This is a genomic window from Zhongshania guokunii (assembly GCF_040892635.1).
GTDB lineage: Bacteria > Pseudomonadota > Gammaproteobacteria > Pseudomonadales > Spongiibacteraceae > Spongiibacter > Spongiibacter guokunii.
This window is the reverse complement of sequence record NZ_JBFRYA010000008.1, coordinates 1-214,564: the sequence shown is the minus strand read 5'-3', so window position 1 is coordinate 214,564 and position 214,564 is coordinate 1. Positions and strand designations below refer to the sequence as shown.

At 49.7% G+C, this 214,564-nt stretch carries 195 protein-coding genes, 2 tRNA genes and 2 pseudogenes; 102 read left to right on the top strand and 97 right to left on the bottom strand.

The window, feature by feature from the left end; all coding sequences use genetic code 11:
• The 3 genes from AB4876_RS11230 to AB4876_RS11220 form a co-directional block, all read right to left on the bottom strand.
• Positions 1-268: class I SAM-dependent methyltransferase (locus AB4876_RS11230; protein WP_497024785.1), on the bottom strand; the 268-nt coding region annotated here is incomplete at its 3' end.
• A gap of 84 nt (positions 269-352) precedes the next feature.
• Complete coding sequence (locus AB4876_RS11225; RefSeq protein ID WP_081482656.1) at positions 353-1,768, bottom strand: heavy metal sensor histidine kinase; 1,416 nt, start codon at positions 1,766-1,768, stop codon at positions 353-355.
• Positions 1,755-2,447, bottom strand: coding sequence for a heavy metal response regulator transcription factor (locus AB4876_RS11220; protein ID WP_008250303.1), 693 nt, complete (start codon positions 2,445-2,447; stop codon positions 1,755-1,757). The genes AB4876_RS11225 and AB4876_RS11220 overlap by 14 nt, the downstream gene beginning before the upstream one ends.
• A gap of 175 nt (positions 2,448-2,622) precedes the next feature.
• Here AB4876_RS11220 and AB4876_RS11215 point away from each other — a divergent pair, with 175 nt between their 5' ends.
• The 5 genes from AB4876_RS11215 to AB4876_RS11195 all read left to right on the top strand — a co-directional run bounded on the left by AB4876_RS11215 (position 2,623) and on the right by AB4876_RS11195 (position 6,844).
• Positions 2,623-4,476, top strand: a complete 1,854-nt coding sequence (locus AB4876_RS11215) for a copper resistance system multicopper oxidase (protein ID WP_008250301.1) — start codon at positions 2,623-2,625, stop codon at positions 4,474-4,476.
• Positions 4,473-5,318: a copper resistance protein B gene (locus tag AB4876_RS11210; RefSeq protein ID WP_008250299.1), complete on the top strand. Its 846-nt coding sequence runs from the start codon at positions 4,473-4,475 to the stop codon at positions 5,316-5,318. The genes AB4876_RS11215 and AB4876_RS11210 overlap by 4 nt, the downstream gene beginning before the upstream one ends.
• Before the next feature lie 51 nt (positions 5,319-5,369).
• Positions 5,370-5,708 carry a hypothetical protein gene (locus AB4876_RS11205; RefSeq protein WP_008250297.1) on the top strand — a complete coding sequence of 113 codons (339 nt, stop codon included), beginning with the start codon at positions 5,370-5,372 and terminating at the stop codon, positions 5,706-5,708.
• A gap of 61 nt (positions 5,709-5,769) precedes the next feature.
• Positions 5,770-6,363, top strand: a complete 594-nt coding sequence (locus AB4876_RS11200) for a c-type cytochrome (protein WP_368381739.1) — start codon at positions 5,770-5,772, stop codon at positions 6,361-6,363.
• Positions 6,364-6,478: 115 nt separating this feature from the next.
• Complete coding sequence (locus AB4876_RS11195; RefSeq protein ID WP_123181029.1) at positions 6,479-6,844, top strand: hypothetical protein; 366 nt, start codon at positions 6,479-6,481, stop codon at positions 6,842-6,844.
• A gap of 202 nt (positions 6,845-7,046) precedes the next feature.
• Here the strand turns inward: AB4876_RS11195 and cadR are convergent, their stop codons facing one another.
• Positions 7,047-7,445 carry a Cd(II)/Pb(II)-responsive transcriptional regulator gene (gene cadR, locus AB4876_RS11190; RefSeq protein WP_008250292.1) on the bottom strand — a complete coding sequence of 133 codons (399 nt, stop codon included), beginning with the start codon at positions 7,443-7,445 and terminating at the stop codon, positions 7,047-7,049.
• Between the two features lie 79 nt (positions 7,446-7,524).
• Between cadR and AB4876_RS11185 the strand changes: the two genes are divergently transcribed.
• From AB4876_RS11185 to AB4876_RS11160, 6 genes are all read left to right on the top strand, one after another.
• Entirely contained in the window at positions 7,525-8,415 is an 891-nt protein-coding gene (locus AB4876_RS11185; protein WP_368381738.1) for a cation efflux transmembrane domain-containing protein, read from the top strand.
• A gap of 59 nt (positions 8,416-8,474) precedes the next feature.
• The gene (locus AB4876_RS11180) at positions 8,475-8,813 is read left to right on the top strand and encodes a hypothetical protein (RefSeq protein ID WP_368381737.1); all 339 of its coding nucleotides are present in this window, start codon (positions 8,475-8,477) and stop codon (positions 8,811-8,813) included.
• Between the two features lie 83 nt (positions 8,814-8,896).
• Complete coding sequence (locus tag AB4876_RS11175) at positions 8,897-10,237, top strand: TolC family protein (RefSeq protein WP_368381736.1); 1,341 nt, start codon at positions 8,897-8,899, stop codon at positions 10,235-10,237.
• Positions 10,234-11,169, top strand: coding sequence for an efflux RND transporter periplasmic adaptor subunit (locus AB4876_RS11170; RefSeq protein WP_368381735.1), 936 nt, complete (start codon positions 10,234-10,236; stop codon positions 11,167-11,169). The genes AB4876_RS11175 and AB4876_RS11170 overlap by 4 nt, the downstream gene beginning before the upstream one ends.
• Positions 11,170-11,258: 89 nt before the next feature.
• Positions 11,259-14,402 carry an efflux RND transporter permease subunit gene (locus AB4876_RS11165; RefSeq protein WP_368381734.1) on the top strand — a complete coding sequence of 1,048 codons (3,144 nt, stop codon included), beginning with the start codon at positions 11,259-11,261 and terminating at the stop codon, positions 14,400-14,402.
• A 93-nt stretch (positions 14,403-14,495) separates the two neighbouring features.
• The gene (locus AB4876_RS11160) at positions 14,496-14,816 is read left to right on the top strand and encodes a P-II family nitrogen regulator (protein WP_368381732.1); all 321 of its coding nucleotides are present in this window, start codon (positions 14,496-14,498) and stop codon (positions 14,814-14,816) included.
• Between the two features lie 254 nt (positions 14,817-15,070).
• Here AB4876_RS11160 and AB4876_RS19080 read toward each other — a convergent pair whose 3' ends face one another.
• The gene (locus AB4876_RS19080) at positions 15,071-15,199 is read right to left on the bottom strand and encodes a hypothetical protein (protein ID WP_438273413.1); all 129 of its coding nucleotides are present in this window, start codon (positions 15,197-15,199) and stop codon (positions 15,071-15,073) included.
• A 112-nt stretch (positions 15,200-15,311) separates the two neighbouring features.
• Between AB4876_RS19080 and AB4876_RS11150 the strand changes: the two genes are divergently transcribed.
• Positions 15,312-17,741 (top strand): heavy metal translocating P-type ATPase, encoded by a 2,430-nt coding sequence (locus tag AB4876_RS11150; protein ID WP_368381731.1) that lies wholly within the window; start codon positions 15,312-15,314, stop codon positions 17,739-17,741.
• Positions 17,742-17,844: 103 nt separating this feature from the next.
• A pseudogene (locus AB4876_RS11145) lies at positions 17,845-18,372 on the top strand (Na+/H+ antiporter NhaA); the annotation flags it as partial.
• 54 nt (positions 18,373-18,426) lie between these two features.
• Here the strand turns inward: AB4876_RS11145 and AB4876_RS11140 are convergent.
• Both AB4876_RS11140 and AB4876_RS11135 read right to left on the bottom strand, forming a co-directional pair.
• Positions 18,427-19,077: a hypothetical protein gene (locus tag AB4876_RS11140; protein WP_368381730.1), complete on the bottom strand. Its 651-nt coding sequence runs from the start codon at positions 19,075-19,077 to the stop codon at positions 18,427-18,429.
• Positions 19,078-19,380: 303 nt separating this feature from the next.
• Positions 19,381-20,376 (bottom strand): DNA-binding protein, encoded by a 996-nt coding sequence (locus AB4876_RS11135; RefSeq protein WP_368381729.1) that lies wholly within the window; start codon positions 20,374-20,376, stop codon positions 19,381-19,383.
• A gap of 263 nt (positions 20,377-20,639) precedes the next feature.
• Here AB4876_RS11135 and AB4876_RS11130 point away from each other — a divergent pair, with 263 nt between their 5' ends.
• Positions 20,640-21,590, top strand: a complete 951-nt coding sequence (locus AB4876_RS11130; RefSeq protein ID WP_368381728.1) for a site-specific integrase — start codon at positions 20,640-20,642, stop codon at positions 21,588-21,590.
• Between the two features lie 8 nt (positions 21,591-21,598).
• Here AB4876_RS11130 and AB4876_RS11125 read toward each other — a convergent pair whose 3' ends face one another.
• Positions 21,599-21,925: a helix-turn-helix domain-containing protein gene (locus tag AB4876_RS11125; RefSeq protein ID WP_368381727.1), complete on the bottom strand. Its 327-nt coding sequence runs from the start codon at positions 21,923-21,925 to the stop codon at positions 21,599-21,601.
• On the opposite strand from AB4876_RS11125, the gene AB4876_RS11120 reads away from it, so the two are divergent.
• The 5 genes from AB4876_RS11120 (at position 21,924) to AB4876_RS11100 (ending at position 25,305) form a co-directional block, all read left to right on the top strand.
• Entirely contained in the window at positions 21,924-22,463 is a 540-nt protein-coding gene (locus tag AB4876_RS11120) for a VspR family transcription factor (RefSeq protein ID WP_368381726.1), read from the top strand. The two genes, AB4876_RS11125 and AB4876_RS11120, sit on opposite strands and share 2 nt — an antisense overlap.
• Before the next feature lie 4 nt (positions 22,464-22,467).
• The gene (locus AB4876_RS11115) at positions 22,468-23,892 is read left to right on the top strand and encodes a DEAD/DEAH box helicase (protein WP_368381725.1); all 1,425 of its coding nucleotides are present in this window, start codon (positions 22,468-22,470) and stop codon (positions 23,890-23,892) included.
• 344 nt (positions 23,893-24,236) lie between these two features.
• Positions 24,237-24,422: an antitoxin VbhA family protein gene (locus AB4876_RS11110; protein WP_368381724.1), complete on the top strand. Its 186-nt coding sequence runs from the start codon at positions 24,237-24,239 to the stop codon at positions 24,420-24,422.
• Positions 24,423-24,731: 309 nt separating this feature from the next.
• Positions 24,732-25,013, top strand: a complete 282-nt coding sequence (locus AB4876_RS11105) for a hypothetical protein (RefSeq protein ID WP_368381723.1) — start codon at positions 24,732-24,734, stop codon at positions 25,011-25,013.
• Entirely contained in the window at positions 24,964-25,305 is a 342-nt protein-coding gene (locus AB4876_RS11100; protein ID WP_368381721.1) for a tyrosine-type recombinase/integrase, read from the top strand. The genes AB4876_RS11105 and AB4876_RS11100 overlap by 50 nt, the downstream gene beginning before the upstream one ends.
• A 188-nt stretch (positions 25,306-25,493) precedes the next feature.
• On the opposite strand, the gene AB4876_RS11095 is transcribed toward AB4876_RS11100, so the two are convergent.
• From AB4876_RS11095 to AB4876_RS11070, 6 genes are all read right to left on the bottom strand, one after another.
• Positions 25,494-26,522 (bottom strand): phosphorylase family protein, encoded by a 1,029-nt coding sequence (locus AB4876_RS11095; protein ID WP_295877663.1) that lies wholly within the window; start codon positions 26,520-26,522, stop codon positions 25,494-25,496.
• Positions 26,519-29,008 (bottom strand): GAP1-N1 domain-containing protein, encoded by a 2,490-nt coding sequence (locus AB4876_RS11090; protein ID WP_368381720.1) that lies wholly within the window; start codon positions 29,006-29,008, stop codon positions 26,519-26,521. Before AB4876_RS11090 ends, AB4876_RS11095 begins: the two co-directional genes overlap by 4 nt.
• Positions 29,005-29,832 (bottom strand): TRAFAC clade GTPase domain-containing protein, encoded by an 828-nt coding sequence (locus AB4876_RS11085; protein WP_368381719.1) that lies wholly within the window; start codon positions 29,830-29,832, stop codon positions 29,005-29,007. Before AB4876_RS11085 ends, AB4876_RS11090 begins: the two co-directional genes overlap by 4 nt.
• A complete protein-coding gene (locus AB4876_RS11080; protein ID WP_295877660.1) occupies positions 29,819-30,802 on the bottom strand; it encodes a TRAFAC clade GTPase domain-containing protein in 984 nt (327 codons plus the stop codon). Before AB4876_RS11080 ends, AB4876_RS11085 begins: the two co-directional genes overlap by 14 nt.
• Positions 30,803-30,810: 8 nt before the next feature.
• Positions 30,811-32,118: a GTPase-associated system all-helical protein GASH gene (locus tag AB4876_RS11075; RefSeq protein WP_368381717.1), complete on the bottom strand. Its 1,308-nt coding sequence runs from the start codon at positions 32,116-32,118 to the stop codon at positions 30,811-30,813.
• A gap of 130 nt (positions 32,119-32,248) precedes the next feature.
• Positions 32,249-32,983, bottom strand: coding sequence for a tyrosine-type recombinase/integrase (locus tag AB4876_RS11070; RefSeq protein WP_368381716.1), 735 nt, complete (start codon positions 32,981-32,983; stop codon positions 32,249-32,251).
• A gap of 695 nt (positions 32,984-33,678) precedes the next feature.
• Here AB4876_RS11070 and AB4876_RS11065 point away from each other — a divergent pair.
• The 12 genes from AB4876_RS11065 (at position 33,679) to AB4876_RS11010 (ending at position 42,162) form a co-directional block, all read left to right on the top strand.
• On the top strand, positions 33,679-34,701 hold the full coding sequence (locus tag AB4876_RS11065; RefSeq protein ID WP_139758094.1) for a tyrosine-type recombinase/integrase: 1,023 nt from the start codon (positions 33,679-33,681) through the stop codon (positions 34,699-34,701).
• A gap of 2 nt (positions 34,702-34,703) precedes the next feature.
• Complete coding sequence (gene merR, locus AB4876_RS11060; protein WP_040133151.1) at positions 34,704-35,090, top strand: mercury resistance transcriptional regulator MerR; 387 nt, start codon at positions 34,704-34,706, stop codon at positions 35,088-35,090.
• A 93-nt stretch (positions 35,091-35,183) separates the two neighbouring features.
• Entirely contained in the window at positions 35,184-35,531 is a 348-nt protein-coding gene (locus AB4876_RS11055) for a mercuric transporter MerT family protein (RefSeq protein ID WP_007642845.1), read from the top strand.
• 52 nt (positions 35,532-35,583) lie between these two features.
• Entirely contained in the window at positions 35,584-35,862 is a 279-nt protein-coding gene (gene merP / locus AB4876_RS11050; RefSeq protein WP_007642844.1) for a mercury resistance system periplasmic binding protein MerP, read from the top strand.
• A gap of 3 nt (positions 35,863-35,865) precedes the next feature.
• A complete protein-coding gene (gene merC / locus AB4876_RS11045; protein ID WP_007642843.1) occupies positions 35,866-36,285 on the top strand; it encodes an organomercurial transporter MerC in 420 nt (139 codons plus the stop codon).
• Between the two features lie 37 nt (positions 36,286-36,322).
• On the top strand, positions 36,323-37,990 hold the full coding sequence (merA, locus tag AB4876_RS11040) for a mercury(II) reductase (RefSeq protein ID WP_368381715.1): 1,668 nt from the start codon (positions 36,323-36,325) through the stop codon (positions 37,988-37,990).
• Between the two features lie 11 nt (positions 37,991-38,001).
• On the top strand, positions 38,002-38,802 hold the full coding sequence (locus AB4876_RS11035) for a putative bifunctional diguanylate cyclase/phosphodiesterase (RefSeq protein ID WP_020833625.1): 801 nt from the start codon (positions 38,002-38,004) through the stop codon (positions 38,800-38,802).
• A 19-nt stretch (positions 38,803-38,821) separates the two neighbouring features.
• The gene (locus tag AB4876_RS11030; protein ID WP_011711644.1) at positions 38,822-39,256 is read left to right on the top strand and encodes a MerR family transcriptional regulator; all 435 of its coding nucleotides are present in this window, start codon (positions 38,822-38,824) and stop codon (positions 39,254-39,256) included.
• 23 nt (positions 39,257-39,279) lie between these two features.
• Positions 39,280-39,675: a hypothetical protein gene (locus AB4876_RS11025; protein WP_040133152.1), complete on the top strand. Its 396-nt coding sequence runs from the start codon at positions 39,280-39,282 to the stop codon at positions 39,673-39,675.
• Positions 39,672-40,238 carry a hypothetical protein gene (locus tag AB4876_RS11020; RefSeq protein WP_040133153.1) on the top strand — a complete coding sequence of 189 codons (567 nt, stop codon included), beginning with the start codon at positions 39,672-39,674 and terminating at the stop codon, positions 40,236-40,238. The genes AB4876_RS11025 and AB4876_RS11020 overlap by 4 nt, the downstream gene beginning before the upstream one ends.
• 116 nt (positions 40,239-40,354) lie before the next feature.
• The gene (locus AB4876_RS11015) at positions 40,355-40,552 is read left to right on the top strand and encodes a DUF4158 domain-containing protein (protein WP_368381714.1); all 198 of its coding nucleotides are present in this window, start codon (positions 40,355-40,357) and stop codon (positions 40,550-40,552) included.
• A 72-nt stretch (positions 40,553-40,624) separates the two neighbouring features.
• Positions 40,625-42,162 (top strand): IS3 family transposase gene (locus AB4876_RS11010; protein WP_368381713.1). Its coding sequence is split into 2 segments (ribosomal slippage): positions 40,625-41,096 and positions 41,096-42,162, totalling 1,539 coding nucleotides; the frame shifts between segments, so codons are not numbered across the junction.
• A gap of 99 nt (positions 42,163-42,261) precedes the next feature.
• Here AB4876_RS11010 and istB read toward each other — a convergent pair.
• Together istB and istA are read right to left on the bottom strand one after the other, a co-directional pair.
• Complete coding sequence (gene istB / locus AB4876_RS11005) at positions 42,262-43,008, bottom strand: IS21-like element helper ATPase IstB (protein ID WP_368381712.1); 747 nt, start codon at positions 43,006-43,008, stop codon at positions 42,262-42,264.
• A 112-nt stretch (positions 43,009-43,120) separates the two neighbouring features.
• Positions 43,121-44,674, bottom strand: coding sequence for an IS21 family transposase (gene istA, locus AB4876_RS11000; protein ID WP_368381711.1), 1,554 nt, complete (start codon positions 44,672-44,674; stop codon positions 43,121-43,123).
• Positions 44,675-44,850: 176 nt separating this feature from the next.
• On the opposite strand from istA, the gene AB4876_RS10995 reads away from it, so the two are divergent.
• The gene (locus AB4876_RS10995) at positions 44,851-47,721 is read left to right on the top strand and encodes a Tn3 family transposase (RefSeq protein ID WP_438273412.1); all 2,871 of its coding nucleotides are present in this window, start codon (positions 44,851-44,853) and stop codon (positions 47,719-47,721) included.
• A gap of 63 nt (positions 47,722-47,784) precedes the next feature.
• Here AB4876_RS10995 and AB4876_RS10990 read toward each other — a convergent pair whose 3' ends face one another.
• Positions 47,785-48,609 (bottom strand): SprT-like domain-containing protein, encoded by an 825-nt coding sequence (locus tag AB4876_RS10990; protein WP_368381710.1) that lies wholly within the window; start codon positions 48,607-48,609, stop codon positions 47,785-47,787.
• A gap of 255 nt (positions 48,610-48,864) precedes the next feature.
• Here AB4876_RS10990 and AB4876_RS10985 point away from each other — a divergent pair, with 255 nt between their 5' ends.
• A complete protein-coding gene (locus AB4876_RS10985) occupies positions 48,865-51,945 on the top strand; it encodes a Tn3 family transposase (RefSeq protein ID WP_368381709.1) in 3,081 nt (1,026 codons plus the stop codon).
• Positions 51,946-52,354: 409 nt separating this feature from the next.
• The gene (locus AB4876_RS10980) at positions 52,355-53,596 is read left to right on the top strand and encodes a tyrosine-type recombinase/integrase (protein ID WP_368381708.1); all 1,242 of its coding nucleotides are present in this window, start codon (positions 52,355-52,357) and stop codon (positions 53,594-53,596) included.
• A gap of 38 nt (positions 53,597-53,634) precedes the next feature.
• On the opposite strand, the gene AB4876_RS10975 is transcribed toward AB4876_RS10980, so the two are convergent.
• From AB4876_RS10975 to pckA, 3 genes are all read right to left on the bottom strand, one after another.
• Entirely contained in the window at positions 53,635-54,189 is a 555-nt protein-coding gene (locus AB4876_RS10975; protein WP_368381707.1) for a hypothetical protein, read from the bottom strand.
• Between the two features lie 24 nt (positions 54,190-54,213).
• The gene (locus AB4876_RS10970) at positions 54,214-54,405 is read right to left on the bottom strand and encodes a ribbon-helix-helix protein (RefSeq protein ID WP_368381706.1); all 192 of its coding nucleotides are present in this window, start codon (positions 54,403-54,405) and stop codon (positions 54,214-54,216) included.
• Between the two features lie 120 nt (positions 54,406-54,525).
• On the bottom strand, positions 54,526-56,142 hold the full coding sequence (gene pckA / locus AB4876_RS10965; RefSeq protein WP_368381705.1) for a phosphoenolpyruvate carboxykinase (ATP): 1,617 nt from the start codon (positions 56,140-56,142) through the stop codon (positions 54,526-54,528).
• A 225-nt stretch (positions 56,143-56,367) separates the two neighbouring features.
• On the opposite strand from pckA, the gene AB4876_RS10960 reads away from it, so the two are divergent.
• Together AB4876_RS10960 and AB4876_RS10955 are read left to right on the top strand one after the other, a co-directional pair.
• Positions 56,368-56,613 (top strand): hypothetical protein, encoded by a 246-nt coding sequence (locus tag AB4876_RS10960; protein ID WP_368381704.1) that lies wholly within the window; start codon positions 56,368-56,370, stop codon positions 56,611-56,613.
• 20 nt (positions 56,614-56,633) lie between these two features.
• A complete protein-coding gene (locus AB4876_RS10955; protein ID WP_368381703.1) occupies positions 56,634-56,981 on the top strand; it encodes a zinc ribbon domain-containing protein YjdM in 348 nt (115 codons plus the stop codon).
• A gap of 148 nt (positions 56,982-57,129) precedes the next feature.
• On the opposite strand, the gene AB4876_RS10950 is transcribed toward AB4876_RS10955, so the two are convergent.
• From AB4876_RS10950 to AB4876_RS10940, 3 genes are all read right to left on the bottom strand, one after another.
• Positions 57,130-57,216 (bottom strand) — tRNA-Leu (locus AB4876_RS10950).
• A gap of 141 nt (positions 57,217-57,357) precedes the next feature.
• The gene (locus AB4876_RS10945; protein ID WP_368381701.1) at positions 57,358-59,706 is read right to left on the bottom strand and encodes a CFI-box-CTERM domain-containing protein; all 2,349 of its coding nucleotides are present in this window, start codon (positions 59,704-59,706) and stop codon (positions 57,358-57,360) included.
• Positions 59,690-60,172, bottom strand: a complete 483-nt coding sequence (locus AB4876_RS10940) for a hypothetical protein (RefSeq protein ID WP_368381700.1) — start codon at positions 60,170-60,172, stop codon at positions 59,690-59,692. Before AB4876_RS10940 ends, AB4876_RS10945 begins: the two co-directional genes overlap by 17 nt.
• Positions 60,173-60,496: 324 nt before the next feature.
• Between AB4876_RS10940 and AB4876_RS10935 the strand changes: the two genes are divergently transcribed.
• From AB4876_RS10935 to nhaB, 3 genes are all read left to right on the top strand, one after another.
• Positions 60,497-62,128 carry a phosphoethanolamine transferase gene (locus AB4876_RS10935; protein WP_368381699.1) on the top strand — a complete coding sequence of 544 codons (1,632 nt, stop codon included), beginning with the start codon at positions 60,497-60,499 and terminating at the stop codon, positions 62,126-62,128.
• A complete protein-coding gene (locus tag AB4876_RS10930) occupies positions 62,115-62,855 on the top strand; it encodes a phosphatase PAP2 family protein (RefSeq protein ID WP_368381698.1) in 741 nt (246 codons plus the stop codon). The genes AB4876_RS10935 and AB4876_RS10930 overlap by 14 nt, the downstream gene beginning before the upstream one ends.
• A 245-nt stretch (positions 62,856-63,100) precedes the next feature.
• Positions 63,101-64,606, top strand: coding sequence for a sodium/proton antiporter NhaB (gene nhaB, locus AB4876_RS10925; protein ID WP_368381696.1), 1,506 nt, complete (start codon positions 63,101-63,103; stop codon positions 64,604-64,606).
• 122 nt (positions 64,607-64,728) lie between these two features.
• Here the strand turns inward: nhaB and AB4876_RS10920 are convergent, their stop codons facing one another.
• The 6 genes from AB4876_RS10920 to AB4876_RS10895 form a co-directional block, all read right to left on the bottom strand.
• Entirely contained in the window at positions 64,729-65,703 is a 975-nt protein-coding gene (locus AB4876_RS10920; RefSeq protein WP_368381694.1) for a D-Ala-D-Ala carboxypeptidase family metallohydrolase, read from the bottom strand.
• 8 nt (positions 65,704-65,711) lie between these two features.
• Positions 65,712-67,334, bottom strand: coding sequence for a L,D-transpeptidase family protein (locus AB4876_RS10915; protein ID WP_368381693.1), 1,623 nt, complete (start codon positions 67,332-67,334; stop codon positions 65,712-65,714).
• A 73-nt stretch (positions 67,335-67,407) separates the two neighbouring features.
• Positions 67,408-68,913 (bottom strand): sensor domain-containing diguanylate cyclase, encoded by a 1,506-nt coding sequence (locus AB4876_RS10910; protein ID WP_368381692.1) that lies wholly within the window; start codon positions 68,911-68,913, stop codon positions 67,408-67,410.
• A gap of 86 nt (positions 68,914-68,999) precedes the next feature.
• Complete coding sequence (locus AB4876_RS10905) at positions 69,000-69,809, bottom strand: acyl-CoA thioesterase (RefSeq protein WP_368381691.1); 810 nt, start codon at positions 69,807-69,809, stop codon at positions 69,000-69,002.
• A gap of 92 nt (positions 69,810-69,901) precedes the next feature.
• Positions 69,902-71,536: a long-chain-fatty-acid--CoA ligase gene (locus tag AB4876_RS10900; protein ID WP_368381690.1), complete on the bottom strand. Its 1,635-nt coding sequence runs from the start codon at positions 71,534-71,536 to the stop codon at positions 69,902-69,904.
• Between the two features lie 107 nt (positions 71,537-71,643).
• Positions 71,644-72,015 (bottom strand): nuclear transport factor 2 family protein, encoded by a 372-nt coding sequence (locus tag AB4876_RS10895; protein WP_368381689.1) that lies wholly within the window; start codon positions 72,013-72,015, stop codon positions 71,644-71,646.
• Positions 72,016-72,184: 169 nt separating this feature from the next.
• Here AB4876_RS10895 and AB4876_RS10890 point away from each other — a divergent pair, with 169 nt between their 5' ends.
• On the top strand, positions 72,185-74,308 hold the full coding sequence (locus tag AB4876_RS10890) for a carboxy terminal-processing peptidase (RefSeq protein WP_368381687.1): 2,124 nt from the start codon (positions 72,185-72,187) through the stop codon (positions 74,306-74,308).
• A gap of 51 nt (positions 74,309-74,359) precedes the next feature.
• Here AB4876_RS10890 and gorA read toward each other — a convergent pair whose 3' ends face one another.
• From gorA to AB4876_RS10855, 7 genes are read right to left on the bottom strand one after another with little or no spacing between them, the layout of a single operon-like run.
• Positions 74,360-75,730 carry a glutathione-disulfide reductase gene (gene gorA / locus AB4876_RS10885; protein WP_368381686.1) on the bottom strand — a complete coding sequence of 457 codons (1,371 nt, stop codon included), beginning with the start codon at positions 75,728-75,730 and terminating at the stop codon, positions 74,360-74,362.
• 55 nt (positions 75,731-75,785) lie between these two features.
• Positions 75,786-77,189, bottom strand: a complete 1,404-nt coding sequence (gene cysG, locus AB4876_RS10880) for a siroheme synthase CysG (protein WP_368381685.1) — start codon at positions 77,187-77,189, stop codon at positions 75,786-75,788.
• Between the two features lie 2 nt (positions 77,190-77,191).
• Complete coding sequence (gene serS, locus AB4876_RS10875; protein ID WP_368381684.1) at positions 77,192-78,496, bottom strand: serine--tRNA ligase; 1,305 nt, start codon at positions 78,494-78,496, stop codon at positions 77,192-77,194.
• Between the two features lie 46 nt (positions 78,497-78,542).
• A complete protein-coding gene (gene crcB, locus AB4876_RS10870; RefSeq protein WP_301029758.1) occupies positions 78,543-78,920 on the bottom strand; it encodes a fluoride efflux transporter CrcB in 378 nt (125 codons plus the stop codon).
• A gap of 44 nt (positions 78,921-78,964) precedes the next feature.
• Complete coding sequence (locus AB4876_RS10865) at positions 78,965-80,224, bottom strand: replication-associated recombination protein A (RefSeq protein WP_368381743.1); 1,260 nt, start codon at positions 80,222-80,224, stop codon at positions 78,965-78,967.
• Positions 80,225-80,259: 35 nt separating this feature from the next.
• Complete coding sequence (gene lolA / locus AB4876_RS10860; RefSeq protein WP_301029756.1) at positions 80,260-80,862, bottom strand: outer membrane lipoprotein periplasmic chaperone LolA; 603 nt, start codon at positions 80,860-80,862, stop codon at positions 80,260-80,262.
• Positions 80,863-80,873: 11 nt separating this feature from the next.
• Positions 80,874-83,174 (bottom strand): DNA translocase FtsK, encoded by a 2,301-nt coding sequence (locus tag AB4876_RS10855; RefSeq protein ID WP_368381741.1) that lies wholly within the window; start codon positions 83,172-83,174, stop codon positions 80,874-80,876.
• A gap of 241 nt (positions 83,175-83,415) precedes the next feature.
• Here AB4876_RS10855 and trxB point away from each other — a divergent pair, with 241 nt between their 5' ends.
• From trxB to infA, 4 genes are all read left to right on the top strand, one after another.
• The gene (gene trxB, locus AB4876_RS10850; RefSeq protein ID WP_368381683.1) at positions 83,416-84,366 is read left to right on the top strand and encodes a thioredoxin-disulfide reductase; all 951 of its coding nucleotides are present in this window, start codon (positions 83,416-83,418) and stop codon (positions 84,364-84,366) included.
• Positions 84,367-84,383: 17 nt separating this feature from the next.
• The gene (aat, locus tag AB4876_RS10845; RefSeq protein ID WP_368381681.1) at positions 84,384-85,109 is read left to right on the top strand and encodes a leucyl/phenylalanyl-tRNA--protein transferase; all 726 of its coding nucleotides are present in this window, start codon (positions 84,384-84,386) and stop codon (positions 85,107-85,109) included.
• The gene (locus tag AB4876_RS10840) at positions 85,106-85,810 is read left to right on the top strand and encodes an arginyltransferase (protein WP_368381680.1); all 705 of its coding nucleotides are present in this window, start codon (positions 85,106-85,108) and stop codon (positions 85,808-85,810) included. The genes aat and AB4876_RS10840 overlap by 4 nt, the downstream gene beginning before the upstream one ends.
• A gap of 132 nt (positions 85,811-85,942) precedes the next feature.
• On the top strand, positions 85,943-86,161 hold the full coding sequence (gene infA, locus AB4876_RS10835) for a translation initiation factor IF-1 (RefSeq protein ID WP_008247839.1): 219 nt from the start codon (positions 85,943-85,945) through the stop codon (positions 86,159-86,161).
• 10 nt (positions 86,162-86,171) lie between these two features.
• Here the strand turns inward: infA and clpA are convergent, their stop codons facing one another.
• Positions 86,172-88,451, bottom strand: coding sequence for an ATP-dependent Clp protease ATP-binding subunit ClpA (gene clpA, locus AB4876_RS10830; protein WP_301029749.1), 2,280 nt, complete (start codon positions 88,449-88,451; stop codon positions 86,172-86,174).
• 31 nt (positions 88,452-88,482) lie between these two features.
• Complete coding sequence (clpS, locus tag AB4876_RS10825; protein WP_438273414.1) at positions 88,483-88,812, bottom strand: ATP-dependent Clp protease adapter ClpS; 330 nt, start codon at positions 88,810-88,812, stop codon at positions 88,483-88,485.
• A 214-nt stretch (positions 88,813-89,026) separates the two neighbouring features.
• Between clpS and AB4876_RS10820 the strand changes: the two genes are divergently transcribed.
• Positions 89,027-89,248, top strand: a complete 222-nt coding sequence (locus tag AB4876_RS10820; RefSeq protein ID WP_368381677.1) for a cold shock domain-containing protein — start codon at positions 89,027-89,029, stop codon at positions 89,246-89,248.
• Between the two features lie 50 nt (positions 89,249-89,298).
• Here the strand turns inward: AB4876_RS10820 and icd are convergent, their stop codons facing one another.
• Positions 89,299-90,555 carry an NADP-dependent isocitrate dehydrogenase gene (gene icd, locus AB4876_RS10815; protein ID WP_368381676.1) on the bottom strand — a complete coding sequence of 419 codons (1,257 nt, stop codon included), beginning with the start codon at positions 90,553-90,555 and terminating at the stop codon, positions 89,299-89,301.
• A 152-nt stretch (positions 90,556-90,707) separates the two neighbouring features.
• Between icd and AB4876_RS10810 the strand changes: the two genes are divergently transcribed.
• From AB4876_RS10810 to fusA, 10 genes are all read left to right on the top strand, one after another.
• Positions 90,708-91,358 carry a pseudouridine synthase gene (locus AB4876_RS10810; protein ID WP_368381675.1) on the top strand — a complete coding sequence of 217 codons (651 nt, stop codon included), beginning with the start codon at positions 90,708-90,710 and terminating at the stop codon, positions 91,356-91,358.
• Positions 91,359-91,404: 46 nt separating this feature from the next.
• Complete coding sequence (locus AB4876_RS10805; RefSeq protein ID WP_368381674.1) at positions 91,405-91,851, top strand: NUDIX hydrolase; 447 nt, start codon at positions 91,405-91,407, stop codon at positions 91,849-91,851.
• Positions 91,851-92,966, top strand: coding sequence for a tRNA 2-thiouridine(34) synthase MnmA (gene mnmA / locus AB4876_RS10800; protein WP_368381673.1), 1,116 nt, complete (start codon positions 91,851-91,853; stop codon positions 92,964-92,966). Before AB4876_RS10805 ends, mnmA begins: the two co-directional genes overlap by 1 nt.
• Entirely contained in the window at positions 92,963-93,616 is a 654-nt protein-coding gene (hflD, locus tag AB4876_RS10795; RefSeq protein WP_368381672.1) for a high frequency lysogenization protein HflD, read from the top strand. Before mnmA ends, hflD begins: the two co-directional genes overlap by 4 nt.
• A 64-nt stretch (positions 93,617-93,680) precedes the next feature.
• A complete protein-coding gene (gene purB / locus AB4876_RS10790) occupies positions 93,681-95,045 on the top strand; it encodes an adenylosuccinate lyase (RefSeq protein WP_368381671.1) in 1,365 nt (454 codons plus the stop codon).
• 3 nt (positions 95,046-95,048) lie between these two features.
• Positions 95,049-96,182, top strand: a complete 1,134-nt coding sequence (locus tag AB4876_RS10785; protein WP_368381670.1) for a JmjC domain-containing protein — start codon at positions 95,049-95,051, stop codon at positions 96,180-96,182.
• On the top strand, positions 96,160-97,074 hold the full coding sequence (locus tag AB4876_RS10780) for a GNAT family N-acetyltransferase (RefSeq protein ID WP_368381669.1): 915 nt from the start codon (positions 96,160-96,162) through the stop codon (positions 97,072-97,074). Before AB4876_RS10785 ends, AB4876_RS10780 begins: the two co-directional genes overlap by 23 nt.
• Positions 97,075-97,250: 176 nt before the next feature.
• The gene (locus AB4876_RS10775) at positions 97,251-97,919 is read left to right on the top strand and encodes a DUF305 domain-containing protein (protein ID WP_368381667.1); all 669 of its coding nucleotides are present in this window, start codon (positions 97,251-97,253) and stop codon (positions 97,917-97,919) included.
• Between the two features lie 57 nt (positions 97,920-97,976).
• Complete coding sequence (locus AB4876_RS10770) at positions 97,977-99,410, top strand: LVIVD repeat-containing protein (protein WP_368381666.1); 1,434 nt, start codon at positions 97,977-97,979, stop codon at positions 99,408-99,410.
• 261 nt (positions 99,411-99,671) lie between these two features.
• Positions 99,672-101,762: an elongation factor G gene (gene fusA / locus AB4876_RS10765; protein ID WP_368381665.1), complete on the top strand. Its 2,091-nt coding sequence runs from the start codon at positions 99,672-99,674 to the stop codon at positions 101,760-101,762.
• Positions 101,763-101,860: 98 nt separating this feature from the next.
• On the opposite strand, the gene AB4876_RS10760 is transcribed toward fusA, so the two are convergent.
• On the bottom strand, positions 101,861-102,178 hold the full coding sequence (locus tag AB4876_RS10760; protein WP_368381664.1) for a Rieske (2Fe-2S) protein: 318 nt from the start codon (positions 102,176-102,178) through the stop codon (positions 101,861-101,863).
• A gap of 185 nt (positions 102,179-102,363) precedes the next feature.
• On the opposite strand from AB4876_RS10760, the gene AB4876_RS10755 reads away from it, so the two are divergent.
• Together AB4876_RS10755 and AB4876_RS10750 are read left to right on the top strand one after the other, a co-directional pair.
• A complete protein-coding gene (locus AB4876_RS10755) occupies positions 102,364-104,376 on the top strand; it encodes a beta-propeller domain-containing protein (protein WP_368381663.1) in 2,013 nt (670 codons plus the stop codon).
• Between the two features lie 119 nt (positions 104,377-104,495).
• Positions 104,496-105,239: a class I SAM-dependent DNA methyltransferase gene (locus AB4876_RS10750; protein WP_368381662.1), complete on the top strand. Its 744-nt coding sequence runs from the start codon at positions 104,496-104,498 to the stop codon at positions 105,237-105,239.
• Positions 105,240-105,283: 44 nt separating this feature from the next.
• On the opposite strand, the gene AB4876_RS10745 is transcribed toward AB4876_RS10750, so the two are convergent.
• A complete protein-coding gene (locus AB4876_RS10745; RefSeq protein ID WP_368381661.1) occupies positions 105,284-105,886 on the bottom strand; it encodes a TetR family transcriptional regulator in 603 nt (200 codons plus the stop codon).
• Positions 105,887-106,089: 203 nt separating this feature from the next.
• On the opposite strand from AB4876_RS10745, the gene AB4876_RS10740 reads away from it, so the two are divergent.
• Together AB4876_RS10740 and AB4876_RS10735 are read left to right on the top strand one after the other, a co-directional pair.
• Positions 106,090-107,256, top strand: a complete 1,167-nt coding sequence (locus tag AB4876_RS10740; protein WP_368381660.1) for an alkane 1-monooxygenase — start codon at positions 106,090-106,092, stop codon at positions 107,254-107,256.
• Between the two features lie 63 nt (positions 107,257-107,319).
• Positions 107,320-109,869 carry a TonB-dependent receptor gene (locus tag AB4876_RS10735; protein WP_368381659.1) on the top strand — a complete coding sequence of 850 codons (2,550 nt, stop codon included), beginning with the start codon at positions 107,320-107,322 and terminating at the stop codon, positions 109,867-109,869.
• Between the two features lie 54 nt (positions 109,870-109,923).
• On the opposite strand, the gene AB4876_RS10730 is transcribed toward AB4876_RS10735, so the two are convergent.
• Positions 109,924-110,601, bottom strand: coding sequence for a TetR/AcrR family transcriptional regulator (locus tag AB4876_RS10730; RefSeq protein WP_368381658.1), 678 nt, complete (start codon positions 110,599-110,601; stop codon positions 109,924-109,926).
• A gap of 91 nt (positions 110,602-110,692) precedes the next feature.
• Here AB4876_RS10730 and AB4876_RS10725 point away from each other — a divergent pair, with 91 nt between their 5' ends.
• From AB4876_RS10725 to lpxD, 6 genes are all read left to right on the top strand, one after another.
• The gene (locus tag AB4876_RS10725; protein WP_368381656.1) at positions 110,693-112,159 is read left to right on the top strand and encodes a flavin-containing monooxygenase; all 1,467 of its coding nucleotides are present in this window, start codon (positions 110,693-110,695) and stop codon (positions 112,157-112,159) included.
• Positions 112,160-112,169: 10 nt separating this feature from the next.
• Positions 112,170-113,033, top strand: coding sequence for an SDR family NAD(P)-dependent oxidoreductase (locus tag AB4876_RS10720; protein WP_368381655.1), 864 nt, complete (start codon positions 112,170-112,172; stop codon positions 113,031-113,033).
• The gene (locus AB4876_RS10715) at positions 113,030-113,971 is read left to right on the top strand and encodes an alpha/beta fold hydrolase (RefSeq protein ID WP_368381654.1); all 942 of its coding nucleotides are present in this window, start codon (positions 113,030-113,032) and stop codon (positions 113,969-113,971) included. The genes AB4876_RS10720 and AB4876_RS10715 overlap by 4 nt, the downstream gene beginning before the upstream one ends.
• 29 nt (positions 113,972-114,000) lie before the next feature.
• Positions 114,001-114,819 (top strand): SDR family NAD(P)-dependent oxidoreductase, encoded by an 819-nt coding sequence (locus tag AB4876_RS10710; RefSeq protein ID WP_368381653.1) that lies wholly within the window; start codon positions 114,001-114,003, stop codon positions 114,817-114,819.
• 160 nt (positions 114,820-114,979) lie between these two features.
• The gene (locus tag AB4876_RS10705) at positions 114,980-115,909 is read left to right on the top strand and encodes a DUF808 domain-containing protein (protein WP_368381652.1); all 930 of its coding nucleotides are present in this window, start codon (positions 114,980-114,982) and stop codon (positions 115,907-115,909) included.
• Between the two features lie 266 nt (positions 115,910-116,175).
• The gene (gene lpxD / locus AB4876_RS10700) at positions 116,176-117,225 is read left to right on the top strand and encodes a UDP-3-O-(3-hydroxymyristoyl)glucosamine N-acyltransferase (protein ID WP_368381651.1); all 1,050 of its coding nucleotides are present in this window, start codon (positions 116,176-116,178) and stop codon (positions 117,223-117,225) included.
• Positions 117,226-117,325: 100 nt separating this feature from the next.
• Here the strand turns inward: lpxD and ppsA are convergent, their stop codons facing one another.
• On the bottom strand, positions 117,326-119,698 hold the full coding sequence (gene ppsA / locus AB4876_RS10695) for a phosphoenolpyruvate synthase (RefSeq protein ID WP_368381650.1): 2,373 nt from the start codon (positions 119,696-119,698) through the stop codon (positions 117,326-117,328).
• A gap of 129 nt (positions 119,699-119,827) precedes the next feature.
• Here ppsA and ppsR point away from each other — a divergent pair, with 129 nt between their 5' ends.
• The 3 genes from ppsR to AB4876_RS10680 all read left to right on the top strand — a co-directional run bounded on the left by ppsR (position 119,828) and on the right by AB4876_RS10680 (position 122,831).
• Positions 119,828-120,646 carry a posphoenolpyruvate synthetase regulatory kinase/phosphorylase PpsR gene (gene ppsR, locus AB4876_RS10690; protein WP_368381648.1) on the top strand — a complete coding sequence of 273 codons (819 nt, stop codon included), beginning with the start codon at positions 119,828-119,830 and terminating at the stop codon, positions 120,644-120,646.
• On the top strand, positions 120,646-121,857 hold the full coding sequence (locus AB4876_RS10685; protein ID WP_368381647.1) for a patatin-like phospholipase family protein: 1,212 nt from the start codon (positions 120,646-120,648) through the stop codon (positions 121,855-121,857). Before ppsR ends, AB4876_RS10685 begins: the two co-directional genes overlap by 1 nt.
• A 488-nt stretch (positions 121,858-122,345) precedes the next feature.
• Positions 122,346-122,831 carry an AP2/ERF family transcription factor gene (locus AB4876_RS10680; protein WP_368381646.1) on the top strand — a complete coding sequence of 162 codons (486 nt, stop codon included), beginning with the start codon at positions 122,346-122,348 and terminating at the stop codon, positions 122,829-122,831.
• 96 nt (positions 122,832-122,927) lie between these two features.
• On the opposite strand, the gene gspG is transcribed toward AB4876_RS10680, so the two are convergent.
• From gspG to AB4876_RS10645, 7 genes are all read right to left on the bottom strand, one after another.
• Complete coding sequence (gene gspG, locus AB4876_RS10675; protein ID WP_368381645.1) at positions 122,928-123,431, bottom strand: type II secretion system major pseudopilin GspG; 504 nt, start codon at positions 123,429-123,431, stop codon at positions 122,928-122,930.
• Between the two features lie 9 nt (positions 123,432-123,440).
• Positions 123,441-124,469, bottom strand: a complete 1,029-nt coding sequence (gene sohB / locus AB4876_RS10670; RefSeq protein ID WP_368381644.1) for a protease SohB — start codon at positions 124,467-124,469, stop codon at positions 123,441-123,443.
• Positions 124,470-124,529: 60 nt separating this feature from the next.
• Complete coding sequence (locus AB4876_RS10665; RefSeq protein WP_368381643.1) at positions 124,530-125,177, bottom strand: cation/multidrug efflux pump; 648 nt, start codon at positions 125,175-125,177, stop codon at positions 124,530-124,532.
• 25 nt (positions 125,178-125,202) lie between these two features.
• Positions 125,203-126,906, bottom strand: coding sequence for a FimL-related protein (locus AB4876_RS10660; protein WP_368381642.1), 1,704 nt, complete (start codon positions 126,904-126,906; stop codon positions 125,203-125,205).
• Between the two features lie 149 nt (positions 126,907-127,055).
• Positions 127,056-127,787 carry a DNA polymerase III subunit epsilon gene (gene dnaQ, locus AB4876_RS10655; protein ID WP_368381641.1) on the bottom strand — a complete coding sequence of 244 codons (732 nt, stop codon included), beginning with the start codon at positions 127,785-127,787 and terminating at the stop codon, positions 127,056-127,058.
• 1 nt (position 127,788) lies between these two features.
• Positions 127,789-128,241, bottom strand: coding sequence for a ribonuclease HI (gene rnhA, locus AB4876_RS10650; RefSeq protein ID WP_368381640.1), 453 nt, complete (start codon positions 128,239-128,241; stop codon positions 127,789-127,791).
• On the bottom strand, positions 128,234-129,013 hold the full coding sequence (locus tag AB4876_RS10645; protein ID WP_368381639.1) for a class I SAM-dependent methyltransferase: 780 nt from the start codon (positions 129,011-129,013) through the stop codon (positions 128,234-128,236). Before AB4876_RS10645 ends, rnhA begins: the two co-directional genes overlap by 8 nt.
• A gap of 82 nt (positions 129,014-129,095) precedes the next feature.
• Here AB4876_RS10645 and gloB point away from each other — a divergent pair, with 82 nt between their 5' ends.
• The 9 genes from gloB to AB4876_RS10600 all read left to right on the top strand — a co-directional run bounded on the left by gloB (position 129,096) and on the right by AB4876_RS10600 (position 139,799).
• Positions 129,096-129,875 carry a hydroxyacylglutathione hydrolase gene (gloB, locus tag AB4876_RS10640; RefSeq protein ID WP_368381638.1) on the top strand — a complete coding sequence of 260 codons (780 nt, stop codon included), beginning with the start codon at positions 129,096-129,098 and terminating at the stop codon, positions 129,873-129,875.
• 27 nt (positions 129,876-129,902) lie between these two features.
• Positions 129,903-131,648: a lytic transglycosylase gene (locus tag AB4876_RS10635; protein WP_368381637.1), complete on the top strand. Its 1,746-nt coding sequence runs from the start codon at positions 129,903-129,905 to the stop codon at positions 131,646-131,648.
• 53 nt (positions 131,649-131,701) lie between these two features.
• Entirely contained in the window at positions 131,702-132,733 is a 1,032-nt protein-coding gene (locus AB4876_RS10630; protein WP_368381636.1) for an ABC transporter permease subunit, read from the top strand.
• The gene (locus AB4876_RS10625) at positions 132,730-133,782 is read left to right on the top strand and encodes an ABC transporter permease (RefSeq protein WP_368381635.1); all 1,053 of its coding nucleotides are present in this window, start codon (positions 132,730-132,732) and stop codon (positions 133,780-133,782) included. Before AB4876_RS10630 ends, AB4876_RS10625 begins: the two co-directional genes overlap by 4 nt.
• Complete coding sequence (locus tag AB4876_RS10620) at positions 133,775-135,577, top strand: extracellular solute-binding protein (RefSeq protein WP_368381634.1); 1,803 nt, start codon at positions 133,775-133,777, stop codon at positions 135,575-135,577. Before AB4876_RS10625 ends, AB4876_RS10620 begins: the two co-directional genes overlap by 8 nt.
• Positions 135,574-136,575: an ABC transporter ATP-binding protein gene (locus AB4876_RS10615; protein ID WP_368381633.1), complete on the top strand. Its 1,002-nt coding sequence runs from the start codon at positions 135,574-135,576 to the stop codon at positions 136,573-136,575. Before AB4876_RS10620 ends, AB4876_RS10615 begins: the two co-directional genes overlap by 4 nt.
• Positions 136,572-137,624, top strand: a complete 1,053-nt coding sequence (locus AB4876_RS10610; protein ID WP_438273411.1) for an ABC transporter ATP-binding protein — start codon at positions 136,572-136,574, stop codon at positions 137,622-137,624. Before AB4876_RS10615 ends, AB4876_RS10610 begins: the two co-directional genes overlap by 4 nt.
• Positions 137,625-137,777: 153 nt before the next feature.
• Positions 137,778-138,671, top strand: coding sequence for a tyrosine-protein phosphatase (locus AB4876_RS10605; protein WP_368381632.1), 894 nt, complete (start codon positions 137,778-137,780; stop codon positions 138,669-138,671).
• Positions 138,672-139,799, top strand: coding sequence for a class I SAM-dependent methyltransferase (locus AB4876_RS10600; protein WP_368381631.1), 1,128 nt, complete (start codon positions 138,672-138,674; stop codon positions 139,797-139,799).
• 35 nt (positions 139,800-139,834) lie between these two features.
• Here AB4876_RS10600 and ppk2 read toward each other — a convergent pair whose 3' ends face one another.
• Positions 139,835-140,587 (bottom strand): polyphosphate kinase 2, encoded by a 753-nt coding sequence (gene ppk2, locus AB4876_RS10595; RefSeq protein WP_368381630.1) that lies wholly within the window; start codon positions 140,585-140,587, stop codon positions 139,835-139,837.
• 181 nt (positions 140,588-140,768) lie between these two features.
• Here ppk2 and AB4876_RS10590 point away from each other — a divergent pair, with 181 nt between their 5' ends.
• From AB4876_RS10590 to AB4876_RS10530, 13 genes are all read left to right on the top strand, one after another.
• Entirely contained in the window at positions 140,769-141,338 is a 570-nt protein-coding gene (locus AB4876_RS10590) for a hemerythrin domain-containing protein (RefSeq protein ID WP_368381628.1), read from the top strand.
• Positions 141,339-141,340: 2 nt separating this feature from the next.
• The gene (gene hemN / locus AB4876_RS10585) at positions 141,341-142,753 is read left to right on the top strand and encodes an oxygen-independent coproporphyrinogen III oxidase (RefSeq protein ID WP_368381627.1); all 1,413 of its coding nucleotides are present in this window, start codon (positions 141,341-141,343) and stop codon (positions 142,751-142,753) included.
• Between the two features lie 146 nt (positions 142,754-142,899).
• The gene (fnr, locus tag AB4876_RS10580; protein ID WP_368381626.1) at positions 142,900-143,652 is read left to right on the top strand and encodes a fumarate/nitrate reduction transcriptional regulator Fnr; all 753 of its coding nucleotides are present in this window, start codon (positions 142,900-142,902) and stop codon (positions 143,650-143,652) included.
• Positions 143,653-143,838: 186 nt separating this feature from the next.
• The gene (locus AB4876_RS10575; RefSeq protein WP_368381625.1) at positions 143,839-144,471 is read left to right on the top strand and encodes a Yip1 family protein; all 633 of its coding nucleotides are present in this window, start codon (positions 143,839-143,841) and stop codon (positions 144,469-144,471) included.
• A gap of 109 nt (positions 144,472-144,580) precedes the next feature.
• Positions 144,581-146,014, top strand: coding sequence for a cytochrome-c oxidase, cbb3-type subunit I (gene ccoN / locus AB4876_RS10570; protein WP_368381624.1), 1,434 nt, complete (start codon positions 144,581-144,583; stop codon positions 146,012-146,014).
• The gene (gene ccoO, locus AB4876_RS10565; RefSeq protein WP_368381623.1) at positions 146,011-146,619 is read left to right on the top strand and encodes a cytochrome-c oxidase, cbb3-type subunit II; all 609 of its coding nucleotides are present in this window, start codon (positions 146,011-146,013) and stop codon (positions 146,617-146,619) included. Before ccoN ends, ccoO begins: the two co-directional genes overlap by 4 nt.
• A 16-nt stretch (positions 146,620-146,635) precedes the next feature.
• Positions 146,636-146,827: a cbb3-type cytochrome oxidase subunit 3 gene (locus AB4876_RS10560; protein ID WP_344932317.1), complete on the top strand. Its 192-nt coding sequence runs from the start codon at positions 146,636-146,638 to the stop codon at positions 146,825-146,827.
• Positions 146,820-147,713, top strand: a complete 894-nt coding sequence (gene ccoP / locus AB4876_RS10555; RefSeq protein WP_368381622.1) for a cytochrome-c oxidase, cbb3-type subunit III — start codon at positions 146,820-146,822, stop codon at positions 147,711-147,713. Before AB4876_RS10560 ends, ccoP begins: the two co-directional genes overlap by 8 nt.
• Positions 147,714-147,738: 25 nt before the next feature.
• Positions 147,739-149,196 carry a cytochrome c oxidase accessory protein CcoG gene (gene ccoG / locus AB4876_RS10550; protein ID WP_368381621.1) on the top strand — a complete coding sequence of 486 codons (1,458 nt, stop codon included), beginning with the start codon at positions 147,739-147,741 and terminating at the stop codon, positions 149,194-149,196.
• A gap of 6 nt (positions 149,197-149,202) precedes the next feature.
• Positions 149,203-149,760, top strand: coding sequence for a FixH family protein (locus AB4876_RS10545; protein ID WP_368381620.1), 558 nt, complete (start codon positions 149,203-149,205; stop codon positions 149,758-149,760).
• Positions 149,757-152,207 carry a heavy metal translocating P-type ATPase gene (locus tag AB4876_RS10540; RefSeq protein ID WP_368381619.1) on the top strand — a complete coding sequence of 817 codons (2,451 nt, stop codon included), beginning with the start codon at positions 149,757-149,759 and terminating at the stop codon, positions 152,205-152,207. The genes AB4876_RS10545 and AB4876_RS10540 overlap by 4 nt, the downstream gene beginning before the upstream one ends.
• Positions 152,200-152,394, top strand: coding sequence for a cbb3-type cytochrome oxidase assembly protein CcoS (gene ccoS, locus AB4876_RS10535; RefSeq protein WP_368381618.1), 195 nt, complete (start codon positions 152,200-152,202; stop codon positions 152,392-152,394). The genes AB4876_RS10540 and ccoS overlap by 8 nt, the downstream gene beginning before the upstream one ends.
• Positions 152,384-153,169 (top strand): sulfite exporter TauE/SafE family protein, encoded by a 786-nt coding sequence (locus AB4876_RS10530; protein WP_368381617.1) that lies wholly within the window; start codon positions 152,384-152,386, stop codon positions 153,167-153,169. The genes ccoS and AB4876_RS10530 overlap by 11 nt, the downstream gene beginning before the upstream one ends.
• Before the next feature lie 439 nt (positions 153,170-153,608).
• Here AB4876_RS10530 and AB4876_RS10525 read toward each other — a convergent pair whose 3' ends face one another.
• The 5 genes from AB4876_RS10525 to AB4876_RS10505 all read right to left on the bottom strand — a co-directional run bounded on the left by AB4876_RS10525 (position 153,609) and on the right by AB4876_RS10505 (position 158,067).
• Positions 153,609-154,298 (bottom strand): VIT1/CCC1 transporter family protein, encoded by a 690-nt coding sequence (locus AB4876_RS10525; protein ID WP_368381615.1) that lies wholly within the window; start codon positions 154,296-154,298, stop codon positions 153,609-153,611.
• A gap of 375 nt (positions 154,299-154,673) precedes the next feature.
• Positions 154,674-155,138, bottom strand: a complete 465-nt coding sequence (locus AB4876_RS10520; protein ID WP_368381614.1) for an energy transducer TonB — start codon at positions 155,136-155,138, stop codon at positions 154,674-154,676.
• Between the two features lie 100 nt (positions 155,139-155,238).
• Positions 155,239-155,799 (bottom strand): PepSY domain-containing protein, encoded by a 561-nt coding sequence (locus AB4876_RS10515; RefSeq protein ID WP_368381613.1) that lies wholly within the window; start codon positions 155,797-155,799, stop codon positions 155,239-155,241.
• 652 nt (positions 155,800-156,451) lie between these two features.
• Entirely contained in the window at positions 156,452-157,783 is a 1,332-nt protein-coding gene (rlmD, locus tag AB4876_RS10510; protein ID WP_368381612.1) for a 23S rRNA (uracil(1939)-C(5))-methyltransferase RlmD, read from the bottom strand.
• On the bottom strand, positions 157,783-158,067 hold the full coding sequence (locus tag AB4876_RS10505; protein ID WP_368381611.1) for a hypothetical protein: 285 nt from the start codon (positions 158,065-158,067) through the stop codon (positions 157,783-157,785). The genes rlmD and AB4876_RS10505 overlap by 1 nt, the downstream gene beginning before the upstream one ends.
• Positions 158,068-158,200: 133 nt before the next feature.
• Between AB4876_RS10505 and AB4876_RS10500 the strand changes: the two genes are divergently transcribed.
• Positions 158,201-159,280: a 3-deoxy-7-phosphoheptulonate synthase gene (locus AB4876_RS10500; protein ID WP_301027475.1), complete on the top strand. Its 1,080-nt coding sequence runs from the start codon at positions 158,201-158,203 to the stop codon at positions 159,278-159,280.
• A 191-nt stretch (positions 159,281-159,471) separates the two neighbouring features.
• On the opposite strand, the gene AB4876_RS10495 is transcribed toward AB4876_RS10500, so the two are convergent.
• From AB4876_RS10495 to nfuA, 4 genes are all read right to left on the bottom strand, one after another.
• The gene (locus tag AB4876_RS10495; RefSeq protein WP_368381610.1) at positions 159,472-160,215 is read right to left on the bottom strand and encodes an endonuclease/exonuclease/phosphatase family protein; all 744 of its coding nucleotides are present in this window, start codon (positions 160,213-160,215) and stop codon (positions 159,472-159,474) included.
• A gap of 35 nt (positions 160,216-160,250) precedes the next feature.
• Entirely contained in the window at positions 160,251-160,715 is a 465-nt protein-coding gene (locus tag AB4876_RS10490) for a YchJ family protein (RefSeq protein WP_368381609.1), read from the bottom strand.
• A gap of 3 nt (positions 160,716-160,718) precedes the next feature.
• The gene (locus tag AB4876_RS10485) at positions 160,719-161,135 is read right to left on the bottom strand and encodes an acyl-CoA thioesterase (protein ID WP_368381608.1); all 417 of its coding nucleotides are present in this window, start codon (positions 161,133-161,135) and stop codon (positions 160,719-160,721) included.
• A gap of 98 nt (positions 161,136-161,233) precedes the next feature.
• Positions 161,234-161,836, bottom strand: coding sequence for a Fe-S biogenesis protein NfuA (gene nfuA / locus AB4876_RS10480; RefSeq protein ID WP_301027472.1), 603 nt, complete (start codon positions 161,834-161,836; stop codon positions 161,234-161,236).
• A 149-nt stretch (positions 161,837-161,985) separates the two neighbouring features.
• On the opposite strand from nfuA, the gene metH reads away from it, so the two are divergent.
• Both metH and AB4876_RS10470 read left to right on the top strand, forming a co-directional pair.
• Positions 161,986-165,684, top strand: coding sequence for a methionine synthase (gene metH / locus AB4876_RS10475; protein WP_368381607.1), 3,699 nt, complete (start codon positions 161,986-161,988; stop codon positions 165,682-165,684).
• Positions 165,685-165,779: 95 nt separating this feature from the next.
• A complete protein-coding gene (locus tag AB4876_RS10470; RefSeq protein ID WP_368381606.1) occupies positions 165,780-166,010 on the top strand; it encodes a DUF2970 domain-containing protein in 231 nt (76 codons plus the stop codon).
• Positions 166,011-166,186: 176 nt separating this feature from the next.
• Here the strand turns inward: AB4876_RS10470 and AB4876_RS10465 are convergent, their stop codons facing one another.
• Complete coding sequence (locus AB4876_RS10465; protein WP_368381605.1) at positions 166,187-166,318, bottom strand: hypothetical protein; 132 nt, start codon at positions 166,316-166,318, stop codon at positions 166,187-166,189.
• A gap of 268 nt (positions 166,319-166,586) precedes the next feature.
• Here AB4876_RS10465 and AB4876_RS10460 point away from each other — a divergent pair, with 268 nt between their 5' ends.
• The 3 genes from AB4876_RS10460 (at position 166,587) to AB4876_RS10450 (ending at position 170,026) form a co-directional block, all read left to right on the top strand.
• Positions 166,587-168,230 (top strand): nitrite/sulfite reductase, encoded by a 1,644-nt coding sequence (locus AB4876_RS10460; RefSeq protein ID WP_368381604.1) that lies wholly within the window; start codon positions 166,587-166,589, stop codon positions 168,228-168,230.
• A complete protein-coding gene (locus tag AB4876_RS10455) occupies positions 168,223-168,702 on the top strand; it encodes a DUF934 domain-containing protein (RefSeq protein ID WP_368381603.1) in 480 nt (159 codons plus the stop codon). The genes AB4876_RS10460 and AB4876_RS10455 overlap by 8 nt, the downstream gene beginning before the upstream one ends.
• A 157-nt stretch (positions 168,703-168,859) precedes the next feature.
• Positions 168,860-170,026 carry a cation:proton antiporter gene (locus tag AB4876_RS10450; RefSeq protein WP_368381602.1) on the top strand — a complete coding sequence of 389 codons (1,167 nt, stop codon included), beginning with the start codon at positions 168,860-168,862 and terminating at the stop codon, positions 170,024-170,026.
• 24 nt (positions 170,027-170,050) lie between these two features.
• Here the strand turns inward: AB4876_RS10450 and AB4876_RS10445 are convergent, their stop codons facing one another.
• The 3 genes from AB4876_RS10445 to AB4876_RS10435 form a co-directional block, all read right to left on the bottom strand.
• On the bottom strand, positions 170,051-170,620 hold the full coding sequence (locus AB4876_RS10445; RefSeq protein WP_368381601.1) for a YceI family protein: 570 nt from the start codon (positions 170,618-170,620) through the stop codon (positions 170,051-170,053).
• Positions 170,621-170,786: 166 nt separating this feature from the next.
• Entirely contained in the window at positions 170,787-171,716 is a 930-nt protein-coding gene (locus AB4876_RS10440) for an electron transfer flavoprotein subunit alpha/FixB family protein (RefSeq protein WP_368381600.1), read from the bottom strand.
• On the bottom strand, positions 171,716-172,465 hold the full coding sequence (locus AB4876_RS10435; protein ID WP_368381599.1) for an electron transfer flavoprotein subunit beta/FixA family protein: 750 nt from the start codon (positions 172,463-172,465) through the stop codon (positions 171,716-171,718). The genes AB4876_RS10440 and AB4876_RS10435 overlap by 1 nt, the downstream gene beginning before the upstream one ends.
• A gap of 384 nt (positions 172,466-172,849) precedes the next feature.
• On the opposite strand from AB4876_RS10435, the gene AB4876_RS10430 reads away from it, so the two are divergent.
• The gene (locus AB4876_RS10430; protein ID WP_368381598.1) at positions 172,850-174,505 is read left to right on the top strand and encodes an electron transfer flavoprotein-ubiquinone oxidoreductase; all 1,656 of its coding nucleotides are present in this window, start codon (positions 172,850-172,852) and stop codon (positions 174,503-174,505) included.
• A 60-nt stretch (positions 174,506-174,565) separates the two neighbouring features.
• On the opposite strand, the gene AB4876_RS10425 is transcribed toward AB4876_RS10430, so the two are convergent.
• The 4 genes from AB4876_RS10425 to AB4876_RS10410 all read right to left on the bottom strand — a co-directional run bounded on the left by AB4876_RS10425 (position 174,566) and on the right by AB4876_RS10410 (position 178,951).
• Positions 174,566-175,342, bottom strand: coding sequence for an SDR family NAD(P)-dependent oxidoreductase (locus tag AB4876_RS10425; RefSeq protein WP_301027459.1), 777 nt, complete (start codon positions 175,340-175,342; stop codon positions 174,566-174,568).
• An 80-nt stretch (positions 175,343-175,422) separates the two neighbouring features.
• Entirely contained in the window at positions 175,423-176,619 is a 1,197-nt protein-coding gene (locus AB4876_RS10420) for a DUF1214 domain-containing protein (protein ID WP_368381597.1), read from the bottom strand.
• 28 nt (positions 176,620-176,647) lie between these two features.
• Entirely contained in the window at positions 176,648-177,841 is a 1,194-nt protein-coding gene (locus tag AB4876_RS10415) for a sulfotransferase family protein (protein ID WP_368381596.1), read from the bottom strand.
• A gap of 459 nt (positions 177,842-178,300) precedes the next feature.
• Entirely contained in the window at positions 178,301-178,951 is a 651-nt protein-coding gene (locus AB4876_RS10410) for a TetR/AcrR family transcriptional regulator (RefSeq protein WP_368381595.1), read from the bottom strand.
• Positions 178,952-179,016: 65 nt separating this feature from the next.
• Between AB4876_RS10410 and AB4876_RS10405 the strand changes: the two genes are divergently transcribed.
• Entirely contained in the window at positions 179,017-180,036 is a 1,020-nt protein-coding gene (locus AB4876_RS10405; RefSeq protein WP_368381593.1) for a hypothetical protein, read from the top strand.
• 44 nt (positions 180,037-180,080) lie between these two features.
• A complete protein-coding gene (locus AB4876_RS10400) occupies positions 180,081-181,259 on the top strand; it encodes a sulfotransferase family protein (protein ID WP_368381592.1) in 1,179 nt (392 codons plus the stop codon).
• Between the two features lie 77 nt (positions 181,260-181,336).
• Here AB4876_RS10400 and AB4876_RS10395 read toward each other — a convergent pair whose 3' ends face one another.
• The 27 genes from AB4876_RS10395 to AB4876_RS10265 all read right to left on the bottom strand — a co-directional run bounded on the left by AB4876_RS10395 (position 181,337) and on the right by AB4876_RS10265 (position 208,694).
• A complete protein-coding gene (locus tag AB4876_RS10395) occupies positions 181,337-181,888 on the bottom strand; it encodes a DUF1285 domain-containing protein (protein WP_368381591.1) in 552 nt (183 codons plus the stop codon).
• Between the two features lie 42 nt (positions 181,889-181,930).
• Entirely contained in the window at positions 181,931-183,106 is a 1,176-nt protein-coding gene (locus AB4876_RS10390) for a phosphoglycerate dehydrogenase (RefSeq protein WP_368381590.1), read from the bottom strand.
• A gap of 21 nt (positions 183,107-183,127) precedes the next feature.
• Positions 183,128-183,934: a 4'-phosphopantetheinyl transferase family protein gene (locus AB4876_RS10385; protein ID WP_368381589.1), complete on the bottom strand. Its 807-nt coding sequence runs from the start codon at positions 183,932-183,934 to the stop codon at positions 183,128-183,130.
• Positions 183,935-183,991: 57 nt separating this feature from the next.
• On the bottom strand, positions 183,992-185,869 hold the full coding sequence (locus AB4876_RS10380; RefSeq protein ID WP_368381588.1) for a SurA N-terminal domain-containing protein: 1,878 nt from the start codon (positions 185,867-185,869) through the stop codon (positions 183,992-183,994).
• A gap of 113 nt (positions 185,870-185,982) precedes the next feature.
• Entirely contained in the window at positions 185,983-186,255 is a 273-nt protein-coding gene (locus AB4876_RS10375) for an HU family DNA-binding protein (protein ID WP_008250078.1), read from the bottom strand.
• Positions 186,256-186,401: 146 nt separating this feature from the next.
• Positions 186,402-188,828, bottom strand: coding sequence for an endopeptidase La (gene lon, locus AB4876_RS10370; RefSeq protein WP_368381587.1), 2,427 nt, complete (start codon positions 188,826-188,828; stop codon positions 186,402-186,404).
• Between the two features lie 181 nt (positions 188,829-189,009).
• Entirely contained in the window at positions 189,010-190,284 is a 1,275-nt protein-coding gene (gene clpX / locus AB4876_RS10365; protein ID WP_301027449.1) for an ATP-dependent Clp protease ATP-binding subunit ClpX, read from the bottom strand.
• Positions 190,285-190,404: 120 nt separating this feature from the next.
• Positions 190,405-191,037, bottom strand: a complete 633-nt coding sequence (gene clpP / locus AB4876_RS10360) for an ATP-dependent Clp endopeptidase proteolytic subunit ClpP (protein ID WP_368381586.1) — start codon at positions 191,035-191,037, stop codon at positions 190,405-190,407.
• 120 nt (positions 191,038-191,157) lie between these two features.
• Positions 191,158-192,486: a trigger factor gene (gene tig / locus AB4876_RS10355; RefSeq protein ID WP_368381585.1), complete on the bottom strand. Its 1,329-nt coding sequence runs from the start codon at positions 192,484-192,486 to the stop codon at positions 191,158-191,160.
• Between the two features lie 80 nt (positions 192,487-192,566).
• A tRNA-Leu gene (locus AB4876_RS10350) sits at positions 192,567-192,651 on the bottom strand.
• Between the two features lie 184 nt (positions 192,652-192,835).
• Positions 192,836-194,011, bottom strand: coding sequence for an acetyl-CoA C-acyltransferase FadA (gene fadA / locus AB4876_RS10345; protein ID WP_368381584.1), 1,176 nt, complete (start codon positions 194,009-194,011; stop codon positions 192,836-192,838).
• An 18-nt stretch (positions 194,012-194,029) separates the two neighbouring features.
• On the bottom strand, positions 194,030-196,177 hold the full coding sequence (gene fadB, locus AB4876_RS10340; RefSeq protein ID WP_368381583.1) for a fatty acid oxidation complex subunit alpha FadB: 2,148 nt from the start codon (positions 196,175-196,177) through the stop codon (positions 194,030-194,032).
• A 120-nt stretch (positions 196,178-196,297) separates the two neighbouring features.
• Complete coding sequence (locus AB4876_RS10335) at positions 196,298-197,359, bottom strand: beta-N-acetylglucosaminidase domain-containing protein (protein WP_368381582.1); 1,062 nt, start codon at positions 197,357-197,359, stop codon at positions 196,298-196,300.
• A gap of 11 nt (positions 197,360-197,370) precedes the next feature.
• The gene (gene gcvT / locus AB4876_RS10330) at positions 197,371-198,489 is read right to left on the bottom strand and encodes a glycine cleavage system aminomethyltransferase GcvT (RefSeq protein WP_368381581.1); all 1,119 of its coding nucleotides are present in this window, start codon (positions 198,487-198,489) and stop codon (positions 197,371-197,373) included.
• A gap of 98 nt (positions 198,490-198,587) precedes the next feature.
• Positions 198,588-199,364, bottom strand: a complete 777-nt coding sequence (locus AB4876_RS10325; RefSeq protein ID WP_368381580.1) for a TatD family hydrolase — start codon at positions 199,362-199,364, stop codon at positions 198,588-198,590.
• A 77-nt stretch (positions 199,365-199,441) separates the two neighbouring features.
• A complete protein-coding gene (locus AB4876_RS10320) occupies positions 199,442-199,792 on the bottom strand; it encodes a PilZ domain-containing protein (RefSeq protein WP_368381579.1) in 351 nt (116 codons plus the stop codon).
• A 66-nt stretch (positions 199,793-199,858) separates the two neighbouring features.
• Entirely contained in the window at positions 199,859-200,848 is a 990-nt protein-coding gene (locus AB4876_RS10315) for a DNA polymerase III subunit delta' (protein WP_368381578.1), read from the bottom strand.
• Positions 200,841-201,497: a dTMP kinase gene (gene tmk / locus AB4876_RS10310; protein ID WP_368381577.1), complete on the bottom strand. Its 657-nt coding sequence runs from the start codon at positions 201,495-201,497 to the stop codon at positions 200,841-200,843. Before tmk ends, AB4876_RS10315 begins: the two co-directional genes overlap by 8 nt.
• A complete protein-coding gene (gene mltG, locus AB4876_RS10305; RefSeq protein ID WP_368381576.1) occupies positions 201,498-202,553 on the bottom strand; it encodes an endolytic transglycosylase MltG in 1,056 nt (351 codons plus the stop codon). It lies immediately after the preceding gene.
• Positions 202,546-203,367 carry an aminodeoxychorismate lyase gene (pabC, locus tag AB4876_RS10300; RefSeq protein ID WP_368381575.1) on the bottom strand — a complete coding sequence of 274 codons (822 nt, stop codon included), beginning with the start codon at positions 203,365-203,367 and terminating at the stop codon, positions 202,546-202,548. Before pabC ends, mltG begins: the two co-directional genes overlap by 8 nt.
• A gap of 11 nt (positions 203,368-203,378) precedes the next feature.
• The gene (fabF, locus tag AB4876_RS10295; RefSeq protein WP_368381574.1) at positions 203,379-204,623 is read right to left on the bottom strand and encodes a beta-ketoacyl-ACP synthase II; all 1,245 of its coding nucleotides are present in this window, start codon (positions 204,621-204,623) and stop codon (positions 203,379-203,381) included.
• A gap of 133 nt (positions 204,624-204,756) precedes the next feature.
• Positions 204,757-204,993, bottom strand: a complete 237-nt coding sequence (gene acpP / locus AB4876_RS10290; protein ID WP_008250062.1) for an acyl carrier protein — start codon at positions 204,991-204,993, stop codon at positions 204,757-204,759.
• 212 nt (positions 204,994-205,205) lie between these two features.
• Positions 205,206-205,943, bottom strand: a complete 738-nt coding sequence (gene fabG / locus AB4876_RS10285) for a 3-oxoacyl-ACP reductase FabG (RefSeq protein WP_368381573.1) — start codon at positions 205,941-205,943, stop codon at positions 205,206-205,208.
• Positions 205,944-205,968: 25 nt separating this feature from the next.
• Complete coding sequence (fabD, locus tag AB4876_RS10280; protein WP_368381572.1) at positions 205,969-206,913, bottom strand: ACP S-malonyltransferase; 945 nt, start codon at positions 206,911-206,913, stop codon at positions 205,969-205,971.
• 25 nt (positions 206,914-206,938) lie between these two features.
• Positions 206,939-207,946, bottom strand: coding sequence for a phosphate acyltransferase PlsX (gene plsX / locus AB4876_RS10275; RefSeq protein ID WP_368381571.1), 1,008 nt, complete (start codon positions 207,944-207,946; stop codon positions 206,939-206,941).
• Positions 207,947-207,954: 8 nt separating this feature from the next.
• On the bottom strand, positions 207,955-208,134 hold the full coding sequence (gene rpmF, locus AB4876_RS10270; RefSeq protein WP_008250024.1) for a 50S ribosomal protein L32: 180 nt from the start codon (positions 208,132-208,134) through the stop codon (positions 207,955-207,957).
• A gap of 26 nt (positions 208,135-208,160) precedes the next feature.
• Positions 208,161-208,694 (bottom strand): YceD family protein, encoded by a 534-nt coding sequence (locus tag AB4876_RS10265; protein WP_008250022.1) that lies wholly within the window; start codon positions 208,692-208,694, stop codon positions 208,161-208,163.
• A gap of 163 nt (positions 208,695-208,857) precedes the next feature.
• Between AB4876_RS10265 and AB4876_RS10260 the strand changes: the two genes are divergently transcribed.
• Complete coding sequence (locus AB4876_RS10260; RefSeq protein WP_368381570.1) at positions 208,858-209,457, top strand: Maf family protein; 600 nt, start codon at positions 208,858-208,860, stop codon at positions 209,455-209,457.
• A 4-nt stretch (positions 209,458-209,461) separates the two neighbouring features.
• Here the strand turns inward: AB4876_RS10260 and AB4876_RS10255 are convergent, their stop codons facing one another.
• Both AB4876_RS10255 and AB4876_RS10250 read right to left on the bottom strand, forming a co-directional pair.
• Complete coding sequence (locus tag AB4876_RS10255) at positions 209,462-210,046, bottom strand: HAD-IA family hydrolase (protein WP_368381569.1); 585 nt, start codon at positions 210,044-210,046, stop codon at positions 209,462-209,464.
• Between the two features lie 455 nt (positions 210,047-210,501).
• Positions 210,502-210,636: pseudogene (locus tag AB4876_RS10250) on the bottom strand (integrase core domain-containing protein); the annotation flags it as partial.
• 103 nt (positions 210,637-210,739) lie between these two features.
• Here AB4876_RS10250 and AB4876_RS10245 point away from each other — a divergent pair.
• Together AB4876_RS10245 and AB4876_RS10240 are read left to right on the top strand one after the other, a co-directional pair.
• On the top strand, positions 210,740-213,013 hold the full coding sequence (locus AB4876_RS10245; protein ID WP_368381568.1) for a nitric-oxide reductase large subunit: 2,274 nt from the start codon (positions 210,740-210,742) through the stop codon (positions 213,011-213,013).
• 178 nt (positions 213,014-213,191) lie between these two features.
• Complete coding sequence (locus tag AB4876_RS10240) at positions 213,192-214,385, top strand: NnrS family protein (protein ID WP_339678209.1); 1,194 nt, start codon at positions 213,192-213,194, stop codon at positions 214,383-214,385.
• Positions 214,386-214,564: the final 179 nt, after the last annotated feature.

The following is a 214,564-nucleotide window of genomic DNA, read 5'->3' as shown; positions in this document are numbered from 1 at the left end:
CTTTTTTAGAAGTATCTCCTAGTCGTTTTTTGACCGCGTTAAGCGCGGCCCCAGATATGTCCATGACGGTTACATTAACAAAATCATTTTCCAGCAATGAATCTACAAGAGTGGATGCACCGCCGCCGACATCTATTATTTTTGCTGTTTTCTCAATATTGATTTGTTGAATAATGTGCAGCGAACGGGATGCGTGGGGCTGAAACCAGCTTACAGAGTCAGCTGATTTTGTTGTGTATACTGCATTCCAATGCGCTTTGGTGTCCATAAAGGCCCCTTCATCGAATTTAAAAACCGCGAATTTTTTTGGCGCACTGCTTTATAGTAAATATCCAATACGCACTAATATATCTTAACTTTCGATCATGCTGATAGGTAAACGTATTGAAAAGTATGTCACGCTGCTATTAGAGTCAGCATCGACCCTACCACCATGAGCTTCAACAATGGACTTAACTATTGCCAGGCCCAGGCCAGCTCCCTCACTGAGTCGCTGACGCGAAGGATCAACGCGATAGAATCGATCAAATATTTTTGGTAGATGTTCTGGGGGGATCTTTAAACCGGGGTTTTCAACACGGAGCTCTACCCATGCATCATCTGTTTTTTTTAGTTTCACGTTAATTGTTTGCCCGGCCGGTGTATATCGCAATGCATTTGATAGCAAATTAGATATGGCGCGCCTCAACATAGCCCGATCGCCACTCAGCATGGGTGTGCTTCCGTCTAAAGTCAGAACAATCTGTTTCTCCTCTGCCAAAGCCTCAAAAAAGTCAAATAACTCCCGCACTTCATGCCCGAGATCCAGCCACTCACGTACTGGATTACGTAAACCGTGTTCGCTTTGAGCCAACCACAGCATGTCGTTGACCATTTTCGCTAAGCGCTCCTGTTCTTCTAAATTTGAGTATAGTAACTCTTGGTATTCCTCCAAGCTTCTGGCCCGATTAAGCGCGACTTGGGTTTGGGTAATGGAATTTGTTAAGGGTGTACGCAGTTCGTGGGCGATATCAGCAGAAAAGTGCGAAAGTCGAGCAAAGCTGTCTTCCAAACGACCGATCATGTAATTGAATGAGTCAACAAGCCCTCGCAGCTCACCCGGTACAATATTTGGGTCTATTCGCACATGCAGGCGATCGGCTTGGACATCGCGCATAGTGTCGCTTAAGCCGCGCAGCGGCGCATGCCCCTGATGTACGCCAAACCAAGCGGCCAACAACGTGACGACGCCAGCTAAAGTCATAATAAGCCACAGGCTGCGCCTAAAATTATCGAGAAAGAAGATATGGAAGTTCATATCCATGGCCGCGACAATACGATAATTACGTCCACTAATTAGAGTTTGGGTAATGGCACCTCGGTAAGCATTTCCCCCTGCGCCCCAGCTATGTAAATTAGCTGCTAAAATACGGGAGACGGGCGTATAGAGAGTCACTGGCGTGAGCAGTTCGTCATCACTCGGCCCGTAGATGAGTTGTCCGTCTGGGCTCCAAACTTGGAAATATACGCCATGATGTCCTGAAACCGCGTGGGATAGCACTTCAGGTAGCCGCGGGATGTCGTCTGCGCCTGCCCGTAACGCCCGTTCCACGGCCTGAGTAATAACAATGAGCTCATCGGCATCCTGCTCAGCAAAGTGACGTTTTACGGCTTGTTGAACAAGGTGTGCAGTCATCAGTAGGCTTAGGCCGATGGCAAGGGCAACGAAGACCATCACTCTTGTTGTTAGCGATAACGGGCGACGCTTAACTCGACTAAGCCACTTCATTATCGTCTTCGATCTCCAGTTTGTAGCCCATGCCACGCACAGTGTGAATCAACTTTGCTGGGAAATCGTCGTCGATTTTGGCACGCAGACGGCGAATCGCAACGTCAATAACGTTTGTATCGGAATCAAAATTCATATCCCAAACTTGGGAGGCTATCAGGGATCGTGGTAATACCTCGCCCTCTCTACGCGCTAAAAGCTCCAACAGGCAGAATTCCTTGTGGCTAAGACTAATTTTTTTACCTCCACGGCTAGCGCGGCGGCGCGGAAGATCTAAGGTGAGGTCTGCAACAGTAATTTGATCTGAAAGCACAGGCGCTACACTTCTGCGCAGCAAGGTACGAACTCTAGCTAGTAGCTCAGCAAAGGCAAATGGCTTAACCAAATAATCATCTGCGCCAAGCTCAAGCCCTTTAACCCGGTCTTCTACGCTATCTCGGGCGGTAAGAAAAAGTACTGGAGTTTGCCGACCAGCTTCCCGAAGGGACTGCATTATTCGCCAGCCATCAACATCGGGTAACATGACATCTAACACCATCAGGTCAAAAACTTCCGTCATTGCAAGATGATGGCCATCGAGGCCGTTGCGCGCCAGCGTGACCATAAATCCTGCCTCAGAAAGCCCCTGACGCAAATAATCGCCGGTCTTGAGTTCATCTTCCACTACCAATATCCGCAAAATTGCGTCGCTCCGTCGTTTGGCTTAAGTCAGTTTGATAAACATTATGGATGAGGCTTTCCAACACCAAGATGACTTAAAGATTACAGCTTTGTAATCTTTAAGTCATGCGAGTGACAGGTGTAGGTCTCTAGTATTACGAACACAAATCACTGAATGTATGAGGTAGTTGCCCGTGAGCCAATGGCTTCCCCAACAAAAACGATCTTTACAACCAAACCGCCGTCGCTTTGTACAAGGCCTTGCGGCTGGTGGCGTACTGGCAGCAACACCCACTTGGTTACAGGCAGCAATGAGCAGCAAAGTGGCACAGGGGCAAACGCCTGTTCTAAGTGGGCGTGAAATCAATCTTGTTATAGCCGAAAGTCCCGTCAACTTTACCGGCGTGACACGTATGGCAACAACGATCAACGGTTCCATACCCGCTCCTACTTTGCGTCTGCGCGAAGGCGATGAAGTGACGATTCGCGTCACCAATCACTTAGCAGTTGCCACCTCCATCCACTGGCATGGCATTCTTCTACCCTACCAAATGGATGGCGTGCCTGGCATCAGTTTCAAAGGCATAGCGCCGGGCGAGACCTTTACGTATCGATTTACCCTACAGCAAAGCGGTACCTACTGGTATCACAGCCATTCCGGTTTTCAAGAAATGACGGGGATGTATGGCGCACTCATCATTGAGCCTAGAGCAGGCGAAAGACACCGTTCTGACCAGGATTATGTGGTGCAACTTTCAGATTGGACTGACGAAGATCCTATGCGCGCTTTCAGTAAATTGAAAATTCAGAGCGATGTGTACAATTTCAATCAGCCCACCTTCTTTGACTTTAGCGAAGATGTTTCAAAGCTTGGTTTACAGGCCGCACTGGAAAAGCGCCAGATGTGGAACAAGGCGCGCATGAATCCAACCGACTTGAACGACCTATCGGCGGCCACGCTGACCTTCCTCATGAACGGTACAGCGCCTAATGGTAATTGGACGGGACTGTTCCAGAAAGGGCAACGCATACGCCTGCGCTTTATTAATGCGGCAAGCAATAGCTTTTATGATGTGCGTATTCCCGGCTTAAAATTGACCGTCATTCAGGCCGACGGCCAAGATGTCGAACCGGTTTCCGTCGATGAATTTCGCTTTGGCCCCGGCGAAACCTACGATGTATTGGTTGAACCCGCAGACGATGCCTACACGATCTTTGCCCAGAGTATGGATCGCACCGGTTATGCCCGAGGCACATTAGCATTGCAGCAAGGTCTATCCGCGCCAGTCCCTGCGCTTGATCCGGCAGAGTGGCTGACGATGTCAGACATGATGGGTGCAATGGGCAGCATGGCCGGCATGAATCATGATTCCATGAAAGGTATGGAAGGAATGAATCATGGCTCGATGAAGGGTATGCAGGGAATGGGCAGCATGGAAGGTATGAAGGGAATGGCGGGAATGAATGGTATGGATCATTCCGCCATGAATCACCAGCCAAAGAATCCTTTGGCCAAGCCCTCTAGCACTGTTAACCATGCCAGTAGTGAATACGGCGCGTCTGTCGATATGCGAGTGGATACACCACGCACCAATCTTGATGACCCAGGTATCGGTTTGCGTAACAACGGCCGACGAGTATTGACCCTAGCCGACCTGAAATCGATTAACGGGCTGCTGGATGATCGTCGCACCCCAACTAAGGAACTTGAACTACACCTCACTGGCAATATGGAGCGCTACAGCTGGTCATTCGACGGTTTGGAGTTTGGCAAAAGCACACCGGTGTCGTTGAAACACGGTGAGCGCGTTAGGGTTATTTTGCAAAATGACACCATGATGACGCATCCAATGCATTTACACGGCATGTGGAGTGAACTCGAAACCGACAAGGGTGAGCTGCGGGTTCGGCGCCACACCATTTCGGTTCAGCCATCGCAACGTATCAGCTTTTTAACAACTCCCAATGACCTTGGTCGCTGGGCGTGGCATTGCCACCTGTTATTTCATATGGATGCGGGGATGTTCCGCGAAGTGGTGGTGTCATGAGTAAAACGAAAATGAAAAACATCATCAGCCTAATGGCAGTCACAACTTTTTTTACGACATCGGCCTCATGGGCCCAAATGGATGGTGGAAAGATGCAAATGCAAGGTGGCAGTGCACCCGATGATGCTCGTGATCCACATGCTTATTCAGATGGCTATACGCTTACCGAAGGCCCATATGCCCAACAAGGCCCAAGGCAACTAAAATTGGCTGACGAACACGCTTTGCTGTCTGTATTAGGCGACCGCCTTGAATACAGCGAGGATAGTGGCAGTACGACCTTCGACCTTTTAGCTCGGTATGGCACTACTTACGATAGTCTCGTTATAAAAGCTGAAGGTGATACTAACGGTGGTCAATTGGAGGAAAGTCAGACAGATCTACTCTGGAGTCACGCTATCAGTGTCTTCTTTGATACTCAGCTGGGTGTGCGGCTGGATCAGTACAAAGAAGGTAGCGATCGCCAGTGGCTCGCTGCGGGCATCCAGGGTTTAGCACCGTACTGGTTTGAACTAGACGCTACCGCTTACCTCGGTGACGATGGACGTACAGCACTGAACCTTCAGGCAGAATACGAATTACTGCTAACACAAAAGCTAATATTGCAGCCTCGTGCGGAGCTTAATCTTTACGGTAAAGATGATCCTAGCAATGGCCTCGGCAGTGGTTTGTCAACTGCATCTATTGGCTTGCGATTGCGCTATGAAATAAATCGCCAGTTCGCGCCCTATGTCGGCGTGGAGTGGTCGGACGCATATGGCGGTACCGCTGATTATCGACAAGCTGCAGGACAGGACATAAACGATACGCAATTAGTAGCAGGCCTGCGGTTCTGGTTTTAATTAAATTATCGATTACTCATATTCCCAACTCAAAGATTAAGGATTATTCCAATGCGCTCAAAATTTATAACATTGTCAATTGCAATCTCTACGCTGGCTTTTACTTTGTCAGCCCAGGCTCATGATCCCAAAGAGCACATGAACAACGCAGAAAAGCCAGATTGCGCGGCCATGGAAAATATGGATCACAGCAAAATGGATATGAACGACCCTGTCATGCAAGCCATGATGAAACAGTGCATGGGCGACATGGAAGGTATGGAAGGTATGGAAGGTATGGAAGGTATGGAAGGTATGGAAGGTATGAGTGGCAGTGAAGCGCCTCAAGGCGATAAACCGGCGCAACACGGAAATGAAAGTAGCACGGAACAGACTGGCCATAATCACTGATATAACTATTTCGAGTCACCCAGCAAGACTTCATTAACTCTTTAGACGATTTGGAAATATTATGGCCGCAAACAAATTTCTACGCTGTGGTAAATGTTTGATGATTACCGCCGTTGTCGCGATGTTGGGCGGTCTAGCATTTCTTTACTCTGGTCTCTACCCGATGGGAGCTGATGTGCCGCACAATGGCCTAACATATTGGGGGCTCGAAACGATGCGGGAACGCTCCATTTCCCGAGCGGCAAGTACGATTGAGGTTCCCAATGATCTAGCCTCATCAGAGCGACTGCTAAAAGGTGCTGCTGACTACAATGCGATGTGCGCGAGCTGCCACCTGCAACCTGGTAAAAACCAAAGCGACTTTACTTTGGGCCTCTACCCTGCCCCACCCAATCTCGCACAGAAGGGTGATGATCATGGCCATGATGGCGGCCATGATGGCGGCCACGATGACAACACCTATGCTTTACAACGCCAATTCTGGATTATTAAACACGGTATCAAAGCATCTGGCATGCCATCATGGGCACCTGGGCATGACGATGAGCGTATATGGAATATGGTGTCATTTTTACAACGATTACCTGAACTAAGTACTGGGCAGTACCAGGTTCTCACTGCACGTAGTGACAACACCAAAAAACAGGAACATTGATTACTGCCTAATCAATGTTCCAATTAACGCTATACACTCGATAATTCAATATGAATACCGCACTACCCTTCTGTGATGACATTTAAAAACTCTACTAACAACCAGAGAAATAGCCATGGCAAGCGCTAATTATACTTTGAAATATATGCTGGCAGTATTCATCCTTAGCCCCCTTTTCGCCGCAGCCCACTCAGCACATGACCCTGTTAAGGAAATTCACAAAAAAGATCAGACGATTGCGACCCGACAGTCCGAATTTGATCAATTACAGTACTCAGGGCAAAAAATAGAAAATCTCCAAGACCAAATTACCGCCATGGAAAGTAAAATACTTATGATACGAAATTTGATGGCTAGCGATTATCCTCATATCAAGGAAAAAATGAGCAAGTACTCTTTCGACTACATTAAAAGTGTAGAAGAATCACTAGCGCAGTTAAAAAACACATTACAGCAAACTGATACATTACTTAATCAATAGTGATGGTTCGTAAATTGCGTCGAGCGCAGTCAACAAGCTCTAGTAGGAAGCTTCAAACGACTCTCTGTATTTTGTACGCACTAATCTAATCGGCTAAATACAATTTTCTCGATCGCTACCGCTGTCACAATTCGGCGGTCGCTTCCATATCACCTGGCATGGACAAGCTTTTAATAGTGGAGTGAGTGTATTAACTCTCAAGTTATTTTCGAGATACCGATAAAGTTTGAAGAATCCCGCACTCTTTAACAGTACTTTGATTTGAACAGCTATTTCGAAGCGTCATCAATTTGTTTTGGAGGTCTTGTAACTCATTTATTCGAAGTGCAACTTGCTCTATATGGCTATCAACCATTCTGTTCACATCATCGCATCCTATTCCTGGCTGCTGATTTAGCGCTATAAGTTGCCGAATTTCGGCAAGCGAAAGATCAAGGCTTCGACAATGCTTGATGAACCTTAGCTGGTCTACCGTCGCGGAATCATACAAGCGAAAGTTACCGTCACTGCGCCGCAGCGAGGCCAACAGTTTTTCTTTTTCATAGTGCCGTATGGACTGCACAGAACACCCAGTTAACTTAGCTAGCTCTCCAATTTTCACCAATTTCACCTTAATGCTTGACTCTATAGTTACTATAGAGTTTAGGCTAAGCAAGATTTAAAGTAAAAGGAGCGGCGCAATGACACTGACTGGCAACGGCCAATCTGCAGAGAATACCGATGATAAAGGTACTATAAGCACCCTGCAGCCCGATAAAATCTACGTTAGCCAGTTTGTGGTTTCCAAGATGGACTGTCCTTCTGAGGAACGCATAATTCAGATGGCTCTAGAGGGCATTGAACCGGATGTAGTTCTAGAATTTGACACGCCCAACCGCATGCTAAAGGTATTTCACAGTGGCAACCTTGTCGCCATACAGTCTCGTTTGGATTCGCTTAGCCTCGGCGCGAAAATTAAAGATACTCACAATCTAGACCACGATGAACTGTCGCAAGCGATAGCGTCAGCAAAAGAAGCAAGTTTAAAAGAAGGTACCATCCTAAAATGGTTACTTGCGATTAACGCAACCATGTTTGTCGTTGAATTTTTGGTTGGGTGGTTGGCACAATCTGCTGGGCTTATTGCAGACTCGCTAGATATGTTTGCTGACGCGACAATTTATGGCGTGGCACTCTACGCAGTTGGCCACAGCGTCAAAAGGAAGCTGCAGGCTGCTCACCTTTCAGGATGGTTGCAACTAACGTTAGCTTTAGGTGCGCTAAGTGAAGTGATACGACGATTTATTTTTGGCAGTGAACCTGCGTCCACTTTGATGATGAGCTTTGGTTTTATCGCTTTGATTGCTAACGTAATATGCCTAATTTTGATATCTAAAAGCAAGGATGATGGCGCACACATGAAGGCCAGCTGGATTTGCTCATCAAACGATGTAATCTCCAATGTGGGTATTATTTTAGCCGGCGTACTTGTCGCAGTCACAGGTTCGCGCTACCCTGACTTGCTGATTGGCTTGGTTATTTCCGTCATTGTGTTGCATGGCGCGCACCGAATTCTGAAGTTAAAAGCTTAAGCAGTTCGGAGTTTCGAACGCTACCCGATACCAAGCCGCATTCATTAAAAAGGTTAATTGTGACTAAACATTGGACATCTTATCTGCTGATAATACTGATTGCTTGCCAGTCAGTATTTGCTTTTGCGGATAACCATGACGTTCAAGACGCAAGTCCATTGGCAGTATTTGATCAAAGTGACATCGTTCAAAACGAATTAATTGTTAACCAACTTAATACCAAAGATGCGACAAACATAGACAACTGCGACCACTGCGGTTTTTGTCATCATGGCCAGCTAGTTCCTGTGCTCCTGTCATTTTCATCTGCTCCGAGCACTGTATTACTCAAAACCCAATATAATATGGCGATTCCTAACGACCCGCTATTCTCCTTCTACCGCCCTCCCAAAGTTTAAGCCTACGTTTTACTAATCTAACGACATTTCGGTTATTTCCGTAATGTTCAGCATGGTTCCGTCTATTAAACGTGGATTTTTACATGGCTATTCGCTTTTTTATGCCTACGAGATTCGTATGGCGCACGCAACACAGCTTTAAAAAGCTGGTGCTTTTATGTTTGTTTTTCGGCTGGCAAGTATCTTTTGCGCACGCTGAAGCTACAAATAACTCCCTTACGCTCAATGCCGCACTTAAGCGTGCTATCGAGCTAAACCCGTCATTAAAGGTTTTTGAGTTTCGCAATTCTGCGCTAAGTGGGCAGATGCAAATTGCGGCGCTAAAACCTGCCTATGAGCTAGGAATTGACGCAGAAAACTTTTCTGGCGCTGATGAGCTCAGTGGGTTTGATGGCGCAGAACTTACCGTTTCGCTCTCCTCTGCTTTGGAAATGGGCGATAAGCGCGCAGCAAGGCTCGGCATTGTTTCTAACAGTCGCTCAGTGATCGATGCACAGCGGCAAGTGGAATCATTGGAATTATTAGGCGAAGTGACCCGCCGTTATGTGGATGCGCTTGCTGCACAGGAGCAGGTTACCCTAGCGAGAGAAGCCAATAGGCTTGCCAATGAAACGCTTAATATCGTCAGACGGCGCGCCAAAGCTGGGGCAGCGCCTGAAGCAGAGGTGAAACGAGCACTCGCGGCCGCGTCACAGGCAGGTCTAACGCTACAGTCCACCCAACAGCAGCTTAACTACTTAAAAGTTTCCCTCGCTGCGCTCTGGGGTGAAAAAACGCCTAATTTTGTGACACTTGAAGGTGATTTATATCACTTTGACACCGATATTGAGTTTGACTCGCTCTTCGCAAAAATGGAGAAGAATCCAGCAATCCTCATTTTTGCAGCTGAAGAGCGCCTCAAGGATGCCGAACTGCGCGTTGCCACAACACAGTCGAAAGCGGATGTCAGTTGGTCGCTAGGCGTGCGTCGATTTCAAGCAAACGATGATTCTGCACTGGTGGCCGGCTTCAGCATGCCGCTGTTTTCCGGCAGAAGAAACACAGGGGCGGTCTCTGCCGCGCGTGCCCAGCGCAATGAAATCTATGTACAAAAAGAAGTGGCTTTACTGAGTATGCACACACAATTGTTCCGTGCATTCCACAATAGAAAACAAGCAATTCTCGCGGCCAAAACACTACAAAGCACCATCATCCCTGCGCTGCGAGATGCACTCAAAGAAACCCAAACTGCCTATGAACGTGGGCGCTATGGCTATTTGGATTACGTGTCTGCACGGCAGGAATTACTGAATGCTCAGCGCACACTGATCGAAGCGGCTGCGTCTGCACTCACTTATGGCGCCGAAATTGAACAGCTAACAGCAGAGCCCTTGTCCTCGACGCTCTATAGCGTATCAAGCGATTTCTCAGGAACAGTACAATGAATATATACGATACGATTAAAACACCCATTATTAATGCCATTTTCTACGCCACAATTTGTTTTTCTTCATCAGTAGCGCTTGCCGAAAGCGGACATGGCGATGAAGAAGATCGTGACGAGGGCCACATTGAACTCTCTCAGGAGCAAATGAAGCACGCGGGTATCGGCCTAGCCCAAGTTGGGCCTGGCGCAATTCGAGAAACCTTAGCTGTTTACGGGGTTATTACGAGCAACGCAGAACAAGCCCAAGCCGTCACGGCCCGGTTTGACGGCGTCATCCGCACCGTTAATAAAACCATTGGCGATAACGTCCGTAAAGGTGATGTGCTTGTCACTGTTGAGGCGAATGAAAGCTTAAAAACCTACCCTATTTATTCTGCACTTAATGGTGTCATTAGTCAGCGCAACGCCAATATTGGCGAACAAACAAACGGTAAAACACTGCTTGTTGTTGAAGATTACTCTAGCGTTTGGGTAGATCTTTCCGTGTTCCCCAAAGACGTCGCAAAGCTCTCATTGGGGCAAACGGTAAGGATAAAAAGCACTAACCACGCCAGCACTGGCGAAGGAAAAATTATCTTTGTTGCCACCCAGGGGAACCCTTCGAATCAAGCCACCACAGCGCGCGTCCTGCTGAACAATGTCGACAACCTATGGAAACCCGGACTTTTTGTTAATGCCGAAATTACCCAAACTGAAACTGCTGCTGCCACTGTTATCAACAATGAAGCTGTTCAACTGATCGAAGGTAAAACCGTCATTTTCGTGAAAGGAGACGAAGGTTTTGAACCTCGCAATATCACCTTAGGCCGCACAGATGGCGAGACCAGCGAAGTACTGCGTGGACTAAAAGTTGGCGAAACATATGTAATCAAAAACAGCTTTGTTTTGAAATCTGAAATGGGCAAGGAGGATGCTGAGCATGGCCATTAATCACATCCGCCGCACTGCGAACTCCAAGCGCAGTTTTTGCCACCAGCACCACGTTATTTCGTGGTGCGAGACCGTAGTAGGGCCTCGCTATGATCGATAAACTTATTCAATTTTCCATTGCCCGCCGTTGGCTGATCATGTTTTTTGCGCTCGCCATCAGTGCACTCGGTGTTTGGAATTATCAAAACCTGCCCATAGATGCCGTACCCGATATCACCAATGTACAGGTACAAATTAATACAAGTGCACCCGGTTACTCACCGCTGGAAGTTGAGCAGCGTATTACCTACTTGGTCGAGCTGGCGATCACCGGTTTACCTTACGTAGAGAGTACCCGCTCTTTGTCGAGATATGCGCTCTCTCAGGTCACCGTTGTATTTGAAAAAGGGACGGACATTTACTTTGCCCGCAACCTGATCAATGAACGTTTGCAGCAGGCCAAAAGTGATATGCCCTCGGGCATTGAACCCGTGATGGGGCCAGTAGCGACCGGCCTCGGGGAGATTTTTCACTACGCGGTGCACGCAGACGACGATGCTCGACAGCCTAACGGCGAGAAATATGATGCGACTGCCTTGCGCACCTTGCAAGATTGGGTCATTCGTCCCCAGTTGCGTCTGGTCAATGGTGTGACGGAAATCAACACGATCGGAGGTTTTGAGAAGGAATTTCACATCACTCCAACCCCAGCCCGCCTATTAACCTTCGGCTTAAGCTTTGATGACTTGGTTGAGGCAATAGAAAAAAACAACGCCAATGTCGGTGCGGGTTACATTGAAAAAAATGGTGAGCAATACCTTATTCGCGCACCTGGACAAGTGGCGGATATTGCTGAACTGGAGAAGATCATCGTCGCTCACAAAGACGGTATCCCGATAACAGTAGGAGATGTCGCCGACATCAGTTTTGGCAAACAGCTCCGTACCGGCGCGGCAACCCGCGATGGGGAAGAAACCGTACTCGGCACCGCCGTGATGCTGTTGGGCGGTAATAGTCGCAGTGTTTCGGAAGCGGTTTCCGCAAAGCTGGTGGAAATCAATAAAACACTGCCCAAAGGGATCACCGCCGAGCCCGTCTACAACCGAACGGTACTCGTCGATAAAACCATTGCAACCGTACAGAAGAACCTACTTGAAGGTGCCGTACTGGTTGTCGTTGTTTTATTAGTCATGCTCGGCAACGTCCGCGCCGCTTTGCTCACTGCGATGGTCATTCCGCTGTCAATGCTAATGCTCATGACCGGTATGGTACAAGCCAAAGTCAGCGCCAACTTGATGAGCTTGGGAGCGCTCGATTTTGGTCTTATTGTCGACGGCGCAGTGATTATTGTTGAGAACTGCATACTAAGACTGGCTGGTAGGCAGCATCAACTCGGCCGCATACTCAAACTGGATGAACGCTTCCAAACCGTGTTCGCCGCGACACGGGAAGTATTCACGCCAAGCTTGATCAGCGTTCTGGTGGTGATACTCGTTAACTTACCGATCCTCGCTCTCTCCGGCGTCGAAGGAAAAATGTTTACGCCCATGGCCATGGCCGTGATCATCGCCTTATTGTCGGCCTTGGTGCTGTCATTAACCTTTGTGCCCGCTGCAGTCGCACTGTTGCTCACTGGTCATATTGAAGAAAAAGACAACATCATTGTTCGTCAATCAAAACGGGTGTATACCCCAATTCTGGCGTGGGTACTCAAATTCCGTTTCAGCGTATTAGCTGGCGCGGTACTGCTAATCATCGCTATTGGTGGATTGACCACAAAAATGGGCACTGAGTTTATTCCAAACCTGGATGAAGGTGATATTGCCATTCAGGCTTTGCGTATTCCGGGCACCAGCCTTACCCAATCCCTCGACATGCAGTTTCGGCTTGAACGCGCCGTACTGGAAATACCGGAAGTAAAAACCTACTTCTCACGCGTCGGCACCGCAGAGGTTGCCAGTGATCCCATGGGGCCAAATATCTCTGATGGCTATGTGATGCTGAAAGATCGTGCAGACTGGCCCGACCCCGACAAGTCTAAAGCCCAATTGCTAGAAGATATCCGGCAAAAACTAACGCTAATCCCCGGAAACGCGTTCGAGATCAGCCAACCGATACAGCTTCGCTTTAATGAACTGATTTCCGGTGTTCGCTCAGACCTAGGCATTAAGATTTACGGCGACGATCTAGATCAGTTATTGAAATCAGGTTCTGAGATTGCAACGGCGCTTAACGGCGTTGAGGGTGCCGAAGGCGTCAAAGTAGAGCAGGTTTCTGGTTTACCTATATTGTCGGTTGAAGCCAATCGGCCGGCGCTATACCGCTACGGTCTGAACGTCGCTGATGTCCAAGAGGTATTAGCCGCTGCGACAGGTGGCGAAGAAGCCGGATTAATCTTTGAGGGCGACCAACGGTTTACCATCGTTGTACGGGTAGCGGAGGAAATCCGCAACGACTTACGAGCCCTAGAGCGACTGCCTATACCATTGCCACAAGGGGGTTACGTACCACTCCAAGAAGTCGCCACGCTCACGCTGGCACCGGGGCCGAACCAAATTTCCCGCGAAAACGGCAAACGTCGCCTTGTTGTGAGTGCCAACGTACGGGGCCGGGATTTAGGTGGCTTTGTCGCCGATGTGCAATCTCAAATTGAACGAGAGGTGACCTTGCCGCCCGGCTATTGGCTGGAATACGGTGGTACGTTTGAGCAACTCCAATCCGCAACGGAGCGGTTAAGCCTCTTAGTACCCGTGACACTTGTCATGATTTTTGCCCTACTCATGATGACCTTTGGTTCTGCGAAAGATGCGGCACTCGTATTCAGCGGTGTGCCACTTGCGCTAACTGGCGGTGTCATTGCGCTTTGGCTGCGTGATATCCCCTTGTCAATCACCGCAGGCGTTGGCTTCATTACGCTATGCGGTGTTTCGGTACTCACCGGCGTAATGATGGTCTCGGCGTTTAGAGATCGGCTGGAGCAGGGTGATGATATCGATCTATCGATCAAAGAAGGCGCGATGTTACGGCTACGGCCAATATTAATGGTCGCATTGGTAGCCGCGCTCGGATTTCTGCCGATGGCCCTCAACACCAGCACGGGTGCGGAAGTGCAGCGGCCACTCGCGACGGTGGTTATCGGGGGAATCATCTCCTCTACCCTATTAACCCTACTGGTTTTGCCCGGTTTATACCGTATGGCTTACCGCAAACCAAAAAACATCCCTGAGAGTGATGAGAGTCAAATGGCATCTTAATGCTTTACCGTCTGGCCATAAGGCTGTGCATTACTTATGGCCAGACAAATCCACAACCATAAATATCGCTCTACTAATTCATGGAGTACCGTTATGAAACAAATCAAAGCATTTATACACCATGTCAGATCCGCCATTGTAGTTGAAGCATTGCGCGATGCCGGCTACAAAAATCTAACCCTGCTAGATGTAAAGGGGACGCTAAAACCACTTAGCGAATCCGAACAATCGTATTCAACAGATGCTGGTGTTGTTATTTCTGAGGTTCGAATCTCACTAGTCTGTGAGGATTCTCAAGTTGATGATGTCACTGGCATTATTCGTACGGCTGGAAGAATTGGCCCACATATCTCCGGCTGGGTTTATGTTAGCCCCATAGAGCAAGCACTACCAATTGGCGGTCCTAATAACTAGAGCCGATTCATTCAGGCAGTCGGCACACATGAAAAACAAAAATTGATTCATGTGTGCTAGCGTCTTGAGGATCTAATAATGCAACGTGAAGATGATTCCATAGCAGACTTTCTTTTCAGAACGCATCGAATTAATTGTATAAATAGTCAATGATATTTTTTAACGAGAGGCGGAGAAAATATAGGGCCATTCGCAACGAGAGAAGTCGCCAAGAAACATCTCGCCAGCTATCCGGAAAAAATGAAAGCGGTAGACTAACGATACATAATCACGCCCACAGTGACGACAACGTTTCCTCTAGACGTATTGGCTGGGCCCTCTTTCTCAATGTCGGCTTTACTATTATCGAGTTTATCGGCGACTGGCTGACTAACAGCCATCATGTTCACCTCTCGTCTCTTGATGGCACTAACAGTGTTCTAACCGCACCTCTTACCTTTAAAAGCCCTGTTGATACTTTAGTTCACACCAAAATAACCACTACAGGATAATAAAATGACTACCAAAGCAAAACTCGACCTCAAGTTGGTGCTGCCGGACGTAGACGACCAGCATGATGCCTGTCTTGAACGTCTCCGAGACCTACTGCAAGCAAAGCGCGGTGTCGAACGTTCGCATGTCCTCGCAACGGGTGACCGGAGCGTGGGCTATTTGTGCGTGCACTTCGATCAAGACCTGGTGTCGCTACAGGACCTGCGGCATTTTGCGCAACAAGCCGGCCTGCAGCTGCAAGCATCCTACGGTCACCTAAAAACGGACATCGAACCCCTGCCGGAACGACGGGCCCGAAGTCTTGCCCGGTCGCTGCAAAACGAGGAGGGCATTCTCGAAGCGGTCATCTCCGGCGACGGTTCGGTTCGGGTCGAATTCGATCGCGAACAAATCGACGACGAAAGCGTACACAGTCACATAGAGCGCTTGAGCGGTGTCGCAGAACATGCAGACGACGAGGCGCACGCACACGGTGGCATTTTCGGCGAGCGGACCGAACTGATTTTTGTCGCACTGTGTGGTGTCGCGCTGTTGCTGGGGTGGTTGTTACCCAAGCTCGTGACAGTCCCCGAATGGATTCCGCTCTCAGTGCTGGTCGCTGCCTATTTCTTCGGTGGCTGGTTCACGGTTAAAGAGGCCTGGGCCAACTTGCGCTCCGGACGCTTTGAGATTGACACATTGATGTTGGTCGCGGCGGCCGGCGCCGCCGCACTGGGCGCCTGGGAAGAAGGCGCGCTGCTGTTGTTTTTGTTCAGCCTCGGTCACGCCCTAGAAGCCTACGCAATGGGGCGTGCCAAACGAGCGATTGAAGCGCTGGGTGAGTTAGCACCGCGGACTGCGACCGTTCGCCGCGACGGTACAGTGCAGGAGGTCGCGGTCGAAAACCTGCGCATTGGAGACGTCGTTCTGGTCAAGCCGAATGCGCGTTTACCGGCTGACGGATTTGTGAGCGATGGCGAGAGTAGCGTGAACCAGGCGCCGATTACCGGCGAGAGCGTTCCTGTCGATAAATTTCCAGTCTCGGATGAAGCGGGGGCCGCCACGAATCCAGACCAACTCGACGCCGCGCATCGCGTTTTCGCCGGTTCGATTAACGGTGGCGGCGCTCTTGAGATTCACGTGACGCGAATCGCTGCCGACTCTACGCTGGCGCGCGTGGTTGAAATGGTGCGCAATGCCGAAACACAGCAATCACCGACACAGCAGTTCACCGATCGCTTCGAGAGAATCTTTGTCCCGGTTGTTATCGCTGGCGCGGTGCTCGCCATGTTTGCCTGGGTGATTGTTGATGAGCCGTTCAGTGCCAGCTTCTATCGAGCAATGGCATTACTCGTTGCGGCGAGCCCTTGCGCTCTGGCCATCGCGACACCGAGTGCGGTGCTCAGTGGCGTTGCCCGAGCGGCGCGCGGTGGAGTGTTGGTGAAAGGTGGCGCGCCGCTCGAGCATTTGGGCCGACTCAGTGCTATTGCCTTCGACAAAACCGGCACGCTAACCGAGGGCAAGCCGAGGCTGACCGATGTAATCCCGTATGGGTCCACCGACGAGCAATATTTACTGTGTGTTGCCATTGGCATTGAGACGCTAAGCGATCATCCCTTGGCTGCGGCCGTCGTGCGGGGCGGTAAGGAGCGGCTCGGTTCGGTCGAACCCTTTACAGCGTCGAATCTTAAGAGCATCACTGGTCGCGGCGTGTCGGCCGAGGTCGGCGGTGAAACAACGTTCATCGGCAAGGATGATTTGTTCGCTGAAGTGGACGGACCGCCGATCCCGGTCGCACTACACGAGATGGTGAAAAAACTAGAATCGGCGGGACGAACGACGATGATAGTGCGACACGGCCCCGTCTACCTTGGCGTGATCGGATTAATGGATACACCGCGTGAAGCCGCAGCAGCGGTTGTAAAACGTCTAAGGTCCTTGGGCATCACGCGCATGTTAATGATCTCTGGCGACAACCAGCAAGTGGCCGATGCGGTCGCACGCGAAGTCGGACTAGATGAGGCACGCGGTGACCTTATGCCTGACGACAAGGTCACGACGATCAAGCAACTGCGATCAGAGGGTCATGTTGCGATGGTTGGCGACGGCGTCAACGATGCGCCGGCCATGGCTAACGCCACAGTGGGCATCGCGATGGGCGCTGCTGGTTCTGATGTCGCCCTGGAAACTGCAGATATAGCGCTAATGGCTGATGACCTTAATCATTTACCGTTCGCAGTAGGCCTTAGTCGCGCGACCAGTCGAATCATTCGACAAAACCTTTGGCTTAGCCTCGGTATCGTGGCCCTCCTGGTGCCCTCGACGCTCTTCGGTCTGAGTATTGGTGCGGCTGTTCTGGTGCACGAAGGCTCTACAGTCGTCGTCGTGTTCAATGCGTTGCGGCTGCTGGCATTCAGCGATGAAGCAGATTTGAAGGGGGAACGACGTGGGTAGCGGAAATCCGTGGTTGGAGCGAGTACTGTCGTCCCCCAAGAGCGCCGGCGCGGCTATGTTTGGCGCCATGTTGCTCGCCTTTGTGTAGGTCAACTCACCGTACCAGAGCTTCTACGAAGTGATTCATCATGCGCCCATGTCCATTCAGATCGGCACGCTGGTGATTGCCAAGCCGATGATTTCCTGGATCAATGAGGGATTGATGGTGTTCTTCTTCCTGATCGGCCTCGAGATCAAAGGCGAGGTTTACGAGGGACAGCTATCCAGTCTTCGTCAGGTTGCATTACCCGCCTTCGCCGCGTTAGGCGGTATGGCGGTACCGGCGGCCATTTACCTAGCCTTCAACGCTAACGATCCGATCGCTGCAAAAGGCTGGGCGATTCCCGCAGCGACCGACATCGTACTTGCACTTGCCTTCCTAGCACTTCTGGGTCCACGAGTACCGACGTCGCTCAAGGTGTTCTTGACGGCGCTGGCGATATTCAATGACTTCGGCATCGCGTTGCACGAAACTAAAACCATATCAAACTCGCAAAGAAATTGGAGGTATGGAAAGGGAGTTGTGAAGATTCGAGTAGAAGTGTCAGTGAAAAACAGCCTGCTCAAGTTGTCCGCACACAAATACGATTAGGTGTCCACTCACATCATTCTGTCTTGAGTAAAGCGTGCTAGGGATACACGAATCCTAAAATCGTTTGTACCATGTATTTGGATTTTGTGGGGAAAAATAACCTAAAATACAGTTCGGGTTCACTATGCAGAGCTGGATGTGATTAGAAGCACGAAAACCAGCACCGTTGTAAAGCTGGTCGCCCTCAGGAAACATCCCTCTTACTGAATCCAGAAAATCAGGGTGATTCTGAATAACTCGTTTATTTTTCCCTTCCGCATTTTTTAATCCCAGCTCCTCGGTAATGGTCTCGTTATTCAGCTGGTGAAGCCTCATAATAACCGCGCAATCAAGCTCCCTTCTTAAACTGAAGCCATTTGGGTCTGTTGCTGTATTTTCTGGCGGCGGCTTGCCAATCTCTTTCAATTCTTCAATCAGAACCTTGTGAGCAGTGGATACCTGCTGAATACACCTTTCGTCTAATAGATCAAGACAATTCCCTAAGTTGATAACTGCTCCAATGACTGCCGGTTTTGCAATTTCAGGCCGAGAATTCGCCCAGTCGAGTGCGCGGGATTGGCTCCCTTCCCAGAAATAAATGCCATGACCAAGCCAGTCATAGCGTTGCTCGCTGGAGTTGAGGGGGTGTTTTTCTGAGATGACGTAATCTGCTACCGACTGGTCACATCCGTGAAAACCGAAAACAATAGAGGACGTTGCGTACATCTAGCTGGGAGTTATCTAGAACGTAGTGAGCGAATATTCCCAGATTTCGTTAAGATCCCGCTCTTAAAAAGGGTGACTTTAATTTGATCTGGCGCGACTCCTGCGATGCGCTTTTCTGCAGACGTCTGTGTTTTCTTTAGCTCAGCTAGGCGCTTGTCGAGTTGCTTTTGCAGATTTGTCTTCATATGCTTCACCAATGAATGGCATAGAGTTTGATACTTAATAATAACATAAAGGCCAAAGTAATGACCACAATGCGCTACGGCGGTTTCTGCGAGCGAGACCTACCACTCACTGCAACGACTATCGCCGCCTGACTAGAAGCTGCTCAATTATACCGCTTTTTACTACTACTTCAGCTTCAAGCTTGGCTAGTTTCACTGTCGCCTCCTGCTGCCATGACAACTGCTCGCTGAGCTCCTTCTTGAAAATAGCCCTTTCAGACGACCATGATTCACTTTGCTTTCGATAATCCTGTAATTCGGTATTCAACGACTGCTCAATCGCTGTCAACGTTTTTACCTGCCGTTCGAGCCGCTCTTTCGTTGATTCCAGGCTTCTTGCCACTTTTTGGGTGGCACCAAGGTCCGAGATTAGGCGCGAGTTGTCCTTGTTAAGTTGAGTGATTTCAGTCTGTTTGACCGACAAGGTCTGATTCAGAATATGATTTTCTCCCTGTAGCTGCTGCATTTGTTGCTCGTGCCGACGCTGATCTTGGTCGCGTTGCTCTTTAACGGATTGCCTATAGTGATCAAGCGCTTCGCGGCTGTGGTGATGTTTTTCTTCTAAAGATTGAATTTGGGTCTGCTTTTCGTTGAGCAATGCCGTTAATTTGGATTCGGATTGCTTTAACACAGCGGCATTCGTTTCGGACTTATGCAGTGCAGCATTCTTATGCTCAACTTCTATTTCAACGCGCTCCAAAGTTTCCAATTGCGTAGTATGTTTTTTATTGAGTGCGTCAAGTGCCTGTGCCAATTCACTATTTTTCGCGCGAAGATCCTGTAACTGTTCTTCAAATTTCTCCGTCTGTTTTCCGACTATTGATTGCGCCTCCTCTCTCAAGCCAGAAGCTAATCGTGTAATAAGCTCTTTGATAGGCTGACTGAGTAGCGCAGCATCGTCCATTCTAATGGCGGATTCTTCTTCCAGTTCTTTGAGATATCGATGAATGGTGGACTTAGAGCCTGTGTTGCCAAGCGCAATTCGTATTGTATCTATGGAAGGGTTTTGCCCTTTTTTAAGCACTTCCTCCCGCGCTTTTAAGACTAATGCTTTGTTGATTCCACCCCTAGCCATAAATCATCTCCAGTAAATATCGTACTGTATTACGTATCATGCATATACATACTATATTATAACTAACGCTATTCGCATGATAGCGCTTGGATGACATTAAATAAGGGAGACTTATTTAATGTCAGGGCAAAAAAGCGTAATCTTGAGGCTCTTTTCAGTACAGAATCGGCGTTGGCTCAGGTAATCGCGGTGAAGACATGCACAAGTAGGCCGCCACACGCACGACATTTCTCTGGATAAACTGCCACTATATAAGGCACCTAATGACTAACCCCACCGACAGATACATTCATGCCGCGACACGCGAAAACACCCGAAAGAGCTACCGCGCAGCAATAGAACACTATGAATCTGTATGGGGTGGCTATCTGCCAGCGACGGCAGATAGCGTCGCGCAATACCTCGCACATTACGCACCGACTTTGGCTATCAACACCCTAAAACTGCGTTTAGCTGGACTTGCTGCGTGGCACAATGACCAAGGCTTCCCCGACCCCACCAAATCACCGCATGTCAAAAAAGTGCTCAAAGGCATAACCGAACTACACCCACATACCGAGACACAAGCGAAGCCGCTCAAGCTTGAAGACCTCAACAGGGTCGTATCGTGGTTCGACGAGGTATTGAGATCTGAGCTATGCACACGCCCTCGCCGCCTGACATTAGTACGTAACAAAGCCTTATTTCTCATTGGTTTTTGGCGGGCGTTTCGCAGCGATGAATTAACTCGTATCAACATTGAGAACGTGAGTGTGGTACCTGAGAAAGGGCTTGAAATATTTCTTCCGCGGAGCAAAACAGATCGCAGCGCGCAAGGCCGCGTTGTTCGTGTACCCGCATTGCTACAGCTCTGTCCAGTTTCAGCTTACCTAGACTGGGTTAGCGAAGCGCAGTTACGAGAAGGCCCCCTCTTCCCTGGAATCAATCGCTGGGGGCACCTCAGTGAAAAATCACTTCACCCGGCCAGCGTCATTACAATTATTAAGCAGAGTTGTACGCTTGCAGGCATTCCCGACGCAGATGAATACAGTAGTCATTCATTGCGGCGCGGATTTGCGAGCTGGAGCAATACTCAGCAATGGGATATAAAGGCGTTGATGGAGTATGTGGGTTGGAAAGACGTTAAGACGGCACTGAAATATATTGAAGCTGACGATCCTTTTTTAAGTCAAAACAACAAAAGAGGCCTAAATTTACCTGATAGCAATATGTGAGCCCCCAGCTACACGAGTTTTGATGTCTTCAAAGAGTTAATCATGACGTCCATACCCTCATGAGGATCGGCACCAATAACTTCACAGTATTCAATGAACTCTGACAGTTCAATCTTTCTGCGGTCCTGTTCCATTTTACCCAAAACAGAATGATGCCGCCCCATCATCGCCGATGCCGCACGTAGCGACAACCCGCTATTCTCCCGCTGCTGCTTCAGCCAAGCTCGCAGGTTGTCGTAGTGAATAGTGTAGGGAGATGGTTTCATTGTCTCGATGATAGAGACAATGTAGAATGTCGCGAAATTCGAGACAGAAAAGACGACGTACTGCTTCATGAAAGACATACATATTAAGCCAGCACTTCTTCATGTTTTACAAAACATGTCTGACACGCCGTTCACTGTTGCACAGCTGACTCAAAAATACCTCAAGCACCCAGAAAGCCAGCACACCGCTAAAAAGTCCGCGAGGCAATATGTTTATCGCAAAATGCTCCGGTTAATGGAGCATGGCCAGATGAAAAAGCTGTCTGACAACAATAGGTGGCCACGCTATCAGTTAACATCAATATTTATAAGCACCGTTGTAGATCGCCCTGCAAACAAAGAAGAATTCAAAATGGCGGAAGTCATACAGCATCCAAGCTCTGCTTTACGCCCACATGAATTAATATTAAAAGAGAAGCTCAGCCAGTACAGGTCCGACATGCTTTGCGCTCTTGGTGAATCTGAAGAATACAGTGCGCTTTGCAATGACCACCCTGATCTGCGTGAAAGCGCACAAAACTTGTATAACGAGGCTCGTGAGCGCGGCGCCACGCTGCTAGGCAAGATAAAAGCACTTGAAAACATGCTCACGCACCATGCAGGGTAACAATATGCAGCTCAGACAATGGCAGCAAGAAGCGGTCACAGCTGCTTTAGCGCAATATAAAACAGATCATCCACACTTTCTTTGCCTAGCAACCCCTGGTGCCGGCAAGACATTAATGGCGTCGCAAATAGCGAAAGAATTAATGGCCGCAGGGAAAATTGATTTTGTTTTTGTTTTTTCACCCTCCGTGAATGTCGCCACATCATTCCAAGTGTCACTTGAATCCCAATTAAATTGTAGATTAGATGGATTGTTAGGATCAAAGGGGCGTTCCCTGACTTACCAGTCAATGCCTAGCTCAGATTCAGCATTTTGGACCCTCCTGTCTCAATTCAAAACATTGGCTATTTTTGATGAAATACATCACTGCGCTGGCGATAACCTAGACAACACCAATGTCTGGGGTCAAAAAATTATTCAACATATACAAGGCAAAGCGAATTATACGCTTGCGTTAACTGGGACACCGTGGCGCTCCGACAAAATACCCATAGCGCTCTCAAGTTATTGCGTAAATGGCATTATACAGTGTGGTTACAGCTACGGATTAGAGCGAGCAATTCAGGATGGCGTATGCAGGACACCGAAGATCATTGCCGTAGACAATGAAGACATTACATTACTATCCGGTGACGAGAGCGAGCGCTATAGTTCATTCGCGGAGCTACTCAAACAATCAAAATGCCCGTATCAGCAACTGTTAGACAGCGATGATTTGATTGCCTACATGGTTAAGGTAACTTCAAAAAAGCTTAAGCAGGTAAGGCGAAAGCAATCTAACGCCGGTGCTTTAGTTGTCGCGGCAACCGTTGATCACGCTATTAAAATAGCAGAAATTATAGCGTGTGAAACGGGTGATTCCGCCCGTGTGGTAACGTATTTACACGAGGATGCACAAGAAGCCATTCGAGATTTTCGAGAGGCTAATGATAAGTGGATAGTCTCGGTCGGTATGATTAGCGAAGGTACCGACATACCGCGACTAAAAGTGTGCTGTCACCTTACTAGGGTTAAAACCGAGTTGTATTTCAGGCAAATTTTAGGCCGTATATTACGCTCTACGGGTATTGAAAATGATGAAGGCTTTCTATTCATGCCCGCCGAACCAAATCTAGTCGAATACGCCGAACGAATTGTTGAAGATATACCCAACGCGAATACCGTTGCCATTGAACAGATGACCGGAAGTATCACCACAAGCGATAACTCAACTCAAGTACTGACGCTACCGGTGATAGAGAACGATACTAAGCCAATTGTAAACGTCAATTTTTCTACCGAGCTATTTTCAGGTGAAAAAGGGGTTGAACTTTCAGCATTAACTACACCAACGCTTGCTGAAACTTACGATACGTCGGTTGGCCTATTTGGACGATTTAGGCAGGAAATGATAAATTTTGCGATACAAGACATTGCCTTTAATCGTTAAGAAAGTGGACACCAATACGGCGCCTATGAACGCAAACTTAAAGCTGATTGGCTTAAGCCTCAGGATTGAATCCTTATCGGTGATTTGCAATCTTAGTTCAGGTGAGCGTTTCGGATATGCCGATGTACGCTTCTGTTAACGAGGGACAATAAAATATCCGATGACGCATTGAAGGAGTATGACAATTCTGGTTCTGAGCGATTTACATCTAGATGTTTGGTCCGCTAACTATCGGCGAGCACAGCGCAGATGTCGTGGTCTTGGCAGGTGATATCCATAATGGCTAGACCAAGCGCCTGTTTGCCGAGAAATATTTGGTTTACTTTGAGACAGCGGATGTGACCATGACCAAACGGCTTTCCCAAAAGAGTATCGCTTTTAAAGTCGAACAAATTATTGGCTCAATGAATTTATCTGGTGGATCGGCCCCTCCTGAAATGCGTGAAACCGTGCGCCGTATTGTCAGTGGCGAGCTCAAAGGTAACGAAGTTCGCCGGCAGCTCGTGGAAAAATACCGCAACCTCGACTGAAGGTGGAATCATCAATATGCTTCGCTATCTGTTGAAATAGTCACACCCTTGCCTTTAAACCGTTAAAATATCATTATTACGGATTATTATTACAGCCCTCTTCGAGGTTTTTATGCCCAAATCTGGCCAGGCACGCGTTCTCACCACTAAGCAGTAAGAACATGTCTTCGACGTGATCCAGCAGCACCGGCATCCTGAGAAGAACACCGCCATTATGCAAATCAGTTTCAAGCTTGGACTCCGGGCCCAGGAGATTGCCCTGCTCCAGATCAAGGAGATTGCCAAATTGAATGTGACAGGCAGTATTTTATGCTGCTTGAAGTCATGAGTTTGCCGACGGCCTCCACTAAAGGCGCTGATACAATGGGCCGCTCTCAGAGTCAGTACCAACGTAAAACCATCAGTTTTGATGTGGAGAGCTTTGATAAAGTTGTTCGCCAAATTGAAGCATTGGCAAAAGCTTGCGCTCCCGTTAATCCAGAGGACTTCTATACGCCAGTTCGTAAACACAAGGGAAAAAGCCGAGATCTTCCGATGGTGGATGCTGCGCTTAGAGCGGCTTTTTGCCGACTACTTGCGTTTACGACTTGAAAAGGCCGGAACTCTCATGCCTTCCTCCCCTCTTTTTATCACTCAAAAAGGTGGCCCGTATTCTCCGAACACACTACAGGAACATATGGCGGTGATACTGAGGGACTGGGCTGGCGTCGAAAAGGCCAGTTCGCACAGCGGCCGACGATCCCTGATAACTAATGTCATTCATAAGCAGAAAAAATCGGTGAAGATCGCACAGAAGATCGCCGGCCACGTGAACCCGTCGACCACCCTCATTTATGAAGAGCCACCTGAAGAACTAATAAAGAGTGCGCTGGAAAACATCTGAGTATCCGCATGCCTGAATGCGGATGTCGAATACTAAACTTCACTGAACATAGCGTATTTGGTTGTCGCAGATAACTTGCTGAAGGCCCCGCCCACCCCACCAATAATTGGCTCACCTCCACTATTAAAAGCCACTACTGATCGAAAGAATGCTCACGAAATAGCGTATGTTATGGCACTTATACCTGACTAGAGTATTTCTTTAACATCTTTATTATTTCCATACTCTTCTGCGACAGTTTCAATCAAACTATCGATATCTACATTACCGCCTCCGCCTAACTTCAGAGTTCGAATAGCTTCGACCCATTGACCTTTACCTGATTGGCCTAGATTGATCAAAGATAAATCTCCACCTGCTGTTATCCATATTTGATTGTCTCTCAACCCTCCTGGATAAAGCTTACACATAATTTCAACTAGCTTTTGCTCTCGGGTGGGTTGTGTAGTGGCATCTGAAAAATCCAGTTGTTCCAGCAAGCCGAACAGGAAGGCGGCTACGTTTGCAGAGGCGTAGGACTGGGAGCCCTTGCCATCCATATGATCTTTGCCGTCCACTAGGTCTGAGATGCCGCGAAGTAGCAGGGTTTTGACAAGCGGGCGCATGCGGCAGACTTCCAGAAAGCCGAGGCCTTCCATTTCGATGCCGAGGGCATGGCTGGCGTTTTGCTTAAGGAATTGATGAAGATCTGAACCAATGGAAGCATCTACCTTTTCACCAGAAACAATAGTGCCGGTATAAGTGCTTATGACCGGAGCAAATTCCGAGTTCAGTAGATTCTCAATTGTTTTATTCCAGTCGGTACTTTTTGCATACTGACCGGCCAGCCGTTCCAAGGCATACGAGGAAGCACCAAATTGTGGGCGAGGTTTAAAATTGTTTTCTTCGGCCTTTCCTCGCTCGTAACCGTAAACGTCCCGACCAATTATAATGTCTCCAACTTTTACATCTTTCAAGCCACCTGCCACACCTGCAAAAAAGACATATTCCGGTTTGAAATGAGCTATGGCACGCTCTGTTTCTATGGCGGCATTTATATTGGTTTGGTCGGTACGACCAACGATCACATTAAGGATTCGTTCATTGGCGGTGTAGGTCCCTTTGGTATAGTCGGTGCCAGTTTCGGGATGTAGTATTGGCTCGAAGTTATTTAAATGGTGCTCGATTGCCAACCGCTCCACTTCCAGAGCGGTGAGGATAAGGATAGGCTTGTTCATAAAGTCTCTTGTAGTTCTCTGAGCGTTTCGTTTTCAGAATAAGTGTCGCGCATCTTACTTAATAGATTTCTTAATGTTGGCTTTCCATTGTTACGCACGATTTGAACAGCATGACTCCACTTGGACCGACCAGTTCCGGTTGTGCAAAGTTGTGACGGGTCACCTCCTGCACTAATCCACAATCCATTTTGCTCTGGTCCACTTGGAAACAGCTTAAACGCAGTTTCCAAAAACTCATTCCACCACTCCTCTGAGCTGACTGCATCTCGCTTTAACCCGTCGGCAGGAAGTTTAAGGCGTTGGAAAAAACCAAGTAAGTGGCTGCATTGTGACAAGGCTGGTAGCAGATCCTTTCTATGGAAGCGTTTATCATACAGCTGCTCGGCTACTGCTTTCCAACTTCTTTTAGAAACTAACCGACCAAATTCTTCAGCTTCGGCTGTTAAAAAGTGATTTTCCCGTATCAACTGCTGTGCTTGATACTCTGTCAAATCAGGCAGCACATCGAACAGCTGTATTTTTTTGGCGAGTGGGACTGTTTTACTGCTTATAATATGCTGTTGAACTTTCTGTGATTGCATTCCATTGTTCAACTCAGTCTCGAGACCGTTGTAGGATAATTTGTTAGTGGTAAGGTCACCGACCATTTCGACAAGCGTTGCGCTAATGAATTCGGAGCGTGCTTTCTCGGGAAGCAAAGGCCAGATAGCTGCCCGCCGTGGGTAGTCTTTCAGGCTTCTATACGTTCCAATGCTGATTGCATTTAGGAGAGTTCTGTTAAACGAATTTTTGGCCAGCATGTGGTCAAGAATTTCAAATAGCGTGTGCTGTGGGTTGGAAATGCCTAACCAAACGTCACTGCCTTGCTCAATAGCTGCTTCCCAGCATTTCTGCCAACCTTCGCTGGTAATATCGATACGTTTTAGTAGCTTGCTGTTTTCGGCAATTAATTTCCCAGCGATACGGTGCAACCGAGTATCGGTGTGATCGGCTGCTACGCGCACAAATGAGCTGTCGCTGATGCTTTCGGAAAGCGCTTGTAGTGCTATAGCATGATCTTCATCAGTGTCGATACGCAATTGAGCTTCGATGGCTTTTTCAGCCGAATAAAGCTGCGCAGCCACTTTCGCATGTAGCAAAAACCAATTCTTTTGTTCGGCCATGCGCAGAACCGCTTCGGCGACTGATGCTTCCAGTTTTGGGATTCTTTGGGCCAGCTCGTTTTCGGTATCATTCGGCAACCAGGAAGCGTGCCGGACAATCAACGTAGGTTCATTTTTCATCCATTGCCAAAAAATTTGGGCATCGCTAGATTGACGTTTTGTCAGTCGGCTATTTGTGTAGGCCAAAACCGTGCTGGCCCACCAGTTTTTCGTTTCAGCTTCCAGTGCTTTTGCCAGCACAGCACCACACGCCTGCGCTTGCTTTCCTTTAAGAAGATGGTTGGTAAGCCAATCGCGCAGTGCATCCGAAGTGGAGTTTATTGCGTCCGGAAACCCTTTCCAATCCTGGTACATTAGCGCTATGAACATATTTATCGGCACATTGGGAATGGCTTGAAGAATAGCGGTCAACAGCCTGTTTTTTCCCTTTACTCCAACTCCTTCATTGGAACTAGTTTTCGAAATAAAATGAGCGAGCACCAACAAATGGTTAAACTCAGGGTTCTTGCCGAGCTGGTGGTAGGCTTTACCATAATCTTCAAGCTGGTTGAGCGTTTCTACCGAATCAATTTTCGGGGAAAAATCATCGAGCAAGATTTCAAAGGGAGCTGCCTTTTCAGCATCCCCTGCCAGCCAGTTTGCGGCTGAGGATCGCAGGATCTCTGATTCATCAGCACCGATTACACGAAAGGAATGCCTTTCCCAGAGGGATTTAGCGTCTTCGGGAATGTAGAGCAGGCTGATGTATTCTTTTTTAACATAAGAGGGGCCGAATGCCGCTCCGATTTTTAGGAGGCGCTTCACTCTGGCCGGCAACTTTGGCCAGATTCGGGCTATCCATTCCCAGTAGCCTTCTTCCCCCAACCAAACAAATGGCTGGTTTTCTAGCAAGGCATTGGTTGCGGCTGCTTCCCTTCCATTCACTGCTCTCGTTAACGTCATACTTACTTGCGAGGGATATTCCAGAGAGTGCATTTTCTCATCTTTTTGAATGCCTGGCAGGTGATATTGAAACAGATTACTGAGGTTGTGTACTTTGTGTAGATCTGCTTTTGGTATGAATAGGACATGCGAAAACACCCTCCCAGAACGCAGCCCAGGATTTTTATCGGGAAATGTCTTAATCAGCAGAAAATGATCTTCGGCAAATAAACCACGCACCACGGCGCCGGACAAAACCCCGCCTTCAGGTCGGTCGGCCAGATCCGTGTAACCGCTTACTCGTCTAAACAGCTCATTTTTTTCATCGGAAGCGGCTAGCAGATCGTGCCCGGCAGTTTTACCCTGCACTTCTCCGTATATTGCCTGGAGGATAATGATCATAGGGCCAGAGCTTTTTCGATAAGGCGGGTCAGATCTTTTTCCTTCGGATTGTCGTCCAATACCAGATAGCCGAAATTTTGAGGCATCTCGTCCAGGTATTTGTCGCGGTTCTCTTCAGTTTTCAGCGGGAATTCCTGTGCGGATACTCCAATGATCTTGAAGCCTCCTGGCAACCAATTGGCCGCAATGAACTGTGTGAACAGCGGCATCTTCTGCTGCAAAATTTCTTCCGGTGTCGAATCGGTCCTCAGCTCGTCCCAGCAAGTTAATGCAATGAGCAATCGAGGGGTATCGATGAGGTCTTTCATTCCTGTGCCGCGTGCGTGCAGCAGGACTTGCACTAGCTCGATGAATTGGGATTGATCGGAAGTACCAAAGATTGAGGAATTCGATTCTTTCTGATCTTTTTCAGCAAAACCCTTCTTACTTAAGTCGAAGCGCTGTTCAATTTCTGCCGGGCGAATAAAAAGAATCCATCGGTCGTTTGTTTTCGCCCGATCAATCCACGTTTTGTCATATTCCATCAGTGCTACGAGGTCGCGTACCTGTTCCCCGCCATAATCTTTGCAAAGCAACACAAACTCCTGCCCTTCGTGAATGACCGGTATTTTGACCTCTAGGTTATCGGTATAAGGAGTTGATTCCGTTTCTTCCCCGTCAGTAAGTCGATCGTATGCGTTTTTGATACCATCGATATTTTCAGGTGCGGAAGCCAATTGCAGCTTTCCTTTTTTATCCAATAGGCGACCATACAGTTGGGCTAGGAAGGTAGTTTTACCTGTTCCAGGCGGTCCGATGATCAATATTTCGTTATTTGCTGCCATTACTGCCTCGGTATAACAGGAAAAAATCATCTGTTTGAATAGATTTAGGATTGACGCGCAGTGGTTGAGGGTTGGCTATTAGGTTGAGTACCGTTTTTGCCACACCTATATTATTGATGTGGCAAAGCTGGTCGGAGTCGGATTTCGAATAATTGCTGATCTCCAGTGAGGTGGCCCCGGGGAAGGCTTCAGTCAGACTTCGTTTGATGGCCTCCACAATGTTTTCACGCATGTTCTCGGCTAAGTCAGCCTTCGACCATACGATCACCACCGGTCTACCTCGAAGTCGGCTTTTGACCTGTTCAGCTACTTGAAGGATGTCCCGTCTCGCCCTGCCCCGCTGTTCAATAATTGCCTCGCAATCGACGAAAAATAGGAATGCATGGGCGTTACCATAAATCCAGCGGGCATTTTCAGCTGCTGGGTCGTCGACGTTATCCGCCCACTTTGAAAATACTTCGCCTGATGAATCTGCAAACAAGATGTCGTGTAAAAATCCATCGTGTCGTAGGGCTAGGTGGTAGAGACTATAAAAATCCGTGTCGGAAGGCGTAGCATCTGGATTTCGAACCGTGCCATCTTCTTGAACTTGTAATGTTTTAGCCTGCAATTCCCATCCGTTCAGCGTATAGCTACCGGCAAAATCCCAGTTCTCTATGCGTTTGCCGTTGAATAGCTGCGAATACAACATGGCAAGGTAGGAGGTTTTACCTGCTCCAGACGATCCTACCAAGCCGACGATCTTGGGCGTACCCCGATGTGTCAAAAGGGCCAGCTGTTCGGGCCGTAACCATTCTCCCGTCCATGGAATGGACCTAGCCGCAGCTATCTTTTTTGCAGCTTTAGCCGGCGCATCTATGGCTTCTGCTTCTACGAAAAACTGACATTGCTCGTGCAGCGGACCAGCAAGCTCAAGACAAAAATCGTCAGGCGCATAGCAGCCTTCTTTCACACATACTCGCTTAGCCATGTCTCGCCCTATTTATCGGTTGCCAGTTTTTGCGCTTGTAAACAATGAAACAACCACACCGCTAGATCGGATACTGTCAGTTTGGCTTTTTTATCGATGTCCGTTTCCATGAAAAAACTGGTGGTTTCGCCCGAATGCAAAGTATTGGCCCATGCGCTAAGCAGGGATTTGCGCCGCTCTCCTTGTTCTGCATATGCTTTCAATGCTGATTGAATATTCTCATGCAGGCTAAGGCTACCCTCTAACCATTCTGTAAGTGGGTGTTCCTCGGCTGCCAGATCCCCATGCACGTCTTTCAGCGCTTCTCTCAGCAAGTAATCCACGCTTTCCGGATAAATGGGCTCCACTTGTTCAGCAAGATCGTACGCCATGCAAACGGCTGCATTCAATGGGTCAACGGAACGGTAACTGGCATTCAGAGAACGAGAATACAGCGATTGCTTCCACCAAAGTAGTTCACTGCGATTGTTGTTAGCGGTAATGCTTTGGACCACAGAGTTATTCAGATCTTCAAAGAACGGTTGAAGTTGGGCGAAATAATCACCCATGCACTTTTTAATAGAGGAAGAAATAGTGGAAAGGGATTGGGCTTGTTGGGATAAGGCTGAATTTACAACCTCAGTAATTCCCATAGCTGAATTTTCAGCCGCAAACTTAGGCCAGTTATGATTGCCTTGATTTTGTACGTGCGGGTTTTTTCCACCCCCAGCTTGCGGACGCCATCCGGAGTGAACCATTGCATCGAGCATATGTGTCTTTAGCGCCTCCTCATCAATTTCAGCCGCTTTCACTGCGGAAATTGAAATCTCAACCCCGGTCAATTCGCTAATCTGAGGTTTTTGACTAATTCCCCACGCCGCCTGTCCATTTTCCTCCGCTCGGTCAGCCAGCTCTTGAAGAAACACATTGATCACGCTCTCCTCCGTATCCAGCTTGTAATACCCGATCACATCGCGGGCTGTCAGCCAGACCAGTGCTGCCGTAGCCGCATCACCTTTCGCTAGCTTGAACAGACATTCCAGAATCACTGCCCGTACATAGGTCGTGGATTTATCGTTGGTGGCAGTCACACTATTCTTAAAAGCAGGCCACTTTTTGATAATAATCGCCTCCACCTCCTGCACCACAGGCTCGCTGTCTTTTACCATTGGATCGAGCGCCACTAGGGTATAGGAGATGATATCCGACTTTATTTTTTTACGTGTTAGGTGTTTTCCAACTTCAGTTACCGCCTTCTTCAGGCTCTCAATGTTTTCTGAGACATCAGTTTTTATGTGCCGTTCGTTAAGGTAGGTTTGCAGTATTGTTTCAGTCATTCAAAATGCCTTTTTCCTTGTCTAATAAATGGGACATCACAGGTTGTTATGTTATTTCTATAGAATCGTTCAGTCCTATATATGCCTGATAGCATAGTGAGGTTCCTTGACTGCCTTACAAATACAAGCATTAGTGAAAATTCACCCCGTCCAAAAAATGCCCCCCATCCACGGTGAGCACATTGGTGTAGATTTCGGTACTTTCTATCGATTTATGCCCAAGGAGCTGACTGACGATCTTCAGCGGCCGTCCGTGCAGCAATAGGTGTATTGCGAAGCTGTGCCGAAAGGTATGGCAGGTAATATTGATCGGCGCGCCCCCTACTCTCTTCACTAACCCATGAATATGTCGATTCACCGTCTGGCGGGCCATCGTAAATATCCGCTCGTCTTTTCTGAAGTGTCCCGCGTACAGGTAGCTCTGTATGCGATCTTTAAGCATGGGGTCGACGATGGGCACGGCGCGCTTGGGTCTGCGGGCGAGTTGTACGTTGGTCGGTCGCCCCGGCCGCTGTTTGAGGGTGCGCAGCACGACCATGAAATCGTAGCCGTCATCAGTGAAGTGGCTGGGCGTAAGAGCAAGGACTTCAGAGATTCGAGCGCCGGTAGTCCACATGAGGTCAAGGATCAGGCGGTAAGTTGGGTGTTTTTCGGCGTCGAGCAGGCCCAGGACTTCGGGCTTGAGTAAGTACGTGGGCATCGCGTCCACGGTATCCAACACGAGTTCGCGCTTGGCCATGAGGCGCTGCCAGTCGATTTGCACATGCTGAATCGGGAACGTATCGAGGCGCGGCTCGTTCGGGGAGAAGCGTCGTTTTGGCCGGGATGCGGGAAATGCCCCGCGGCCGTCCTGAATCCGTTCCATTTCACCCAAATCCCTGGTGCATATTTGTTACCTTTATACGCTCAGGTTTGGGGCGTTGCAAGCCGCAATAGTCGAGGAAAAACGCACTGCAGGCCGGTGCACCGAAATAGGTAGTAACGGTGCAAATCAGGGTCTTTTAATTAATGCGAAAACACGTTAAGTATCGCAGTCAATTCCTTAGTTGCGGGCGAGTCCTTAGTGCCCTACTTAGTCGAGATAATTGAGCGTTGGCACTGATTGCCATGAGCAGCGCTTTGTGAAATATATGTTTATAGCTACGTTACATAGCCACAGTGAGTTTCTCTATGGGCCTGTTGGAGGTAATCCTAAGGTACCGCTCTCACTACCACTTGGAGTTATCACATGTACAGAACGAAATTATTAGTTCTTTAACTTTAGTCAGTTATCGTATCGATCAAGAGTTTTCACCCTTAAATCCTCAGCCACCCATGCTTATAAAAAAGATAACCTATATTTCTACGACCATGTTTTGTGCAACTTGCAACCTCATACCTATACAAAATCTTCATGAATTACTAATATAATCAACATCTTAAATTAGAAACATCGGTCGATTCACCCCAAAACAGTCAATCACCCTCCTTATCGTGGGCTAGTTGATCTTGACGTAAATTTTCGACTTGTAACGCCGGTACATAGCCGCCTTTTGAGCGACATCGAAGGAAATCCTATTCATGAACAACAAACCGCCAATACAGGCTAGCAACTTGTCGTTACGTAATAAGGATGCGACCCTGGTTGAACGCCAGGGGCCCGAACCACTACGGCAATACCTCCAGGCAGCGACATCCGACAACACACGTAAAGCCTACCGTTCGGCCATTCGACAATTTGAAAAATGGGGTGGTCGCCTGCCCTCGGATCGGGATACTGTCGTGCGTTACCTGCTGGCCAGAGCCGAATCGCTTAATCCCCGAACCCTGGATCTGCACCTGACCGCTATTAGCCAATGGCACCATTATCAAGGGCTCATCGATCCAGTAAGTGATCCGTTGGTCCGCAAAACCATGGAAGGCGTTCGTCGTACCCATGGCCAACCCAAGCGCAAAGCCAAGGCATTGCGCTTGGAGCACGTCGCCCAAATGGTGAATCATTTGCGGCAACTACCAACCACCAAAAAGAAACTGAGGGATATCGCGCTGGTGTTGACCGGCTTTTTCGGTGCCTTTCGCCGTAGCGAATTGGTGGCCATTCGCTACGGTGATCTGGTGTGGGAACCTGAAGGACTTCTCATCCGGCTGTCTAGTTCCAAGACCGATCAACAAGCCTCCGGCTTAGTGCGAGCATTACCTTTCGGTGCACCAGACTGCTGTCCTGCTACGGCCATGAAAAACTGGATAGAACTGGGTGGCATTAATGAAGGTCCGGTTTTTCGCCCCATTAACCGGTGGGATAAGATTCAGCCTAAAGCGTTGAATCCCAGTGCCATTAATGAATTACTCAAGACTTTGGGTAACGCCTGCCAGTTCGATTTTGTACCGGAATTGAGCAGCCATAGCTTCCGGCGCGGCCTCTCTACATCGGCAGCCCGAGAACGAGTTGATTTTGAGTTGATTAAAAAGCAAGGCGGATGGAAGAGCGATGCCACCGTCTGGGAGTACATTGAAGAAGGACAGCAGCTCTCCAATAACGCTACCCATATATTGATGGAGAAAATGGCGGTTCTTATAGATACCGTTCGGGTAAAAGAGATATGAACATGACAAGAACTATCAGTAAAGTTGCCAAAGAACTGGCTATCAATATAGAAACCGTTCGCTTCTATGAGCGTCGTGGATTAATAGAGCAACCGCCAAAACCCGAGTTGGGCTACCGCCATTATCCCGATGAAACGGTTAATCGCATCCGGTTCATTAAGCGGGCGCAAGAATTGGGGTTTACCCTGGAAGAGATCGCCAACCTGCTAAGCTTGAATGACCGCCCATGTGCTCAGGTGCAGGAGCTGGCCGAGTATAAACTCAGCGCCGTCATGGAAAAAATTGCCGATCTGAAGCGGCTCGAAAGCGCACTCAAGGCATTATTGACGCAATGTCAGAGTAATAACGATGACTCACATTGTCCCATTATCGACTCCCTGCAACCTTAATTAGTTTTACACGGGCATCACAAAAACGTTTGACTCCGTACATCGGTACGGAGATTACACTTGCTCCATACACTGAAATCAGAGGAGTAAGTCGTGTCACAGAAAGAATCCAATCTACCTATTATTGGCGGCGTTATCGCGGCTGTTGGCGCTGGCCTGTGCTGCGCTGGTCCTTTCGTGTTGTTGCTGCTAGGCGTGAGTGGCTCCTGGATTGGTAATTTAACCTTGTTAGAACCTTATCGTCCCATTTTTATCCTGCTGGTTTTAGCCTTATTTGGCTTCGCAGGCTGGAAGGTCTATCGCCCCGTTGAGGACTGTGAGCCAGGCACCGCCTGTGCAGTTCCTCAAGTGCGAAAACGCCGGCAGGTGATCTTTTGGTTAACGGCACTGACTGCGTTGGTGCTAGTCACCAGCAATTATTGGATTGTCTGGTTTGCCTGAATACTTTCTTACCGCTCACTTTTATTAATGACTTAATACGTTACTGGAGAAAATGATGAAGAAAATTGCCTTGTTGTCTTTGCTAGCCTTGACCAGCCTGACCGCTTTTGCTGCGCCGAAAACAGTTACTTTGGAAGTTCCAACCATGAACTGTGTGACCTGCCCCTTTACGGTCAAAAATGCCTTAAAAAATGTTGAGGGTGTGAGTAAAGCTGAAGTCACCTTTGAAACCAAATTGGCAGTTGTCACATTCGACGACGAAAAAACCACAGTAAAAGCACTGACCGAAGCCACCACTAATGCGGGTTATCCATCAACGCTCAAGGAGTAAAGCATGGAAATGCTAATACAGTTACTGACCCGTTTCGGCGATAAGATTAGCTCATTGGGCGCGCTGGTTTCTGCTATGGGATGCGCCATGTGTTTCCCGGCCATCGCCAGCCTGGGCGCTGCGGTCGGGTTGGGTTTTCTCAGCCAATGGGAAGGTTTGTTTGTTAATACCCTGTTACCGTTGTTTGCCTGGATTGCCCTGGTACTCAACGGACTTGGCTGGTTCAGCCACCGGCAATGGCACCGTAGTGCGCTGGGTGTGGTCGGCCCCATTTTATTGCTGTTATCGCTCTATCCGTTTTTCCAATACGGCTGGAGCAGCTATGTCACCTATTCAGCGTTAGGCCTGATGGTTGCCGTATCGCTTTGGGATATTTTTTCACCCGCGAATAAACGCTGTGATGATGACAGCTGTGCTGTTTAACACGACGCAATGCCTGACTACTATTTGAGGAAAACGAATGATCTTACTATCGATAGAAGGGATGACCTGTCCAAGTTGCGTCGCTCACGTTAAAGAAGCGCTCGATGCGATCGAAGGCGTGAATAAGGTTGAAATATCTTATGAAAACGCCAGCGCAACGATCACCACAAACGGTGGGGTCAGCGTAACCGATCTCATTGGAGCGATTGAAGCCCTGGGTTATACCGCAAAAGAAAACCCCTTAGCGGAAAACACAGCACCGAACGCCTACTGTGACAACGAAAATACCAGCAACACAGAAAGCAACCGAACTCAACATGTGGCGATTATCGGTACGGGTTCCGGCGCTTTTGCCTGTGCTATCAAAGCCGCTGAAGGTGGTGCCAAGGTCACTCTTATTGAGGGAGCCGATGTGATTGGCGGCTGTTGCGTGAATGTCGGCTGCGTACCCTCAAAAATTTTGATCCGCGCCGCTCAATTGGCACAGCAGCAACGCAATAATCCCTTTGCCGGACTGGAAAATCATGCGCCCCAATTGAGTCGAGCCTTGTTGGCTCAGCAGCAGACCGCTCGAGTCGAAGAGCTGCGCGCTGCAAAGTATCAGAATATTCTAGAGACAAATCCTGCGCTTAGTTTACTTAAAGGTTGGGCGCAATTTAAAAATGCAAACACCCTGATAGTCAGAAAAAATGATGGCACTGAGCAGGAAATCTTTGCTGATAAAATCCTGATCGCCACTGGCTCCACGCCAACCATTCCTCCCATCGAGGGGCTGGCCGAAACGCCTTACTGGACCTCTACCGAAGCGCTGTTTGCCGAGGAATTGCCGCAGCACCTGGTGGTGATTGGTTCATCGGTCGTGGCGCTAGAAATTGCCCAGGCTTACCGACGATTGGGCAGTGAAGTCACCGTGTTGGCAAGACACTCACTACTTTACAGTGAAGACCCCATAATCGGTGAAAAACTGGCAGGCTGTTTTGAAAAAGAAGGCATTCGAGTTTTAAACAACACGCAAGCCACCCAAGTGACCCACGATGGAAATCAATTCACCCTGAACACTAATGCAGGCGAGCTCAGTTGTGATCGTTTGCTGGTAAGCACCGGGCGACACGCCAATACCAGCCAACTCAATCTGGACGCGGTGGGTGTCACCATCAACAAAAAGGGCGAAATCGTTGTTAACGAACGCATGGAAACCAATGTTGCTGGTATTTACGCTGCCGGTGACTGCTCTAACATGCCGCAATTTGTCTATGTCGCCGCGGCCGCCGGTAGCCGTGCTGGTATCAATATGACGGGCGGCGACGCCAAACTGGATCTGTCCACCATGCCCGCCGTGATCTTTACCGATCCACAGGTGGCTACCGTCGGACTGACCGAGGAGCAAGCCAGGGCTCAGGATATTGAGACCGACAGCCGCGTACTGGGTATGGAAAATGTCCCACGTGCGTTAGCCAACTTTGAAACCGACGGTTTTATCAAACTGGTCACAGAGAAGGAAACGGGGTTGTTGCTAGGCGCGCAGATCCTGGCTCACGAAGGCGGCGAACTGATCCAGAGTGCGGCTTTAGCCATCCGCAACCGTATGACGGTGACGGAATTAGCCGACCAGCTTTTCCCTTACCTCACCATGGTGGAAGGTTTGAAGCTCTGCGCGCAAACCTTTAACAAGGATGTCAAAGAACTGTCCTGTTGTGCAGGATAAGAGAGGGCAGTATGGGAACGGCACCCGCCACGCATTCACTGACAGCCCCAACGGTCAATGCGTTGGCGGATGGATTGAACAAGGGTGAATTCGTTCCTTTTTACCAGCCTCTATGGGATGTTCAACACCAATGCTGGGAAGGCGCTGAAACGCTCATTCGCTGGCAACATCCAACTGAAGGATTGATCCAGTCAGACACCTTTATTCCCGTTGCCGAACAAAGCGGATTAATTCTGGAACTGGGCGCGTTTGTCTTACGGGCGGCCTGTCAACAGATGATGCATTGGCGTCAACGCGGTTTACCCGAGGGTATCATCGCGGTCAACGTCTCTGCCTTACAAATCCACCAACCTGACTTTGTCGAAGACCTTGCCAGGATATTGCGTGATACGGGACTGCCTGCTCCGGCATTGGAACTGGAATTAACCGAAACACTGGCCCTGGAGGATACGCCAATCCTGATCGAAAACCTGCATCGCTGCCAGGCGCTGGGCATTCGCCTGTCCATCGACGATTTTGGTACCGGGAGTTCGTCGCTGGCACGCTTGCAATGCTGCCCAGTGACCCGCCTAAAAATCGACAAAACCTTTGTCACGCATATGACAACCGAGCCAAAGGATCGCGCCATTACCGAAAGCGTCATCACCCTTGGCCATAACCTGAATTTATCCATCGTCGCGGAAGGGGTTGAGACGGCCACTCAACAACAACTTTTAGAGAAGCTTGGCTGTGATGTATTACAGGGCTATCGGCTGGCGCGGCCAGCCGATGCCGAAACGACTGAAGCGTTGTGGCCAGGCCGCAGTGTTTGAAACGAACGGAGACAAACCCATGTCAAAAGCCGCCGTGTCAAAAGATGTGTCACGATACTTTGAGGTGATCCCCGACTTTGCGGCATTCATGGATGCCGATGGGCAGGCACTCGAATTTCCCCTGACGATCTCGCAACTGGCGAAAGCCGCGCAAACCACAGTGCATACCGTCAGGAATTACGTCTTGGAAAATTTGGTACTTTGCCCAGAGCATTCCGCGGGTGGTTTCGGTTTATACAATCAATGCGCTTTAAACCGGCTGCGCTTCATTCGCGCAGCGCGTGCGGCGGGCCTGCTGATCCTGGATATAAAACCCTTGCTCTACGCCATCAACGAAGGCGACCAGCAAGCCTGTGAAGCCGCCATGCGCGAACTGCAAACCAAAATTGATGAACGCCAGGCTTACTTGCAGGCATTGGATTCACAGCTGTCGGAGCTGCGCCAACTGGCCTGATCGCCATAACAAAGGAGTATACGATGTCAGAAAAATGTGAAACCGGCCCCCACGACTGGGTAGCCAATAAAGGCCGATTTATTCTCACCTGGGTATTGCCAGCGATACTCATAGTGATTACCGGCATGATGCAACTTGCACCGTGGATGACCGGCAGTATCTGGGCGATCGCTTTAAGTTGGATGGGATATGCCTGTTTAAGAAATGCGCGTCAATGTGGGCGAATGCATTGTTTTTTCAGCGGGCCATTTTTTCTGGGTTCCGCCATGTTGGCATTAGGCATTGGGATGCAGTGGATACAATGGCTCACCTTTAACGGATTAGGACTCTTTTTACTGATCGGTACACCACTGGTTTGCGTGTTACCGGAGATGTTCTGGGGAACTTACAAAGTTGCGACAAACGGCAAAGAAGAATGAATGCGATAGTGAAGCGCGCTACAAACTCTATAAAACGCCTCTGGTCACTTGTAGTGTATGCATTTCAATCGCCGGTTCAGGATTCTCACTCAAAACGGCGTACCGCGATCCTCTTTAGTCTGGTGCTGGTCGTCCACTTGGTTGTCCTGCCAGCGCATGAACTGGGTTCCGATATTGGCTTGCGTTCTTTTGCACATCTTAATCTGAGAATCGCGCTATTTGCGTTTTTGTTCGCAACGCTGGAGAGCGTTCTCATCAATTTATGGGTTCAACTGATACGCAAGAAGACCCATTGCAGAACGGCACCAGCGGCGGGCGGCATAGTTATCGGGATTGTAAGCCCCCTGTTGTGTTGTACCCCGCTGCTGCCGACCATCTTAAGTTTTATCGCCATTTTGTTTCCTTCCGCTGTTTCTGGTATGGGTCTCAAAATTCAGTATGCGGTCAATGTGTATCAAACCGAACTGTTGCTGTTGGCGTTGGTATTACTGTTGTTTGCGATTGTTCAAAATGCTTGGCATCTCAATTCAGGCGACGTAATGGCAGGCCATCACAAGGAATAAAGCAATGAAAGCCACTTGCGACTAATCTAGGCATATCCAAATGACGACTAGAAACCTGATAACTATAACGCGATGCTTTTACACAATAATGCATCTATCAGAGAAAATTTAAGTCGATGGCCGCTATCTATCAGACAGCTTATCCACGAATTAAATCTGATATCACCGAAGATGAGTTAGGGGATGTCTATACACCTACGCCGGAAGATCAGAAGTTTGCACTGCGTCACTGTAAACGAACCAGCGCATCCTTTTTGGGGCTCCTGATTCAGCTAAAAATCACGCAGCGATTGGGCCGGTGCGTATTTTTGTAACTATGAACACTGAATTTCCCCCTGTGTCAGGCTAGTTGTCGCCTATTTTCAATTTAAAATTTTGGAGACATCATGCCAGCATTATTAGTAGATCTAGAAACAAAGGAGCGTGGCCGAATTTGGTTGTTACCGCCCTACAATTATTCCTTGAGACGAGTCGGAAATGAGCTTAGCGTAGCAGTTGGCACAGTTCATAAGTGGAGGCAGGAATTGAAGGATGAGGGTTTACTTCCAGACGATGAGGTGACAAAAAATGAAGTTTATACAGCTGATCAAATTTTCTCTTTTGTAATTGATACTGCGAGTATGTCTGAGCATCAGTTAGCGGCCTACTGTCGAGAAAATGGTTTGTATGTTGAGCAGGTAAAAAAGTGGAAAATTATTTCTGTGCAAGCCCATATGACTAAGCCTGAAAGTAAGCATAAGCAAGACAGCTTGCGCCGAGCCGATAGGAAAAAAATCCAGATACTGGAAAAAGAACTGGCTCGTAAGGAAAAAGCCCTAGCTGAAACAGCCGCATTATTGGTGTTGCGGGAAAAGTACAATGCCCTCTGGGAACCGAGCGAGGAAGATTGACACCTCTTCCAGAGCGGCAATATTTAGTTAGCCTGATCAATGAAGCCACCGCCAATGGTGCACGAAAAGCAGAAGCTTGCCGAATTATTAGTTTGTCTATTAGGACGCTCCAGCGCTGGGTAAAAAATGGCGTTGTTTGCGGCGATGAGCGGGCAAGTGCAGTGCGGCCTACGCCTTCGAATAAGCTCTCTACGGAGGAGCGAAAGAAGATAGTTGATCTGTGCAATGAACCAGAGTTCGCCAGCCTAACACCCAATCAAATTGTCCCGACGCTGGCTGATAGAGGTATCTATCATGCGTCAGAATCGTCGTTTTACCGAATATTAAAAGACCATGACTTACTGGCAAAGAGAGCGCGCTCAAGGTCAAAGGGGCATCACAAAAAGCCCCGAGCACAAACGGCGACGGCCCCGAATCAAGTCTGGACTTGGGATATCAGCTATTTACCTAGTCATGTTAAAGGGCAGCACTATTACCTTTATATGATCTTAGATATTTTTAGTCGGAAAATTGTAGGTGCTGAGGTGTACTCTCAAGAACTTGGCGTACACGCCGCCGATCTGCTTCAAAGGTCAGCTTGGGCAGAGAAGTGTGTAAACAGAAGGCTCATTTTGCATTCAGATAATGGTGCGCCCATGAGGAGCTTTACAATGCTTGCCAAGATGCAAGATCTTGGTGTTATCTCCTCTTACTCAAGGCCTCGCGTGAGCAACGACAATCCGTATTCTGAGTCTCTATTTAAGACTGTAAAATACTGCCCTCAATGGCCGCTGAAAGGCTTCTTAAATATCGACGATGCTCGTGAATGGGTCGATGGATTTGTTCATTGGTACAACACGCGTCATAAACACAGTGGTATTAAATACGTTACTCCTGAGGAGCGGCACGCGGGTTTAGATTTGGCGATTTTGAGCAAGCGAGATGAGACTTACCAGAAAGCAAAGCTTAAAAACCCTAGAAGATGGAGTCGGAGCTGCCGGAACTGGGGCTTCATTAGTGAAGTGAAGTTAAACCCAGAAAAGAAAGCCGCATAACCGTAAAAAGCGACAACATGCTTGAAAAACAGCGATTTTGCGAAGCGTGAACACCTGCACCCTTCCTTTTTGCAGGCACCGCTATTTAACGCGAAGTGTTCACAGTGGGTCAACGCTATGATGAATTTTGCGCATGGATTCGCCCTTGAGTTGTAACTTTGTCGCGTTATGGAGCAGGCGGTCGAGAATGGCGTCGGCGAGCGTCGGTTCGCCGATGGCCTCGTGCCAATGAGTGGATGGTAGTTGGCTGGTGATGAGTGTTGCGCCGCGCCCGTGGCGATCCTCGACCACTTCGAGCAAGTCATTGCGCTGCTGCTGGGTCAGTATGTCCAAGCCCCAATCATCAATGATGAGCAGCTCGGTTTTTGCCAGTTGGGCTAGGAGTTTGCCGAAGCTACCGTCGCCATGCGCCACGGTGAGCATTTCAAATAACCGACTGGCGCGGAAGTAACGGACTGAGAATCCGTGCTCGCAGGCGGTTTGACCCAGCGCACAGGCTAAGAAGGTTTTCCCCGTGCCGGTGGCGCCCTCAATCAAGAGATTACGATGATGGCGTATCCAATCCAGCTGTAGCAGTTGCGCTAATGTGTCTTTGTGCAAGCCGCGACGGGCGCGGTAATCAATGTCGGCGGGGTGGGCATTAAGCCTTAATTTAGCCTGTCTCAGTAAGCGGACAATTTTACGGTTGTCTCGGCAAGTAGACTCACTATTGACCAGTAAGCTGAGGCGCTCGAAGAAGCCCAGCTCCTCGTAGGTGGTGGGTTGATCCAGTTGCTGAGCAAGGGCATCAGCCATGCCGGTGAGTCGCAGGCTGTGCAGCAGTTGCAGAGTGTGTTGGTGGTTCATGGTGTGTTTCCTTTTGGTTTTGGTTTTGGTTTTGGTTTTGGTTTTGGTTTTGGTTTTGGTTTTGGTTTTGGTTTTGGTTTTAGCTTAATTTGGGCTTAGGTTTGGACTGGGGTTAATGGTAGTAATCGCTGCCACGCACATTGGCATGCGTCAGTGGCAAGGTGGTTTTCGACTCGGTTTCAGCGGTATTGATCGGGACTTTGTCCATGCTATTGCTGAGGATGGAAGCGATGTTTTTGTAATGCATACCGCCGATGTGTACCGCGCGATGACAAGCGGCTTCTAAGCGCGCTTTGCCATACTTCTTGCTGAGATTAAGCAGACCGAGGCAGGCGCGATAACCGTGTTCAGGGTGACGACGACTCGCCAACTGATGCTCAATGACGGTCTCGGCATGGGGGCCGATACTCGCTGCCCAGCTCAGAAACCGCTGGGGTGACCACTCCTGATGTTTGCGATGTGCTTTGGCCATGTGCAATGGGTCGGTGGTGTGGCCACCGGCATGATGAACGCGAGGATGCACGGCGACTTGCTGGCCGTGATGGAAGATCGCCACCGTCGTATCGCCGGCATGCACCATCACCTCTTCCTTCACCAGCTGGTAAGGCACCGAGTAATAATGGCCGAGGTAGTCGACGTGGTAATCCAGATGAACCCGCGCTTTCTTGATGTGGCGGTAAGTGTACGCAGCGCTAGGCAAGGGTTTTAGTGCCGGTTTATCCAGTTGTTCGAACTGGCTTCGCCGCGTGCCTGGGCGCTTCTTAAAGGGGCGGCGATTTAAATCATCTAACAGTGCGCTGATCGCCATGTTCAACGATGCCAAGGTATAGAACGTCTGCTTTCTAAGCCGCATCATGATCCAGCGCTCGACAATCTGTACGCCTACCTCAGCCTTGGCTTTGTCCTTGGGTTTATAGGGCCGCGCGGGCACGACCGCCACCCCGTAATGCTCGGCCATTTGCTGATAGGTGGGATTGATGTCAGGATCGTATCGACAAGCTTTACTGACCGCGCTTTTAAGGTTGTCGGGCACAACCACAGCGGGTAAGCCGCCATAAAAGGCAAAGGCCCGAACGTGTGAACCCACCCAGTCGGGCAAGCTTTGCGACCACGTCGCTTCGGCAAAGGTATACGAGCTGGCGCCGAGTACCGCGACAAAGACCTGAGCATCACGTACCAGTCCGGTCTCAGGATTCACCACCGACAACGTCGGCCCACAGTAATCCACAAACAGCTTCTCACCTACACAATGTTGCTGACGCATAGACAGCTGCTGCGTTTGGCGCCAGCGCTTAAACAACACGGTAAAGCGGGAGTAGCTGTAGTGATTGTCTGGGTGCGCTTGGGCGTACTCTTGCCACAACAATAACCGCGTCATGCCTTTTTGTTTGAGCTCTTGCTCAATGGCCATAAAGTCGGGCTCGGCAACATCAGACGATGCGACCGTCGACCGGCGGGGCTGAAGCAGCGCCTGAAGCCCCAGCTCAGACAGCTCATCCGGCAATGGCCAGTCGAGGCCTGCGGCGTCGGCGCGCTGCACATACTTGGAAACTGCCCCCACCGATAGGCTCAGGCACAGGGCAATTTGACGCACCGACAGCTGAGCCTCGTATTTTAGGCGTAGGAGTTCTCTTAACTTCATCATAGTGACCCTCTTGGTACTCATGGTCGTTCCCTGTGGTTGAACGAAAAACAAAGGGAACGCAGATTACGGACAATGCCGTTGCCTGCAAGAGATGAAGGGGGTTGTCTGCTACGGCTAAGAAATTTTGCTAAGCGTGAACACCTAATTTTGCGCGGTGGCAAAAGTGTTCACGGTTCGACAAAATTCAGTGTTCACAGTTGAGAAAATTAGATGTTCACGATGGGCGAAAATCGGTGTTCATAGTAGGCAAAAATACGCACCGGTTCGTAAACCTGGGTGAAATACCAAAGGTGATCATCACGCACATTAAAAATCAGTGCCGTTCGCGGGTGACACTGAAGGATCTCCAAACCTATTACACATCGGGCGCGAAGGATCGTCACGTAAAGCTGATTCGGCGCCATCTTAATATAAAAGCCTACGATGCGGCCAAGATCTCTGAATTGGCACAGATTTGGGCACTTGAGGCAGCGACTACCAAAGAAGCATTACCGGATATCATCAATGTCACGTTGGAATATTTGGTCAAAGAGCGATACGAGTTACCGGCGTTCAGTGTACTTGAGCGGATATGTCAGGCGGCCAGGGCCGAAGTCAACACTCGGTATTACGATCAATTGTGTGGCTTTTTAGAGTCTGAAAGTCGCCAATGCATCAACGATATTCTTCGATCTAGCACAGGACTGAATGGTTTTGGTTGGAGCACGCTGAAAAATGAACCCAAACGCCCGACCCCTCGCAATATCCATGCGTACATCCAATACCTGGAATGGCTTACATCCCTGCAAACACTTTTGCCCACGGATTTGGGGTTGCCGCCAGTTAAACACCAGCAGTTTATCAACGAGGCCAAGGCCCTGGATTACGCCGAATTGATGAAACTAAAGCTGAACAAGCGACTCGCACTCGTCATCGTTTTAATCCGGCACCAATACGCACAAACACTGGATAACGCCGCCGATATTTTTATCAAGATGTTGTTAAAAATGGATCGCTCGGCGCAGAAGCTGTTGGAGAAGTACCTTGCAGACCATCAAAAGCAAACCGATCATTTGATTTCTGTGTTGTCTGGGACGGTCAAGGTGTATCTTGATAAACCCGATTCGGTGGCAGCTTTTGATCCGATACTGGGAAAGAACAGTGATCAGCTAATGCAAATGTGCGAACAATATATGGCATTCGCAGGCAACAACTATTTGCCGTTTATGGTTCGACTCTATAAAAAGCAACGATCCACCTTGTTTCGTACGATTGAAATACTCAACCTGGCATCGGCCACGGAAGACAAGGACTTGCTCAATGCGTTCCAGTTTATTTTGACGCACAAAAAGCGTCGCACGGAGTTCCTGTCAATTCAAAGCGATCCGAACGATCCCTCTTCCAGAAATGTCATTAATATTCGCTGGATTCGCGAAAGCTGGTGGAAATTAGTCACGGGAAAATCAACCAAATCAGCACAGGTGTCGGAGGTTAATAAAACCTGTTTTGAGCTGTGTGTGTTTGAACGGATCGCTGAAGAACTAAGTACCGGTGACTTGTTCATTCCCTACAGTGAAACCTTCGATGATTACCGGGAGCAGATGATCACCTGGGAAGAATACGAAGCGCAGTTGCCTACCTATTGCGAGGAGGTAGGGCTCGTCGCCGGTGATACTGAATTTACAACAACGCTGAAGAAGTCCATGGAAACGAGCTGCCGGAAAGCTGACAGCCAATTCCCGGAGGACGAACTGGTTCGTATTGAAAACGGGAATCTGATTATCGGTAAACCAAAGCCTGATCAACCCTTACCTGAAGTCGAAGAAATTGGAGCGCTTTTGCGCGATCGGTTGGACAAAATCAACCTGCTTGATGTGATTATCAATGTCGAAAAGTGGCTGAACCTGAATAAACATTTTGGCCCGTTGTCGGGCTTCGAATCACGTATCAGCGACCCGGAGTTACGTTTTGTCCTGACCGTGTTTTGTTACGGTACCAACATTGGTCCCACCGAAACCGTGCGATCTGTGCAGGGCGTTTCTCGCAAGCAAGTCGCCTGGCTTAACTTAAAACGCACGACGGAAGCGCGTCTCGATAAAGCTATTGCGAAGATCAATAGCGAGTATAAGAAATACCGGCTCATTGAGTGTTGGGGATCAGGCAGCAGTGTGTCCGCTGATGGAAAGCTTTGGGATCTCTACGAAGATAATTTGCTATCTGAATACCATATTCGGTATGGCAGCTATGGCGGCATTGCCTATTACCACGTCTCGGACACCTATATTGCATTGTTCAGCCGGTTTATTCCCTGCGGTGTCTACGAGGCGATTTATATCTTGGACGGCCTACTCAACGATGAATCTGATTTTAATCCGGACACCGTTCACGGCGATACACAGGCGCAATCCACACCCGTCTTTGGCCTGGCGTACTTGCTGGGCATAAAGCTCATGCCCCGTATCCGAAATATCAAAGATCTCAGCTTTTATAAGCCTGATCGCTCCATGGTACTCAAGCATATTCAGTCTTTGTTCAAGGAGCCGATCAAGTGGGATCTCATTGAAAAGCACTATGCGGATATGATGCGAACGGCCATGTCAGTTAAAGCAGGGAAAATCACCGCTTCGACAATCCTGCGCCGGTTCGGCACCAAGAACCGGAAAAACAAGCTGTACTTTGCGTTCCGTGAACTCGGGCGCGTGGTCAGAACCATGTTTTTGCTGGAATACATTACCGACGTTGATCTGCGCAAAACAATCCAGGCAGCGACCTGTAAGAGCGAAGAGTTCAATGAGTTTGCCCGGTGGTTGTTTTTTGCTAATGGCGGGAAAATTCCTGCAAACTTGAGACACGAACAAAGCAAAATCGTTAAATACAATCATTTGCTGGCCAACTTCGCGATCTTATACAACGTAAACGCGATGACCGAAGTGTTCAATCAATTGAAGTCGGAAGGGTACAATATTACCCGCGACATTATGGCCGAATTCTCACCGTATCATACCGAGCATTTGGGGCGGCTAGGAAGTTTTGAGCTGGATCTAACCAAGCAGGTTAAGCCCATGACTTTTGAACTGCTGGTTGATTAATTCATAATATTCAATCGGTTACGTTAGAAGTGGCTAAATTCAACGCTTTTACCGGCCGGACCTCTAATATGCTTCGCTAACGAAGCTTTGATCACAGTCTTCACATCGGATGGAGAGGCGCGGCTTCCCGTACACCTTCACTTGACAGCCAGGGCAGTGATATCGGTAGCGAGTTTTTCGCTTGGGGGGTTCGGATACGACGAAACTCTCTGGCATCAATTCCGCGTACGTCGCGTTCTCGATCGGAATTTGGTGAGGACGAACTGGGGAGAGTTGTGTCTCCTCTGTAAAGTGCTTGATGATCTCGTAAGTGGCATCAGCTGATGGCATGTCAGTATTGGATGCGATTAAGAGCGGCTTCGTGTTGGGATCAGCGATAATCGGACTAAATAATCTCGGTAGTGCCTTGCGATCCACCCAAGCCAGTTGGAAAGCGCCCTCCTTTTCAAGTTTCGTGAAAGCGACAAGAAACCTGCCCCCTTCGATGATGTAATCCCCCATTTGCTGACCAGTAATGTCACCGCCTGGTTCGCCCGTTGACGAAGGCATGAGACCGACGTCTATCATTTTCATTGCCCATTCTTTGTTGTGGTAGTAACTCCGTCCAGGATTGCCAAAATTGTACTGCCAACAATGGACCATTTCGTGCACTAAGGTCTGCATGACTTCGATTAAGCGGCTGTTGGCAACGTAAGCCGGATTGATCGCGATTTCGTCGCATTTCCTCCCGCCAAGACTCCCCCATCGCTTGGGAGAAAAATAACCCATCACCCCTTTCGTACGCTGCACCGTGAAAATCACTACTGGCAATTCATTTCCGAACAGTTCGTCGTTGAAATGCGAATAGGCAAAGTGGAGTGAGGAATACAGTTCTTGCGAAGGGGTCATATTCGGCGGCAATCAATTGAGAGATATTTTGCGCAATTGTAAGCCAAAAATGCATTGTACAAAAACCAAGAAGACGCACCAGAAAGGTGCACCACCAACCATGTCGTATGTTTTCTGATCAATAGTGGAAGAAATTGCTTGAATTTTGTAGTGTACACTACAAAAATAATCGATTTTGGTTATATGGAATGCAGATGTGAATTGTATTTCGAATAACAATAGTGTCTGCCTTCCCAATCTAACACAGGATGAACAATGTCCAGCATAAAGATACTGTCTCGAGCTCGCAAAGCCACCTTCGATGGAGTTCCCAATTTTTCCGCGACTGAGCGCAAGAGCCTCATGCTGCAGGACAAACGTGCCAAGACCCTCCTTCGGACGTTTCGAAGCAACGAAAATAAAGTAGGGTTCTTGATCCAACGCGCATATTTCCAAGCCAAGGGACGCTTTTTTTCAAAGTCCCAGTTCAAACCGAAGGACGTTCGTGAAGCGGAGCGCGCTCTCGGTTTGAGAAAGCCTTGCAACCTTGATCTCTATTCCGATGCTAGCGCCTCCGTTCACCGTAAAAAGATACTAGAGTTGCACGGCTGGCAATCCTACACACCGGCGGCAGCCAAGGAATTACTTTCGCTGGCGGCTATCCACAGCAAGTCACTAATGCGGAACGAGGACATTCTCTTTACCTTGTTGGAGTATTGCTGGCGCAACAAAACCGTAATCCCCAGTTACACGACACTCGAAAATATTGTCGCCTCCGCCACTGCCGAATTTCAGCAAGAAACGTTGAAAAGGCTGGACGGCGCCATTACAAATGACCAGCGTAATACGCTGCTTTCATTGATTTTGGATAAAGAGCGCGCCAGTGAGTTTACTAAGCTGAAAAATATCAAACTCGGAACCGAGCAAAGGATATTGCGCGAAAATGCGGAAATCTTGGAGCAGTTCCGGGAAATCTTCTTCAGCGCATTACCGCTGATTGAAACGCTAGACCTCCCTACCTCAGCGGTGAAGGAATACGCCAGCTGGATCTATAACTCAAACCTATCACAGATACAAAGATTTAAGAACAGGAACCTGTTGACATTGCGACTTCTCTGCTTTGCCCAGGACCAATTCTTTCTTCGCCAGGATTACGCTATCGATGCCATCGTTAAAACACTTAGAAGTGTTTTAAACTCGGCGCGGGGGATGGAGCGTAAGCAACGCGAACAGGAGGAAGATGCACTCCAGAACGCCAACGCAATCGTAGTAAACTCGGCAAAGAATGCCGATGGCGTAATTCGGCTAATCAGTCAGATTTTCGATGATGCTTCACTCTCCGACTCTACACAAAACGAGCAGATTTCCAACCTTGTTCAAAATTACCTCGAAGCCATAAATCCCCAGTTTACCGATCATGTGACCAAAATTGAAAATCAACTCCTACTCAGAGGCTCGCAAAGCCGATTTTATGATTACCTGTTCAATGTCGCGACTACGTTAGTGAAGTCACTTATTCCACTTGTCCGAGCAGTTGAGTACGACGAAAAAAGCACGGCCAAATCACTGCTCGCTGCAATCAGCGCTATAAAGGACACAAATTTTCGAGTCGACGATTCCACTTCATGCGATTTTATGACGAAAAAAGATATCGCCGCCTATCAAAAAGAATGCGGGGTTCCACAAATATCAAAGTACAAAGTTATTGTCTTGTCACAGCTGAGCGCCGCCATCCTTGGCAGAACTTTAACGCTCAAATACTCTTACAGGTACCTGTCAGACCAGCATAATCTCATCTCTGATAAAGAATGGCTTGAAAAGCGTGATGAAATTTTATTCGCTACCAACTTGAAGCATTTCGTTGATGGAAAATCGGCAATCGCTGCCATTTCGAAGAAACTGGAAAAAGCCTATAAAACGCTAAATGCCGGCTTGGCGAATAATGATTTCGTCACAATCAATAAAAACGGGAGCTGGAAAACACGTACTGAATCGGCGGATTACAGTTCAGCAGAATTTATTCCGAAACTCATTGGCGACAGCGGATCACACACTCTGCATGAAATTTTAAGAGAGATCGACACCTACTCAAACTTCAGCGACAATTTCCGAAACTACCAGGATTCGCATGGAAAGCAAACCGCCGATAAAAAGGTGCTCTACGCTGTGTTGATGAGTCTCGGCACGAATATCGGTCATACGGATATGGCCAAGGCAAGCGGCATCAGCCGTAAGCTCCTTTCCGACACAGAGAAGAACTGGTTTAGTTCGGATAACTTGATGAAGGCTAATGCTGCAATCATCCGCGTTATTCGCGAATTGCCACTACCGATAATATATAACGAAAGGGATGATGTCTTACATACGAGTAGCGATGGCAAGAAAGTCATCGTCGCCGTGGATTCGCTTTTAGCGAATTACTCCTATAAGTATTACGGCAAGGAGCAAGGGATAAACGTCAATAGTTTCGTTGATACAAGTCAAGCGTTTTTCCATGTCAACGTGCTGAGCAGCTCTGATCGCGAAGCGGCCTTTATGATGGACGGTATTGCCAGGGCGCAACAGTATTCATTAATCGAAAACATCGACATGAGTGTACACAAGCATTCTACAGATACGCACGGATATACTGATGCTATGTTCGCCGGACTACATCTGCTAGATGTGTCGTTTGCTCCACGCTTAAGTGATATCTCCTCAAGTGCCTTATACTCGGCCACGAGCAGCTCACTCATCAAGAATTCTGGTTATCTGATTGGCCCGAAGACTCAAATCAATATCACGCAGATTCTTGAAAACTGGGATGATATTCTTCGTCTTATGGCTACCATAAAAAGCGGTAGGCAGTCTGCATCGCTTATATTTCGGCGCCTGGCGGCTAGCGCCCGAGAAAGCGCGCTGTACAAGGCAATAAAATCTCTTGGAAAGCTCATAAAATCGCAGTTTATTGCAACCTATCTACACGATGGCGATCTCAGACGCTCGATTCATAAGCAACTTAACCGAGTCGAGCTAGGGCAGAAATTTTCGCGCGCATTATTTTTCGGTCGCGAAGGTAAGCTCCAAGTCGGCGCCGAGGCTGAAATACTGAAAGCGATGCAGTGTAAATCGCTTTTGAAAAATGTCGTCATTTTATGGAACTACTTGTATTTGTCCGACCATATTGTGAGCTTGAAAGACAGCAACGAAATTGAATCTACAATAGATTCAATTTCAGAGGGGTCGGTAATTTCATGGAGGCATATCAATAAGCATGGAAAGTACGACTTTAATCATAAGCCAATCAAATCTTTCAAGGCGACTATCAGCGAGATGAAGAAAATAAAAGTCTTCAGACAGCGATTAGCCGCAACGTAATACTGCTGTTCATGGGTAGCTCGGATACTAGCACGCCTCACCGTCCGAGAGAGCCGAGCCGAAAAGCGGCACTTGAAGATAGGAGCCCCTCTACCCGCATTCGAAAATCGTGAAGCAAAGATATTTTCAGCTCATGCCCAAGACTCAGATGCAAAACGAAAATGTGGCTCAGATTGGCGCCTTACCAAGCGCGGTACGGTCGAAAACGGCCAGCTATTATTTTTATAAATCAAATAGATACCTGATGGTAACGAAAGATTAGGACCAAATTTAGTCAAATACCCTATAGTGCAGAAGTAGACTGACATTCAGATTGGCATCTTCACTAATTCTAATACTGTTTAGTATTCGACATAGAGTATTAGGGCGTTTACAATGGAGCCCTCAGGTATTCACTGGTAATCAAGCCATGGCCAAAGCTAAACCAACGCCGCTGTATCCAACTTACGCCGAGCTCAAAGACTTTCGCTTTGAAGAATACCCTGAGCTCAAAGCCTTTTTAGAATCAGCTGAACCTTGGCGCCTACAACACTGGCGCTGGGGCCAAGAGTTTCTACAGTACATCGGCCGCAATAAATCTGAACATACTTACACGCGGTTTCGCAACGAAATTGAACGTTTCTTATTATGGGTATTTCTTTTTCAATCCAAGCCTATGGATCAATTTCGCAAAGCCGATATTTTGGATTATGCCGACTTTTGCTGGCAACCGCCGGTGTCGTGGATTTGCCTTGCGAACCACGAGAAATTCCTTTGCCAAAACGGCCTTCATACCCAGAATCCACTTTGGGCGCCATTTAAGCTCAAACTGCCCAAACGCGCCGATAACGATGTGCTGGCCGACAAGAAAAAATACAAGCCGTCTCAACAAACCTTAACCGCAACATTCACGGCGATAACTGTGTTCTATAAATACCTTATGAGTGAAGAATATCTGTACGGCAATCCCGCACAAATTGCCAAGGGTGATTGCCGACACTTTATTAGCGATGCTCAGGTTAAAGAGGTTCGCCGCCTTAGCGAATCTCAGTGGCAATACGTTTTTGATGTGGCCCACACATTGGCTGAAGAAGACGATTTGTATGAGCGCAGCCTCTTTGTTATCTGCGCGATGAAAACCCTATTCCTACGTATTTCGGAGCTATCCGAGCGCCCTAACTGGTCGCCAATAATGAGTCATTTCTGGGAGGATTCTGAGGGGAATTGGTGGCTAAAAGCCTTCGGAAAAGGCCGTAAACTGCGGGATATTACCGTGCCAAACAGCTTTATTCCCTATTTGAAGCGATACCGCAGCTACCGTGGCCTAAGCAAGCTACCTTCACCGGGAGACAACTCCCCTATCGTTGAAAAAATTCGCGGCCAAGGTGGTATGACCTCCCGCCAACTCACACGCATTGTGCAGCAGGTCTTTGATAAGGCTTATGAGGAAATGCGCGCGGCCGAAGGTGATGACAAGGCCCGCAAATTAAAAGAGGCGTCTACCCACTGGTTACGCCACACCGGCGCTAGCATGGAAATCGAGCGAGGTCGTGCTTTAAAGGACCTTTCAGAGGATCTTGGTCACTCCAGCATGGCAACTACCGACACCGTGTATGTGCAGACCGAAAACCGGATTCGCGCAGAGAGCGGAAAAGCACGAAAAGTTAACTAACCCAGCTTGCACTGAACCTAAATTAGTCTTAATTGCTGCTATTTCTGGGATTTTATCCAGAGCCGTAGGACCCACACAAAGCTCAGTATCATCCCCAGCCACGCGACAGTTGTTAATGTGGCAGCGAAGGATTTATCTGCCGGCAATGCGTCCCAGCGGTAAAGAATATTAAACCAATCGTGGTCACCACCACCGACTAAGGGCAGCTGTTGCGCCCTTGCGTCTGCTACGTAGCGGGCAATATTCAGAAAGTTCTGAAACAACCAAAGTAGACCAAGCCCGGCTTGCATGATTTGGCCGCGACGGTAGAAGGACATAAACACTATTAGAGGGAATACCAATTGCCCGAAGGTGCCGCCATAGAGACCAGCAGTTTGACCAAAAAAGCCAAATAACACATGCCCTGCTTCATGAAAGGCAAGGTTTGCGTGGTCTAAAATAGGGATAAAGCGATTGTATCCGCCACCGTAATAAGCCAGCAATATAACAAACGTCGCAGCAATTGCTAAGACCCCTGCGGGACTTACATTTGCTGGAAAACCATCAGCAGAATGCCTGCTGATGGAGCTTGGCGTCTTTCGTAACGGGGGCATAGTTTTTCCCGAATAGAGGCGAGCTTATTTCGCGCTATCCGCATCGACAAAGACCTGCTCTTTCCAGTCAGCACCAAGTTCTTTCTCAATATAGTCACGCATAAATTGGCGGATTTTTTGCGAGGGTGTGACGTCTTCCTGTTCACACAGCTTTTCGAACGCGGCCTTCTTATGCGGGTCTACTAACAGGGTTAATCGTGCGGTCCGTTTTTCCATGGAGAAGCTCATTTATTAGAAGAACTGCTATGTTAAATCAATAAAAATAGCAGTGTGCTTTAACGGCACAGATTGCCCTAGTGCCGTAACAAATCGTCATCGGATCCTAATAATCATCCGTCAGCCCTTTAATGTAGGGCCCGCGCCAACTAAAGCAGCGCCTTCAGTTGTATCTGTAAACTTTTGAAAATTATCAATAAACTTGGAGGCTAACGAGAGCGCTTTTTCTGTCCACTGCCCAACTTCTGCGTAACTCTGACGGGGATCCAAGAGACTATCCTCTATACCGTCTAAGGCACGCGGCGTTGCCAAATTAAATATTGGGAGGGTATTAAACGTGGCCTCTTCTATTGAGCCATCCAAAATCGCATCGATGATCTGGCGGGTGGCTTTAATCGAAATACGCTCGCCGCTACCATTCCAACCAGTGTTAACCAAATAGGCTTGGGCGCTGGCATTAGCCATGCGCTTATTTAAAACTTCGGCGTACTGCGTGGGGTGTAAACTTAAAAATGCGGCTCCAAAGCACGACGAAAATGTCGGTGTAGGTTCGGTAATCCCGCGCTCAGTACCCGCTAACTTTGAGGTGTAACCAGACAGGAAATAGTACTCGGCCTGCTCTTTTGTTAAGCGCGTTACCGGCGGCAATACACCAAAAGCGTCGGCTGTTAGGAAGATTACTTTAGAGGCGTGGCCGCCCACCGAAATTGGCTTAACAATATTTTCAATGTGGTAGATCGGGTATGAGACGCGGGTATTTTCAGTTTTTGAGTTGTCTGCGTAATCAATATTGCCGTCAGAATCGACAGCCACATTTTCCAATAGCGCGTCGCGCTTGATGGCGGCGTAGATTTCCGGCTCCTGCTCTTGGCTCAAGTTGATGGTTTTTGCGTAGCAGCCGCCCTCAAAATTAAAGACGCCGTTATCGTCCCAGCCGTGTTCATCGTCGCCGATCAGTGCCCGTTTCGGGTCGGTAGAAAGGGTGGTTTTACCCGTGCCCGACAGGCCAAAAAAGATCGCCGTATCTCCGTTTTCACCAACGTTAGCTGAGCAGTGCATGGAGGCCATGCCCTTTTGTGGCAGCAAATAATTCATTACCGAGAAAATGCCCTTTTTCATTTCTCCGCCATACCATGTGCCGCCAATAAGCTGTATACCTTCGGTCATATTAAAGGCAACGAAATTTTCAGAATTCAGGCCCTGCTCTTCCCAGTTAGGATTAGTAGCTTTAGCGCCATTCAATACTACAAAATCAGGGTCGAAATTTTCTAATTCTGCGGCACTAGGCCGAATAAACATATTTTTAACAAAATGCGACTGCCATGCGACTTCGGTTACAAAGCGCACTTTCAAGCGGCTAGCGGCGTTAGCACCACAAAATAGGTCATCTACAAACAAGCGCTTGCCGCTGAGTTGCTCGCCTACAACTAATTTAAGCGACTGCCAAATGTCCTCATTGATAGGTTTGTTGTCGTTATTGCCTTGGTCTGACCACCACAGCGTGTCGCGGGTGGTGTCGTCTTTAACAAAGTACTTATCCTTGGGTGAGCGGCCAGTAAAAATGCCAGTATCTACCGCCACTGCGCCACTCTTGGTTACCACTCCTGCCTCATAACCTGAAAGCTCAGGACGTGTCTCTTCTTGAAATAGGACGTCGTATTCAGTGTTGTAGAGGACCGCTGATGGGCTATGTATACCGTAGCTAGAGAGTGCTTGATGAAGTTTAGTTGAGCTCATTGGGCGTCCTTCGGTTTGCAATTGATTGGGGTTGCGCGCTTAGCATTCATTGAATGTTAATAAGATTAACATATAATGCACATCTGGCTAGCCCTTGTGCCAGCAATGACCTAGTATTCAAAGCGATATTAATCAGCGTCCAGCTTATGTGCTTACATGCCGGTACTTAGCCGATAAGAGTAAAGGAACATCGCTATTACTTATGCACTAAACGAGGTTGAGATCATGCTATTGAATGATGCCATTGCCCTCGGGGAAAATGGCAGTTGGCTGGAAGCCCAGGTCAGAGTAAGCCCTGGCACTAAAATACCAAGCAGTAAAACCCAATGGTTTGTGATGCTGCGCGACACCAGTAATAAATCGTTTGTGCTCGCCGATAATGACGACCAACCCATTGCCAGCGAAGACATGAGCGCCCTCGCCGAGTTAATTAGGCAAATTGGCCTAAAAGAATTCACCGTATTTTTGTAATTAGATTTAAGGAAAACCCTATGAGTAGCCTTCCACCCTGCCCCAAATGCCAGTCGGCCTTCGTCTACGATGATCGCGACACTTTGATCTGCCCTGAGTGCGCCCATGAATGGAAGCTAAACAGCGGCGATGATGAAAATAGCGACATCGCAAAAGTAAAAGATGCCAATGGCAATGATATTTTTGAAGGTGACAGCGCCACACTAATTAAAGATTTAAAAGTAAAAGGCAGCTCCACCGTAATAAAAATTGGCACCAAACTCAAAATCAACCGCATCGTCGATGGCGACCACAATATCGACTGCCGCGTAGATAAAATCGGTGAAATGATGTTGAAGTCAGAGTTTGTCAAAAAGGCGAACAGTTAACTCAATCCGCGCGGCTGGCACTTGCTGTCGTCGTGCATATCAAGTATTGGTTACAGATGCTGGTAAATTCCAAGCGTGTAAAAGCATCGAAGGCAAGGTTCTTCGGCTCTTCATCATTCACGGGGTATTCGCGAGGTCTAACGAGATTTGGTGCCCGGGGCCGGACTTGAACCGGCACGACATTGCTGTCGGGAGATTTTAAGTCTCCTGTGTCTACCGATTTCACCACCCGGGCTAAGGGGTTCTGGCGTAAGAGCCAGTAATGATGCAAAAACCTATAAACAACGGCTTTTGGGTAGCGCTAGTGCTTTAAAAGCGTTCGCAGTCTACTGATATGATTCAAAAAAATCAACGGCTTAGACTGCTTTATTGTTAGCTAAATTACCTGCAGGTGGTGGCGTGCCCTTTTATGCCCCTGGTATTTGCGTAAACCCAGTAGCGCAGCAAACAGAGCAAGCACACTCCACAGCGGGTATTTAAGCCCGTAAACCAAGGGGCTCAGGCCTACCCGGCTTACAAAACGCAGGGTGCTGGAGCCCGCTATATAGTCTGCAATCGGTGGCGAGTAGTGATAATAGCTTGCCACAAATCGTTGCCCCCACTGGTAAGGCATCAACACATTGTCGCGAAAGTCGCGCAATATTTTTACGTCTGGCGCCAAATAACTTCCATAAGCGGCCGTTGCAATAAAGCAGGCGCCCCCTCCCCCGCCACCACTCTGGGCGGCAGGAACAGAGGGGGATGGCGCGGGGTTACCCACGGCAATAGACAAAGAGGTTGCGGCGGTCTCGGCGTTTATTAGACCGCTGGCGCTTACATCGTCATAACCGGTGGCTGCTCTGCGGCCATTAACATCAATAGCCGTAGCTTTTAACGCGCTTATGATTTGCGCCGGCGTGGCACTGGGATAAGCCTGTTTTAGCAGCGCGAAAACCGCCGCCGCATTGGGCGCAGCAGCAGAGGTACCGAAGAAATTAGGGAAACTATCTGGCTCGCCATCTTCAGGGGCGACATTGCTCGACGGCGCACCTAAAAAGGTGTTGTTGTTGCCATCGATGGCGGCAAAGCTTGGAACATTGCGATTTACGAGCTGGTAATTGCCATTTTGATCGAACTGTATTTTGCGAATGCCACCGCGAGAGGTAAACGGTTCGGGGTCTATACCAAGAGTGTCATAGCCTTCTGGGCGAAACTCCGGCGACTCCCACCAAGGCACAGCGGCAACCGAGGCGACATTTGCTGCGGCTGAGTGCCCCCAAATCGCGATGCCGTTAAAGTTGTATTCAACGGCACTAGGCTGGCCGCCGGTAAGTAGTATTCGAAACTCCACTGGCACCCCAGCTTGCTGGGGAATATCGTTCTGGCTACCGTCAAAGTGCTCTACTGCTATGTAAAAGGTTTGGCTTGCCGCGCCAGTAGCGAGGGTGACAAATTCATAGGCGTCGCCACTGGCTTGCCCGGTTGTTCCCTGTTGATTTGCGCTGCGCTCATAGAAACTGGGGTGAATTGGGTTTAGGGCTAAAACACTGGCCTCGGTTGTGGCGTAGAGGTCTAAATCGATTTGGGCGCCATTTGCTGGATTAATCGAGGCATAGGGCTGGTTCCAGTTCAGCACAACATAAACCGTGCTATTCGGGGTAAGGGTGATGCTTAAAAAACGATCATTACCGCTGGCGCTCCAGTTGTGCAGGTCGTTACCACTTGGCCACAGGGTGATGCCGGGTTCGTCTAAGCTCTCATTTGAGTCTTTATAAACATAGCGGTAGGCCTGATCTCCGTCGTTACCCGCAGCAGTTAAGTAGGGTATGCCAGCGGCAACACAGCGGGTTGCTGCAGCCGCAGGAGCGTCGTCTTGATAGCTGCTTTCGCTAATGAACAAGATGTCGTCGACCACGATAGTGGCCTTATTGGCAGCGCAAAGATTATCTATTGCCGTTGCCATTTCTGCTCGGCTTTGGCCTGCGGCATGAAATAAGATATTTGCACCAGGCGCAACGTCGTACGCCAGCTCTGCCATCGCAGCGCCTTCGTCGGTACCATCAGGCACGTCGTCGCGCAGTAGGCCAACTACCGACGGAAGATCACCGCTAACTTGGTTGATCGCGCTCTGTAAATTTCCCGCGACGTTTTTGGCTGGCGTTGTATTGATACCGCGTACTGAGGGCGTCTGCGCAAAACTGTCTGAAATGATCCCAATGGTTTGCCCGCTGCCGTTAACTGCCAGATTGCTGCTAAGCGCAGTGGAGCGCATGGCGCGGTCGGCGCGGCTACTCACCGAGCCCGCGCGAAGCACCGAAGGCTCAGCCAACGACAGAGAATTTACAGTAGTCTGCTCCGCCAAGCGCACTAACGCAGTAGCGTCGTAGACCCGAACCGTTGCATGGCGGCCGTTGTCGCTTAAATAAAGTAGGTCTATGCCTTGTTCGCTCAGAAATATGGGCAGTTCATTGGCATCGCTTAGCTGCAATACCACTACTACTCCCTGGTCTGCTGCGCTATTGATGTTGCGTTGCAATCGTAGCTCAGGCAAAGCCTTAGCACGTGATGTACTAGCAAAATCAGGTGTTTCTGAGCGGATAAGACTGCGCAGGTGGCTGTCTATTTTAGCGGTACTGGCTGACTCCTGTGCAAATTTCTGCTTGAGGTTTAACTCCGCAAAACTGTTTTGGCTGGCGCACATCAAGCCACTCATCACAAAGACCGCCCAACTAATTTTTACGCTCATCAAATGCCCTTAGAGTTAAATCACGTTTTGGTGCAGCGGTACTAACCGATACTGCGCTCACACCCTGCATACCCGCCAGCTTTTTTAACTGTTCCTGGGTGTTGACCCAAAGTGTTAGACGCTGATTGCCGGTGTTAATGTAATCTAACTTATAGCCTGCGTTTTTGAAATTAGCGATCATTGATTCTGCATTATGTGACCAATACCGAACATCCACCAAAATGCCTAACTCAGGATCAACGCGCACTGTTAAACCACCTTCGGTTATACGCCAAAGTGACTCGTCTAGATTTACAAGGGTATTTAACGGCGGCTGCAATACCACACCTTCGATAATGGCGACTTCTCGATCTAGCTGCTGGCGGCCGGCCTCTTGATTGCTGCACGCAAAGAGCAATCCGCCAAGGGCAAGGCCGATGCAAATCAGGTCAAATGCGGCGATGAAACAATTTTTGAGGGTGAGCATAGATCCATTTGCTCCTAAAGATAGCTTGCTAGGTTCAATCATGCGGCTAGCTTAACGCTTTAGTTAGTTGAGCAAAGTAAGGGATTTACACATATAAGTAGCGCTAAAAACCGATTATATAGCCGGAGTTAGCGACTGCTTCTGTAAAACGGCAGCTAACGCCACTACTTAGTGATTCTTAACTGGCTTTCTTAAGTGTTTCTTAATTTTTAGACGATACTGTAGTGCCCAATAGCACCCCCTCCTAATTGTGCTCATTGAGACTCGGTATTGTATTTTCCTTCAGCATTGAGCTCAGCGTTTTTTACAAAGAGAAGATAATATATGCCTTCGCTGTATCGCCTGCGCTCCTATCACACCATCATCGTCGCCGCTGTTTTTTTGAGCGCCACGGCTAATCTAAGCTTTTTTACCGCGGTTCTTGAGCTTTATCCCTTTTCCGACAATTCCGGTTTTATTGTTTCCATGGTGATATTGCTCATTGCCTGCCTGACCTTGCTGATGGCTGTTTTCAGTCTTGTCTTGCACTGGCGTATTACCGTGTCGTTCTTTTTGCTCGTAGCTGCCGGCACTGCTTACTTTTCAGACCAATTTGGTACCGTTATCGATGTGGATATGATCCGCAACTTGGCCGAAACCGATATCGCCGAGTCCAGCGATTTAATGAATTTAAGTCTAGCACTGCGAATTGTATTGCTCGGCGTTGTGCCAGTGACACTACTGTGGGCGCATAACCCCGCACGTGTTAGCTGGGGAAAACGGTTACTTGGTCACACTATAACTGCCGCCTTGGCTCTGGCGATTATGGCCGCCTGTATATTTAGCTTTAGCAGCCAGTACGCTAGCTTTTTTAGAGAACACAAATCTGTTCGCTACTATATAAGCCCCGCCTACCCTATTTATTCAGCTATGCAATTTGCAGCAAGTTTTGCCCCAACGGCCGACCCAATGCCCTTTATGACCCTCGACGCTGTCGCCAACATTTTGGAAACCGAGGATGCTCACGCCGAGTTGGTGATTTTAGTGGTGGGTGAAACCGCTCGCGCAGACCATTTTTCGCTCAACGGCTACGAGCGCGTAACTAATCCTTTGCTTGCCAAAGAGCAGCACCTCGTAAGCTTTAGCAATATCCACTCCTGTGGCACATCAACCGCAATTTCTGTGCCGTGCATGTTTTCTTACTCGGCCCATGAAAACTTTAACGTGAACAGCGCTCGCAACACCGAAAACGGTTTGGATTTATTGCAAACCACCGGAGTAAATGTGCTGTGGCGAGACAATAATTCTGACTCTAAAGGGGTTGCCGACAGGGTACCCTTTGAAGATTTTCGCAGTAGCGAGCGCAACCCCGTGTGTGACGAAGAGTGCCGCGACATTGGTATGTTGGACGGGTTGCAAACCTATATCGACAATAAAAGCGGCGATATATTGATTGTGTTGCATCAAATGGGCAGTCATGGGCCAGCGTATTATCGGCGTTATCCCCCAGCGTTTGAGAAATTCACGCCCGCTTGTCAATCGGCAGAGCTTTCCGATTGCAGCCAGCAGGAAATAATCAATGCCTACGACAATACTATTCTCTATACCGACTATTTTCTGTCGCAGGTGATCGCGCTACTCAAAGTCAACTCACCTAAATACGAAACGGCAATGTTTTACGTGAGTGATCACGGCGAGTCGCTGGGTGAGTCGGGCATGTATTTACACGGCATGCCCTATAGCTTTGCGCCCGAGGCGCAAACCCACGTTCCGGTTGTTGCGTGGATTGACCCCTCCTCCGACATCGATTACGAGCAGACCTTAGCGATAAAAGATCAAGCCAACTCTCACGACGCGGTGTTCGATACCCTGCTTGAAGTCTTTGAGGTAAGTACCGCTTTATTGCCCGCCGCCGCTGTCAAGTTGGTGGTATTAGAAGACGAGGAAGATGAAGAGGTACACAATGCGGCCCGCTAAACATATTCAATATTCCTTGCTCGCGCTGCTGACCTGCACCATATGCTTTGAGCTCACCCCACTGGATACCTGGGTGCAGGACTTATTCTATAATAGCCAAAGCCAGCAGTGGGCTTTAAGCATTAAAGGCAGCCCTGTAAGGCATTTCATACTTTACGACGGTCCCAAAAAACTACTCATTTTGTTTGAAGTGGCCTTGCTACTGAGTCTATTGTTTTTTCGCAAACACCCCATTGTTAAGCAATATCACTGTGGTCTACTCATCGTTTTACTCTCACTGCCACTGGGCCCCGCCGCGGTTTCCTCGCTAAAAGGCACCACAAATGTCGCCTGTCCCTACGCCCTAAGCCAGTATGGCGGTGACATTCCCTATATTAAGGTTTTTGAGCGATACCCCACTGGTCAAGAGCCCAGCAAACAGCAGCGCTGTTTCCCCGCAGGCCACGCCAGCGGAGGCTTTGCGCTGATGGCTCTGTATTATTTACCAAAATCTCGGCGCCGCCGGCAACAAGCTCTGTATTTTGCTATTGGCGCGGGCTGGATCATGGGCGGCTATAAGATGCTACTGGGTCACCATTTTCTAAGCCATACCATCATCTCGATGCTTATATCGTGGCTGGTGGTTAACTGTGTAGCGCAGATGGTCATTCCCCATAAAACGCTGGAGCGTTCATCGCCATCGGATTCTAAATCAGGCTCCCTACTGACGATTGCCTCGCCTGACTAAGTTCAACCCTTAAATTCCGCCTAGGTATATAAACGCCGTGAGTCTCTCCCGAGATACGTGGCGTTTCTGGCCGCCATATTGACGGTTTTGTTAATTCAGCAATATTATATCCACTGTCCTACCCCGCTAGCACGCGCTCAGCATGGTTCTCTGCAACGGACTGTATTATCATTAGCGCCGGTCATTACCGACTGGCCTCTGCCGTCGCCCGAAGCCGAATGACAACTAATAAGGATAGTGATTTTATGGATCAGACTATGGTTCAAGCCTTTGCCAATAACTTTCTTGGCAATGCGCCCAAATGGTATAAAAAAACGATTATTTGTTTTCTCATTTTAAACCCCATTCTGCTCTATACAGCCGGCCCCTTCGTTGCTGGCTGGGCGCTGATTGCAGAGTTTATCTTTACCCTAGCTATGGCGCTTAAGTGCTATCCCTTGCAGCCCGGCGGCTTATTGGCACTAGAGGCCATTATGATTGGCATGGCTTCGCCAGAAACCGTGTACATGGAAGCCCGCAACAACTTTGAAGTAATCTTGCTACTGGTATTTATGGTCGCAGGCATCTACTTCATGAAGAACCTGCTGCTCTTTGTGTTTACCAAGCTGCTGCTTAATGTGAAGTCGAAAATAGCCTTGTCGCTGCTATTTTCCTTCATGTCAGCAATTTTAAGCGCCTTTCTCGATGCCCTCACGGTAACGGCGGTCTTAATTGCGGTCGGTATTGGCTTTTATTCGGTCTATCACCGAGTTGCCTCGGGTGGCCATCATTCGCACAGTGATCACGATCACGGCGACGACAACAAGGTCACCGACAATGCCCGTCAAGATTTAGAGCAGTTCCGCGCCTTTTTACGTAGCCTCTTAATGCATGGTGCGGTGGGTACGGCACTGGGTGGCGTGTGCACCTTGGTAGGCGAGCCTCAGAACCTATTAATTGCTGAGAAAATGGGTTGGGACTTCATGCATTTCTTACAGGTGATGTCACCCGTAACGATGCCTGTGCTCGTTGCTGGCCTTATAACATGCGCCTTACTGGAAATGACCGGCAAGTTCGGTTACGGCACAAAATTACCTATTTCGGTCCGTACGGTTCTTGAAGAGTACTCGGCTGACCAAGACCGTAAACGGACCAATTCTGATGTTGCCATGCTAATTGTACAGGGCGTAGTCGCCGTGTTCTTGGTGATAGGTTTGGCCCTTCACTTGGCGCCAGTGGGTTTGATCGGTTTAACAATCATTGTCTTACAGACCGCATTTAACGGTATTGTCGACGAACACCGCATTGGCCACGCGTTTGAAGAGGCGCTGCCCTTCACCGCATTATTGGTGGTATTTTTTGCAATAGTCGGCGTTATCCATGAGCAGCACCTGTTCAAGCCAGTCATAGATCACGTATTGGCAATGGAAGGCCAGATGCGTACCTTAATGTTCTTTATCGCCAACGGCGCGTTGAGCGTTATCAGTGACAACGTATTCGTTGCTACTGTGTACATCAACGAGGTTAAAGCGGCCTTTGATGCCGGCCATCTGACCCGCGAAGAACTTGAGCACTTAGCGGTTGCCATTAACACTGGCACCAATATTCCTAGTGTTGGCACCCCGAATGGTCAGGCTGCATTCTTGTTCTTGCTAACCTCTGCACTAGCTCCACTCATTCGCTTGTCTTACGGCAAAATGGTGATAATGGCTCTGCCCTACACTATTGTGATGAGTAGCGTTGCGATGGTTGCGGTGTGGTTCTTTGATTAATCCCGCGCTATAAAAAGCGCTAACGCGCTGTTAGTTTGCCAACGAAAGCCCCGGTCATTGTGATCGGGGCTTTTTGCTTTAGAGGATACCTAAAGGGAATGCTGGTTTTGGCGCAGCGCTAACTACTTATGGCCCCAGCGCGCGGGGGTTCCCCGCACATCCACATGCACAAAGGGGCCGTGGGCTGGGGTTTTGTTATACAAGCCCACGCCACCCATCAATTCAGGGCGCTTGCTATGACTGACTAATTTATCCGCGACTGCATAGAGATGCTCGGCATCTTTAAGATTTGTCTGGCCGTCACCATTCAGGTCGTCCATATAGTCATTGACGGGGCTCACATCAATAAAGATATCGGCAGCCCCACCGTAAATATGCCGGCTATTAGTGACATTACCAATGGCCTTGTTATAAAACGGCGTGCGGTAGCCGCTCATTACCACAAAGCTGTCAGTACGAATTCCCTCGGCGTTGACGGTCTTTAGTAATAATTCAAGTTTGTCGAGTAACCCTACCTGCAGCAGTAGGTATTTAGGGTAGCCACTCTGCTGCTTACATAGAAATTGATTCAACCTGAAATGGGGCGATACCAAAAGGTTCTCTACTTCTGGGGTAACCTCTATAAAGCCTGCAGGCGGCTGGTAGGTTTCGAGTCCGTTTAAAGCACTGGGATAGCTACCTATCTGATAACCGTTAAGCTTGCCCTTTACAATTTGGTTCGCAGGCCGCAACACAAAGACCTGAAGCTCAATTTTGCGCTTATCTTTATTGCGCAGAAGCACTATTGGATAGTAGCCGGGTTTGTTTGGCGCCCGCCATTTAATTTGTCCAGTCGCGCTGATACTGAGCTTTTGCGCCCCCTGAGTTGCACTAAACTCCCCCACCGCTTTTTGGCTGATTCGAATATCAAGGGTTTTGCCGGGCATAATTGTGCGCAAACTAATGGCTTGGCGCAGAGGCTTTTTTCCTATTTCAACACTGAATGGCGTCAGGCCTGGATCAAATGAGGTTTGTGTCTCTGCCTGTGCCCCCACGGTTAAAAGACCCCACACCAAGACGAGTGCAAAGCGCTTACAGCAATTGGGTTTTAGGTTCATTTGCTTCTCTACTGAAGTGCGGGTTTGTTTAGCGCTTGCCACAACGGCAGGTCGCGTTCGTAAATATCATTGCGGAAATTGAGGCCACCTTGGCGATCTACCCATGCGGTCCAGTATTCAATATGAATTGGCAGCGGTGTTTTCAAACTCACCGTCTCGGTATTGCCCTTGGCGATAACCGCAGCGATTTTATCGTGATCCCAGTCCTGATCGCGCAGTAGAAACTCGGCGAGTTCCAGTGGGTCAGAAACCCTTATGCAGCCCGAGCTGAAGGCCCGTTCGGCCTTTTTAAACAACTCCCTTGAGGGTGTGTCGTGAAGATAGACATCATGGGGATTGGGGAACATAAACTTAACCTGCCCCAGCGCGTTTTGCGGGCCGGGACCTTGCACTAAACGGAAGGGGAAATTGCGTTTGGTGATTTCGTTCCAGTGTATTGAAAATGGGTCTATTGGCACCGCCGAGTCGCCGCGAAAAACCCGAATACCAAGACGATTTAAGTAGCCTGGGTCTTTTTGTATCTCACCGAGTTTATCTTCAACCGCTAATTTAAAGGGCACCGTCCACGTTGGGTTCAACACCAAATAGCGTATTTTATTGCTAAATACCGGGGTTTTTCGGTAATTGCGCCCCACTACCACCGGTTTTACAAAGACAGTTTCGTTGTGGTCGATGATTTTTAGCTCAAACGCTGCGATATTAACAAGCAGGTGCTTGTCACCCAGATCTTCCGCCAGCCAGCGCCAGCGTTCCATATTGACAATAATCTGCTTGGCGCGTTCCTTGGGGGATATATTCAGAGCCTTAATTGTTTCGCGACCAATTACGCCGTCGGGCTCTAGACCGTGACGCGTTTGGAAATTTTTAATACCTTGCTGCAACGCAGAGCTGTAAACATGAATTGCATCGGCCTCGATGGCATCGCTGCCTGCACTTGGTAAATCCCCCCACACCCGCAGCCGCGCGCTAATAATAGGTAAGCGCACATCACTATTGTCAGCCTTTATTGCCGGACTTTCGGCCAAGGCCTGTGTCCACGGTGTATTCGACAACGAATTCATTTTCGCTAATGCAATTTTCAAGCGGTAATAGCGAATTTGTTTTGGCCGCAAACTGTCTAACGCAGTCGCAATATCGCCCCGTTTTACGACGCGCTGCAATACCGCTTCAATATTTGTATGGCGGCGGTTGGCCTCCCACTCATTACTCAAGCTTATCGGGTCGATTTTACCTGCCTGTAAGTGGCCAGCCAGACTAAAAAAGGCATCGCTTAATAGTAAATCGAGTGCCGCGATGTCTTGCGTCCTTGCTTCCGCATCCAAGAGTGGCAGCAATATTTCACTGTGATAATCGCTGGGCAACAAGCCTTCGCTATCAATAGTTTTGATTGTGCTAATAAGTACCCGTGCCGAATCCCTTAAAATGACGCCGCTAAACCACAGAGGCTTGAATTCGTTCTGAATATAAAAACGACTGAGTTGGGTTTTATTCATAACCCCTTCGCTCAACAATGTCGCCGGATAACCGCCAGACCAGGTCTCGATATTTTGACGTATTTGATCGTTGGCCAGCGCGGGGTAGACAACCGCTAGGCAAGTAACTATCACGATCATGCGGTAGATGAGTTTCATAGGTAGCAAGATCTCTAGCGAGTGCTCACGAGCAAGCGTGGCGGAAAATGTGCTTAAAAATGCCGGCTAATTATTATTCGAATTCAGCGATTCGGTTTGTAGGCTTCAATTTAGCGGTGTACAAGGCTGATTGCGCAGCATTTAGCAAGTCCTCGGCGCTTTCGAATTCCCCCTCAGTACCGTGAGTTGCCACGCCGATGCTTGCGTGAATAGTAATATTGCTAATGCCGCCAAGGGGGCCTTTTTTACTTGGTGTGCTCAAGGTGGCAATGGCATCGTAGATGCGCTGACAAACCATGGTCGCTTGCGCCCGCGTGGCTCCACCAATAATAATTAAGAACAGTTCGTTGCTGAAACGACTGAGCACGTCGCCCGAGCGTATGGTGGCCTCGAGTGCCCGCGCCACGTCATTAATATAGGCATCCACGTCCGGAACTTTTTTCTGAATTTCTTTTAAATTGCCAATTTCTAGTAGCATAAAGCTAATATTTCTATCTGTGCGGCAGGCAATATCGAAGGCATCTGGAATATAGCCGTCGGCAAATTTCCGTGAAAAAACATTTGTTTGCGCGTCGTAACGCTCTTCTCGACTTAGTTTAGGGGTGCTAGCTCGATTTTTATCACTCACGGTAGTCTTGTGCTGGCTGTGCTGCAAAGTCTCGATATTCATCGCCGCGAGAGTGGCATTGGCTTCTTCAAGTAATTTCGATTGGCTGGCACTTTCGGTTAATTTAATATCGAACAAGGCCTCCATCTCTGGAATTTTGTCGTGCATCACCTCAATTAAACGCTCTATTTTATTGAGATTGAAGTCTAAAACCCGCTGGCACTGCAAAACTAATTGATTGCGAGCCTCACTGGTTTCACCAAATATTAAATAGTCGGCAACTACACCAGACAAAGCAACACAACGCACAAACAAGCCATCGCGATCGCCTTTGGCAAACACGGTTGGCCGGTGACTATTAGCAATGGCCAAGGTGGTACGATCGGCTAGATCCCAGTGCTTGCAAAGCCAGCTACCAGCTTCCGCGTGGTCGCCCCCCATTCGTTCAATTTCGTACTCCCGAACTCGCTGATGAAATACTTGGTCACTTTGCAACTCGGAATAAAACTCGGGCTGCAAGCGATCAATCGCAATCATGCCGATATCCTGCAATAAACCCGCTAGAAACAACTCCTCCAAAGCGCGCTCACCAGCCAGGCGACCAAGCTCCAAGGCGGCACTGGCCGCCAACAAAGACCGCCGCCAAAACAAAGGGTAATGCAGGCCAGAGCTCTGTGACTCCTTTATTGAGGACGTTAGCGAAAAACTCAATGCGAGATTAACGGTGGTATTTAAACCCAGTAAAACAATGGCGCGACGCAGGTTTTCGATTTTGTGGTCGTTGCCATAGATAGGCGAATTGGCATATTGCAGGGTTTTGGCCGCCAAGGCAGGATCACTGGCAACAAGGTCAGCAATATTTTGCATATCGATCTCACCCTGCTGAGCTAGGGTGACAATCCGCGTTACCACCCGTGGAATAGACGGCAGGCGTGCGGTATTTTCAATGAACGGGCTTAAATCAATTGCCATATTAACTATTCTCTACCACCCCTAAGAATGAGGTCGCGTGTAGCGATTATATTTCGCATCCATACTATTACTAAAGCAGTAATTTACTAGTCTCGTTTTTCAAATACAGTGGCAATTTGGCGACTAAACATCACTGCTCGACCATCCGGCCCCCAAATAGTCGCGTTATTGTGGAAATATCCGTCTCCCGCAGCTTGGCAACGATAATCGCAGTACCACCATTGCGAGGCATCTGCACTGGGTAAATCTGTTGGAAACTCCAGATACCAGCTCAAGGAGCTACCCACGCCCGGTGGCTTAATCATATTTAAGCCCGGCATCGGTGGCGAGTCAGCGAGTGCGATTAAAGCTGGTATATCAATTGCTCGCGGGCTAGGAAAACGCAACCAAATACCAAAATCGGCGCTCGCTGCGCCGCTAAAAGGCAGGTCGCCAGATGCAATACGCATATCAAAATGCTGGGTGAATTGTGGAGTAATTCCTTTTATATAGGGCAGCGGCGTGAGACTTTCTGGTGGGCTGACTTCGGGGATGCTCGGGGCGTCGAGCTTAATAGCCGAAGGCCGATCTTTACCGTAGGAGGCGCTAACCGTAACCGCCACTTCGCCGTCGCACACAAGTTCGCCCTGTAAATGGCTTACCGAACCGCCGGCGCGCAGCTCGCGAATCACAATGCGATGTTCGCCTGCCGGCACCGGACCAACAAAAACCACCGACAAGGCGCGCAGCCGGCGATCGGCATCGACTTGCTGCTGCATGGCTTCGCAGATTAAGGCTGCACTGAGACCGCCGAAAGCCGTTCGGCCTTGTAACCATGTGTCATCAACACTCACACTGTATTGATTGGCTTCACCGCTGGGCTTAATGCTCGCGAGTAAGCCTTGAAAATCTATCATGTTTCGTCCTTTGTCATTTTAAGCGCGGCGCACTTTACAATGTAAAGTGCGCCTAGTGCTGTACTCGTTTGGCTATCGTTTTTTTAACGGAATTAAGCAATATCGGGCCAGCGGTAATCTTTATAGGTTTCTCGAATATCTTTCTTGCTCAGTTTTCCGGTCGCCGTGTGGGGAAGGCTGTCGACGAACAGACAGTCTTCAGGGATCCACCATTTCGCCACTTTTCCGTCAAACCAGGCGAGCATTTCTTCACGACTCAGGCTTTCCCCTTCCTGCAGAATTACCAGCAACAGCGGCCGCTCGCTCCACGAGGGGTGCGGCATACCGACCACAGCGGCCTCGGCCACCGCTGGGTGATTAACGGCGCAGTTTTCTAGCTCTATCGAGCTAATCCACTCGCCGCCGGATTTTATAACGTCTTTTAGGCGGTCGGTTATTTGCATATAACCGTATTCGTCGATACAGGCTACGTCACCGGTTTCAAACCAGCCGTCATCATCGAGGGTTTGACCGTCATAGCGATAGTACTCAGCGATAATCCATGGCCCCCGAACTTTTACTGCCCCGGCGCTAGCGCCATCCCAAGGCAGCTCATTGTTATCGGTATCCACGATTTTAATTTCGACCCCAAACACCGGGCGACCCTGCTTCAATCGCATTTTGTCGTATTGTTCGGGCGGCAGGTCCGCAATTGCAGGCGGCACATTGCCGTTAAATGTTCCTAGCGGGTTCATTTCGGTCATGCCCCAGCCCTGCTGCACGTCAACGCCATGCTTATTACGGAAATCGTCAAAAATTGTGAATGGACAAGCCGCGCCGCCAACTGTTAGGCGATTGAGGCTATCGATAGTCTTGCCGGTTTTAGCCAAGTAATTTAACAGCGCCAGCCACACCGTTGGCACCCCTGCTGACACCGTGACTTTTTCTTCGTTAATGAGTGCGCATAAGGTTTCACCATCACCCATCTTTGGGCCAGGCATCACTAATTTGGCTCCGGTCATTGGCGCACTGTAAACCATGCCCCAGCCATTAACATGGAACATTGGCACTATGGGTAAGGCGACATCTTTAACAGATAAACCAAATACGTCGGGCGCAATACTGGCATAGCAGTGCAACAAGGTAGAGCGGTGGGTATACAGTACGCCCTTTGGGTTACCGGTAGTGCCCGAGGTATAACACAATGCCGACGGCGTGTTTTCATCTAGTTCAGGCCACTCAAATTCGTCACCCTCTGCGGCCAACAAATCTTCATAGCAGCGAGCATTGCGCAAGCTCGTTGCCGGCATATGCGCACTGTCGGTCATCACCACAAAGCCTTTTACATCAGGCATGGTGTCTTGTAATTGCTCTAATAACGGCACCATGGTGGCGTCAACAAAAACCCATTGATCGCGACCGTGGTTAACTATGTATTCGATCTGTTCAGGAAATAAACGCGGATTGACGGTATGGCAAATCATGCCACTACATGACACCGCATAGTAAATTTCCAGATGGCGGTAATCGTTCCATGCAAAAGTAGCTACCGTGTCGCCGGGCTTTAAACCGAGTTTAACGAGAGCATTAGCTAAACGTCTGGCTCGCGCAAAGGCTTCCCGATAGGTGTAGCGGTGGCGAGGATTATCTGCGGTAACCGATACAATCTCCACTGCGCCATTGACTCGTTCGGCATGCTTCATCAAAGAGGTAATCGTAAGTTGGCTGTTCATCATGGCATTTATCATTATTGTCCTTCTCTCTTCTTATCGTTGATTTACTTTACATTTTTAGCGGCGCTATCCCTAATAAGTTTAGCGCCGAGCGCGCCTTGTAAAATACCAATTTCACATTTTTACGGGGTAGTCATATTTGCTTCGCTCCAAAATGCCTTCATTGCCATAATCTTGTTATGGCTATCAAAGGTAAATTGGATAATGATTTCGATACGCACTTCGCCATTGCCTGGATTTAGTTCAATGACAACGGGAAAAAGGCCGTGAGCGCCGGCTAAACGTACCGCGCCGTCTAGCCGAGCAGAAACTCCGGAACTAAATGCCACCTCAAAGTATCGAAGAATGGCAGCTTTACCGCTTATTGGCTCGCTGCCTACTGGGTCTTCGACCGTGGCATTGTCGGTAAACAAGGTATCGATTGCGACCGTATCGTGATTGGATAGCGCTTTAATATATTGCTCTACTACGGCAATTTTTGGGTTTTTAGTCACTTTAATAAGCTCCACAAGGTCAATTAGTAGACCTTTCCAGTGTAACGCGGTATATCACTAACGAATATGTCGATTTTGGAAATAAACATCGAGCTACTGCCAAGCACTGCAATCGGCGCCTTGGCGGTGTACCATACTCAAGATCACTCGACTTTAGATGCGGTATTTAATGTTAAATAAAAGATTCGCCCGCAGTTTCTGCGTAGTTATTGCCCTTTTACTTCAATTTAGCGCTGTCCATGTTTCGGCCGATGCCATAAAAGCACTCGAACCGGAGCCCAGCCATACCACCGCAATTCGCGATATGGTTAAACAGCTGGACACCCGACATTATGTAAAATTGGCTTTAAACGACGATTTTTCGGGTAAACTCCTCGACTCATTTTTAGATGACCTCGACCCTAATCGCCAGTTTTTACTGCAAAGCGATATCAATGAGTTCCAGAAATACCGCGACACACTCGATAACGAACTCAAAAAATCCCAGCTCAACGCAGGTTTTACGATTTTCAATCGCTACCGCGAGCGCATGATCGACCGTTTGCAAAAAGCCTTAGACACGCTGCCCGAAACAGTTGCGGCAATGGACTTCACCACCAGTGAAGACATTCAGCTAGACCGCGCTAAAGAAGCCTGGCCAAAAGACAGCGCCGCCGCCGATGAGATTTGGCGCAAGCAGATTAAAAACCGCGTCTTGGGTTTACAGCTTGCCGGCAAAGACAAAGAAGGTATTGTCGACTTACTCAGCAAGCGCTTTAAAAACCAAATTAAACGCATGAGCCAGCTCGAGTCTGAAGACGCATTCCAATTTTACGCAAATGCCTTTGCCTCTTTATACGACCCTCACACCGATTATTTCTCGCCACGCCTTTCTGAAAACTTTCAGATCAATATGAGCCTAAAGCTCGAAGGTATTGGTGCCGTGCTGCAAATGGAAGACGATTACACCAAGGTGGTTCGTCTAGTCCCTGCCGGCCCCGCCGACAAGCAGGGCCAACTGCAACCTGCCGACAAGATCATTGGTGTAGCTCAGGGTAAATCAGGTGAGATGCAGGATGTTATCGGCTGGCGTTTAGACGATGTTGTGGACTTGATTCGCGGCGCCGCTGGGTCATTTGTACGTTTAGACGTGATTCCCGCCGTAGCCCAGAGTGAAGAGGCCCGCCGCGAAATCATTATCGAGCGCAATGAAGTCAAGCTAGAAGATCAAAGCGCCAAAGGCGAGTTGATAGAATTTAAGGACAGTCACGGCGTGACTCACCATGTGGGCGTGATCGACGTACCTACCTTCTATTTAGACTTTGAAGCCTATCGCTTAGGCGACACCGAGTTCCGCAGCACAACTCGCGACGTTCACCGTATTCTCGGTGAATTGCTGAGCCAAGGCGCTGAAGGTATTGTGATCGACCTGCGCGACAACGGTGGCGGTTCCTTGGCAGAAGCCAATGGTATGGTCGGCCTCTTTATTGAATCTGGCCCAACCGTGCAAATTCGCCAATCGAATTCACGGGTAATTCGCGAGGGTAAGCGCCGCAGCTCGGCCTACTACTCTGGTCCCTTAGCGGTACTCATTAATCGCATGAGCGCTTCGGCCTCCGAGATATTTGCCGGCGCTATTCAGGATTATCAGCGCGGTATCGTTATTGGCACGCAGTCTTTTGGTAAGGGTACCGTGCAATCGGTGAACCCCTTGAGCCACGGCCAATTAAAATTAACGGAATCAAAGTTCTACCGAATCTCTGGTGACAGCACTCAAAATCGTGGCGTTATTCCAGATATCGCCTTCCCACCGCTTTATGACCAAGACAAAATTGGCGAGAGTATTCTCGACAATGCCCTGAGCTGGGACCGCATTGAACGCGCTAACCACCGTTACTATTTCGATCTAAAGGCGGGATTACAAACCCTACAACGCAAGCATGAAAAGCGTATTGCCAAAGACCCCGACTTTGTCTTTTTACAGGAGCAAATCGCGGTTATCGAAAAAATGCGCAATAAAACCCATTTATCACTGAACATCGACAAACGTCGCAGCGAGCGCGATGAGCAAAAAGCCCTGCAGCTGGCCATGGAAAACCGCCGCCGAGTAGCCAAAGGCGAAGAACCCTTAAAGGCTTTGGAAGAAGATAGCAAAGGCGAAGAGAACTTGGCCTTAAATGACGAAAGCGCGCCGGAGAGTGAAGAAGATAAAGACAAGGAAAAAGACCCAGACCCACTGCTAATTGAAGCCAGCCACATTCTGGTTGATGCTATCCCCTATTTTCAGCCTGAACGGCTGGCCAAACAGCAGTAGTAATCCCATTCGCTAGCCCGTGTATCTCGCGGGCTAGCGAATGGATCAAGGCTAACGACTGGCTTCGCGCATTGTCACAAATTCTTCGGCAACTGTTGGGTGAATGCCAATGGTGGAATCAAAGTCTGCCTTGGTAGCCCCCGCTTTTATCGCCACCGCCAAACCTTGAATAACTTCACCCGCCTCATCTCCCAGCATATGAGCACCAACGACTTGGTCGGTGGCTTTATCGACAACCAGTTTTAATAAGGTTTTAGTCTTGTTTCCACTTAAGGTGTGTTTTAAGTGCGTAAACCGCGAAGTGAATACTGCGATTTCACCAAATTTCTCCCGCGCCTCTTCTTCGCTATAACCAACAGTCGCTAAATTTGGCTGCGAAAAAATCGCGGTGGGAATAAATTTATAGTCCACAGTCTTGGTTTCGCCTTTGTACAGGCGCTTGGCTAAATTCATGCCTTCAGCCAGTGCGACTGGGGTTAATTCCATACCGCCAGTGACATCGCCAACTGCATAGATCGAGGCATCACTGGTTTGGAAAGTATCATCAACCTCAATATAACCTTGCTCAGTGAGCTTAACCCCCGTTTTTTCCAAGCCTAGGCCCTCTAGCAAGGGCTTACGGCCCGTTGCATAAAGCACTTGGTCGGTGAGCATGCTGCCGCCATTCTCCAGACTAAGGCGAAAACGGCCATTCTCTGCGGCAATAGCGGTAACATTTTCGTTAAAGCGCAAATTAACGCCCTTATTGCGCATTTCCTCGGCCAGCTGCTCGCGCAACTCGGTATCAAATCCACGCAAAAACAAATCTCGGCGGTAAATTTGATCCACCTCCACCCCAAGGCCGTGGAGTATCCCGGCAAACTCCGTGGCGATATAACCTCCGCCCACCACCACCGCATGCTTTGGCAGGGTGTCGAGATAAAATATCTCATTGGAACTAATAGCCAATTCACGGCCCGGAATATCGGGAATAAAGGGCCAGCCGCCCACGGCAATCAAAATCCGCTTTGCCGTGTAATGCTTGCCATCAACACTGAGCGTGTGGCCATCGACAAAGCTGGCGTGGCCATTAAGCAGTTCGACACCGGCATTACTCAGCAAATTGCCGTATATGCCATTTAAACGCTCTATTTCACGGGTTTTATTGTCGCGCAGCCGCGGCCAATCCAAGGGCTCTACCTGACTTTGCCAGCCAAACCCTTGGGCATCGCTAAAATCTTCGCGGTAATGGGCGGCGTAACTAAACAGTTTTTTGGGCACGCAGCCAACATTGACACAGGTGCCACCCAAATAGCGCGATTCGGCAATAGCGACCCTGGCGCCAAAGGCGGCCGACATCCGCGCCGCTCTCACCCCGCCGGAACCGGCGCCAATCACAAATAAATCGTAGTCGTGCTCGCTTTGAGCATCAAGCTGAGTCATTAAGCCTCCGCAAATTTGGTGTATTCAGAGATGAGAGTCGCGAAGCAGCGCAGTGTTACACCGCGCTGCCAGCAAGATCGCGAAGTTCAAACCAGGCTAGTTTTTCGCGCAGGCTTACAACTTCACCAACAATAATCAGGGTCGGCGCCCGCACAGGTTCATCAACTAGCCGGTCGACCATGGTTGCCAACGTTGCCACAACCACCTTTTGCTCTGGTGTGGTGCCCTGCTGAATAACCGCAATTGGGGTGTCGGCACCACGGCCGTGGGCGATCAATTGCTCACATATACTCGGCAAGCCGACTAGGCCCATATAAAACACCACAGTTTGATTAGGGTGGACCAATTCGGCCCAGGGCAGATTCAAGCTGTGATCTTTTAAATGACCCGTTACAAAGCGCACAGATTGTGCGTAATCGCGGTGCGTGAGCGGGATGCCCGAATAACTGGCGCAGCCAGACGCAGCGGTAATACCAGGCACCACTTGAAAGGGGATTTTTTCCTCGGCAAGTTCTTCGATCTCTTCGCCGCCACGACCGAATATAAAGGGGTCGCCACCTTTCAAGCGGGCAACTTTTTTACCCTCTTTAGCGTATTTGACCAGCAGTTTATTAATATCTTGCTGGGGCACTGCGTGATCGGCGCGGGCTTTACCCACATACACTCGCTCGGCGTCTTTGCGGCACATATCAACAATGGCAGGTGCCACCAAACGGTCGTATAAAACCACATCGGCACGCTGTAGTAAGCGCAGTGCTTTAAATGTCATTAAATCAGGATCACCAGGGCCAGCCCCGATTAAATACACTTCGCCGCCCGAGCTAGTTTCGGCCTTAGCAATGGCTTCGCTCAGCATATCGCTGGCAACCTTATCTTTGCCGGCAAACACCATTTCGGCGATTGGGCCTTGCAGGGTTTGCTCCCAAAAATGGCGGCGATCGTCGATATCGGCGAAGCGGGCTTTTACCGCGTCGCGAAAACTGCCCACCAAATGTGCCAAACGGCCATAAGTGGCGGGAATACTGGCCTCTAAGCGCGAACGCATTAAGCGCGCGAGCACCGGACTCTTGCCTCCGCTGCTCACCGCGATAATCAGCGGCGAGCGGTCAATAATCGCCGGTAGAATCACGCTGCACAGATCCGGATTATCGACTACATTCACAGGAATATGGCGCCCGTGACAAGCTTCCGAGACCCGCTTATTCAATTCTTCATCATCGGTGGCGGCAATGACCAGAAATACGTCATCGAGTAAATGGTCGCCGTAATCGCCGCGAATACATTCGCCGCCCGCGTTCAGGCAAAGCGTTGCCAGCTCTGGCAATATTTCGTGAGCAACCAGACGCAACTTGGCCCCCGCCTTACACAGCAAGCGCGCCTTGCGCAGCGCAACTTGGCCACCGCCCACTAATAAACAGGGTTTATTGCGTAAGTCGGTGAATAGCGGTAGGAACTCCATACTTAGCAGGCCCCTACTTGCAGGCTTTCGATGCCGCCCATATAGCCACGCAGGGCTTCGGGTACGGTCAAGGAACCATCCGCTTGTTGGTAGTTTTCTAAAATCGCCACCAAGGTGCGGCCCACCGCCAAACCCGAGCCGTTAAGCGTGTGCAGCAACTCGGGCTTACCGGTCTCGGGGTTGCGCCAGCGCGCCATCATTCTACGCGCTTGGAAATCACCAAAATTACTGCATGAGGAAATTTCCCGGTAAGCACTTTGGCCCGGCAACCACACTTCTAAATCGTAGGTTTTACGGGCCGAGAAACCGAGGTCGCCACCGCATAAAATAACCTTGCGATAAGGTAACTCCAAGCGCTGCAAAATCGCTTCTGCGTGTCCGGTTAGCGTATCTAATGCCTCATCAGACTGATCGGGACGAACAAACTGCACCAGCTCCACTTTTTCAAATTGATGCTGGCGAATCATGCCCCGCGTATCGCGGCCATAGCTGCCCGCTTCACTGCGAAAACAGGGGGTGTGGCAGGTGAAACGCAGACCGTTCTCCAGCTCCGCAGCCTCAACAATCGTGTCGCGATACATATTGGTCACCGGCACTTCGGCGGTGGGGATTAAGTAATACTCTGAATCACCCTGCAATTTAAATAAATCGGCTTCAAATTTGGGCAGCTGACCGGTGCCGCGCAAAGAGTCGGCATTAACCATATACGGCACATACACTTCTTGGTAGCCGTGCTCGCGGGTGTGGGTGTCGAGCATTAGTTGAATTAGCGCACGGTGCATTCTGGCGAGGCCGCCGCGCATAACTGAAAAGCGGCTGCCGGTGATTTTTGCGGCAGTATCAAAATCGAGGCCACCAAGGTTTTCACCCACGTCGACGTGGTCTTTTACCTCAAAGTCGAACTCGCGGGGCTGGCCCCAGCGCAACACTTCAACATTGCAGCTTTCGTCTTTACCCTCGGGCACCTCGGCGGCGGGTAAATTCGGCACCGCCATTAATAACTGGTCGAGGGCGTCATTGGCATCTTTGGCCTGCTGTTTAAGCGCTTCCAATTCCGACTCGATTTTCGCCAAGGTTTCGTTCACCTGGGCCTTGGCTTCATCAATACTTAATCCGGTTTTGATTAATTCGCCAATTTGCTTCGAGGCTTTTTTACGCTCGGCCAGCAGGTTCTGGCTGTTCATGTCCGCTTGCTTGCGGCTGGCATCTAAGGCCTCAAATTCTGCGGCGTTAAATTTAAAATATTTCTTATTCAGCGCCTCGGCAATTGCCTGCGAATCTTGCCGAACCTGCTTAATGTCTAACATTAACGTAAATCTCCAAGCATCTGTATTTGTTCAATAAATAATAAAACTATGCAGCGCGCAAAACCACGATTCCTAGCCAGCAAGCGACCACGCAGCTAATCAATGTGGTGAGCATATACGCCAGCGCCACCAGTATTTTTCCCGCCTCTAGTAGCGCCACCGACTCCAGTGAAAACGTGGAGAAAGTGGTAAATGCGCCCAAAAAGCCGACCATCAAAACATAGCGCCAATCTGCATGCAGCGCAGATCTTTCCGTGATTAGCACGTACACGGCACCAATCACAAAGGAGCCAATAAAGTTTACCGCGAAGGTGCCCAGCGGCCAGTGTTCTTGGGCCAAATAATGGCTGACCATTCGGCCAACGCCATAGCGACTGAGCGCACCAGAAGCCCCGCCAAGGGCGATAAGTAAATAAATTTGCACGTGTTATCGTCTCCAAGCAGGGTGGCTATTCTATCCCATTCAGCTCAACGATAACGCTTGTAGGCAGCACTATCATCAAGCTCCTGCAAATATCGCAGCTTTTCGGCGATTTTTTTCTCTAGCCCGCGATCAACCGGCTGATAATACACCTCATCCTTTAGCGCTTCCGGCAGGTAATTTTCACCCGCCGCATAGGCGCCGGGTTCATCGTGGGCATAGCGATAGCCCTCGCCAAAGCCTTGGTCTTTCATCATCCCGGTTGGCGCATTACGCAAATGCATCGGCACATCGTAGCTCGGGGATGCGGTAATTTGGCGGCGCACGGCATTATACGCGGCATACACGGCATTACTTTTCGGCGCGGCAGCTAAGTAACACACCGCTTGCGCCATGGCTAACTCTCCTTCTGGGCTGCCAAGCCGCTCTTGAACCTCCCATGCGTCTAGGCATAGTCGCAACGCTCTGGGGTCAGCATTGCCGATGTCTTCACTGGCCATGCGCACCAAGCGTCGCGCAACATACAAAGGCTCGCAGCCGCCGTCGAGCATGCGCGCAAACCAGTACAGGGCGCCATCCACTGAGCTGCCGCGCACTGCCTTGTGCAGCGCTGAGATTTGCTCGTAAAAAAGGTCTCCGCCCTTATCGAACCGCCGCGGCTGACCGCTGAGCACCTGATCGATAACATCGCCGTGCAACTCGCGCTCGGCGCTGCCGCTGAGCATATCACCGGCAATCTCGAGTAAATTCAAAGCGCGACGACCATCGCCATCGGCATGGCGAGCAATTCGCTCGACCTCTGCCTGCGCTATCTGTAAACCTTCGTGGCTAGCGGCGTTGCGGACAATATCAACAATTGCGGCATCGCTAAGGGGGTTTAATTGGTAAACACGCGCACGCGACAACAAAGCGTTATTAATTTCAAAGGAAGGGTTTTCGGTGGTCGCGCCCACAAAAATAACGGTGCCGTCTTCCACATAGGGTAAAAAGGCATCTTGCTGGGATTTATTAAAGCGGTGTACTTCGTCAATAAACAAGATAGTACGACGCTGAAAGAATTGCTGCTGTTTGGCGTCTTCAACCGCGGCGCGAATATCCTTAACCCCCGCCAACACCGCCGAAATGCTAATAAAATGGGCGTCGCAGAGCTGCGCGATTAACTGCGCAAGTGTGGTTTTGCCAACGCCAGGTGGCCCCCAAAAAATCATTGAATGGAGCTGACCGGAATCTAGCGCCCTGCGCAGCGGCTTGTCGGGCGCGAGAAGGTGATCTTGGCCAAGATAGTGATCTAGGGTTTGGGGGCGCATACGCGCCGCCAGAGGCGCTTTGCTAGCGGCTTCTGTCAAGACTTGCTCGCCTCAGCCTCATTAAACTCAAATTCACGGTCGCTAAAGCGGTTATTGTACTTGGGATTAACAAATTCAATTTTAGTGGTTTGCTCAAGGGTATCCGTTAAGCGCATACCTGTAAGCTTGCCCCAGGTGAACATCAAGGCCATTTCGGTGAAGGAGCCCGGCTGTTTTGGCGTGAGCACAAACTCGCGGGCATTGCCGTTCTTTTTGACATTCACATCATACTGGGCGGCCAGCTGGTCTATCGACATACCAATGATCATGGCTGGTGTTTGCGCCAGATTGGCATCGAAGGCCTCGGTATTGAGTTGTTCAAGGTCGGCGTCGTAGCGCCACACGGTTTGGCCGTTGCTCACCAATAAATAATGATAGGGCTCGATGCTTTCCCAGCGTATTTTATTCGGCCGTTTGAGGGCTATTGTGCCCTTGCTCTCTTGTAAAAGCTCGCCATCAACATCCCGAACTTGCTGCACAAACTTGGCATTGAGGCTTTGCGCGCCAGAGAGATGCAGGTGCAACTGGGCAACATCGCCCTCGGCAAACCCCGTTAGAGTGAAAACTGACAAACACAAAAATATTAACAGTTGGCGCATGGGTTCTACTTCTATTCAAATGGAGGTGGAGCCAGTACTTCGCGACTACCGTTACTGGCCATCTCTGTTACGACACCAGCGGCCTCCATTGTTTCAATTAATCGGGCGGCGCGATTATAGCCGATTCGCAATTTGCGCTGTACAGCAGAGATCGAGGCGCGTCGGCTTTGAGTAACATAGGCCACCGCTTCATCGTAAAGTGCATCGCCCTCGCCATCGTCGCTACCACCTTCGGGCGGCATACCAGGCATGGCGTCGGTACTGCTACCCTCTTCCAAAAGCCCGTCAATATACTGAGGCTCGCCCCGTCGTTTCCAGTCGGCAACCACTCGGTGAACTTCTTCGTCCGACACAAAGGCGCCGTGAACGCGAATCGGAATGCCGGCCCCCGGCGGCAGATACAACATATCGCCGTGACCGAGTAACTGCTCTGCGCCGCCCTGATCGAGAATCGTTCGCGAATCTATTTTTGATGACACTTGGAAACCAATCCGCGTAGGCACGTTGGCCTTAATCAAACCGGTAATAACATCCACCGAGGGACGCTGGGTGGCTAGCAACAGGTGAATGCCAGCGGCGCGAGCCTTTTGGGCGATACGCGCGATAAGCTCTTCGACCTTTTTGCCAACAATCATCATCATGTCGGCAAATTCATCGATAACCACGACGATTGAGGGCAAAACCTCTAGATCTGGAGCCTGAGCTTCTTCTAAGCCCGCTTGATAATGTTCTTCCGGCTTCCACAGAGGATCTTTAATCGGCTCCCCCGCCAAGATGGCATCCTTTATTTTGCGGTTAAAGCCAGCAAGATTACGCACACCCATTTTCGACATTAGCTTGTAGCGTCGCTCCATTTCAGCAACACACCAGCGCAGGCCATTAGCTGCGTCTTTCATATCGGTAATGACCGGTGTTAACAAATGCGGAATGCCATCGTATACCGACAATTCCAGCATCTTCGGATCGACCAGCATCAATCGCACTTCTTCCGGCGTCGACTTATAGAGCAAGCTAATCAGCATGGCATTAACGCCCACTGATTTACCCGAGCCGGTGGTGCCCGCCACCAACAAATGAGGCATTTTGCCCAGATCGGCACACACCGGCTCGCCCGAAATATCGTGACCGAGCGCAAGCGTTAACGGCGATTTGCAGGAATCGAAAGCCTCGGACGACAGCACGTCGTGAAAATTAACTATTTCGCGATCTTCGTTGGGGATTTCGATACCCACATAGGGTTTACCTGGAATTACCTCGACAACCCGCACACTAATAACCGCCAGCGAGCGCGCCAAATCTTTTACCAAATTAGAAATTTTGCTGACTTTAACCCCCGCGTCGGGCTCCAGCTCAAAGCGAGTGATAACCGGACCTGGGAAAACCGCTACCACTTTGGCAGACACGCCAAAATCAAGCAGTTTAATTTCAAGCAACCGCGACATCGCCTCGAGGGTTTCGGGTGAATAGCCACGATCGGGATTGTGAATTGCCTTATCGAGCAGGCTCAACGACGGCAAAGTACCGGTCACGGGGCCGTCAAATAGCGATGCTTGGCGTTCTTTATCGGGCCGACTCGACTTTGCCACTGGCTTTGGTGGCGGCGCTATTTGCGGGGGAATACGAGTCTTTTGAATTTCAGTTTTTTTAGCCACAGACTCATGACGCTGCTGCTTGGCCGCGGAGGCTTTGCGGCGCTCATGACGGGCTAATTTATATTTATATAGTTTTTCTCGGCCCCGATCAAACAGCCTTAATGTGTGCTCACCAAGAGAATCCATCAGCCTGATCCAAGACAGATCGGTAAATATGGTCAAGCCAAACAGTAAAATCGCAATTAATAGCAGGCGGCTACCAAACTCGTTAAACGATGTCATGGTGGCATGGCCTACCGCGTCGCCCAGCACCCCTCCCGCGCCAAATGGCAGGCCACTATTACCGTAATCACCGTTGGCGGCGAGACCGGTACTGGAAATCATTACCAGCACCAAGCCGATTAAGCGCAGCACAAAAATCAGGGTATCGAATCCGGCGGGACGATAACGTTCCCTAAATAACCGCCACGCTCTAAAGCCGAGCATGGCAGGAAATAAATACGCCATAAACCCGAACAGCGCGAAGAATACGTCAGCCAGCCACGCTCCGACTGGACCACCAGTATTAACCACGCTATCGCCATTGCCGGTACGCGACCAGCCGGGATCATTGCCGCTATAACTCAGTAGCGAGACAAAGATATAAATACACACCGCAACAAAGGCAATTAACAAACCTTCGCGCAGACGCAAATTTAAAATTTCACGGTTTTCCACCATGGAAGCTGATGTTGATTTTGGCAAAAGAAAACGGTTTCCTAAGTTTGTGCGTAAAATTTACGCACTGCCTGACAAAAGGCATTGAAAAAGCATAAACGATCCCAATATTAGCACTATGTCATGACACTTGTCGCCGCACAGAGCTTTTGCTGCCGATAGTGAATTACCCTATGATATGCGTCTATTCTCAGTCATTTTGGATTGATCGAAGTTCAATCCCCCTGCTTGGATACAGTGATTTATGAGCGACAGTCAACACCACCGCCTGATAATTCTCGGCTCAGGCCCTGCCGGCTATACTGCTGCGGTCTACGCCGCCCGCGCCAACTTGAATCCCGTGGTTATTACCGGCATTCAACAAGGTGGTCAGTTAACTACCACCACTGATGTTGATAACTGGCCTGGCGATCAAAACGGCGTTCAAGGTCCTGAGCTCATGCAGAGAATGCAGGAACATGCCGAGCGCTTCGATACCCAGGTGCTTTTTGACCACATTGAATCAGTAGACCTTAAAAACAAGCCGTTCACCCTTACCGGCAGTAAAACCTATACTTGCGACGCCTTAATTATTGCGACTGGCGCCTCTGCGCAATACCTTGGCCTGCCCTCTGAAGAAACATTCATGGGTAAGGGCGTATCCGCCTGCGCAACCTGCGACGGTTTTTTCTACCGCGGCAAGAAAGTAGCGGTTATTGGCGGTGGTAACACCGCAGTTGAAGAAGCGCTGTATCTGTCGAATATCGCCTCTGAAGTAACTTTAGTACACCGTCGCGACAGCCTGCGCTCGGAGAAAATTTTGCAAGACAAGCTGCTCGAACGCGCCGAGAATGGCAATATCAACATCCTCTGGAACCACCAATTAGATGAAGTTTTAGGTGACGACAGCGGCGTAACTGGTTTGCGCCTGAACAGCACCAAAGGTGGAGACAGTCAGGAAATCGACGTAGCCGGGGTATTTATCGCGATTGGCCACAAGCCCAATACCGATATTTTCCAAGGTCAACTTGAAATGAAAGATGGCTATCTTAAAATTCACAGCGGCACCGAGGGTAATGCTACCCGGACTAGCGTAGAAGGTGTATTTGCTGCTGGCGATGTGGCCGACCACATTTATCGCCAAGCGGTAACTTCGGCAGGTTTTGGCTGCATGGCGGCACTGGATGCCGAACGCTACCTAGACGATTTGGCTTAAGTACGGCAACTTAATCAATGTCCGCCATTCCATGGCTAGATCCGACTGACCTGCGTTTCCCAGCCATTGAATCTGCGTTAGAGGACCCCAACGGCCTGTTGGCCGTTGGCGGTGATCTCAGCGTACCGCGACTTTTAGCCGCTTATCGGCAGGGTATATTTCCGTGGTATGAGGAGTCTCAGCCCATTTTATGGTGGGCGCCACAACCCCGTGCGGTGGTATTTCCCGAACGCCTGCATATTGCTCGCAGCCTGCGCAAAGAATTGCGCCGTTTCGAATACGACGTGAGCTTTGATCAGGATTTTGGTGGCGTAATACAAGGCTGCGCCGAGCTGAGCCAAAAGCGACCAGGCACGTGGATTTCTGATGACATGCGCAGCGCATACCAAAACTTACACAACGCCGGCTGGGCACATTCGGTAGAAGTATGGCGTCACGGCAAGCTAATTGGTGGTCTTTACGGCGTGGCAATTGGCAAAATGTTTTACGGCGAGTCGATGTTTAGCCGCGAGTCAAATGCCTCAAAAATTGCTTTTGTTCATCTTTGCGGTCAATTGCAAGAATGGGGCTTCCCCCTCATTGATTGTCAGATAAGTAACGATTATCTTGAGACCATGGGCGCGGAGGAAATGGATCGTGCAAGCTTCAAAAAATGCCTACAGTCATACACCAACATTGAGTGCGCACCAGCAAAATGGACCCTCGACTGGTATTACGGCAAGCCGCCAGTGGCCAGCGCATGACTGACGACAAGCAAATCAAGCTTTACGCTACTCATCCCCACCCCTGTAGCTATTTTGGCGACCGTGAAGCAAAAACGCTTTTCATCGACCCCGATGCCAATATCTCTACACCGGTCTATAGCGAGTTATCGCGCCGCGGCTTTCGCCGCAGTGGCGTTCACATCTACCGCCCCGACTGCGGAGATTGCAAGGCATGTATTGCGTCACGAGTGCCTGTTAATTTATTTAAACCTAGCCGCACCCAACGCAAAGTCGCCAACCGCAATAGTGATTTAAAAGCCCGCATTTCAGATAGCCCAGCCGACAACGCCTACGCGCTTTATGAGAAATACATAAACAGCCGTCATCGCGACGGTGATATGTATCCGCCGTCGCGCCAGCAATTTGATAGTTTTTTAGGCCAAGGTAGCGAGGCCAGCCAATATATTCATTTTTACTTGGCCGAGCAGCTGATTGCGATCGCTGTTACCGACGTATTAGATGATGGCTTATCCGCAATTTACACCTTTTATGATCCTGATTTCCCTCAGCGCAGCTTGGGTGTTTACGGTATTCTTTGGCAAATTTCGCGCTGCAAAGACCTCGCACTACCCTATCTTTACCTTGGCTATTGGATTCGCGACTGCCAAAAAATGCGTTATAAAACCGACTACAAGCCAATAGAACTGCTAATGAGCAACCGTTGGCTGCGTTTAAATTAAGCATATCTCCACAATTGACGCTGCAAATTGCCATCAGGCGTAAATTAGGGCAAAATGCGCGCAGTTTTGACGGCCCTACGTGGCTTCAGTGCATTGCACTTAATTTTAAAGACTCTCGAGGATAGTTGCCGAATGGCGAAAGAAGACCAGATCGAAATGGAAGGCGAAGTCATCGACACCTTGCCGAATACTACTTTTCGCGTGCGCCTAGAAAACGGACACGTTGTTACTGCCCATATCTCAGGCAAAATGCGCAAGCATTACATCAGGATTTTAACTGGTGACAAGGTCAAGGTGGAATTAACCCCCTATGACCTAAGCAAAGGCCGCATCACCTTCCGCGGCCGCTAAGAAATACCTGCTAATCACAGGTCTGGCCCGCCTCTTCTTCCACTGCCTCCGCAGCTAGGGCCAGCTTGTCACCTTTCACGCTGACATTAACCACGCCACCGCATTTCTCAAGACTGCCAAACAACACCAGTTCAGCTAACGGCTTCTTGATATGCTCTTGGATAATTCTGGCCATTGGCCGAGCACCCATGTGCTTATCGTAACCGTGCTCAACCAACCAGCGGCGCGCCTCATCATCAACATGCAGAGCAACCTTCTTGTCGTCTAGCTGCGCCTGCAATTCCACCAAGAACTTATCAACCACAGTTAACACAACCTCTGGCTGCAAAGGCTCGAACGAGATTACGCTATCGAGACGGTTGCGGAACTCTGGGGTAAACAGACGATTAATCGCTTCAGTCGAATCGGTTTGATTATCCTGCTCGGTAAAGCCTATTGAACGACGACTGATACTTTCTGCACCGGCATTGGTTGTCATCACAAAGATCACATTGCGAAAATCCGCTTTGCGACCATTGTTATCGGTCAGCGAGCCGTGATCCATAACCTGCAATAACAGATTAAACAAATCTGGGTGCGCCTTTTCGATCTCATCCAACAACACCACCGAGTGCGGGTGCTTGGTTACCGAGTCGGTCAACAAGCCACCTTGATCAAAACCAACATAGCCAGGGGGCGCGCCAATTAACCGCGATACGGTGTGGCGCTCCATATACTCAGACATATCGAAGCGAATAAGCTCCAAGCCCAGCAGCTTAGCCAGCTGCCGACAAATTTCGGTCTTACCAACACCGGTAGGCCCAGCCAGCAAAAAGCTGCCTATGGGCTTTTCTGGTGATTTGAGGCCTGCCCTCGCCAACTTGATCGAGGCACTTAGCTCGGCAACCGCTTTGTCTTGACCAAAAACCACCATTTTCAGATTATCTTCCAATTTCACCAACGAAGCGCGGTCGTCAGACGACACACTCTTAGGTGGAATACGGGCGATTTTCGCAACAATGGCCTCGATCTCGGCAATATCAATTTTCTCAACGCGGTTTTCTGGCTTCTGCAGACGCTGGTAGGCACCCGCTTCATCAATGACATCAATCGCCTTATCGGGCAAAAAGCGGTCATTTATATACCGAGCAGACAATTCCGCGGCAGAGCGCAGCGCGCCATCGCTGTATTTTAATTCGTGATGACTTTCAAAGCGCGAGCGCAAGCCCTTAAGAATTAAATAAGTGTCTTCAACAGATGGCTCATTAACATCGACTTTCTGGAAGCGGCGACTTAGCGCGCGATCCTTATCAAAAATACCGCGGTATTCTTGGAAAGTCGTTGAACCTATGCAGCGCATCTGGCCAGAGCTTAGCAGTGGCTTCAATAGGTTGGAGGCATCCATAACACCGCCGGAAGCGGCACCGGCACCAATAATGGTGTGAATCTCGTCAATGAACAAAATCGCGCCGGGACGTTTTTTAAGATCAGCCAGCAAACCCTTAAGCCGCTTTTCAAAATCGCCACGGTATTTGGTGCCGGCCAGCAAGGCGCCCATGTCTAGCGAGTAGACCACGCTACCCACCAAGACATCGGGCACTTCGCCGTCAACAATACGCTTGGCCAGGCCTTCGGCAATTGCGGTTTTACCCACACCAGACTCACCCACTAATAAGGGGTTGTTTTTACGGCGACGGGTTAAAATTTGCGCAACGCGCTCAACCTCTTCGGCGCGCCCAATCAAGGGGTCGATACGACCCGCTTTTGCTTCGGCGTTAAGGTTGGTGGCAAAATTTTCCAATGGACGCTGCTCAGGATCAGCATTTTCACCCTCGGCGTCTTGGCTTTGATCGTGTTCAAGGCCTTCGGCGCCAGACACTTTAGAGATGCCGTGAGTAATGAAATTGACCACATCCAAGCGATTAACGCTCTGCGACTTTAAGAAGTAAACCGCCTGACTTTCCTGCTCGCTAAAAATAGCGACTAGAACATTGGCGCCAGTGACTTCTTGCTTACCAGAGGATTGCACGTGGAATACTGCGCGCTGTAATACACGCTGAAAGCCCAAGGTCGGCTGGGTATCTCGCTCAACATCGGTTTCTGGTATTCGTGGGGTGGTTGCGTCGACAAACTCTTTAAGCTCGCCCTTAAGCTGCAGCAAGTCAGCGCCGCAGGCCAGTAGTACCTTAACGGCCGCTTCGTTGTCTGCCAGCGCTAGCAATAGATGTTCGACGGTCATGAATTCATGCCGACGACTACGAGCCGATTTAAATGCCTGACTCAGAGTTGTTTCTAGGTCTTTGCTCAACATAGACTACATTCGCCTTCTGCAATTACCAGTGTTAGTCGTCGCTCTCTTCTATCTCAGCAAGTAGCGGATGACCGTTGTCTCTAGCGTACTGGTTCACCAGCGCGGCTTTTGTCTCCGCAATATCCTTGGTGAACACTCCACACACTCCCTTACCCTTGGTGTGAACGGCCAGCATGACTTGCGTCGCGCGCTGACGATCCAAATAAAAGAAGTCCTCCAAAACCTCAACAACAAACTCCATGGGCGTATAGTCATCGTTAAGTAAGACCACAGCATACATACGTGGTTTCTTTAATTCAGGTTTTGATTCCTGAACCGCGATACCGTTACTGTGATCCTCGTCTTCCGGCTTGTTAGCCATATTCTGTATATTAATCTGCATTTTCACTGAAGTTACCTGAGCTTATCACCACTATAACCCCGCGCAATAGGGAAATTCACCAACTTCCCATCTTACAACGTCTTTACTTGACGCGGTGGCCGGACTGTTTTAAAAATGGGGGCTGTATTCGGAAATACAAGGCAGTTTACGTCAACTACGCAATAACTATAACGACAATTAAGGAAGAAAGGCTATGCAAAGCGGTGTTGTAAAGTGGTTCAATAACGCCAAAGGATATGGGTTTATCGTATCCGAAAGCGGTGAAGATGAAATTTTCGCCCACTATTCGGCCATCACCATGGAAGGCTACAAAACGCTAAAAGCGGGGCAATCCGTGGTTTTTAAAGCTGAACCTGGTCCCAAGGGGCTGCACGCAATCGACATTAAAGCAGCTGAAACGCAAACGCAAGAATAGCGCCGCGAAAGGAAATATCGCCCCCCGCTTGTGCGGGCGGCGACGATTTTTTACGCCATGTGCTTAACGATGGCATCACCAAACTCTGAACACTTCAGTAAGGTTGCACCTTCCATCAAACGCTCAAAATCATAGGTTACGGTTTTAGCCTGAATAGCACCGTTCATGCCGGCAATAATTAAATCTGCCGCTTCATTCCAGCCCAAGTGACGCAACATCATTTCTGCAGACAGGATCAATGAACCTGGGTTCACCTTGTCTTGGCCCGTGTACTTGGGTGCAGTACCGTGAGTTGCTTCAAACAGTGCAATGTTGTCGCTCATGTTCGCACCGGGTGCAATACCGATACCACCAACCTGAGCAGCCAGGGCGTCAGACAGGTAATCGCCATTCAAGTTAAGCGTAGCAATAACGCTGTACTCGTCTGGGCGCAACAGCACTTGCTGGAGCATAGCATCAGCAATCACGTCTTTAATGACGATCTCTTTGCCAGTGTTTGGATTCTTAATGCTCACCCATGGACCGCCGTCGATCAGTGCGCCACCGAACTCTTCCATTGCCAGCTCGTAAGCCCAAGTTTTGAAAGCGCCTTCGGTGAACTTCATGATATTGCCCTTGTGGACAATAGTCAGCGATGGCAGGTCTTGGTCGATAGTGTACTGAATAGCTTTGCGAACAAGACGCTTCGTGCCTTCTTGTGAAACCGGCTTGATACCAATACCGCAATCCTGTGGGAAGCGAATTTTAGTAACGCCCATTTCATCCTGAAGAAAATCAATGATTTTAGTTGCTTCAGGAGTGCCCGCTTTCCATTCAATACCTGCATAGATATCTTCAGAGTTTTCGCGGAAAATAACCATATTGGTCTTGCCGGGCTCTTTAACAGGTGAAGGTACACCTTCGAACCAGCGAACCGGACGCTGACAAACATACAGATCGAGCTCTTGGCGCAGCGCTACGTTCAAAGAGCGGAAACCGCCGCCAACAGGCGTAGTTAATGGACCTTTGATAGCGACAACATAATCTTTAATCGCATCAAGAGTCTCTGCTGGGAACCAGTCGCCGTCGTAAAGCTCAGCGGCTTTCTCGCCAGTGTAAATCTCCATCCAGCTGATTTTTTTCGCGCCTGAATAGGCTTTTTGAACGGCTGCATCAACAACGTTGATCATCACCGGAGTAATATCGATCCCGATGCCATCGCCTTCGATAAAAGGTATTACTGGCCGATCGGGTACGTTCAAGGAGAGATCCGCATTAACGGTGATTTTCTCGCCCTCTGCAGGTACCTTGATATGTTGGTATCCCATTTTTGACTCCATGGTTTATCAGTTAGTATCTTTGCTCGCACTTGCTCACAATACGAAGAATGACTGTATTAGGTACAATACAGCTTCGGTAAAAAGCGCGACATTGTAACACTTTATACCGAGATTTCTTCTATGAATGAGCCTATTTTAACGTGAGCGACATTTTTATTTTCAACAAACCCTTTCAGGTTATGAGCCAGTTCACTGACTCGGATGGCCGCGCCACCCTAGCTGATTACATCAGTATACCCGCGATATATCCAGCGGGACGGCTAGATTATGACTCTGAAGGCCTAATGATTTTAACCGGCGATGGCGAATTGCAGCACCAAATAAGCCATCCGCGCCACAAACTTAAAAAAACCTACTGGGCGCAAGTCGAAGGGGAAATAAGCGATTCAGCACTAGCTCAACTTCGCACTGGAGTCACACTAAAGGACGGCCCCACCCTTCCGGCCAATGCCGAGCGCATCGCCGAGCCTGACCCGCTCTGGCCCAGAGATCCACCGGTGCGTTTTCGGGCCGCCATCCCCACCAGTTGGATTAGCCTGCAAATTAGCGAAGGTCGCAATCGCCAGGTTCGACGCATGACTGCCGCGGTCGGCTTCCCCACGCTGCGCTTGATTCGCGCCGCAATTGGCGACTGGGCACTCGACGGCCTGGCACCAGGTGAGCACCGAAAAATCACACTTAGCGATGAGTTTAAGCGCTATGCTAGCCCAAACAAGCCAGCGTCACGACGCATTAATTACAAGCCCCACAACAAAAGCCCTCGGCCCACTGGTCGCAAACGTAGTCGCTGAGCGGCGGCAGCTGTTACAATTCCGCTTTTGGTATTCGGACAAGACTATGGACTGGCAGCCCCACGTCACCGTGGCAACCTTGGTTGAGAACGACGGCAAATTTTTGTTTGTTGAAGAAATCAAACATGGACAGCGGGTAATCAATCAGCCCGCCGGCCACCTCGAACAGAATGAGAGCCTAATAGAAGCTGCCTGTCGCGAAACGTTAGAAGAGACCCAGTGGCGGGTTGAGATCCTAGGTGTCGTAGGCCTGGGTTTATACACCGCACCGAGTAACGGCGTGACCTATCAGCGCACCAGTTTTTTTGCCAAGCCAATCGCCTTTTGCCCCGAGCAACCACTCGATAGCGATATTGAGCAAGCCATTTGGCTAACGGTAGAAGAGCTCCGCGAGCGCCGCGCCATGCTGCGCAGCCCACTGGTGCTGGAGTGCTTGGAGCGCTATCTCGCCGGCCACCGCTACCCCCTGTCAATGATTTACGGAACACGCTAATGCAGCAAAGCACAAGCCCAGACAACAGTACAACCAAGGTTATCGTCGGCATGTCCGGCGGCGTCGATTCCTCGGTTTCCGCCCTGCTATTAATGCAGCAGGGTTATCAGGTCGAAGGCCTGTTTATGAAAAACTGGGACGAAGACGACGGCACCGAATACTGCACCGCTAAAGATGATTTGGCCGATGCCGCTGCAGTATGCAAAACCTTGGGTATTCACCTGCACACCGCCAATTTTGCCAGCGAATATTGGGACAATGTCTTTGAGCACTTTTTGGCGGAGTATAAGGCAGGCCGCACGCCCAACCCAGACATTCTCTGCAATCGCGAAATTAAATTTAAGGCCTTCCTTGATTACGCCTTAGTGCTGGGCGCCGACTACATCGCCACTGGTCACTACACCCGCCGCCGCGATGTTGACGGCAGCAGTCAACTGCTAAAAGGCCTCGACGCCAACAAAGACCAGAGCTATTTTCTCCACGCCGTGGGCAGCGAACAGCTAGCTAAAACACTATTCCCCGTAGGCGAAATTGAAAAGCCCGTGGTGCGCGCCCTTGCCGAAGAACACGGCCTTATCACTCACAACAAAAAAGACAGTACCGGTATATGCTTTATTGGTGAGCGCCGCTTTAAAGACTTTTTGCAGCAATACCTGCCCGCCAAGCCTGGCCGCATTGAAAGTTTGGACGGCCTAGATATGGGCGAGCACAGCGGTTTGATGTATCACACCATTGGCCAGCGTCAGGGCTTGGGGATTGGCGGCGTTAAGGGCGGCGGCGAAGAGCCCTGGTATGTTGTAGACAAAAATTTAGACCGCAACGTCTTGCTGGTCGCCCAAGGCGGCCAACACCCATCGCTGTTTAAACAAGCCCTGCAAGTTGGCGAGATCCACTGGATTAGCGGACAAGCGCCAGCGCTACCCCATAGCTGCAAGGCTAAAACCCGCTACCGGCAAGCCGATCAAGATTGCGAAATTCGCGCCACCGACAGGGGCTTTGAAGTGCATTTTAGCGATGCCCAGCGCGCTATCACCCCGGGTCAATCAGTGGTGTTTTACGACGACGACATCTGCCTTGGTGGCGGTGCTATCGAAGCAGGGTTTAATTATTTATGAGTAGTGCAGTGAGCAAACCCGAGCAACTCGCAAGGCAGCAAACCCTCGCCCTCGCGGCAATTGTGCAAGGCACTGTGCTGGTCGATCAAATAGCCCGCACTGGTCAAGCCGAACCCCAGGCACTTGAGGCGTCTATTAATAGCCTTTTCGCATTTTCAGCAACCACCGTTGAAGAAGCCTATGGCGGCATCGAAAACCTAGAGGTGGGCATCCGCGGCCTGCGCGACCTGCTAAGCGGCAATGATTACGGCGAGCGCCGCGCGGTTATGCGCTATTGCCTAGGCATCTTACATTTACACAAAAAACTGCGGGGCGACGATACTACCTCAGCACTACTGCGCAACAGACTTCAGCACGCCGAAAAAAATAGAGAGATGAATAATATAGATATCAGTACCTTAAGCTCATCTCTTTCATCAATTTATCAAGATACAATATCAAAGTACAATTTCCGAATACAAATAACCGGCAGCGCCCAAGAGCTACAAAATGCTAATAATGCAGCACGTATACGCAGCTTACTACTCGCCTCGATACGCGCAGCGTATTTGTGGCGCCAAGTAGGTGGCAGCCGCTGGAAGCTCGTCTTTCAGCGCAACCGGCTTTTTGCCCAAACCAAACAGCTGCTCAGCACTGAAATTCCCCGTTAACTCGTGTATTATTGCGCGCTTTCCGCATGGCCCGCCCCGCACAGCACAGTAAAAGGTATTGAACATGGACTTATCCGCGCTTTCCGCCGTCTCACCCGTCGATGGCCGCTACGGCAGCAAAACTGCGCCTCTGCGCCCCGTATTCAGCGAATTTGGTCTTATCAAATACCGCTTAATTGTTGAAGTGCGCTGGCTGCAAGCCTTAGCCGCCAACCCTGGCGTGATTGAAGTGCCCGCCCTAAGCCAAGCAGCCAATGCGGCACTTGAAACCCTCATTAGTAATTTTGATGAAAGCGGCGCGCAAAAGGTAAAAGACATCGAGGCGACTACCAACCACGACGTTAAAGCCATTGAATACTTTATTAAAGACGCAATTAGCAGCAACACTGAATTAGCCGCAATTTCCGAATTCGTGCATTTCGCCTGCACCTCAGAAGACATCAACAACCTATCTCACGCACTGATGCTGCAAGAAGGCCGCGAATTATTGCTCGCCGACGCCGATGCTATTATTAATAAGCTGACTGAGCAGGCTCACGAGTTTGCCGACGTGCCAATGCTCGCTCGCACCCACGGCCAAACTGCCAGCCCCACCACAATGGGCAAAGAGTTTGCCAACGTTGTCGCCCGTCTGCGCCGCCAGCGCGCGGCTATTGCCGACGTTAGCCTGCTAGGGAAAATTAACGGCGCCGTGGGCAACTACAACGCCCACCTGTCGGCCTATCCCGACATCGACTGGGAAGCCCACGCCGACGCTTTTATTAGCAAACTCGGTATCAACTGGAATCGCTATACTACCCAGATTGAGCCCCACGACTATATCGCCGAGTTATTCGACGCAATCGCGCGCTTTAACACCATTTTGATCGACCTCGACCGCGATATTTGGGGTTATATCTCGCTGGGCTACTTCAAACAGCGCACTATTGCTGGCGAAGTGGGCTCCTCCACCATGCCGCACAAGGTCAACCCCATTGACTTCGAAAACTCCGAAGGCAATTTAGGTCTGGCCAATGCAGTGCTTAATCACTTGGCCGCCAAGCTGCCGATCTCGCGCTGGCAGCGCGACCTTACCGACTCCACTGTATTGCGCAATATGGGCGTGGGCATTGCCTACAGCACCATGGCCTATGCCGCCACGATGAAAGGCCTGAGCAAGTTGGAAATTAATGTCGCCCGCATAGCCGCCGATCTTGACGACAGCTGGGAAGTGCTCGCCGAGCCTATTCAAACCGTGATGCGCCGCTACGCCGTTGCCGAACCCTATGAAAAACTCAAGGCGCTTACCCGCGGCCAACGCATTACTGCGGAAATACTGAAAGAGTTTGTTGCAACCCTGGATATTCCTGAGGCGGCTAAAGCCGAATTGCGCGAGCTTACTCCGGCCAAATACATCGGCAATGCCGCTGCCCAAGCAAAGCGGATCTGATTGATGGCGCTGCAGAACTTTGACCCCCAGCAATTTTTAGATGAGGTCTGGCAGCGCAAAGCCACCTTAATAAAGGGCGCGCTCCCCAATTTCAATTGCCCCTTAGACGGCAATGATCTGGCAGGGCTAGCCTGCGAAGAAGGCATCGACAGCCGTATTATTATTGAAGCTGACGATGGCTGGGAGCTGCGCAACGGGCCTTTTGACGAGGCCGAGTTTGCCACGCTCCCCAAAAACAAATGGACCTTGCTGGTCCAAAGCGTAGACCACTACTTGCCGGACCTCGCCGACGTGCTCGCCGAGTTCCGCTTTATTCCCCGCTGGCGCACCGAAGATATCATGGTGAGCTATGCCACCGACGGCGGCAATGTCGGCCCCCATTACGACCAATACGATGTATTCCTGATTCAAGCCAGTGGCCAACGTCGTTGGAAAATCGGCGGCCACTGCGGCCCCGACACACCGCTGCATCCGCATCCCCAGCTAAAACTGCTAAAGGAATTCAATACCGAATCTGAATACCTGCTAGAAGTCGGCGACATTCTTTATGTACCGCCAGGAGTCGCCCACTGGGGCGTTGCCGAGGGCGATGACTGCATGACCCTATCGGTCGGTTTCAGAGCGCCCTCAGAAGCTGAGTTGTTTAGCGATTTTGGTGACGAAGTTGCCAGCTTTCTCGATGCCTCGCAGCGCTACCGCGACCCCGCACTGAGCGCTGGCAATAATACAGGTGAAATCTCTAGCGAGGTTCATAAGCACGTAAAAGCGCTGCTACTTAAGCAGCTCGACAACGATGCCTTAATTGCCCGCTGGTTTGGCAGTATGATGACCCGCGTCGACGACCGCGAGGAGCTGGCCGGCGACCACCTCGATTTTGATGAATTTCAATTAGCGCTAAACGACGGCGAAATCCCCCAGCTGCGCCTCGGTGCTCGGCTCGCTTTCGACGCCCAATATTTATACGCCGATGGCGCGGCCTTTGCGTATCCACCCGAGCAAACCAGCGACGTGAAGGCCCTGTGTCAGCAGGAATGTGGCCAGCCTATAAGTAATTTCCGAAGTTTAAGCAAAGAAATGCTATACGCGCTCTACAGTAGTGCTACGCTTTGCTTTGATGAAGACGATTACGATAGTTAAAGCGGCTTGGAGCGAATACCAACAACAACTCACTGCCATACGCCATATGGTGTTTGTCAATGAGCAAAAAGTGCCTGAAGCACTTGAGTTAGACGAATTCGACACTACTGCCACCCACTGGCTAGCCTTTCACGATACGGAGGCGATTGGCACCGTACGCCTGCTCGATAACGGCACCATCGGCCGCATGGCCGTATTGCCACCCTATCGTCGCAAGGGCGTAGGCAAGGCGCTACTGCAACATTGCATTAATGAAGCCAAAGATCGCGGAATTGCCAGCCTACACTTAGGCGCCCAAATTCACGCAATTGAGTTCTACCAACAGCAAGGTTTTGAACTCATTGGCCCTCGCTTTCTAGACGCCGGCATAGCGCACCAGCATATGCGTATGACCTTAAATCCAATGCTGCGCAGAGGGTTTACCGCAGAAATCAACTTGCAAGCCAATCCCGCGCGAGCTGCTGTCGACCTACTAAAAAATACGCGCTGGGAACTGCGAATATTCAGCCATAGCCTAGAGAATTCGCTCTATGCTAATGAACATTTTTTGCGCTATGCCCATGAGTTTATTCATCGTCATCAGGGCAACACTATTTTTCTAATGATCTGCGACGAAATGCCGCTGCGCGAACATCATCACCCACTGCTCGACATGAGTCGCGAATGGAAAACCGCGATACCAATCCGCAAGCTCAGCATTGGTCACACCTTTGGCGCCAAAGAATTTTTCATGGTTGGCGATGAAGATAAACTCATCACCTACCCACATCAAAGTGCCATCAACAACGCCGAATACTGCAGTGTGGAATCAATAGCACGCGACTACCGTGAAAGTTTTGACCGCCTCTGGCGCCACGCCAAACCTCCACTCTCCTTAAAGCCATTCTATTAAATAACGCTTTTTGCGCTACTGCCACCTACAGCCAAGTGCCCTGTAATAATTTTCGATGTTTTCAGTTAATACATTTGCTACTATCTCGATTACCACATAGACCACCTGGCTTCTCGGTAATTTAGGATCGAGCTTAGGGTCACAGATAATAAATATAAAACAACGAGATCAAATAATTGGCTATTCGCACACTCAGCTACATATTTGCTGCCGCCCTGGCCATAGTGGTTGGCAGTGCTGCGGGCTATCAATACCGAGATCTGCAAGACGCCCGCGCAAATTTACGTAATTTGGCGCCCAGTGCTATTGATATCGGCTTCAGCCAAGCCATGTATCTTCACCACCGGCAAGCCATCGCAATGGCCCAATTATTATTAGACGGTCGCCCCACTGGGCTCACCGCCCAAGCGCGCGCCATCGCCGCGACCCAGCTCGTCGAACTCGGCGAAATGCAAGGTTGGCTGCGGCTATGGAACCGGCCAGTAACACCTGCCAACACTGATATGTCGTGGATGCTGCTCGGCACACAGCCGCCAAATTCACGCTTAAACCAATACCTGCTCGACTGTGGGCGCTCGCCCAATGGCATGCTCGGCATGGCAAGCCTCGAAGAATTAAACACCCTGCGCAACAGCGAAGGTTTAGCCCGAGATACCCTGTTTTTACAACTAATGCTCAGTCATCACCAAGGTGGCCTGCCCATGGCAGAATTTGCCGCCGAGCAGGCTAGCTTGCCGGCGGTACGAACGCTAGCGGCGAGAATAACCCTAGACCAGGCTACCGAAATTCAACAATTTCAAATAATGCTCGCCGCAATTACCCCGCAAAATGCTGCGGCAAATTAAAGCGACACATAGCCGACGCAACTAAAACGCGGTTTCAAAATAATAAGTGAGGTCAGCATGACACGCAGTATATCCATCGCCCTGCTATTAATTAGCGCCAGTGCTTTAATTGCCTGCAACTCAGGCAGTAAATCGTCGAGCCCTGCGCGGCCTGCCAGCGAAGAGAGTATTAGCCGCGCCACCTGCGGCCCCGGCTCGCGACCAGAGTCCGGTATGCAAGGCAGGGTAAGCCAAGCAGACCACGACGCCGGCCTCGCTGAAATGGGCTTCACTTGCAATACCGAGCTTGCGGGTTCGTATTTCACCCCCAACGCTATCGGCACCGTCGGCGGGTTTAAAGTTGAACGCTATGTCGACAAAACTGGACGGGAGTGTGCCTATTACGACAGTACTTTACTGTTTCCGAGCAATGTCTTAGACATGAATGTCGGTGTAAATGTATTGGACATGAGCGATCCTACAAGCCCGCTAATGACCGCCCGCCTCGTTACCCCGGCAATGCTTTCGCCCCATGAGTCTCTCGTAGTTTCCCAAGAGGCAGGTGTATTAGCGGCGGTAATGGGCAACCCGGGGGTTTATCCAGGCATAGTCGATGTGTATGACGTCTCTGAAGATTGCCGCAATCCGGTATTAAAATCCTCTGCGCTCGTCGGCACACTCGGTCACGAAAGTGGCATTACGCCAGATGGAAAAACCTTTTATTCCGCATCGCCAGGTACGCCAACCCTGACTGCCGTAGATATATCTAACCCCTCGCTGCCACTTCCGCTGTGGGCGGGCAACTACACATCGCACGGCTTGTCACTGAGCGACGACGGCAACCGCGCCTACCTCGCCTCAGGCAATGGTTTCGGGGTGTTAATACTAGATGTATCGGAAATTCAGGCGCGGGTAGCCAACCCCCAGGTTCGTGAAATAGCCAATATATCTTGGGACAACCAAACCATTCCCCAAAACGCCATGCCCTTTAGTCGCAATGGCAAAGCCTACTTGCTAGAAATCGACGAATACTCCACCAACCAGCCCGGCAATAACGCATCGGTAACCACCCATGGTGAGTTTGTGGGCGCTGGCCGCATTATTGATATTAGCGACGAAACCCAGCCGCGGGTCGTCTCCGATCTACGCCTAGAAGTACACGAGCCTGAAAATCGCGCCACCATCGCCGATGACCCCGGTGCCTTTAACCCAACTGGCGGCTATGCTGGCCATTACTGCTCGGTGCCAAGCCGAGTAAACCCCGATATTGCGGCTTGCAGCATGATCTTATCCGGCTTGCGTATCTTTGATATTCGCAATCCCGAAAAGCCCGTCGAGATTGCTTATTTCAACGCGCCAGTTCAGCCCCGCGTATTAACCGTTCCTGCTCCCGCCAGCAACTGGGCCATGTCTCGTCCCGCCTTTGTGCCCGAGCGCAAGGAAATTTGGTATACCGACGGCTACAGCGGCTTTTATGTGGTACGACTAACAAATGGGGTCTGGAATCCTTAGTCGAGACTCGCAGCTAACATAACGATGAGTTGGCACCACAAACTTTTGCCAACTCATCCCCGAAAAACTGAATACTTACATGAGCTTAATACGGAATTTCTTGAGCAAAAAGGATCGGGATAGCAGCTGCAAACGCCCAAAACAGGCTTTATTGATAAAAAATCCTTCGCAATCGCTGTTAGTACCACTTTTCTACGAGCAAAATCACCTAATTTCCTGTACATTAGCGGCCTATTTTCAACCCAGCTTATAGAGAGCGCTATGACTGATTTATCCCTTTACAGAAATATTGGTATCTTCGCCCACGTTGATGCCGGTAAAACCACCACTACCGAGCGTATCCTTAAGCTGACCGGTAAAATTCATAAAATTGGTGAGGTTCACGAAGGTGAATCAACAACCGACTTCATGGAACAGGAAGCTGAGCGCGGTATTACCATTCAGTCAGCCGCCGTTAGCTGTTTCTGGAAAGGCCACCGCTTCAACGTTATCGACACCCCTGGGCACGTTGACTTCACCGTAGAAGTTTACCGCTCACTGAAAGTACTCGACGGCGGTGTCGGCGTATTCTGTGGTTCGGGTGGTGTTGAGCCCCAGTCTGAAACCAACTGGCGTTACGCGAACGACTCTAAAGTATCGCGCCTGATTTTCGTTAACAAACTCGACCGTATCGGCGCTGACTTCATTCGCGTTACCGATCAAGTTAAAAAAGTATTGGGTGCTAACCCACTTATCATGACCCTGCCTATTGGTCGTGAAGATGAGTTTGTTGGTGTTGTTGACCTACTTAGCCGTAAAGCCTATGTATGGGACGACTCTGGTCAGCCAGAAAATTACGACGTTGTTGATGTTCCAGCCGACATGGTTGACGACGTTGAGATGTACCGCGAACAGCTGGTTGAAACTGCGCTAGAAGTAGATGACGACCTGTTGATGGCATATATGGAAGGCGAAATGCCTTCAGATGAAGATGTTAAGCGCTGCATCCGCAAGGGTACACTTGAACTAGCGTTTTTCCCAACCTACTGTGGTTCTGCCTTTAAAAACAAAGGTATGCAGCTACTACTTGATGCAGTTGTTGAATATCTGCCAACCCCAACCGAAGTTAACCCACAGCCGTTAACTGACGAAGAAGGCAACGGCAACGGTGAATTCGCTATTGTTTCTGCTGACGAGCCCTTCCGCGCGCTGGCGTTTAAGATCATGGATGACCGTTTCGGCGCCCTGACCTTTATCCGCATTTACTCTGGTAAGTTGAACAAGGGTGACACTATCCTTAACTCCTTTACTGGCAAATCAGAACGCGTTGGCCGTATGGTTGAAATGCAAGCCGATGAGCGCAACGAATTAAGCAGCGCACAAGCCGGTGACATCATCGCCATCGTGGGCATGAAGAACGTGCAAACTGGTCACACCCTTTGTGATCCAAAGCACCCATGTACCCTTGAAGCCATGGTATTCCCAGAGCCCGTTATCTCGATCTCTGTTACGCCAAAAGACAAAGGCTCAACTGAGAAAATGGGTATTGCGATCGGTAAGATGGTTGCAGAAGATCCTACTTTCCGCGTTGAAACTGACATCGACTCAGGTGAAACCATCCTAAAAGGTATGGGCGAATTGCACCTCGACATTAAAGTCGACATCCTTAAGCGTACTTACGGCGTTGACTTAACTGTAGGTCAGCCACAGGTTGCCTACCGCGAAACCATCACCAAAGAAATCGAAGACAGCTATACCCACAAGAAGCAGTCTGGTGGTTCTGGTCAGTTTGGTAAGATCGACTACGTCGTCAAGCCAGGCGAAGCCAACACGGGCTTTACCTTTACCTCAAAAGTTGTAGGCGGTAACGTTCCTAAGGAATTCTTCCCAGCCATCGAGAAAGGTTTCCGCTCGATGATGGGTGTTGGTCCTCTGGCCGGTTTCCCCGTACTCGACGTTGAAGTAACCTTGGTAGACGGTGGTTTCCACGCAGTTGACTCATCGGCAGTCGCGTTTGAAATAGCGGCAAAAGGCGCATTCCGCCAGTCTATGCCTAAAGCCGGCCCACAATTGCTTGAGCCGGTAATGAAGGTAGACGTTTACAGCCCAGAAGATCACGTAGGTGATGTTATCGGTGACCTTAACCGTCGCCGCGGCATGATCTCTGGTCAGGAAGCAAACGTTACTGGCGTACGTATCAAAGCCGATGTACCGCTTTCAGAAATGTTTGGCTACATCAGCACCCTGCGTACCATGACCTCTGGTCGCGGTCAGTTCTCAATGGAATTTTCTCACTACGCGGCTTGCCCAGCTAACGTTGCTGAGACAATCATTGCCAAAGAGAAAGAAAAGAAAGCCGCTGCCGCTAAGTAATTTTAGCTCGCAGTAAAAAAAGCCCTAACAGTGCAAACTGCTAGGGCTTTTTTATGTCTGTCAGAAAATGGCAACTACAAGCTACGTAGTAATTTACACTAATAATCCAGTATCACCCCAACCTCGCTGTCACGCTCGACCAATTCAAAACAATGTAGATTTCGACAGTGCTCTTCACTGTAATGCCGTAACTCGCCACTGCGTATATCAAAGCGATAGCCGTGCTGAGGGCAAACCAAATCGCTGCCGTCCACATCAGAGCTTTTAAGCGGATACTCTCGATGCGGGCAATTGCTCTCTATTAAAAATCGCTCCCCGTCAATTTGCAGCAGCATTAAATGGTGGCTATTTATTTTGAACACCTGACGGTAGCCATCAAACAGATTTATCAGCCTTTCCAATCGATAGTAGTGCATAGAATTCAACAATTTAACCTAGTTCGCTAAGCTTACCGCAAAATCCAACTGCGCGAATAGCCAGCAGTTTATTATCGAAAATGTACATTTTCGGCAAAAGGCATACACTTATAGATACTAGTCTGCTCTGGCCGTTTAAATAACTACTAGCTGCGCCGCGCCAAATACAAAAAGAGTAAGTGATCATGTATCAATCGCTGTCCTCAACGATATCGCTCAGTATCATCCTATTAGGCCTTGCCGCCTGTGGTGGCGGAAGCTCGGGAAGCCCCTTAGCCGCGAACGGAAGCATAGAAAAAGGCTTATTACGCGCAGTCAAAAACGACGCTGAGTTTATTGATCAATTCCGCGCCGCCTATACCCGCCCTGTGGACAGCAACAACAATCTTCAAGCTGTTGCCGCCAACGAAGCAAATGCGCCTAGTGCCGATAACGGTGGCGATAGCACGAGCTACAGTACCACCTACACCTTAGAAAATAATGTTGACGAACTCGACGTGCTCAAATACGACGGCGACCACCTGTATATTGCACCTACCTTGCAGTCGCGCTGCTGCTTCGTTAGCCAAGGTGGCGCTTTTGCCGACAGCGCTAGCTTTGCACCACCCAGCCCCGAACAATCGTCCGGCATTCGTATTCTGAGCACTAATTCAGAAACTGCCACCACAGCAGAGTTAAGCACTATTCCGCTTGAGGCCGGCGAATTTGTGCAAGGTCTATACATTAGTGAAACACAGCTAATCAGCATTGGTAGCAGCCAATATTACGGCCCTTACGGTGTGCAATGGCTGGGAATTTTCGGCTGGCAGCAGCAGAACTTGACGATCAATATTTACAACACCAGCACTATTACCCAACCCGAACTAACGTGGAAAATCGGCATTGAGGGTGGTCTGGTAGACAGCCGCCGCATTGGCGACACCCTGTATATAATCAGTCGCCACAGCCCGTATTTTGATAATATCTACACCTATCCGGCAAACCGAAATGAAGCCAATGCCAATGCGCAACAACTGGCAGCAATCCAGCCCCAAGACATCATTCCCACGTTAACGATCAATGGCGAAAGCCGCCCCCTATTTAGCCCGCAAAACTGTTTACTAAGTCGCGACGACCCCAAACGAGACTATGCCTACCCCGTTATTACCAGCGTCACCGCAATAAACTTGAGTTCGCCAAACACTGCACAGTCAGTGTGTTTCAATGAAGACAGCAGCGGCGTCTACGTAAGCCAGAAAGCGCTCTACTTAAGCCAGGCACGCTACACTAGCCAAGCAGGCAACACCCGCATTCACAAATTCAAACTGAACGCCGGCAGCCCCGAATACAGCGGCTCGGCAGATATTGCTGGCCAACTCTGGGGCCCGGGCCAGACCGATTTCCGAATGTCTGAATACGACGATTTACTGCGGGTAGTGACCACAATTTATACCAGTGACAGCACTGATCTGCGCGACCACCAGCTCAGTATTCTCCGTGAAAATACCGACACAAAAAGCTTAGACCTCGTCGGCAGCCTACCCAATACCCAGCGCCCGCAAGAAATAGGTAAAGCCAACGAAGCTCTGTATGGCGTTCGCTTTTTTGAAGATCGCGCCTATTTCGTGACGTTTGAACAAATCGACCCACTTTATGTGATCGATCTCAGCGCCCCCGCCGATCCTTATATTGCCGGAGAGCTAGAAATCCCAGGTTTCTCGGATTTTCTACATCCAATAAACAGCAATTTGCTATTGGGCTTGGGCCAATCTGCGCAAAATCAAGGCATGGTCAAACTCAGTTTATTTAACGTCAGCGACATCAATAACCCCAGCGAACTTGGTAGCCTTTTACTCGGCAAAGAAGGTGGCTGGAATTACTCAGAAGCGCAATACAACCGCCACGCCTTCACCTATCTTCAGCAAGCCGATGGCAGCGACCGTTTAACCGTGCCGGTGCAGTCCGCCTACAATACCGAACAAGACGGCTACGTAAGTGAAAATCGCTTGTATCTTATGGAAATCAACGGCAAAACTAATGCCGCCGCCGCGAGCCTCGACCTAATTGGCAATATCATTGCCAGCCCCGCCCCCAGCAACAATTGGTACGGCGGCCAAAATCGCTCGGTCATTCACAACGACGCGGTGTTTTTCCTGTCTGGGGATTATATTTGGTCGGCGCTGTGGTCTGACTCTAGCCAGCAAACAGGCCCGCAATAGCCGCGCAATGTGGGTAAAAAAGGGCGGATAGCACATCTGGCTAAGCGTCCTTTTTTACTTTCCAAATCATAGGTAATTGCTATACTGCGCCACCCTCAAAATCCGCCGCGCGCCCACACATGTCCGATACAATTCTCTATACCGATTTATCGGCCTATTACGATTTGATGTGCGCCGACATCGACTACCAAGCTCAGAGTAATACCGCCCACCGTCTTAATAAAATCTTTGGCAACCAAGGCCGCAAGCATTTGGATTTAGGCTGTGGTACCGGGCCGCATATTCGCCACCTTATCGATCTCGGCTACCACAGCAGTGGCTTAGATATAAATCAGCCAATGCTCGATATTGCTCAGCAGCGGTGTCCCGAAGCGCAATTCAGTCGTCAGGATATGTGCGAGCTTGTCGTTAGCGAACCCGTCGATTTCATTAGCTGCTTTCTCTATTCGCTTCACTACAGCGGCAGCATTAAACGCCTTGCAGACTGCCTTCATCAGGTTGCGATGGCTTTAACACCCAACGGTCTATTTTGCTTTAACGCGGTAGATAAATACCAAATCGAAAATAGCTCATATACCAGTCACTGCGCAGTACAAGACGGCAGCAACTTTGTATTCAGCTCCAAATGGCATTACGGGGGGAGCGGCGAACGCCAAACCCTAAAGCTCAATATTCAAAAGACCTGTAATGGTGTTACTCAATCCTGGCAGGACGAGCACCCAATGGTAGCGGTGAGTTTTGAGGAGCTCCAAAGCTTATTAAGCCCCTCTTTCGAGGTGAATATTTTTGAGCACGACTATGAAAAGTTAATTCCATGGGATGGCACATCAGGGAACGCGCTATTTATTTGTGTAAAAAAATAACAGTACACAAGCCCTTCGGCAGAACACATCTGCCATCTCATCCATCACGACAAAATAAACTGCACCTGAAACTTAAATTCGGATAGCAGCGCGTCACCATCGGCAGCGGAGTTTCGAGATACATCAAGTAGATCAGGAATCAGGGCCAATCCCAGCGATACAATCGCAGCCACTGCGGCTTCTTTCTCAGGCAAACTAAAGCGCTCAAAAAGCCCCCGCTCATGGAAATCGCTGGCCATCTCCTCAACAATCTGCCGAACTTCACTACGAATTGCTGCGCGAATCAGTGCCGAGCTACCAGCCCGCTCGCGGGCGATAAGAATAAACAGTGATTCATTACCAAGAATATACGAGAAGGCCGCCTCAACTGAAGCGGCAATAACTGCGGCCTCGGTATCAGCGTCGCGCACCCCTTTTAACAGGGCCCTTAAGGTGCTGCCTACATCGTTGACCAACGCCAACCCCAGCTCTTCCATCGACGCAAAATGGCTGTAAAAAGCTGGCGGGCTTAAATCGCAGGCCTTAGTAATACGGCGCAAGCTTATGCCAGATAAACCACTCTGATCTTCGGCAAGCAAATCCAGAGCGGCATTCATTAACTTCTCTCGATTACCTTTGCGGCTTTGCTTGGGCTTACTTTCACTCATACCGTCCTCATCGCTAAAACTAATTTTTGGCCATCTATCACTCTACACCTAGGCACGGCGGCAATATTACGGCAAACAATAAATAAATCTCTAAAAATCGCTAACTGGATATCAAATTAGTCTACAACACTAACTTGACAGTCGTAAAGTTATCACCTAAATTACATCTTAACACTTGTAAACATAATAATCGGTGAGGGCGAATGAACACAAACACCACTACACAATGGCACGACCCCAAACGCTACCTATGGTCATTAGGGCTTATGGTTCCGTTACTCCCCATTTTTGGGGCATTCATTTACATGCAAACTGGGCAAATTTGGGGCTGGTGGATGGCACCCGCCATCGTCTATTTCATTATTCCAGCGCTAGATTTCTTTATCGGCACTGACCGCTCCAACCCGCCGGAGTCAGCGGTTGCGCAATTAGAAGCCGACAATTACTACAAATACATTGTTTATGCTTATATCCCGCTGCAGTACGCCGGCACCCTTATTACGGTATGGTTTGCCTGCACAGAACTCGGCACTTGGGGAATCATCGCGGGTATATTTAGCTGCGCCTATGTAAACGGTATTGGCATTAATACCGGCCACGAGTTGGGTCACAAGCGCGACGCGCTCAGCCAGTTTCTCGCCAAGCTCGCACTTGCCCCGGTTGCCTATGGCCACTTTTATATTGAGCACAACTTTGGCCATCACCGCCGCGTTGCAACTCCAGAAGACCCCGCCAGCTCTAAAATGGGTGAAAGCTTTTGGCGCTTCCTGCCCCGCACCGTAATAGGCAGCCTGCGCTCTGCTTGTGAAATTGAGCGCGAGCGACTCAGCCGCAAAGGCTTAGGGTTTTGGCACTGGCGCAACGATGTACTGCAAGCCTGGGCAATGACCGCTATTTTATTTGGCGCCTGTACCGCGGTTTTAGGCTGGCCAGCCCTCGCCTTTCTCGCTATTCAAGCGGTCTTGGGCTCCTCTTTACTCGAAGTAATCAACTACGTTGAACACTACGGTCTATTGCGCCAGAAAGACGCCAACGGGCGCTATGAACGCTGTTTGCCCAAGCACTCCTGGAATAGCAATCACATTGTTACCAATCTAGTCCTTTACCAACTACAGCGCCATTCCGACCACCACGCGCACCCCAATCGGGCCTTTCAAGCCTTGCGCCATTTTTCAGACAGCCCCCAGCTACCCTCGGGCTACGCTTCAATGATGATGCTCGCTTACTTTCCGCCACTGTGGTTCAAAGTTATGAACCCGCGGGTTGTGGCCCATCACCGTGGCGATTTCAACAAAGCCAATGTTCATCCGAGCAAGGCCGAAAAACTCAAAATGTATTTCAACTCAGCTAAGCACCGTGCCGGCGCATAACACGGCATTCAATATCAACCCAGATGATTCGGCGCAACACCGCGCCGACAATGGAGTTTCATAATGATAAAAAAAGCATCCTTAGTGAGCTTAATTGGCGCTTGTGCACTACAAAGCCAAAGCGTATTTGCCGCCCAGCTCGAGGAAGTCGTGGTGACGGCCCAGCTCCGTGAGCAAAGCCTGCAAGACGTACCGGTTTCGGTGAGCGCCATTAGTGGCGCCAAAATGATGGAGGCCGGTCTCTCTAAAATTGAAGATCTACAGGCCTACGTGCCCAACTTCACCATGACTGAATCCAGCATCGGTACCGATATTTATATTCGCGGCATTGGCTCTGGCGAAAACCAAGGCTTTGAGCAATCAGTAGGTATGTATGTAGATGGCATCTACTATGGCCGCGCCCAGCTTGCTCGCGCGCCATTCCTCGACCTAGAGCGCGTCGAAGTATTGCGCGGCCCGCAGAATATCCTGCTGGGTAAAAACAGCATTGCCGGCGCCATTAATATCAGCACTGCATCACCAAGTGACGAAACTGAATTTTACGCGCAAGCCACCTTTGAGCCCGAACTAAATGAACAAGTAATCGACTTTGTTGCCTCTGGCCCGGTTAGCGATAATCTTAGGGCACGCTTTTCTATGCGCCAACGTCACACTGACGGTTTTGTAAAAAACCAAGTATTAAACCGCGATGAAGCCCAGCGCGACGAGGCAACTTACCGCCTTAAACTAGCATGGGATATTGGTAACGACGCCGACGCCATGTTGAAATTCGAACTCGGTAGCTTCGACGTTATCGGGCGACAGTCAGAAATCCTCACCGACAACCCTTCTGACTCCGATATATTTTTATTTACCGGCCGCACCTATGGTGAAATTCTAAACGACACCACCTTTCCCGATTTAGGCGCCGCCGGTGGCCTGGTGGGCTCCTTGCCCTCAGGTATCCGCGACCTAATCCAGCTGCAAGATAACGGGTCAATCTTAAACATGCAGGCCGATGACTCGGTGTTAGATGTAAAGGCTGACCGCAAACGTCACTCCAATGGCGATTTCAGCAATAACGACACCCAAAATATTACCTTTAAAATGAATAAGTATGTAGACGGCGATACCTTCACGTCTATTACTGCGTATATGGCCTACCAATACGACGAAGAATGCGACTGCGACTTTACCGGCGCACCGTTATTCCAAGTTGTAATGGAAGAAGAGTACGAGCAATTTAGCCAAGAATTTCGCTGGATCTCTGCACCTGGCGAAAATTTTGACATGATCGCCGGTGCTTACTTTCAATATAACGATGTTTATTTCTTTGACTCGATTGTACTGCCCTCGACCCTTATTCCGCAGCTGATTAATGCGGCAGACATCTTGGAGGGTGGCGGCCGCGGTGATTACGACCCCGGCGCCAATGGCAACACCGGTTTTGAATTACTCGGTATTGGCGATGCTGGCAACTCACTCATAGATATTCGTTCGCCACGTGACTTTAAGAGCGACTCGATCATTGCCTCTACCTTTGTTCAAGGTACGTGGATAATGAACGACAGCTGGCGCCTGACCCTTGGCGGCCGCTACACATTCGAAAAGAAAAGCGGAAGTCGCAAACTTGAGTTCGGCCTCCCAGACGGCAGCGTATTGCCAATTGGCGAAACTGACACCGCAGCTGCAGTTACCTTTGCAGCAGAGCGTCACGACTTAGCGGGCAAACGTACCGAATCACAATTTGCCCCACTGCTGAATTTGCAATGGGACGTCAACGACGTCGCAATGGCCTACTTCTCTGCGCGGCGCGGATTTAAATCGGGTGGTTATGATGCTAGATCAAACGCCTCGCCTAGTGCCGACCCCACGCCGTCTAACCCAACTGCCGTGCTTGCTAATCCTCGAGTGTTAATCGGTAGTTTTGAGTTTGAAGAGGAGCGTGCAACTTCTTACGAATTAGGTTTAAAAACTAGCTTATTCGACGGCGTTGCCGAATTGAATTCAGCTCTCTTCTACACTCAGTTCGACAATTTACAGGTGAGTGTTTTTGATGGAACTTTGGGCTTTAACGTGGGTAATGCTGCGGGCGCGGTCACCCAGGGCATCGAGTTCGATGGCCGAGTAGCCTTAAGCGAACACATGATTCTAGGTGCCGGACTCGCGTTTCTAGACTTTGAATTTCAAGATCATAAACTGGGTACCTGTATCCAAGACCAAATTCCAGACCACCCCAACGGCATTAACTGCGATTACAGTGGTAAAACCAACCAGTACGCCGCCGACTATTCAGGTAATGTACTACTGGGTTACGAACGGGACTTTGGCAAATCACTCACCTTGCGCGCCAACCTCGACGCTATCTTCAGTGACGAGTACCACCCCTCTCCAAACTTGGATGACCGTGTAAAACAAGATGCCTTTGTTCAGTTCAACGGACGTATTTCAATCTCATCTAATGACGGCGTATGGGAAGTGGCTCTGCTGGGTAAAAACCTAACAGATGAACTCATTATTCTTTACGCAATCGACACGCCGGTAGCCAAAAAAGTTATTGCGGGAACCACAACTCACCACGGTTTCACCAACCCACCGAGAACCTTTGCACTTCAAGCGTCATACCGCTGGTAACGATCAGATGCTTGCCGGTTTTGAGTTAGAGCGCTCAAAACCGGCCTTTTTACATTATTGATCACCGCCATCACGCGGCAAGGTAGCAATAAGCCCTCGTATTAAACGCCCATTCGCACTAATCAGGCTTGCGCGAGATGAACAGTAATCCTCCAACAACCAATGCAAGGCCGACTGGCTAATAGCACCAATCAGTGCAATCCCCGTAATCCGAGTCTCTGTTTCTGACAGTCGCCAATCTGGCAACATCGATTTACCAAGGTCTAGTAGCAGGTCAGCAAACTGCTGAATACGGCTGGTATACAGTGTGTCTATACGCGGGCTAACACCGAGCACTTCTAACCAACACACCCGCGCCATTCGCGCATTTTCAAAGGCCCTAAAAAACGCCTCAAGACCAGCCTCTATCAAATCGCCGGCCGGCTGCTGGCTTGCCGATGCGTTAATCGCGGCGATCACGCCAGATTGAATCTGGTCTAGCGACTCGGTATACACCGCTGCCAATAGGTCTTCAGTGTCGCTAAAGGTTTTATAGAAATAGCGGTCGGTCAAACCAGCCTGCTTGCACAGCATTCTAACGGTCGTGGCGCGGTAGCCAACCGTGCCAAATAGTTCGAGGCCGGCATCCATAAACTGTCTACGTTGACGCGCCAGCCGCTCTTCGGCGCTTTCGCCACCATAGGTTCGACCCGTTTGCTTATCTTGTTGGGTATTTTGTGATTTATTTTCCATCTCGGTATTTGACGACAAGCGCCATCAGAAGTAAAGTGACGTCACTTGTCGTCAGATAAAAATTAACAGGCCTTTAGTGGAGAATAAAACCATGCAATCACAACAGCGCTATCGGGTTGTTATCATCGGCAGTGGCTTTGGCGGGCAATGTGCAGCGATGCGCCTGCAGGAACAGGGCATCAGCGACATTCGTATTTTAGAGCGCCGCGACTATATGGGCGGCACCTGGTGCCAAAACAGCTATCCTGGCGCCGCGGTAGATGTGCAGTCGCCACTGTATTCTATCTCGTCGGAACCCTACCCTTGGTCGCAAATGTTTGCCGAGCAAGATGAGCTACAACGCTACACCAACGAGGTGATCGACAAGCACGGCCTGCGCGATAAGACCACGCTTAACGCCAATGTAAAACAAGTGCATTGGGATAACAGCGCCAAGCAGTGGCTGATAGAAACCGACGCTGCGGGTAGCTTTGCGGCGCAGATATTAATTAACGCCTCTGGCCCGCTAAGCACGCCCGTGATACCGAACTTCCCGGGTCGTGATACGTTTAAGGGCAAAAGTTTCCACACCAATGGCTGGGATCATTCCTATGACTACACGGGAAAAAAAGTCGCCATCATTGGCAGTGGCGGCAGTGCCGCGCAAATAATACCGGCGATTGCCGGCAAAGTGGCTGAGCTGCATGTTTTTCAGCGCAGCCCCCATTGGGTGTTGCCCCGCCCAGACCGAAAGTTTTCTCCTTTACAACGCAAATTACTCGGCATTAAGTTGCTCTACAAAGCTCTGCGCTGGACGATCTACTGGAGTTTAGAAAGTCGCGTTATCGGCTTTAAATACTCAAAGACCTTACTCAATCTATTAGCTGGGCGCGAAGCCTTAAAGCTGCTTAAAAAGCAGGTGCCAGACCCAATACTGCGCCAAAAACTCACTCCTGATTTCACCATTGGCTGTAAACGGGTGATTTTGTCTAGCACCTTGTATCCTGCGCTCTCGCAAAACAATGTCACTGTGCACGACAAACACGACGGTATTAGTGCGATCAACGAAACCGGCATTGCCACTGTCAAGGGCCAGCAAGTTGATGTGGATTTAATCGTTTGGTCTACCGGCTACGACGCCACCGACGGAGTCATCTCCTACCCGGTTATTGGCAAAGACAACAAAAGTCTCGCCTCGGCGTGGAATGAATACCCCCGCGCCTACCTTGGCACTACCATTCCCGGCTTCCCCAACTTCTTTGTGGTAACTGGGCCAAATACCGGCATAGGCCACACCTCGGCGATTTTTGTTATTGAATCGCAAATGAAATACATCACTGACAGCATTCGCCGCTTGGAGGCGTCCGGCAAGCAAGCCATTGAAGTTCGCTCCGATGCCGAAGCTGCCTACACCAACATGGTGCACTCTGAAATGGAAAAAACCGTGTGGAAATCCGGTGGCTGCACCAGCTGGTATCAAAGTAAAAGCGGCCACGTCGTCGCCATGTTCCCGGGATTCAGTTTCACCTTTCGACGCTTAGCCAGCCGCTTTAAATCAAAACACCACCTACTTAGCTAGGACCACAAACATGAAAAACTTTAATAATAAATTGATCGTTATTACCGGTGCGGGTTCAGGCATGGGGCGCGCCTACGCGATAGAATTCGCCAAACTTGGCGCTAGACTCGCCCTTAACGACTACGACGGCAAAGGCCTTGCCGAAACCGTTGAACTCGTCCGCAAGAGCAATACAACGGAGCTGTACACCGCGACATTCGACGTTGCCGACCGCGACGCCATGGAAGGTTTTGCCGCGGACGTAAAAGCCAAACTCGGTAACGCCCATGTCATTATCAATAACGCCGGTGTGTCCGGGGCTGGCAAGCCAGTGTGGGCAACGCCACTCGCTGCCATTGAACGGGTGATGGGTATTAATTTTTATGGTGTGGTCCATGGCACCCAAGCTTTTCTGCCCCAGTTAATTGCAAACGGCGAAGGCGCGGTGGTAAATGTATCGAGCATTTTTGGCTTGATCGGACCACCGAACAACAGTGATTACAGCGCGGCGAAATTCGCTGTACGCGGATTTACCGAAGCCTTAATGGTCGAATTACACGACAGCCCAATCAGTGTACACCTTGTGCATCCCGGAGGCATTGCTACCAATATTGCCAATGTGCCTCAGCACCAAGCCTTTTCAGACAAATACCTATCTACGCCGCCAGAGAAAATTGTGCGCCACGTAATTCGCGGTATACGTCGCGGCACACCAAAGATTGTTTACGGTAAAGATTCATTCAAAACCTGGCTTGGCTCAAACCTAGTGCCCTTGCGCCTGCTAAATAAGCTCATTTGGTGGGACATGCGCGATGTAATTGATCGCAGCGACTACCCGCTGCAGCCCTCGCCTAGCCAACCAACATCGACAATAAATGAAAGGAATGCAGGATGAAGAAGTCCATTATTTTTGCGCTTATCGCAGTGGCGACCAGCTTTGCGATTTGGGCCGGCGTGACCTACCCTCGTATTGGCGGTGAAGCACTGCACCTTGCCAGTAGTCTTGAAACAAGCCTCTATGGTCTGCACCGCGCCGAGGTCGACGTCAGCGATAGCACCATGATGAGCTGGCAAAACAGCCCTGATGACGGAAAAGAAAGTGTCATCATGATTCATGGCTACAGCGCAGATAAAACCGTATGGATGCGTTTTGCTCGTCACTTTACCAAGCAATATCGCGTCATTATTTTAGACCTGCCCGGCCACGGCGAAACCGCGTTCGACCCAGCGCTAAAATACGACACCGTAAGTCAGGCTCAGCGTGTCGTCGAAGCCATGAACACACTGGGCATTAAACGCGCTCATATAATCGGTAATTCCATGGGCGGCTTTATCGCTGGGCAACTGGCACTACACCATCCTGATCGTGTGCAGAGCGCGGTATTAGTCGACGCCGCTGGCGTCATTTCGCCCCAAGAAAGCGACATGTTTAAGATGCTCGCCGCAGGCCGCAACCCCTTTGAAATGAGTAGCCGCGCAGAATTTACTGAATTTTACGCTATGACGATGGCCCAGCCACCATGGCTGCCCAAAATGATATTGGATTATATGGCCGATGACTACATCGCCCGTCGTGAGTCCCTAGCCCGTATATTCCAAGATTTTCACAGCACGGACTTTTTAGATAATCGACTGCCCGACATCCAAGTGCCAACACTGATCCTATGGGGTGAACAAGATCGTTTATTACATGTCAGCGGCGCCGAGGTTTGGAAAAATGGCATAGTCAATGCTGAACTCATTACCTACCCCAAACTTGGCCACATGCCCATGACCGAGGCCCCGAGCCAAAGCGCAGAAGATGTGCTCGCCTTTCTGGCCAAACACCATTAAATCCAGCGTCACAAAATAAGAGACCAAGCATGAAAACATTTAAAGACAAAGTCGCCATTGTTACTGGCGGGGGTGGCGACGGCATCGGTCATCACCTAGTGATGGAGCTTGCCCGCCAAGGCGCCAAAATTGCCTTTTGTGATATCACCAAACTCAACACCACCGAAGGCCAGCTCGCCGCGCTAGGCGCAGACTATTACAGTGAAATTGTCGATATAGGCAACAAACAGGCTATCAACGATTTTATCGACAATGTCCTCGCCCGCTTTGGCTGCATCGACCTACTGATTAATAATGCCGGCATCGCGCTAGGGGACCTCACCTTTGGCGAAGCCAGCGAGCAAGACTTTGAAAAAATCACCAACATCAATTACTGGGGTGTAATCCACACCACCCAGCGCTGCTACCAGCACCTACTTAAGCGTCCAGAGGCGGCTATCGTCAATCTATCGAGTACTCAAGGTATTCTCGCCCTGCCCTATCTCGTGCCTTATTGCACCACCAAATTTGCCGTGCGTGGCTTTACCGACAGCCTGCGCGCAGAACACCGCATTCGCGGTATTCGCAATGTAACACTTCACACTGTGCATCCCGGCGCAGTGGCAACCAACATTACCCTCAATGCCGATCATCACAATAGCGGCACCCAACAATTCCACGAAGAATTACAGCGGGGAACCCAGCCAATAGACGCCGCCAAAATCATCCTGCGCGGCGTGCAAAAAAATGTCGGCCGTATTTTTATCAGCGACGGCCGCGCCCAAGATTTATTGGCAAGGATATTACCGAGCGCGTATGTTTACGTCGTTAAAGCGATGATGCGAATGCGGGGAATTTCCGCGAGGTAAAAAAGCAAGACAAAAACTATACCAAGCATAGGGACCCGTCCCAGCAGGACGGGATATCGGCGCAAAAATTACTTTGTAGTTACGCCTTATCTATCCATGCTTATATAGTATGCTCGGTAGAATTTTACTGACTGGAATTCTCAACGATGGGTGGTATTCAATGGCGACAGGCTCACTTTTAGCGCTTTTCGACGATATTGCGACCTTACTAGACGACATATCAATGATGTCTAAGGTTGCCGTTAAAAAGACGGCCGGTGTGTTGGGCGATGACTTAGCAGTAAACGCCGAGCAGGTTGGCAATGTTCGCGCCGACCGAGAGCTGCCGGTAGTATGGGCGGTGGCAAAAGGCTCGCTGCTCAACAAGGTGATTATTGTACCCGTGGTGCTATTGGCCAGTTTATTTATGCCCTGGCTAATTACTCCAGTACTAATGCTAGGAGGCGTTTATTTGTGCTTTGAAGGTGCAGAGAAAGTTTGGCATAGCATTGCACATCGAGGAATTAAAGATCACGCCCAAAGCGAAGCGCTTATAAAGAACGGTGAAGCCGACCTTATAAGCTTAGAAAAAGAACGAGTTAAAGGCGCAATTCGCACAGATTTCATTTTGAGCTTAGAGATTATCGTTATTGCCCTTAGTACGGTTCAGGAAGAGGCCTTTAGCAAGCAAGTTATGGTGCTGGCAATTGTTGCACTAGGCATCACCATTGTCGTTTATGGTTTGGTGGCACTGATTGTAAAAATTGATGACCTCGGCCTATTTTTACTTCAGGTAAAGAGTGAGGTTGCCACTGCACTGGCTAACTTCTTACTATGGTTAGCACCGGCCCTAATGAAGACTTTAACCGTGGTTGGCACCTTGGCGATGTTTTTGGTGGGTGGCGGTATTTTAAGCCACGGCTTTGATCACTACGCCCAGCTTGAAATTCGCCTTAGCCACCTGCACATTTTCAGCAATGGCTTGGCAAATGGCATCGCGCAGACCCTTTTTAACGGTCTTATCGGCGTGTTCGCGGGTGCCCTAGTGGTCATCGGCCTTACAATACTATCCGGCAAAGCAACACATAAGGAACGAGCGACCACTCTTTAGTCACAAGGTAGCCATCAGGCCACACTGTGAACCAATTCTCGAACCACCTATTGAATTACACCCAGGGATGGAATTTTCACCAAAATAACTCAGTGTAAACACGCTTCGGTGCGTAAAATACCGCCACGGTTGTCGAAACGTCGGTAAACGCGTTTGCCCATAGAATTTGATGCCCACATAACACCTAGTCTGAGCCGCGGTTTCGATCGCCAGCTCTTCCACCCCTAGCTAACTCAATAAAACTGGGTACCGACGGAGATCACCACATGGCTAACACCCTACGAAGCTTGTCTGAGCTTGCCGAATACCTTGATGCGCAGCTGGTTGGCGATGCCAATCACATGATCGCAGGCATAGCGGATTTACAAGCTGCTGGCTCGTCTGATTTATCGTTTATCAATCAAGAGTCGTATTTGCAGTATCTTGCCGAGTCTGCCACTGGCGCAGTTATTCTTAATGCCGATTTCGCCGACAAATACACGGGCAACAAGCTTATTGTTGCCAACACCTATTTGGCCTACGCCAAGGTATCGGCACTGTTTGAATCTTTGTCGCAGCTCGCCACAGGTATTCACCCCTCTGCGGTTATTGCCGCGAGCGCCAAGGTAGACCCTAGCGCCGCAATTGGCCCCAATTGCGTGGTGGGTGAAAACGCCACTATTGGCAATGGCGCCAAGCTGTATTCCGGCGTGTCTGTTGGCGACCGCGCCAGCATTGGCGACAACACCTTGATTCACCCCAATGTGGTGATTTATCACGGCGTGAGCCTTGGCAAAAACTGTCTGATTCACAGCGGTACAGTAATTGGCTCCGACGGTTTTGGCTTTGCGCCTAGCCGCGATGGCTGGCAAAAAATTCATCAACTGGGGGCGGTGATCGTTGGCGACAATGTTGAAATTGGCTCTAACTGCTCGATAGATCGCGGCGCGCTGGGCAACACTGTTATTAGCGATGGCGTGATTATCGACAACCTTGTGCATATTGCCCACAACGTCAAAATTGGCAAGCGCTCGGCCATTGCTGGCTGTGTGGGCATTGCGGGCAGTGCGACCCTCGGTGAGAACTGCACAGTTGCTGGCGCAGTGGCTATTAATGGCCACATCAGCATTGCCGATAACAGCCACTTCCACGGCGGCACCATTGTCACTAAGGGCAATACCGAAGCCGGCGTGTTTGCCTCGGCGCCACCGCAACAAGATGTTAAAAAATGGCGCCGCAACTCCGTGCGCTACACCCAGCTAGATGAAATGTCGAGCCGGATCAGACAGTTAGAAAAGCAGCTAAAGTCTTTATTACCCGCGGATTCCGCAGATTAATTAGCTGAATTTAGTGCAAAAAAAAGGCCGCGATTGCGGCCTTTTTTTTATTTTAGATCCCCGCTTTCACGGGGAACACGGTAGCGGGAAGCGTCGCTACTTACGTGCGCAGCTTCTCAGCCAAGAACAACCATGTATCCAATACCGAGTCGGGGTTCAGCGACACGCTATCGATGCCCTGCTCCATTAACCACTGAGCAAAGTCGGGGTGATCCGATGGGCCTTGGCCGCAAATGCCGATGTATTTGCCATGTTTTTTACAGGCATCAATCGCCATTTTCAGCAGGGCTTTTACAGCGTCGTTGCGCTCATCGAACAGATGGGCGATAAGGCCGGAGTCGCGATCCAAACCTAGCGTTAGCTGGGTAAGGTCGTTGGAGCCAATTGAGAAGCCGTCGAAGTACTCCAAGAATTGCTCCGCCAGCAACGCGTTGGCGGGCAGTTCGCACATCATTACCACGCGCAGGCCGTTTTCGCCGCGCTTCAGGCCATTGGCTTCGAGCAGTTCAATTACTTGCTTGGCTTCGCCGACGGTACGCACGAAAGGCACCATAATTTCGACATTGGTTAAATCCATGTCGTTGCGCACCTTCTTCAGTGCGCGGCACTCCAATTCAAAACACTCACGGAAGGAATCCGAGATGTAGCGCGAGGCACCACGGAAACCCAGCATGGGGTTTTCTTCTGATGGCTCGTACAAACTGCCACCAATCAAATGCGCGTATTCATTGGATTTAAAGTCGGACATCCGCACAATAACGCGTTTGGGGTAGAAGGCGCTGGCGATGGTCGAGATACCTTCAACCAGTTTTTCTACGTAAAACTCGACCGGGCTGGCGTAGCCCGCAATGCGGCGCTTTACGGCGGTTTGCACATCTTGGGGAATGTCGTCGAAATTAATCAGCGCCTTGGGGTGTACACCGATCATACGGTTAATAATGAATTCTAAGCGCGCCAAACCAACACCGGCATTAGGGTAGCCTTGGAAGTCGAAAGCGCGGTCGGGGTTGCCGACATTCATCATGACTTTAAACGGCAGATCCGGCATGGCGTCGAGCTTATTGCGGTTTATGTCAAAGTCGAGAATGCCCTCGTAAACCATGCCAGTGTCGCCTTCAGCGCACGATACGGTTACCAATTTGCCGTCGGGCAGTAATTCGGTGGCATCGCCACAGCCGACTACTGCAGGAATACCCATTTCGCGCGCAATGATCGCCGCGTGGCAAGTACGACCACCACGGTTGGTAACTATTGCCGACGCGCGCTTCATTACCGGCTCCCAATCGGGGTCCGTCATGTCGGTTACCAGCACATCACCCTGCTGAACCTGGTCCATTTCGCTAATATCGTTGATGATGCGAACCGGACCGGCACCAATGCGCTGACCAATTGAGCGACCTTCGCACAGTACGGCGCCCTTTTCTTTAAGCAGGTAGCGTTCCATTAAAGTGGTGGATTCACGGCTTTTTACGGTTTCAGGGCGGGCCTGCACAATGTAAAGCTTGCCGTCGTCGCCATCTTTAGCCCATTCAATATCCATTGGCCGCTGGTAGTGCTGCTCAATAATCATGGCCTGCTTGGCCAAACCCAGTACTTCGTCGTCATTAAGACAGAACTGCTGACGGTCGGCGCTGGACACGTCAACGGTATCAACCGATTTACCGGCGCTGGCGTCGCTGCCGTAAACCATCTTGATCATTTTACTGCCAAGGTTGCGGCGCAACACTGCGGGACGGTCTTTGGCTAAGGTCGCTTTGTGGACATAGAATTCGTCGGGGTTTACGGCGCCCTGCACAACCGTTTCGCCCAAACCGTAAGAGGCGGTGATAAATACCACGCCGTCGAAGCCGGATTCGGTGTCCATCGAGAACATAACACCCGCGGCGCCAGTTTCGGAACGCACCATGCGCTGTATACCGGCAGACAGCGCCACGTCGGCGTGTTCAAAGCCTTGGTGCACGCGGTAAGCAATAGCGCGGTCGTTGTACAAAGAAGCAAACACCTCTTTGATCGCGATCATAATATTGTCGAGGCCGCGGATGTTAAGAAAGGTTTCTTGCTGGCCGGCAAACGAGGCATCCGGTAAATCTTCGGCGGTTGCCGAAGAGCGAACCGCAAAAGACATGGCATTGTTGCCATCTACCAGTTGCTCATAGGCTTGAACCACGGCAGTATTAAGCGCCTCTGGAAAAGGTGTTTCGACAATCCACTGGCGAATTTTTTTACCGACAACAGCAAGATTTTTTACATCTTCGATGTCGAGGTCTTTGAGTTCTGCAATAATGCGGTCGTTTAAGCCGCTCTGCTGGAGAAAGTCGCGAAACGCGTCAGCAGTTGTAGCAAAGCCACCGGGAACCGAAACACCGGCCTGTGACAGCTGGCTGATCATTTCGCCTAGGGATGCATTTTTGCCGCCAACACGGTCGACATCGTTCATTCCTAGATCGTTGAACCAGATTACGTATTCTGACACGTTGTTTCTCCCGTTTTTAATACAACCGCTAAGCGGATAATAAGTACATAAACCAAGCTGGGGCTATACTAAGTGATGTAACTTGGAAATTCCCGTCGAAAAACACCGAGCCTTAGGTAAAAAAACTACATGATTCGTGCGGCCATTTTTATATCAGACAGCACCGGCATTACAGCCGAGACCCTGGGCAGCAGTATTCTGTCCCAATTTGAAAACCAAAAGTTCAATCACATCGTGATTCCCTATGTGGATACCATTGAGAAAGCGCGCTCTGCGGTAGAGAAAATTAACCGCGCTGCGGCGGAAACAGGCAACCAGCCGATTGTGATTGACACCCTCGTCGACGAGCAGATCCGTGCGGTTATTGCGACCAGCCAGGGTTTTATTATTGACGTACTGGGCACCTTCGTTAACCAGCTGGAGATCGCGCTAGGCGAAAAGCCCTCGCGCACCGTGGGTCGCGCACAAAGTGCCGACCGCGACGCTGAGTACAAATTGAGAATTGACGCAGTGAACTACGCCCTCGACAACGACGACGGCGCCCGCCTAAACCGCTACGACCAAGCCGAAGTAATTCTCATTGGCGTGTCGCGTAGCGGCAAAACCCCAACCTGCTTGTATTTGGCAATGCAATCAGGGGTATTCGTGGCCAACTACCCAATCACCGAAGAAGACATGGAAGGCGACCGCCTCCCCAAGCCACTCCTTGAACACCGCAGTCGGCTCTTTGGCCTAACTATTGAAGCAGAGCGCCTCTCGGCAATTCGCAGCGAGCGCCGACCCAATAGCCGCTACGCATCTCTGCGCCAGTGTGAGGATGAGCTGCGCCAAGCCGAGGCCATGTTTAAACGCTTCGGCATTCCCTATTTAAATATTACCCACGCTTCAGTGGAAGAAATTGCCACCCGAGTGTTGCTTGATACCGGCTTACGGGGGCACAAACGCTAGTGGCTACCATCACCAACGAGCAATTAAGCGACGCACAAGAAACCTCTTACCGAGCTAATACCGCACTGGTTTTACCGGGTGGCGGCGCGCGGGCAGCCTACCAAGTTGGGGTATTAAAGGCCTTAGCCGAGATTCATGGCAAGCGCCCCGGCAACCCCTTTCCTATTCTTGCTGGCACCTCTGCAGGCGGCATTAATGCCGCCTCACTCGCGGCTGGTGCCCATCACTTTACCGGCACTATCAAGCAGCTCGAATTACTGTGGCGGGAGCTGTCTACTGATAAAATTTACCGCGCTGACTTTCTGGGTGTGCTGCGCAACGCTATACGCCTAGCCTACTCGCTATTTAATTCTGGGGGAGGTATTGGCAGCAAGCCAGTGGCCCTGCTCGACAATAGTCCCCTGCGCAAATTGCTCGGTGAGTACGTTAAATTCGAGAACATCAGCCGCAATATTCTCAATCGCGATTTAGAGGCATTTTGCCTTACCGCAATGAATTACACCGAGGGAGTTTCTGAAACTTTTTTCCAGGGCGGCCCGCAATATGCTGGTTGGCAGCGCTGGCGACGCCAAGGGGTAGCCACTCCTATTCAGCTCCAACACCTGATGGCGTCGACCGCGATACCCACAATCTTTCCGCCTGCCAAGGTCGGTCGCTACTATTATGGCGACGGCGCCCTACGGCAATTAACACCTATAAGCCCGGTAATTCACCTAGGCGCCAACCGCGTTTTGGTTATTCCCGCTAACGGCCACAAACGCCAATACCCCAAATTACCCAAGCAAGTTCAGTCGCCCGGCTTTGGCCAGATAATTGGCCACTTACTGAATAGTGCATTTATCGACAGTATTGAAACCGATATTGAACGCCTAGAGCGGATCAACGAGTTAATTCGCTTAATACCAGAAGACAATCTATCGATGATGGGCAAAGAGCTGCTGCCAATTGACTGTCTCGTTATTAGCCCTAGCGAAGATATCGACCGTATTGCCGATGAACATGTTAATGAACTACCTCGCAGCCTGCGGATGTTCTTACGTGGCTCGGGTAGCAATGGCGGTGGTGGCGTCAGCATCTCGAGTTACTTGCTGTTTACCCCAGAATACTGCGGCAAACTGATCGACCTAGGTTACCGCGATGGCATGGCGCAAAAAGACGAGCTGGTAGAATTTCTCTATCGACCTCAAGCGAATCAACCGGAAGCGAGCTAAAGTCTAAATCTAGCACGGCTGTATTGCGCTCCCAGTGTGAACGCAACAGCCGTGCATTCCCCCAAAACACAGCGCACCACACTCCAGACAAACTCACCCCGCTATTTTAAACCTGAATATTGGCAGAAAAATTGCTTATACTGTTTAGTTGCGGGCTACAGGCTAAGGCCCTTGACCTCCGCCAAGCTGGACAGCAATTGATCATGTAAGCTCCTATTAGCTCACCCGCAATTGATTTACGAAGAAAAACACCTTTATTATGCTGAATATCAATATTAATGCGTCCCCTGTTTTGTGATTACCTGCACTTCGAGTGTATCATTGCCGGTTTGCTATGCCGTATCGTTGCGATGCTTACAAATTGCAGGCGAATAAACTTGTTTACTCACAGTTTTAACTTACGCTTATGGCACAGATATATTAATTAGGCACGTTTTCCATCTTTCGAAAATTAAACAGGCCTGTAGTAGGATTTCACGAGTAGCAGTATGCCCAAAAGTAAAACAATGTATGGAATCTCGCGAATTGACGATGACATACACCGAACTCACGCTTGGCGAGTCAGTATTCGCAGACAAGGCAAACTCTTAGTTAAGAATTTTCCTGACAAAACCTATGGCGGCAAGCGCAAGGCGCTGGCTGAAGCCAAACTCCATCGCGACAAAATAGTGGCCGAGCACCCACCAACGACTCGCAAACAGTTTTGCTCCACCCTGCGTCGGCACAATAATTCGGGTATTCCGGGGGTTTATCGCTACGCGAAACGCTATAAATTAAAGAATGGCTGTATAAAAGAAATTTGGTACTGGGAAGCCCACTGGCCAGTGGGCACCAATAGCAGCGAAAAAGCGACTTTTTCAGTGGCGGTTTACGGCGAGCGCAAAGCCAAGCGCATGGCGATCGCAACGCGCGAAGCGGGAGTGAGTAAGTTAGAAGGCGTTTTCTGGGCTTCTGAGCGCGGCGTAGTGTCGTAACAAAGCGATACAAACGAGGTATAAGCCTTCCTTATACCTCTACTAGCGAAACCCTTTTTCGCAAGCTCCGTATAAACGCTACTTGTCTATTCAGTATCAATGCTCATCACTTTGATACTGAATAGACATATCGGCATTTAAGCCTTTGCCACCCTCTTTAGAATCAGCACCAAGACTGGAAACCGCAAAGCCCGGCGGTGCAGCGGAGCTAGAATACAAATAGGGATTATTCCAAGGGTCGTGAATCAAGGTTTCGCGATTAATATACGGCCCGTCCCATTTTGCTGCCAAGGGCTCAATTTCGGGCACGGTATACAGCGCCATCAAGCCTTGCTCAGTACTGGGGTAGCGTTTATTGTCGAGTTTGTACTGGTGTAAAGCCATAGATATTCGACGAAAATCGCTATCAACCTGGTCTTTTAGTGCTGTATCAATCCGCTTTGTTACGATCACACTAACAATAATAGCGATGATACTAGCAATGGCGATCACCATTGCAATTTCCCAGAGTTTGATCCCGAGCTGCCGCTTTAATGACAGCTCGCCGCAGCCTCGACCTCGCGGAGAGAAGCGCTGGGCCATTGTTAAATTTAAGCTCAAACTACGTCCTTAAAACCGATTCTGGCTTAGTTTTGCCAGTAAACCTGTCAAAGTACGATTGATCGCACTTTCGGCGGCAAAACCAAGCCTTTCGGGCAGACTGCGCTTCTGACGATAGCTAACCGAAAACAGATCGCAGTCAGCGCGCTGGCTCAGTAAGTAATCGTCACTGGTGCGAATCTCATCGACTAGTTTCACATCCATCGCCCGCGAGCCGTACCAAACTTCACCGGTGGCTATACTGTCGATATCTAACTGGGGACGGTTTTCGCTCACAAACTCTTTGAACAAAATATGCGTGTCTTCCAGTTCTTCAATAAACTTCTTGCGCCCTTCCTCAGTGTTCTCGCCCACCATAGTCAAGGTGCGTTTGTGCGCTCCTGCGGTGTGCAACTCAATGTCGACATCGTGCTTTTTAAGCAGGCGATTAAAGTTAGGTAATTGCGCCACTACCCCAATTGAGCCAATAACGGCGAACGGTGCCGCCATAATCCGATTGCCAATACAGGCCATCATGTAACCGCCGCTCGCAGCGACGCGATCAATGGCGATAGTTAAAGGAATACCGTGAGCGCGAATACGCTGTAATTGCGACGACGCCAAACCGTAGCTGTGCACCATGCCGCCGGGGCTTTCTAGGCGCAGTAAAATTTCGTCTTCTGGTCTGGCTACCGTGAGAATCGCTGAGATTTCATGGCGCAGAAACTCAACCTCTGAGGCGCTAACATCGCCATCAAAATCCAACACGTAGATGCGCTTACGATGTTGGTCGGCATTTTTCTTGGATTCGGCCTTAATTTGTTTCTTCTTGAGCTTGCGCTCTTTCTTAAAACTATCTTCGTCGAGAATTTCAAATTTTAAAAGGTCTTCCCAGTCTTCATAGCGATGATTCAGGGTCTCTACTTCGATATGACCTTCGCTGCCTTCTTTTTTGGTACGCTGACTAGCGACCGCAATAGCGCTGACAATCACCACAAAAGCAGCAACCACAGTGATGGATTTGGCCAAAAACAGACCGTATTCCAATAGAAATTCCAAAAAAGTACTCCCAGAGAGGTTCAAAAAGTGCCACATATTCATACGGCACGGCAGTCTAAGTCAAGCAGGCCAGTTGCGTAAGGCTTTGACAGCTATTGGATTTTCAGCGCGGATAAAGAGCCCACTGCGCCCCAGATACACCCCAAACTGGGCGCCATCTACCATTGGAGCAAAGACCGAGTTGCCATAATTAGCCTCAACCCACTTTTGCATCAGATCATTACTTCGCAACCAGCTCCATACATCAAGCGGCTCAGAAAGACTGATGAGATACACGGTACGCGGGGCATTGCGCTCGTTTTCAATGTCGGCATAACGACCGAGCAAGCGCTCTAAGCGGTAGAGATTATCAAAGCCCAAGCGCGCGACGGGTAACTGCCAACGAATAATACGACTGTCGATTTGCCATTGATCACCCATTAGTAAAAATGATTGCAGTGCCTCGCCATTAAGGGTGTCAACGCTGACCAAATACTCTTGCGCCTCTTTGCTGGCTCCCACAAAAACCCGCGCCACCATCTGTTCATCGGCAAGATGCCGATAGCTCAATACATCTTTACTGACCACAATCGCGCCAGTGGTGAAACCAAAGGCCAAAACTACCGCCACAGAGCCACTAAGCAGATGTTTGCGCAAGCGCAATACGGCCAATAGACAGAGCAACAGGCCCGCCGCAGAAATCAGTAAAAACAGGTAATCGAGGCTCATACAGCACACTTCATTAAGGTGGTTATCAGTTTGCCGCGCGCAGCAGGGCAACGCTGTCTTCAGCCACCTGTAATATACGCGCATCGGCGGTGTGACGCTGGCCTAGTTCATTGAGAAAATACTCAATGCTAATCATGGCGTCGGCGAGCGTCTCTAAAGATTGCACATCGCTAGCGGGATTAATTTGGGTGCGCTCAACAAAACCCTTTATAAACTCAGTCGCGCCACCAGTAACCTCAGGCAGCTTCGGTACGCCAATCATATAAAACGCGCCGCGTACCGAATTCAGTAATTGTGGTAAATTTGAAATATGGGTGCTATCGAAATCTGACTCGATATAGGCTGAAATAGCGCGCTTAACCATACTAATAGCGGCCTTGGATTCATCAATAACAATACTGCGCGCCTCGCTAAGCTGATTATCGGCGCTTATGGCGTCACGGCGCTCGATGGTCAGATCACCAAGATCTTCATAATTAAGCTTTCTGCGGTCAATTTGAGCAAGGCTACCGTCGATGAACAACAGCGTTTCAGCGAGATCCTCTAATTGCAAGCGCTCCTGGCCTAGGTCGCGACCTATAAGATTATTAAGCACCTCACAGTGCTCGTTAAGACTGCCGGCAAAGGCCGCTAAGTTTAGAACCAAAAGTATATCGGCGCTTTGCTTTAAAACAGCAATTAGCGGTCTAACCTCTTCCTCGTCACTGCGCTGGTGCTGAGCAAGCAGCTCCAGCACATCTTTGGCGTGCCGCAATTCGCCGCGCAGCTCATTAATTACCGACGATACTGTGTCGTAGCTCAAACCTAACATGAGCTTGCGCAGCGCACAGACTTGTTCATCACCAATCTCAGCAGGAACAATCTTCGCTACTTTCATGATTTTGCCCGTCATACCGGCGCGATAGGAGCTTAAAGTGAGCAAATAAGTAAGCTCGGCCTCGAGTATTTCATTGAGGCTGACCCGATTTTTAATTCGGCCTCGCATTTGTCCTTCAAGGCCTGCAAGCGCTTTTTTACGATGGGCATTGAGCTCTAAACCATTATTAACAAACGCTTCGAGCACCGCGTCAGCAATCAGCCAAAAGCGCTGTTGGGGGCCTGGTTCAATACTATTGCAGAGTCTGCGCACTGCTCGCGACATCACGGTCAGTTGCAGAGGCACTTGGGCGTCGCGAAGCAAGCCCAGCAGCCCAGTTTGATACAAGTGGCGAATCCGCTTTAATGCACTCTCGAGTTCGGCGCCTGCGAGCGGTGTACTCCGCAGACGGATATTGGAATCACGGCTAAATAAAGTGGGTTCCGATGTTTCAAAATAACTGTCTGGCAACAATAGCTGGCCATGAGCGGCGCGCAATTCATTGGCGTGAGATAAGGCCATTAGCGGGATATCGGACTGTCGCGACTGAACAAATTCTAAATAGCGCGGCAGCACAAAGAATGCAGTGCTAAGGGCATTCAGCTGACCCTCGGGTACCGCGGTTGTCATGTTCAATATAGCGGAGCACAAGGAGCGCATTTCGTCAGCAATCAGTGCCGCACCAGGGATTTGCAGTAGCCGCAAAGTGCCGCCAATTTGACGCAAATCCACTTCGCACTGCTCTAACAGACTTAAATTATGACGCTCGGACAAAAATGTTTCAAAAACATTAGTGGCCTGCTGCAGCGTTTTACCGAGTTCATCGGCCACAACTGCATACGAGCTGGTGTTGATTTCCACTTTAAGTGCCACTAAATGTCCTTATAGCCCGCAGGGCTGTCATCAAGTTCTGCTTTGACTTAGTCGTTTAACTAGCGGTTATTTATAGACTATTTAGCACTAAACGACTGAGAAGCACAGCACTATTAAGGAAATTTACTCGGCCGCGCAAGCCAAAAATGTCAGTTTTCGGTACTTAGTGGCCGCTGCCAAACACAATTGCCGCCGCTGCTCTTATCAATTTCAGCTAGTTGCTTTTGATGCAAGCTAAGCTCATCGCTATTGGCAACAATCACCCGCAAACGACGTTGGGCATTAACTAGACGACGGTGCTCACCGCTCGTCCCGCCTTCGCCCTGCTGAGAGCCGTCATCACTAGCCAACGATAGCGCAGTTTGGCCGCCTGTCATCAAGAGATAGACGTCTGCTAAGATTTCTGCGTCAAGCAATGCGCCGTGTAAATCACGCTGGGAGTTATCAACGTAGTAGCGAGTACAGAGCGCATCTAGGCTGTTGCGCTGACCTGGATGCTTTTGCCGCGCCATGACCAGCGTGTCAACTACTCCGCAAATCTCACTTATTTTGGGATCATTGCGCGCCAAAAATTTAAACTCGGCGTCGAGGAAGCCAACGTCAAAGGGCGCGTTGTGAATGACCAGCTCAGCCCCGCGAATAAAATCCAAGAAGTCATCGGCTATTTGGGCAAAAAGCGGCTTGTCCTTGAGCATGTCATTAGTAATGCCGTGAACTTCTATAGCGCCCGCTTCCACTTCGCGATCGGGATTAATGTATTGATGGTAATGGCGGCCGGTGAGTTTACGGTCGACCAGTTCGACGCAGCCAATTTCAATAATACGGTGGCCTTGATTAGGATCCAGACCGGTTGTTTCAGTATCTAAAACAATTTGACGCATTTTAAGAGCCCTTCAATTCATCAATACCGCGATTGGCTAGGGCGTCGGCAAGATCATTTTCACGATGACCGCTATGACCTTTAACCCAGCGCCAATCGACTTTGTGTACTTGGGCCGCAGCATCGAGCTGCTGCCACAAATCAGCATTTTTAACCGGTTGCTTGGCAGCGGTTTTCCAACCGCGCTTCTTCCAATTCACCATCCACTCGGTGATTCCCTGGCGCACATACTGGGAATCGGTGGTTAATACCACGTCACAAGGACGCTTTAAGGCCCGCAAGGCCTCGATTGCCGCCATTAACTCCATGCGATTATTTGTGGTTTGCGCCTCGCCGCCAAAAAGGTTGTGTTCTTTACCTTGGTAGCGCAACAGTGCGCCCCAGCCGCCTGGGCCGGGATTGCCGCGACAGGCGCCATCGGTAAAAATTTCAACGTGTTCTGGGGCTTCACTCATAATCTGCTCGTGCTTTTATGTTTCGAGTTGCTCCAACCATCGCAGGATGGCGGAGAATTTTGGCGCGACTCGCCGGTTTTTCTAAGGTCGGAGTCATGGGCGCGCGGTATTTTGTCGCGCTCAGCACAAAAACACCACCCATTGGCAGGCTTTTTGGTGCAGGTTTATGCGACAAGAAAAAGCTTGGGCTGTTTAATGGCAGCCGGTGGAAGGCGTATTCGACCAAATTCACGTCAAAGCCCAGCAGCGATAACCAATCGCTAATACGGTGCAAGCTCAAGCTATGATTTTGCCACATGGCACTGTGCTTAAAACGGCCGAGATAACCACGCAGAGCGAGCGCCGAATAGGGATTGATACCGCAAATAACCACTTTGCCATGGGGAACAATCACCCGCTCTACTTCGCGCAACACACGATGCGGATCGCCGACGAACTCCAATAAATGATGCAGTAAGACCACGTCTTGCGACTCGTTGGCCACCGGCAACTCTTCAAAATCACAAACTACATCAAGCACTTGACTTAGGCCGTAGTGACCTATGCCACCTAGGCAAAACTGCCGCTGGTAAACCTTGGCATCGAGTGGGCAGCGCTCAGGGATTACGCTTAGATTGAGCAAATTGTACTTGGCGGTGCTCGTATCGGTAATCGCCCCAGCTATTAACCCCCGCTCTTCAGCCAGCACTGTGCGCCCAACCTCAGTTTGAAACCAGCGCCTAAGTGCCGGCAATAATACCTCCGGAGAGTGCTGCGTCCGCCATTTGGCCATGCTATTCCCCCTGTAAACATCCGCAAGCTTAGCTTGCAGGCAGTGATCAGAATGTTTAAGCTGCACTGTCAGTCATACAATAATGATTATGCTATCAATATCCCCCATACCTGCTTTTAGCGACAACTATATATGGTGTGTCGCCCGCGACGGAGAGGCAATAATTGTCGATCCAGGCGATGCTGCGCCGGTATTAAAATACCTAGAACAGCATCAGTTAAAGCTTAGCGCAATTCTCGTCACCCATCATCATTATGATCATGTTAACGGTATTGAACTACTGCGCGAACACTACCCCCAAGCTTCAGTGTATGGGCCGCACAATCAAGTTGGCAGCATCAGCCAACGCCTAGAACACGGCCAGACAATCAGTTTATTTGATCACAGCGTTGAAATTATCGCCGTGCCCGGCCACACCTTAGATCACATTGCTTACTACATCTCAGACAACAGCCCAAATCCCCTGTTATTCTGCGGCGACACCTTATTTGCAGGTGGTTGTGGTCGGCTATTCGAGGGTACTGCGGAACAAATGCTGGCATCGCTAAGACTAATCTCCGCCCTACCGGCGAATACTGCGGTGTATTGTGCCCATGAATACACTTTAAGTAATTTAAAATTTGCGCAAGCTGTGGAGCCCAAAAACGAGGCACTACAGCAACGAGTTCAGCAGGCAAAACAACGCCGTGCTGAGGGATTACCAACAGTACCATCCCAATTGGCACTAGAGTTGCTGACCAATCCATTCCTGAGGACAGGAAAAAGCACTTTGCAGGCTAGCGTTGCAGCCCAAACTGGGCTTAAGCATTGGAAAGAAAAGGATATTTTTGCAAGTCTACGAAAATGGAAGGATGACTTTTGAATACTACTACTGAATAATTGCACCAATATGACAATAACAACTTACACAGGCAAGCTCGTACTTGGTGCAATTTTGCTGTCACTAGTGACAGCTTGCGCCCAGACACCCCAACGCCGCAGCCTCGCACGCACAGCCGCCGACATCCGCTACTGTGAAAAGCCCGAGCACCGAACGGCCAATATGTGTAAGTACCAGCGAGATGTTGAGCGCCGAAAGAAAACCGGCGATCCAGCCAACTACACGCTTCAAGGTCTACCCAAATATTACAGCAACACCAACAGCAACAGCAAAGCCCCCGCGCGGGCTAAAACGCCTGAAACAAAAAACAAGCCGCAATCTGATGCAGTAGCGGCCGCAGCAGTTAAAAGTCCACCAAAACGGCTAGCCCCCAAAAAGACCGAAGAACTGTGGACGCGACTCGCTCGCCAGCTAAGTTTTAACGACTTAACCGCACACGAATCGGTCGAAGAGCGCGAAGAATGGTATGCCGAGCACGCCTACTACCTCGCCAATGTCAGTAAACGCGCATCCCGCTATATTTACTACATCCTTGAAAACCTTGAAGCGCGGGATATGCCGGCAGATTTGGCACTGCTACCCTTTGTAGAAAGCGCCTACGACCCTTTCGCATACTCCCACGGCCGCGCGTCTGGGCTATGGCAGTTCATTCCCAATACCGCTAAACATTTAGGTATTGAGCAAAATTGGTGGTACGACGGCCGCCGTGATGTCATTACCGCCACCGACGCAGCCCTCGATTACCTTAGTGACTTAAACCGACGCTTTGATGGCGATTGGCTGCTAACACTGGCGGCCTACAATGCCGGCGCCGGCACAGTGAACAAAGCAATTAACAAAAACAAAAAGAAAGGCTTGCCAACCGATTTCTGGTCACTAAACCTGCCTAAGGAAACCGAAAACTATGTGCCTAAAATGCTGGCCCTAGTTAAAATTTTCCAAAATCCAGCCAGTTACAACCTAACCCTGCCAAGCCTTGCCAATAGTGAGCATTTTGTTGCGATAGACACCGGCAGCCAAATAGACCTCGCTCAAGCGGCTAAGCTGGCTGAAGTCAGCGTTGATGAGCTATACCGCCTCAACCCTGGTTTTAACCGTTGGGTAACCGCCCCAGACGGTCCGCACCGCCTATTAATTCCGACTAAAAAATCCAAGGCTTTCCGCGAGCGTTTAGCCAAAGTGTCGGCACGCGACCGGGTGCGCTGGCAGCGTTATAAGGTTCAGCGCGGCGATAACCTCATTGGCATATCACGCGAGCACCACGTCGACGTGGCAACTTTGCGGGCGAGCAACCAGCTTGATAAGGACATTTTGCAAGTCGGCCAAGTACTCCTTATACCTGACGCGGGTAATGGTCTGTCGCCGTTAAAAAGCCTGAATCGCGGCCAAGCTAGCAGCGAGGCAAGCCGCCTTCAGCACACGGTTACTAGTGGCGACACGATCAGTGGCATCGCCGATAAATACGGCGTTAAAACTGCTCAGGTCAACACCTGGAATAAGCTGGCAAGTAATGCCACGATTCGTCCCGGCCAAAAGCTAATTATTTGGGGTAAGGCGAGCAACACCAGCAGCCAAGGCATTATTCGCAAAGTGGGCTATAAAGTACGCAACGGTGACTCGCTATCGTTGATTGCCAGCCGTTTTAATTTACGGATCCGCGATATTGCCGAGTGGAACTCCATTAAAACTAGCCAGTATTTACGTCCCGGCCAATCCCTTACCTTGTATGTAGACATTACCCACGCAGACCTTTGATGGGTTTGATATAGTATAGGCCCCGTTGCCCGACTCAGGTTTTTGCTGCATTTATGACAGGCTACTTTATTCGCCGCTTTTTGCTGATAATCCCCACGTTTATCGGCATCACCCTATTGGTTTTCGCCATCACCCGCTTAGTACCGGGTGGCCCCATCGAACAATTAATGATTCAAGCGCAGCTCGGCGGTGAAACGGGCTCATTGCAACGCAGTCAGGGCGGCGGCACCCTGTCTGACGAACAACTGGAAGAATTAAAACACTATTACGGTTTTGATCAGCCCATGCTCAGCAGCTATGTGCGCTGGCTAAAACAGGTAGTGCAATTTGATTTAGGCACGTCAACCCGCTATCAAGACCCAGTATGGCAAATCATTAAAGAACGCTTTCCCGTCTCTATATTTTACGGGCTCACCACCCTCATTCTCACGTATCTGGTTTGTATACCACTGGGCCTCGCCAAGGGCATGTACCACGGCAGCGCCTTAGACAGCTGGTCATCTGCCGTGGTGTTTTTGGGCTACGCCCTACCGAGCTATGTGATTGGTATTGCCTTAATTTCTTTATTTGCCGGTTACTGGGACTGGTTTCCCCTTGGCGGCTTTGCCAGTGACAACTACGATGATCTTTCTACCTTAGGTAAGGCCGGCGATATTTTTCATCACGCCGCCCTGCCCCTCATCGCGTATTTGGCGGGCAGCTTTGCCGTTACTACCCTGATGATGAAAAACGCCTTGATGGATAATCTGTCTGCCGATTATATGCGCACCGCCGCCGCCAAAGGCCTGAGCCGCACTGCCAGCGTCAGCGGCCACGCCCTGCGCAATAGTCTGATTCCGGTAGCAACCTCCTTTGGCAATAATATCTCACTGCTGTTGGGCGGCTCCTTTTTGATCGAAACCATTTTCAATATCGACGGTATTGGCTTGCTGGGCTACGAAGCCATTATTGAGCGGGACTACCCCATCGTGATGGGCATATTGGTAATCTCTTCCTTGCTGTATCTACTAGGCAATATTCTCTCTGACATTTGCGTAGCGTTGGTCGATCCCCGTATTCGCTTTGGCGGAGGCAGTAGCACATGAGTATTTTTGCCCTGCGCAACCCCGTTGCCAAAAAGCGTTGGCAGCGTTTTCGCCAATCGCGGCGCGGCTTTTACTCAACGTGGATACTGCTAGCCTTAACCCTGTGCAGCTTTGGCGCCGAACTCATTGCCAACAATCGCGCACTGGTGGTGGTGTATGAAAACCAATGGTTTTTCCCTACCTTCAGTGCGGTTAATAGCGGGAAAGATTTTGGCTTGGATTACAGCTACGAGGTAAATTACCGGCAGCTGCAGAGCCAACTTGCCGAACAAGGCGATGGCTGGGTATTGATGCCGATCATTCCCTTTAGCCCCTTAGAAACCGATCTGATTGCCGGAGATTTCCCCCCGCACGCGCCGTCACTGAGTAAGAGCCATTACCTTGGCACTGACACCAGCGGTCGCGACGTAGCCGCCCGCTTACTCTACGGCTTTCGCACCGCCATTGTGTTCTCCCTGCTGCTATTGGTTTTTAATTACGCCATTGGCGTGGCCATAGGCTGCTTGATGGGCTTTTGGGGTGGCGCCTTCGATTTAATCTTTCAACGCATCATTGAGATTTGGTCCAACATCCCCTTCTTATACGTGATCATGATCGTCGCTTCCATCATTACCCCAGGCTTTTGGAGCCTGCTGTTTATGATGGCTTTTTTCGGTTGGACCAGTATGACCTGGTATATGCGTACCGCGACCTACAAAGAAGTCGCCAGAGACTATGTAATGGCCGCCAGAGCAATGGGCGCCTCGGGCAGCCGCATTGTGTTCCGTCATATTTTACCCAATAGCGTGTCGACCTTGGTAACCTTTGTACCCTTTTCGGTTGCCTCCGGCATCACCTCCCTCACTGCATTGGATTACCTCGGCTTTGGCTTGCCGCCACCGGTTTCAAGCTGGGGTGAACTCCTCAAGCAGGGCACCGAGAATTTAGAATCGCTGTGGCTGGTTGGCTCAGTGGTTATCGCCATGACCCTTATTTTGATGTTAGTCGCCTATATTGGCGAAGCCATTCGCGATGCCTATGATCCAAGGCAATTTAGCTATTATGAATAAATTTTTAAGCTTTTTATTACTCACGGTTTTTAGCGCGAACCTCGCGCTAGCACTGCCTAAAGAACTGCCTGCTGAGCTTAATTGGCAAACCAATCTCAGCGACCCAATCTTTGCCGATCCGGCCGCCAAGCGCGGCGGACGCTATCGCACCTTTGTCACCACCTTCCCCCTCACCCTCAGGCTGGTTGGGCCGGATTCCAATGGCAACTTTGCCGGCTATATGCGGGCGAACAACTTAGGCTTGGTCGGCATACACCCCAATACCCTGCAGCCTCTACCTGAGCTGGCAACACACTGGGCCTTTGGCGACGACGGCCACACCATCTATTTTCGCCTCGACCCCGATGCGCGCTGGTCAGACGGCAAACCCGTAACCGCCGACGACTACCTGTTTGCCCTAGAGTTTATGCGTTCTAAATTTATTCTGGCACCGTGGTATAACAATCATTTCAACGAGGTGATTACTGGCATCGCCAAATACGATGACTACACCATTGGCATCGAGGGCGCAGTTGCCAAACCCCAAGATGAAATGCTATTTGAGTACGGATTATCGCCGGTCGCAAAGCACTTTCATGTACTGGACGAAAATTGGGTAAAGGATTACAACTGGCGCGTCGAACCCAATACTGGGCCCTATATCATCAGCGAGATTCGCAAGGGTAAATACATTGAGTTCACCCGTAAAAAAGACTGGTGGGCTAACGACAAGCGCTATTTTAAATACCGCTACAACCCCGATCATTTACGGGTAAAACTCATTCGCGACATCAATATTGCCTATCAGTACTTTCGCAAGGGTGAGCTAGATAATTTCCCCCTACTCATGCCCCGTTTCTGGCATAAAAAAGCCCAGGGCGATATTTACGAGAATGGCTATGTTGGCAAAATCAAATTTTACAATGATGTGCCCCAACCCATCAGCGGCCTATTCCTCAACGAAGATGCCACGCCCCTTAACGACATAAATGTGCGTTACGCCATTGCCCACGCGCTAAACGTGGACAAGGTAATCAACACCGTATTACACGGCGACTACGAGCGTCTGCAAAGCGCCCACGACGGCTACGGCGACTACACCAATACCACAATTCGCGCCCGCGAGTTCGACCTTAAAAAAGCAGGCGAATACCTTGATAAAGCCGGCTGGCAGCAACGCAATAAAGACGGCATCCGCACCAAAGACGGCCAGCCCCTGAGCATTCGCATTACCTATTACAATAGCGGCCACAACGACCGTTTGGTTATTCTGAGCCAAGAAGCGCTCAAGGCCGGAATCGAGTTCAAGCTGCAATTACTCGACCCCTCTTCCGCGTTTAAACAAATCATGGAAAACAAACATCAAGCGGCGTGGATGGGCTGGTCTGGCGGCGGTTTATCGCCAACCTACTGGGAGTTTTATCATTCAGAAAATGCCCATAAATCCCAGACCAATAATGTCACCAACACCGACGATCCGGTGATGGACGCTAAAATAATGGCCTACCGCAAGGGCACCGACAAAGCTGGTCGCGTCAAGCTTGCCCACGAGCTAGAGCAAATGATTCACGATCAAGGCTCTTTTATCCCCACCTTTAAAGTGCCCTATACCCGCGAAGCCTATTGGCGCTGGCTGAAGTTGCCCGCCCACTACGGCACCCGTACCAGCGACTCCCTGTTCGACCCCCTCGGTGGCAGCGGTGGCCTATTCTGGATAGACCAAGAGGCACACCGCAACATTCTTGAGGCCAAAAGTCATGGCGACGCTTTGCCCCCAGAATTAATCATCGATAAAACCTGGGTAATCGCGCCATGAGCTTATTATCGGTAGAGCAATTGCGGGTCGCGATTCGCGGCGACGATGGCGTGCAGCGCGAACTCGTTAGCGCCATTTCCTTTGCCATCGCCAGCGGCCAAACCATGGGCTTGGTTGGCGAATCGGGCTGCGGAAAAAGCCTTACTGCCATGGCGATACTCGACTTGCTACCCAAGCCCCAGGCGCTGCGCAGCGGCGGTAAAATCCTGTTTAAGGGTGACGATCTAGCTCAGCTAAGCCCAAAAGCATTGCGCCAAATTCGCGGCCATAAAATCGCAGTAATCTTTCAAGACCCCATGAGCGCGCTCAATCCCGTGCAGCAAATTGGCCGCCAAATTATAGAAGTACTTAAACTGCACTTCCCCCAGCAGTCGCGTGCGGTTCAGCGCGCTAGGGCATTAGAACTGTTAACCGAGGTTGGCATTCCCGCCCCAGCAGAGCGCCTAAACGCCTACCCACACCAATTATCGGGGGGCATGCGCCAACGGGTTATGATTGCCATGGCCTTGGCCTGCGAGCCGGAATTATTAATTGCCGACGAACCGACTACCGCGCTCGACGTGACCATTCAGGCACAAATTGTTCGGCTACTGAAAAAACTGCAAGAAAAAAATGGCATGGCCATGCTGTTTATTACCCACGATCTCGCGCTGGTCTCCCAACTAAGCGACCATATCGCGGTGATGTACGCGGGAAAAATTGTGGAATACGGCCCCGCCGCTACTTTGTTTAGCACGCCTCGCCACCCCTACACCCAAAGCCTGCTTGCCGCCTTACCTGGCGCGGGCCATCCGCCAAAATCGCCACTGCTCAGTTTAGAGGGCCAAGTACCCTCTATCGAAAATATGCCAGCGGGTTGCCGCTTTGCCAACCGCTGCCGCTTTGCAGAAAACATTTGCAAACGCAGCGACCCTGTTGCAGAAGTCAGTGATGATCAGCTAGAAAGCAGCGAGCAAGCCAGTGTTGCCTGCCATTTATGGAGATCGATTTCGTCATGACGTCAAATACGATTTCAGCAAGGTCGTCAGCGAGTGATTTAGCGACGAATATGGCTGGAGACAAGCCTGTTCTCACTGTAGAGGACCTCCAGCTCCACTTCAGCCAAGGTGGTGGCGTATTCCAACGCCGGCGCGCCAAGTTACGTGCAGTAGACGGCGTCAGCTTTAACTTATACCAAGGTGAAACCCTTGGCCTCGTCGGGGAATCTGGCTGCGGTAAAAGCAGCCTCGCCAAAGCGCTGCTTAATTTGCACAAACCCACCGCAGGCTCGGTAATTTATGCCGACACCGATATTGCCGGCCTGTCCGATCGCGAAATGCGCCAATACCGCCGCGCCCTGCAAATGATTTTTCAAGATCCCTTCGAATCCCTCAACAGCCGCCACACCGTAGAGGTTATTCTTGAAGAGCCCCTTGTTATACACAAGATTGGCAATCGCGAAAGCCGTCGTCAGCGGGTGGCAGATTTGCTCGCTATGGTCGGTCTGCCACCGTCGGCTGCCAGCAAATACCCCCATGAATTTTCCGGCGGCCAGCGCCAGCGTATCGGCATTGCGCGGGCCATCGCCCTAGAGCCAGAAATTCTGATTTGCGACGAAGCCGTATCGGCACTCGATGTTTCGGTGCAGGCGCAGATTTTGAACCTGCTGTTAGCCATTCAGCAAAAACTCAAACTCAGCATTATTTTTATCTCCCACGATTTAGCCGTAGTTCGCCATATGAGCGACCGCATAGCCGTCATGTACTTGGGGCAGATTGTCGAGATTGCAGATGCCGAGTCTATTTACAGCAGCCCCAGACACCCTTACACCCAAGGCTTATTGGCGTCGATTCCTCGCCTCGGCGAAGCATCGCCGATTGATGCGCAAATTAGTGGCGACCTGCCCTCGCCGATCGCGCCACCACCTGGTTGCCGTTTTCATACCCGCTGCCCACATAGGCAAGAACGCTGCGAGCGTGAAGCCCCAGTATTACAGGCGAGCGACGCCGGCCAACACCTCACGGCCTGTCACTTTTGGCCAGAAATAATCGCCAAGCAATCGGCTTAATGTAGATGTTATTTGACGCTTAATTAGCCTCGGTTGGCGGTTATGATCCATTTCCCCCTTATTCGCGGTAAACTTCACCGCCAAAATTCGGCGAAGCCGCGGCGTTAAGCCCTGCTTATCCCTAAAAATGCTTAAAGGTCGCAAGTTCCAAATATGAACCCCATCGACATTATAAAATCGCTGCCCGCGCTCAATATCAAATCGATCGATGCTGCGCTCCGCCCGATCCCCGCAGAGTGCGCCTACGGTGAGCGCGAAGCACTGCGCAAACTCACCTTTGACAATATGCATAACTTCCGCGAGCTCGGTGGCTACACCACTACAGACGGCATGCAAATTAAATGGGGAATGGTGTATCGCGCCGACAAACTGGCCGGCTTATCCGAGCAGGATCAATATTTTTTAGAGCGTTTGAAGCTCCGTAAAATTATTGACTTTCGCTCCGACGAAGAGCGCTTCGAGGCGCCACATACCTTGCTAGCAAACAGCGCTATTGAGATCGCGCCGCACCCGGTTACCGTTGAAGCGGCGCAAATAGAAAAAGTGACTGCAAGGTTAGTGGAAGAAAACGTCAACGCTGAAGATATGGCACTTTTTTTAATTGAAGCTAATCGGGAAATGATCGAGCGTTTTACCCCCGTATATAAAAAATGGCTACACTCGCTATTAGAAGACGGCAGTTTTCCCCAAGTATTTCACTGCACCGCCGGCAAAGATCGCACCGGCTTAGCGGCAGCATTATTAATGCGAATTTTAGGCGTACCCAACGAACTGATAATGCAAGATTATCTTGCCACCAATCACTATACCGCCAAACGAGTAGAACGCATTGTTCACCACGTTATTGAAACCACCTTGCATCAAATCAACCAAGACGTCGTGCGCACACTGTTTAAAGTGCAAACGCGCTTTTTGAACGAAGCCTTTCTCACTATTGATGAAGAATACGGCGATTTTGCCACCTACCTCGAAACCGGCCTAGGTTTTGGGGAAGCCCAGTGCGCGCGCCTGCGTGAGCTTTTACTCGAACCCCAGCAGGCTATTTAAATGGAAACACGCACCTTCAACTCGGCCTTTGGCGAACTCACCTTGTTTCGCCGCCCTTTCCGCCCAAGAGAAACACTACAAGCCTGGGACGCTGCCGATGACTACCTGCTCACGCATCTCGCCGAGCTAGACCTGCCAAGTGAGACACGTATACTGATCGTCAATGACAGCTTCGGCAGTTTAAGTACCGCCTTAGCAGATTACGACTGTAACCTGTGGGCCGACTCTGCGATTAGCCAACTCTGCGCCACTGAAAATGCGGCGCGCAACGGCAAATCGGCGCCCACATTTATTCCCGCCACCATGGCGCCCACCGGAAAATTCGATTTAATCTTATATCGGCTACCCAAAAGCCGTTCACTATTGAATTATCAACTGCAACTTTTGGCACCGCTGTGCAGCGCCGGCGCACAGTTTATTGGCGCGGCCATGGCGCGTCATATAGACCAGAATATTGTCGCTGCTTTTGCCAGTACTATCGCTGTAGCCAAACCCAGCCTCGCGCGGAAAAAAGCACGTTTAATCTTCCTCGACGGTGGCATAATCACCGCCGTGCAAAAATCCGACAGTAAGACACTAGATTTAAGCGAAGTTGATTTGCAGATCATAAACCGCGCCAACGTGTTCTCGCGCGACAAGCTCGACCAAGGCAGCAGGATATTGCTCGCCAGCTTAAACAAACTCGAAGCACCGCAACACATGGCAGACTTGGGCTGTGGTAATGGCTTACTGGGCATAGTCGCAGCGCGACAATGGCCGACCGCACAGGTCCATTTCTTTGACGATTCCTTTCTCGCCATCGACAGCGCCAAACAGAATGTTAGCCGCAACCTCGGCGAAAGCAATGCAAAATTTACCGCCAGCGACTGCCTCTACGGCTATACCGGCGATCCATTTGATTTGATCCTATGCAATCCGCCGTTTCATCAAGATCACCATGTTGGCGATCAAATTGCCCGGCAAATGTTCCGCGACAGCTTCCACCACTTGGCCAATAATGGCGTATTCTGTGTGGTGGGCAATCGCCATCTTGGCTACCATGTGCTGTTGAAAAAGCTGTTTGGCAACTGCGAAACCATTAATTCTGACAGTAAATTCGTGGTACTCGTGGCCCGTAAAACGGGTTAACGTTAGTAATAAGCGTAGCCTAGGCATAACCGCGACTAATCAGCTAAAAACCCTGTATCTAGCATTTCTGGTTTATAGCGCTGGATGATATTTGAATCCTTTTTAAGGATTTTTTCATCTTTACCGTCGTAATCCAGACTAGACAATAAGTCTTTAATTAGATTGATACGTGCTGCCTTTTTATTATTGGCCCGAATAATCACCCACGGCGCGAGATCACTGTGGCTGCGCCGCAACATTTCATTGCGCGCCTGACTGTAATTTTCCCAATTACTTTGGGCCTCGCGATCGATAGGGCTTATTTTCCAGTTAGACAGCGGGTCTTGCTCCCGCGCAAGAAATCGCTCTTGCTGCTCGCTCTTATCAATATCTAAAAAATATTTCCGCAACTGAATACCTGAATCGATAAGCATATGTTCAAAAGGCGCTACCATACGGAAAAAACGCTGATAGTCAGCTTCGTTACAAAAGCCCATTACCCGTTCAACCCCCGCGCGGTTATACCAGCTGCGGTTAAAAATCACGAATTCAGCAGACGCAGGTAAATACGGTACATAGCGTTGAAAATACCAAGTGGCTGCATCCCGCGCGCTAGGCTTACCTAACGCAACTACCCGCGTTTCTCGTGGACTTAAATGCTGCACGATCCGCTTAATCACGCCGTCTTTACCGGCCGCATCACGGCCTTCCACTATTACCAATATACGATGATCACAGGCAATAAAGTGACGCTGCAATTTAACTAACTCAATTTGCAAGGCGCGCAATATACTTTTGTAATTATCCATACCTTATTCAACCCTCGTTTCTAACACAATATTGGGCATTCACAACGTTAAACTAAAACCAACAAGCTCGCGGCTATTTGATCCATATCAATCCCATTCAAACACTTACTTGCTAAATTCTCGACTCATATTCAATAAACACCACACAAGTTTATCTGCAACCCCAAAGTGAGCGCAGGCCATGCATTATTTATTGGAACAATTAGAGCAAGATCATCACCGTATTTTACGAATGATGTATGTGCTGAGTAAGGAAATAAACCAACTGACCGGCTTAAATAAGGGTACCGCCAACTGCGATCGTATTTTGGAAATACTTGATTATATTCAGGTCTACCCTGAGGTATGGCACCATCCGACAGAAGACGTATTATTCCAGCAGCTTCTAACAAAAGAACACATAAATACTGTGGCTGTAAAAAAGCTCTTAAATGAACATCCTCGCCTAGAAGCCCTCAGCAGCCAATTGGCACTAATATACAGTGAGTTTCGCGAGGTAAAAGCTCGGCCTTCGCTAAGGGTATTGCAGCTCAGCCGCTATTATTGCAGTAAGCAAATAGCTCATATTCACGACGAGCGAAACATCTTTGACGCTATCTCTGTCCGTTTTAACGAACAAGACTGGCAAACCGTTAACAATGCGTTACGAGAAAGCGCTGCACCTGACGATGAACGAAGCCAAATCGATTATATTTGCCGTTCAAACCATCTAAACCAAAATCAATTATTGACAAGTAGCGGCTTACATTAAACATGGTGAATATCGAGCCGCCCACCTCGCAAGCAACGCCCACCGTGCTTGCTTTTGATCCCAGCTTGGTTGCCAAATACAGCATTCAAGGGCCTCGTTACACGTCCTATCCCACGGCACTGTTGTTCAACGAGCAATTTACCCTAGCTAATTACGAGCACCACCTCGATACGGCCGGCACTGACTCCGCGCCTCTATCCATATACGTGCACATCCCTTTCTGCCGATGGCTGTGTTACTACTGCGGCTGTAACAAAGTGGTTACTAAAAGGCGCGGTGTAACTAGGCAATACCTCGATCATCTGGCAATAGAAATTGCACTATTGTCAAAACGCATCGGCGCTAGCCGGCAAGTGACGCAACTACACTTTGGCGGCGGCACCCCTACATACTTAGACGACGCGGAGCTGACCGAGTTAATACATTTACTCGCGAGTCATTTTAATTTAGACGCCAATCAAGAACGAGAGTACTCAATCGAAATTGACCCACGCACAGTAAGCCCCGATCGCTTGGCTTTACTGCGTGGTCTTGGCTTTAATCGTTTAAGTTTTGGCATCCAAGACACCGACCTGCAGGTGCAGCAAGCTATTAATCGAGTGCAACATACCGAACAAATTGTTGAGCTGGTCGGCGCGGCAAGAGCTTACCGCTTTAACTCTATCAGTTTTGATCTCATCTATGGTTTACCACGACAAAACTGCACGACGCTTAAGCACACACTAGATGACGTTATTGCGTTGCTGCCAGATAGAATCGCCTTGTACCACTACTCACACCTACCCGCTCGTTTTCCGGCGCAAAAAGCGATAGAACGGCACCATTTACCCAGCGCCGGTGAAAAGCTCGCCATGCTCAGCCTAGCGACCACGCGTTTAATTGACGCTGGGTATATATACATCGGCATGGATCATTTTGTTCGGCCCGACGATGAGTTAGCCCTGTGTCAAAAAGAGGGGCATTTACAGCGCAACTTTCAGGGCTATTCCATCACTTTAGCGCCGGATGTACTCGGCATTGGCGTATCTGCCATCAGCGCCATCGGTGACAGCTATGGCCAAAACAGTCGCGACATTAGTGACTACTATAAGAAATTAGACGCTGGTCAGCTTCCTATCGATAAAGGACTCATAAAATCTACTGAGGACCAAATACGGGCTTATGTCATTATGCAACTCGCCTGTAATCTCCGGGTTTCCGCTCAGGCTTTTACCGACAAATTTAGTATATCGCTCTGGGAAAAGTTCGCCGATGTTCAGCTAAAACTCGAGGATATGCAGCAAGACGGTATCGTCATCATCGATCACGAGGGCATCACCATTACCGAAACAGGGCGAATGATGCTGCGCAATGTTTGCATGGTATTTGACCAATATCTCAACGCACATACCCAGAGCTACTCAAAAACAATTTAACAAAGCTGGCATACCTGAGATTCCCCCGCTTTTAGACTATGACACCTTATTAGAAAGTCATGCCAAACACTTGAAATATGACCACAATGTAAGTAAGAGTAGGTATTATCCGGTGTTATTAAACACGCAATAAGGAAATGCCTAGCATGATCGCTGTCAGTGAGCACAACGCGCCGTCAGACAAGCACTGTCCGCACAACGCCGCAATCAATTGCGCAAGCTGCCGATTAAGCGCGATATGCTTGCCACTGGCGCTGGCCCAAGACGAAATTGTGCAATTAGATGAAATTGTCCAACGCGGCCGACCATTGCAAAAAGGCCAACACCTCTATCGCGAAAATGACCACTTCTCCTCGGTTTTTGCCGTGCGCTCCGGCGCAGTAAAAGCCTATAGCATGTCAGATAGCGGCGAAGAGCAAGTTACCGGATTTTACCTGCCAGGTGAAATCCTCGGCATGGATGGCATTGGCCACAATCGCTATGCCAGCTCCGCCATGGCTATGGAAGTATCGGCAATATGCGAAATCCCCTTCGCAAATATCGAAGACCTGAGTGGTAAGCTCCCAAATATGCAAAAGCACTTTTTCAAATTGCTTAGCCAAGAAATCGTAGAGGATCAACGCCATATCACCCTTGTTAGCAAGCACACTGCCGAGGAGCGTTTAGCGTCGCTCTTGGTGAGTATCTCTGCGCGCAATGCGCGCCGCAATTTATCGCCGTTAAATATTCGTTTACCCATGTCACGCACTGACATCGGCAACTTCCTTGGTCTGACCATAGAAACAGTCAGTCGCGTGTTTAGTCGGTTTGCAAAGCAAGGCTTGATTGAAATTGATAAGAAAGAGTTGGTGGTACTTGATATCGACGCGCTAAAACACATTGCGTCTCTAGGACATTGATTTAGCGTTATAAAATATTTCAACGCTACTTAAACGCCGCGTTTTTATTCACGCTGCCTGCACTCGTAAATTCTATATTGGGCTTAAATTCGCCCCAGTTTCCCAAATTTTTCATAAAGCATAGTTTAGTTGACGTAGATCAACTGGCCTGCATTATCACTTTGCTATCTTGCCGATTATCATTGGATGAGCGCAAGCGAGCAAACCGTGGCTAATTTTGTCAGCAATCCCCTGGGATTCCTATTTTCACCCCATAAACAGTGGCATGCCGTTGCTTGCGTGCCTACCAATGCACTGCCCAGTAAATTGCTTTATGCGATTGTTCTCGCAATTGGCCCTTGTCTCGCATGGTATTACGGTACCACCGTCATCGGCTGGAGCATCGGCGATGGCGAGCAAGTATTACTAACAACGGCCAGTGCCTTGCGCATTGTGATTGCTTTCTACCTCGCCATGCTGGGCGCCCTCGCCATTATCGGCTATTTCATTCATTGGATGGCAGAAACCTATGGCAGCGAGTCAACCATGGTCAAAGGCATGGTCGTGGCGAGCTATACCGCTACCCCCCTCTTCATTGCGGGGCTCTCCGGCTTCTTTCCTATTTTTTGGCTAGACATGCTCGTCGGTATCGCCAGTTTAAGCTGGGCGGTTTACCTGCTTTATGTCGGCATTCCCATTGTAATGAACATTCCCGCTGAGCGCGGATTTCTCTATGCCTCCGCAGTGGTTGGTGTGTGCATGGTGATTTTTATGGCCCTTATGGGCGGCGTGGTCATTTTGTGGGAAATGGGATTAGCGCCGGTATTTGTCGACGGTTGACACTGCAAAGCTCAACGATGCAAAGACTAGCAGCCCCCGTACATCCCCAAAAAAATACAGTGAATTAAACCGTTATAAGACTTCTAATTTTACGTTTAAAGGAATCCAAATGGACTCGCAAACCCAGCAACCTCAATACGACTACCACGCGGTAAAAATGTTTACCGTTATGGCTGTTGTCTGGGGTATTGTCGGCATGTCTGTCGGGGTGCTGATTGCCGCCCAGCTGATCTGGCCGGTACTCAATTTTGACACCCCTTGGCTCAGCTTCGGCCGACTTCGGCCCTTGCACACCAACGCAGTAATCTTTGCCTTTGGCGGTTGTGCGTTAATGGGTTCGTCTTTCTATGTGGTGCAGCGCACCTGTCAAGCCCGTCTCGCTGGCGGTCCACTGATCCCCTTTGTATTTTGGGGCTGGCAGTTGGTTATTGTGCTGGCGGCCATAACCTTACCAATGGGTTATACCAGTACAAAAGAATATGCGGAATTAGAATGGCCAATTGATATTCTGATCACCCTCGTTTGGGTGGCCTATGCCATTGTCTTTTTTGGCACCATCATGAAAAGGCGGATGTCGCACATCTATGTGGCCAACTGGTTTTACGGTGCGTTTATCATCACCGTGGCCGTACTGCACATTGTGAACAGCCTAGCGGTACCGGTTAGCTTGACCAAATCCTATTCCATATACTCCGGCGCAGTAGATGCCATGGTGCAATGGTGGTATGGGCATAACGCTGTCGGCTTTTATTTGACGGCGGGCTTCTTGGGAATGATGTACTACTTCGTTCCTAAGCAAGCTGGTCGGCCTGTGTACTCCTACCGTTTATCAATCGTTCACTTTTGGGCGCTGGTGTCTGTGTACATCTGGGCTGGCCCACATCATTTGCACTACACCGCGCTACCTGACTGGGCGCAAAGCCTAGGCATGGTAATGTCATTGATTCTGCTAGCGCCTTCTTGGGGCGGCATGATCAACGGCATGATGACCTTGTCGGGCGCTTGGCATAAATTGCGCACTGATCCGATTTTGCGGTTCTTAGTAGTGTCACTGTCCTTCTATGGCATGTCGACTTTTGAAGGGCCAATGATGGCGATTAAAACCGTCAATTCACTTTCTCACTACACCGATTGGACGATTGGTCACGTGCATTCAGGTGCGCTTGGCTGGGTGGCGATGATCTCCATCGGGACCATTTATCATCTGATCCCGGTGTTGTTCGAAAAAGAAAAAATGCACAGCATTCCGGCGATTAATTTGCACTTTTGGTTATCGACCATTGGCACAGTTCTGTATATCGCATCCATGTGGGTTAACGGCATTGTTCAGGGCTTAATGTGGCGCGCTTACAACAGTGACGGCAGCCTAACTTACAGCTTTGCAGAATCTGTGGTTGCGAGTCATCCTGGCTACATTGTTCGCTTTATCGGTGGCAGTATCTTCCTGTTCGGCATGCTGGTGATGGCATGGAATGTTTGGCAGACCATTCGCAACGGCGAAGAACTGGCAGCGGCTAGCAGCCCAGCGGAGGTAGCGGCATGAATCACGATCTCGTTGAAAAAAATATCGGACTAATGATTATTTTCATAATCATTGCCATTAGCTTTGGCGCCTTGGTTGAAATTATACCCTTAGCGTTCCAAAAAGAGACCACCGAACCAATTAAGGGTTTAAAGCCGCTTAACGCTATGCAGTTAACAGGTCGCGATATTTATATACGTGAAGGCTGCCATGTATGTCATTCACAAATGATTCGCCCGCTTCGCTCAGAAACTGAACGCTACGGCCACTATTCTGTTGCTGGCGAAAGTGTTTATGAACACCCGTTCCTATGGGGTTCTAAACGCACAGGGCCAGATTTGGCGCGTGTCGGCGAACGTTATAGCGACGAGTGGCATCGAGCCCATCTGTTCGACCCTCGGGCGGTGGTGCCGGAGTCCATCATGCCCGCCTACCCCTGGTTATTTAACAATGACATTGACGGCGACATGGTCGGCAGGAATATGGCAGCGCTACGCAAAGTCGGTGTGCCTTATACCGACGCCGACATCGCGGGTGCCGCAGAGCAAGTAGCGGGTAAAAAAGAGATTGATGCCATGGTGGCGTACTTACAGCAGCTTGGCACATTGCTTAAGTACAAGCGCTAGGCAAAGGACGATAACCATGGATCAAGACAGCCTAAGAGCAATATCAACACTGTTAGTATTTATTACGTTTATAAGCCTAAGCGTTAGTGTTTTCCGCAAGAGCCGTAAAAGCTATTTCGAAGATGCAGCCCTGCTGCCGTTTGCCGACGACGACATCAGCCGCAAACGCAAATCTGACGCAAAAGATGTGGAGAGCCACAATGAGTAGTTTTTGGAGTATGTGGATCGTCGTCCTAACGACCATCTCTATCGTCCTTATTACCTGGTTACTTTTTAGCAACCGAAAGATTAAAAGTACAAAAGAGAACCAAACCACTGGGCACGTCTACGACGGCATAGAAGAATACGACAACCCGCTTCCGTCTTGGTGGTTCAAGATGTTTGTCGCCAGTATTGTATTCGCCATTGGGTATTTGATTGCGTATCCCGGCATGGGGAATTTCCCCGGCCTCCTAAACTGGACATCCGTAGGCAAATGGGAAAATGAAGTTCAGCAAGCTGAACAGGCAACCGAGTCGCTTTATCAAGACTTTATGAACAAAGATATTCCCGCGCTGGCCCAGGACAAAAAAGCCATGCGCCTTGGAAAGCGAATCTTCGCCAACAACTGTGCAATTTGCCATGGCGTTAACGCTGAAGGCTCATATGGTTTCCCTAACCTCAGCGATCATGATTGGCTATACGGTGGCTCGCCCGAGCAGATACGCACATCAATTACCAATGGACGCAGCGGCAGCATGCCCGCTTGGGAAAGCATGCTCGGCAATGACGGCCTCGCTGCCATGACCGATTATGTTATTAACTTGAGCAAGGCCACAACAGTTGATGAAAGCCCCGCCGCAAAGCAATTTGCGATGATGTGCTCAGCCTGCCATGGCGCAGATGGTAGTGGCAGTCAAATGATGGGCGCAGCAAATCTCCGCGACAATATTTGGCTATATGGTGGCGACGCCGGTCGTATAAAACAAAGCATCGCCAAGGGTCGCAACGGACAAATGCCAGCCCATCACGACAAACTCAGCGAAGAGAAGATCTATCTACTGACAGCCTACGTCTACCAATTGTCGTCGGCTGAAAATACGAACAAACCTTGAAAGCAGCGATGGAGCCATTAATAGCATGAGTGCTGAATCGGCCGGTTCGCAAAGCAGTGGGAACCCAGTAGGCGTCGACCCTGATCGCATTCCGGTCGAGGAATTTGTTCCTGCAGAAGTTGCGGAACTCGACCTGTATCAAAAGCGAGAGAAAATATACACCCGCAAGATCGAGGGCTTTTTTCAACGCATTCGTACCTTAACCGGATGGCCGCTGTTAATGGGGTATTTCCTGTTACCGTGGTTACAATGGGATGACCGGAAAGCCGTTCTGTTTGACCTGCCCGCCCGTCAATTCCATGTACTCGGCATCACCTTCTGGCCGCAAGATCTAAGCATGCTCGCATGGGTGCTTATCATTGCGGCGTTTATGCTATTTGCGGTAACCAATTTTGCTGGCCGGGTATGGTGTGGTTTCAGCTGTCCGCAAACGGTGTGGACCAGCATTTTCATGTGGATTGAACAAAAAGTTGAGGGAAGCCGTAATCAGCGTATCAAGTTAGATGCTGCGCCCTATACCGCGAGCAAGTTTGCCAAAAAATTCGTCAAACACAGCATGTGGCTTGCGGTGGCTTTTTATACTGGCTTTACTTTCGTCGGCTATTTCACGCCAATTTTGGATCTTAGCTACGACTTTTTTACGTTCAGCGTAAACCGATGGGCAGCTTTTTGGATCGGCTTTTTTACCTTAGCGACCTACGGTAACGCCGGCTATTTGCGCGAACAGGTTTGCCTGTATATGTGCCCTTACGCGCGCTTTCAATCGGCAATGTTTGACCCAAACACCTTAATCATTTCCTACGACCCAAAGCGCGGTGAACAACGCGGTTCGCGCAAACGAAATGAAAAGTCAGCCGATGTTGGCTTAGGTGACTGCATTGACTGTCAGCTCTGCGTTCAGGTTTGCCCAACCGGAATCGATATTCGTGACGGCCTGCAATATCAGTGTATCGGCTGCGCCCTATGCGTTGATGCCTGTGATTCTGTTATGGAAAAAATGGACTATCCCAAAGGTTTGATCAGCTACACCACTGAAAACGCGTTAAATGGCCAGCCTTCTCAGATTTTTAGACCACGACTGTTAGCCTACATCCTCGCGGTTGTGGTGATGTGCGGTTTATTGGCCTACCGCATAATCGATCGTGAAACGATTGAGGTCAGTGTGCTAAGGGATCGCCAAGCGCTGTACTATCAAAGCGAGCAAGGCGCTATCGACAATCGCTTCACGCTGAAAGTCGCAAATAAAACACAAGCGAATCACCGCTACCAACTGTCTGTGTCCGCCCCCTACCCGGTCGACATCATTGGTTCGGTAGAATTTCAAGTACTCAGTGGCGAGGTCGTTGATATTCCCATAACCCTACGTCTTAACGCCCAGCAGCAGGTTCACGGTTCTTTTAATATTGAATTTCGCGCCCAGCGATTAGATGCCGAGAATGACATTGTTAGCCATGAAAGTCGCTTTTTTGCGCCTGCCGAGTAATCCACCATGACAGCGAATGTATCTATGCAGATCAAACACGGCGCGTCAGAAAAATGGTATCGACAATTCTGGCCTTGGTTTTTAATTGTGTTGCCCGGCACCGTCGTCATTGCCAGCATCATCACCTTGGTCATTGCAATTATCCACAGCGACAACTTGGTGCGCGACGACTATTACAAAGACGGCTTGGCGATCAATCGCTATCTTGAGCAAGACGCATTTGCGAGCCAAATGCAACTCAGCGCTGGCGGGCAGCTAGCTGGCGACAGTATTAAAATTACCCTTAATGGCACCGCCCTAAGCAAATACAGTCATCTGCTTTTGCAATGGCAGCACCCGACCAGTGAAGAGTTAGACTTCCAAACCGTTCTTATCAACGACGGCGAAAACCATTACAGCGCGCAACTCACCCAGAGTGTTACCGGGCGCTGGTATCTTACATTAGCGTCATTCAACAACAATGAAGCGAGTGACTGGCGTCTAAAAACTGAGTTTGACACTGACCACACTCAGCAATTTGTCATGGACGATCAGGCCAACAATCAAGGAGCGCAGACGCCATGACAAATGCCTGTTTTCACTGTGGCGAAACTATTCCCGCCAGCGCCAATTTCCAACTCTTAGTGGATGGCACCCAACGCAATATGTGCTGTGGCGGCTGTCTGGCCGTTGCCGAATGCATACTTACAGCAGGTTTAAACGACTACTACCGCTTGCGTTCCGCCGCCGCTATTACCCCCAGCGAAGGCATTGACGATTACAGCCGTTTTGATCAACAAGAATTATTCGAAGATTTCTCCACGCAAGACGGTTCGTCGTGGGTCAGCCGCTTTAGTGTTGGTGGCTTGCGCTGCGCCGCGTGCGCCTGGCTGATCGAACAACATCTACTGCGCATAGATGGCATTGAATCGATCAGTGTACATCTGCAAAATGCTGTCGCCACGGTAAGGTGGAATCCGCAACAACTCAGCCCCAGCGCTATATTTAAGGCTTTTCACGCACTCGGTTACCAAGCCTTACCCTGGTCAGCCACCACCCGCGACATTCAACTGCAGGAAGAAATGACGGGGCTTCTACGCCGGCTGGGTGTAGCCGGCATCGGCATGATGCAAGTAGGCATGGTTGCCATTGGTCTTTATGCTGGCGACTTTCAGGGGATCGACGATAGTAGCCGCACCCTGCTCAGGGTCTTTAGCTTAATCATTACCACGCCGGTTCTGCTCTACGCCGCGCAACCCTTTTTTAAAAATGCGTGGCGCTCATTGCGTCGTGGCCACCCTGGCATGGATGTTCCCGTTTCGATTGCCTTAACCGCAGCGTATACCGCGAGTGTTGTATCCACTATTAGCCAAGGCGCCCACGTTTACTACGACACCATAAGCATGTTTACCTTTTTCTTATTGCTGAGCCGCTACTTGCAATTGCGGGTAAGCCAGTATCAGCATCGCGGTACATCGCTGCCGACATCTGCCCGAAAAATCACGCAGCTTGGCGACAGCAAATTTGAATGGGTGGGCGTAAAATCGCTCAAGGTCGGCGACCTTATAAGCGTGCAACCAGGGGAAACCTTAGCGGTTGACGGCATTATTCGCCGCGGAACAAGCAGCATCGAAAGCAGTGCATTTAGCGGCGAGTTTTTGCCCGTTCACTGTGGTATTGGCGACAGCGTGATGGCGGGGAGCGGCAATATCGATGGTAATCTCGACATTGAAATTACCCAAACGACATGCGATACCGCCTGGGCCAAAATAGCCGAATTATTAGAACAAGCTCAAGCCAGCAAGCCCGCCGTGGCGCAGCTGGCAGACAGAATGGCCAGTCATTTTGTGATGTTAGTTATGCTATTAGCTGGTGTCAGCTATGCCTACTGGTACAGTCACGAGGGTGGATCAGCGTTTATTATTGCCTTGTCGGTATTGGTTGTTAGCTGTCCTTGCGCCCTATCACTCGCAACCCCAACAAGCTATACCGCCGCAATCAAAGCACTTAGTAGACAAGGCGTCTTGCTTACAAATGGCCGCGTTCTCGAACAGATGCGCAACGTCAGTCACCTTGTATTTGACAAAACGGGCACCCTCACAGAGGGCCGCCCACATATCTTGTCGTGTCGCGTGTTCGGTGGTATCAGCGACGAAACCGCGCGGGAAATTGCGGCTAGCCTAGAACAGCTGTCTCACCACTCCATTGCCCACGCGTTTAAACAAAGCAGTAAAGTCGCAAGTACCCACTATAACGTAGAAAATGGCGAAGTGGTCAGCGGCGCCGGAATTCGCGGCCGCATCAACGGCAAGGTCTACCGCATTGGCAGCGCTGCATTTTGTAAGGTGCCCCGCCAACACCATAGCGCCCATTTGAATGTTTACCTCGCCGACGACAGTAACGTCCTAGCCCACTTTCAACTTGCTGACGAAATTCGCTCCGACGCGCTGTCGCTGGTGCAAGCCATGCAAAATAGCGGCCTTAGCCTTGAAATTCTCAGCGGTGACAACTCCGGCCAAGTTGCCGAAGTCGCCGGCGCACTCGGCATAAATGCTTATCAGGCTGGGTGTAGCGCAGCGCAAAAACTCGCCCATGTTAAAAACCTGCAAGCACAGGGTGCTGTTGTCATGATGGTCGGCGACGGTATTAACGACGCGCCAGTCATTGCCAGCGCCGACATCTCGGTTGCCATGACCAGCGCCAGTGAATTAACACGCACCCAAGCAGACGTGGTACTACTCGATAATAAACTTCACAATATCGCTGTTTTGTTTAGCAAAGCAAAACTCAGTAGAGCCATCTTGATACAAAACCTCAGCTGGGCACTGCTCTATAATTTGATGGCACTGCCCTTAGCGGCGATGGGTTTGGTGCCACCTTGGTTGGCGGCACTGGGCATGTCTGCCAGCTCACTTGTTGTGGTATTAAATGCACTGCGAATTGGTGCAAAGCAAACAGATTCCACCTTACATGCCGCTGAGGCCACACCAAAACGCAATACACTTACAACGAGTGGGGCTTACAATGGCTAGCTTAATTATTCTGTTACCCATTGCGCTGATTTTTTTCGGCTTAGCGATATTTTTATTTTGGTGGTCGGTCGGCAACAGACAATTTGACGATTTAGATCGCGAAGGACAGCGCATCTTATTTGACGAAGAAGAAAAACCGCGCTGTTCAGTGCCGCCAGAAAAGCGAGACCCCCATAATGATGCCTGAAGTGCTTAGCTATTCTGCGGCACTTTTACTGGGCTTAATCGGCAGCCCGCATTGTGTCGGTATGTGCGGCGGAATCGCGGGACTGCTGGGCGCGTCTACTACGCCACCGCAGCCACTACACCCTGGCGGCGCCATCATTACCAGCACAAAAACCGCCGCGAATCTTCAGCATATCTACTACAGCGTGCTCTTCCAGCTCGGTCGTATTTCGAGTTACGCCCTACTCGGCGCGATTCTCGGCGGCTCAGTCGCCGCCGCCGGCGCATTGGCGACAACACAGCTCATGCCCATTAGCCAAGCATTGCGAATTCTCGCCAGTGTGATGCTCATTATTATGGCACTCTCCATCGCGGGCTGGAGCCGCATCGCAATGATCCTTGAAAAATTAGGCGGGCGTGTTTGGCAGAAATTACAGCCTGTACGCAAACGACTTATTCCAATCGACTCGCAAGCAAAAGCAATTGCGATCGGCGGATTTTGGGGTTTTCTGCCCTGCGGACTAATTTACAGTGCGCTGGCGTGGTCGGCACTGAGCGGCAGTGCCATCCAATCCGCGATGCTAATGGCCTGTTTTGGCTTGGGCACTGCACCAGCGGTAATAAGCATAGGAAGTTTGAGTAGCGGCCTGCGCAGCGCAATTAAAAAGCCCCTCACCCGCTACGGATTTGCTGCGCTGCTGATCGCCTTAGCGCTTTACCCGCTATACACAATGCTTATTCATCAAAGCGCTCACCAGCCAAGTAGTGAGCATAACCACAGCGCGATTCACCAATAAGTTGGCCATTTCAGTTTACTTAAAAGCATTTTTCTCAGCTCCGCTGCCCGAAAAGACCATGTTGATATTGGCTGCTTTACCACTGAGAAGTTGGGCAAACCGCAAGGAAATAGATACCTCAAGAAGAAAAAGGGCTCTGACCCCTTTAATTACAACGAAGCCGCCGTTCCTTGCTTTGAAAAGCCTACAACCCTGACAGTTGAAGACCTGTCTGAAACCAAACCTGAACCAATAAACAGACTAACGATACATCAAATATTGGCAACCGCCAGAAGCCACTAACCGTTGATATTGGGCTTTGCCGATTAACAAGCGATAAGCCAATAAATTCAACTTTGCTTTACCCATTAACGCCGCGCTCTGCGGCACATTTGGAGCGCAGCGGCAAATTTGTCCGACAGCAGCGCCTTGTTAGGCGAGAGAATGAACCGACAGCAAATCATACGGCCACTCCGAAGAGCGCACCGACCCCAGCCGTCAAAGCCATTGCCAAGGCCCCCCAAAACGCTACCCGAGAGGCCGCCTTAAGAACAGGAGCGCCCCCGGCTTTCGCTGCCAATGAGCCTAGTGAGGCAAGGAACAACAGTGAACTGCCGGGGACGACCCACATAAGCAACGACGCCGGAAACAACAGGACGACGCATAAGGGAAGGGCCGCACCTACTGAGAATGTAACTGCCGACGTAAACGCAGCCTGAATTGGACGGGCCGTAGAGACTTCTGAAATGCCAAGTTCATCGCGCGCATGTGCCCCAAGTGCATCCTCCTTCATCAGTTGACTTGCTACTGTGTCTGCGAGCGCGCGGTCTAATCCGCGCCTGACGTAAATCTCGGCAAGCTCCGCATGCTCTTGTTCAGGCGCTTCGGCCAGTTCCGCTCTCTCTATGGCAAGGTCGGCCCTCTCCGTGTCGGCCTGAGAGCTGACTGACACGTACTCACCCGCTGCCATCGACATAGCACCTGCGACCAGACCAGCAACGCCTGCGACCAACAAAGCCTTGGAGTCCGCCCCTGCTGCTGCCACCCCCAGGATCAGGCTCGCAGTAGATACAATCCCGTCGTTTGCGCCAAGAACCGCAGCACGAAGCCAACCGATCCGTTTTGTTCTGTGTTTCTCATAATGTCTCATGCGAAGTCCAGATATATAGGTGAACAGCAACGCCCCATGCCAAGACCCCAACCACCCAAAGTGTTGCCAATCCCATACTAGCTATAGCAAGACCAATTATTCTGGGGATGGCATCCTGATTAATCATAAATATAACTTCCAAATATGGGGCGCGGACGCGCAGGCGATAATGGCGAAGCCGCGCTATACCAAATGGCCGTTTCGTCACCTGAAAAAAATAGAGAGTGATAAAACACTAATTGAACCAAACAAGCCAATTATGCCGAAATTTTTTGTTGTTCCTGCCGACAGCTTCTCAGTTAGTTGTTTATTGCTGGGAATATACATTTCATCTCTCGTGAAATATAACGTCCTGTTAACAGCTTGTTAGAGCTATTACATATGAGAAAATCCGCACTGTTTCTCTGCTTTAGCTTTGTTTTTAGAACCACTAACCATAAAGTCCAATTGGATTGTGGTTAATACTGGTGCTTTATCAACATTCTTACCTGCCGCTGACCACTTCCAATTGTTTAATGCTGCTGCCGCATATTTATCGAATACACCTTCAGGGTATGATTTTTTGACTTTATACCCTCCTGCTTTCCCACTTTTGTCTATACCTACAATAAGGTCAACACAGCCAGACAAACCTTTTCTAGCAGCACTAATTGGGTATTGGGGGTCTTGCCTTTTTTCTACCACCCAATACTCTTCAATTAATACCTTTTTGTCATCTGAAGTTAAATCAATATACTGAATTGACTCGTCTTTGGAAACATTGGTAGTTTCGGTGGTTTTAGTTGATGCACATGACACCAAGAAAACACTAAAAATTGATAATGTAACTACTTTCTTCACTGCTAACTCCTTATAGCTCTAACGCCCGGCTAAACGGCGTGAACGCAGTGAGCGTCCGGCGGAGTGAAACGGAGCGTATTTGAGCCGGTTGTTAGGCTATTTAACTTAAATATACGAAAATCATAAAAGAACATAAGCCAACAAGTGACGTTATTAAAGTAAGGCGTTTAAGTTTGGGGGTTTGCCAAGCCATAATAAAACCCGAAACAAGTAAAGCGACGATGGAAATTGCAAGTACCACAGCATAAACTTTAAAAGCCATGCCCCCTTTAGCCTTGTGGAGCTGAACTAAATTCCTATACCAACTAGTGTTTTTGACGGTGAGCTTTGCAATCAGCTCATTATCCGTTGGCTCTAAAATTACGTCTTTAGAGGAACCCGTCCATTCGAGGAGAAAATGGTTGCCATATACTTTGAGCTTTGGCTCGCCCTCAGGGTAACTAGTGGCCAAGTTCTCGAGTTCTAATTGAGCAAGAGTTGTTAGCTCACTAACATCTGACTGAATAGGCTTGCTCAGTCGTATTTCATAGACATCGTTTGTGTAGTTGCCTTTTATACTCCAAGTATATAAAGCTCCTGTAACCATGAACATTGTCGCAACAGGCAATATAAAGGCCGCTAGCAACGCGTGAAATTTCATCAGAATCATTCTATTCATCATTCACCTTCTCTTGTGCCAGATTCGATTTTTAGCCTAACAGTTTATTATAACGACTCAGGCCATATATCACTTTGGCCCCCTTATCAAGAAGCGGGCTTTAACGTTAATTGAAAAATTCTAGGAAATTCAATGATGTGACGACCTCGTTATTAGCGAGTGTCGGTCAAACGAAGAGTAGTTCCCTTTATTTCTGCCAAGCATTCCTTTCTCTTGATCATATCGCGTTTTTTATAAAGTTCAATGAGTTAAGTGATTCACCAATGTGATAATAGGAAGAACTCTCTTGTTCAATTTGCTCGATGGCGCGGAAACAGCGACTGCCGCCAGTGTGACAATGGCGTTACGCCGGATTCGATTAGGCATCCGCTTTTGCAGATTGAATTAATTCGGGGGTATATGGATTCTGAATCAAGTTCAGAATGACGGTGTAGGGAGTTCAGAATGACCATTTAGGGAGTTCAGTGTAACGGCGTGAAATCCGGAGACGACCTAGGTATTTCAAGAACTGCGAGCTAGGGGTTCAGGATAACGGTTTGCCGCAACGGGGATGCGTGAAGTGCGACCGCTACTGACGATTCCGGTGCATTAGCGCAATCAGCTAACCAGATTATCGCAGAGACACGCCGAGAATAAGCCTCCTGCCCAGGGCTGATTAATTGCGGGTTAGATGTACCAAACTTTCTAGGTGGTAGGTTTGCGGGAACATATCGGCCATTACGGCATCTGCCACTGCAAAACCGCCCTCCTGCAATATCGCTAAATCTCGCGCCAAGGTTGCTGGGTCGCAAGAGACGTAAACAATGGTTTGCACGGTTTTGCTTTGCGCCAACACTTCGCACAGCGCCTTGGCGCCTGCGCGAGGTGGATCGAGAAGCACCTTTTGGCTAGTCACATCTAAAACGATATTTTCTGCATCAAACAAATCGGCGTTGCGGTATTCAATCGCTAAACCCAGTGCTTTCGCTTGTTGGCTAGCGCGCCGCAACATGGCCTCGCCAACATCAACACCAACAACGCGGGCACCGGCACTCGCCAAGGCCAGGCTAAAATTACCTAAGCCGCAAAAATAATCGCTGATAAGCTCGCCAGATTCCGGCTTTAGCCATGCCATGCACTGCTGAATCATTTGTTGATTCACCGCGATATTTACCTGAGTGAAATCGCCGGGCTGAAATGGCAGCGACAGCGCCTCACTCACTGGGTAGCGTAAGGGTGCATTTTCGCCCCGCCACGCTGCGCCTTTGCTGCCTTCAATGCTGTGTAAAAACGCGGGGGCGACGAGTTTGTCTGCCAAAACCGCGCTGCGCTTTGCGTAAACAAAGCCTTCTTTCTTTATTTTTAGGGCAACGCGGCCATCGTCACTTAGGCTTAACACCACCTCGGCGGTGGCTTTATCACCCAAAAACTCGGCGATGGCTGCGGTGCTTTGGCTTAACACGGCATTCAACTCTGCAGCCAATAAGGGGCAGTTCTCAACACCGACCAAGTTGTGGCTGGCTTGGGCTTTAAACCCTAAAACGCCATTGTGATAGCTAAGACGTGCGCGGTGACGATAGCCAAATTCTGAGCCGGTGATCGCCGCAGGCAAGGTAGCGCTCTCGGTATTCGCAGACGCTGCCGCCAATACCCGCTGCAGACGCTGTTGCTTAAAGCTCACTTGGCTGGGGTAGCTTAAATGCTGCAATTGGCAGCCGCCGCAGCGCTGATAAACCGGGCAAATCGCGTCAACTCTCTGCTCGGCCGGCTTAGATACGGCAAGTAACGTAGCTTCGTCATAGCGTTTATGACGGCGAACATATTGGGCGTCTACGGTTTCATTGGGCAAGGCGCCGCCAACAAAAACCACCTTATTATCGTGACGGGCTACCCCGCGGCCGTCATCAGCCAAACTGTCGATATGCAATTTTAGTACGGCGGTATCTAGGGCAGGCTTCGGCTTTTTAGCTGGTTTAAATGTGTTGATGTGGTGACGCTGCTTACTCATTAACGCAAACCTGTATTGGGAATAAACTGCCGATATTGCTGCAGACACTGTTGTTTTCGAGCCGCTAAAGCTCGTTGCTGGGCAGCGGATTCTGCTTTTACGCCAGATAGCTGTTCACAATCCACGTCGGCGTAGGCTTCGCCTTGCGGAGCGCTGCTGCGAATTTGCGGTGACAATTTCACCACTGGCAACGCCGCCTCCTCTTCCGCCAGCAGCGCCGGCGAACAAGTAAATAGCGCGGCACTTAACAGCCCCAACGCCAAGCTATGGCTATATTTTGGCATCACTCACACTATTTCTCTTTAATTTGGCCGTATTTTACCTAGGCAAAGCCACCGTGGATATTCAATTGCCGCTATTTTCAGTTAGAATGATCCGCTTAGCGTATTTTATACTATCCGCCTAACCGGAAGGCTTATGTCTAGCATCGAAAAAAAGATTGAAAACGTAAACGTCACTGCACAGGAAGTGCTGATTACTCCAGCACGTTTAAAAGCCGCGCTGCCAATGAGCGATCGCGCCAAAGAGATCGTGACTCAGGGCCGCGACACCGTTAGAGATATTCTCGACGGCAAAGATCACCGCATGTTTGTGGTTGTTGGCCCCTGCTCTATTCACGATGTTGACGCGGCTATGGACTACGCCAAGCGCTTAAAAGTGCTGGCCGATGAAGTCAGCGACACCCTCGTTATTATTATGCGCGTGTATTTTGAGAAGCCCCGTACCACTGTGGGCTGGAAAGGCTTAATCAACGATCCTTACTTGAATGACACCTTCAAGATTGAAGAAGGTCTGCATATTGGTCGTAAATTACTGCTCGACATCAGTGAGCTGGGCCTACCGACCTCTACCGAGGCCTTAGACCCAATTTCGCCACAATACCTGCAAGACTGCATTGCTTGGTCTGCCATTGGCGCGCGCACTACCGAATCACAAACCCACCGCGAAATGGCCAGTGGCCTGTCTTCTGCGGTTGGCTTTAAAAACGGCACCGACGGTGGCTTAACCGTTGCGGTTAACGCGATTGGCTCAGCCGTTAAACCCCACCGTTTTCTGGGCATTAATGGCGAAGGCCAGGTCGCGGTTATTCACACCACCGGCAATGCCTACACCCACATAGTACTTCGCGGTGGCAGCCAAGGCCCCAACTACGACTCTGTGCATATTAAATTATGCGAAGCAGAACTGACCAAGGCCGGCATTCCGCTCAACATCATGGTCGATTGCAGCCATGCGAACTCGAGCAAGCAGCCGCAATTGCAGCCGCTGGTTATCGAAAATGTGGCGAACCAAGTGATTGAGGGCAACACTTCGATTGTTGGTTTGATGGTTGAGAGCAACATCAACGCAGGCAATCAAAGCATTCCTGAAGACCTGTCGAAGCTTGCTTACGGCGTATCGGTTACCGATGGCTGTATTGGCTGGGACGAAACCGAAACCGCATTGCGCACTATGCGCGAGCGTTTGAAAGACGTACTGCCAAAACGCGCACGTTAATAGCAACGAGCACACATAGCAGTATAAAAAGCGCCTTCGGGCGCTTTTTTCATTTTTCCGTCATCTAGGTGATCCAAGATAAGCATCGCAGCGTAAGACAGGTGCTTCTACACCTTGATGCTCAAGGTTTTTATGCCCCGATTTATCGGGGCTTTTTTTTGCTTAACGCTGTTAGCAGCCTGCTTTTGTTATTACACCGGCAAGTGCAGTTTGAGCTCGGCGTATAGCCCGCAATGATCCGACAGCGAACGCCATGGCTCGCCGCTTAAGCGCTTAGCAGAGAGCGCCTGAAAACCCCGAAAATAAATGCGATCTAGTCGCAATATCGGCCGCTTAGCCGGAAAGGTTTTGGCCAGCTTACCATTGGCTTGCAGCGAGGCCTCGCGCAGCTTCAAGCTGTGTTTAAACCGCAAATGCAGGGCGCCGCTCCAATCATTAAAATCACCGGCGATAATCAGCGGCGCATCTTTGGGTACTTTTTCATTTATTAATTTAGTGAGCAAATTAAATTGCTGGTGACGCTCCCAACCCAATAAGCCCATATGTACACAAATTACATAGATGCCCGGTTCTATTACGCTCAGCAATAAACCCCGCTGGGAGCGGCGATATAGGGAAATATCGACATTTTCACTGTTCAGGATAGGGTATTTACTAAGAATGGCATTGCCGTGATGACCGTGGTCGTAAACCGCATTTTTGCCGTAGGCAAAGTGCGGCCACACGGTATCTGCGAGGTACTCAAATTGACTCTCATCAACCCAATCGACATGGCGCTCTGCGTGTTGGCTATTTTCGCCAACTACTTCCTGAAGAAAGACCAGCTCTGCATCAACACTGCGAATACTCTCGCGGATCTGATCAAGCAAAAACTGACGATTTGCCGAGCAAAAGCCCTTGTGGACGTTATAAGACAAAACTCTTATTACTGTCATCAATACGCTACTCTGTCGGAAAGGAACATAGCCCCTTAGTCAGGATGGCACTTCTTTAGTTTCAGGCCGCTGCCGCACCAGCAGTTATCATTGCGACCTAATTTCAAGGCCGGCAGCATGTCGCCATCACAGTATAGCCACTGATTGTTTTCACAGACAAAACGCGAACGCTCATGTAATTGACCAATTTCTTCGCCACTGCGGTAAAAAGCAAGAAATTCGACTTGGCCGCTGGGCTGCCCGACCCCACCGCTACTTGTGGATATAATCCGCAAACTGCACCACTGCGTGCCACTAAAGCTCTGCTCTAAACTCTCGCGAGTTTCTGATACCCGCTTGCTGGGATGAAGACTTGCCAATAAATACGCGGCATTGCCAACGCTAAACGCACTATAGCGTGAGCGCATCAAGGCCTCGGCGGTTGGCGCTAGCCGCGCACCGCTAATATAAGGTTCACAGCATTCGTGAAACTCGAGGTCACTGCCGCAATAACAATTCAAGGCTTAAGCCTTACTCGGCGGTATGACTGCGCTAACATCACTGACTTCCCAGTCGGTCGGCAGGGCTTTCGCGCTGCGGCTCTCACGATCAAAGCCCACCAAAACCGTTTGGCACGTAGTGGCTTTTTCGCCATTGGCGTAAATACGATGCTCAATGGTCATGCTTTTGGTGCCAATACGTGAGCACCAAGTATCGACGACCACAGTGTCGTCAAAGCAAATCTCACGCAACATATCCATTTTAACGCTCGCCACCACATACGATGGATTATCGCGACCCAGCTGCTTGGCGATTTGCCGAAAAAACGTCACTCGCGCCAGATCAAAGTACTGTGCGTAATAACTATTAGAGACATGACCGATAATATCCAGATCAGAAAAACGCACCTGAATATCAGTGCGGGAGTGTTGAAGCTGCATGGGGGGATTCCTTGGTATACCCGACCCACTGAGGGGGCCGGGATTCGTGCTGATAGTCAGTCCGCGTCGGTAGTCAGCACCGAAGCGCAATGTAATGACTATTTAAAGTAAGCATTATCGGTATTAGTGTGATCGGTGCTGTCTTTAACACCGGCGAGGCCTGGCACCTTCTCTAACAAGGTCTTTTCAACGCCTTCTTTAAGGGTTACGTCAACCATGCCACAACCCTGACAGCCGCCACCAAATTTGAGCACAGCCAATTTGTCTTCGGTAATTTCCAGTAGCGACACTTCGCCGCCATGGGCAGCCAAAGATGGATTCACTTCGTTGTAAAGCACGTAGTTAATCTGATCTTCTAGTGGGCTGTCTTCGCTAACCCTTGGCAGACGGGCGTTTGGTGCTTTAATAGTTAGCTGGCCACCCATGCGGTCGCTAGCGTAATCGATAAAACCTTCGTCGAGAAATGGCACACTGCGGCCATCAAAATAGGCCTTAAACTTAGGGTAGTCCCGTATGATATCGGCGTCGTTTAGATCGCCGTCACGGCAATAGGCAATACAGGTTTCCGCCTTGGGCGTACCTGGCTGCGTAATGAACACCCGCACACCAATGACGTCGTCTTGCTTTGCTAGCAATTCGGCCAGATAGTCCTGGGCAGACTCTGTAATCGTCAAATTAACGGCTGTTTGCTCTGTAGACATAATAACCTCTGTATATCCCGCTGTTTTGCCAAACAATTTCTATGCTGGGCCGAGTATCTGTTAGAATTGCGTAGTTTACCACGAAGCCCATGCCGGCCACAGTCCGCGCAGCGCTTTTGCTAATTACGCTTAAAATTATCAGGATATTCATGAGTCAGTCTACTTCCCGCACCGCCCTACTTACTACAGCCCTCAAAAACCGCATATTGGTAATTGACGGCGCTATGGGCAGCTTGATTCAAAGCTACAAGCTGGAAGAGGCCGACTATCGCGGTGCGCGCTTTGCCGATTTCCACACCGACCTCAAGGGCAATAACGACCTGCTCACCCTGACTCGCCCCGACGTCATCCGCGAAATCCATCAGGCCTACCTCGATTCTGGCGCTGATGTTATCGAGACTAACACCTTTAACTCGACCGCGATTGCCCAGGGCGATTACGACCTACAAGAGATTGCCGAGGAACTAAACCGCGTTGGCGCTGAGCTGGCCCGAGAAGTGGCAGATGCTGCAACTGCGCTCAACCCCGACAAGCCCCGCTTTGTTGCCGGTGTTATTGGGCCCACCCCGCGCACGGCCTCTATTTCGCCCGATGTAAACGACCCCGGCGCGCGCAATACTAACTTTGATGAATTAGTTGAGAATTACTACGCAGCTACTCGCGGCCTGATTACCGGCGGCGCCGATATTTTGATGATTGAGACAATTTTCGACAGTCTCAATGCCAAAGCCGCTGTCTATGCAGTGCTGCAATATTTTGAAGACACCGGCGACGAGCGACCAATCATGATCTCGGTGACTTTCCCCGACACCAGTGGCCGCACCTTGTCTGGACAAACGCCAACCGCGTTCTGGAACTCCATTGCCCACGCCAAGCCACTGATCATCGGCACCAACTGTGGCAGACGGTTCAGCGAAATACGCCCATTTGTAGAAGAACTCTGCGAAGCGTCTGACTGTTATTTTAGCGGCCATTTCAACGCTGGCCTGCCCAATGAATTTGGCGAGTACGACGAAACCCCAGAAGACATGCACGGCGAGTTAAAAGAGTTTGCCGAGCGCGGCTTCCTCAATTTGGTCGGCGGTTGCTGCGGTACGACTCCTGCGCATATCGAGGCGATTGGCGCGGCGATGGACGGCATTGCGCCGCGCCCCCTGCCCCAGCGCGAGCCGATTTGCCGACTATCGGGCTTAGAGCCCTTTCATATCGACGCCAACTCGCTGTTTGTAAACGTCGGCGAGCGCTGCAACGTCACCGGTTCTGCGGTATTTAAACGTCTAATCTTAGAAAACGACTACGACGCGGCCCTCTCGGTAGCCCGTCAGCAGGTCGAAAACGGCGCCCAGGTGATCGACATCAACATGGACGAAGGCATGCTCGACGCCGAACACGCCATTGTCACCTTTTTGAACCTTATTGCTTCAGAACCGGATATCTGCCGGGTACCGATTATGGTCGACTCTTCGAAGTGGGACGTCATCGAAGCAGGCCTAAAGTGTATTCAGGGCAAGCCAATCGTTAACTCCATTTCAATGAAAGAAGGTGAAGACGAGTTTCGCGATCGCGCCCGCGCCTGCATGAAGTACGGCGCCGCTGTGGTGGTTATGGCCTTCGATGAAGACGGCCAAGCGGACACGTTTAAGCGCAAAGCGGAAATTTGCAAACGCAGCTACGAAATTCTGGTCAATGAAATTGGCTTCCCACCCCAAGACATCATATTCGACCCCAACATCTTTGCCGTGGCCACGGGCATCGACGAGCATAACAATTACGCCGTCGACTTTATCGAAGCCACTGCTTACATCAAAAAAGAGCTGCCCTATGCCATGGTGTCTGGCGGCGTATCTAACGTTTCTTTCTCGTTCAGGGGCAACAACCCCGTCCGCGAAGCAATTCACTCCGTGTTCCTCTACCACGCAATTAAAGCAGGCATGGACATGGGCATCGTTAACGCCAGCCAGTTAGCGATATACGATGATCTGCCGAAAGAACTTAGAGATCACGTTGAAGACGTTATTCTAAACCGGCGCGATGACAGTACCGAGCGCCTGCTGAATATCGCCGACAAATACCGCGGCGACGGCTCAACCGCAGAAAACAAAGAAGACCTGACATGGCGCGAATGGCCAGTTGAAAAACGCATTGAACACGCCCTGGTCAAAGGCATCTCGACCTATATTGAAGAAGACGCCGAAGTCGCCCGCGCCGCCGCTGTTAAGCCCATCGACGTTATCGAGGGCGCCTTGATGGACGGCATGAACGTGGTTGGCGACTTATTCGGCGACGGCAAAATGTTCCTGCCCCAGGTGGTTAAATCGGCGCGGGTAATGAAACAAGCGGTGGCCTACCTCAACCCCTTTATTGAAGCCAGTAAAGCGGTTGGTGCCAAAGCCAATGGCCGGGTGTTAATGGCCACGGTAAAAGGCGATGTTCACGATATCGGTAAAAATATCGTAGGCGTGGTGCTGCAGTGTAATAACTTTGAGGTTATCGACCTTGGGGTTATGGTGTCTTGCGACAAAATACTCGAAACCGCCAAGCGCGAGAATGTCGATATCATTGGCCTGAGCGGACTCATTACCCCATCGCTAGACGAAATGGTGCACGTTGCCAGCGAAATGCAGCGCCAAGGAATGACCATTCCCTTAATGATCGGCGGCGCGACCACCTCGAAAGCCCATACTGCAGTTAAGATCGAGCCCAAATACCAAAATGACGCCGTGGTCTATGTGCCCGATGCCTCGCGTAGCGTGGCGGTTGCCACCCAGCTCATCAGTGAAGACATGAAGGCCGATTTTGTCGCCGAGCGCAAAGACGAATACGAGCGGGTTCGCGCCCGCCGTGCCGGAAGTCAGGGCAAAAAACGCTTATTAACGTATCCGATGGCTTGCGAAAACGCCTTTGTGACCGACTGGGCCAATTACACGCCGCCAGCACCCAGCTTCTTGGGCACACGCACCTTTGAGGACTACCCCCTCGAAACCCTGCGCGAAACTATCGACTGGACGCCGTTCTTTATATCTTGGGGCTTGGCCGGTAAATACCCCAAAATTCTCGACGATGAGACCGTAGGCGAAGCCGCGCGTAATTTATTCGACGACGGCCAGCGCATGCTCGACCGCATCATTAAAGAAAAACTGTTACAGGCTAATGGCATTATCGGTTTTTGGCCTGCCCAGCGCAGCGGCGCCGATGACATCACGGTAATGAACCCCGATGGCTCGGCAGTAATTGAAACCCTACACCAGCTGCGCCAGCAGGCCCAAAAGCCCGACGACAAGCCACACATGAGCCTAGCTGACTACATCGCCCCCGCCGACAGCGGTAAAACCGATTATATCGGCGGCTTTGCAGTCACTACCGGCTTGGGCGCCGACGAGCTGGCCGATAAATTTATCGCAGCCAACGACGACTACAGCGCCATCATGATTAAGGCACTGGCCGACCGTCTAGCAGAATCCTTTGCCGAACACCTGCATTTGCGGGTGCGCAAGGAATACTGGCCCTACGCCAGCGATGAAAGCCTCAGCAACGAAGAATTAATCAAAGAGAAGTACCGCGGTATTCGACCAGCGCCAGGCTACCCCGCCTGCCCAGATCACACTGAGAAAGAAGCCCTATTCCGCTTGCTTAATGCGACCAGTGAAACCGGCATCATCCTAACCGAGAGCCTTGCCATGCACCCCGCGGCAGCGGTGAGTGGTTTTTACTACTCCCACCCACAGTCGCGCTACTTTGCCGTAGGCAAAATTGGTAAAGACCAAGTCGAAGACATTGCCGCCCGCAAGGGCATGGAAATGAAAACCATGGAACGCTGGCTGTCGCCTAACTTGGATTACGATCCATAGCGGCTCAGGCGTGCTAGCGGCGGCTGAGACCGGTTTCACTACCAGTCTCAGCCGCCAAAACTTCCTCGGGCAAATAAGCTTAAAGGGTATAAACCATGAGCGAAGACAAACAAGACGAGCAAAAGGAAGGCCGCAAACCAAGCACCTTCTCAATAGTTGGCAGCATACTCTCTGGCGCCTTTGGCGTACAAAGCAGTCGCAACCGCGAGCGCGATTTCAAGCACGGTCGCTTACGTAACTACATCATTACCGCTATTATTTTTGTCGGCTTGTTTATCGCCGGCGTGGTAACGGTTGTGCAAGTGGTGTTGAAACAAGCTGGTTAAAATTTACAGCGCCAATCAGCGCCCCGACATTAAGTGGGCTTTTTTTAAAAACCCCGCTTAATAGATGCACCTTAAAACCACATCCTCCAAAACGTTAAAATCCCCGCTAAAAAGCGAGGATTTTAACGTTTAAGGACAGCGCTTCAACCTGCGCCGGCCTCTCACTCAGTAACTAATTAAGAAGGCATGCCAGCCAACCAGTACACAGCAGTGCCAACAACCAGGGTTAAAATGGCAATTGCGGCGCAGGCATCAGCGAAGTTGTCGCCGCGTTGCTCTTCGGTTTGCTCAGACGTATGATCAGACATAATAGCCTCTTGAATAAGATTGATTTGGGAAACCGAAATTCGGCATAAAAATTCAGCCGGCATTGTAGCAAGAAAACTCTTCGTGGTTGAGCTAATTTACAAGCAATAACGTGTCTTATCGACCCTACGCATAAGCATTACCCAGAAAATTCGTTAGCGAATACGCTCCATTGCCTTTACCATTAAGCCCGCTACAAATCGGCTCAAGCTAATTACATGCCTAAACGAGCAGTATTGACCCGCCTAAACACTTACGACAAAGGTTTCTATGTACGCTTACGACCACTTTGACCGTCAGCTTGTCAGTCAGCGTGTCGCGCAGTTTCGCGACCAAACCCAACGCTATCTCGCAGGTAAAATTACCGATGAGCAGTTTCTGCCTTTGCGTTTGCAGAATGGCCTCTATATTCAGCGCCTTGCGCCCATGCTGCGCATCGCCGTGCCTTACGGCACCCTCAATGCCGAGCAGTTGCGCAAATTAGCCGCGATCAGCCGCAAATACGATAAAGGCTACGCTCACATCAGCACCCGCCAAAATGTGCAGCTGAACTGGCCCAAGCTAGAAGAAGTGCCCGATATTTTGGAAGAGCTTGCCGAAGTAGAGATGCACGCCGTGCAAACCAGCGGTAACTGTATCCGTAACGTAACCGCAGACCAGTTTTCTGGCGTTGCCGCCGACGAGATTGAAGACGCTCGCGCCTACTGCGAAATTATTCGCCAGTGGTCGACCTTTCACCCTGAGCTTGCATTTTTGCCACGTAAATTCAAAATTGCGGTGTGTGGCTCAGAGTCTGATCGCGCCGCAGTTATGGTGCACGATATTGGTCTGCAAATTATTAAAGACGCTGCCGGCAACACCGCCTTTAAGGTGATTGTTGGCGGCGGCTTGGGTCGTACCCCCGTTATTGGCAGCGTAATTAACGAAGCCCTAGAACCTAAGCATTTGCTGACCTATCTTGAAGCGATTTTGCGGGTCTATAACCAGTTGGGTCGCCGCGACAATAAATTTAAGGCCCGTATCAAAATATTGGTGCGCGCTATGGGCGCAGAGGCGTTTAAAGCCGACGTCGAGAAAGAATGGGCGCATATTAAAGACGGCGCCCTGAGCCTGACCGATGAAGAAATCAGCCGCGCGCAGTCCTTCTTTCAGCCACCAGCATACGAATCCCTGCCACAGCAAGACATGCAAGCCCTTGCCTTGGAAAATGCCGACTTTGCGCGCTGGTTGCAGCACAACACCCACGCTCACAAAGTTGCGGGCTATCGCATTGTGACCTTGGCGCTTAAAACCACTGGCGTCGCCCCTGGCGATGTGACAGCAGAGCAGCTGGAAGTGATTGCCGATTTAGGCGAGCGCTACGGCTTTGGCGAAATTCGCAGCACCCATCAACAAAATATTGTACTGCCGGATGTTCGCCAGCAAGAATTATTCGCGCTGTGGAAAGAGCTGGTTGAATTAGAGGTCGCTGCCCCTGTAGTTGGCACATTAAACGATATTATTTGCTGCCCCGGCGGCGACTTCTGCTCGCTGGCTAATGCCAAGTCTATCCCCATTGCCGAAGCCATTCAGCGTCGTTTTGAAGATTTAGACTACGTTTATGACCTTGGTGAAATAGAGTTAAATATCTCGGGTTGCATGAACGCCTGTGGTCACCACCACATTGGCAACATCGGTATTCTGGGTGTGGACAAAAAAGGTCAGGAGTTTTATCAGGTATCCCTTGGCGGCAGTCAGGGCTTAGACGCCTCGATCGGCAAGATTCTTGGGCCCTCCTTTGCCCAAGATGAGGTGCCTAATGTGATTGAAAAAGTGCTCGAAACCTTTGTATCACTTCGCCAACCAGAAGAGCGCTTTTTAGACACCTTCCGCCGCGTAGGTATGGACCCATTCAAGGAGCGTGCATATGCCTAAGATTATTAAAGACCTCAATGTTGTTGAGGACAGCTGGCAGGTTTGGCGCGACACCGAAAACCTGCCAACTACCGGCGGCGTCATCGTGCCTTTAAGCCTGTGGCAAGCACATAAAGATGCACTGCTGGCACTTGGTGATATCGCGGTATTTTTAGCGAGCGACCAGTCCCCCAAACTTTTGGGCGCCGACATTAATAGCTTTGCGCTGATTGCGGTAGACTTCCCCAAGTTTGCCGATGGTCGCGGTTTTAGTTATGGTCGCGAATTGCGCGAACAGCACGGTTTTAACGGCGAGTTGCGCGCGATTGGCGACTTTATGCGGGACCAGCTGTATTTCCTTAAGCGCTGCGGCTTCAATAGTTTTGCGCTGCAAAGCGACGAACTTGACGAGGCACTGGCCAGCTTTAATGATTTTAGCGATGCCTACCAGCCATCAATAGATCAAAGCCTGCCGATCTTTCGCCGCCGCTAAGCGCAGCGTGCTAGCCTGCAAAATGCCGCCACCATAGGCGGCATTTTGCTTTATACGTCTCGACTTTATAAACCCCAATAATCTGCGTGGCTATTGTTTAGCCACGCGCGCTTATGTGATTATGAAGCTTCACCCGCCCCGCCAAGAGGTTTAAGCCGTGGAAGCGAGTTTAACATCGTCGTTTTTCCTAATATTTAGTGGCGCGGCCGTTCTCGCCTCAATCGCCCTATTCACTCGGCAACCGCTACTCATTGCCTATATCGCCCTCGGCGCCATTATAGGCCCCCACGGCACTGGCTGGGTAACGGACGTAAAGCTGCTAGCCGAGATTGCCGAATTCGGCATTATCTTTTTGCTGTTTTTACTCGGCCTAGACATGCAGCCCAAGGCGCTGCTCAGCACACTTAAAAAAGCCACGGTAGTCGCCCTTGTAAGCTCACTGGCCTTTGCCTTAATAGGCTACGCCCTCGCCGCTAGCTTTGGTTTTGATACGAATGAGTGCTTGGTGGTTGGCGCCGCCATGATGTTTTCCAGTACGATTATTGGCATTAAGCTACTGCCAACTACCGCCTTACACCACCGCCACACTGGTGAGCTGATGGTCGGTTTACTACTGCTCCAAGATTTAATCGCGATCTTCGTACTGATGATTCTATTCAGCATGAGCCTTGGGGAGTTTTCTGGTACAAACCTATTTAAAGCCCTCATCGCCCTGCCCGCTTTGGTTGCTTTTGCGTTTTTAGCGGTACGTTTTATTTTGCTGCCGCTGCTAAGCCGCTTTGACCGCTTTCACGAGTATATTTTTCTGCTTGCCATCGGCTGGTGCCTCGGCATGACCGAAGCCGCCCATGCTCTGGGCTTGTCTGCTGAAATAGGTGCATTTCTTGGTGGTATTAGCCTTGCTACCAGCCCGATATCCCAATACATCGCGATAAGCCTTAAACCGCTGCGGGATTTTTTCCTGATTCTGTTTTTCTTTTCGTTGGGGGCGCGTTTCGACTTGGGCTTGCTGAGCGACATTATTTTACCGGCGTCTATTCTTGCCGCGCTGGTGCTGGTGCTCAAACCTATTATTTTCCGCTACTTAATCCACGGCATGAGTGAAACTAAAAAACTGGCTTGGGATTTGGGTTTTAGAATGGGGCAAATTAGCGAGTTTTCGCTGCTCATTGCCTATGTTGCTACAGAGATGGCCTTGATCGGCCGTGAAGCCTCGCATCTGATTCAGGCTACGGCCATTATCAGCTTTGTCGTATCGTCTTATATCGTGGTTTTAAACTACCCTACGCCAATTGGAATTTCAGACAAGCTGCGACGGGACTAAACCCCCGTCGCGACACCCTGCCAACTACTCAAATATGACAGAAAAAGTAACCGGCACAATAAGATCAATATTATTTAAGCCTGCCAAGCTGCGCAATTTACCGACACCGGCAACTAAACCAAAGCGCTGGGCATCGATAAAGCCAGGGCTAACTGTAGCGACATGGTAAGCACCGTCGCCACGCTTAGTTACTAGCACATCAAAATTCACCGGCGCATTAACACCATGCATCTGTAACTCACCAAGCAATTTCACGGCTTTTTGCTCACCTGCAGCCATGGCAGCTAAACTCGCCAGATCTACTTGAGCATGGTAGTTTGCAACGGGAAATTTATCAGTTTCAAACAGGAACTTACGCATTCTTTCATTGCGTATATCAACACCGCTAACAACACTATTTAAGCCTACTTGGATCTCAGCCTTACCGGTTTTATCATCAATACTGCCCGAGAGACTCGAAAAACTCATTGTTTCAGCAAAGGCATCATTTTTTACCGCAACAAAATTCAATACCGAACTGTCGGCCTTCAACTCCATAGCGTTAAGCGCACTAAGCTGCAAACACAGCACCAAAACATACATCAACTGTTTCATCTCACATCCCTCTTTAGACATCCAATCACTCAGGCAGTATACCCCGATATTAGCTTTGCATTTTGTTATAGATCAAACAAGCATTCCAAATACCAATTAGCCGTATCGGAATAACCAGGCGAAAAAAAACCCGGTATAAACCGGGTTTTTTTTCGAACAGTACCGCTTAAAGCGCAGTATCAAGCTCTGGTACAGCATTAAACAAGTCAGCAACCAGACCGTAGTCAGCAACTTGGAAGATAGGTGCATCTTCGTCTTTGTTGATAGCAACAATGACTTTAGAGTCTTTCATACCAGCCAAATGCTGGATCGCGCCAGAAATACCAATCGCGATGTACAGATCTGGAGCAACGATTTTACCCGTTTGCCCAACCTGCATATCGTTAGGTACGAAGCCAGCATCAACTGCAGCGCGCGAAGCACCTACGGCAGCGCCAAGCTTATCAGCTAGCGAGTACAGCATGGCAAAGTTGTCGCCATTCTGCATACCGCGACCACCGGAAACGACAACGCTTGCAGCAGTCAGTTCAGGACGGTCACTCTTCGCAACTTCTTCGCGAACATAGCTAGAGGTGCCCGCATCGTGAGCACTAGCAACGGCTTCAACTGTTGCACTGCCGCCTTCGGCAGAAACAGCGTCAAACGCAGTAGTACGCACGGTGATAACTTTAATGGCATCAGACGATTGCACTGTGGCAATAACGTTACCTGCGTAGATTGGACGCTTAAAAGTATCGGCGCTTTCTACAGAGATGATTTCAGAGATCTGCGCAACATCAAGCAAAGCCGCTGCACGTGGCAGAGTGTTTTTACCAGAAGTTGAAGCAGGAGCCAAAATGTGACTGAAGTCTTTGCCAAGCTCAGCAACCAACAAGCTAACATTTTCAGCCAACTGATGGCCGTAAGCAGCATTGTCGGCAACAAGTACTTTGCTAACACCTTCAATTTTTGCGGCGGCTTCTGCGGCTGCACCACAGGCTTCACCAGCAACTAGGACCACAATGTCGCCACCAATTGCTTTAGCAGCGGCAACAGTATTTAGCGTAGCGCCTTTAATAGAGGCGTTATCGTGTTCTGCAAGAATTAAAATACTCATCAGATTACCTTCGCCTCGTTTTTCAGCTTATCAACAAGTTCAGCGACATCCGCAACCTTAATACCAGCCTTACGTTCTGCTGGCGGCTCAACTTTGAGCGTAGTGACACGTGGAGTGACATCAATGCCCAATTCTTCAGGTGTCATCACATCCATTGGCTTTTTCTTGGCCTTCATTATGTTAGGCAGTGAAGCGTAACGAGGCTCGTTTAAGCGCAAATCAGTAGTGACTACCGCTGGCAGTGACAATTTAACGACCTGTGAACCACTATCAACTTCACGAGTTACCGTGACGCTATCGCCTTCAACCACAACCTCAGAGGCAAACGTGCCCTGTGACATGCCTGTTAGGGCAGCCAGCATCTGACCAGTCTGGTTGTTATCACCGTCTATAGCCTGCTTACCAAGAATAACCATTTGTGGCTGTTCTTTATCGCAAACGGCCTTCAGCAGCTTGGCTATTGCCAGGGGCTGAACTTCTACGTCAGTTTCTACCAGAATACCGCGATCAGCACCCAGTGCCAGAGCGGTACGGATTTGCTCCTGACTGACTTTTGCGCCGATAGACACAGCAACAATCTCAGTCACTACGCCTTTTTCTTTCAGGCGAACAGCTTCTTCAATCGCAATTTCACAAAATGGGTTTATGGCCATTTTGACATTATTCAGATCAACGCCTGTGCCGTCCGATTTCGGACGCACTTTTACGTTGTAGTCAACTACTCGTTTGACAGCAACCAGAACCTTCATGGATTCCCCAGTACTCGCGTAAATGGAATGAAATGGCTTTGCCCCTACGCAGCGAACCTGCACTCAGATTCAAGCAGACAATGCCTCGGTAAAAAGCGCGGTTATATTGACGCTTATACGCTCTAAGGTCAATAAAAGTAGGGTATTCACAACACAAATACTGTCTATAAGCCTGCTAACCTTAATAACGCGCAAATTTGGCAAGCCATTGTAATTAAATACATTTTTTTACTGCAGCGAATTGTATTTACCATAAAACATTTATAATTAAACTACGCATAAAGTAGCGTTTTAAAGCCCGTGGTTTTATAATTTACCGTTTTAATTAGCCACAAATCGCCCCATTAAAGGGCAATGCTACTTAGCATACATAGGAGAACGTCTGTGGAACGCGAATCAATGGAATTTGATGTCCTGATCGTTGGGGCTGGCCCCGCCGGATTAGCGGCAGCTTGTAGAATCCGTCAATTGAGCGAAAGCACCGGCAAAGACATCAGTGTCTGTGTTGTTGAAAAAGGCTCTGAGGTTGGTGCCCACATTCTCTCTGGTGCGGTTTTCGAACCTACAGCACTGAACGAGCTCTTCCCCGACTGGAAAGAAAAAGGCGCTCCACTGAATACCCCCGTCACTGGCGACGACATTTATTATATGACCAGTGCCGAAAAAGCCATCAAGGTACCAGGCTTTGCTGTGCCCAAAACCATGCACAACGAAGGCAATTATATTATTAGCCTAGGCAATTTGTGCCGCTGGATGGCCGAACAAGCCGAAGGCATGGGCGCCGAGATTTACCCAGGTTTCGCCGCGTCAGATGTACTATTCCATGAAGACGGCAGCGTAAAAGGCGTTGTAACCGGCGATATGGGCATTTCTGCTGACGGCAGCGAGAAAGACAGCTATATGCCAGGCATGGAGTTACACGCCAAGTACACCCTATTTGCAGAAGGCTGCCGTGGCCACCTCGGCAAACGCCTAATGGAGAAGTTTGACCTAAATGCCGGTAAAGACCCCCAGCACTACGGCCTAGGTATTAAAGAGCTATGGAAAATCGACCCCGCCAAGCACGTTGAAGGCAAGGTTATGCACGCAGCGGGCTGGCCGCTGGCCGAAAATGGCGCCGCCGGCGGTAGCTTCCTCTACCATATTGAAGACAACCAAGTGTCGATTGGTCTCATTACCGACCTTTGCTATGACAACCCTTATTTGTCGCCTTTTGAAGAATTTCAGCGCTTTAAAAAGCACCCTACCGTTATGCAATACCTGGAAGGCGGCGAGCGTATTTCTTACGGCGCCCGCGCAATTGCCAAAGGCGGCTTGCAGTCACTGCCTAAAATGACCTTCCCAGGTGGCTTATTGATTGGCTGTGACGCCGGCACCCTAAACTTTGCCAAGATAAAAGGCAGCCACACCGCCATGAAATCTGGCATGATCGCCGCAGAAGTGGTTCATAAAGCCATCACTGAAAACGAAGCAACAGGCCGAGAACTGGGGGAATACACCACAGAATTTGAAAAGTCTTCTGTTTATAAAGAGCTGCACGATCAGCGCAACTTTGGCCCAGCCCAGCACAAATGGGGCAATTTGATCGGTTCCGCCTACGCCTTTGTCGACATTAATTTGTTTAATGGTAAATTGCCTTGGACCTTGGGCGATGATCACCCCGATCACGCAGAGATGAAGCCGGCTGCAGAATGTAAGAAAATTACCTACCCCAAGCCGGATAACAAAATCACCTTTGACCGTCTGACCTCGGTATTTCTATCAAATACCAACCACGAGGAAGATCAGCCCTGCCACCTGACCTTAAAAGACCCAGAGCTGCCAATCCGCGACAATTTACCAAAATACGCAGAACCAGCGCAGCGCTACTGCCCTGCTGGCGTATATGAAGTTGTTGAGGATGCCGAAGGCACCCCTAAGTTCCAGATCAATGGCCAGAACTGCGTGCATTGCAAAACCTGCGACATTAAAGATCCGGCGCAAAATATTATTTGGGTAACACCAGAAGGCCTCGGCGGCCCCAACTACCCGAATATGTGAGTACGTAAAACGTAAAAAGGGCAGCTCAGGCTGCCCTTTTTTATGCGCCCTATTATTTGATTACGCCAATAAAACACTGTGGCCATAATCAACTGGCAACACTGCCCCGTTAATAAAGCTTGAGGCCTGACTGCTAAGCAGTAACAGCGCGCCTTCTAGCTCTTTAACATCGCCAATACGCTTAGATGGTAGCCGCGCGACTTCGGCTTGACCCTGTTCAGTTTCAAAATACCAATCCACCATTTCAGTCATAAAATAACCCGGCGCAATGGCATTGCAGCGAATTTTAGTGTCGAATAAATCCGCAGCTATCTGCTTGGTTAATTGATTCAAAGCCGCTTTAACACTGCCATAGCAAGGTACATTTTTAAGGGTTTGCATCCCAGTGACAGAGGTAACATTAATAATACTCCCTGCCTTATCGAGCGCAATTAAGCGCTTAGAGAATTCCCGCGCCATACGCATCGTGCCAGTCAGATTCACATTGAGCAGATTTATCCACTCTTCATCATCAATATCAGGAAAGGGTTTAAACTGAATTTGGCCCGCGTTATTGACCAAAATATCGACTGTACCGAATACTTCTTCAGCACAATTAAACACATTCGTTACGCTCTCAGTGTCGCCAATATCCAGGGCGAGTGCTGCGGCCGTACCTCCGGCCGCATTAATTTCATCGGCAACTTGCTGCACCTTATCTAAGCGCCGCGCCGCACAAATCACCTTGGCACCCGACTTAGCCAGCGCGTGCGCAAACGCGACGCCCATGCCACTACCGGACCCGGTGACCAGCGCGACCTTACCTTGGTTTGAAAACATATTTTCGATGTAAGACATAGTATTTTCCTTTATTCATTATTTTCTGAAAATAAATGCGCCACGACATCGCCGTGACACTTAGCTAGCAAAATATCAATTTATAAACAGCCTCGGCGCACAACAGCTTCTGCTCGCTTGCGCAGCAACTCGCTACGCTCATCTACGGAGACGGTTGGACAATTAGGCGCTAGGGCATTCGCAAGCTCAGCCAACTTAACTCGCCGGATCGATGGCACAGGCAGGGTTTCAGCCCTAAAGTAGCGCAGCGACAGCAAACCGATGGTGTGCTTGGCGGCATCAAGCCAATTGGCAACACCGGGATCTGTGTGGGAAATAACTGCACAAAAAACGCCATCATTATTAAATTGAGCCTGATGACCATTAATTGAGGTTTGCCGCAAGTTCCAGTCCCGCGCATCCCAGTACTGGCTGTATAGCTGAATGCTCCAATAAGTCGCCTGCGGTGGCACTACTTCTATAATGAGCGCTTCGTCCTCAGCACATTCGTAAACTGCCTTGCCATAACGCAAATCAGCCCAACCAATCGATACTTCATCAATAATCATGGTATTGCTCGGCACGGCGTAATAGCTGTTTAACTGCTGCGCAAAGAAGGCTGGTAGGTTTTTCAGCCAATCAATAAGCAGCTGTGTACGGTTTACCATTGTCTCTGGGCTAATCGCTGGCGCCGGATAACGCGCGCCATCGCGGCTTATCTGCAAGCGCGCGGGCTCTTCCTTATCCCAGTCGTAGAAGTATTGGCGAAACACAATATCGCCCAGCCCTTCGGGTATTTTCACCCAATTGCCTGGCTGCTCTTCTCGGCTCAACACAATTTCAATATTGCCGTCGTCATCAGTTTCAAAATCGCCGCGCCGGTCACACAGCTGCCAGCCGCTGATATGCGCAAAATGCCCTACTCGGGATTCCACATCCAACATATGGGCACTGCCGCGCTGGCCCTTGATGCGATAGACGTGATCGCCGTGGGTCGCCGCCCATTGATAACAGGCATCCGCAGCGGGAAGCCCATACTGGATGCGCGATGTCAAAAAGGTAAACAAACTTGGATAATCTGGATTCCACGCCTCCATGGTCATTGGAATGGCACCAGCAAGCAGCCGCGTCAGGTAACGAACTCCCTCTGCCCGCGCCATTTCACTGTCAATTCGGGGGTCGTCCCAAACAAAGCTTTTCAGCCCATTAACCGCCTCGCTAAAGGCATCCCAAATTTCCGGGGTGTCTAGCGACATCGGCGCCAGATCTCGCCATGCGTCGAATGTGTCATTATTCATAAGCGATACTTCCTGTAAGCAGTAAGTACTAGGGGAATAGTTTTAGATACTCGGCGAAGCGTGTTCTGATTTCCTTCGCATCCAAACCGTATTCCTCTAGGGTGTAACTGTACTCGCCCCAGTGATTAGCTGGGCGCCGACTATCGTATTCCGTGCATCCTGCAATAGCCTCTGGTGTCAATTCACGGCCTGCTTTTTGATAAATTCGTTTAATGACGGCGAGTGGGTCGTCGCAAATTTCTTCAAATTTTGCATCGACAATTTGGTCGAGGGGCAGCTTGTCGCGCACCGCGAGATAGCGATCGGTTAGCCGCGCCCAGTAGTCAAACCACTCATGCCCTACTTCTACTGGGTCTATTTGATCGGTACTGGTTTTACGCAGTTCTTGAATGGTGGTGGCAAATGACGGCACGGTTTTAAGCGGGTCACGATGACAGTGAACAACGGTTGCATCGGGGAAAAATTCAAAAAGAATATCCATGTAACCAATATGAACTGGCGACTTCATAATCCATGGCCGGCCCTTGCTACCGCCATCTTGCCACTGCAGATATTGCATCATTTCAAATAAAATTTTATAGGTAGGTCGCGGATCGCAGTTCATTGAGTATTCAAAGAATGTTGGCGCACGAGCGAGCATTGCGGAAACCGTCGATTCGAAAGACATCTCCATAATAAATAATTCTTCATCAGGCTCTTCCGCTTCCATTGGGTGGCGCGCCATCCAACCTGGAAACTGGGTTCGAAAGGTATCCTCAACCACTTTGGCAAAGGCAATCCGACCTTCTGGTTTACCCGCCTCTTCATCGGGGAAAGGCGCTGGATTTAACAAGCGCCACACATCCAAACGCTGCACGCCAGGGTCACCGGACATGACTCTTTGCAATTTTGAGGTGCCGGTACGCGGCAAACCGGCAACAACGATTGGCGCGATGATTTTTTCTTGCAAAATTTCTGGATGTTTTTTCACATCGTCGATATAGCGCAAACGATTGATCAATAAGCGCAACAGCTCTTGCCCTTGGCCAATCACACCACCCTCATGCAAATTCGCTTCAGTGCGAAGCGACTCGCATAAAACGCCTAGGCCGGTAGTAAAACCTAAATCACCAAAATCACTAAGCCCTGTTTCGGCCCGTGCAGCAGTCATTAGATCTTCAACATAAAACGGAATTGCCTGCGGGCCAGCAGGCGTCGCAATGCTTTCAACTTGACTATTCATTTCATTATCCTTATTTCATTAAACAGCGTTATAGCGTATCGACAGGAAAAACATTACTAACTGAAATTCAAAAAGATCTTGAAAATCAAGACACATAATTGATGCGATTATTATCAATTTAAAGCGCTTAACACCAATTTACGTAACCAGCAGACAGGCTGAACTATCTATTGATTTTGCTTAAATCTAAGCCATTATTGTCTCGAGACTCAATATAGCAACGCCAAAGCCCATGTAACAAGAAGATGCAGGTCAGGTTTCAAAGAACAAGAAATACAGACTATCCCATTGATTAATAGGAATTTTTATTAAACTAAAAATCGAGGTTATATTTTGCGGGGGTTTTACGAGGCTAAAACGGCCTAATACCAAGCAGCCTTAAGAGCAGTACTGTAGATTTCATAATTGAAAATGGTTAATTTAGAATAATTGAAGTTTAACTTTTAAAAATAATTAAATTTATTTTTCTTCAGAAAAAATAGCACAGCACATTTTTACGAGAGTTAAACGAAACTCGGGGTCATCAATAAATTCGATATTATCGGTAATCAGGGCATAAACCATAAATTGTGCAGCACGACCAAGGGCATGCACTCGCAACAAATCGTTTTTACCCGATTTAAAGTCAGAGCAGGATTTTAGCTTGTCGTATATAAATTCTTCGGCCGAGCCCTCTGGCGCCAAATTATCATTAAGCTCCTGCCAAGCGTCCCAAAACCCCTTGTGGCCGAGCAGGAGATTTTTATCAATTTCGAGAACTTTACGATGAATTTCAATAGACCAATCCAGCAACCAATGGATAAACGACTGGACCGTATGCACTTGATCGCTGGGAAACTCACGATAGCCCTTGAGATGCTGGGCGCGCATAACCACGCGGTAGACCTCGAACACAATTGCATCAAGATTTGGAAAGTATTGGTAAATAGACGATTTCGGCACCCCCGATACCACCTCCAAACTCGTCGTCGACAGCGCCTCTCTGCCATTCTCAAGCAGAATTTTATGGGCCGCATCGACAATAGCGGCCACAACTTTTTTAGAGCGGTCTTGTATCGGCTTGCGACGCATCGCCTCGTTAGGCCTTATTAGTTGAAATTCATCAGTCATTTTTATTTTTCTTAGCTAAACGTTAAAAAACCGAAACGATCACTTCACAACAAAGGAATAATAATATGGAATCTTCACAGATCTCGCCACGTATTGCCATCTATGGTTTAGGCTTTGTTGGCCAACAACTCGCGGGCTTCGCCTTAGATAAAGGCTGGGAAATTGTTGGCGCCTATAATCGGGTCGGCGAGAAAATTGGCCAAGACCTCGGTTCACTGCTTGGTAGAGACCCTATTGGCTTAAAGGTGGAAGACTGCGACACCGCAAACTACAGCCGACTCACGGCCGACATTGCCTTTGTCGCGGTTTCCGATCGCCTTGAGGTCAACTACCCATCTTATGAACGCTTGATGTCTGCTGGCGCAAATATACTCTGTCACGGCGCAGAGTCTTGCAACCCTCGCCGCCTTAATCCCGGCATTGCCGAAAAGCTGCAAGCGCTGGCGCTTAAGAATAACGTCACCTTCACTGGCGGCGGCATCTGGGATATGACCCGTATTTGGGCTGGAATTCTGTCGGTAGGACCAAATACCGAGATCACCTCAATGACCCACACCTCCTTCACCGATATCGCCCGCCAAGGTGTTCACCTGCTGCGTTTCTGCGGCGCTGGCTTGAGTGTTGATGAATACCTAAGCAACGATGTTGGCGGAAAAACCGGACTTGCAGGCATCGCTATCATCCCTCCTTTGTGCGTAATAGATGCGCTTGGACTTGACGTTAGCGACATTAAGGAGAATTTAGAACCCATTGTTTGGACACAAGACCACTACAGCCATTGGCTGCAACAAAACCTCCGGGCGGGAACCGTCGTTGGCACCCGCATGAGCGTCGAAATCCTCACCAAACAAGGTATTACCGTAAACGCCTGCTTTGAATACCGCGATTTCCGCGAAGATGAGCAAGAGGAGATGATTTGGAAGGTACAGGGCAAACCCAGCATGGAGGTACGTGTAGTACGTGAAGCCTCACATATGGCTTCTGCGAGTAGCTTGTTTAACCGTATACCCGATGTGCTTGCCGCGAAATCAGGTATTAGAGAATTGTGGACTTACCCTCCCCTGCGGCCAAGTATGTTTATCTAAAGCACTGCCACACAACAAATAACGCGCCAATAAGGATAGCAAATATGAGTCTTAAGACAACGGAAGTAACAAACGCATTAAACGTCGACACGCTAATTGCTCAAGCCCAAGAAACCAGTGGTTTAAGGGATTTCGGCGACGACAGCTTTATGCTGCCAATGCAAAAACTACTAAAGTGCATTGTGCTGGATTCCACGCTACACCCAGAGGGGGTCGCAAGCATCGTAGCCGATGTGCAGCGCTGCTTAGTGAATCGGCTTCGTTTTCAGCAGGATCTGCAAGCCCACCCCGAGATCTCGCAAGAGGATGTTGACGATCCAATCATTATTCTGGGTCTGGGCCGTTCTGGCACCACCAAAATGCAGAAAATATTATCCGCCCCAGACAATGTTCAAAAAATGTTGTTTTGGCGGCTGTGGAACCCCGCTCCGTTTACACAAGCCCAGCCAGACCAAGCTGACCCACGAATTGCATTAGCTGGAACATCGAACTTGGTGGCAACCGATAATAATGCCGTCCACGCTGCCCACCATATGGAAGAACAAGAAGTTGATGAAGACTGGCTGCTCTACCTGCTCACCTTTGACGACACCATATGGAATCAACTGGTGTTTAGCCCCAGTTATTTGGATTGGGTCACCGAGCGCTCTAGTTCCGCCCCATTCGCCTACACTAAGACCCTTGTCCAGTACCTACAATGGCAGGATGGCGGCAAGCGCGATAGGCCCTGGGTAATGAAAGGGGTGGGCTACATTGCCAATATGAAATCATTAATAAGCAGTTATCCCAGCGCCACCATCTTACACACCCACCGCGACCCGTTAGTTACCATTCCCTCATGGGCCAAGTTTGTCAGCGCCATGTGGAGTTTGCGCTCGGAGCCTATCGACAAGCACTTAGTGGGACAGCAAGTCATGCGGTATTGGGGCTGGGCGATGGACCGCTACCTCCACGACCGCGACAAAATGAACCTAGCCAGTTGTATTGTCGATGCCCGTTACGAAGATGTTCGTAAAAATCCTATCGGCATTGCTCAGGAGGTGTACGACCGCTCGGGACGAGCTTTGAATGCTCCTGCCAAGCAAGCAATGGCTGCATGGCACAATAGTAATGAGCAACATCGCTTCGGAAAACATGAGTATTCACTTGCAGAGTTCGGGCTGAGTGAAAAGATGATTAATGAGCGATTTGGGGACTACATTGCCCGCTTTATTCAGCACTAAAAGTAATGCGAGGACAAGCAACTGGTAGGCTAAACCCGCCGGCAATAACTTATATAGCCGGCGGGTCTAAAATATATTTAGCGACTTGCCCCCAAAACAAACGCTTCACCGCCTGCTCGTAAAACCAAGGACTCGCCAACGGGCTCTGCAAGTTCTACCAAACGATAAAAACACGCGCGGCTCACTCTAGCGGCTAAACCATGAAAAGTGAGAACCGAGGGGCTAGGCTCACCTGTAGCTGGCGCAGTCGCAACTACTAGCGGATGATTTACGCCCAACTCAAACCAACTATCTACATTGGTTTTTACAATTATTTTGGGCGCGTCAGTAGCAGTCTCCTTATCAGCAAGCTCAAAGTCGACGATCAGTAAGGGCAGGTCCTCAACCTGAACACGCCACTTTTCTACCGGCGTGACGAGATAGTAGTCGCCATCCTCTTCTTTGCGCAGTATCGACGCAAAAAGCTTAACCAACTCATGGCGCTTAATTTCACCACCTTCGTGAATCCAGCGACCATCGGCCTTTATAACAATATCAATGTCACCACTGAGCTCGGGATGCCAACGCTCTATTGGAGGAAGCCCGCGCTGACCTTTAAGTAATGCTTGAATACTGTCTAGCGATGCCATGCTATTCCTCCTAAAGAAACTCCCCTGCCTAAATGAGCCCTTTTACCACTGAATTAAGCGCACATTGATAACACCATCTAACGCACGCAATTTTGTGAGTAAATCGCTGTCGACTACACTTCCGAGATCAATCAAATTATAAGCAATCTCATCGCGACTCTTGTTAAGCATATCCACAACGTTAATATCCGCGTCTGCCAACAAGCCCAAAACACTGCCTAATATTTTAGGCACATTGTGGTTTGCAATAGCAAGGCGACACTGGCCACTTGGGTCTAGTTGTAAATTAGGAAAGTTAACTGAATTTTTAATATTACCGCTACGGAGAAAATCATTTAACTGATCGGCAACCATAATTGCGCAGTTTTCTTCAGCTTCATCAGTACTGGCGCCAATATGTGGCATCAATACAACATCAGCACGGCCAATCAGTGCAGGAACAGGAAAGTCGGTAATAAATTTGCGTAAACTGCCATTATCTAGGGCGCGAATAACAGCACTAACATCAACAATCTCTTCACGGGCAAAATTTAACAAACAGCAACCTGGCTTACAGCAGGCCAGTAAATCGGTGTTAACCAAACCACGCGTTGACTCAAAAACCGGCAAGTGCAAGGTAATAAAATCAGCGCGAGCAAACAGGCTGTTCAAATTATCCATTTTCTTAACAGAGCTTGGCAGGCGCCACGCGGCGTCAACTGACAGCGCTGGATCATAACCAATAACTTCCATACCTAAGCTAAGCGCAGCATTGGCGATCATCGAGCCAATCGCGCCTAAGCCAACGACACCAAGGGTGCGCCCAGCCAACTCATTACCTTTAAACTGCTTTTTCTCTTTTTCTAAGAGCTTGGCCATCTCGGCAGCGTCAGTCATATGACCGAGAGTGTTTACGTAGGAAATACCTTCTAAAATACCACGCGAGCCGAGCGCCAAGCCCGCAATCACCAGTTCTTTTACCGCATTGGCGTTAGCACCAGGGCTATTAAAAACAGGAATTCCACGCTCGGTACATAGCGCTAATGGAATATTATTGGTACCGGCACCAGCTCTAGCAATTGCTTTAACGCTAGGCGCAATTTCTTCAATTTGAAGCTTATGACTACGTAATAAAATCGCATCGGGAGCAGAAAACTCCCCTGCCAGCTCATAGTCGCTAATGGGTAGCCGACTCAAACCTTTAGGCGAAATTTGATTCAAGGTTAATACTTTGTGCAAGATCTACTCCTTATTGTTTTTTTAGCCGATTCTGTTCCGGCGTGCGCTATCTACTACTGACAAGTTATTAAATGCGTCTGCTGCGGTATGTTCTGACTGCGGCCCTAGCGGCACGCTATTAAAGTAATTTAGCCCAATGATTTGCGCGTTCATACTCAAGGCCGCGGTATAGGCACTATTTTGACAAAGTATACGGAAATCCCAGCTTTCTGCCTGCGGGCCTACGAATTCAACAAACTCACCATCATCGCCTAGCACCACCGAAAAATCGTGTAGTGGCACAGACAAGCCTTCACCCCGCGCTTTAATATAGGCTTCCTTCAGCGTCCAGTAGCGATAAAAGTAATCGAGCTGCTCGCTTTCTGCTCTACTTTTTAAAGCCTGAAGCTCTAAGGACGAAAAATAGTCATCTGCAACGTTCAAAATGCCTGGGTTTTCGGCGCGGCATTCTGCATCAACACCGATGGCGTGATCGCGAGTAACAACGCATACCGTTAAACCACTGGTGTGCGCGGTATTAAACTGAATTACCGACGCTAAACTCGAGTTACTGAGCTCAGGCTTACCAAAATCGTTCACCTGAAATTCAAGCTCTTCGGGAGCAAGCTCGCAATATTCAGCAAGTACTGTGCGCAACAACGCGCGGCTTACCAAATAGTCCCAGCCGTTATCAGCATGTTTTAACTGTTGATATTGCTGCAACTCTGTAGGAGACAGCATGGCCTCGTATTGTTGCTGTGCGCTTGTTAGTCGCGGATCGCTGGTAAAACAAAACCAAGCATCAACATAACCTGTACTCAGCGTCCGTTTGTGTAAAGCGGAAGTCATTATTTTTATTTATCCATTTTATAAACTGCCCTGCCGATAAAAAGACAGGGCATTACATCAATTAATTTTTATCTCTGCGCTTTTCCACAAGCCATTAAAATAGGCTGAAAAATCCTGCGAAGATCGATTTTGATAAGCACTTCTCTCAGCTTCAGTCGCCTGTGCAAGCTCAAGACTTGATTGACTACCATAATTCACATCTAGTAATTGCAATATCACCCGGTCGCCATTGGCTTTGCGCAAAACACTAGTACTGGGCTGAGAATCTGGGCGAGGCATAGCAAACACGCGCTTACGTACAGCAGCATCAACCGCTAAATCGCCACGTTTACCAGCGGCTACGGCATTCCAACTTAATTTCTCCGCCTTTGCGATCTCTTCTGCGCGCTTACCCGCCGCTAACTCAGTTTGAATTTCCTCAGCCTTGGCCTGGGCCGCTAACTCTGCCTTGCGCTGGGAAAGCGTAGCAGCGATTTCCTCACGAACCTCTGCCAAGGGCAACGCCTCGGGCGTCTTATACTCTTCGACATGGAGCACCGCAAAGTGTTCCGGAGTCAACTCAAAGACTTCACTATTCAAGCCCTGGCTGCGCAGCTCCGCATTAAATGCCGCCGCTTTAACTGCAGCGAAAGCAAATAAGCCATCACTGTCTGACTTCTTCTGCCAATCGCTCTGTTTGACCGTTAAGCCTAGCTCTTTGGCTGGCATAGTGAGGTTTTCGGCATTAAAAACGAGGTCTTTTAAGTCTTCTACCGCTGCAATTAAGCGTGGCATCGCTTGCTGACGACGAAGCCGTTCAGTGATTTCTAAGCGCGCACCATCGAGGCTGGCCACTTCTGGCTGGCGCACGTCTAACAGCTTAATTAAGTGCAAACCGGCTTCGGTCTCCACCACAGGTGAAAGCTCGCCGACCTTAAGGGTCGCCAAGGCTTCTTCAAATTCCGCAGGGAAGCTATCGCCGCTGGTGTAACCCAGCGCGCCACCTTCCGAGGCAGAGCCCGCATCCGCCGAGTTCGCCCGCGCCTGGTCACCAAAATCAGCGCCAGCGACAATCGCATCACGAATGCCTTGTAACTTTTTCAAGGCGTCTTCGCGACTGGTATCGTCATTTATTTCGATAAGGATATGGGCTGCTTCACGCTCGATTTGCGCGCTACTGGCCTCGACTAAGCGCTGGTATTCAGCAATTACTTGGTCCTCTGAAACGGGCTCAAAGAAGTCTTCTTCGGCCAGCTCCAAGTAGGAATAGCGAACCGCTGCCTCGCTTAAGAATTCATTGGCGTGCTCTTGGTAGTAGTCGCTTATTTCTTCATCGCTAAGCTTAATGGCATCGCGATACGGAGCTTGGGGAACTGTAATGAAATGATAGTCCCGCGCTTCATGCAGCAAGCCAATAGCCCGAGACAATTCAGGACCCGCAACAAAGGCCGAACCGGCTACTGCGTTAGAAAGCTGTTGAATCGTTAAATCCGATTTTAGTAACTGCTTAAAAAAGCTGCTGCTATATCCCTGTAGCCTCAATACTTGTTCGTAGCGAGCTTGGGAGAAGCGACCATCTTCTTGAAACTGCGGCATACCCGCTATGGTTGAGTGCAACTGGGCCGTTGATATTTCGATACCCACATCATCGGCAGCCTGCAAGAGCAGCTGCTGTTTTATTAGTGTATTCAAAGCTGGTTTGCGCAAGATCGCGTCATCGAGCATGGCGGGATCAATTTGATCACCCATCATCCCTATCAAGCGGCGTTTTTGCAGTCCGATTGCCTGCTGCAATTCGCCTTCTGAAATTTTCTCACCATTAACCACGGCAGCGGGCACCTGCCCTGAACCACCAAACAAACTATCGATACCAAAAAGTGCAAAGGGCACGATGATGAGCGCGATAATAAATTTGGCCGCGGCTCCCTGGATGTTATTGCGAATATTTTGCAGCATTGACGCGAATCCGACTCTGAATCATAAAAAAAAGCGCACCTCTCGATGCGCCTTCTGTAAGAGGTTTTAACCCCTATAGCGACTTCCCAACACCGCGGGAATGGCTATATCCCTTAGTTACAGGCGTCTTTCAACGCTTTACCTGCTTTGAAGCTTGGGATTTTTGCAGCAGAAATCTCAATCGGCGCGCCAGTCTGTGGATTGCGGCCGGTGCGAGCTGCACGGTCTTTAACACTGAATGTACCAAAACCGACAAGAGATACAGAATCATCTGATTTCAATGCATTGGTAATAGCTTCTACCGTTGCATCCAGCGCGCGACCAGCCGCTGCTTTGGACAGGTCTGCAGATTCTGCAATTGCGTCGATTAGCTCAGATTTATTCACTTAGTCTTCCCCTTCAAATTGTTATAGAAAATATTTTACGAATCACTGCTGGCAGTCAAAAACCTGCGCAAGGACAGTGACGGCCGCCTGCGCAAAGAGTGGGATTTATACCAACTGCGCAGGATGTGGTCAAGGAATCTCTGCGGCTAGTGCGCGTTTGCGCGCGATTCACCGAGGATGTCGTCATTACCGTCCACACTTTTGTGGTTGTCGTCAATACCTGCCAAATAAGCTTCATCAGAAATTTCTTTCGGAATACTTTCCAGTGCGATATTCAGCACTTCATCAATCCATTTTACTGGACGAATTTCCAAGTCCGCTTTAATGTTTTCAGGTATTTCTTTGAGATCCCTCTCATTTTCCGACGGGATTATAACGGTTTTTATGCCGCCGCGGTGCGCTGCGAGTAGTTTTTCTTTCAACCCGCCAATTGCGAGAACCTGACCACGCAATGTGATCTCCCCTGTCATGGCCACATCTGAGCGCACCGGAATACCCGTTATAACCGATACCAGCGCGGTACACATACCAACACCAGCAGATGGGCCATCTTTTGGTGTAGCGCCCTCTGGCATATGAATATGGATATCGTGGCGATCGTGGTAACGAGCCGGTATACCCAGCCGTTTAGAACGACTTCTCACCACGGTTGTCGCTGCTTGGATAGACTCCTGCATAACATCGCCCAGTGAGCCAGTTTTAATATGACGCCCTTTACCAACCACTGAGACCGCTTCAATGGTAAGCAGTTCACCGCCAACTTGGGTCCAAGCCAAACCAGTTACTTGGCCAACCTTATTCTCTTCTTCCGCTTTACCGTAGTTATAGCGACGCACACCAAGGAAATCTTCCAAGTTGCTAGACCCGACTTCAATGACACCGCTTTCACCGTTGAGAGCGAGGTTTTTTACAACTTTACGGCAAACTTTTGCAACCTGACGCTCAAGCCCGCGAACACCGGCCTCGCGAGTGTAGTATCGAACAATATCTTGCAACGCATCTTCATCAATACTGGCTTCGGTTTCTTTGAGGCCGTTATTCTTTAGCTGCTTAGGAATCAAGTAGCGACGCGCAATATTGATCTTCTCATCTTCGGTATACCCTGGAATCCGAATAACTTCCATACGATCCATTAAGGCCGGCGGTATATTCAAGGAGTTGGAGGTACAGATAAACATAATATCCGAAAGATCGTAATCGACCTCTAGATAGTGATCGTTAAAAGCGTGATTTTGCTCCGGGTCTAGCACTTCCAGTAGCGCAGAGGCCGGGTCACCGCGGTGATCCATACCCATTTTGTCGATTTCGTCTAACAAAAATAGCGGATTACGGACCGAAGCCTTAGACATTTTCTGAATGACTTTACCGGGCATGGAGCCGATATAAGTACGACGATGCCCACGAATCTCGGCTTCATCGCGCACCCCACCCAAGGCCATACGCACAAATTTGCGATTGGTCGCCCTAGCGATAGACTCGCCCAAAGAGGTTTTACCAACCCCCGGCGGACCAACCAAGCACAGCACTGGACCTTTTACCTTTTTCACGCGTTTCTGCACGGCGAGATACTCAAGGATACGGTCTTTAACTTCATCTAAACCGTAGTGGTCCTCGTTTAGAATTTCTGCGGCCCGCGCCAAGTCATGCTTGACCCGCGAGCGTTTTTGCCAAGGAATACTAACCAACCAATCGATATAGCCACGCACTACCGAAGCTTCGGCTGACATGGGCGACATCATTTTAAGCTTGGCCAACTCGGCCTTAGCCTTGTCTAGAGCTTCTTTGCTCATGCCGGCTTTGTCAACGCGATTTTCGAGCTCTTCGAGCTCATTAACGCCCTCTTCCGATTCGCCCAGCTCACGCTGGATAGCCTTCATTTGCTCGTTGAGATAGTACTCGCGCTGGCTTTTTTCCATTTGCTTTTTAACACGGCCACGAATCCGCTTTTCAACTTGAAATAAGTCAATTTCAGATTCCATTAAGCCCATTAAATGTTCGAGACGCTCGCGCTCGTCGACCATCTCTAGGACCGCTTGCTTCTGCTCTAAGGCCATATTCATGTGAGCAGCGATGGTGTCGGCCAGGCGACCGGGATCATCTATACCAGACAGCGAGGTTAGCACTTCGGCGGGAATTTTCTTACTCAGGTTAATGTATTTTTCAAACTGCGAGATCGCGGACCGCAACATAACGTCGGCTTCTTCTTCCCCAATTTTACTTTCTTCCAGCACATCAATTTCGGCACTGAAATAATCTTCCTCAGCAGTAACCGCATTGAGCATCGCGCGGTAGCTACCTTCAACCAACACTTTCACGGTGCCGTCGGGAAGCTTTAACAACTGCAAGATATTCGCCACGGTACCGATATCGTAAAGATCATCGGTACCGGGCTCATCGAGGTCAGGGTTGCGCTGGGCAGCCAACACAATCTCTTTATTGCTGGCCATAGCCAGCTCAAGCGCACGAATTGACTTATCGCGCCCTACAAAAAGGGGTATCACCATGTGGGGATAAACCACCACATCGCGCAAAGGAAGCAGCGGCAGCTCCTGTATTTCTCGCTTTTCGGCCATTTAACTCGCCTCGCATGTAATTTCAACAATCCGCTATAAGCGGATATTTCGCCTGCAATACAGACAGCTTAACCCTAAGATGGGGACTTAGCGCATTAAAAACAAGACTTGACTGGCAAAGATTGTGACAAAAAGGAGTTCCACTGCGAAAAAGGCTTTCGCAGTGGATTTGGAGAGGGGTTTATTCTTCTGGAGCGACCTTGCGCTGCTCGCTGTAAACCAATATTGGCGCCGAGTCGCCCTTGATTACCGAGCCATCAATAACCACTTTGCTGACATTTTCCATCGACGGCAAATCGTACATGGTATCTAGCAAGACCGACTCAAGGATTGAGCGCAGACCACGAGCACCAGTTTTGCGAGTCATTGCCTTTTCAGCGACTGAGCGCAGACCATCTTCGCGGAAATCGACCTCAACACCCTCCATATCAAACAGTTTTGAATACTGTTTGGTCAGGGCATTTTTAGGCTCAGTAAGAATACTCACTAAGGCATCGACATCTAGCTCTTCCAAGGTCGCGATAACAGGTAAACGACCAACAAACTCAGGAATCAAGCCATAGCGCACCAAGTCATCAGGTTCAACATCGGCTAAAATTTCACCGACATTACGAGCCTCACTCTTACTCTTTACTTCAGCACCAAAACCGATACCGCCCTTCTCGGAACGATCGCGAATAACCCGGTCTAGACCGGCAAACGCGCCGCCGCAGATAAACAGGATATTCGAGGTATCTACTTGCAAAAACTCTTGCTGAGGATGCTTGCGACCGCCCTGTGGCGGCACAGAGGCTACCGTACCCTCAATCAGCTTCAGCAAGGCCTGCTGAACGCCCTCACCCGACACATCGCGGGTAATTGACGGGTTGTCAGACTTGCGCGAAATCTTATCGATTTCATCAATATAGACAATACCCATCTGGGCTTTCTCTACATCGTAATCGCATTTCTGAAGCAGCTTTTGAATGATATTCTCAACGTCTTCACCCACATAACCAGCTTCAGTTAAAGTGGTGGCGTCGGCAATAGTGAACGGCACATCGAGTAATCGCGCCAAGGTTTCGGCTAGCAAGGTTTTACCGCTACCCGTAGGTCCGATCAGCAAAATATTACTCTTGCCTAATTCAATATCGTCTTTATTCTTGTCACCATAACGCAAGCGCTTGTAGTGGTTGTACACCGCTACCGCAAGGACTTTCTTAGCCCGCACCTGACCAATAACATACTGATCTAAGGTGTGATTTATCTCTTGGGGAGTCGGTAGCTTATCGCGACCAGCCTCACTTGCCGCTTCCTGAACTTCTTCGCGAATAATGTCATTACATAAATCGACACATTCGTCACAGATAAAGACAGACGGCCCAGCAATTAATTTGCGGACTTCGTGCTGACTTTTACCACAGAAGGAACAGTACAGCAGTTTGCCGTTGTCATCTGTGCCGTCTTTACTACTCATTCATACCCACCTTGTTCTATTTTGCGTGGCGATTTATGCACCTTAGGGTAAAGATGACGCCTTTTAGCCGTTTTTGCAAGTTTGCCCACACTGGCAAACTCGCCGACACCTCTACTAATTCTATTTGCGGTCAGTCACAACCTGATCAACCAAACCGTAATCACAAGATTGCTGGGCGTTCATGAAATTATCGCGCTCAGTATCTTTAGCGATGGTCTCATAAGTTTGGCCGGTATGTTCAGCCATAAGATGGTTCAAGCGCTCGCGGATAATCAAAATTTCACGTGCTTGAATATCAATGTCAGTCGCTTGGCCCTGAGCACCACCGCTAGGCTGGTGAATCATGGTGCGGGCATTCGGCAGAATAAAACGCTTACCCTTCTCTCCACCGCTCAACAAAAACGCGCCCATGCTGGCAGCCTGCCCAATACACATAGTGCTTACATTAGGCTTGATAAACTTCATGGTATCGTAAATAGACAAGCCTGCCGTAACCGAGCCGCCTGGCGAGTTAATGTACAAGTGGATATCTTTATCAGGGTTTTCAGACTCAAGAAACAGCAGCTGCGCCACAATCAGGTTAGCCATATGATCTTCAACTTGGCCAACACAAAAAATTACGCGCTCTTTAAGCAGGCGCGAGTATATATCGTAGGAACGCTCGCCCCGCGCCGTCTGCTCGACGACCATCGGCACCAAGCCCAGGCTAGTTATTGAGTTATTGCTGATACCGTCAATCGAGTTGCGAGACATAGTAAACACTCTTCCGTATCGTAAATGGGTAGACAGATTTATCACCTACCAGAAAAAAAACAAGCGACGGAACCTAAGGTTCAGTCGCTTGATCGCAGATTACCAGAGCAGTCTTGCAAATTAAGACGCTTCAGCCTCTTCCGCCGGTGGCGACATTACTTCTTCGTAGCTTAAAGTTTCTTCGCTAACCTTCGATTTTTCAAGCAATTTCTCAACAACTTCCTCTTCAATGACCATACCTTCAATCTGCTGAAGCTGCTGAGGGTTGTTCATGTAGTAGCTGATAATCTCATCTTTGTCTTCGAAGCTAGCAGACATTTCTTCTAATGCAGCGCGCACTTTATCAGAGTCGGCTTTAATACCTTCAGCGCTAATCAGTTGATTCAACACCAAGCCCAACTTTACACGGCGCTCAGCATTGTCACGAAACAGCTCATCAGGGAGAATATCCGCAGCGTTAAGCTTTTCAGCCATTGCGCCAAACTGCTGCATTTGCTGACCGCGCAGCGCGTCAATTTCCTGACTTACCAAGGCTTTTGGTACTTGCAAATCTGCATGCACTTTCAAAACACCTTCCATGACTTGATTCTTAATGCGGGACTTAATCGCATTTTTCAACTCACGAGCCATATTTTTTTCAACTTCAGTGCGAAAAGCGTCTAAACCGCCCTCTTTAACACCGAATGCTGTGAATAATTCTTCATCCAACTCGGGCAACTGCTGAGCACTAACTGAATTAAGGGTAATTTTGAACTCAACAGCAGCGCCTTTAAGATCTTCGCTGTGGTAATCATCAGGGAAAGACAAAGCGACAACTTTTTCTTCGCCAGCAGTCATTCCGACCACACCAGCCTCAAAACCAGGAATCATACGACCAGAGCCAAGCTCTAAATCTGAGCCCTCGGCCTTGCCGCCGTCAAACTCAACGCCGTCTTTAGTACCTAGGTAATCAATATTAACCTTGTCACCGTCCGCTGCCGCACGCTCTACTACGTCCCAGCTAGCACGCTGAGTGCGTAGGTTTTCAATCATTTTGTCGATATCAGCCGGCGTGATTTCAGCAGAAGGCTTTTTCACTTCAATAGCGCTGTAATCTTTAGCTTCAATCTCAGGAAAAACTTCGAATGTAGCGACGAATTCGATATCTTTACCGGCTTCTAAGCTTTTTGGTTCAATTTCTGGGCGGCCAGCTGGCTTTAGCTCTTGCTGCTGAATGGCTTCATAGAAGCACTCATTCATCACTTCACCAAGTACTTCCATACGCACCGACTCACCAAAACGCTGACGAACCACGCTCATTGGCACTTTGCCAGGGCGGAAGCCATCAAGCTTTACGGTTTTTGCTGCTTTTTGCAGACGGCTATCTACTGCGCCATCTACACGGGCGGCAGGAACACCTACAATTAAACGGCGCTCTAGGCCAGAAGTCGTTTCAACGGAAACTTGCATCGATGATCCTCAAAACAGGTCTTATAAGCACAAATGGCCACTTCGGCATCGAAGCGGCCATTCATAAGAATTCTTTGAAATGGTGCGGATGGAGAGACTCGAACTCTCACGCCTTGCGGCACCAGAACCTAAATCTGGCGTGTATACCAATTTCACCACATCCGCACACCCGTAAACCGACTTAAGGTATTGAATTATCTCGGTTTACAAACAAAATCGCAGGAGCTCAGTCCCGCGAGGAACGAGATTGTGCCACAGCCTATGATCGCGATCAAGCGAAGCTGCGACACAATTTTAGGCGTTTACTTAAATAATGATAATTTCACCACTAAGAATCCGCCTAAAGCCCTTACACACGCTCGATAATAGTACTAATGCCCTGCCCCATGCCGATACACATAGTTGCCAAACCAACAGAGGTATCGCGCTGTTCCATGACATTGAGCAACGTACTAACAATACGTGTACCAGAACAACCAAAGGGGTGACCCAAGGCGATCGCACCACCATTGAGGTTTACCTTGTCATCCATTTTGTCGAGTAAATTAAGATCTTTAAGCACCGGTAAGGCCTGCGCCGCAAACGCCTCATTTAATTCAACAGTGTCAATATCGTCCATGCTCATACCCAAACGCTTTAAGGCTTTTTGCGTAGAGGGCACGGGACCGTAGCCCATAATGGACGGATCAACACCGGCCACCGCCATACCAACCACTTTGGCGCGTGGCGTCAAACCCAAATCCATAGCCCGCTGACCAGACATAAGAATCATAGCCGAGGCGCCGTCAGCAATCTGCGAGCTAGTACCGGCAGTTACTGTACCATTACGCGGATCAAATGCCGGCCGCAGCTGAGCAAGGCTTTCTAGGGTGGTTTCAGCTCGAACCGTGGTATCCGCCTTAACCAATATTTTGCGACCATCTTCAGCGTGACCTTCCAGCGCAATAATTTCGCTATCGAAGCGGCCATTCGCCTGCGCATCAGCGGCGCGCAAATGCGAGCGCATACCGAAGGCATCCTGCTGCTCACGACCAATACCGTGCATCATAGCCAGCGCTTCAGCAGTCATACCCATCATACCTGCAGCACGGGCAACGTATTTACTCGCCTGCGGATTTGGATCAACACCGTGATTCATCGCCAAATGGCCCATATGCTCCACACCACCAACCATAAAGGTGTCGCCGTAGCCGCTCATGATCGCAGTGGCTGCAGTGTGCAGAGCCGACATTGATGAACCGCACAAACGGCTTACAGTCTGGCCAGCCACTTCATGAGGAAGCTTGGTCATTACCGATATCATCCGCGCAATATTCCAACCCTGTTCATTCGTTTGGTTTACACACCCCCAAATAACGTCTTCAAAACTGGCAGGATCAACACCAGGATTACGCGCCAACAATGCGTCGATCAATGCAGCGGACATATTTTCGGCCCGGACATTTCTAAACACACCGTTTTTTGAGCGCCCCATAGGAGTACGGGCGCAATCGACAATTACCACATCATTTGCTTTAAAAGTCATTGTTGTATCTCCGCCCGATTATTTAAAGAAAGTTTCGCCGTTGGCTGCCATTTTGCGCAGGCTCTCAGTTGGCTGATACAGCGCACCGAGGTCGGCGTAGCGATCAGCCATCTCACAGAAAGCCTTAACACCCATCTGATCGATATAGCGCAGTGCGCCGCCGCGGAACACAGGGAAACCAATACCCATCACCAAGCCCATATCGGCATCGGCTGGGTCACGCAAAATGCCTTCGTCTATGCAACGCACAGTTTCAATACACATCGGTATCATCATCCGCGCTTGAATATCCTCGTCGCTCAACTCAACACTAGCTTGCTTGGCTTTAGCGGCCATTGCCAATGCGGTGTCATCTTCACATTTCTTGGGCTTACCTTTCTTGTCTTCTTCATAGCGGTAGAAGCCAATACCATTTTTCTGACCGTAGCGCTTGGCCTCAAACATCATTTGCGAAATGCCGGTAAAGTCGTGACGCATGCGATCTGGGAAACCTTCAGCCATTACCTCAGCCGCGTGATAACCAGTATCAATACCAACCACATCCATCAAATAGGCCGGCCCCATTGGCATACCAAAACCTTCCATGACTTTATCGACCTTACGGAAATCCGCCCCATCGCGAATCAACATGTCGAAACCTGCAAAGTAAGGGAATAGCACGCGGTTCACATAAAACCCAGGGCAATCGTTCACAACGATCGGCGTTTTCCCCATCTGCAAGGCATACTTCACCACTTTTGCCACGGTGCTATCACTGGTTTTAGCTCCGCGAATAACCTCGACCAAAGGCATTGCATGCACTGGGTTAAAGAAGTGCATACCACAGAAGTTCTCTGGTCTTTCAAGCGCTTCCGCCAAATGTGTAATGGAAATTGTAGAAGTATTTGAGGCTAAAACCGCATCGTTACGAATGTGTTTTTCAGTCTCAGCAAGTACTGCGCGCTTAACCTTGGCGTTTTCAACAACGGCCTCCACAATTACATCCGGCTTATCAAAACCATCATAGGTAAGCGAAGGACGAATACTATTCAAAACCGCTGACATTTTATCTGCAGTCATCCGACCACGAGACACCCGCTTCGCAAGCAGTTTTCCAGCCTCTTTCATGCCCAGCTCGATACCCGCCTCGGCGATATCCTTCATCAGAATCGGCGTGCCTTTGTAGGCTGACTGGTAGGCAATACCACCGCCCATAATGCCTGCACCCAAAACGGCAGCCTGTTTCACGTCACCACCGGTTTTAGCAAAACCACGGGCAGCCTTACTCACCGCCTGCTCGCTTAGGAACAAACCAACTAGTGCAGCAGATTGCGGGGTGCGCACCAGCTTAATGAAGTGATCGATCTCAACTTCAATCGCTTCGGCGCGACTCAGACCAGCATTGCGCTCCATAGACTTTGCCGCGGTCAGAGGCGCTGGCATATGGCGACCAGCCTGCTGGGCAACCATCGCCTTGCCTGTAGTGAACGACATCATGCGCTCAATGTCATTGAGCTTAACTGGCGAGGTTTTTTCAGTTCGGCGAGCCTTATAATCAAAGTCACCGGCTATCGTGCCCTTAAGTAAATCAAGGGCTGCATCTTTCAATTGCTCTGGCGCAACTACGGCATCAACACCACCGTCTTTTAAAGCGGCATCCGGCTTCTGGTGATTGCCTGTTGCCACCCACATCATGGCATTATCACAACCAATCAGTCTTGGTAGACGGACTGTGCCACCAAAACCGGGATTGATACCCAGTTTAACTTCAGGAAGACCGACAATGGCAGCGGACGACATTACCCGGAAATCGCAGGCCAAGCACATTTCAAAACCGCCACCCAGCGCCACACCATTAATAGCAACAACAGTCGGCACAGGTAAATCTTCAAAACCATTGAAAACATCATTTGCCTGAACTGCCCAGCTACGGAGGTCAGCATCTGGCAATTTAAACAACTCGGTAAACTCGGTAATATCAGCGCCAACAATAAACACAGACTTGCCGCTGGTGACCAACACCCCTTTTAAACCCGCTTCTGCAGCGAGCGCAGCAGTAGCTTCGCCCAACTCTTGTAACGTCAGACGGTTAAATTTATTCACTGAATCGCCTTCGAGGTCGAAACAGAGCTCTGCAATCCCATCTTCTAGGTATTTTGCAGTTAACGCCTTGCCTTGATAAATCATTACTATTCCTCAAATTGAGTTTGTGGCGGCGGCATTTGCCATATGCTTCATGTTTACTATGTAAACATCGGGTGCTAAAGCTACCGTATTACGAAAACCTTGGCAAGCTACCGCAACGAATTAATCCGTTAAACACGCTGGGTCAAAACAATAAACTTCATTAAGCCAATCACCTACTTCACTGGCAATGGGGTGCTGATACTTGGCGTATTCCGCAATCAAACCTTGTTTCGCGTCCGCTTCCATACCATCCAGGCCCACAAACTGAAACCTGACCCTATCGCGCAATAATAATGTAGCAAGCCCGCTTGGCAATTCACTTAAAAGCGACTGAAAAGCCTGCTCGGGCTGATAATCAGCTTTTTTAGTATAGACGTCTGCCAGAGTTGGCAAGACCAAAGTCGATAAATGATATTGGTTCATAGGATTAACCATATGCCCAGCGCAAAGCTGTGCCAACTGCCACGGTCGCCCCTGAAAAGGCGCGAGATGCAGAAAGCGGCTGGTTTTTCGACCATCGTTTACCGGATAGTTGTCCCACAGCAAGGGCTTTCGCCCCAATAAAGCAGTTGCGCGATGGATATCTTCAGCAGTGTAAGCCTCGCTAATGACTCGATTACCCGTCCATAAAATATCGACGCTCGGGTCTAATCCATCGTTTAATTCAGTAAAATAATCCGGTGGGCAAGCCCCAAAAAGCGCTTCTAAGATTGGGTCAAAGCTGTAATAACTGGGGCAGACAGCAAGTTTAATGCTGGGAAGCTGAGAACGAATATCGGCCACCACGGCCAACTGGTTTTTGGCCAAATGCCGATTACCCGCCGGAAGATCGTCAAATAGCACCCATAATATATCCGGTTTCAACTCGGCAATGGCTGCTGTTTTAGCGCGCAACTGCGCCTTATCGGTGGCGCCATAATTGGCCTGTAAGCCTGCAGGCGACAAGCCCACCCCCCACAAAATACCAGCACGCTGGCAGTGCTCAGCCAAAGTCAGTAGGTTGTGGCGGTGGCTAGGGTCAAAACCGTGCCGCCAGCCACTACGTAAACTCACATCCCCCTTAGGAGCATAAATGTAACTTCCGTAAGACCACTGGCGAAGCAGCGCAGGCAAAGCAAAGCGCTGAGCCCAAGTCCATTGCCGACCATAAAAGCCTTCAATAACGCTGGGCACAAATGCCATAGTGAAAACCTCTAACCGCGAAAATAACGCTGTTCAACAAAGGGAGCCTGCCTAAGCGCTACGGGTAATAATTTACCCCGCACACTGGCAAAAAGTGCATCGCCCGCAGATAGCACGGTATTCGCCACATAAGCCATCACCAGTGGACGGCCAATACTAGGACCAAAGCCGCCGCTACTCACACGCCCGACAACACTGCCATCGGCGGTAACAATCTCCGCGCCCTCGCGCACCGGCGCGCGACCTTCTACATCGAGTAACACCCGTTTTTGATCAGTACCCTCTGCCAACTGCTGCGCAATGACAGCCGCGCCGGGATAATTACCGGCGCGAGCCTCGCCAGGGCGGCGCACTTTGGAAATTGCCCACAGCAGATTGGCCGATATTGGCGAAATGGTCTCATCCATATCGTGGCCATATAGGCATAGACCAGCCTCTAGACGCAAGGAGTCGCGCGCGCCCAGGCCAATAAACTCAACTTCGTCCTGAGCCAACAATAAGCGCGCTAGCGCCTCAGTATCGGCAGCCGCCACAGAGATTTCAAAGCCATCTTCGCCGGTATAGCCGGAGCAGCTCAACCAGCAATCAATTCCCGCTACTTGGCAGGACCGGGTATCCATAAACACCATAGTCGAGGTCTTTGGTGCCAAGCGCGCCATCACCTGTCGTGCCGCCGGCCCCTGCAATGCCAACAAGCCCTGATCATTCAGCATTTCCATACTGATCGATTCCGGTAAATTTTGTCGCAACCACATATAATCTTGATCTTTACACGCGGCATTCACCACTAGCATAAAACTGTCGCCGCAATTGGCGAACATTAAATCATCAAGAATTCCGCCCTGTTCATTCGTGAACAAGCCATAGCGCTGACGATCAACGGGCAGGCCCATCACGTCTTGCGGCATTAACGCCTCTAATGCTTGCGCAATATTTTCGCCGCGCAAACGAATCTGCCCCATATGCGACACATCAAACAGCCCTGCCGCCTTACGCACGTGCAAATGCTCTTTCATCACGCCCAACGGGTATTGCACAGGCATATCATAGCCAGCAAAAGGTACCATCTTGGCACCGAGCTCACGATGCAAAGCATTTAACGCGGTGATTTTTAATACTTCAGCAGTCATTTTTATCTCCAACGGAATCTGTGACTACTTGCGCTAAACAGCGAAAACGCAGGCCACAATATATCTGCATTCAATTTCATAAACAGGATTAGAGGCGATTAACGCCCCAAAGAAAACAGCCGATCAAAATTCGCTGTGGTTTGCTTGGCAACCTCACCAAAAGATAAGCCCTTCAATTCGGCAACGCACTCAGCCACTTCAACCACGTATTTGGGCTCATTTTTTTTGCCGCGGTATGGCACCGGCGCAAGATAAGGTGAATCAGTTTCTACCAATAGGCGCGATATCGGCACGCGACGAACGACTTCCCGCAATTCGGCGGCATTTTTGAAGGTGATGATCCCCGAAAAAGAGATGTAATAGCCCATATCTAAGGCCGCCTCGGCCATTTCCCACGACTCAGTAAAGCAGTGCAAGACTCCACCCACCTCAGCAGAACCATGCTCAGCGATAAGTTTTAGGGTATCCGCGCGCGCATCCCGAGTATGAACAATAGTTGGCTTTCCGCAACTTGCAGAGACCTCCAGATGCTGGGCAAAACTTTGCTGCTGATCTTCCTTGCGCTCCGCGCTGTAATAATAATCTAGGCCGGTCTCACCAATCGCGACAACTTTGGAGTGATTAGCCAACTCCAACAGGGTTTGCTTAGAACATACACTGTCACTTATATCTAGGGGATGAACACCCACCGAAGCGTAAATAGAGGGAAATTTTTCGGCGATTGCGACTACCGCAGGCGCATTATTGAGGTCAATACCGATGCACAGCATACGCTCAACACCGCGCTCGGTAGCGGCTTTAACCGCCGCTTCGAGACTACCTTGGTAAGGGCTAAGATCAATACGATCGAGGTGACAATGGCTGTCTACAAGCATGAACTTCTCGCGTGGGATTATCGTATGGGCTTGTCGTTTACGTTTCTCTTATCGAGAAATAGGCGCGACACGCCGCTTCACATGGTATGGGTAGGTTTGTCTGACTCTAAAATGCCAGCAAGATAGGATTCGATTTTTTTGTTGGCAATGCCATCGCCACCCATAAACTGAACACCGACACCAGCTGCGCGGTTACTTTGCGCACCCCGCGGGGTTATCCAAACCACCTTGCCCGCTATTGGCAATTTCTCTGGCTCGTCCATTAAGGTCAGCAACATAAATACTTCGTCGCCGACATTATAGGGTTTGGTTGTGGGCACAAAAAGGCCGCCATCCTTAATAAATGGCATATATGCTGCATACAATACTGCCTTGTCGCGGATGGTTAGCGACAAAATACCGTTGCGTGCACCCTGCGCACCACTCATAAACGTAACTCCACCCTGCCGAATATAACCGTGTTGGCTATTAACAAAGGCATCATAGCAATATGTTCACCGCACCGCACGATTTTGGCACAATTGCGTCCATTCCAAGAACAAGCTCTCCAAAATCAAACGTTTATTCAAAGCCACCCCGCGGTTAAAACTGCCACGCAATTTTAGCGCTCGTTCCAAGCCAGCAATAACGGCCACAGCTGGCAGCGATTTGAAGCGCTGCCAGCTGCTAACAGTAAGCGCCTGATCCGCCAACTGATAACGGGACAACGACAGCAAGCGCGCCACCCACCAGTCGAGCACCTGTAGTATATCGGCGTCGAGTAGCTCTTCGGCAAACTGCAGCGGGCTGCGCTGGCCGTCAACCAAGGCCAATAAACCCTTATCGAAGCGCTCGCGCGTCGCCAAGCCGTCTTCTTCAAATACTTGCCGAGCCGCAAGCGGTCGACCACCGGCCTCCGCCAACAAACGCTGAGCGGTTTCCTGATCGCCAACATAGTCTCGCAACCAGGGCTCGGTGAACTCATTTTTGGGCACTCCAAAACTCATTTGCAGGCACCGCGAGCGAATAGTCGGCAGCAATTGACTACTGCTATGGCTAACAAGGATCAGTAAGGTGCCACTGGCGGGCTCCTCTAGGGTCTTTAGCAGAGCATTGGCGGTGTGCACGTTCATCGCTTCTGCCGGGTGAATCAATACTAGTTTTTTACCTCCACTGCGATGGGCGTGCTGGGCCGAAAACTGCTGCAAGCTACGCACCTGATCAATACCAATTTGACGCTTGCCCTCCTCTGGACAAATTTCTCGGCAATCTGGGTGCGCGCCGTCACTTTGGAAATGACAGCTTCGGCACTGACCACAGGCGGCTAAAGCGCTCGGCGACTCACACAGTAAATAGGCAACTAGTGCATGAGCAAAACGCAACTTGCCGATGGCGCTAGGGCCGCTGAGTAACAAGGCGTGAGGCAGACGCTCCGCGCTAATAAGACGCTGCAAATCCTGCCACTGGGGCATTTGCCATGCGTAGGCATGCAATGGCTCAGACATGCATTGCCGCCTGGTAAGCTGCGATTTGCGCCGCTAGTGCCGCAGCTATTTCACTTTGCACCGAGCCAAGGTCGGCGCTGGCATTCACAACTTTGAAGCGGGTTGGCTCTGCCGCTACCTGCGCCAGATAAGCGGCCCGGACCTTTTCAAAAAACGCCAGTTTTTCGCGTTCAAAGCGATCAAGCGCACCGCGAGCGCCAGCCCGACTCATACCCACATCCACTGGCGCATCAAGTAGCAAAGTACAATCAGGCCGCAAGTCGCCCTGCACCATTGTTTGTAGGCTGGCAATTAATTCCGCCGACAAGCCCCGACCACCTCCTTGGTAAGCAAATGTGGCGTCGGTAAAGCGATCGCACAATACCCATTCACCGCGCGCTAGGGCCGGTCGAATAAGTTGATCAAGGTGCTGAGCCCGCGCCGCAAACACCAACAGCAATTCACTCAACTCGCACATTTTTTCTTCGCGAGGCACCACCAGCACATTGCGAATTTCCTCGGCCAGTGGTGTGCCACCTGGCTCGCGACTCACAATATGCGGAATATTAGCGGAGTTGAGAAGCTCGCGAATAAAATCAATATTAGTCGATTTACCAACGCCCTCGGTGCCTTCCACGGTGATAAATCGCCCTTTGGTTGGCAAGGTCATTTAATTCTCCTTCAGCGGTGGCGCCGAACGATAGTCTGCCCGACGTTTTTGCACTTGATAGCGCCTCACAGCAGCTTCATGTTCTTTTAATGTCGCCGAAAAATAGTGCGTGCCATCGCCCTTGGCAACAAAAAACACTGCTGTTCCAGGCGCTGGATGCAGAGCCGCATGAATAGCCTCACGGCCCGCTAAGGCAATGGGGCTTGGCGGCAGGCCGTTTTGACGATAAGTATTGTAGGTGTTGGTATCATCGCGCAAATGCGAGCTTCGCAAATTGCCTTGGTAGCTATCGCCCAAGCCATAAATCACTGTTGGGTCGGTTTGCAAACGCATACCGGCTTCCAAGCGGCGCACAAATACGCCCGCTATTTCGGCGCGCTCCTCGGCAACACCGGTTTCCTTTTCAATTATCGAGGCCATAATCAGCGCCTCGTAGGCATTAGCATAGGGTAAATCTTCGGCTCTGGCTTCCCACTCTTCTTGCAGCACGCGCCGCATCCGCTGATAGGCGCGCACTAAAATCAAGCTCGCCTTATCACCGCGATAATAATCGTAGGTGTCAGGGAAGAACAGCCCCTCTGGCACTTCAGCCAACGGCTCACTGATACCGAGCTGCAACCACAGCCCGGCATCTAAGCTTAGCTCCTGCTTCTCAAGTAAATCTTGAGCATCTAGATAGCGCAACAATTGAGCTAAAGTCCAGCCCTCCAGCAGTGTTAACTGATGGCGCACCACATCGCCCAAACGCATCATCGCCAAACTTTCCGCGACGGTCATTCCCTCTTCAAACCGATACTCTCCAGCCTTAATTTCAGCTATGCGAGGATTAATACGACCGTATATTTTCAATAACTGGGGCTTTTCTACCCAGCCGCGCTCAGCAAGTAAATTAACCATACTTGAATAACCTGTACCTACAGGCAGCACAAATACTTCGGTACTTTCGCGCAAGGGCAAAGGCTTATTGAGGTAAGAATTGAGGTACCAAACTGCCGCGAGCAAAGTAAGGACAAGGGGAAATATCAGCGCCAACAGGGCCTTAAATATTTTAAGCATAGAAATGAGATTCAAACTCCCGCTGCAATCGTCGACATATTGGCCCGGGGGCTCTATGCATACATTCTATTTTAGTTACCGGCCAAATACCGATAACACTATTGCAAATAAATACCTCATCCGCTTCACGCAAGACCGACATTTCAATGGCCGCCTCCTTTACGGGCATACCCAACGCCTCCGCCGCGACCATAAGCTGTTGGCGCATAATGCCGCTGACGCCGCAATCGTTCAGGCCGGGAGTAAATAAGCGACCTGCCGTACCGATAAACACATTGCTACGGGTAGTCTCAATCAACTTGCCCGCCTCGTCGAAAACCAAACCATCAATATAGCCGCGACGCTGCATTTCGCCAGCGGCCAAAACCTGCTCTAGCCGATTGAGGTGCTTAATTCCGGCCAACAATGGCTGGCGGGCGAGCTTAGTCTGACATATTCCCAGCGCGACGCCCTTATGCCAGTGCTGCCTAGACGAAGCTGGCGCCGGCAATAAACTAATAATACGCTGTGTTTTTGCAGGTAATGGGCTGTAGCCCCGCCCAACAACACCGCGGCTGAGAACAATTTTTAAAATGGCATCCCCAGCACAAAAATCTGCAAGCAAACGCTCGCAATCTGCCGTTATCGCGGCAACATCACAGGGAATTTGCAAGCGGCTAGCGCCACGACTTAAGCGCTGCAGATGCTCGCCTAGCCAAAGCGCGCGACCCTCGTTAACCAGCACCGTTTCAAACAGACCGTCGCCGTAGGCTAACCCACGACTATCAATATCAATGCTGCTAGCAAACCGACCATTCACCAAGCTTATCGACATGGTGAACTCGCTCAACTACTCAACTGACCAAACAACAAACTGCCATTGGTACCGCCAAAGCCAAAGGAGTTGGACAAAACACGATCAATTTTGCGTTGTTGGGCGGTGTGCGGCACGTAATTTAAATTACAGCCTTCATCCACCTCATCAAGATTAATCGTCGGTGGCGCCACTTGATCACGCAGGGCAAGTATCGAAAATATTGCTTCAACTGCACCAGAAGCACCCAGCAAATGACCAACCATCGACTTGGTAGAACTCACCGCTATATTCGCCGCAGCCGAACCAAGCAATGATTCAATAGCGCGACTTTCAGCAATATCACCCGCAGGCGTAGACGTGCCATGAGCATTAATATAATCAATTTGATCGGCGTTTAAGCCAGCGTCATCTAAAGCACTTTGCATTGCTGCCCGCGCACCACGACCATCATCCGGTGGTGAGGTCATATGAAAGGCATCGCAACTCATGCCAAAACCTAATAACTCGGCGTGAATATGCGCGCCACGACGCTTGGCGAACTCGTACTCTTCCAGCACTAACATACCCGCGCCATCGCCGAGCACAAAGCCATCCCGATTCTTATCCCAAGGACGACTGGCGCACTCAGGATCGTCATTGCGAGTAGACATGGCACGGGCTGCCGCAAAGGCGCCCAAACCTACTGGTGTAGTCGCCATTTCGGAGCCACCGGCTAACATCGCGTCGGCATCACCGTAGGCGATCATACGTGCCGCCATCCCAATATTATGGGTACCAGTGGTACAGGCCGTTGCAATGGCAATACTCGGGCCTTGCAAATTATGTTTGATGGCCAACACCCCTGCGATCATATTAATAATCGCACCAGGCACGGTAAACGGCGATATTTTGCGCGGTCCACCGGAGTTCAAAATTTGTCGACTATTTTCTATTAAGCCAATACCGCCAATTCCGGAGCCTATTGCAGTGCCGATACGATGCGCGTTGGCATCGTTGACCTCAATACCAGAATCTTGCAAGGCTTGCTCTGCCGCAGCCACACCATAGTGGATAAACGGATCAAAGCGCTTGGCCTCTTTAGCCGACATATAATCATTTATGTCGAAATTTTTTATGGCACCCCCTATACGGGTGGCAAACTCACTGACATCGAAGCGCTCTATTGCCGCGATGCCACTCTTCCCTGCTAGAATATTGCGCCAGGTTTCTGCAACAGAATTACCCAGTGGGCTAATAATGCCCATTCCCGTGACGACAACTCTTCTCTTACCCATAATACTCTCCCGACTCTAAGTACGCGTTTTTATACGTTCTATTTCAGATACGGATGCCACACGTACAGGCATAAAAAAAGCCGTTCTACATTACATAGAGACGGCTTTTTAAACGGCTAGGCCGTTATATTACTTACTGAAGATTGGCTTTGATGTAATCAATGGCCAGTCTTACAGTGGTAATTTTTTCAGCTTCTTCATCAGGAATTTCAGTTTCGAATTCCTCTTCCAGAGCCATTACCAGTTCAACCGTGTCCAGCGAATCTGCGCCGAGGTCTTCTACGAATGATGCAGACTCAGACACATCTTCTTCCTTAACACCCAGTTGCTCTGCAACAATCTTCTTGACGCGTTCTTCAATGCTACTCATGGTCGTTGGTGACTCCTAATTGATATTAAAATTTTGGGCCTGCTTCTCGGTGGCCAATTAGCTTGGTCACAAACCAAAAGCATGACCACCGAAAATTGTGTTTCATATCGCCAGCACTTCGGCGCTCATTCTACCGCGACTGATACCGCTTGTGCATAGCAAAATATGAAAATTTCACGTTCAGAAGGGAAAAATCCTTCCTGAACATATGTTTACGCCATATACATGCCGCCATTAACATGGATAGTTTCACCTGTTACATAGCCAGCGACATCACTTACCAAGAACGCGACGACGCCAGCGATCTCTTCGGGGCTACCTAAGCGCTGCAATGGTATCTGAGTTTTTAGCGCATCTCGCTGTTCATCACCCAATTTTTTAGTCATATCGGTGTCGATAAACCCCGGCGCCACGCCATTTACGGTAATTCCGCGTGAACCAATTTCCCGCGCTAGGGCGCGAGTAAAACCATCCATACCAGCTTTGGCTGCGGCGTAATTGGTTTGCCCGGCATTGCCCATTGCGCCAACCACGGAGCTAATATTAATTATGCGACCCCAGCGGGCCTTAGTCATACCGCGCAAACAGGCTTTACTCAAGCGGTAAAGCGAGTTGAGATTAGTGTCGATAACGTCATACCACTCATCATCCTTCATGCGCAGCATTAAGTTGTCTTTGGTGATACCGGCGTTATTTACCAACACCGCTGGCGCGCCAAACTGTTCAGTAATCGCCTTCAGTGTCGCGTCTACCGACTCAGTGTTAGACACATTCATCATCATCCCGACGCCGCTAATTCCGCTAGCCTTAAAATTTTCGGTAATTGCGTCCGCGCCACCGTCTGTTGTCGCCGTGCCAATAACCTGATAACCCATATTGCCAATCGCAATGGCGATTGCCTGACCAATACCGCGGCTTGCGCCTGTGACCAATGCTACTTTCGCTGTCATTTTCCCGCTCCTAAATAGAATTAATTTATTGGGCAACAGCTTCCAGTGCCGCAGCCAGTGTTTCGGGTGACTCAATATTCAAACAACTTAGCGATTTTTCTATGCGCTTGTTCAAGCCGCTCAACACTTTACCCGGGCCAGCTTCTATAGTCGTCGTAATGCCCGCTGCAGCCATCGCCTCAACACAAGACACCCATTTTACCGCACTGTAAATCTGCTCCACCAACAAGGCCTTGATTGCCGAGGGATCGCTTTCAGTTTTGCCGTGCACATTGTGCACTACTGGGATTTTTGGTGATTGCAAACTCATTGCAGCTAAAGCTTCAGCCAATTTTTCGCCCGCTGGTCGCATCAAAGAGGTATGGAAAGGCGCGCTTACCGGCAAGGGCAGTGCACGCTTAGCCCCTGCAGCCTTAAGTAATTCAATCGCCTTTTCGACACCCGCCACCTTACCGGCAATTACAACCTGACCCGGCGAATTAAAATTTACCGCCTCAACCACGCCCGCCGCTGACGCTTGCTGGCAAATATCAATAATTTGCGCATCATCCAAGCCCAACACGGCCGCCATCGCGCCCTCGCCCACGGGCACCGCTGTTTGCATATACTGACCACGCGCACGCACCAAGCGCACCGCGTCAGCAAAATCAATTGCACCAGCACAAACCAAAGCAGAAAACTCACCAAGACTATGACCGGCCATCAAAGAAGGCTGCAAGCCTCCCTGCTCACACCACAAACGCCATACCGCAACACTGGCGGTCAATAATACCGGCTGAGTAGTTTCAGTTAGATTAAGCTGGGCTTGCTCGCCATTTTGCACCAAATCCCACATATCGTAGCCCAAGGCCGCGGAGGCCTCGGCAAAAGTCGCTTTAACAGAGGGAAAAGCGGCGCCAAGCTCAGCTAGCATACCGACTTTTTGCGAGCCCTGACCGGGGAAAACCAAGGCAAGTTGCTGGGTATTCATTCCATGTATCCTTAATCAGTGAGTTTTAAGATGTTGTTTCTAATTGCTTTTCGATTTGAGCCTGCAAATCATTGCGAACCGCCCTTGCGGCCTGACGAATTGCCGACTGAAATCCTTGCGCGCCGGAACTGCCATGGGTTTTTACGACAATGCCGTTAAGCCCAAGCAGTGCCGCGCCATTATAGCGATCGGGATTAATGTCGCGCTGGAACGCTGTGATTACAGGGCGAGCCAAAAGGCCCACGAACATACCGTATAAGTTTTTTTTGAATCGAACTCGCAGCTGGCTCGCTATAAAACTTGCCGTACCTTCGCAGACCTTTAACGCCACATTGCCTGCAAAACCATCACAAACAACCACATCGACGTCCGCCGAAAACAGATCGCCACCCTCAATGAAGCCGCAATAATTCAAACGAGAATCTGCACTAATAAGTTCAGCAGCGTCCCGTATGGTCGCAGTTCCCTTAGTCAGCTCAGAGCCGATATTCAATAGCCCTACGCGAGGCGACTCACTGCCATCAAGAACCCGACACAAGGCCGAGCCCATTTGCGCAAAGTGATGCAATTGCTGGGCATCGCATTCGACGTTGGCACCAAGATCAAGCAGGAAAGTATGGCCGTTCACGGCGGGAACCGGCGCACAGATGGCCGGGCGCTTGATGCCAGGTAAACGCGTTAACACAACACAACTCATAGCAACGAGCGCGCCAGTGTTCCCAGCGCTGACCACAGCGGAAACAATACCGTCGCGAAGCAGCTCAAGAGCAATGTACATTGAGGAGTTTTTTTTGCTACGAAGTGTTCGGCTGGGCTGATCATCCATGGCCACGACATCGGGCGCATGATGAACACTTAAGCGAGTCGAATCAAATTTTTCACTGGCGAGCGCAAGCGTAATGGCAGGCTCATCGCCAACCAAGAGGATATGAAGAGCTGAATTGAGATTCAGCGCATTTACAGTGGCAGGAATAGAAGAGCGGAGACCGTGGTCTCCGCTCATTGCATCAACGGCGAGTCGCAGCGATGCCACGCAAATACTTAGTCGTCTTTACCAGCGACAACTTTGCGACCACGGAAAAAGCCATCCGCAGTGATATTGTGACGGAGATGCTTCTCACCGCTGGTCTGATCCACAGACAAAGTTGGACCAGTCAATGCGTCATGCGAACGACGCTGACCCCGACGTGAACGTGTCACTTTACTTTTTTGAACAGCCATGGCCTAAAAATTCCTCATAATAGAGATTAATCGCGGGGTTTTAACTGCCCCAAAATAGCAAACGGCGTATCGCCTTCCTCTGCATCGCTTATCACTTTAACTGGCTCAGGTTCTGACTCCAGTTCAAACACTTTACAAACAGCGTCATCGTGATAGCTAACAAAAGGAGTATTAATGATCAGCTCATCCTGCAGCAAATCCGCTAAAACCAAATCTTCGTCTTCGCCTAAAATCAAAGGATCCAGTGATTTCGGCAGTGCTTTGGCTTGCTCGTCTGTCCACACAATGGCTAAATTAAATTCAGCCTCAATGCATATAGGCATTGCTTCCATGCAGCGTTGACACAGAACATCAACCTGACTGACAGCAGTACCGACTATACACTTAAACCCCTGCTCACTTCGAAAAAAGCGCAAGTCTACGTCTACCGAACCGCTAGTATTAGCGAGTCCGGCAGCAAACCGGCTGAGATCAGCGACCTGTTGCGAGGCGTGAATTTCCATGCCACCAGCAACAAATTTCCGAGCATCAACGAACTTAGGTAGGGGCTGTCTTTGCATAGGCGCGCAATAATAGGGACTTCCCCCCCTGTTGTCAAAGCAAAAACACCTGCAACGAGCCTAATACCAAGGGCGATCAAGGGCTTCCGCATCAAAGCTGGCGACTGGCCACTGTAAAAGTTTAAGATTAGCAAACATACCCAGTAATAAAGAAGCACCGTAAATGCCACCAGCCACACCAAAGCCACTCCCCCTGATCTTGGCGTCGGGCTCCAGCTATCGACGCATGCTGCTGGAAAAAATCGGACTGCACCCCCACTGCCACGCCACCAATATCGACGAGTCACCACTACCCAACGAGACAGCAACCGCGCTGGCTAGACGACTAAGCATCAGTAAAGCACTTAGCGCAGCTGAAACACTTCCCTGTGCACTCATCATCGCCAGCGACCAATGCGCGGAGCTAGATGGACAAATTCTCGGCAAACCTGGCACCAGAGCTCGCGCTCAAAACCAGCTCAGCAAATGCTCTGGCCGCGAAGTACTCTTTCACACCGGAATTTGCTTACTAAACAGCCAAACCGGCAAGCAGCACATTAGCGTAGAAACGGTAACGGTGGCATTTCGCACCCTCAACTCCTTAGAAATTGAGCATTACACCGAGAGAGAACCCGCCCTCGACTGCGCTGGCAGCTTTAAAGCAGAGGGACTCGGCATTAGCCTATTTCGGCACATCCACAGCGATGATCCAAACACCCTAATAGGCCTACCACTGATCCGGCTTATCGACTTCTTAAAAGAAGAAGACTACCCCCTACTATAAACACTCAGCGAGACAGTTCACCCACAATAGGCAGCAAGCCAGAGAAGTAATCAATAACAGCCAATGGCTGCCAACGCTGCAGCCGCGCAACGCTATGCACGCCGTAAGAAACACCCACGCTTGGCATAGCAATACGGCTTGCCATCTCTAAGTCGTACTCGGTATCACCCACCATCAGCGCCGATGTCGGTTCGTAACCCCGCTCTGCACACAGCTGCGCAAGCATCAGTGGATCCGGCTTTGACGCAGTTTCGTCAGCACAGCGACTCGCACTAAACAGCGAGCTTATCGGTAAGCCAGCAAAAACCCGATCTAGGCCGCGACGACTCTTACCCGTTGCAACGCATAAATCATGACCAGCTGCTTTTAAAGCCCGCAAGCTCTCTTCAACGCCAGCAAACATCTGGCAGGGCTGCTGATCTGCCAAAATAAAGCTGCGAACATAGGCCGCCCGCAACGCCTCAACCTCATCCGCGCTCAACTCGGGGTATAAAGTAGCAATAGCAATGCTCAACTGAATCTTCCCAGCCATCCACAGCATTGCAAAACCAGTCTTGGCCATAAGGGTTTGTCCCACAAATATGACCATCCTCACTCCGTAGGCTTAGCCAGCATCCATTGCTAAAAGTGACAAAACGGCCTTTCGACTCTTCGATTTGTTTACGTAAAAGAACGTTTCCTTCGGTTTGAACTTCCTTAAAGCGATTGCCCATTCTTAGTACATCCTTGACATATTTATATTGAGGCTTCCTTGTGCTGGTATCGATACACCCATAACTTGGCCGCTTTGGCCAGCTTATGGTAGAAACCCGCGACGGCCAATTTATGGTAAACCAGTTTTTGATTGGTGCAAGGAATGGCCGGTACTGGTAAAAAGCGGACGCTTAAAAATCCAAAATCGGGCCGCAATAGGTAGGTTTTTATGCAGGCTCAACGCCAACCTCACCTCTAATCAGGCGGCCAAATTCACTGTGCCACTACAGGTAGAGCTGAAGGGGAATTTGTGGCCAAGTGACTTGGTTTCCGCGACGCTCAAAGTAGAAGTTAAGCGTCCATCAGTGGTGGTTTCTCATTGTTGGCTTTGTGGGGTCGTTCGTGTTTGTAAAACCAAAGCCACTCGGTTGCATATTCCTGAACTTGGTCCAAGGTTTCAAACAATTGTTTACTCACCCCGCTATAAAAACCGCGTGTAGACGAGTTGCGTGCTACATTGAAATAAGCTGTAAATACTTATTATCAGCGCGATTGCGCGAATTGTAGCGACTCAACTGGAATTCAGATCATGGAAACTTATAAAAAGACTTTTAGTATCAAGCGCCTGTGGATAATTCTGACCGTCGGCATGGTTGTCATGTTCGGCATATTACTGGCGCTAGGTGCAGAAATATACCAAAAGGCACCTCCTATTCCTGAAGCCGTCAAATCGACATCCGGCGAAGTTCTCTATACACGTGACGACATCCAAACAGGACAAAATGTCTGGCAATCCATAGGAGGTATGGAGCAAGGCTCAATCTGGGGGCATGGAAGCTATCTCGCCCCTGACTGGAGTGCGGACTGGCTGCATAGAGAAGCAGAAGCGCTACTTGCTCTTCGCACGCAAACGCCCCTCGCAGGCCTTACCCAAGCACAGGATATGGCGCTGCATAAGGCAGCATTACAGGACGAGATGCGCACAAATGGCTACAATCCCTCTACAGGCATAATCACAGTTAGCGACATGCGTGCTCTGGCCATCAAGCAGGTCCAAAATCATTACATCCGGTTGTATGAAGGTAGCGATCAAGAGTCGCTGGCGCTGCGCCGCGATTATGCGTTCCCGGCTCATGGTTTACTCAATCATACTGAAGCGAAACAGCTCGCGGCCTTTTATTTCTGGACCGCCTGGGGCGCGACTACCAACCGACCCGGCATGGAAATCACTTACACCAGCAACTGGCCACATGAACCACTGGTTGGCAATAAGCCGACCACTGGCATTTTGATGTGGAGTATTGCATCTGTCATATTACTTCTAGCAGGAGCCGGTGCACTCGTCGCCTATTATGCAAAGCAATTTGATGCCTGGCAGCAGGAAATAGCCCCCGAAGAAGGCATAGCCAAAGCTGACATACTCGACAGTGCAGTCATAACTCCATCAATGCGAGCAACAGCAAAATATTTCTGGATCGTCTGTGCATTATTTCTGGCACAGGTCTTACTTGGTATTGTTACCGCGCACTATGCCGTGGAAGGACAAGGACTTTATGGTCTGCCATTTGCAGAATATTTCCCCTACACAGTGACTCGGACATGGCACACGCAACTTGCGGTTCTTTGGATCGCAACAGCGTGGCTAGCAACTGGCTTATATGTCGCCCCAATGATGAGCGGCAAAGATCCTAAATATCAGCGGTTCGGCGTAAATTTCCTCTTTTTTAGCTTACTTATTATTGTCGTTGGTTCTTTTGTTGGGCAATGGGCAGCTGTTCACCGTTTCTTTAACAATCTGACGATGAATTTCTGGTTCGGGCATCAAGGCTATGAATATGTCGATCTTGGCCGGTTCTGGCAGATTTATCTTACCGTTGGATTGTTTCTCTGGGTTGGGCTCGTAGTCAGAGCACTGTGGCCAGTCTTACAGCAAAAAGGTGGGAAATCACTGATCTACCTCGTGCTTGTATCCGCTATTGCGATTGGCCTGCTTTATGCTGCGGGCCTGATGTGGGGGCAGCATACCCATATTTCGATCATGGAGTATTGGCGCTGGTGGGTTGTTCACCTCTGGGTAGAGGGTATTTTTGAGGTATTCGCCACAGCAATAATTTCCCTGCTATTTGTGCGCATGGGGATATTGCGGATAACAACCGCTACAGTAATGGTGCTATTTGCCACTATTATTTTCCTCTTTGGCGGCGTACTGGGAACATTCCACCACCTCTATTTCAGTGGCACGCCAACATCGGTTATCGCCGTCGGCGCGATGTTATCCGCACTTGAAGTAGTTCCGTTGCTGGTGGTCGGTTTTGAGGCCTATACGCGGTATAAGGTTGAGCACGAAGCCGAATGGGAGCGTAACTACCACTGGCCATTCATGTTCTTTGCCGCTGTTCTGTTTTGGAATCTTGTTGGCGCAGGGCTATTCGGCTTTTTGATTAATCCACCGATTGCGCTTTATTACATGCAGGGACTGAACACAACCGCCAGCCATGGCCATGCCGCCCTATTCGGCGTATACGGAATGCTCGGATTGGGGTTAACCCTGTACTGCCTACGAGGGCTAACGAACACCAAACTTTGGAACGAGAGTCTACTTAAAATCTCATTCTGGTCCCTCAACATTGGGCTCGCGATGATGACATTTCTATCGCTTTTACCACAGGGGATACTCCAAACGTATACCAGCATCGAAAAGGGCTATTCCTTCGCACGCTCGGCAGAATACATTCAGAGCCCTGTTATGCAAGCACTGGTCTGGGCAAGAGTGCCGGGAGATGTTGTGTTCAGCATCGGCGTATTTGCATTTGTTTGGTTCGTGTTCAGAGCATTTGTGCCAAGAACTAAGGAGCATGAATAACTTGCCAACCTCGGAATCATTTGGCTTTAAGTGAGCGTTAATAGTTATTGGCAGAGCCACGAAACCAAATAGTTTGAGTGCTGATGTCGTATGTGTTTTTAGCGCACATGATTATTTTCATTACGAAATTTGCAATATTAATTAATCAAGCTAGTCGTCGTTTAATGGATTTTTCAGAATGAAAGTAATTGCTGATTTCGTAAATATGCCAATTTGGCGCCAAGCGTTCCGCCCATTTTTTTTAGCAGGAAGTCTATTTTCCATTGTTGCATTAGCAGTGTGGACAGCTACATTTAGTGGAACCATGGAGTTTTCCCCCCATGGAAATAGTCTGCTTTGGCACGCTCATGAAATGCTATTTGGCTTTATTTGCGCAATTATTGTTGGCTTTTTACTAACTGCAGTACAAAGTTGGACGGGGCTACGCGCAATCAATGGCGCACCATTGTTGGCATTGTTCTCGCTGTGGTTGATGTCACGAATTCTAATGATCGTAAATATCGCCGAGATGGAGTGGCTTATAGCGCTCGTCGATATTAGTTTTCTTCCTTGTGCAGGTGTGTTCTTTGCAAAATTAGTTATTAAAGCTGGAAGTAAGCGGAATTTTCAATTCATCCCTGTAGTCGCTATGCTCACGGGCGCAAATATTTTAACTCATCTGTCGGTACTCTTAGACAAGCCTGAGTTATTCACTTGGGGAATGCGCGCCGCAATTATGCAAGTAGTGCTAATCATGACGGTGGTCGGCGGCCGAGTTGTGCCCTTATTTACTGCTAGCGGCGCCAGAGTAGCGGCTGTCAAGCCATTGCCCTGGCTAGAGAAAACGGTACTTGGCTCTACTTGGTTGCTCGCCATAGTGTATATCGTCAACGGCGTTTCTTTTTTACCGAGAAGTATTCTAGCCGGTGTATTTGCTGTCGCGGCATTAAGCAACGCTTACCGAGTATTGCGCTGGCGAGTCTGGACAGCGCTGTCTATACCATTGGTGTGGTCGCTTCATTTAGCTTACTGGTTTATACCCGTCGGTTTTGGCCTGTTTGCGTTATCTTACGCCGGCTTTGTCATTAGCGAATCTACTGCTCTACACAGCTTAACAGCCGGCGCCATGGGCTCATTAATTCTTGCCATGATAGCGCGAGTATCGCTCGGTCACTCTGGTAGACCGCTAACTGCCCACTGGAGCCTGAAGTTTGCATTTATATTCATTGTGAGCGCTGGGATTACTCGGGTATTAACAGGTCTTTATCCAAGTTTATTAGCCTATAACGGCTACAGTATATCGGCAGGCTTGTGGATTTTGGCTTATACCATCTATACCGCCGTGTATCTCCGAATTCTTACGACTACGAGGGTCGATGGCAAGCCTGGCTAGTCATTTCCTGCAAGAGCAGGGCTGCTCTATAAAGCCACTCAGTCATGTGTTAAATATTATTTAAAATAGTATAAACGAGACAGAATGATCCGGACTGCTATTCGTTTCCTTGGATTTCAAAGTGGCGTAGTTGCCTCTGAAAAATTGGTAGCGACACTGGGTGGTATGCTAGCAATATT

What these genes read in the sequence shown, in the direction of transcription:
- AB4876_RS11225 (WP_081482656.1), bottom strand. Translation starts at nt 1,768, where the DNA reads ATGAAGTGGCTTAGTCGAGTTAAGCGTCGCCCGTTATCGCTAACAACA.
- AB4876_RS11210 (WP_008250299.1), top strand. Translation starts at nt 4,473, where the DNA reads ATGAGTAAAACGAAAATGAAAAACATCATCAGCCTAATGGCAGTCACA.
- AB4876_RS11205 (WP_008250297.1), top strand. Translation starts at nt 5,370, where the DNA reads ATGCGCTCAAAATTTATAACATTGTCAATTGCAATCTCTACGCTGGCT.
- AB4876_RS11200 (WP_368381739.1), top strand. Translation starts at nt 5,770, where the DNA reads ATGGCCGCAAACAAATTTCTACGCTGTGGTAAATGTTTGATGATTACC.
- AB4876_RS11195 (WP_123181029.1), top strand. Translation starts at nt 6,479, where the DNA reads ATGGCAAGCGCTAATTATACTTTGAAATATATGCTGGCAGTATTCATC.
- AB4876_RS11185 (WP_368381738.1), top strand. Translation starts at nt 7,525, where the DNA reads ATGACACTGACTGGCAACGGCCAATCTGCAGAGAATACCGATGATAAA.
- AB4876_RS11175 (WP_368381736.1), top strand. Translation starts at nt 8,897, where the DNA reads ATGGCTATTCGCTTTTTTATGCCTACGAGATTCGTATGGCGCACGCAA.
- AB4876_RS11170 (WP_368381735.1), top strand. Translation starts at nt 10,234, where the DNA reads ATGAATATATACGATACGATTAAAACACCCATTATTAATGCCATTTTC.
- AB4876_RS11165 (WP_368381734.1), top strand. Translation starts at nt 11,259, where the DNA reads ATGATCGATAAACTTATTCAATTTTCCATTGCCCGCCGTTGGCTGATC.
- AB4876_RS11160 (WP_368381732.1), top strand. Translation starts at nt 14,496, where the DNA reads ATGAAACAAATCAAAGCATTTATACACCATGTCAGATCCGCCATTGTA.
- AB4876_RS19080 (WP_438273413.1), bottom strand. Translation starts at nt 15,199, where the DNA reads ATGATGGCTGTTAGTCAGCCAGTCGCCGATAAACTCGATAATAGTAAA.
- AB4876_RS11150 (WP_368381731.1), top strand. Translation starts at nt 15,312, where the DNA reads ATGACTACCAAAGCAAAACTCGACCTCAAGTTGGTGCTGCCGGACGTA.
- AB4876_RS11140 (WP_368381730.1), bottom strand. Translation starts at nt 19,077, where the DNA reads ATGTACGCAACGTCCTCTATTGTTTTCGGTTTTCACGGATGTGACCAG.
- AB4876_RS11135 (WP_368381729.1), bottom strand. Translation starts at nt 20,376, where the DNA reads ATGGCTAGGGGTGGAATCAACAAAGCATTAGTCTTAAAAGCGCGGGAG.
- AB4876_RS11130 (WP_368381728.1), top strand. Translation starts at nt 20,640, where the DNA reads ATGACTAACCCCACCGACAGATACATTCATGCCGCGACACGCGAAAAC.
- AB4876_RS11120 (WP_368381726.1), top strand. Translation starts at nt 21,924, where the DNA reads ATGAAAGACATACATATTAAGCCAGCACTTCTTCATGTTTTACAAAAC.
- AB4876_RS11125 (WP_368381727.1), bottom strand. Translation starts at nt 21,925, where the DNA reads ATGAAGCAGTACGTCGTCTTTTCTGTCTCGAATTTCGCGACATTCTAC.
- AB4876_RS11115 (WP_368381725.1), top strand. Translation starts at nt 22,468, where the DNA reads ATGCAGCTCAGACAATGGCAGCAAGAAGCGGTCACAGCTGCTTTAGCG.
- AB4876_RS11110 (WP_368381724.1), top strand. Translation starts at nt 24,237, where the DNA reads ATGACCAAACGGCTTTCCCAAAAGAGTATCGCTTTTAAAGTCGAACAA.
- AB4876_RS11105 (WP_368381723.1), top strand. Translation starts at nt 24,732, where the DNA reads ATGCTGCTTGAAGTCATGAGTTTGCCGACGGCCTCCACTAAAGGCGCT.
- AB4876_RS11100 (WP_368381721.1), top strand. Translation starts at nt 24,964, where the DNA reads ATGCTGCGCTTAGAGCGGCTTTTTGCCGACTACTTGCGTTTACGACTT.
- AB4876_RS11095 (WP_295877663.1), bottom strand. Translation starts at nt 26,522, where the DNA reads ATGAACAAGCCTATCCTTATCCTCACCGCTCTGGAAGTGGAGCGGTTG.
- AB4876_RS11090 (WP_368381720.1), bottom strand. Translation starts at nt 29,008, where the DNA reads ATGATCATTATCCTCCAGGCAATATACGGAGAAGTGCAGGGTAAAACT.
- AB4876_RS11085 (WP_368381719.1), bottom strand. Translation starts at nt 29,832, where the DNA reads ATGGCAGCAAATAACGAAATATTGATCATCGGACCGCCTGGAACAGGT.
- AB4876_RS11080 (WP_295877660.1), bottom strand. Translation starts at nt 30,802, where the DNA reads ATGGCTAAGCGAGTATGTGTGAAAGAAGGCTGCTATGCGCCTGACGAT.
- AB4876_RS11075 (WP_368381717.1), bottom strand. Translation starts at nt 32,118, where the DNA reads ATGACTGAAACAATACTGCAAACCTACCTTAACGAACGGCACATAAAA.
- AB4876_RS11070 (WP_368381716.1), bottom strand. Translation starts at nt 32,983, where the DNA reads ATGGAACGGATTCAGGACGGCCGCGGGGCATTTCCCGCATCCCGGCCA.
- AB4876_RS11065 (WP_139758094.1), top strand. Translation starts at nt 33,679, where the DNA reads ATGAACAACAAACCGCCAATACAGGCTAGCAACTTGTCGTTACGTAAT.
- merR (WP_040133151.1), top strand. Translation starts at nt 34,704, where the DNA reads ATGACAAGAACTATCAGTAAAGTTGCCAAAGAACTGGCTATCAATATA.
- merP (WP_007642844.1), top strand. Translation starts at nt 35,584, where the DNA reads ATGATGAAGAAAATTGCCTTGTTGTCTTTGCTAGCCTTGACCAGCCTG.
- merC (WP_007642843.1), top strand. Translation starts at nt 35,866, where the DNA reads ATGGAAATGCTAATACAGTTACTGACCCGTTTCGGCGATAAGATTAGC.
- merA (WP_368381715.1), top strand. Translation starts at nt 36,323, where the DNA reads ATGATCTTACTATCGATAGAAGGGATGACCTGTCCAAGTTGCGTCGCT.
- AB4876_RS11035 (WP_020833625.1), top strand. Translation starts at nt 38,002, where the DNA reads ATGGGAACGGCACCCGCCACGCATTCACTGACAGCCCCAACGGTCAAT.
- AB4876_RS11030 (WP_011711644.1), top strand. Translation starts at nt 38,822, where the DNA reads ATGTCAAAAGCCGCCGTGTCAAAAGATGTGTCACGATACTTTGAGGTG.
- AB4876_RS11025 (WP_040133152.1), top strand. Translation starts at nt 39,280, where the DNA reads ATGTCAGAAAAATGTGAAACCGGCCCCCACGACTGGGTAGCCAATAAA.
- AB4876_RS11020 (WP_040133153.1), top strand. Translation starts at nt 39,672, where the DNA reads ATGAATGCGATAGTGAAGCGCGCTACAAACTCTATAAAACGCCTCTGG.
- AB4876_RS11015 (WP_368381714.1), top strand. Translation starts at nt 40,355, where the DNA reads ATGGCCGCTATCTATCAGACAGCTTATCCACGAATTAAATCTGATATC.
- istB (WP_368381712.1), bottom strand. Translation starts at nt 43,008, where the DNA reads ATGAACCACCAACACACTCTGCAACTGCTGCACAGCCTGCGACTCACC.
- istA (WP_368381711.1), bottom strand. Translation starts at nt 44,674, where the DNA reads ATGAGTACCAAGAGGGTCACTATGATGAAGTTAAGAGAACTCCTACGC.
- AB4876_RS10990 (WP_368381710.1), bottom strand. Translation starts at nt 48,609, where the DNA reads ATGACCCCTTCGCAAGAACTGTATTCCTCACTCCACTTTGCCTATTCG.
- AB4876_RS10985 (WP_368381709.1), top strand. Translation starts at nt 48,865, where the DNA reads ATGTCCAGCATAAAGATACTGTCTCGAGCTCGCAAAGCCACCTTCGAT.
- AB4876_RS10980 (WP_368381708.1), top strand. Translation starts at nt 52,355, where the DNA reads ATGGCCAAAGCTAAACCAACGCCGCTGTATCCAACTTACGCCGAGCTC.
- AB4876_RS10975 (WP_368381707.1), bottom strand. Translation starts at nt 54,189, where the DNA reads ATGCCCCCGTTACGAAAGACGCCAAGCTCCATCAGCAGGCATTCTGCT.
- AB4876_RS10970 (WP_368381706.1), bottom strand. Translation starts at nt 54,405, where the DNA reads ATGGAAAAACGGACCGCACGATTAACCCTGTTAGTAGACCCGCATAAG.
- pckA (WP_368381705.1), bottom strand. Translation starts at nt 56,142, where the DNA reads ATGAGCTCAACTAAACTTCATCAAGCACTCTCTAGCTACGGTATACAT.
- AB4876_RS10960 (WP_368381704.1), top strand. Translation starts at nt 56,368, where the DNA reads ATGCTATTGAATGATGCCATTGCCCTCGGGGAAAATGGCAGTTGGCTG.
- AB4876_RS10955 (WP_368381703.1), top strand. Translation starts at nt 56,634, where the DNA reads ATGAGTAGCCTTCCACCCTGCCCCAAATGCCAGTCGGCCTTCGTCTAC.
- AB4876_RS10945 (WP_368381701.1), bottom strand. Translation starts at nt 59,706, where the DNA reads ATGAGCGTAAAAATTAGTTGGGCGGTCTTTGTGATGAGTGGCTTGATG.
- AB4876_RS10940 (WP_368381700.1), bottom strand. Translation starts at nt 60,172, where the DNA reads ATGCTCACCCTCAAAAATTGTTTCATCGCCGCATTTGACCTGATTTGC.
- AB4876_RS10935 (WP_368381699.1), top strand. Translation starts at nt 60,497, where the DNA reads ATGCCTTCGCTGTATCGCCTGCGCTCCTATCACACCATCATCGTCGCC.
- AB4876_RS10930 (WP_368381698.1), top strand. Translation starts at nt 62,115, where the DNA reads ATGCGGCCCGCTAAACATATTCAATATTCCTTGCTCGCGCTGCTGACC.
- nhaB (WP_368381696.1), top strand. Translation starts at nt 63,101, where the DNA reads ATGGATCAGACTATGGTTCAAGCCTTTGCCAATAACTTTCTTGGCAAT.
- AB4876_RS10920 (WP_368381694.1), bottom strand. Translation starts at nt 65,703, where the DNA reads ATGAACCTAAAACCCAATTGCTGTAAGCGCTTTGCACTCGTCTTGGTG.
- AB4876_RS10915 (WP_368381693.1), bottom strand. Translation starts at nt 67,334, where the DNA reads ATGAAACTCATCTACCGCATGATCGTGATAGTTACTTGCCTAGCGGTT.
- AB4876_RS10910 (WP_368381692.1), bottom strand. Translation starts at nt 68,913, where the DNA reads ATGGCAATTGATTTAAGCCCGTTCATTGAAAATACCGCACGCCTGCCG.
- AB4876_RS10905 (WP_368381691.1), bottom strand. Translation starts at nt 69,809, where the DNA reads ATGATAGATTTTCAAGGCTTACTCGCGAGCATTAAGCCCAGCGGTGAA.
- AB4876_RS10900 (WP_368381690.1), bottom strand. Translation starts at nt 71,536, where the DNA reads ATGATAAATGCCATGATGAACAGCCAACTTACGATTACCTCTTTGATG.
- AB4876_RS10890 (WP_368381687.1), top strand. Translation starts at nt 72,185, where the DNA reads ATGTTAAATAAAAGATTCGCCCGCAGTTTCTGCGTAGTTATTGCCCTT.
- gorA (WP_368381686.1), bottom strand. Translation starts at nt 75,730, where the DNA reads ATGACTCAGCTTGATGCTCAAAGCGAGCACGACTACGATTTATTTGTG.
- cysG (WP_368381685.1), bottom strand. Translation starts at nt 77,189, where the DNA reads ATGGAGTTCCTACCGCTATTCACCGACTTACGCAATAAACCCTGTTTA.
- serS (WP_368381684.1), bottom strand. Translation starts at nt 78,496, where the DNA reads ATGTTAGACATTAAGCAGGTTCGGCAAGATTCGCAGGCAATTGCCGAG.
- AB4876_RS10865 (WP_368381743.1), bottom strand. Translation starts at nt 80,224, where the DNA reads ATGCGCCCCCAAACCCTAGATCACTATCTTGGCCAAGATCACCTTCTC.
- lolA (WP_301029756.1), bottom strand. Translation starts at nt 80,862, where the DNA reads ATGCGCCAACTGTTAATATTTTTGTGTTTGTCAGTTTTCACTCTAACG.
- AB4876_RS10855 (WP_368381741.1), bottom strand. Translation starts at nt 83,174, where the DNA reads ATGGTGGAAAACCGTGAAATTTTAAATTTGCGTCTGCGCGAAGGTTTG.
- trxB (WP_368381683.1), top strand. Translation starts at nt 83,416, where the DNA reads ATGAGCGACAGTCAACACCACCGCCTGATAATTCTCGGCTCAGGCCCT.
- aat (WP_368381681.1), top strand. Translation starts at nt 84,384, where the DNA reads ATGTCCGCCATTCCATGGCTAGATCCGACTGACCTGCGTTTCCCAGCC.
- AB4876_RS10840 (WP_368381680.1), top strand. Translation starts at nt 85,106, where the DNA reads ATGACTGACGACAAGCAAATCAAGCTTTACGCTACTCATCCCCACCCC.
- infA (WP_008247839.1), top strand. Translation starts at nt 85,943, where the DNA reads ATGGCGAAAGAAGACCAGATCGAAATGGAAGGCGAAGTCATCGACACC.
- clpA (WP_301029749.1), bottom strand. Translation starts at nt 88,451, where the DNA reads ATGTTGAGCAAAGACCTAGAAACAACTCTGAGTCAGGCATTTAAATCG.
- clpS (WP_438273414.1), bottom strand. Translation starts at nt 88,812, where the DNA reads ATGGCTAACAAGCCGGAAGACGAGGATCACAGTAACGGTATCGCGGTT.
- AB4876_RS10820 (WP_368381677.1), top strand. Translation starts at nt 89,027, where the DNA reads ATGCAAAGCGGTGTTGTAAAGTGGTTCAATAACGCCAAAGGATATGGG.
- icd (WP_368381676.1), bottom strand. Translation starts at nt 90,555, where the DNA reads ATGGGATACCAACATATCAAGGTACCTGCAGAGGGCGAGAAAATCACC.
- AB4876_RS10805 (WP_368381674.1), top strand. Translation starts at nt 91,405, where the DNA reads ATGGACTGGCAGCCCCACGTCACCGTGGCAACCTTGGTTGAGAACGAC.
- mnmA (WP_368381673.1), top strand. Translation starts at nt 91,851, where the DNA reads ATGCAGCAAAGCACAAGCCCAGACAACAGTACAACCAAGGTTATCGTC.
- hflD (WP_368381672.1), top strand. Translation starts at nt 92,963, where the DNA reads ATGAGTAGTGCAGTGAGCAAACCCGAGCAACTCGCAAGGCAGCAAACC.
- purB (WP_368381671.1), top strand. Translation starts at nt 93,681, where the DNA reads ATGGACTTATCCGCGCTTTCCGCCGTCTCACCCGTCGATGGCCGCTAC.
- AB4876_RS10785 (WP_368381670.1), top strand. Translation starts at nt 95,049, where the DNA reads ATGGCGCTGCAGAACTTTGACCCCCAGCAATTTTTAGATGAGGTCTGG.
- AB4876_RS10780 (WP_368381669.1), top strand. Translation starts at nt 96,160, where the DNA reads ATGAAGACGATTACGATAGTTAAAGCGGCTTGGAGCGAATACCAACAA.
- AB4876_RS10770 (WP_368381666.1), top strand. Translation starts at nt 97,977, where the DNA reads ATGACACGCAGTATATCCATCGCCCTGCTATTAATTAGCGCCAGTGCT.
- fusA (WP_368381665.1), top strand. Translation starts at nt 99,672, where the DNA reads ATGACTGATTTATCCCTTTACAGAAATATTGGTATCTTCGCCCACGTT.
- AB4876_RS10760 (WP_368381664.1), bottom strand. Translation starts at nt 102,178, where the DNA reads ATGCACTACTATCGATTGGAAAGGCTGATAAATCTGTTTGATGGCTAC.
- AB4876_RS10755 (WP_368381663.1), top strand. Translation starts at nt 102,364, where the DNA reads ATGTATCAATCGCTGTCCTCAACGATATCGCTCAGTATCATCCTATTA.
- AB4876_RS10750 (WP_368381662.1), top strand. Translation starts at nt 104,496, where the DNA reads ATGTCCGATACAATTCTCTATACCGATTTATCGGCCTATTACGATTTG.
- AB4876_RS10745 (WP_368381661.1), bottom strand. Translation starts at nt 105,886, where the DNA reads ATGAGTGAAAGTAAGCCCAAGCAAAGCCGCAAAGGTAATCGAGAGAAG.
- AB4876_RS10740 (WP_368381660.1), top strand. Translation starts at nt 106,090, where the DNA reads ATGAACACAAACACCACTACACAATGGCACGACCCCAAACGCTACCTA.
- AB4876_RS10735 (WP_368381659.1), top strand. Translation starts at nt 107,320, where the DNA reads ATGATAAAAAAAGCATCCTTAGTGAGCTTAATTGGCGCTTGTGCACTA.
- AB4876_RS10730 (WP_368381658.1), bottom strand. Translation starts at nt 110,601, where the DNA reads ATGGAAAATAAATCACAAAATACCCAACAAGATAAGCAAACGGGTCGA.
- AB4876_RS10725 (WP_368381656.1), top strand. Translation starts at nt 110,693, where the DNA reads ATGCAATCACAACAGCGCTATCGGGTTGTTATCATCGGCAGTGGCTTT.
- AB4876_RS10720 (WP_368381655.1), top strand. Translation starts at nt 112,170, where the DNA reads ATGAAAAACTTTAATAATAAATTGATCGTTATTACCGGTGCGGGTTCA.
- AB4876_RS10715 (WP_368381654.1), top strand. Translation starts at nt 113,030, where the DNA reads ATGAAGAAGTCCATTATTTTTGCGCTTATCGCAGTGGCGACCAGCTTT.
- AB4876_RS10710 (WP_368381653.1), top strand. Translation starts at nt 114,001, where the DNA reads ATGAAAACATTTAAAGACAAAGTCGCCATTGTTACTGGCGGGGGTGGC.
- AB4876_RS10705 (WP_368381652.1), top strand. Translation starts at nt 114,980, where the DNA reads ATGGCGACAGGCTCACTTTTAGCGCTTTTCGACGATATTGCGACCTTA.
- lpxD (WP_368381651.1), top strand. Translation starts at nt 116,176, where the DNA reads ATGGCTAACACCCTACGAAGCTTGTCTGAGCTTGCCGAATACCTTGAT.
- ppsR (WP_368381648.1), top strand. Translation starts at nt 119,828, where the DNA reads ATGATTCGTGCGGCCATTTTTATATCAGACAGCACCGGCATTACAGCC.
- AB4876_RS10680 (WP_368381646.1), top strand. Translation starts at nt 122,346, where the DNA reads ATGCCCAAAAGTAAAACAATGTATGGAATCTCGCGAATTGACGATGAC.
- AB4876_RS10665 (WP_368381643.1), bottom strand. Translation starts at nt 125,177, where the DNA reads ATGAGCCTCGATTACCTGTTTTTACTGATTTCTGCGGCGGGCCTGTTG.
- dnaQ (WP_368381641.1), bottom strand. Translation starts at nt 127,787, where the DNA reads ATGCGTCAAATTGTTTTAGATACTGAAACAACCGGTCTGGATCCTAAT.
- rnhA (WP_368381640.1), bottom strand. Translation starts at nt 128,241, where the DNA reads ATGAGTGAAGCCCCAGAACACGTTGAAATTTTTACCGATGGCGCCTGT.
- AB4876_RS10645 (WP_368381639.1), bottom strand. Translation starts at nt 129,013, where the DNA reads ATGGCCAAATGGCGGACGCAGCACTCTCCGGAGGTATTATTGCCGGCA.
- gloB (WP_368381638.1), top strand. Translation starts at nt 129,096, where the DNA reads ATGATTATGCTATCAATATCCCCCATACCTGCTTTTAGCGACAACTAT.
- AB4876_RS10635 (WP_368381637.1), top strand. Translation starts at nt 129,903, where the DNA reads ATGACAATAACAACTTACACAGGCAAGCTCGTACTTGGTGCAATTTTG.
- AB4876_RS10630 (WP_368381636.1), top strand. Translation starts at nt 131,702, where the DNA reads ATGACAGGCTACTTTATTCGCCGCTTTTTGCTGATAATCCCCACGTTT.
- AB4876_RS10625 (WP_368381635.1), top strand. Translation starts at nt 132,730, where the DNA reads ATGAGTATTTTTGCCCTGCGCAACCCCGTTGCCAAAAAGCGTTGGCAG.
- AB4876_RS10620 (WP_368381634.1), top strand. Translation starts at nt 133,775, where the DNA reads ATGAATAAATTTTTAAGCTTTTTATTACTCACGGTTTTTAGCGCGAAC.
- AB4876_RS10615 (WP_368381633.1), top strand. Translation starts at nt 135,574, where the DNA reads ATGAGCTTATTATCGGTAGAGCAATTGCGGGTCGCGATTCGCGGCGAC.
- AB4876_RS10610 (WP_438273411.1), top strand. Translation starts at nt 136,572, where the DNA reads ATGACGTCAAATACGATTTCAGCAAGGTCGTCAGCGAGTGATTTAGCG.
- AB4876_RS10605 (WP_368381632.1), top strand. Translation starts at nt 137,778, where the DNA reads ATGAACCCCATCGACATTATAAAATCGCTGCCCGCGCTCAATATCAAA.
- AB4876_RS10600 (WP_368381631.1), top strand. Translation starts at nt 138,672, where the DNA reads ATGGAAACACGCACCTTCAACTCGGCCTTTGGCGAACTCACCTTGTTT.
- ppk2 (WP_368381630.1), bottom strand. Translation starts at nt 140,587, where the DNA reads ATGGATAATTACAAAAGTATATTGCGCGCCTTGCAAATTGAGTTAGTT.
- AB4876_RS10590 (WP_368381628.1), top strand. Translation starts at nt 140,769, where the DNA reads ATGCATTATTTATTGGAACAATTAGAGCAAGATCATCACCGTATTTTA.
- hemN (WP_368381627.1), top strand. Translation starts at nt 141,341, where the DNA reads ATGGTGAATATCGAGCCGCCCACCTCGCAAGCAACGCCCACCGTGCTT.
- fnr (WP_368381626.1), top strand. Translation starts at nt 142,900, where the DNA reads ATGATCGCTGTCAGTGAGCACAACGCGCCGTCAGACAAGCACTGTCCG.
- AB4876_RS10575 (WP_368381625.1), top strand. Translation starts at nt 143,839, where the DNA reads ATGAGCGCAAGCGAGCAAACCGTGGCTAATTTTGTCAGCAATCCCCTG.
- ccoN (WP_368381624.1), top strand. Translation starts at nt 144,581, where the DNA reads ATGGACTCGCAAACCCAGCAACCTCAATACGACTACCACGCGGTAAAA.
- ccoO (WP_368381623.1), top strand. Translation starts at nt 146,011, where the DNA reads ATGAATCACGATCTCGTTGAAAAAAATATCGGACTAATGATTATTTTC.
- AB4876_RS10560 (WP_344932317.1), top strand. Translation starts at nt 146,636, where the DNA reads ATGGATCAAGACAGCCTAAGAGCAATATCAACACTGTTAGTATTTATT.
- ccoP (WP_368381622.1), top strand. Translation starts at nt 146,820, where the DNA reads ATGAGTAGTTTTTGGAGTATGTGGATCGTCGTCCTAACGACCATCTCT.
- ccoG (WP_368381621.1), top strand. Translation starts at nt 147,739, where the DNA reads ATGAGTGCTGAATCGGCCGGTTCGCAAAGCAGTGGGAACCCAGTAGGC.
- AB4876_RS10545 (WP_368381620.1), top strand. Translation starts at nt 149,203, where the DNA reads ATGACAGCGAATGTATCTATGCAGATCAAACACGGCGCGTCAGAAAAA.
- AB4876_RS10540 (WP_368381619.1), top strand. Translation starts at nt 149,757, where the DNA reads ATGACAAATGCCTGTTTTCACTGTGGCGAAACTATTCCCGCCAGCGCC.
- ccoS (WP_368381618.1), top strand. Translation starts at nt 152,200, where the DNA reads ATGGCTAGCTTAATTATTCTGTTACCCATTGCGCTGATTTTTTTCGGC.
- AB4876_RS10530 (WP_368381617.1), top strand. Translation starts at nt 152,384, where the DNA reads ATGATGCCTGAAGTGCTTAGCTATTCTGCGGCACTTTTACTGGGCTTA.
- AB4876_RS10525 (WP_368381615.1), bottom strand. Translation starts at nt 154,298, where the DNA reads ATGAGACATTATGAGAAACACAGAACAAAACGGATCGGTTGGCTTCGT.
- AB4876_RS10515 (WP_368381613.1), bottom strand. Translation starts at nt 155,799, where the DNA reads ATGATGAATAGAATGATTCTGATGAAATTTCACGCGTTGCTAGCGGCC.
- rlmD (WP_368381612.1), bottom strand. Translation starts at nt 157,783, where the DNA reads ATGAGTAAGCAGCGTCACCACATCAACACATTTAAACCAGCTAAAAAG.
- AB4876_RS10505 (WP_368381611.1), bottom strand. Translation starts at nt 158,067, where the DNA reads ATGCCAAAATATAGCCATAGCTTGGCGTTGGGGCTGTTAAGTGCCGCG.
- AB4876_RS10500 (WP_301027475.1), top strand. Translation starts at nt 158,201, where the DNA reads ATGTCTAGCATCGAAAAAAAGATTGAAAACGTAAACGTCACTGCACAG.
- AB4876_RS10495 (WP_368381610.1), bottom strand. Translation starts at nt 160,215, where the DNA reads ATGACAGTAATAAGAGTTTTGTCTTATAACGTCCACAAGGGCTTTTGC.
- AB4876_RS10485 (WP_368381608.1), bottom strand. Translation starts at nt 161,135, where the DNA reads ATGCAGCTTCAACACTCCCGCACTGATATTCAGGTGCGTTTTTCTGAT.
- nfuA (WP_301027472.1), bottom strand. Translation starts at nt 161,836, where the DNA reads ATGTCTACAGAGCAAACAGCCGTTAATTTGACGATTACAGAGTCTGCC.
- metH (WP_368381607.1), top strand. Translation starts at nt 161,986, where the DNA reads ATGAGTCAGTCTACTTCCCGCACCGCCCTACTTACTACAGCCCTCAAA.
- AB4876_RS10470 (WP_368381606.1), top strand. Translation starts at nt 165,780, where the DNA reads ATGAGCGAAGACAAACAAGACGAGCAAAAGGAAGGCCGCAAACCAAGC.
- AB4876_RS10465 (WP_368381605.1), bottom strand. Translation starts at nt 166,318, where the DNA reads ATGTCTGATCATACGTCTGAGCAAACCGAAGAGCAACGCGGCGACAAC.
- AB4876_RS10460 (WP_368381604.1), top strand. Translation starts at nt 166,587, where the DNA reads ATGTACGCTTACGACCACTTTGACCGTCAGCTTGTCAGTCAGCGTGTC.
- AB4876_RS10455 (WP_368381603.1), top strand. Translation starts at nt 168,223, where the DNA reads ATGCCTAAGATTATTAAAGACCTCAATGTTGTTGAGGACAGCTGGCAG.
- AB4876_RS10445 (WP_368381601.1), bottom strand. Translation starts at nt 170,620, where the DNA reads ATGAAACAGTTGATGTATGTTTTGGTGCTGTGTTTGCAGCTTAGTGCG.
- AB4876_RS10440 (WP_368381600.1), bottom strand. Translation starts at nt 171,716, where the DNA reads ATGAGTATTTTAATTCTTGCAGAACACGATAACGCCTCTATTAAAGGC.
- AB4876_RS10435 (WP_368381599.1), bottom strand. Translation starts at nt 172,465, where the DNA reads ATGAAGGTTCTGGTTGCTGTCAAACGAGTAGTTGACTACAACGTAAAA.
- AB4876_RS10425 (WP_301027459.1), bottom strand. Translation starts at nt 175,342, where the DNA reads ATGTCTTACATCGAAAATATGTTTTCAAACCAAGGTAAGGTCGCGCTG.
- AB4876_RS10420 (WP_368381597.1), bottom strand. Translation starts at nt 176,619, where the DNA reads ATGAATAATGACACATTCGACGCATGGCGAGATCTGGCGCCGATGTCG.
- AB4876_RS10415 (WP_368381596.1), bottom strand. Translation starts at nt 177,841, where the DNA reads ATGAATAGTCAAGTTGAAAGCATTGCGACGCCTGCTGGCCCGCAGGCA.
- AB4876_RS10410 (WP_368381595.1), bottom strand. Translation starts at nt 178,951, where the DNA reads ATGACTGATGAATTTCAACTAATAAGGCCTAACGAGGCGATGCGTCGC.
- AB4876_RS10405 (WP_368381593.1), top strand. Translation starts at nt 179,017, where the DNA reads ATGGAATCTTCACAGATCTCGCCACGTATTGCCATCTATGGTTTAGGC.
- AB4876_RS10400 (WP_368381592.1), top strand. Translation starts at nt 180,081, where the DNA reads ATGAGTCTTAAGACAACGGAAGTAACAAACGCATTAAACGTCGACACG.
- AB4876_RS10395 (WP_368381591.1), bottom strand. Translation starts at nt 181,888, where the DNA reads ATGGCATCGCTAGACAGTATTCAAGCATTACTTAAAGGTCAGCGCGGG.
- AB4876_RS10385 (WP_368381589.1), bottom strand. Translation starts at nt 183,934, where the DNA reads ATGACTTCCGCTTTACACAAACGGACGCTGAGTACAGGTTATGTTGAT.
- AB4876_RS10380 (WP_368381588.1), bottom strand. Translation starts at nt 185,869, where the DNA reads ATGCTGCAAAATATTCGCAATAACATCCAGGGAGCCGCGGCCAAATTT.
- lon (WP_368381587.1), bottom strand. Translation starts at nt 188,828, where the DNA reads ATGGCCGAAAAGCGAGAAATACAGGAGCTGCCGCTGCTTCCTTTGCGC.
- clpX (WP_301027449.1), bottom strand. Translation starts at nt 190,284, where the DNA reads ATGAGTAGTAAAGACGGCACAGATGACAACGGCAAACTGCTGTACTGT.
- clpP (WP_368381586.1), bottom strand. Translation starts at nt 191,037, where the DNA reads ATGTCTCGCAACTCGATTGACGGTATCAGCAATAACTCAATAACTAGC.
- tig (WP_368381585.1), bottom strand. Translation starts at nt 192,486, where the DNA reads ATGCAAGTTTCCGTTGAAACGACTTCTGGCCTAGAGCGCCGTTTAATT.
- fadA (WP_368381584.1), bottom strand. Translation starts at nt 194,011, where the DNA reads ATGACTTTTAAAGCAAATGATGTGGTAATTGTCGATTGCGCCCGTACT.
- fadB (WP_368381583.1), bottom strand. Translation starts at nt 196,177, where the DNA reads ATGATTTATCAAGGCAAGGCGTTAACTGCAAAATACCTAGAAGATGGG.
- AB4876_RS10335 (WP_368381582.1), bottom strand. Translation starts at nt 197,359, where the DNA reads ATGGCATTTGTGCCCAGCGTTATTGAAGGCTTTTATGGTCGGCAATGG.
- gcvT (WP_368381581.1), bottom strand. Translation starts at nt 198,489, where the DNA reads ATGACTGCTGAAGTATTAAAAATCACCGCGTTAAATGCTTTGCATCGT.
- AB4876_RS10325 (WP_368381580.1), bottom strand. Translation starts at nt 199,364, where the DNA reads ATGCTTGTAGACAGCCATTGTCACCTCGATCGTATTGATCTTAGCCCT.
- AB4876_RS10320 (WP_368381579.1), bottom strand. Translation starts at nt 199,792, where the DNA reads ATGAGTGGTGCGCAGGGTGCACGCAACGGTATTTTGTCGCTAACCATC.
- AB4876_RS10315 (WP_368381578.1), bottom strand. Translation starts at nt 200,848, where the DNA reads ATGTCTGAGCCATTGCATGCCTACGCATGGCAAATGCCCCAGTGGCAG.
- tmk (WP_368381577.1), bottom strand. Translation starts at nt 201,497, where the DNA reads ATGACCTTGCCAACCAAAGGGCGATTTATCACCGTGGAAGGCACCGAG.
- mltG (WP_368381576.1), bottom strand. Translation starts at nt 202,553, where the DNA reads ATGCTTAAAATATTTAAGGCCCTGTTGGCGCTGATATTTCCCCTTGTC.
- pabC (WP_368381575.1), bottom strand. Translation starts at nt 203,367, where the DNA reads ATGTCGATAAGCTTGGTGAATGGTCGGTTTGCTAGCAGCATTGATATT.
- fabF (WP_368381574.1), bottom strand. Translation starts at nt 204,623, where the DNA reads ATGGGTAAGAGAAGAGTTGTCGTCACGGGAATGGGCATTATTAGCCCA.
- acpP (WP_008250062.1), bottom strand. Translation starts at nt 204,993, where the DNA reads ATGAGTAGCATTGAAGAACGCGTCAAGAAGATTGTTGCAGAGCAACTG.
- fabG (WP_368381573.1), bottom strand. Translation starts at nt 205,943, where the DNA reads ATGACAGCGAAAGTAGCATTGGTCACAGGCGCAAGCCGCGGTATTGGT.
- fabD (WP_368381572.1), bottom strand. Translation starts at nt 206,913, where the DNA reads ATGAATACCCAGCAACTTGCCTTGGTTTTCCCCGGTCAGGGCTCGCAA.
- rpmF (WP_008250024.1), bottom strand. Translation starts at nt 208,134, where the DNA reads ATGGCTGTTCAAAAAAGTAAAGTGACACGTTCACGTCGGGGTCAGCGT.
- AB4876_RS10265 (WP_008250022.1), bottom strand. Translation starts at nt 208,694, where the DNA reads ATGCAAAGACAGCCCCTACCTAAGTTCGTTGATGCTCGGAAATTTGTT.
- AB4876_RS10260 (WP_368381570.1), top strand. Translation starts at nt 208,858, where the DNA reads ATGCCACCAGCCACACCAAAGCCACTCCCCCTGATCTTGGCGTCGGGC.
- AB4876_RS10255 (WP_368381569.1), bottom strand. Translation starts at nt 210,046, where the DNA reads ATGGTCATATTTGTGGGACAAACCCTTATGGCCAAGACTGGTTTTGCA.
- AB4876_RS10245 (WP_368381568.1), top strand. Translation starts at nt 210,740, where the DNA reads ATGGAAACTTATAAAAAGACTTTTAGTATCAAGCGCCTGTGGATAATT.
- AB4876_RS10240 (WP_339678209.1), top strand. Translation starts at nt 213,192, where the DNA reads ATGAAAGTAATTGCTGATTTCGTAAATATGCCAATTTGGCGCCAAGCG.